189 protein-coding genes, 1 tRNA gene and 7 pseudogenes are annotated in these 199104 nt (G+C 59.9%); 110 read left to right on the forward strand and 87 right to left on the reverse strand.

Going from position 1 to position 199104, the window contains the following annotated elements; all coding sequences use genetic code 11:
- From BUB23_RS16035 to BUB23_RS16050, 4 genes are all read right to left on the reverse strand, one after another.
- Positions 1–1481 (reverse strand): ThiF family adenylyltransferase (locus tag BUB23_RS16035; protein ID WP_073105086.1); only part of this gene is annotated, 1481 nt, incomplete at its 3' end.
- Positions 1478–2617 (reverse strand): CBASS cGAMP synthase, encoded by a 1140-nt coding sequence (locus BUB23_RS16040; RefSeq protein WP_073104579.1) that lies wholly within the window; start codon positions 2615–2617, stop codon positions 1478–1480. The genes BUB23_RS16040 and BUB23_RS16035, both read right to left, overlap by 4 nt.
- A complete protein-coding gene (locus tag BUB23_RS16045) occupies positions 2611–3612 on the reverse strand; it encodes a CBASS cGAMP-activated phospholipase (protein WP_073104581.1) in 1002 nt (333 codons plus the stop codon). The genes BUB23_RS16040 and BUB23_RS16045 overlap by 7 nt, the downstream gene beginning before the upstream one ends.
- A gap of 6 nt (positions 3613–3618) precedes the next feature.
- On the reverse strand, positions 3619–3843 hold the full coding sequence (locus BUB23_RS16050) for a DUF2188 domain-containing protein (RefSeq protein ID WP_073105089.1): 225 nt from the start codon (positions 3841–3843) through the stop codon (positions 3619–3621).
- A gap of 238 nt (positions 3844–4081) precedes the next feature.
- Here BUB23_RS16050 and BUB23_RS16055 point away from each other — a divergent pair, with 238 nt between their 5' ends.
- Both BUB23_RS16055 and BUB23_RS16060 read left to right on the forward strand, forming a co-directional pair.
- Positions 4082–4525, forward strand: a complete 444-nt coding sequence (locus tag BUB23_RS16055; protein ID WP_245801296.1) for a helix-turn-helix domain-containing protein — start codon at positions 4082–4084, stop codon at positions 4523–4525.
- Positions 4526–4527: 2 nt separating this feature from the next.
- Positions 4528–5397 (forward strand): ImmA/IrrE family metallo-endopeptidase, encoded by an 870-nt coding sequence (locus BUB23_RS16060; protein WP_073104582.1) that lies wholly within the window; start codon positions 4528–4530, stop codon positions 5395–5397.
- A gap of 256 nt (positions 5398–5653) precedes the next feature.
- Here BUB23_RS16060 and BUB23_RS16065 read toward each other — a convergent pair whose 3' ends face one another.
- The gene (locus BUB23_RS16065) at positions 5654–6268 is read right to left on the reverse strand and encodes a VapC50 family PIN domain-containing toxin (RefSeq protein WP_073104584.1); all 615 of its coding nucleotides are present in this window, start codon (positions 6266–6268) and stop codon (positions 5654–5656) included.
- Positions 6265–6762, reverse strand: coding sequence for a helix-turn-helix domain-containing protein (locus tag BUB23_RS16070; protein ID WP_084136070.1), 498 nt, complete (start codon positions 6760–6762; stop codon positions 6265–6267). The genes BUB23_RS16065 and BUB23_RS16070 overlap by 4 nt, the downstream gene beginning before the upstream one ends.
- A 330-nt stretch (positions 6763–7092) precedes the next feature.
- On the opposite strand from BUB23_RS16070, the gene BUB23_RS16075 reads away from it, so the two are divergent.
- The 3 genes from BUB23_RS16075 (at position 7093) to BUB23_RS16085 (ending at position 8680) form a co-directional block, all read left to right on the forward strand.
- Entirely contained in the window at positions 7093–7635 is a 543-nt protein-coding gene (locus BUB23_RS16075; RefSeq protein WP_073104588.1) for a hypothetical protein, read from the forward strand.
- Positions 7635–8168 carry a hypothetical protein gene (locus tag BUB23_RS16080; RefSeq protein ID WP_073104590.1) on the forward strand — a complete coding sequence of 178 codons (534 nt, stop codon included), beginning with the start codon at positions 7635–7637 and terminating at the stop codon, positions 8166–8168. Before BUB23_RS16075 ends, BUB23_RS16080 begins: the two co-directional genes overlap by 1 nt.
- 122 nt (positions 8169–8290) lie before the next feature.
- Entirely contained in the window at positions 8291–8680 is a 390-nt protein-coding gene (locus BUB23_RS16085; RefSeq protein ID WP_073104592.1) for a helix-turn-helix transcriptional regulator, read from the forward strand.
- A gap of 48 nt (positions 8681–8728) precedes the next feature.
- Here the strand turns inward: BUB23_RS16085 and BUB23_RS16090 are convergent.
- From BUB23_RS16090 to guaA, 4 genes and pseudogenes are all read right to left on the reverse strand, one after another.
- Positions 8729–8977, reverse strand: a pseudogene (locus BUB23_RS16090) (DNA-binding protein); the annotation flags it as partial.
- Positions 8978–9095: 118 nt separating this feature from the next.
- Positions 9096–10352: a tyrosine-type recombinase/integrase gene (locus BUB23_RS16095; RefSeq protein ID WP_073104594.1), complete on the reverse strand. Its 1257-nt coding sequence runs from the start codon at positions 10350–10352 to the stop codon at positions 9096–9098.
- A 42-nt stretch (positions 10353–10394) separates the two neighbouring features.
- Positions 10395–10538: a hypothetical protein gene (locus BUB23_RS27050; protein ID WP_178372324.1), complete on the reverse strand. Its 144-nt coding sequence runs from the start codon at positions 10536–10538 to the stop codon at positions 10395–10397.
- A gap of 114 nt (positions 10539–10652) precedes the next feature.
- Positions 10653–12239, reverse strand: coding sequence for a glutamine-hydrolyzing GMP synthase (guaA, locus tag BUB23_RS16100; protein WP_073104596.1), 1587 nt, complete (start codon positions 12237–12239; stop codon positions 10653–10655).
- A gap of 213 nt (positions 12240–12452) precedes the next feature.
- Here guaA and BUB23_RS27835 point away from each other — a divergent pair, with 213 nt between their 5' ends.
- Positions 12453–12647 (forward strand): YbfB/YjiJ family MFS transporter, encoded by a 195-nt coding sequence (locus BUB23_RS27835; RefSeq protein WP_425439553.1) that lies wholly within the window; start codon positions 12453–12455, stop codon positions 12645–12647.
- Here BUB23_RS27835 and guaB read toward each other — a convergent pair.
- The gene (gene guaB / locus BUB23_RS16110) at positions 12632–14092 is read right to left on the reverse strand and encodes an IMP dehydrogenase (RefSeq protein ID WP_073104600.1); all 1461 of its coding nucleotides are present in this window, start codon (positions 14090–14092) and stop codon (positions 12632–12634) included. The genes BUB23_RS27835 and guaB overlap by 16 nt on opposite strands.
- Positions 14093–14174: 82 nt before the next feature.
- Between guaB and BUB23_RS16115 the strand changes: the two genes are divergently transcribed.
- The 5 genes from BUB23_RS16115 to BUB23_RS16135 all read left to right on the forward strand — a co-directional run bounded on the left by BUB23_RS16115 (position 14175) and on the right by BUB23_RS16135 (position 21441).
- Positions 14175–14846 carry a response regulator transcription factor gene (locus BUB23_RS16115; protein WP_073104602.1) on the forward strand — a complete coding sequence of 224 codons (672 nt, stop codon included), beginning with the start codon at positions 14175–14177 and terminating at the stop codon, positions 14844–14846.
- Positions 14836–17334, forward strand: a complete 2499-nt coding sequence (locus BUB23_RS16120; protein ID WP_073104605.1) for an extracellular solute-binding protein — start codon at positions 14836–14838, stop codon at positions 17332–17334. The genes BUB23_RS16115 and BUB23_RS16120 overlap by 11 nt, the downstream gene beginning before the upstream one ends.
- 84 nt (positions 17335–17418) lie before the next feature.
- The gene (locus BUB23_RS16125) at positions 17419–18516 is read left to right on the forward strand and encodes an ABC transporter substrate-binding protein (RefSeq protein WP_073104607.1); all 1098 of its coding nucleotides are present in this window, start codon (positions 17419–17421) and stop codon (positions 18514–18516) included.
- An 83-nt stretch (positions 18517–18599) separates the two neighbouring features.
- On the forward strand, positions 18600–20369 hold the full coding sequence (locus BUB23_RS16130; RefSeq protein WP_073104609.1) for an ABC transporter permease: 1770 nt from the start codon (positions 18600–18602) through the stop codon (positions 20367–20369).
- On the forward strand, positions 20362–21441 hold the full coding sequence (locus tag BUB23_RS16135; RefSeq protein ID WP_073104611.1) for an ABC transporter ATP-binding protein: 1080 nt from the start codon (positions 20362–20364) through the stop codon (positions 21439–21441). Before BUB23_RS16130 ends, BUB23_RS16135 begins: the two co-directional genes overlap by 8 nt.
- A 32-nt stretch (positions 21442–21473) precedes the next feature.
- Here the strand turns inward: BUB23_RS16135 and purL are convergent, their stop codons facing one another.
- From purL to BUB23_RS16195, 12 genes are all read right to left on the reverse strand, one after another.
- Complete coding sequence (gene purL, locus BUB23_RS16140; protein WP_073104614.1) at positions 21474–25529, reverse strand: phosphoribosylformylglycinamidine synthase; 4056 nt, start codon at positions 25527–25529, stop codon at positions 21474–21476.
- A 62-nt stretch (positions 25530–25591) separates the two neighbouring features.
- Complete coding sequence (gene greB / locus BUB23_RS16145) at positions 25592–26146, reverse strand: transcription elongation factor GreB (protein ID WP_073104617.1); 555 nt, start codon at positions 26144–26146, stop codon at positions 25592–25594.
- A 1-nt stretch (position 26147) separates the two neighbouring features.
- Positions 26148–27005, reverse strand: a complete 858-nt coding sequence (locus tag BUB23_RS16150) for a PHP domain-containing protein (protein WP_425439554.1) — start codon at positions 27003–27005, stop codon at positions 26148–26150.
- Positions 27006–27040: 35 nt separating this feature from the next.
- Positions 27041–27982, reverse strand: a complete 942-nt coding sequence (locus tag BUB23_RS16155) for an alpha/beta fold hydrolase (RefSeq protein WP_425439555.1) — start codon at positions 27980–27982, stop codon at positions 27041–27043.
- 81 nt (positions 27983–28063) lie between these two features.
- The gene (gene lpdA / locus BUB23_RS16160; protein WP_073104623.1) at positions 28064–29464 is read right to left on the reverse strand and encodes a dihydrolipoyl dehydrogenase; all 1401 of its coding nucleotides are present in this window, start codon (positions 29462–29464) and stop codon (positions 28064–28066) included.
- A gap of 9 nt (positions 29465–29473) precedes the next feature.
- Entirely contained in the window at positions 29474–30880 is a 1407-nt protein-coding gene (locus tag BUB23_RS16165; protein ID WP_073104626.1) for a dihydrolipoamide acetyltransferase family protein, read from the reverse strand.
- On the reverse strand, positions 30880–31968 hold the full coding sequence (locus tag BUB23_RS16170) for an alpha-ketoacid dehydrogenase subunit beta (protein ID WP_218599040.1): 1089 nt from the start codon (positions 31966–31968) through the stop codon (positions 30880–30882). The genes BUB23_RS16165 and BUB23_RS16170 overlap by 1 nt, the downstream gene beginning before the upstream one ends.
- 2 nt (positions 31969–31970) lie before the next feature.
- Complete coding sequence (locus tag BUB23_RS16175) at positions 31971–33203, reverse strand: thiamine pyrophosphate-dependent enzyme (protein WP_073104632.1); 1233 nt, start codon at positions 33201–33203, stop codon at positions 31971–31973.
- Positions 33204–33334: 131 nt separating this feature from the next.
- Positions 33335–35830, reverse strand: a complete 2496-nt coding sequence (locus tag BUB23_RS16180) for a DNA internalization-related competence protein ComEC/Rec2 (RefSeq protein WP_073105097.1) — start codon at positions 35828–35830, stop codon at positions 33335–33337.
- Between the two features lie 161 nt (positions 35831–35991).
- A complete protein-coding gene (locus tag BUB23_RS16185; RefSeq protein WP_073104635.1) occupies positions 35992–36816 on the reverse strand; it encodes a TatD family hydrolase in 825 nt (274 codons plus the stop codon).
- 136 nt (positions 36817–36952) lie between these two features.
- Complete coding sequence (locus tag BUB23_RS16190; protein ID WP_073104638.1) at positions 36953–37684, reverse strand: ABC transporter ATP-binding protein; 732 nt, start codon at positions 37682–37684, stop codon at positions 36953–36955.
- Positions 37677–38948: a lipoprotein-releasing ABC transporter permease subunit gene (locus BUB23_RS16195; protein ID WP_073104641.1), complete on the reverse strand. Its 1272-nt coding sequence runs from the start codon at positions 38946–38948 to the stop codon at positions 37677–37679. Before BUB23_RS16195 ends, BUB23_RS16190 begins: the two co-directional genes overlap by 8 nt.
- Positions 38949–38986: 38 nt before the next feature.
- Between BUB23_RS16195 and BUB23_RS16200 the strand changes: the two genes are divergently transcribed.
- Both BUB23_RS16200 and recJ read left to right on the forward strand, forming a co-directional pair.
- Positions 38987–39925 carry a hypothetical protein gene (locus BUB23_RS16200; RefSeq protein ID WP_073104644.1) on the forward strand — a complete coding sequence of 313 codons (939 nt, stop codon included), beginning with the start codon at positions 38987–38989 and terminating at the stop codon, positions 39923–39925.
- Positions 39871–41619, forward strand: a complete 1749-nt coding sequence (gene recJ / locus BUB23_RS16205; protein WP_245801298.1) for a single-stranded-DNA-specific exonuclease RecJ — start codon at positions 39871–39873, stop codon at positions 41617–41619. The genes BUB23_RS16200 and recJ overlap by 55 nt, the downstream gene beginning before the upstream one ends.
- Positions 41620–41674: 55 nt before the next feature.
- Here recJ and BUB23_RS16210 read toward each other — a convergent pair whose 3' ends face one another.
- The 3 genes and pseudogenes from BUB23_RS16210 to BUB23_RS27180 all read right to left on the reverse strand — a co-directional run.
- The gene (locus tag BUB23_RS16210) at positions 41675–42640 is read right to left on the reverse strand and encodes a DMT family transporter (RefSeq protein WP_483878475.1); all 966 of its coding nucleotides are present in this window, start codon (positions 42638–42640) and stop codon (positions 41675–41677) included.
- Positions 42641–42736: 96 nt separating this feature from the next.
- A complete protein-coding gene (locus BUB23_RS27175) occupies positions 42737–43189 on the reverse strand; it encodes a VOC family protein (RefSeq protein WP_073105106.1) in 453 nt (150 codons plus the stop codon).
- 87 nt (positions 43190–43276) lie between these two features.
- Positions 43277–43669, reverse strand: a pseudogene (locus tag BUB23_RS27180) (YybH family protein); the annotation flags it as partial.
- 153 nt (positions 43670–43822) lie between these two features.
- Between BUB23_RS27180 and BUB23_RS16225 the strand changes: the two are divergent.
- On the forward strand, positions 43823–44515 hold the full coding sequence (locus BUB23_RS16225; RefSeq protein ID WP_073104646.1) for a winged helix-turn-helix transcriptional regulator: 693 nt from the start codon (positions 43823–43825) through the stop codon (positions 44513–44515).
- Here the strand turns inward: BUB23_RS16225 and BUB23_RS16230 are convergent.
- A complete protein-coding gene (locus BUB23_RS16230) occupies positions 44493–45392 on the reverse strand; it encodes a DMT family transporter (RefSeq protein ID WP_073104649.1) in 900 nt (299 codons plus the stop codon). The two genes, BUB23_RS16225 and BUB23_RS16230, sit on opposite strands and share 23 nt — an antisense overlap.
- A 71-nt stretch (positions 45393–45463) precedes the next feature.
- Positions 45464–45679: a hypothetical protein gene (locus BUB23_RS16235; protein ID WP_073104652.1), complete on the reverse strand. Its 216-nt coding sequence runs from the start codon at positions 45677–45679 to the stop codon at positions 45464–45466.
- A gap of 113 nt (positions 45680–45792) precedes the next feature.
- Here BUB23_RS16235 and epsC point away from each other — a divergent pair, with 113 nt between their 5' ends.
- Positions 45793–46716 (forward strand): serine O-acetyltransferase EpsC, encoded by a 924-nt coding sequence (gene epsC, locus BUB23_RS16240; RefSeq protein ID WP_073104656.1) that lies wholly within the window; start codon positions 45793–45795, stop codon positions 46714–46716.
- 17 nt (positions 46717–46733) lie between these two features.
- On the opposite strand, the gene BUB23_RS16245 is transcribed toward epsC, so the two are convergent.
- Positions 46734–47315 (reverse strand): peroxidase-related enzyme, encoded by a 582-nt coding sequence (locus BUB23_RS16245; protein ID WP_073104659.1) that lies wholly within the window; start codon positions 47313–47315, stop codon positions 46734–46736.
- A gap of 122 nt (positions 47316–47437) precedes the next feature.
- On the opposite strand from BUB23_RS16245, the gene BUB23_RS16250 reads away from it, so the two are divergent.
- Positions 47438–47989, forward strand: coding sequence for a hemerythrin domain-containing protein (locus BUB23_RS16250; protein ID WP_073104662.1), 552 nt, complete (start codon positions 47438–47440; stop codon positions 47987–47989).
- An 8-nt stretch (positions 47990–47997) separates the two neighbouring features.
- Here the strand turns inward: BUB23_RS16250 and BUB23_RS16255 are convergent, their stop codons facing one another.
- From BUB23_RS16255 to BUB23_RS16280, 6 genes are all read right to left on the reverse strand, one after another.
- Entirely contained in the window at positions 47998–48825 is an 828-nt protein-coding gene (locus tag BUB23_RS16255) for a type 2 periplasmic-binding domain-containing protein (protein ID WP_073104665.1), read from the reverse strand.
- A gap of 2 nt (positions 48826–48827) precedes the next feature.
- Complete coding sequence (locus BUB23_RS16260; protein ID WP_073104667.1) at positions 48828–49601, reverse strand: ABC transporter permease; 774 nt, start codon at positions 49599–49601, stop codon at positions 48828–48830.
- Between the two features lie 127 nt (positions 49602–49728).
- A complete protein-coding gene (locus tag BUB23_RS16265; RefSeq protein WP_073104670.1) occupies positions 49729–50724 on the reverse strand; it encodes an ABC transporter substrate-binding protein in 996 nt (331 codons plus the stop codon).
- Positions 50721–51494, reverse strand: coding sequence for an ABC transporter ATP-binding protein (locus BUB23_RS16270; RefSeq protein ID WP_073104673.1), 774 nt, complete (start codon positions 51492–51494; stop codon positions 50721–50723). Before BUB23_RS16270 ends, BUB23_RS16265 begins: the two co-directional genes overlap by 4 nt.
- 542 nt (positions 51495–52036) lie before the next feature.
- Positions 52037–55579, reverse strand: coding sequence for an ATP-binding protein (locus BUB23_RS16275; RefSeq protein ID WP_073104676.1), 3543 nt, complete (start codon positions 55577–55579; stop codon positions 52037–52039).
- Positions 55580–55583: 4 nt separating this feature from the next.
- Positions 55584–56840, reverse strand: a complete 1257-nt coding sequence (locus BUB23_RS16280) for a metallophosphoesterase family protein (protein ID WP_073104679.1) — start codon at positions 56838–56840, stop codon at positions 55584–55586.
- A gap of 189 nt (positions 56841–57029) precedes the next feature.
- On the opposite strand from BUB23_RS16280, the gene BUB23_RS16285 reads away from it, so the two are divergent.
- Positions 57030–58730, forward strand: a complete 1701-nt coding sequence (locus BUB23_RS16285) for a methyl-accepting chemotaxis protein (protein WP_073104682.1) — start codon at positions 57030–57032, stop codon at positions 58728–58730.
- Here BUB23_RS16285 and BUB23_RS16290 read toward each other — a convergent pair.
- The 3 genes from BUB23_RS16290 to BUB23_RS16300 are packed head-to-tail and all read right to left on the reverse strand — an operon-like array spanning position 58727 to position 61380.
- Entirely contained in the window at positions 58727–59518 is a 792-nt protein-coding gene (locus tag BUB23_RS16290) for a FadR/GntR family transcriptional regulator (protein ID WP_073104685.1), read from the reverse strand. The genes BUB23_RS16285 and BUB23_RS16290 overlap by 4 nt on opposite strands.
- Positions 59519–59560: 42 nt before the next feature.
- Complete coding sequence (locus BUB23_RS16295; RefSeq protein ID WP_425439556.1) at positions 59561–60625, reverse strand: Ldh family oxidoreductase; 1065 nt, start codon at positions 60623–60625, stop codon at positions 59561–59563.
- Positions 60622–61380, reverse strand: coding sequence for an SDR family NAD(P)-dependent oxidoreductase (locus tag BUB23_RS16300; protein WP_073104690.1), 759 nt, complete (start codon positions 61378–61380; stop codon positions 60622–60624). The genes BUB23_RS16295 and BUB23_RS16300 overlap by 4 nt, the downstream gene beginning before the upstream one ends.
- Positions 61381–61713: 333 nt before the next feature.
- Between BUB23_RS16300 and BUB23_RS16305 the strand changes: the two genes are divergently transcribed.
- The 8 genes from BUB23_RS16305 to BUB23_RS16340 all read left to right on the forward strand — a co-directional run bounded on the left by BUB23_RS16305 (position 61714) and on the right by BUB23_RS16340 (position 70582).
- Positions 61714–63243 carry a UxaA family hydrolase gene (locus tag BUB23_RS16305; protein WP_218599051.1) on the forward strand — a complete coding sequence of 510 codons (1530 nt, stop codon included), beginning with the start codon at positions 61714–61716 and terminating at the stop codon, positions 63241–63243.
- A 114-nt stretch (positions 63244–63357) separates the two neighbouring features.
- Complete coding sequence (locus BUB23_RS16310; protein WP_073104692.1) at positions 63358–64311, forward strand: C-terminal binding protein; 954 nt, start codon at positions 63358–63360, stop codon at positions 64309–64311.
- Between the two features lie 45 nt (positions 64312–64356).
- On the forward strand, positions 64357–65442 hold the full coding sequence (locus BUB23_RS16315) for an ABC transporter ATP-binding protein (RefSeq protein ID WP_073104698.1): 1086 nt from the start codon (positions 64357–64359) through the stop codon (positions 65440–65442).
- A 71-nt stretch (positions 65443–65513) separates the two neighbouring features.
- Positions 65514–66830: an ABC transporter substrate-binding protein gene (locus BUB23_RS16320; RefSeq protein WP_073104704.1), complete on the forward strand. Its 1317-nt coding sequence runs from the start codon at positions 65514–65516 to the stop codon at positions 66828–66830.
- A 94-nt stretch (positions 66831–66924) separates the two neighbouring features.
- On the forward strand, positions 66925–67824 hold the full coding sequence (locus BUB23_RS16325; RefSeq protein ID WP_073104708.1) for a carbohydrate ABC transporter permease: 900 nt from the start codon (positions 66925–66927) through the stop codon (positions 67822–67824).
- Positions 67821–68723, forward strand: a complete 903-nt coding sequence (locus BUB23_RS16330; protein WP_073104710.1) for a carbohydrate ABC transporter permease — start codon at positions 67821–67823, stop codon at positions 68721–68723. The genes BUB23_RS16325 and BUB23_RS16330 overlap by 4 nt, the downstream gene beginning before the upstream one ends.
- Before the next feature lie 117 nt (positions 68724–68840).
- Positions 68841–69806, forward strand: coding sequence for a tripartite tricarboxylate transporter substrate binding protein (locus tag BUB23_RS16335; RefSeq protein ID WP_073104714.1), 966 nt, complete (start codon positions 68841–68843; stop codon positions 69804–69806).
- Between the two features lie 8 nt (positions 69807–69814).
- Complete coding sequence (locus BUB23_RS16340) at positions 69815–70582, forward strand: GntR family transcriptional regulator (RefSeq protein WP_073104719.1); 768 nt, start codon at positions 69815–69817, stop codon at positions 70580–70582.
- Between the two features lie 18 nt (positions 70583–70600).
- On the opposite strand, the gene BUB23_RS16345 is transcribed toward BUB23_RS16340, so the two are convergent.
- The 4 genes from BUB23_RS16345 to BUB23_RS16360 form a co-directional block, all read right to left on the reverse strand.
- Positions 70601–71458 carry an isocitrate lyase/PEP mutase family protein gene (locus BUB23_RS16345; RefSeq protein WP_073104724.1) on the reverse strand — a complete coding sequence of 286 codons (858 nt, stop codon included), beginning with the start codon at positions 71456–71458 and terminating at the stop codon, positions 70601–70603.
- Entirely contained in the window at positions 71455–71991 is a 537-nt protein-coding gene (locus BUB23_RS16350; protein WP_073104732.1) for a LeuD/DmdB family oxidoreductase small subunit, read from the reverse strand. Before BUB23_RS16350 ends, BUB23_RS16345 begins: the two co-directional genes overlap by 4 nt.
- Positions 71988–73265, reverse strand: coding sequence for a 3-isopropylmalate dehydratase large subunit (locus BUB23_RS16355; protein WP_073104737.1), 1278 nt, complete (start codon positions 73263–73265; stop codon positions 71988–71990). Before BUB23_RS16355 ends, BUB23_RS16350 begins: the two co-directional genes overlap by 4 nt.
- A 105-nt stretch (positions 73266–73370) precedes the next feature.
- Complete coding sequence (locus BUB23_RS16360) at positions 73371–74465, reverse strand: tellurite resistance/C4-dicarboxylate transporter family protein (RefSeq protein WP_084136073.1); 1095 nt, start codon at positions 74463–74465, stop codon at positions 73371–73373.
- A 121-nt stretch (positions 74466–74586) separates the two neighbouring features.
- Here BUB23_RS16360 and prfB point away from each other — a divergent pair.
- The 3 genes from prfB (at position 74587) to lysS (ending at position 77976) form a co-directional block, all read left to right on the forward strand.
- Positions 74587–75691 (forward strand): peptide chain release factor 2 gene (gene prfB, locus BUB23_RS16365; RefSeq protein WP_143161011.1). Its coding sequence is split into 2 segments (ribosomal slippage): positions 74587–74667 and positions 74669–75691, totalling 1104 coding nucleotides; the frame shifts between segments, so codons are not numbered across the junction.
- Positions 75692–75694: 3 nt separating this feature from the next.
- Positions 75695–76444 carry an SDR family oxidoreductase gene (locus BUB23_RS16370; protein ID WP_073104741.1) on the forward strand — a complete coding sequence of 250 codons (750 nt, stop codon included), beginning with the start codon at positions 75695–75697 and terminating at the stop codon, positions 76442–76444.
- Between the two features lie 11 nt (positions 76445–76455).
- Entirely contained in the window at positions 76456–77976 is a 1521-nt protein-coding gene (gene lysS / locus BUB23_RS16375; protein ID WP_073104746.1) for a lysine--tRNA ligase, read from the forward strand.
- Here the strand turns inward: lysS and BUB23_RS16380 are convergent.
- The 11 genes from BUB23_RS16380 to uvrB all read right to left on the reverse strand — a co-directional run bounded on the left by BUB23_RS16380 (position 77973) and on the right by uvrB (position 92092).
- The gene (locus BUB23_RS16380) at positions 77973–78860 is read right to left on the reverse strand and encodes a methylglyoxal synthase (RefSeq protein ID WP_073104749.1); all 888 of its coding nucleotides are present in this window, start codon (positions 78858–78860) and stop codon (positions 77973–77975) included. The genes lysS and BUB23_RS16380 overlap by 4 nt on opposite strands.
- Before the next feature lie 103 nt (positions 78861–78963).
- Positions 78964–83436 (reverse strand): autotransporter outer membrane beta-barrel domain-containing protein, encoded by a 4473-nt coding sequence (locus BUB23_RS16385; protein ID WP_178372325.1) that lies wholly within the window; start codon positions 83434–83436, stop codon positions 78964–78966.
- Between the two features lie 326 nt (positions 83437–83762).
- Positions 83763–84104: an ISC system 2Fe-2S type ferredoxin gene (gene fdx / locus BUB23_RS16390; protein ID WP_073104756.1), complete on the reverse strand. Its 342-nt coding sequence runs from the start codon at positions 84102–84104 to the stop codon at positions 83763–83765.
- A gap of 19 nt (positions 84105–84123) precedes the next feature.
- Complete coding sequence (hscA, locus tag BUB23_RS16395) at positions 84124–85983, reverse strand: Fe-S protein assembly chaperone HscA (protein WP_073104759.1); 1860 nt, start codon at positions 85981–85983, stop codon at positions 84124–84126.
- Position 85984: 1 nt separating this feature from the next.
- On the reverse strand, positions 85985–86518 hold the full coding sequence (gene hscB, locus BUB23_RS16400) for a Fe-S protein assembly co-chaperone HscB (RefSeq protein WP_073104762.1): 534 nt from the start codon (positions 86516–86518) through the stop codon (positions 85985–85987).
- Position 86519: 1 nt separating this feature from the next.
- Positions 86520–86843: an iron-sulfur cluster assembly protein IscA gene (gene iscA, locus BUB23_RS16405; RefSeq protein ID WP_073104764.1), complete on the reverse strand. Its 324-nt coding sequence runs from the start codon at positions 86841–86843 to the stop codon at positions 86520–86522.
- Positions 86844–86845: 2 nt separating this feature from the next.
- The gene (iscU, locus tag BUB23_RS16410) at positions 86846–87229 is read right to left on the reverse strand and encodes a Fe-S cluster assembly scaffold IscU (protein ID WP_073104767.1); all 384 of its coding nucleotides are present in this window, start codon (positions 87227–87229) and stop codon (positions 86846–86848) included.
- Positions 87230–87248: 19 nt separating this feature from the next.
- The gene (locus BUB23_RS16415) at positions 87249–88460 is read right to left on the reverse strand and encodes an IscS subfamily cysteine desulfurase (protein WP_073104770.1); all 1212 of its coding nucleotides are present in this window, start codon (positions 88458–88460) and stop codon (positions 87249–87251) included.
- Positions 88461–88480: 20 nt separating this feature from the next.
- The gene (iscR, locus tag BUB23_RS16420; protein ID WP_073104773.1) at positions 88481–88990 is read right to left on the reverse strand and encodes a Fe-S cluster assembly transcriptional regulator IscR; all 510 of its coding nucleotides are present in this window, start codon (positions 88988–88990) and stop codon (positions 88481–88483) included.
- Between the two features lie 203 nt (positions 88991–89193).
- On the reverse strand, positions 89194–89685 hold the full coding sequence (locus BUB23_RS16425; protein WP_073104776.1) for a low molecular weight protein-tyrosine-phosphatase: 492 nt from the start codon (positions 89683–89685) through the stop codon (positions 89194–89196).
- A gap of 382 nt (positions 89686–90067) precedes the next feature.
- On the reverse strand, positions 90068–92092 hold the full coding sequence (uvrB, locus tag BUB23_RS16430; RefSeq protein WP_073104779.1) for an excinuclease ABC subunit UvrB: 2025 nt from the start codon (positions 92090–92092) through the stop codon (positions 90068–90070).
- 89 nt (positions 92093–92181) lie between these two features.
- Here uvrB and BUB23_RS16435 point away from each other — a divergent pair, with 89 nt between their 5' ends.
- Positions 92182–93384 carry an amino acid aminotransferase gene (locus tag BUB23_RS16435; protein ID WP_073104782.1) on the forward strand — a complete coding sequence of 401 codons (1203 nt, stop codon included), beginning with the start codon at positions 92182–92184 and terminating at the stop codon, positions 93382–93384.
- 64 nt (positions 93385–93448) lie between these two features.
- Positions 93449–94108, forward strand: a complete 660-nt coding sequence (lexA, locus tag BUB23_RS16440) for a transcriptional repressor LexA (protein WP_073104784.1) — start codon at positions 93449–93451, stop codon at positions 94106–94108.
- A gap of 97 nt (positions 94109–94205) precedes the next feature.
- On the opposite strand, the gene lon is transcribed toward lexA, so the two are convergent.
- From lon to tig, 4 genes are all read right to left on the reverse strand, one after another.
- Entirely contained in the window at positions 94206–96677 is a 2472-nt protein-coding gene (lon, locus tag BUB23_RS16445; RefSeq protein ID WP_073104787.1) for an endopeptidase La, read from the reverse strand.
- Positions 96678–96831: 154 nt separating this feature from the next.
- Positions 96832–98139 carry an ATP-dependent Clp protease ATP-binding subunit ClpX gene (clpX, locus tag BUB23_RS16450; RefSeq protein WP_073104789.1) on the reverse strand — a complete coding sequence of 436 codons (1308 nt, stop codon included), beginning with the start codon at positions 98137–98139 and terminating at the stop codon, positions 96832–96834.
- Positions 98140–98228: 89 nt separating this feature from the next.
- A complete protein-coding gene (gene clpP / locus BUB23_RS16455; protein ID WP_073104792.1) occupies positions 98229–98885 on the reverse strand; it encodes an ATP-dependent Clp endopeptidase proteolytic subunit ClpP in 657 nt (218 codons plus the stop codon).
- Complete coding sequence (tig, locus tag BUB23_RS16460) at positions 98886–100196, reverse strand: trigger factor (RefSeq protein WP_073104795.1); 1311 nt, start codon at positions 100194–100196, stop codon at positions 98886–98888. It abuts the gene before it with no gap.
- A 244-nt stretch (positions 100197–100440) separates the two neighbouring features.
- Between tig and BUB23_RS16465 the strand changes: the two genes are divergently transcribed.
- The 5 genes from BUB23_RS16465 (at position 100441) to BUB23_RS16485 (ending at position 105006) form a co-directional block, all read left to right on the forward strand.
- Entirely contained in the window at positions 100441–101319 is an 879-nt protein-coding gene (locus tag BUB23_RS16465) for a lipid A biosynthesis lauroyl acyltransferase (protein ID WP_073104798.1), read from the forward strand.
- A gap of 62 nt (positions 101320–101381) precedes the next feature.
- Positions 101382–101466: transfer RNA gene (locus tag BUB23_RS16470), tRNA-Leu, on the forward strand.
- Positions 101467–101637: 171 nt separating this feature from the next.
- A complete protein-coding gene (locus BUB23_RS16475; protein WP_073104800.1) occupies positions 101638–102807 on the forward strand; it encodes a tyrosine-type recombinase/integrase in 1170 nt (389 codons plus the stop codon).
- A gap of 369 nt (positions 102808–103176) precedes the next feature.
- Positions 103177–104580 (forward strand): KfrB domain-containing protein, encoded by a 1404-nt coding sequence (locus BUB23_RS16480; protein WP_073104803.1) that lies wholly within the window; start codon positions 103177–103179, stop codon positions 104578–104580.
- Positions 104581–104652: 72 nt separating this feature from the next.
- Positions 104653–105006 carry a hypothetical protein gene (locus BUB23_RS16485; RefSeq protein ID WP_245801299.1) on the forward strand — a complete coding sequence of 118 codons (354 nt, stop codon included), beginning with the start codon at positions 104653–104655 and terminating at the stop codon, positions 105004–105006.
- A 43-nt stretch (positions 105007–105049) separates the two neighbouring features.
- On the opposite strand, the gene BUB23_RS27055 is transcribed toward BUB23_RS16485, so the two are convergent.
- Complete coding sequence (locus tag BUB23_RS27055) at positions 105050–105241, reverse strand: hypothetical protein (protein ID WP_178372326.1); 192 nt, start codon at positions 105239–105241, stop codon at positions 105050–105052.
- Between the two features lie 184 nt (positions 105242–105425).
- Between BUB23_RS27055 and BUB23_RS26470 the strand changes: the two genes are divergently transcribed.
- The 10 genes from BUB23_RS26470 to pilV are packed head-to-tail and all read left to right on the forward strand — an operon-like array spanning position 105426 to position 116265.
- Positions 105426–106412, forward strand: coding sequence for a TcpQ domain-containing protein (locus tag BUB23_RS26470; protein ID WP_178372327.1), 987 nt, complete (start codon positions 105426–105428; stop codon positions 106410–106412).
- 7 nt (positions 106413–106419) lie between these two features.
- Positions 106420–108141, forward strand: a complete 1722-nt coding sequence (pilN, locus tag BUB23_RS16500; RefSeq protein ID WP_073104811.1) for a PilN family type IVB pilus formation outer membrane protein — start codon at positions 106420–106422, stop codon at positions 108139–108141.
- A gap of 2 nt (positions 108142–108143) precedes the next feature.
- On the forward strand, positions 108144–108581 hold the full coding sequence (pilM, locus tag BUB23_RS16505) for a type IV pilus biogenesis protein PilM (RefSeq protein WP_073104814.1): 438 nt from the start codon (positions 108144–108146) through the stop codon (positions 108579–108581).
- Between the two features lie 38 nt (positions 108582–108619).
- Complete coding sequence (pilO2, locus tag BUB23_RS16510) at positions 108620–109966, forward strand: type 4b pilus protein PilO2 (protein ID WP_073104816.1); 1347 nt, start codon at positions 108620–108622, stop codon at positions 109964–109966.
- Complete coding sequence (locus BUB23_RS16515; RefSeq protein ID WP_073104819.1) at positions 109956–110456, forward strand: hypothetical protein; 501 nt, start codon at positions 109956–109958, stop codon at positions 110454–110456. The genes pilO2 and BUB23_RS16515 overlap by 11 nt, the downstream gene beginning before the upstream one ends.
- A 7-nt stretch (positions 110457–110463) precedes the next feature.
- Complete coding sequence (locus BUB23_RS16520) at positions 110464–112146, forward strand: ATPase, T2SS/T4P/T4SS family (protein WP_073104822.1); 1683 nt, start codon at positions 110464–110466, stop codon at positions 112144–112146.
- The gene (locus BUB23_RS16525) at positions 112143–113300 is read left to right on the forward strand and encodes a type II secretion system F family protein (protein WP_245801300.1); all 1158 of its coding nucleotides are present in this window, start codon (positions 112143–112145) and stop codon (positions 113298–113300) included. Before BUB23_RS16520 ends, BUB23_RS16525 begins: the two co-directional genes overlap by 4 nt.
- A 9-nt stretch (positions 113301–113309) precedes the next feature.
- Positions 113310–113804 (forward strand): type 4 pilus major pilin, encoded by a 495-nt coding sequence (locus BUB23_RS16530; protein ID WP_245801301.1) that lies wholly within the window; start codon positions 113310–113312, stop codon positions 113802–113804.
- Entirely contained in the window at positions 113804–114772 is a 969-nt protein-coding gene (locus tag BUB23_RS16535; protein ID WP_073104825.1) for an ATPase, T2SS/T4P/T4SS family, read from the forward strand. The genes BUB23_RS16530 and BUB23_RS16535 overlap by 1 nt, the downstream gene beginning before the upstream one ends.
- Positions 114773–114804: 32 nt before the next feature.
- On the forward strand, positions 114805–116265 hold the full coding sequence (gene pilV, locus BUB23_RS16540) for a shufflon system plasmid conjugative transfer pilus tip adhesin PilV (RefSeq protein WP_073104828.1): 1461 nt from the start codon (positions 114805–114807) through the stop codon (positions 116263–116265).
- 814 nt (positions 116266–117079) lie between these two features.
- On the opposite strand, the gene BUB23_RS16545 is transcribed toward pilV, so the two are convergent.
- Positions 117080–118198, reverse strand: a complete 1119-nt coding sequence (locus BUB23_RS16545; RefSeq protein ID WP_073104831.1) for a site-specific integrase — start codon at positions 118196–118198, stop codon at positions 117080–117082.
- Positions 118199–118223: 25 nt separating this feature from the next.
- Between BUB23_RS16545 and BUB23_RS16550 the strand changes: the two genes are divergently transcribed.
- The 25 genes from BUB23_RS16550 to BUB23_RS26475 all read left to right on the forward strand — a co-directional run bounded on the left by BUB23_RS16550 (position 118224) and on the right by BUB23_RS26475 (position 140949).
- The gene (locus tag BUB23_RS16550; protein WP_073104834.1) at positions 118224–118838 is read left to right on the forward strand and encodes a TrbM/KikA/MpfK family conjugal transfer protein; all 615 of its coding nucleotides are present in this window, start codon (positions 118224–118226) and stop codon (positions 118836–118838) included.
- A 15-nt stretch (positions 118839–118853) separates the two neighbouring features.
- Entirely contained in the window at positions 118854–119573 is a 720-nt protein-coding gene (locus BUB23_RS16555) for a lytic transglycosylase domain-containing protein (protein WP_245801302.1), read from the forward strand.
- Positions 119574–119686: 113 nt separating this feature from the next.
- Complete coding sequence (locus tag BUB23_RS16560; RefSeq protein ID WP_073105124.1) at positions 119687–120019, forward strand: hypothetical protein; 333 nt, start codon at positions 119687–119689, stop codon at positions 120017–120019.
- The gene (locus tag BUB23_RS16565) at positions 120019–120411 is read left to right on the forward strand and encodes a VirB3 family type IV secretion system protein (protein WP_084136075.1); all 393 of its coding nucleotides are present in this window, start codon (positions 120019–120021) and stop codon (positions 120409–120411) included. The genes BUB23_RS16560 and BUB23_RS16565 overlap by 1 nt, the downstream gene beginning before the upstream one ends.
- A complete protein-coding gene (locus BUB23_RS16570) occupies positions 120408–122828 on the forward strand; it encodes a VirB4 family type IV secretion/conjugal transfer ATPase (RefSeq protein WP_073104840.1) in 2421 nt (806 codons plus the stop codon). Before BUB23_RS16565 ends, BUB23_RS16570 begins: the two co-directional genes overlap by 4 nt.
- 17 nt (positions 122829–122845) lie before the next feature.
- Entirely contained in the window at positions 122846–123556 is a 711-nt protein-coding gene (gene virB5 / locus BUB23_RS16575) for a P-type DNA transfer protein VirB5 (RefSeq protein WP_073104843.1), read from the forward strand.
- Positions 123557–123617: 61 nt separating this feature from the next.
- Entirely contained in the window at positions 123618–124502 is an 885-nt protein-coding gene (locus BUB23_RS16580; protein WP_073104846.1) for a TrbL/VirB6 family protein, read from the forward strand.
- A 108-nt stretch (positions 124503–124610) separates the two neighbouring features.
- Entirely contained in the window at positions 124611–124934 is a 324-nt protein-coding gene (locus BUB23_RS16585) for a hypothetical protein (RefSeq protein ID WP_073104849.1), read from the forward strand.
- 4 nt (positions 124935–124938) lie between these two features.
- On the forward strand, positions 124939–125244 hold the full coding sequence (locus tag BUB23_RS16590) for a hypothetical protein (RefSeq protein ID WP_073104852.1): 306 nt from the start codon (positions 124939–124941) through the stop codon (positions 125242–125244).
- A gap of 38 nt (positions 125245–125282) precedes the next feature.
- Positions 125283–125618, forward strand: coding sequence for a hypothetical protein (locus tag BUB23_RS16595; protein ID WP_073104855.1), 336 nt, complete (start codon positions 125283–125285; stop codon positions 125616–125618).
- Between the two features lie 163 nt (positions 125619–125781).
- Complete coding sequence (locus BUB23_RS16600) at positions 125782–126072, forward strand: nucleotidyltransferase family protein (RefSeq protein ID WP_073104858.1); 291 nt, start codon at positions 125782–125784, stop codon at positions 126070–126072.
- A complete protein-coding gene (locus tag BUB23_RS16605) occupies positions 126069–126428 on the forward strand; it encodes a HepT-like ribonuclease domain-containing protein (protein WP_073104861.1) in 360 nt (119 codons plus the stop codon). The genes BUB23_RS16600 and BUB23_RS16605 overlap by 4 nt, the downstream gene beginning before the upstream one ends.
- Before the next feature lie 196 nt (positions 126429–126624).
- Entirely contained in the window at positions 126625–127314 is a 690-nt protein-coding gene (locus BUB23_RS16610; RefSeq protein WP_073104864.1) for a VirB8 family type IV secretion system protein, read from the forward strand.
- 262 nt (positions 127315–127576) lie between these two features.
- A complete protein-coding gene (locus BUB23_RS16620; protein ID WP_073104870.1) occupies positions 127577–128161 on the forward strand; it encodes a hypothetical protein in 585 nt (194 codons plus the stop codon).
- On the forward strand, positions 128158–128973 hold the full coding sequence (locus tag BUB23_RS16625) for a TrbG/VirB9 family P-type conjugative transfer protein (RefSeq protein ID WP_084136076.1): 816 nt from the start codon (positions 128158–128160) through the stop codon (positions 128971–128973). The genes BUB23_RS16620 and BUB23_RS16625 overlap by 4 nt, the downstream gene beginning before the upstream one ends.
- On the forward strand, positions 128970–130166 hold the full coding sequence (gene virB10, locus BUB23_RS16630) for a type IV secretion system protein VirB10 (protein WP_073104873.1): 1197 nt from the start codon (positions 128970–128972) through the stop codon (positions 130164–130166). The genes BUB23_RS16625 and virB10 overlap by 4 nt, the downstream gene beginning before the upstream one ends.
- A 92-nt stretch (positions 130167–130258) precedes the next feature.
- Positions 130259–131332, forward strand: coding sequence for a P-type DNA transfer ATPase VirB11 (gene virB11 / locus BUB23_RS16635; RefSeq protein ID WP_084136077.1), 1074 nt, complete (start codon positions 130259–130261; stop codon positions 131330–131332).
- A gap of 19 nt (positions 131333–131351) precedes the next feature.
- Complete coding sequence (locus tag BUB23_RS16640; RefSeq protein WP_073104876.1) at positions 131352–131600, forward strand: hypothetical protein; 249 nt, start codon at positions 131352–131354, stop codon at positions 131598–131600.
- 68 nt (positions 131601–131668) lie between these two features.
- Positions 131669–132370, forward strand: a complete 702-nt coding sequence (locus BUB23_RS16645; RefSeq protein WP_073104878.1) for a hypothetical protein — start codon at positions 131669–131671, stop codon at positions 132368–132370.
- A 132-nt stretch (positions 132371–132502) separates the two neighbouring features.
- Positions 132503–133552: a replication initiator protein A gene (locus BUB23_RS16650; protein WP_073104881.1), complete on the forward strand. Its 1050-nt coding sequence runs from the start codon at positions 132503–132505 to the stop codon at positions 133550–133552.
- A gap of 1057 nt (positions 133553–134609) precedes the next feature.
- Complete coding sequence (gene stbB, locus BUB23_RS16660) at positions 134610–135317, forward strand: StbB family protein (RefSeq protein WP_073104887.1); 708 nt, start codon at positions 134610–134612, stop codon at positions 135315–135317.
- 8 nt (positions 135318–135325) lie between these two features.
- The gene (locus tag BUB23_RS16665) at positions 135326–135718 is read left to right on the forward strand and encodes a hypothetical protein (RefSeq protein WP_073104890.1); all 393 of its coding nucleotides are present in this window, start codon (positions 135326–135328) and stop codon (positions 135716–135718) included.
- 50 nt (positions 135719–135768) lie between these two features.
- The gene (locus BUB23_RS16670) at positions 135769–137403 is read left to right on the forward strand and encodes a type IV secretion system DNA-binding domain-containing protein (RefSeq protein ID WP_073104893.1); all 1635 of its coding nucleotides are present in this window, start codon (positions 135769–135771) and stop codon (positions 137401–137403) included.
- Positions 137372–140440: a MobF family relaxase gene (gene mobF / locus BUB23_RS16675; protein WP_073104896.1), complete on the forward strand. Its 3069-nt coding sequence runs from the start codon at positions 137372–137374 to the stop codon at positions 140438–140440. The genes BUB23_RS16670 and mobF overlap by 32 nt, the downstream gene beginning before the upstream one ends.
- 188 nt (positions 140441–140628) lie before the next feature.
- Positions 140629–140949, forward strand: coding sequence for a hypothetical protein (locus BUB23_RS26475; protein ID WP_218599043.1), 321 nt, complete (start codon positions 140629–140631; stop codon positions 140947–140949).
- Here BUB23_RS26475 and BUB23_RS26775 read toward each other — a convergent pair.
- Positions 140897–142085 (reverse strand): annotated as a pseudogene (locus tag BUB23_RS26775) (IS3 family transposase). The gene BUB23_RS26475 and the pseudogene BUB23_RS26775 overlap by 53 nt on opposite strands.
- Before the next feature lie 283 nt (positions 142086–142368).
- Between BUB23_RS26775 and BUB23_RS16695 the strand changes: the two are divergent.
- Positions 142369–142671, forward strand: a complete 303-nt coding sequence (locus tag BUB23_RS16695) for a hypothetical protein (protein WP_073104909.1) — start codon at positions 142369–142371, stop codon at positions 142669–142671.
- A gap of 128 nt (positions 142672–142799) precedes the next feature.
- Here BUB23_RS16695 and BUB23_RS16700 read toward each other — a convergent pair whose 3' ends face one another.
- The 10 genes from BUB23_RS16700 to ssb form a co-directional block, all read right to left on the reverse strand.
- Positions 142800–143345 (reverse strand): hypothetical protein, encoded by a 546-nt coding sequence (locus BUB23_RS16700; RefSeq protein ID WP_073104916.1) that lies wholly within the window; start codon positions 143343–143345, stop codon positions 142800–142802.
- Between the two features lie 389 nt (positions 143346–143734).
- Positions 143735–145162, reverse strand: coding sequence for an SIR2 family protein (locus BUB23_RS16705; protein ID WP_245801303.1), 1428 nt, complete (start codon positions 145160–145162; stop codon positions 143735–143737).
- Between the two features lie 186 nt (positions 145163–145348).
- Positions 145349–145813, reverse strand: a complete 465-nt coding sequence (locus tag BUB23_RS16710) for a hypothetical protein (RefSeq protein WP_073104924.1) — start codon at positions 145811–145813, stop codon at positions 145349–145351.
- A 672-nt stretch (positions 145814–146485) separates the two neighbouring features.
- Positions 146486–147130 carry a phosphohydrolase gene (locus tag BUB23_RS16715; RefSeq protein WP_073104929.1) on the reverse strand — a complete coding sequence of 215 codons (645 nt, stop codon included), beginning with the start codon at positions 147128–147130 and terminating at the stop codon, positions 146486–146488.
- 103 nt (positions 147131–147233) lie between these two features.
- Positions 147234–147470, reverse strand: coding sequence for a hypothetical protein (locus BUB23_RS26780; RefSeq protein ID WP_143161013.1), 237 nt, complete (start codon positions 147468–147470; stop codon positions 147234–147236).
- Complete coding sequence (kleA, locus tag BUB23_RS16720) at positions 147467–147700, reverse strand: stable inheritance protein KleA (RefSeq protein WP_073104933.1); 234 nt, start codon at positions 147698–147700, stop codon at positions 147467–147469. The genes BUB23_RS26780 and kleA overlap by 4 nt, the downstream gene beginning before the upstream one ends.
- Positions 147701–147754: 54 nt before the next feature.
- Entirely contained in the window at positions 147755–149671 is a 1917-nt protein-coding gene (locus BUB23_RS16725) for a ParB/RepB/Spo0J family partition protein (protein WP_073104938.1), read from the reverse strand.
- Between the two features lie 30 nt (positions 149672–149701).
- Positions 149702–149857 (reverse strand): hypothetical protein, encoded by a 156-nt coding sequence (locus tag BUB23_RS27060; protein WP_178372328.1) that lies wholly within the window; start codon positions 149855–149857, stop codon positions 149702–149704.
- A 15-nt stretch (positions 149858–149872) separates the two neighbouring features.
- Positions 149873–150367, reverse strand: a complete 495-nt coding sequence (locus BUB23_RS16730) for a hypothetical protein (RefSeq protein ID WP_178372329.1) — start codon at positions 150365–150367, stop codon at positions 149873–149875.
- 51 nt (positions 150368–150418) lie between these two features.
- On the reverse strand, positions 150419–150877 hold the full coding sequence (gene ssb, locus BUB23_RS16735; RefSeq protein WP_073104945.1) for a single-stranded DNA-binding protein: 459 nt from the start codon (positions 150875–150877) through the stop codon (positions 150419–150421).
- Between the two features lie 543 nt (positions 150878–151420).
- Here ssb and BUB23_RS16745 point away from each other — a divergent pair.
- From BUB23_RS16745 to BUB23_RS16765, 4 genes are all read left to right on the forward strand, one after another.
- Complete coding sequence (locus BUB23_RS16745) at positions 151421–151777, forward strand: GIY-YIG nuclease family protein (protein WP_073104953.1); 357 nt, start codon at positions 151421–151423, stop codon at positions 151775–151777.
- Between the two features lie 258 nt (positions 151778–152035).
- Positions 152036–152488, forward strand: coding sequence for a type II toxin-antitoxin system RelB family antitoxin (gene relB, locus BUB23_RS16750; RefSeq protein WP_073104957.1), 453 nt, complete (start codon positions 152036–152038; stop codon positions 152486–152488).
- A 178-nt stretch (positions 152489–152666) separates the two neighbouring features.
- Positions 152667–152960, forward strand: a complete 294-nt coding sequence (locus BUB23_RS16760; protein ID WP_073104963.1) for a type II toxin-antitoxin system RelE/ParE family toxin — start codon at positions 152667–152669, stop codon at positions 152958–152960.
- A 163-nt stretch (positions 152961–153123) separates the two neighbouring features.
- Positions 153124–153708, forward strand: coding sequence for a hypothetical protein (locus BUB23_RS16765; protein ID WP_073104965.1), 585 nt, complete (start codon positions 153124–153126; stop codon positions 153706–153708).
- On the opposite strand, the gene BUB23_RS27395 is transcribed toward BUB23_RS16765, so the two are convergent.
- Both BUB23_RS27395 and BUB23_RS16775 read right to left on the reverse strand, forming a co-directional pair.
- The gene (locus BUB23_RS27395; RefSeq protein ID WP_245801305.1) at positions 153675–154031 is read right to left on the reverse strand and encodes a hypothetical protein; all 357 of its coding nucleotides are present in this window, start codon (positions 154029–154031) and stop codon (positions 153675–153677) included. The genes BUB23_RS16765 and BUB23_RS27395 overlap by 34 nt on opposite strands.
- Positions 154032–154083: 52 nt before the next feature.
- Complete coding sequence (locus BUB23_RS16775; protein ID WP_073104970.1) at positions 154084–154938, reverse strand: N-6 DNA methylase; 855 nt, start codon at positions 154936–154938, stop codon at positions 154084–154086.
- Positions 154939–155233: 295 nt separating this feature from the next.
- Here BUB23_RS16775 and BUB23_RS16780 point away from each other — a divergent pair, with 295 nt between their 5' ends.
- The 8 genes from BUB23_RS16780 (at position 155234) to BUB23_RS27840 (ending at position 160306) form a co-directional block, all read left to right on the forward strand.
- Positions 155234–155569: a hypothetical protein gene (locus tag BUB23_RS16780; RefSeq protein WP_073104972.1), complete on the forward strand. Its 336-nt coding sequence runs from the start codon at positions 155234–155236 to the stop codon at positions 155567–155569.
- A 581-nt stretch (positions 155570–156150) separates the two neighbouring features.
- Entirely contained in the window at positions 156151–156477 is a 327-nt protein-coding gene (locus BUB23_RS16785; protein WP_073104975.1) for an ArsR/SmtB family transcription factor, read from the forward strand.
- A gap of 20 nt (positions 156478–156497) precedes the next feature.
- Positions 156498–156986 carry a VOC family protein gene (locus BUB23_RS16790; RefSeq protein ID WP_073104977.1) on the forward strand — a complete coding sequence of 163 codons (489 nt, stop codon included), beginning with the start codon at positions 156498–156500 and terminating at the stop codon, positions 156984–156986.
- Between the two features lie 8 nt (positions 156987–156994).
- Entirely contained in the window at positions 156995–157492 is a 498-nt protein-coding gene (locus BUB23_RS16795; RefSeq protein ID WP_143161014.1) for an arsenate reductase ArsC, read from the forward strand.
- A gap of 3 nt (positions 157493–157495) precedes the next feature.
- Entirely contained in the window at positions 157496–157984 is a 489-nt protein-coding gene (locus tag BUB23_RS16800; protein ID WP_073104982.1) for an arsenate reductase ArsC, read from the forward strand.
- A gap of 6 nt (positions 157985–157990) precedes the next feature.
- Positions 157991–159067 (forward strand): ACR3 family arsenite efflux transporter, encoded by a 1077-nt coding sequence (arsB, locus tag BUB23_RS16805; RefSeq protein WP_073104984.1) that lies wholly within the window; start codon positions 157991–157993, stop codon positions 159065–159067.
- A gap of 8 nt (positions 159068–159075) precedes the next feature.
- Complete coding sequence (gene arsH / locus BUB23_RS16810) at positions 159076–159813, forward strand: arsenical resistance protein ArsH (RefSeq protein ID WP_073104987.1); 738 nt, start codon at positions 159076–159078, stop codon at positions 159811–159813.
- Positions 159814–160177: 364 nt separating this feature from the next.
- A complete protein-coding gene (locus BUB23_RS27840) occupies positions 160178–160306 on the forward strand; it encodes a Fic family protein (RefSeq protein ID WP_084136082.1) in 129 nt (42 codons plus the stop codon).
- A gap of 321 nt (positions 160307–160627) precedes the next feature.
- On the opposite strand, the gene BUB23_RS16820 is transcribed toward BUB23_RS27840, so the two are convergent.
- Positions 160628–161167: a JAB domain-containing protein gene (locus tag BUB23_RS16820; RefSeq protein ID WP_073104990.1), complete on the reverse strand. Its 540-nt coding sequence runs from the start codon at positions 161165–161167 to the stop codon at positions 160628–160630.
- Between the two features lie 718 nt (positions 161168–161885).
- On the opposite strand from BUB23_RS16820, the pseudogene BUB23_RS16825 reads away from it, so the two are divergent.
- Positions 161886–162292 (forward strand): annotated as a pseudogene (locus tag BUB23_RS16825) (transposase); the annotation flags it as partial.
- Positions 162293–162793: 501 nt separating this feature from the next.
- Here BUB23_RS16825 and BUB23_RS16835 read toward each other — a convergent pair.
- Positions 162794–164791, reverse strand: coding sequence for a BCCT family transporter (locus tag BUB23_RS16835; protein ID WP_073104999.1), 1998 nt, complete (start codon positions 164789–164791; stop codon positions 162794–162796).
- A 299-nt stretch (positions 164792–165090) separates the two neighbouring features.
- Between BUB23_RS16835 and BUB23_RS27400 the strand changes: the two are divergent.
- A pseudogene (locus BUB23_RS27400) lies at positions 165091–165812 on the forward strand (IS3 family transposase); the annotation flags it as partial.
- A 682-nt stretch (positions 165813–166494) separates the two neighbouring features.
- On the forward strand, positions 166495–167220 hold the full coding sequence (locus tag BUB23_RS16845; protein ID WP_245801306.1) for a reverse transcriptase domain-containing protein: 726 nt from the start codon (positions 166495–166497) through the stop codon (positions 167218–167220).
- A 237-nt stretch (positions 167221–167457) separates the two neighbouring features.
- Here the strand turns inward: BUB23_RS16845 and tnpC are convergent, their stop codons facing one another.
- The 3 genes from tnpC to BUB23_RS16860 form a co-directional block, all read right to left on the reverse strand.
- Positions 167458–169014: an IS66 family transposase gene (tnpC, locus tag BUB23_RS16850; RefSeq protein ID WP_073105005.1), complete on the reverse strand. Its 1557-nt coding sequence runs from the start codon at positions 169012–169014 to the stop codon at positions 167458–167460.
- Between the two features lie 79 nt (positions 169015–169093).
- Positions 169094–169429, reverse strand: coding sequence for an IS66 family insertion sequence element accessory protein TnpB (gene tnpB, locus BUB23_RS16855; protein ID WP_073105008.1), 336 nt, complete (start codon positions 169427–169429; stop codon positions 169094–169096).
- Entirely contained in the window at positions 169426–169821 is a 396-nt protein-coding gene (locus BUB23_RS16860; protein WP_073105011.1) for a transposase, read from the reverse strand. Before BUB23_RS16860 ends, tnpB (BUB23_RS16855) begins: the two co-directional genes overlap by 4 nt.
- Before the next feature lie 138 nt (positions 169822–169959).
- Between BUB23_RS16860 and BUB23_RS16865 the strand changes: the two are divergent.
- Positions 169960–170424, forward strand: a pseudogene (locus BUB23_RS16865) (IS3 family transposase); the annotation flags it as partial.
- On the opposite strand, the gene BUB23_RS27845 reads toward BUB23_RS16865, so the two are convergent.
- The 3 genes from BUB23_RS27845 to BUB23_RS27190 form a co-directional block, all read right to left on the reverse strand.
- Positions 170382–170600 carry an IS4/Tn5 family transposase DNA-binding protein gene (locus BUB23_RS27845; protein ID WP_073105014.1) on the reverse strand — a complete coding sequence of 73 codons (219 nt, stop codon included), beginning with the start codon at positions 170598–170600 and terminating at the stop codon, positions 170382–170384. The pseudogene BUB23_RS16865 and the gene BUB23_RS27845 sit on opposite strands and share 43 nt — an antisense overlap.
- Before the next feature lie 87 nt (positions 170601–170687).
- Positions 170688–171368, reverse strand: coding sequence for an IS4 family transposase (locus BUB23_RS27185; protein ID WP_218599046.1), 681 nt, complete (start codon positions 171366–171368; stop codon positions 170688–170690).
- Positions 171332–172093, reverse strand: a complete 762-nt coding sequence (locus BUB23_RS27190) for an IS4/Tn5 family transposase DNA-binding protein (protein ID WP_218599048.1) — start codon at positions 172091–172093, stop codon at positions 171332–171334. Before BUB23_RS27190 ends, BUB23_RS27185 begins: the two co-directional genes overlap by 37 nt.
- A 164-nt stretch (positions 172094–172257) precedes the next feature.
- Between BUB23_RS27190 and BUB23_RS27850 the strand changes: the two genes are divergently transcribed.
- From BUB23_RS27850 to BUB23_RS16910, 6 genes and pseudogenes are all read left to right on the forward strand, one after another.
- Positions 172258–172437: a lysis system i-spanin subunit Rz gene (locus tag BUB23_RS27850; protein ID WP_073105017.1), complete on the forward strand. Its 180-nt coding sequence runs from the start codon at positions 172258–172260 to the stop codon at positions 172435–172437.
- Positions 172438–172995: 558 nt separating this feature from the next.
- Positions 172996–175395 (forward strand): autotransporter outer membrane beta-barrel domain-containing protein, encoded by a 2400-nt coding sequence (locus BUB23_RS16885; RefSeq protein ID WP_178372331.1) that lies wholly within the window; start codon positions 172996–172998, stop codon positions 175393–175395.
- A 108-nt stretch (positions 175396–175503) separates the two neighbouring features.
- Positions 175504–176244: an IS66 family insertion sequence element accessory protein TnpB gene (gene tnpB, locus BUB23_RS26490; RefSeq protein ID WP_084136086.1), complete on the forward strand. Its 741-nt coding sequence runs from the start codon at positions 175504–175506 to the stop codon at positions 176242–176244.
- A 57-nt stretch (positions 176245–176301) separates the two neighbouring features.
- On the forward strand, positions 176302–176955 hold the full coding sequence (locus BUB23_RS16900) for an IS66 family transposase (protein WP_073105022.1): 654 nt from the start codon (positions 176302–176304) through the stop codon (positions 176953–176955).
- Between the two features lie 235 nt (positions 176956–177190).
- Positions 177191–177379: pseudogene (locus BUB23_RS16905) on the forward strand (transposase domain-containing protein); the annotation flags it as partial.
- Positions 177379–177951 carry a plasmid pRiA4b ORF-3 family protein gene (locus BUB23_RS16910; protein ID WP_073105025.1) on the forward strand — a complete coding sequence of 191 codons (573 nt, stop codon included), beginning with the start codon at positions 177379–177381 and terminating at the stop codon, positions 177949–177951. The pseudogene BUB23_RS16905 and the gene BUB23_RS16910, both read left to right, overlap by 1 nt.
- Before the next feature lie 384 nt (positions 177952–178335).
- On the opposite strand, the gene BUB23_RS16915 is transcribed toward BUB23_RS16910, so the two are convergent.
- Entirely contained in the window at positions 178336–179586 is a 1251-nt protein-coding gene (locus BUB23_RS16915; protein WP_073105028.1) for a putative Na+/H+ antiporter, read from the reverse strand.
- 116 nt (positions 179587–179702) lie between these two features.
- Positions 179703–181604 carry a potassium transporter Kup gene (locus BUB23_RS16920; RefSeq protein ID WP_073105031.1) on the reverse strand — a complete coding sequence of 634 codons (1902 nt, stop codon included), beginning with the start codon at positions 181602–181604 and terminating at the stop codon, positions 179703–179705.
- Between the two features lie 687 nt (positions 181605–182291).
- On the opposite strand from BUB23_RS16920, the gene BUB23_RS16930 reads away from it, so the two are divergent.
- Entirely contained in the window at positions 182292–183671 is a 1380-nt protein-coding gene (locus BUB23_RS16930) for a chloride channel protein (RefSeq protein ID WP_073105036.1), read from the forward strand.
- A 5-nt stretch (positions 183672–183676) separates the two neighbouring features.
- Positions 183677–183844 (forward strand): hypothetical protein, encoded by a 168-nt coding sequence (locus BUB23_RS27855; RefSeq protein ID WP_425439557.1) that lies wholly within the window; start codon positions 183677–183679, stop codon positions 183842–183844.
- Positions 183845–183851: 7 nt separating this feature from the next.
- Here the strand turns inward: BUB23_RS27855 and BUB23_RS16940 are convergent, their stop codons facing one another.
- The 5 genes from BUB23_RS16940 to BUB23_RS16960 all read right to left on the reverse strand — a co-directional run bounded on the left by BUB23_RS16940 (position 183852) and on the right by BUB23_RS16960 (position 187423).
- Entirely contained in the window at positions 183852–184274 is a 423-nt protein-coding gene (locus BUB23_RS16940; protein ID WP_281255561.1) for an HAD family hydrolase, read from the reverse strand.
- Positions 184275–184421: 147 nt separating this feature from the next.
- A complete protein-coding gene (locus BUB23_RS16945) occupies positions 184422–185132 on the reverse strand; it encodes a hypothetical protein (RefSeq protein WP_143161016.1) in 711 nt (236 codons plus the stop codon).
- 31 nt (positions 185133–185163) lie between these two features.
- On the reverse strand, positions 185164–185640 hold the full coding sequence (locus tag BUB23_RS16950; protein ID WP_084136088.1) for a prepilin peptidase: 477 nt from the start codon (positions 185638–185640) through the stop codon (positions 185164–185166).
- A 29-nt stretch (positions 185641–185669) separates the two neighbouring features.
- A complete protein-coding gene (locus BUB23_RS16955; RefSeq protein WP_073105045.1) occupies positions 185670–186602 on the reverse strand; it encodes a ParB/RepB/Spo0J family partition protein in 933 nt (310 codons plus the stop codon).
- Positions 186599–187423 carry a ParA family protein gene (locus BUB23_RS16960; protein ID WP_073105048.1) on the reverse strand — a complete coding sequence of 275 codons (825 nt, stop codon included), beginning with the start codon at positions 187421–187423 and terminating at the stop codon, positions 186599–186601. The genes BUB23_RS16955 and BUB23_RS16960 overlap by 4 nt, the downstream gene beginning before the upstream one ends.
- A gap of 2186 nt (positions 187424–189609) precedes the next feature.
- Here BUB23_RS16960 and BUB23_RS16970 point away from each other — a divergent pair.
- From BUB23_RS16970 to BUB23_RS17035, 15 genes are all read left to right on the forward strand, one after another.
- Complete coding sequence (locus BUB23_RS16970; protein ID WP_073105053.1) at positions 189610–190284, forward strand: hypothetical protein; 675 nt, start codon at positions 189610–189612, stop codon at positions 190282–190284.
- Positions 190285–191035: 751 nt separating this feature from the next.
- The gene (locus BUB23_RS26795; RefSeq protein ID WP_073105140.1) at positions 191036–191263 is read left to right on the forward strand and encodes an antitoxin VbhA family protein; all 228 of its coding nucleotides are present in this window, start codon (positions 191036–191038) and stop codon (positions 191261–191263) included.
- A 35-nt stretch (positions 191264–191298) separates the two neighbouring features.
- Complete coding sequence (locus BUB23_RS16985) at positions 191299–192195, forward strand: Fic/DOC family protein (protein ID WP_073105059.1); 897 nt, start codon at positions 191299–191301, stop codon at positions 192193–192195.
- A 301-nt stretch (positions 192196–192496) separates the two neighbouring features.
- On the forward strand, positions 192497–193192 hold the full coding sequence (locus tag BUB23_RS16990; RefSeq protein ID WP_073105062.1) for a hypothetical protein: 696 nt from the start codon (positions 192497–192499) through the stop codon (positions 193190–193192).
- Complete coding sequence (locus tag BUB23_RS16995; RefSeq protein ID WP_073105064.1) at positions 193176–193409, forward strand: hypothetical protein; 234 nt, start codon at positions 193176–193178, stop codon at positions 193407–193409. The genes BUB23_RS16990 and BUB23_RS16995 overlap by 17 nt, the downstream gene beginning before the upstream one ends.
- On the forward strand, positions 193399–193593 hold the full coding sequence (locus tag BUB23_RS17000; RefSeq protein ID WP_073105067.1) for a hypothetical protein: 195 nt from the start codon (positions 193399–193401) through the stop codon (positions 193591–193593). Before BUB23_RS16995 ends, BUB23_RS17000 begins: the two co-directional genes overlap by 11 nt.
- A complete protein-coding gene (locus tag BUB23_RS17005) occupies positions 193590–194162 on the forward strand; it encodes a lysozyme family protein (RefSeq protein ID WP_073105070.1) in 573 nt (190 codons plus the stop codon). The genes BUB23_RS17000 and BUB23_RS17005 overlap by 4 nt, the downstream gene beginning before the upstream one ends.
- Positions 194163–194367: 205 nt before the next feature.
- Positions 194368–194889, forward strand: coding sequence for a hypothetical protein (locus tag BUB23_RS17010; protein ID WP_073105073.1), 522 nt, complete (start codon positions 194368–194370; stop codon positions 194887–194889).
- Between the two features lie 177 nt (positions 194890–195066).
- Positions 195067–195348, forward strand: coding sequence for a hypothetical protein (locus BUB23_RS26800; RefSeq protein ID WP_143161017.1), 282 nt, complete (start codon positions 195067–195069; stop codon positions 195346–195348).
- Between the two features lie 37 nt (positions 195349–195385).
- Positions 195386–195652, forward strand: a complete 267-nt coding sequence (locus BUB23_RS17015; RefSeq protein WP_143161018.1) for a hypothetical protein — start codon at positions 195386–195388, stop codon at positions 195650–195652.
- Positions 195649–196917 (forward strand): DUF1173 family protein, encoded by a 1269-nt coding sequence (locus tag BUB23_RS17020; RefSeq protein WP_073105078.1) that lies wholly within the window; start codon positions 195649–195651, stop codon positions 196915–196917. Before BUB23_RS17015 ends, BUB23_RS17020 begins: the two co-directional genes overlap by 4 nt.
- 29 nt (positions 196918–196946) lie before the next feature.
- A complete protein-coding gene (locus tag BUB23_RS17025) occupies positions 196947–197885 on the forward strand; it encodes a KfrB domain-containing protein (RefSeq protein WP_073105081.1) in 939 nt (312 codons plus the stop codon).
- Between the two features lie 138 nt (positions 197886–198023).
- Positions 198024–198374, forward strand: coding sequence for a hypothetical protein (locus tag BUB23_RS26805; protein WP_143161019.1), 351 nt, complete (start codon positions 198024–198026; stop codon positions 198372–198374).
- A gap of 38 nt (positions 198375–198412) precedes the next feature.
- Positions 198413–198688: a hypothetical protein gene (locus BUB23_RS17030; protein WP_073105084.1), complete on the forward strand. Its 276-nt coding sequence runs from the start codon at positions 198413–198415 to the stop codon at positions 198686–198688.
- Positions 198689–198831: 143 nt separating this feature from the next.
- A partial coding sequence (locus BUB23_RS17035) for a helix-turn-helix domain-containing protein (protein WP_245801307.1) occupies positions 198832–199104 on the forward strand: 273 nt, incomplete at its 3' end.

Raw genomic sequence — 199104 nt, forward strand, 5'->3', positions numbered from 1 at the left:
GCATGCACCGAGACCGAAGCCGGAAATGGCACGTACAAGCCCTCGCACCCATGTCCCGCCAAGATAACAGGAAGAGGATCAATGATGGAACGCAGTTCGCCTCTCGTGCTGCTATGCCAAAGACATCTATAACACGCACCAAACGTGTTCGTGCGTAGGAGCGCGCGGACAGCCGTTCCCGGACCTTCTATCCAGACCGAAAGCATCGGTGTCGGAGACACGTATTGACCGGACAACCAATGCCCGAGTGATTCCTCCCCGGTAGCATCGATGAGCAAGTCTAGGTTTCCCAGTCGGGCCTGCCTGACATCCACGGGGAGTGCACGAATCTCAGCCCCTGGCGCCAACCGCTTGAGTTCCTTCGCCATGGCCTCGGCCTTGTTCAACAGTAGGTCCGGAAATCCTAGGCGATGACGCCCGATGTTCTGCGGGAGAAGGCAGTCGAAATCCACCAAAGTGAGCTTTCCACCGGATGTCCCCGCCCCGGCCTTGACCAGCATATCGGCGAGGTATCCGCCAATCGTGCCACAGCCAACGACAACAATGCTCTTACCTGCCAACGTCTTTGAGTTCGGTATGTTCCGCTGAGCAAGGTACCGATCGTCGATTCGTACCACCGAGATGGGAATCGCCTTCAATCCATAGCTCGAATCCCTACCATCTGCGAGCTTACTCTTCGTGATCGGAGCTTGACGGTCATAAAAAACCACAAAGCCGTACGTCATTAACGGAGATTCGATAACGATCAGAACGCCGTTGGCCTTCTTCCTTTCGCCTTCCTTAATACGGTTGTGAATCTTTCGCCGACAACGAAGATCAAGGGTGCTTTGCCACGCCAAGATATCTCCAACTGTTTCAGGAGGCCACTGGCTCGTCAGAGGACGGGGTTGAGCGCCAGTCTTTACCCGGTAAGTCAGCACCGTTTTATCGACGACGTGGTAGCCGAGCGACTTCAGCTTCTCTGTTGTGCGACCTTGGTTGTCAGTAATGAACCACAAAGAGTTCCCATTGGCCTGTGCGACTATGCAGTTCTGTTGCCCTAAATGATCGCCCTGGATATCCACAAAACAATACCAACCGTGCCAATAGGCGAAGAACTCTTCCGCGAGATCCTTGATCATCTCCCCTTTCACGATCTGCCCAAAAACGGCGGCGGCGCTTTGCAGACATGCTAGCGACTGCCCTACAGGGTCATAAATGTCCAGAACGACCGTACCCTTGGCGAGATAGCAAAGTCCACCATCCGGGCCAAGATGAGGAACCGCTGCGGGCAGATCAGGAGGGATTTCCAGCAACCGGATACGAGGCAAATCAAAGAACATGGGGTCGAGCTGGACTTCGCACGGATAGCTCTTGTCCGCGTCGGATGGAGTCAAACGCCCATGCAGCTTGAACCAACCATCATCCGTATTGCCAACAAACTCGAAGCCTCGCTGCTTGAAGGCCTCGATCACGTCCGCAACCGCTGCTACGTCTCTCATCCTGCCTTCGTTCGACCGACAAGTTCGCTCGGGCCTGCCGTGGCGGGAGCCGCGGCAATGGTGGCGGCGACGGATACCACCTTGACACGGTCCGGCTCGTTCGGAAAACGCGAGCCGAACTCGCCCTGCATCCAAATACAAGCCTGTGAACGGCTACCAGCGCCGATTGCACCGCGAAGTACCCTCTCAAACTCTTCGAAGGCTTTTGCGGCTTCTTCTACACCAGTTTTACCCAACCGTTTCGTAAGCGATTCGGACTCGTCTACGGGGTTATTCACTCCTGCATGCAACCGGGCTGGCAGCAACGCGACAACATCTAACAAGGCGAGGTCGTCGCGCCGATCACGTTTCTCAAAGAGTGGAGCCGCAGCAGACATCAACAGAATCGAAGCGGGCCCACCACTGGGCCACCTCCAATCTCGGAATGCTTTTAAGTAACGAACCACACGGCGGAACTGCTCCCCCTTGGCCGCCACCTGGTCCAAGAACCACTCTTTTACAGGCCTAGGGTCGGAGGACATCCAATTGCATTCACGATGAGCCAGAAGCACCTTGTCAGCGGGCAGCGCCGTCCATGTATCCCGCTCCGCCATGTTTACAGCTTCCGACAGCGAATCGTAGCCGTACCGCTCCATCGATGCCTTCAGCATCACAAACTCTTCGTCTGGAATGGCATACAGGGGAATATCAATATGGGCAAACGTGGCAATAACGATGCGGATACACGTCGGCTTGTCGGTGACAAGCTTCCACCGTTTTTCTTCGACCAGCGGCTTCAAGGCTTCTTCCGCCGCAGCAAAAAACACGGCCGCCGCAGTGCTGGGACGTTTAGTCTGCGAGACAAAACTCATTGGTAAATAGCAGCCATCATCGACATCCGCCTGCTGTGGCTGTTGTGCCGGAGAATTCAGTGTCTTATATGCCCACGACCCTTGCGTGAAGAAGCGCGGCTGGGGCACGTCTTCCGTGTATCCGCTCGCCCTCAGCGCCCGAGGGATGCCGGTGCGCAGACAGTCCCTGACAGCAGTACGGGCGCTGGCGATCCAGGTGCGTTCATCAGACGTCAAATCCAGCTCGTCATGCATGCAGGATTCATCATCAACGGTGGTAAAGAAAAGCGGGCTCAGGTTCAACATACGACCTCCGGAACATTTTTATTGGGGCCGTGATAGAAGATCGGAGCGCCGGCCTGATGCGCTCGAAACGGTTTAAAAAGAGGATCGCCGAGCGCACGCTGCGCAGCGTGGTTGCCGCGATCTTTGAGCGTATTCGTGGCGCCAACGGAAACCCGATCCAGCGCCTTCACGTCCTTGCTCTGATCAGGCGTCGCCTGGTCGTCGATCTGGAAGTAGTTGTCTCCCAGCGACTGCCGCAGCATGTAGTCCACCGACGATTCCTGTGCGGAGATCACAAGATCAAAGAGCCCTCCGCGCCACTTGCCGAATCCGCGATCAAGGCTAGCGCCGCCACGAACCGTTGCCCCGATTGTCATCGTGCCGATGGAGAGAACTCGAATCAACGTATCCTGTTTCGGGGCTAAGAACGTCTTGACTTCGTGCAATCCGAACAGACCGGGAGCGTTGCCTACCAGCCCCCCATCCGCAAAGACACCGCGGTCATTGCGCGCCAGCGGAAAGTAGACTGGCGCGGCGGCTGTCGCCAACGCCACATCAACGATCTTCATGCGATGATCGAATTCAAATGAAGGATGGTGAGGCGTTTTGAAGAACTGTCCGCGGCCCGTCGAATAGTTGACTGCCGGTACGAGAACACGATGCTTCAAGTCACCGACTGTGGTTTCTTGGAAGCGCTCTGTCAGCACTTCTCGCAACCCCGCCGAGCCATGCTTAGCAGTCAACCAGAATCCCAAAAGCCGCCGTGGAATGCTGCGACAATCGAAGATGCGACTACCTTCGTCTTCAAACAATGATTTGAGCTCGATGGCCGGAATTTCCGCTGCCAGCCCCAAAGCCAGCATCCCTCCTGCCGATGTGCCACAAATCAGATCAAAATGCGAAGCGATAGGACGACCCAATACGGCTTCAAGTTCGGCAAGAACCGTAGCCGTATAAAGGCCGCGATAGCCTCCGCCCGACAGGGCGAGCACATGGTAGGTAGGGATGTCAGTCACAGCGCATCAACCTCTCGGGGGAAAGTCGTCGTTGCCATGGCTATCCTTGTCGCGGATACGGCCATCTGGGCGATGGATGACGAGTTCAGACTTCTGGTTGCGTGCAATATCCCGCGCAGCATCTATTGCTTGCTGCTGCGTGTCATGCACAGAGGTCGCCCGTTGGTTACCAGCGCCTTTGACGGCCCAACCTTCCTGATGAGGAACAACATGCTGATTTTTTTTGGCCATGATGGCTCTCCTATAGTGGAACTTTGGAAATCCCAGCCCATTGGCTGGGTTGTCAATGGCCGCCCGCTGTAGCATAATATGTTGCTCATTCAGACAACAGGAAGACCAAGCCAATCCAAGCTGAATCCGTATCAAAACCGGTTTCCGTTGTCTGACTAGACAACAATATATCAGAGCATGTGCGCCGGAGCAACTCCCGCGTGACATGCGCCGTTAAACTCGACTGGATGTGGGGTTAGTGCAACAGAAGGCTATGGTCTTCTTCCCGCAGCCGCAAGGATCAAAACTCATGCCGCAAACAGGCTTGGGCGTCGCTATCAAGACGCTACGCGAACGCAGAACCCTTTCTCTGCGTGAAATTGGCCAACTATCGTCAGTGGATCATGCCTATATCCACCGTCTCGAAACAGGCGAAAAAACAAACCCTTCCCAAGACCTGGTTGAAAAGCTATTAAAGGTTCTTAAGCCGTCGGAACGGGATGCTGGACTCGTAACTTGGCTGGTTGACCATGCAGAGGCTGACCCCAGTCTCGTCAAATTTGTGCTACAAGACTATTCTATTAGCATCGATATATTTACAGCTGCGGCCGGAGTCAGGCATCGGGGCAATGTAAGGCCTGATCCTGCCATATTGATTGCCCGAATCAAAAGGGCCTTTGAGGATGACGACGAGGACGATTGAGTATGGACGAGGCGGATGTCAGACAAAGAGCACGCGCATTTGTTGCGAAAGTCGATGTTTCTAACATCCGAGAAGACCTGTCCCCCTATGTGGCCGCAGCTAACGCCAGGGTCAAGAAAGATGACCTTGACGAAGGGGAGTCTGGCTACACCATTACTAAGCCGAACGGGAAGCACATCATCACGGTGAACTCCTTGGAAACGGATGAACGCCAACGTTTCACTATTTGCCACGAAATAGCTCATATCGTGCTCGACCTTGAGTCGAGTCACGAGGAGGTCCCGTCTTGGTCTTATGCCAAACGGCATCCTAACGAGGTCGCCTGCGACACATTTGCCGCTGAACTGCTGATGCCTTATCAGCTATGGCTTTCTGTCGTTCCCAAGGAAGAGCCTTCCCTGGAGCTTATCCAACAAATGGCCGATTTGTTCGGCACTTCGTTCCCTGCCGCTGCGTCAAGATTTGCCAGTCTCAGCGATGTGCCGTGCGCCTTCGTCACCATGGAGCGCGGCGCAGTACGATATGCCGCACGCTCCACCTCTTTGAGGCAAGCTGGCGCCTGGATATCACCCCGGTCAGTGATCCCGGCAGGTTCAGTGGCTCATCGAATCAGATTCACCGGGAACAATACAACTGATACCGGAGAAGTTTCCCAGGACGTATGGTTCGACAACTGGGAAAAAGGCCTTGATCTGTGGGAACTTTCAAGGCACTACGCTCGCACTGACACCACCACTTCATTACTCTGGTTTGATGGCGAAGACTTGCCGGACGTTGAGGTGAATCGTTTCGGCGCACGAGTCGAAGACGACGGCGGCCTTTCCGAACTGACAGGCGAACTGCCATGGCCAGGACGAAGTAAGCGTCGCTAGCTAAACCTGACATCATTGCACCGTAAATGATTCCATCGTTCTCGCAGCGTATTGGAATGTATTATTCTGCAAAATTCGAGTAGATACGTCAGCACATTCCAGCGTCATGCATGCTCCAGCCCTCACAACACCTTGAATCGTCGCTTATACGCAACGCGGACACCTAAAGTCCCCAAAGGTGTACCCCGAGAAACGAGAAAATCCCGAAACCCTTATAAACATTGGCTTTACAGCCATCGTGTGATTCCGGCCCCGTCTAAAGCTCGACTGTCCGCGCCAGATGCAGTTCCCGCAGTCGCTGCGCGGTTTTCACTTGTCCATCCCGTTCCAGGCGCTCCAATAGCGCCTGCGGTTCGGGTTTGGAACTCAGGTCCAGGCGGAACCGGCGGAATGTCGCTGCGACCTCAACCGGCTGCGCTACAGTCAGCCCGTGGAGAAAGGCATCCGGTTTTTGCAGTGCGATACCTAGCCCGGCCAGCACGGCTTTCTTGAAATCCTTGGTATTGTGTGACACCAGCGCGACCGCTGACGTGTCCGGATAGGCCTTGGCGGCGATCAGATAGTGTGCGCACGCCGCAACATGCGTGTCCTTCGCAGACCGAACAGCAGACGCCACGGCCTCAAACTGAGCCTGCACATCAGCCACCGACACCAGCGCATCCGGTAAGGCATCACACATACGCGCTTCGTGCGCTTTGGCCTCTTTCAAGGTCTTTTTACGCCCTGTGTCCACCAGTGCCCGATTGACCTCATCGAGAATCAGCGGCGACCAGTGCAGTTTGATCAGCCCCTGGTAATCGAGGTAGATCAGCAACCCGCGCGTCGTCGCCGCAAACAGCGTATCGGCATCGGCAACGACAGGTATGCTCACGACGAGAAAATTTCCTCGTCCAGATCTTTGGACAGGCGCTTGAGCGCCTTGGCCTGCCGCGTACGTTCGGCTGCCTGCCAACGGGTCACAGCACTGCGCAGCACACGGCGCTGATTACCGACCTTTTGATGCAGTTCCACCACGCCGGAGTCGATCAGCTTGGCCATGTAGGGCCGGCTGACGTTGACGAGTTGCGCCGCCTGTTCGGTGGTGAGAACCGGATCGTCGTTGTGAGCCCCCGACTTGTGATCTGCGGTTCGCAGTTGCACGGTTGCGCGGCCCAGCATTTCGATCAACTCGTGCTTGATCGCCTCATCGGCTTCCTTGCTGAGCGTGACATGGCGCCGGACAATCGACACGACGGGTTCCACGTCGAACGATAACTCGAACATCGGCAAAGCGCGAGCAGACTCGGCGCGCGCCCTAGCCGCCCGGCGGGGGGCCGGCGCAGTACGCCGCTTGTCCGAAGAAGAGAACGTTTGCTTAGTAGTCATAGGTGATATGATAACACTAACTCGAAATTATCGAAACAATCGAAACCCAATAAAATCCTCCAGCAGTTCCAACTCTCGGGCAGCGACCGCGGTCGCTGCCCGAGAGACAGCCGCGTTTCCAACGAGTCATTCCTATCGAGTTCATTTGCTCACTATCCTTAGCTAAGGCTGGAAGACTCTGCCTTCCTTGCGCAAATCAGGCCTTCGGCGTCATGATGCCATAATCAGCATCACGCATAGCTCTGGCTTATTCTAACAAGCCAACACAGTTTATATTTCTCCTCCGCATAAAAGGCCACTGTGCCCGTTAACCAGAAGATACGGCCAACCATGAAATCCCCAAAAGAATCTCAGCACGATGTCACCGAAACCGCGATCAGAAAAACAGCCGACCTCGGAGCCAAAATTTCATTGAGTTTCATCCCTGGCGCATCCACCGCCTATGAGTTAGCAAAGCTGGGCGTGACCCAAGCACAGGCCTATGTAGAACAAAAGCAGAATCAGCGTATAGTGGATTTTCACGCCATGCTTATCAAGCAGGACGAGCATTGGAATCAGGACATGGCCGATGCCTGCATTGAGGCCGCCGATTACCACTTGCTGTTGAGCGCATGCGTCCAAGATCTGGAAGATGAAAAAACAGAACTCTATGCAGCCCTTGCAAAGAATGCGGCTCTGCGCCGTATCACACCGCAAGACATTCGTTTTTTTACCTTGTCGCTACGTGAACTATCGCTAAATGACGTCAAGGAAATGCAAGTCGCCTACATTGCAAGCAAGTTTCCATTGATCCCTCCATCTGGCCCTGGCAACTATAAGAAGACCTGTCGCTTGAGCGGGCGTCAGACCATCAGGTCTATGGGCGCAAATTGATGGAGCAGCGCGGATTCGTCAAAGACGAAGTTCTTAGCGGCTATGGCGAACGGTTCATTGCGGCCTGCCACCTTCCGGATCAGCTCATACCCGGCGCAATCGGCATGAAAGAGTGGAAAAATGCAAACTCCCCCTTGCTCCTCCTATGTTATGAAATCGGGGATACCTACATCACGGCATTCAGCGATAGGCTTTCCCAAAACCTAAGAACACAAGGTTATGCAACAACGGGGTTAGCCGCGATCACCCGAGAGAAGGCTATTCCTTTTATTCGGTACAGTCTGCTGATTTTCAAAAACAAGCCTGAATCCATCGTTGAGCATATTCGCTTCATCGAAAAAACGCTGAAAAAAGGCTCCATCGCCTTACAGTTATCGAAGAACTTTCCGGCGGTTCTTGAACCTGTGCGTCATCTTTTCGCACATGTGCTTCCCGTCGACGACCCCGATCCGCGACACGCAGCAGATATCGTTGCGCAGTTAATTGCAGCGGATGAAACGACCGGCGAGCCGGTCGCTGGACAGACAACTTAGCTGTCTACAGCAGCAAGATACGCCCCGCTACGCTGCAGCGAGTTTCAGCAATAGTAGATGAACGCTACCATTGCTCCGTACAACAGAAAAACGTGCAGCGCCACATATTCGCGGAGTGCGACATGGACAATCAACCGTTCCAGAAAAGCAGCCAAAGCCAGGGCACCGAAGCATCGCCCTGCCCTGCATTGATGCCGCTGCCCGATTCTGACGCTTACGGTGATCTGCCTCAGTTTCCAAAGGGCGGCGTCTTGCCTTTTCGTCGCACCATCCGCCGCCAGGAACTGCGCCAAATTGTCCCTTTAGCCGAAACGACCATCTACGAAATGGAGCGCCGAGGCGAGTTCCCGCGCCGCTTCAACCTGACGCCGCGTTGCGTCGTCTGGGACTTGGAAGAGGTGCATGCTTGGATAGAAGCGCGCAAGCAAGCCTCACGCTTCGCTTCAACAAATCGCTCGACAGGGCCGGATGTCCGGCAACGTAAAACACGTCCCGTGAAAAACTCATCGTAATGCCCAATCATCCCCCTACCCCTCTTAATCCCCTAGGGCACGTTGGGTCCCGAGCACATCCGGCGCGGCTTCAATCAGTCGGGCCGACGGCGCCGCGCGGCGTACGTCCGCCAACGCGCTACGCATTGCGGCACCGGCATCGGTGGCTTCGCGGGTGAACTCCAGCGCCAAGCGCCCCGGTTGCCCGATGCCCACCAAGGCATCGTTGCAGCCCGCTTCGCCCAGGCGCTCAAGCAACGCATCCGGGTTGCGATCGTCGTCGGCGAGCTGATATGTCAGGGTAAAGGTGTATTTCATCGCACTACTCCTTAGCATCGTCGCCAGCCTCTTGCTGCTTACGGTGCGTGATGCAGTTTTGTGATCTCCAGCATGGGAACGATTGGCCAGGCTGCCAGATGACAGCCTGGCCGCCATCTTACGCCATCGCGCTCAGCGCTGGCACCACCGCGTTCGCCGGCATCAATGCCGCCACGTAGGTCTCCCCGTCGATCCAGGCATCAACCATGTTGGCCCACTCTTGCAGCATGTGGCGCCGCTGCTCGGCGTACTCGGCCTTGTTGTAGATCGAGCGCGAGGAACGGCCGTCTTCGTGCGCCAGGCTCTTCTCGATCCAGTCGCGGTTGAAGCCGACTTCGTTCAGCAGCGTCGAGCCGGTGCGGCGCAGGTCGTGGACGGTGAACGGCTCCAGCGGCAAACCGGCGGCCTTGGCCCTCTCCGCCACAATCTGCGTGATCCGGTTCAAGGTCGCCTGGGACATGCAGCGGTCAGAGTCATAGCGCGAGGGAAGCACAAACTTGGAGCCAGCCGCACAAGTATGCAGCGCAACGAAGATATCGAGCGCCTGACGCGACAAATAGACCACATGCGTATTACGCCCTTTCATCCGTTCCTTGGAGATCGTCCAGACCGCGTTCTCAAAATCGACTTCATCCCAGGTGGCTTTGATCAGTTCGCTTTTGCGCACCAGCGTGAGCAGAATCATGCGCAACGCCAGCCGGATGGTCGGATAGGTTGCCACCGACTCCATCTGTCGGGCCATCAGCCGAATCTCCAGCGGCGACAAGGCGCGATCCTTTGGCACAAAGGTCGCAATTGACGCAGCACTCACGTCGTTGCCCGGGTTATCCACCTTCTCGCCGTGCAGGATGGCGAAGACGTAGACCTGTTTTACGATGTCTCGAATGTGGACCCCTGTGGCGGGGGCACCACGATCCTTCACCTTGTTGCAAAGGGCGCGCAGGTCACCGGCGGTGATTTCATTGAGCTTACGATTTTGAAAGGCCGGCAGGATGTCCCGAGCAATGATGTGCTTGCGCATCGCCTTGGTGCTGTCGGCCATCCGGGCACCGGCCAGCCATTTTTCGGTCATGTCGCCGAAAGTCTTGACCGCTGTCAGCCGGCGTTTCTCGCGCTGCTTCTCCAGCGCCGGGGAGATGCCTTTGGCGACGGCTTTCTTAGCGTCGATCAGCTTTTCGCGAGCCAGCGCCAGCGAAATGCCAGCCGGCCCATAGCGGCCGATGGTCAGCGTCTCACGGCGGCCGTTGAGACGGTAATCATAGCGGAAGGTGATGGTACCGGCAGGCGATACCGTGACGTACATCCCGTCGCGGTCAGAAGCCTTATAAATCTTGGCCTTAGGCTTGAGATTGCGTAGTGCGGTGTCAGTAAGCATCGAGGTTTTCTCCTGTTTATGACGGCTTTTTACCGTCAGGGGTCAGGAGACCTGCTGATGCCCGGAAAGCCGCATAAAATAAGCTTTCCAGAAGAGCGTTTTACCGTCAAAGACCGATTTGGTCTGAATAGTGAACGGCAGGGTCTTAATCGGGCCACCGGTTCCTACCGCCACTTCTATCGTCAACTTGTTTTGCTGGTCAGCGATAGCTACCGATAGTCACCGCAACATATTTATTTATAAATCAATACGTTACGGTGGTTTTTCGATAAGTAGCGATAGTCCCAAAAGAACCTGATTTTATTCCCACTCAATCGTAGCCGGCGGCTTACTCGACACGTCGTACGTCACCCGGTTGATTCCCCGCACTTCATTGATGATCCGCGACGACACCTTCTTGAGCAGCGCATACGGCAACTCCGCCCAGTCCGCGGTCATGAAGTCGGAGGTCTGCACGGCGCGCAGCGCCACGACATAGTCGTAGGTGCGGCCGTCGCCCATGACGCCCACCGATTTCACCGGCAAAAATACCGCAAAGGCTTGCGAGGTCAGGTCGTACCAGCTCTTGCCGCTGACGGAGTCTATGGTTTTGCGCAACTCTTCGATGAAGATGGCGTCGGCGCGGCGCAGCAGGTCGGCGAACTCGTGCTTGACTTCGCCCAGGATGCGCACGCCCAGGCCGGGGCCGGGGAAGGGGTGGCGGTAGACCATGGGAGGGGGCAGGCCAAGCGCCACGCCCAGCTTGCGGACTTCGTCTTTGAAGAGTTCGCGCAAGGGTTCGAGCAATTTCAGGTTCAGCGTATCGGGCAGGCCGCCGACGTTGTGGTGCGATTTGATGGCGACGGCTTTGCCGGTCTTGCCGCCGGCCGATTCGATGACATCGGGATAGATGGTGCCTTGCGCCAGCCAGCGGGCGTTGGCGAGTTTGCCGGCTTCCACCTGGAATACCTCGACGAACTCCCGGCCTATGATCTTGCGCTTGGCTTCGGGGTCGGAGACGCCGGCCAGTTTGCCCATGAATTGTTCAGTGGCATCGACGTGGATGACCTTGATGCCGAAATGGTCGGCGAAGGTTTCCATGACCTGCTTGGCTTCGTTCAGGCGCAGCAGGCCGTGGTCGACGAATACGCAGGTGAGCTGGTCGCCGATGGCCTTGTGTATCAGCGCGGCGGCCACGGAAGAATCGACTCCGCCAGACAGGCCCAGGATCACGTCGTCGCTGCCGACCTGCGCGCGGATGTGCGCGACGGCTTCGGCCACGTAGTCGGGCATGTTCCAGTCGCCGGCGCAGCCGCATATCTCGGTGACGAAACGCGCGAGTATGGCCTCGCCCTGGGTGGTGTGGGTGACTTCGGGATGGAATTGCACGGCATAGAAGCCGCGCTCTTCGTCGGCCATGCCGGCGACCGGGCAGGATGGCGTGGAGGCCATGAGCTTGAAGCCGGGCGGCAGCGCGGTGACTTTGTCGCCGTGGCTCATCCAGACCTTGAGCATGCCGTGGCCTTCTGTGGTGGTGAAGTCCTGCAGGCCGTCCAGCAGCCTGGTATGGCCATGGGCGCGCACCTCGGCGTAGCCGAATTCGCGATGGTCGGACCATTCGACTTTGCCGCCCAGCTGTGCCGCCATCGACTGCATGCCGTAGCAGATGCCCAGTACCGGCACACCGGCTTCGAATACCTTGCTGGGGACCTTGAGGGATTCCTCATGGTAGGCCGAAGCGTGGCTGCCCGACAGGATGATGCCTTTCAGGCCTTCCTGCGACTCGATGAAGGCGTTGTCCACGTCACCGGGATGAATTTCGCAATAGACACCGGCTTCGCGTACGCGGCGGGCGATAAGTTGAGTGACTTGTGAACCGTAATCGAGGATGAGAATGCGCTGGTGCATGGCATGAAGGAGAAAAAGAATGCAAGGCGTTAATGTAACGTATTGAGGCGGGTTACGCTGGCGCATGCGGCCTGATCAGGCCACAGTTTCGTGTAACAAAGAAGCCCTCATGCAATCCAGGCAGTCCGCCGCCCTACTTTCCTTTTCAGGCTTCATCGTATTGGCCGTGGCCATGGGTATGGGGCGCTTCGCCTTTACCCCATGCTGCCCATGATGCAAACCGATACGTGGCTGGTACTGACCCGAGGCGGCTGGCTCGCCAGCGCGAATTACCTGGGCTATATGGCGAGGGCCTTGATTGCCGCCAGCGTGCGCTGGCCTGCCTCGCTGCAGCTGCGCGCGGGACTCGCCCTCCTGTTGTTGTCAGGGCGGCCGGGCCCGCGCGCAGGCGCTTATTCAGCCCGGTAGTTGGGCGCTTCCTTGGTGATCTGCACGTCGTGCACATGCGATTCGCGCACGCCCGCCGAGGTGATTTCGACGAATTCGGCCTTGGTGCGCATTTCCTCGATGGAGGCGCAGCCGCAATACCCCATGGAAGCGCGAATGCCGCCTATCAACTGATAGATGATGGCGATGACGCTGCCCTTGTAGGGGACGCGGCCTTCGATGCCTTCGGGGACAAGCTTGTCGACATTGTTGTTGGGATCCTGGAAGTAGCGATCCGCCGAGCCGTCGGCCATGGCGCCCAGGCTGCCCATGCCGCGATAGGACTTGTAGGAACGCCCCTGGAACAATACGACTTCGCCGGGGGATTCTTCGGTGCCGGCGAACATGCCGCCCATCATGCAGGCCGAGGCGCCCGCCGCCAGGGCCTTGGACACATCGCCGGAATAACGGATGCCGCCGTCGGCGATCAAGGGCACGCCCGTGCCTTCGAGCGCCTTGGCGACATCGGCGATGGCGGTGATTTGCGGAACGCCGACGCCTGCGACGATGCGCGTGGTGCAGATCGAGCCCGGGCCTATGCCCACCTTGACGCAGTCGGCGCCCGCTTCGACCAGGGCTTTGGCCGCCCCGGCGGTGGCGATGTTGCCGCCTATGACCTGGATTTTCGGGTAGTTCTTCTTGACCCAGCGCACGCGCTCGATGACGCCGGCGGAGTGGCCGTGCGCGGTATCGACGACGATCACGTCGACGCCGGCATTGGCGAGTTTTTCAACGCGTTCCTCGGTGCCTTCGCCCACGCCCACCGCCGCGCCGACGCGCAACTGGCCCTGGCTGTCTTTCGAGGCGTTGGGATGCTCGGTATTCTTGACGATATCCTTGACCGTCGCCAGGCCGCGCAGCTGGAATTTGTCGTTGACGATCAGCACGCGTTCGAGGCGGTGCTTGTGCATGAGCGATTGCGCCTCGTCCAGCGTGGCGCCTTCTTTCATGGTGATCAGGCGGTCTTGGGGCGTCATGACGTCGCGCAAGGGGACATCCAGCCGGTCTTCGAAGCGCAGGTCGCGATTGGTGACGATGCCCACCAGCTTGCCCGCCTCGACCACCGGCAGGCCGGAAATCCCATGCTGGCGCTGCAGCGCAATGGCATCGCGCACTTTCATGGTGGGGGTCACGGTGACCGGATCGATCACGATGCCGAATTCATGGCGCTTGACGCGCGCGACTTCGCGCGCTTGCTGGTCGGCGGTAAGATTCTTGTGAACGATGCCTATGCCGCCTTCCTGGGCCATGGCAATGGCCAGGCGCGCTTCGGTCACGGTGTCCATCGCGGCGGAAACCAGCGGGATATTCAGCGTGATGTCGCGCGTGAAGCGCGTGGCAAGGGAAGTATCGCGGGGCAGTATTTCGGAATACGCGGGGACCAACAACACATCGTCGAAGGTGAGCGCTTTTTTGATTAGACGCATAAACTAGGCTCCGTGCAAAGCAAGATTATACGCGAACCTAGGGTCTATACCTAGTATTGCTTACCATAGGGAGGAGACCGGCATGCGCATATTGCTCGTGGAAGATAATCCGGATATTGGCGACGCCATCGAAAGCAAGCTCAAGGCCGCCGGGCATGGCGTGGAATGGGCGCGCGACGGGGAATCGGCATTGCGGTGGGTGGCCGAGGGCGCCTGGGACGCCATCGTGCTGGACATCATGCTGCCCGGCAAGGACGGCTTCGCCGTGCTGCGCGAGTTGCGCGCCGCCGGCTGCGACGCCCAGGTGCTGGTCGTGACGGCGCGCTCGGAGATCGAAGACAAGATCGACATGCTGGATCTGGGCGCCGACGATTATCTGGTCAAGCCATTCGACTTGCGCGAGCTCGAAGCGCGGCTGCGCGCCCTGATGCGCCGCCCCGCCGGGCACACGTCCAGCCTGGCGCAATACGGCAATCTGGCCCTGGATATCGCGGGCCGCAGCGCCAGCGTGGGCGGGCGTCCGCTGGAACTCGGCCGGCGGGAATTCCGCCTGCTGGAGATCCTGCTCGGACGCGTCGGCCAGACCGTGCTCAAGGAACGCCTGATGAACCAGATATTCAGCCAGGACGACGACGTTACGCTCAATGCGCTCGAACTCCAGGTGTCGCGCCTGCGCAAGAAGCTGGTCAACTCCTCTGTCGATATCGTCACCGTGCGGGGAGTCGGCTATCAGGCCTGTTGCCATGAGCAATGACGTGTTTTCCATACGCAGCCGCATATTCCGGGTGGCGATCGTGCTGCTGGTGCTGTCCTCGGTGGTGCTGGTCGTGTTCCTGCATGACTACGCGACCCGCGCGGCGGACCGCGCCTTCGACCGGCTGCTGGCCGCCTCGGCTCTGTCGATAGCCGGCGCGGTGCAGATCGAGGACAGCCAGGTCGCGGTGGAACTGCCTTTCGCCGCCCTGGCCATGCTGTCGGGCAATGAACGGGTCTTTTATGCCGTGCGCAATGCCCAGGGCAAGCTGGTGACAGGCTACGGCGACCTCGATGCCGGCATGCCGCTGGCGGGGTCGGCGAGCGCGGTTTTCAATAATGCGCATTACCGCCGCGATGATATCCGCATCGCCACGGTGGGCCGGCTGGTGTCGGTCAACCAGCAGGCCGGCTGGGTCACCGTGCGGGTTGCCGAAACCCGCGGCGCCCGGCAGGCGCTGGCCCAGGAAATCCTCAACCGCAGCGTGCTGCCTTTGCTGGTCATGGTCGCGGTGGCGCTGAGCCTGCTGTGGTTCGGCGTGACGCGCGCCTTCGCGCCGCTGCGGCTGATCGAAACCGAGCTGCGCCAGCGCCAGCCCAATGACCTGGAGCCGCTGTCCAGCCCGGTGCCGCGCGAAGTCCGCCGGCTGGTGGAGGCCCTCAATGGCTTCATGCTGCGCTTGCAGGCCATGCTCAACAGCTTGAACAACCTGGTGGCCGACGCGGCGCACCAGGTCCGCACGCCGCTGGCCTCTTTGCGCGCCCAGTCCGAGGTCGCGCTGGAAGAAACCGATGCGGCCAAGCTGCATGAGCGCCTGGTCCGCATCCATCTGAATGCCTCGCGCGCCAGCCAGTTGGTCAACCAGTTGCTGATGGACGCGACCATTACCCACCGCCTGGGCTCCCGGGGGCATGCCATGGTGGGGGTCGCGGAAATAATCAATGAAACCCGCCAGCGCATCGGTCCGCTGGACGCCCGGCGCCTGCGGATTTCCATTGCGCCCGAAGTGCGCCGCGGGCGCATTTTGGGAGACCGCGTGGCTCTGCGCGAAATGCTGCGCAATCTGGTGGACAACGCGCTGCGCTATGCGCCCGACGGCGAGGTCGAGCTGCAGGCCGAAGGCCTGCCCGGGCATCGCCTGGGCCTGACCGTGGCGGACCGCGGGCCGGGCATTGCGGACAATGAAAAAGACCTGGTGCTGGAGCGCTTCGGGCGCGGCAGCGGCGCCGAATCCCAGCCGGGTTCGGGCCTGGGGCTCTCCATCGTCAAGGCCGTGATCGATGGGCACAAGGGTACGCTGGCGCTGCGCAACCGGCCCGGCGGCGGGCTGCTGGTATACGTCACCTTGCCATTGTCGCCAGCCGCGGCAGTGGCTCCGGCGCTGGCCATGCTCGGCATGCTGGGCGTGGCCGGCCTGCTGGCGCTGGCCTGCCTGGCGTGGCCCAGGCCTTCATGGGCCCATGAAGCGGCGTCCGGCTCGGCCATCACCAGCTATTACCCCGCGGCCCATGAAGCCTCCACCCTGACCATTGCCGGGTCGACCGATACGCCGCTGTTTGCCTCGCTGGCCCTGGCCTTCCAGGAATCCCATCCGGACGTCTCGCTGGTCTACCGCGAAATCGGCACCCGCGAACTGTACGAGCTGGCCGTCGCCGGGAAGCTGCGGCAGGCCGACATCCTGGTCAGTTCCGCGGTCGATCTGCAGCTCAAACTGGCCAATGACGGCTATGCCCTGCCTTATGCATCGAGCCATACCAGGGAACTGCCGGCATGGGCCGTTTGGCGATCGGAGGTATTCGGATTCACCTTCGAGCCCATCGTCATGGTCTACAACCCGGACCGCTACAGTGAAAAGACGGCGCCGCGTTCGCGCCAGGCCTTGCTGCGCCTGCTGGAACAGGACCGAAAGCGCATGCACGCGCGCATAGGCACCTATGACATCGCCTTGAGCAGCGTCGGCCACTTGCTGGCCGTGCAGGACGAGATCCTCTCGTCCAACTTTTGGGGCCTGGCCAATGCCCTGGGCCAAGTGGACGTGCAACTGGAAGCCAACACCGCCGACATCCTGGACAAGATAGAAAGCGGCGAGCTGGACCTGGGCTACAACGTGCTGGGGTCCTACGCCCTGGCGCGGCAGCAGGCCGGCCACAGGCTGGGCATAGTCATCCCGGAAGACTACGTGCTGGTGCTGGCGCGAGCCGCGCTGATTGCGCGCCACAGCCCGCAGCCCGAACTGGCCGGGACATTCCTGGACTGGCTGCTGTCCCCCGCCGGGCAGGCCGTGGCGGCGGGCCAGGCGGGCCTGGGCGCCATCATGGGCGCGCATACCGGCAAGGGCTATGCGAGCGGCCCGCTGGCGCTCTCGCAAAGCATCGTGCAGCCCATCGCCCTGACCCCCGCCTTGCTGGTGGGGCTGGACCAGCAGCGCCACAGCCGTTTCCTGCAGAACTGGAAGCGCCTGGTGACGGACACGCCACCGCGCCCATGACAGGATGCTGACAGCTGTTTGCTCTAAGATAGCTGCAAGATAGGCTTTCAGCCTGCTTTTTTGCAACCTTTGGAGGAGACCAGCATGTTGCGTCTTTCACGCTTGGCAGCGGTATGCGCTGCCGTATTCACTACCGCCGTTTCCGGCGCCGCCTGGGCTCAGGCCCCCGAAAACTATCCCGCCGACTACCAGAAAGTGGTGGACGCCGCCAAGAAGGAAGGCAAGGTGGTCATCTATTCCACCACCGACACCAAGGCGGCCAATCCTGTCATCCAGGATTTCGAAGCGCTGTATCCCGGCGTCAAGGTCGAGTACAACGACATGAACAGCACCGAACTGTACAGCCGCTACATCAGCGAGCAGGCCTCGGGCGGCAACAGCGGCGATGTGGTCTGGAGTTCCTCCATGGATTCGGCGCTGAAGCTGGCCGTGGATTTCGCCCTGACCTACAAATCGCCCGAAATTCCCAATGTGCCGAAATGGTCGGTATGGAAGGATGCCGCTTATGGCACCACCTATGAACCGGCGGCGTTCATCTACAACAAGCGCCTGATCAAGCCCGAGGAAGTGCCGACCACGCACACGGCATTGGCCAAGCTGGTCAGCGGCCAGACCGACCGCTTCAAGAGCAAGGTAACCACTTACGACGTCGAAAAATCCGCCGTGGGCTTCATGCTGGCGGTGCAGGACAGCCGCAATGATCCAAAATACAAGGAGACCCTGAGCGACACCGCCAAGGCGGGGCTGGTGGTCCAGTCGTCGACCGGCACCATGATGGAACGCGTGTCCTCGGGCGAGAACCTGATCGGCTACAACATCCTGGGGTCGTATGCGGAAACGCGCGCCAAGAAGGATCCCGGCCTGGGCGTGGCCTATCCCACGGACTACGCTCTGGTGCTTTCGCGCGTGGCCTTCATCAGCAAAACGGCCAAGCACAAGAATGCCGCCAAGCTGTGGCTGGATTACCTCTTGTCGCTGCGCGGTCAGAACGTCCTTGCCAACAAGGCTGACCTCGCGTCCATACGCAGCGATATCGAGGGCGACAACGATGTCGACGGCATGACCAAGAAACTGGGCGCCGCGCTCAAGCCGATTCCCGTCGATGAATCGCTGCTTGAATACCTCGACCAGAACAAGCGCCTGGCATTCATCAAGGAATGGCGCGCCGCCGCCGGCAAATAAGCCGCGGCTTGCGCCCCTAGTCCGGCATGCCGCCGCCTGTTTCCCCGACAGCGGCCGGCATGCATTAATTCTCAGGTGATTGCATGTATTCTTTGCGCCGAAGATGGCAGTCCTTGCCGCGCGGGCTGGTCGTAGCCCTTACCGCGCTGGCGATCTATCTGCCGCTGTCGCTCATCATTTTCCAAAGCTTTCTGTCGGCGCCGTTTTTCATGCCGTCCAGGAAGTTCGGAATCGAGGGCTATGAATTCATTTTCGCCGACCCCGATTTCTACAAGGCGGTCAAGAGCGGCTTCCTGCTGGCCTTCGGGCTTTGCGTCATTGCCGTGCCGCTGGGCGGCATCCTGGCTTTCCTGGTGGCGCGCACGGACCTGCCCGGACGGCGCTGGATACAGCCGCTGATCCTGGTGCCGGTGTTCGTCTCGCCCATGGTGCTGGGCTTCGGCTATGTGGTCGCCGCCGGCCCCGTGGGCTTTTTCTCGACATGGGCGCAGGACATCCTGGGCTTCGTGCCCTGGAACATCTATTCCCTGCCCAGCATCATCATCATCGCCGGGCTCACGCATGTGCCCTACGCCTATCTTTATATTTCCTCGGCCCTGCACAGCCTGGGCTCGGACGTCGAAGAGGCGGCGCGGACGGTGGGCGCCTCGCCGCTGCAGGTCATGACCTCGGTCAGCCTGCCCATGGTGCGGCCCGCCCTGTCGTATGCCACGGTGCTGCTGTTTTTCCTGGGCCTGGAGGTCTTCGGCCTGATGCTGGTGCTGGGCGACCCCGAAGGGCATCTGGTATTGTCGACCTATCTGTACAAGCTGACCAACAAGCTGGGCATCCCGTCCTATCATCTCATGGCCGCGGTGGCCATGGTCCTGATCGCCTTCACCATTCCCCTGGTCATGCTGCAGCGCTATTTATTGCGCAGCGCCAATCGCTATGCCACCGTCAAGGGCAAGGCCTCGCGCCCTCGCCCTCTGCCGCTGGGCAAATGGCGCTGGGTGGCCGGCTCCGTCGTCCTGGCCTGGCTGGTGGTCGCCATCCTCGTGCCGCTGGCCGGCGTGGTGCTGCGGGCCTTCGTATCCAACTGGGGCTTCGGCGTCTCGCTGTTCGACGTGTTGTCCATCCAGGCATTCCGCACGGTGTTCGAGCAGCCCACGCTGATACGCGCCATCGTCAATTCGGTCGCCATCGGCGTGCTGGGCGGCGCGCTGGCGGTGGCCTGCTACACGGCGATCGCGCTTGCCATGCATCGCAAGAATGACCATGTCACGCGTTTCATGGACTACAGCGTGCTGGTGCCGCGCGCCGTGCCTGGCCTGCTCGCCGGCCTGGCCTTTCTGTGGGTATTCCTGTTCGTGCCCATGGGGCTGGACAAGTCCCTGGAGGAAGGCTGGCTCGCGGCGCTGCCGGCGGCGCAATGGCTGCGCGACCATGCCATCGAGCCCCTGCGCAGCCTGCGGTCGACGATTTTCAGCGTCTGGCTCGCTTATTCTGTGGTGTGGATGGCCTACGGCTTGCGCCTGATCTCGGCCACGCTGCTGCAGGTCGCGCCCGAACTCGAAGAGGCCGCGCGCAGCACGGGCGCCACGCGCGCGCAAATAACCCGGCATATCACGGTTCCGCTGGCCCGCTATGGCCTCATCGGCTCCTGGCTGCTCATGTTCCTGATTTTCGAGCGCGAGTATTCCACCGGCGTGTACCTGCTGTCGCCGGGCACCGAAACCATCGGGTCCATGCTCGTATCCTTGTGGGCGACAGGCGCGATAGACATCGTGGCGGCGCTTTCATTCATCAATATCGTACTGGTAGTGGCAGGCCTGGGATTGGCGCTGCGCTTTGGAGTCAAGCTTCATGATTGAATTATCCGTCGAGAACCTGCACCTGGACTACGGCGACAATCCGGTGCTCAAGGGCGTATCCATGCAGTTGCAGCGCGGCGAAGTCGTATCGCTGCTGGGGCCGTCGGGCAGCGGCAAGACCACCTTGCTGCGCGCGGTGGCCGGCCTGGAGGCGGCCAAGAAAGGCCGCATCACCATCAACGACCGCGTGCTCTTCGACAGCGAAACCCGCTCCGAAGTGCCGGCCGAGCTGCGCGACCTGGGCATTGTGTTCCAGTCCTACGCCCTGTGGCCACACAAGACGGTGGCCGAGAACATCGCCTATCCGCTCAAGCTGCGCAAGGTCAAGGCGGCGGAACAGCGCACGCGGGTCCAGGACATTCTCAACCAGTTGGGACTGGGCAAGCTGGGGCAGCGCTATCCCCACGAGCTTTCGGGCGGCCAGCAGCAGAGGGTGGCGATAGGACGCGCCCTGGTCTACAACCCGCCGGTCCTCCTGCTGGACGAACCCTTGTCCAACCTGGACGCCAAGCTGCGCGAGGAGGCGCGGGCCTTCCTGCGCGAACTGATCATGCGGCTCGGGCTTTCGGCCATCATGGTCACCCATGACCAGAATGAAGCCATGGCGATTTCAGACCGCATCCTGCTGCTGAACAATGGCAAGATCGAGCAGCAAGGCACACCGCAGGAAATGTATGGCTCGCCCACTACCTTGTTCTGCGCCGAATTCATGGGCAGCAACAATATCCTGCAAGGCACGGTCAGCGAAATCGACGGGCAGGAGGCTGTGGTGCAGGGCCAGGGATGGCGCCTGCGCGGCCGGGCCGGGGCGGGCCTGCAGCAAGGCCAGCCCGCCAGCGCCATCATACGCGTCGAGCAGCTGCGGCTGGGCTCGGACGCCGGCGTAAACAGCATGCAGCTGCCCTTGGTGACCAGCATGTATCTGGGCGACAAGTGGGAATACCTGTTTCGCGCCCATGGCGCGGACGCGCACGACGCCCTGGTATTGCGCGCCTACGGCAACCAGGAGCGCGTGCCCGGGCAGTGCCATCTTGAACTGCCGCCCGAACACGTCTGGGTGTTTCCTTCTTGAACGACGGGCCCCCGGCGGCCCGCGGGCCTACCCTAGCCCAGCCATACCCTGGCATTGCGGAACATGCGCAGCCAGGGGGTATAGCCGCCATGGGCGCTGTCCTGGCCGCCGGCATCAAGCTGCCCCCAGCGCTGCGGGGCCCACGACATCGCCACATTGCGCGTGGCACGCTCCGGATGCGGCATGAGCACGGTGAAACGTCCGTCGGCGGTGGTGACGCCGGCGATGCCTTGCGGGCTGCCGTTGGGGTTGTAGGGATACTGCTCGGTCGGCGCGCCCTGGTTGTCGACAAAGGTCAAGGCGCTCTTTACCTGCGCAAGCGTGCCCTGCCCGGTGAAATCCGCATAGCCTTCGCCATGCGCCACGGCCACCGGCACGCGCGTGCCCGCCATGCCCCGCATGAACAGGGAAGGCGACTCGGGGATTTCCACCAGCGACAGGCGCGCCTCGTATTTTTCCGATAGATTGCGCGTAAAGCGCGGCCAATGCTCGGCGCCGGGTATCATGCCGGCCAGCGCCGCCATCATCTGGCAGCCATTGCAGACCCCCAGCGCAAAGGTATCCGGGCGCCCGAAGTAGGCGGCGAACTGGTCGGCCAATTGATCGTTGAAGCGTATCGTGCGGGCCCAGCCTTCGCCGGCGCCCAGCACGTCGCCGTAACTGAATCCGCCCACGGCCACCAGCCCCTGCACATCGTCCAGGCGCACCCGCCCGGCCAGCAGGTCGGTCATGTGCACATCCTGCGCCTCGAAGCCGGCCTTGTCGAAAGCCCATGCCATTTCGACCTGGCTGTTGCACCCTTGCTCGCGCAGGATGGCGACCTTGGGACGTTTGCCGGTGGCGATGAAAGGCGCGGCGATATCCTCTTGCGGATCGAAGCCCACCACGGGGCTCAGGCCGGGATCGCCCTTGTTCTGCCAGGTATCGAATTCCGCCTGCGCGCAGGCGGGGTTGTCGCGCAAGGCCATGATGCGGCGGCTGACTTCGCTCCATTGCTGGGCCAGTTCGGCGCGCGGCTTCTGGTATATGCATTTTCCGTCGCGGAAAATCTGTATTTCGTCCTGCTTGTTCAAGCTGCCCATCACATGCGAATGGGCCGACAAGCCCACCGCGCGCAATTGCTGCAGCACCGTATCGCGCTGGGCCAGCGGCACCTGGATGACGGCGCCGGCCTCCTCGGCAAACAAGGCCTTGAGGGTAATCTCGTCGCGCTGGACCGCAATCTGTTCCGAGCGTATCTTGTAGTCGCCCCAGTCGGCCGCGACCGGATCGATGGTCAGCATATCCAGGTTGATCGACACCCCCACATGCCCGGCGAACGCCATTTCGCATACCGTCGCCAGCAACCCGCCATCTGAGCGGTCGTGGTAGGCCAGGATGCGTCCGTCGGCGGCCAGTTGGCGCAGGACCTTGAAAAATGCGATGAGCGCCGCGGCGTCGCTCATGTCGGGCACCGCCAGCCCCACCTGATTGAAGGCCTGCGCCAGGATGGAAGCCCCCAGGCGCTGCTGCCCGAAGCCCAGGTCGATAAGGATGAGCGCGGTATCGCCGGCATCGGTGCGCAATTGCGGCGTCAAAGTGGCGCGCACATCGGCCACCGGCGCGAACGCCGTCACGATCAGCGAGACCGGCGCCAGCACTTCGCGCGGCTCGCCATCGTGCGACCACGCCGTTCGCATGGACAGCGAGTCCTTGCCGACCGGAATGGACAAGCCCAGCTGCTGGCACCAGTCGCTGATGGCGGATACCGTGTCGTACAAGGCGGCATCCTGGCCGGCCGCGCCGCAAGCGGCCATCCAGTTGGCCGAAAGCTTGATGTCCTCGAGCGACCGCACGTCGCTGGCGGCCAGGTTGGTCAGAGCTTCGGCGATGGCCATGCGGCCCGACGCCGGCGCGTCTATCATCGCAATCGGGGTGCGCTCGCCCATGGCCATGGCTTCGCCCCGCACGCCTTCGTAATCGGCCAGGGTCACCGCGCAGTCGGCGACCGGCACCTGCCAGGGTCCGACCATCTGGTCGCGGCTGGTCAAGCCCCCCACCGAACGGTCGCCTATGGTGATCAGGAAATTCTTGCTGGCCACCGTCGGGTGGCGCAGCACGCGCGCTATCGCTTCATCGAGCGCGATATCGGTGATGTCCAGCCCGGCGCCGACGCCCGCCACGCGCCGCACATCGCGCGTCATGCGCGGCGGCTTGCCCAGGATCACATCGACGGGCACGTCCACCGGCCGTATGGCCGTATCGGCCTTGGCCTGGACGGTTTCGGACACCCCCGGCAGGCCTTCGCCGTAGGTGACCCGCAATTGGCGCTCCTGCGTGGCCACGCCGACCACGGCATAAGGGCAGCGTTCGCGCTTGGCGATCACGTCGAAGCGCGGCAAGTCCTCGGGCAGAATGGCCAGGACATAGCGTTCCTGGGATTCATTGCTCCAGATTTCGGCCGCCGACAGGCCCGATTCCTCGAGATGCACCTGCTGCAATTCAAAAATGGCGCCGCGGCCCGCATCGTTGACCAGCTCAGGGAAGGCATTGGACAAACCGCCCGCCCCGACATCGTGTATGGCCAGGACGGGATTGTTCCCGCCCTGCTGCCAGCAGCGGTCTATGACCTCCTGGGCGCGCCGCTCGATTTCAGGATTGGCGCGCTGCACGGAATCGAAATCGAGCTCGGCGCTATTGGCGCCGGCGCTCATGCTGGAGGCCGCGCTGCCGCCCATGCCGATGCGCATGCCGGGGCCGCCAAGCTGGATCAGCAAGGCGCCGGGCGGAATGGGATCTTTGTGGGTCAGGCGGCTGTCGATGGAGCCCAGGCCGCCCGCGATCATGATGGGTTTGTGATAGCCCCAGCGCGTGCCGCCGGCAGTCTGTTCGAAGGCACGGAAGTAGCCCAGCAAATTGGGGCGGCCGAATTCATTGTTGAACGCCGCGCCGCCGATGGGCCCTTCTATCATGATGTCCAGCGGACTGGCGATGCGGTCCGGCAAGCCGTGGGCGTCGCTTTCCCAGGGCTCAGGCGCATCCTTGAAGCGCAGATTGGACACCGTGAAACCGGTCAGGCCCGCCTTGGGCTTGGAGCCGCGGCCCGTGGCGCCTTCGTCGCGGATCTCGCCGCCCGCGCCGGTGGCCGCGCCCTGGAAAGGCGCTATCGCCGTGGGGTGGTTATGGGTTTCCACCTTCATGAGGGTGTGGACTACGGCCTGGTGGTGTTCATAGCTTGTGGTCGAAGCCGTGTTCCCGGCATGGAACAAGGTCGCCGGCCCGCCCGTCATGATCGCGGAATTGTCGGAATAAGCGACCACGGTGCCTTCGGGCTGGGCCGCATGGGTGGCGCGTATCATGCCGAACAGGGTATTTTGCTGCTCGACGCCATCGATGACCCACTGCGCATTGAAGATTTTGTGGCGGCAGTGTTCGCTGTTGGCCTGCGCGAACATCATGAGTTCGACGTCGGTGGGGTTGCGGCCCAGCTGCTTGAAAGCGGCTTCGAGGTATTCCACTTCGTCGTCGGACAGCGCCAGGCCCAAGGCGCGATTGGCTTCGACCAACGCGGCCTGGCCCAGACCGAGAACGTCTATGGTTTGTATGGGCTTGCCAGGCAGGGAGGCGAACAGGGCCGCGCCGTCGAAGGAGGCATCGACGACGGTTTCGGTCATGCGGTCGTGCAGGCAGCCGGCGATTTGCGCCAGTTGTCCGGCGTCGATGGACTTGGCGCCCAGCAAGCCGCGCGCGGGCGTGAGGGTATAGCGTATGCCGCGCTCGATGCGCCGCAGTGACTGCAGGCCGCAGTTGTGCGCGATGTCGGTGGCCTTGCTGGCCCAAGGGGACACGGTCCCGAAGCGCGGCACGACGCGCAAGATGAGTGCGTTCCTGCCCTCTTTATCGGCATCGGCCGCAACGCCGTAGTCGAGCAGTTGTTCAAGCCGCTGCTGGTCCCGCGCAGCCAGGTCTGTTTCGGTCCAGACGTAGTGTTCGAAGCGGCCGTTGATATCGGCGACGGGCAGATCGAGTTCGGCAAACCGCTGCAGCAACCGTTCGCGGCGAAAGGATGACAATACGGAGGAACCAAGAAGATGCTGGATAGAATTCACGATACGGCGCAGGCAAAAGGAGGGAAACGCTCCATTTTACCTGCTTGCGTGACAAGGCGGGCTCACGTCGGATATATGACTTCCAGGATGTCCAGCTCATCGATCCCCGCAGGCGTACGCAAGGTAACCGTATCGCCCTCGCGGGCCTTGGTCAGCGCCCGCGCAACCGGGGAAATCCAGCTGATCTTTCCCAGCAAAGGCTCCGCCTCGTCCACGCCCACGATCGTCACCCGGAACTCCTCGCCCGCCTTGTCCGAATAAACCACCGTCGCGCCGAAAAAAATCTGGTCCTTGTTCGGCTGCGCGGCGGGGTCGACCACCTCCGCGATCTCGAGCCGCTTGGTCAGGAAGCGCATGCGCCTGTCAATTTCCCTGAGCCGTTTCTTGCCGTAGAGATAATCCCCATTCTCGGAGCGGTCGCCATTGGACGCCGCCCACGAAACGACCTGCACCACCGACGGGCGCTCCACCGTCATCAGATGCGCCAGTTCCTCGCGCAGACGCTGATAGCCCCCGGTCGTGATGTAGTTCTTCGTGCCCGCCGGAAGCTTTATGTCCTCCGAACCCAGCTCATCGTCATCATCGCCATCGGATTCTTTTACAAAAGCCTTGTTCATATCAGATCCAGTCCCGCCAAACAGGCGTCAAGTCGGCCGGCAACGATGGAAGCTCGCCCAGGTCCAGCCTGGCTTCCTTGGGGCTGTGGAAGTCCGATCCGCAAGACGCCATGAAACCGTAGCGCCGCGCCACCGCGGCGTATTCCGCATACTGATCGGGCGTATGGCTGCCGGTGATGACTTCGATCGCCGCGCCGCCCAGGTCTTTGAACTGCTCGAACAATGCATCGAACTGCATGGGCGAATAATTGTAGCGGCCCGGGTGCGCAATGGCGGCGCGGCCGCCCGCGCCTATGATCCAGCCCAGGGCCTGCTCCAGCGTCGACCACTGCACCTGCACATTGGCCGGCTTGTTTTCACCCAGGTATTTATCGAAGACCATCTGCATATTCCTGCAATAGCCATGCTCCACCAGAAAGCGCGCGAAATGGGTGCGGCTGATCAAGGACGGATTGGCCGCATACGGCAATGCGCCCTCGTAGCTGTTCGGAACTCCCATGGCCGTCAGCCTGTCGGCCATTTCGCGGGCGCGCACGGAGCGGCCGGCGCGCAGGCCCGCAAGCCCGGCGTTCAGTTTCGTGTCGAACTCGTCGACCCCCAGCCCAAGCACATGTATGGTTTGCCTGGCCCAGGTGACCGAGATCTCGACGCCGGGAACAAACTGCATGCCCAAGGCCTCGGCCTTGCGGCGCGCCTCGGCCAGGCCGGCGAGCTCGTCATGGTCGGTAAGGGCCCACAACTGCACGCCATTGGCGTGCGCGCGCGCGGCCAGCTCGGCCGGAGCCAGGACGCCGTCCGACATCGTCGAGTGGGAATGTAAATCGACTTTAATATGCAAACTCCGTTGAAGGTTAAACAGCCCTGGAAAGGGCTGTTTTCTCAAGTGTACGCCGATTAGTTTGTCAATAAAAATTCCGCCACCGGCTCGATTTGGTCGCCGCTGCGCAAGGTCGGCGCATGCCCTACATGGGGCACAGTATGCAGCCGCGCATGGGGGTTCCTGGCCAGCATTTCCTCGGCCACTTCGGCGGTCAGCAAATCCGACTCCTCGCCGCGCATCAGCAGGATGGGCGCGGTGATGCTTTCGTAGGCCGCCCAGAGAATGGCCTCGGAAGCCTGTATCCTGGCCTCGGATTGCTCCGCGAAGGGTTCGGCGATGCGCAGGTCGTAATGCCTGGCCCAGTGATCCCCCTGCTGATTGAACACATAGCGGGTGAGGTCCTCCCAGCCGGCCTGGTCGTGCGCGCCAAAGCCGGCCGACACCGAGCGGACATAGTCCACCGCCTGCGCGAAGGTGTCGAACTGCATGGGCTGCCCCACGTATTCGGCGATGCGGGTCAGGCCGGAAAAGCTCAGCTTGGGGCCTATGTCGTTGAGCACCATCTTGCCCAGGGACAGCGTCTGGTCGGCGGGCAAACCGCAAGCGCCGCGATCGGGCCTGACGATCGCCGAGATAGCCAGCGTGCCAGCCAGCCCCAGGCCTATCAGGCCGCCCATGGACGTGCCCACCCAGTCTAGCTGGGCGGGCTTGAGCCGCGCAATGAGGGTAAGCATATCGGCCACGTATTGCGGCACGACATAGTTGGCCGCGTTGATCAGCCAATCGGACTTGCCGCGGCCCACCACATCGGGGCAGACCACTCGATAATGCGGCGCCAGCCGCCTGGCCAGATGATCGAAGTCCCGCCCGGTGCGGGTCAGTCCGTGCACGCACAGCAGGACGCGGTCGTTGCCGGGATCGCCCCATTCCCAGTAGGCCATGCGATGCGTGCCGGCCGGACTCGCGCACATGACATAGTCCAGCCGGGGTTGAAGGTTCTCGTCGGGCGTGTACATATCGGTCATGGGGCGCTCGCTGCAAAGAGGAGTCCCGATTGTAGCTTAGGGGCTTGCGGGAAGCCGCGGGCTCGCGGCGCCCTAGATGTGCAGGGCGTGCCCCAGCGCCCTGAGGGCCGCTTCCTGCACGGCCTCGCCCAAAGAAGGATGAGCGTGGATGGTGCCCGCAATGTCCTCGAGACGGGCGCCCATTTCCAGCGACTGCGAAAAGGCGGCGCTCAATTCCGAGACGCCACGGCCCACCGCCTGCCAACCCACGATCAGGTGGTTGTCGCGGCGCGCAACCACGCGCACAAAGCCTTCGCCCGCCTCGAGCGTCATCGCGCGGCCATTGGCGGCAAACGGAAAGGCCGCGCTGATGCAGTCCATGCCGGCCTGCGCGGCTTCGTCCGGCGACAGGCCGGACACCACGATTTCAGGGTCGGTGAAGCACACCGCCGGAATCGAGGCGGGAACAAAGCGGCGCCGCTTGCCGGCGATGATTTCAGCCACCATTTCGCCCTGCGCCATGGCGCGATGGGCCAGCATGGGTTCGCCGGCGACATCGCCTATGGCCCAGACATTGCGCATGGATGTGCGGCATTGCTCATCGATGCGCAGCGCCGGCCCGTCCATGTCCAGCATCAGCGATTCCAGGCCGAACCCCGCCGTCCGCGGGCGCCGGCCCACGGCCACCAGCACCTGGTCGACCGCCAGCGCGGATGGTTCGCCTCGCGCATTCTCCAGGCGCAAGGCCCCGCCTTTTTCGTCCATGCCCAGTACGCGGCAGGACAAATGCAGGGAAACGCCCAGTTTCTTCAAGGCGGCCAGCACCGGTTTGGCCAGTTCGGCATCGTAGGCGGGCAGGATGCGGTCCTGGGCCTCGACCAGGCTCACCTTTACCCCCAGCTTGCTGTAGGCCATGCCGAGTTCCAGCCCGATATAGCCGGCCCCGACGACGGCCAGGCTTTGCGGCAGGCTTGCCGGCGACAAGGCCTGCGTGGACGAGATGACCGGGCCGCCAAACGGCATGAAAGGCAGTTCGACCGGCTGCGAGCCGGTGGCCAGCAACAAGTGCTCGCAGGCGATGCGCAGCACGCCGCCCGCCTGGCCGTCCTGCTGCGCGACCTCGACCGTTTTGCCGTCGACGATATGCGCCCAGCCCTTGACGACCCGCAGCCCGTTCCTCTTGAGCAAGGCCGCCACGCCGCCCGTAAGGCGGTCGACAATGCCGTCCTTCCAGGCCACGGTCCTGGCGATATCGATATGGGGCGACTGCGCCTGTATGCCCAGGGGCGACCCGGCTCCATAACTGGCCAGCTTGTGGAATTCCTCGGCGGCGTGTATCAGCGCCTTGGACGGTATGCAGCCTATGTTCAGGCAGGTTCCGCCAACGTTGCCGGCTTCGACCAGCGTGGTGGCGATACCCAATTGCGCGGCGCGGATGGCGGCCACATAGCCGCCCGGGCCGCCGCCGATGACCAGTAATGTGCTTGATTGCATGAGCGCCCCTTATTCCACGAACAGCATGGCCGGGCATTCGAGATATCCCCGTATGCGCTGGATAAACTGGGCCGCATGCATGCCGTCGACCACCCGGTGGTCGAAGGATGAAGACAGGTTCATGATCTTGCGCGCCACGACGGCGCCTCCCAGGATGACGGGACGCTCGACTATGCGGTTGACGCCGACGATCGCCACTTCGGGGTGATTGATGACGGGGGTGGAGACTATGCCCCCCAATGAACCCAGGCTGGTAAGCGTGATGGTCGAACCGGAAAGCTCGTCGCGGGCCGCGCTCGCGCTGCGGGCCGCGTCGGCCAGCCGGGTGATTTCCGAGGCGCAGGACCACAGGTCCAGCGTCTCGGCGTGGCGCAGGACCGGCACCATCAAGCCCGCATCGGTCTGCGCGGCAATGCCCATATGCACGGGGCCGTAGCGCGTGACCACGCCATTGTCGTCGTCGTAGCGGGCATTGATCTGCGGAAATTCGCGCAAGGCCAGCACCATGGCCCTGGCCAGAAATGGCAGGATGGTGAGCTTGCCGCGTTCGGCGCCCCACTGCGCGTTCAGGCGCGAACGCAAGGCTTCCAGCTCCGTGACGTCGATTTCCTCTACATAAGTAAAGTGCGGAATGCGGCGCTTGGATTCCTGCATTTTCTGCGCTATCTTGCGGCGCAGGCCGATGACCGGAACCTGCTGCTCGTCATCGCGCGGAGCATAGGCGGCGGGGCGGGCCCGCCCAACCGCCGCCGTCGCGCCGCGCGCCAGGTAGGCGTCCAGGTCGCCGTGGGAAATGCGCCCCGCCGGCCCCGTGCCCGGCACGTATTGCAATTCGATGCCGAGGTCCCAGGCCCGCTGGCGCACGGCCGGCGACGCCAGCGGCTTGCCGCCGGCCGGGCGCGCGGCGCCCGCGGCAATGGCGGAATGATAGTCGCCGCTCTGGCTCGGTTCGGCACGCCGCGGCTGAGGCGCCGGGACGGGCTGGGCGGCGGCGTCAGGCGCTACGCCCGCTGCCGAGGCCGCAGCAGGTTCAACGGAAGACGGCCGGTCCGCAGCCTGATCGCGCGCGGCCGCCGGCGCTGAAGCCGTCGAAGCCTCAGCGCCCGAAGCCACGCCGGGCGCAGATGCCGGCGCGGAACGCGCCGTGGCGGGCGCGGCGGCTGCATTGCCCGCCCCTTCGACTTCCAGGCGTATCAGTTCGGACCCGACGGCCATCACTTCGCCTACCGCGCCGCCCAGCGACACCACCTTGCCGTGCACGGGCGATGGCACCTGGACGGTGGCCTTGTCGGTCATCACGTCGGCCAGGAGCTGGTCCTCGACCACGCTGTCGCCCGGCTGCACATGCCATTCCACCAGTTCGACCTCGGCGATCCCTTCGCCGATGTCCGGCATTTTGATAATGTGCGTGCCCATTATCGCGCCTCCCGCGTAGCGGCGCCGTCGCCGGCATGGGAGCCTTGCATGGTCCCCATCACGCGCCGGTAGGCCTCCCCGACCCGTTTGGGGCTGGGGAAATAGGCCCATTCATGGGCATGCGGATACGGCGTGTCCCACCCGGCGATTCTTTCGATGGGGGCTTCCAGGTGGTAAAAGCAATGTTCCTGGATCAATGCGGTCAACTCCGCGCCGAAACCGCTGGTTTGCGTGGCTTCGTGCAGGACGACGCAGCGCCCGGTCTTCTTGACCGATGCCACGATGGTGTCGAGGTCCAGCGGCCAGAGGCTGCGCAAATCGATGATTTCGGCATCGATGCCGGATTCGGCGGCGGCAACATCGGCGACGAAAACCATGGTGCCGTAGGTCAGGACGGTAAGCTCGGCGCCCGCCCGGAAGACGGACGCCGATTCCAGCGGGACAGTGTAATAGCCATCGGGCACATTGCCCAAGGGATGCTTGGACCAGGGCACCACCGGCTGGTCGTGGTGGCCATCGAAGGGGCCGTTGTACAGGCGCTTGGGTTCAAGAAAAATGACCGGATCGTCGCATTCGATGGCGGCGATGAGCAGCCCCTTGGCGTCGTAGGGATTCGAGGGCATGACCGTGCGCAAGCCGCTGACGTGGGTGAACAGGGCCTCGGGGCTTTGGCTATGGGTCTGGCCGCCATAGATCCCGCCCCCGCAAGGCATGCGTATGGTCAGCGGAGCAATGAATTCGCCCGCCGAGCGGTAGCGCAGGCGCGCGGCTTCCGAGACGATCTGGTCGGTGGCCGGGTAGAAATAATCGGCGAACTGGATTTCCACCACGGGGCGCAGGCCGTAGGCCCCCATGCCCACCGCGGCGCCCACGATGCCGCCTTCGGAGATGGGCGCGTCGAACACCCGGCTGCGGCCGTATTTGGCCTGCAGGCCTTCGGTGCAGCGGAACACGCCGCCGAAATAGCCGACGTCCTGCCCGAAAATGACGACATTGTCGTCGCGTTCCAGCATGACATCCATGGCCGAGCGCAAGGCCTGGATCATGGTCATGGGAGTGGTTTTCTGTTTCAGGGAAGTGTCGTCCATGTTCATACCCCCAGTTGCTGGCGTTGGCGGCGCAAGTGCCAGGGCATGTCTTTGTAGACATCCTCGAACATGCTCGCGACGCTGGAGGTCTGGCCGGTGGCCAGCGTGCCGTGGCTTTCCGCCTGTTTCTGCGCGGCGATGACCTCGGCCTCGTAGGCTTTCTGGGTGCTGTGCTGCTCTTCCTCGGACCACGCGCCGATGCCGATGAGATGCCGCTTCAGGCGGTCGATGGGATCGCCCAGCGGGAAGCGGGCCCAGTCGTCGGCCGGCCGGTACTTGGAAGGATCGTCGGAGGTGGAATGCGGGCCGGCCCGGTAGGTCACCCACTCGATGAGCGTCGGACCCAGGTTGCCGCGGGCGCGTTCGACGGCCCATTGCGAGGCCGCGTAGACCGCCAGGAAGTCATTGCCGTCGACCCGCAAGGACGCAATGCCGCTGCCCACGCCGCGGGCGGCGAAAGTGGTGCTTTCGCCGCCCGCCAGCGCCTGGAAGGAAGAGATGGCCCACTGGTTATTGATCACATTCAGTATGACCGGCGCCTGGTACACATGGGCGAAGGTCAGCGCCGTCTGGAAGTCGGCCGCGGCGGTCGCGCCGTCGCCTATCCAGGCCGACGCGATTTTCGTATCGCCTTTGATGGCCGAGGCCATGGCCCAGCCCACCGCCTGCACGAACTGCGTCGCCAGGTTGCCGGAAATGGAAAAGAAGCCGGCGTCGCGCACCGAATACATGACGGGCAGCTGGCGGCCCTTGAGGCGATCGCGATCGTTGGAGAACAGTTGGCACATCATGTCGAACAAAGGAACGTCCTGGGCGATCAGCAGGTTCTGCTGGCGATACGACGGGAAGCACATGTCGCCCTTGGACAGCGCCATCACCTGCGCCGTGCCTATGGCTTCTTCGCCCAGGCTCTGCATATAGAACGACATTTTCTTCTGCCGCTGCGCGATCAGCATGCGGGCGTCGAAGATGCGCGTCTTGATCATGGACTGCAAGCCCTTGCGCAACAGCTCAGGGGCTATGGCCTGCGCCCACGGCCCTGTGGCATTGCCGTCGTCATCGAGAACGCGCACCAGGGTGTAGGCCATGTCGGTGGTGTCGATGGCGGAGGTGTCTACGGGGGGCTTGCGCGCCGCGCCGGCCGCAGCCAGGCGCAAATAAGAGAAATCGGTGGCATGGCCGGGGCGCCCGGAGGGCTCGGGCACGTGCAGCCGTAATGGAATGTTTTGTCTCATGTTTGCTTCAAAAATGTCTTGTGGAATTTTCGAACCGCTACTCGTTTTGTGCGCCGTCTTGTGGACAGCAGATTCCATCATCGCCGATTCGCCTTGAATGCGCAAGCGCGCCCGCGAGGCCGGCCGGGGCGCTATTGGCCCTGCCAATAGCGCGGCGCGAACTGGCGCTCGCCGTGGGCCGACAGGCCCGTGGCGCGCGAGCGCAGCGTGACAGCGCCGTCACGGTCGGTGCGCCAGAACGCGGCGCCGGCGTCTTGCCAGCGCCGCTCGACCACAGGGCTCGGATGACCGTAGCGGTTCCACCATCCGGCCTGCGCGATCACATGCGCGGCCTGGACGGCGTCGACAAACTGCCGGCTGGATGAATTCCTGGAACCATGGTGCGCGGCCAGCACCACGTCCACCGGCTGCAGGCCCCGATCCAGCAAGGACGCTTCCTGCGCGGCGCCGATATCGCCGGGCAGCAGGATGGAATGGTGGCGCCCCCGCACCCGCAGCACACAGCCGCGGCTATTGCGCTGCCGGTCTTGCGCCGGGGGACTTGCGGCGGCGGGCTCCAGGGGCCATAGGAATTCGAAGGCCACGCCATCGACCCGCCATCCCATCCCTTGCCCGCACGGCGACATCGCCAAAGGCAGCGGCGGCAATTGCCCCGGCGCGCCCAGAAGACGCGCCTCCCGCGCCAGGTAGCCGCGCACATCGAAGGAGCTGTATGACTGCCCCACCGGCAACGCCTGCAGCAGGCTGCGCGCCCCGCCGGCATGGTCGATATCGGCGTGCGAAATCACCATGACATCGAGCTTGCGTATGCCCTGCGAGCGCAGGAAGGGCAAGATGGCGCGCGCCCCGTCATCGGATGCGGCGCTGCTGCGCAAGCCGGTATCGAACAGCAGGACATGGCTTGCGGTCTGTATGACTATCGCGCCGGCCTGGCCGACATCCAGGGCATACAAGTCCCAGCCGCCCTCGGGCGGCCGCTTGGGCGCCCACAGCAAGGCCGGCAGCATCAGCAGCCAGGCCATATTGCGCGAAGGGATGCCGCGGGGCGTCGACGCCAGGCACAATCCCAGCAAGGCGAGCAGCGTGGCCCATGGCGGCGCGGCCGCGGCGGTGAAGCTGGCCGCGCCGGAGGCGGCCAGCCAGGCCGTGGGCGCCATCATGATTTCCAGGACGGCGTGGCCCAGCCAGGCCGAAGCCGCGGCCAGCGGCTCCAGCCCGGGAACCAGGGCGGCGCCCGCCGCCAGCAGGGACAAGGGCGTTATCACCAGGCTGACGAGCGCGATGGCGTAGGCATTGGCCAGCGGCGCGGCGAGCGAGACCTCGTGGAAAACCAGCGCCAGCAAAGGCATCAGGCCTGCGGTGATGGCCAGTTGCAGGCCTGCGGCCTTGGCCAGCAAAAGGCGCCAGCGCCGCCAGCGGCTGGCGGGCCGCGGCCCCAGCGGCCGGCCCCACCAGCCCGCGCTGGCCATCAGCACGGCGACGGCGCCGAATGACAGCCAGAAGCCGCTGGCCAGCAAAGCCCAGGGATCGAGCAGCACCACCGCGAAGGCGGCCAGGGGCAGGAGCCGGGACGCATCCATGGGCAGGCGCAGCAAATAGGCCGCCGCCACGACCGCCAGCATCAGGAAGGTGCGCCGCGCGGGCACGCCCCAGCCGGCCAAAAGGCAGTACAGCCAGGCGACCAGCAAGGCCGCCAGGGCGGCCGCCACCTGGGCGGGCAGCCGCTCAGCCAGCGCGCGGCCCCGCAAACGCCCGCGCCGCCATAGCCAGAAAGCCAATGAGCCGCCCAGCGCCGCGATCATGGTGATATGCGAGCCGCTGATCGATACGAGATGGGTAATGCCGGTGCGATTGAACACCTGCCAGTCGGATGCCTCGACACTGGCCTGGTCGCCTATGGCCAGGGCCAGCAGCACCGCGCCGTAGCGCTTGCCCGCCAGATACGGCTGCATGGCGGCGCGCACGCGATGCCGCGCGCGCTGCGCCATCACCGGCAGGCTGGCCCAGGGTTCGTCGCGCAGCAATAGCGGCGCGCCCCGCACGCTGCCGGTGGCCCTGATACCCTGCGCAAACAGATGGGACTCATAGTCGAAGGCATGCGGGTTGCGGTTGCCGTGGGGCTTTTTGAGCGTGAGCGACATGCGCCACACCTGGCCAGGCGCCAATTCCGCGAAGCCGGCGTAGCCGCCATCGGCCGGCGCGCGCCCTGCCCGGCCGTAGGGACCCGCCCAGTCCGGCGCGGCCCAAGTGACCTGGATGCGCGAGGGCACGCCCGCCGGCATGGAGGAAATGACCTCGGCTTCGAACTGGCGGCTGTCCGGGTCCAGGCGCGGCAGCGCCGCCACGCGCAGCACCACTCTGGAAACCCGGTTTTCATTGGCGCTATCCAGGCTGTCGGCAAGCCGGTGTTCGGCGCGGGCCACGGCGACGAGCAGCCCGGCGATCCCCGCCCACAAGGGCAGCAGCACATGCCATCGATGCCTTCCCGCCAGCGAAAAAACCGCGATCGACACCAGGACGGCCAAGGCTAGCGCCCCCGCCCATATGACATGATCGGGCAGGTAAGGCAGGCCATGCGCCGCGCCGGTTGCGGCGACGAAGGCCAGCAAGCAGATGCGCCCTGTCACGCTCGTCAGCTCCCAAATGGCGTAGCGTAAGGGCCGCGCGGAAAAAAAGGAGCGTTGGCGGGATCGGGCCATCCCTTCGGATTCTACTCATCGATCCATCATGAGCGGCATCGATTCCGCGCAGCCGGATCATTTCCCGCGCAAACCTGCCCTGACAAGGCTCAGGATGCGTCGCCCAGCGCCCCGCCCAGGCGCGGCAGCACCCGCCTGGCGTTGGCCCCGCAAGCCTGGATGAGGTCTTCGACCGCCATATTGCGCAGTTCGGCCAGCGCCTGGGCAATCCCTGCCACTTCGCCAGGCTCGTTCCGGGACGCGGCTTGGGCGGGTTCGCCCAGCCAGGCTGGGGGAATATCGGGCGCGTCGGTTTCCAGCACCAGCGCCGCCAGCGGCAACTGCGCCGCGAGGCGGCGTATCTGCAGGGCGCGGGTGAAGGTCATGGCGCCGCCGAAACCGAGGGCGAAGCCGCGCTCGATGAACTGCTGCGCCTGCTGGAAGCTGCCATTGAAGGCGTGGGCGATGCCGCTGACCCGGGGATGCCGGCGCAAGTGCTTGAGCAATACATCCTGCGAACGCCTCACGTGCAGCAATACCGGCAAGCCATAGCGCTCGGCCAGTTCCAGTTGCGCCAGGTAAAAACTTTCCTGCTTGTCGCGCATTTCGGGCTCTTTCAGGGCCGGAATGAAAAAATCCAGGCCTATTTCCCCTATCGCCACAAAGCGCGGATCATCGAGCGACTGCTGGATCCGGGATTCCAGTTCGGCGAGGTCGCCGGCCTGTGCGTCGGGCACGCATAGGGGATGTATCCCCAGCGCATAGCTGCCCCCCTTGAAGGAATGGGCGAGCTCGCGCACCGCGCCGAAATTGAATTGCGCCACCGCCGGAATCACTATGCCGCCCACGCCTTTCTCGCCGGCCCGTTCAATGACCGCGGCGCGATCGGCCGCGAATTCATTGGCGTCCAGGTGGCAGTGGGTGTCAATCAGCATTCCATCATCTCCAGTCTTCGTCGTGGCCGCGTCTTACCCGCCCCGCCTGAGCGGCCCCCACCTCGGCGGCCCCACCTGAGCGGCACTGCCTTGGCAGCCCCGCCAAATACGCGGCGCGGGCGCCGCTAATCCGGCGCTATCGCTGATCCCCAACAGCGATCAGGGGAGGCACCTCCGGGTCCACCAGGCGGCCCTTGTCCATGGACAACTGCCGGTGGGCCAGCGCGGCCAGCGCGGCATCGTGGGTGACAATGGCAAATGCCGTGCCGAACTCGCGGTTCATGCGCACCAGCAAATCGAACATGCTCTCGGCCGTGTAGCGGTCCAGGTTGCCGGTCGGTTCATCGGCCAGCACGCAGGCCGGGCGGGTCACCAGCGCCCGGGCCAGCGCCACGCGCTGGCGCTCCCCCCCCGACAACTGGCCTGGATAGTGGTCGATGCGGGCGGCCAGGCCCACCTGTTCCAGCACGATCTGCGCCTGTTCCCGGGCCTTGCCGCGGCTTTCGCGCCGCACGATAAGCGGCATGGCGACATTGTCCAATGCCGAGAACTCCGGCAGAAGATGATGGAACTGGTACACGAAACCCAGCGTGCGGTTGCGCAGTTGGCTGCGCTGCGCCTCGCTCAAACCATCGGCCGACATGCCGTTGACGAATACCGAGCCCGAGGTCGGCAAGTCCAGCAGGCCCAGGGTATGCAGCAAGGTGCTCTTGCCCGAGCCGGATGCGCCCACGATGGCCACCATTTCGCCGGGGTCCACATGCAGGCTGACATCGCGCAAGACCTCGATGGCGACGCCGCCCTCGCGATAGGTCTTGACCAGGTTGCGGGCGCTCAAGGCATGGACGACAGGGGTATTATTAGTCATGGCGCAGCACCTCGGCCGGTTGCAGGCTGGACGCGCGCCAGCTGGGATATAGCGTGGCCAGCAGGGACAACACCAGCGATGTAAGCGCCACCACCAGGATGTCGGTCAGTTGCGGGTTGGACGGCAGCTCGCTGATGAAATAGATTTGCTGCGGCAGGAATTGCACGCCCAGCATGCGCTCGATGAAGGGAACGATGACATCGATGTTGTAGGCGACCAGGACTCCGAAGGCCACGCCCAGCAAAGTGCCGACGATGCCTATCAGCGACCCTTGCACCAGGAAGATCTTGGCGATCTCGCGCGGGCTGGCGCCCAGGGTGCGCAAGATGGCGATGTCGGAACGCTTGTCCTTGACCGCCATCACCAGGGACGACAGCAGGTTGAAGGCGGCGACCGCGACGATCAAGGCCAGGATGAGGAACATCATGCGCTTTTCGGTTTGCACCGCGGCGAACCAGGTGCGGTTGTTTTGCGTCCAGTCTTGCGCCTGCACAAAAGGCGGCAGCGTTTTTCCCAAGTCGCGCGCCACCAGCGGGGCCTGCTGCATGTCGGCGATGCGCAAGCGCACGCCGCTGGTCCCGCTATCGCGGAAGACCTTGGCGGCGTCCTCATAATTGATGAAAGCCAGCGAGGCATCGTATTCGTAGTAGCCAGAAGAAAATATCCCGGTAACGGTGAATTGCCGCATGCGCGGGGTGAAGCCGGCGGGCGATATCGAACCCTGGGGGGCCAGCACCAGGACGGTATCGCCGGCGCTCACCCCCAGCATGTTGGCGATCTGGTTGCCCAATACAATGGAAAAGCTGCCGGGCTTGAGCGCCGCGATATCGCCGGCTATCATTTGCCCGCCCACGTCCGAGACGGCGCTTTCCAGCTGGGGATCGATGCCGCGCACCTGCACCCCGCTGAGCGCCTCGCCGCGCACTATCATGCCCTGCGCCGCCACGAACGGCGCCGTGCCCCTGACTTGCGGATTCTCCTTGGCCAGCGCGGCGATTTCCCGCCATTGCGACAAGACCTGCTCGGGGTCCATGCGCGGCACATACAGCTCGATATGCGGCAATACCGAAAGCATGCGGTCCCTGACCTGGGTTTGGAACCCGTTCATGACCGACAGCACCACGATCAGCGCCGCGACGCCCAGGGCAATACCCGCCATGGAGCTGGCGGCGATAAACGACACGAAGCGGTCACCGCGTCCGCCCCGGCGCCGGGACCGCGCCAGACCCGCATAGCGCGCCCCTATCCATAATTCATAAGACATCGTTAAGCACCGTTTTCCATTAACACTACAATCCAGGAATGCAAATCGTACTACCTGGCGCCCTGCCCGACCCCCGCGAGGCGCGCGAACTGACTTCTTACCTGCAAAAAACCGCTCCCACGCTGCTGCGCTGGCTGGAGCAAGGCCGCGCCCGCAGCATACCAGCCGATCCGGCGCAGACCGGCTGTACGCCCTATGAGCAGTGGCAATTGACCACGCGCGGGTTCAAGCCCGGCGATGGGCAGAATCTCAGCGCAGGCCTGGCTCCGTTATGGGCGGGGCCTCTTGCCCGCGACCAGGCGCCGGTCTGGCTGGCGGAGCTGGTCCATGTTGCCCCTTCCCGCGATGGCGCCGCGCTGCTGCCGGCGCGCGAGCTCGCCATCACGCCAGAGCAGAGTGTAGCCTTGTTCGAATCGGCGCAAAGCCTGTTCGCCGGCACAGGCTTCACACTGCAAGCCCGCGGCACCGAACATTGGCGCCTCGGTCTGCCCGAGGGTTTCGCGCCGCTGTGCGCCAGCCCGGCCTTGGTCAGCATCAGTTCGGTGAACGACTGGTGGCCGCAAGACATCGGCGCGCGGCCCTGGCGCCGCCTGGTCAACGAGTTGCAAATGCTATGGTTCGACCACCCGGTCAACCAGGCGCGCTATCGCCAGGGCCTGGTTCCCGTCAACAGCCTGTGGCTGTTCGGCGGGGCGAGCGCGGATCAATTGCAGGCTCCGGCCAGGCCTGGCGCCGTCCAGACCCACGACGCCCTGCTGGCCCCCGGCATCAGCCATGACTGGGGCGGCTGGCTGGCGGCGCTGGGCCAGCTCGAAACACAGATATTCCGGCCCCTGGCGGCAGGCAAGGCGCCCGAACTGGTGCTCACCGGCGCCGACCGCATCGTCGAAGTCAGGCCTGACGCATGGCAACAATGGACACAATGGCTGCCCGGCAGCCGGCAAGCATGGAGGAAGTGGTGGTCACCCCAAGATTAAGCACCCGTCTGGCTAATTTCCAGGCATCGCAAGCCCTGGAAGCCGCAGGCATACACCCCTTGCTGGCGCGCCTCTGGGCGGCCCGCGGCGTCTGCCACCCGGGCGAGACGCTGCTCGCCTGGGGCGCCCTGATTCCGCCCGGCCAGCTGACTCATATACAGCGCGCCGCCGGCATACTGGCCGACGCCATACACGCGCGCAAGCGCCTGCTGATCGTCGCCGACTACGATTGCGATGGCGCCACGGCCTGCGCGGTGGGCATGCGCGCGCTGCGCAGCATGGGCGCCGTCGTCGACTTCCTGGTGCCCAACCGTTTCGAAACCGGGTACGGCCTTTCGCCGGCCGTCGTGGAACTGGCGCTGCGGCATCCCGCCGGCAAGCCCGATATCCTGGTCACCGTCGACAACGGCATCGCCAGCGTCGACGGCGTGCATGCCGCCACCCTGGCGGGCATCGATGTCGTCATCACCGACCACCACCTGCCCGGCGACATCCTGCCGCAGGCCCTGGCCATCGTCAATCCCAACCAGCCCGGTTGCGGCTTCCCCTCCAAGAACCTGGCCGGCGTGGGGGTGATTTTCTACCTCATGCTCGCACTGCGCGCCGAGTTGCGCCAGCGCGGCGTCTACCCCAAGGATGGCGGGCCGCGCCTGGACAATCTGGCGGACCTTGTAGCGCTGGGCACCGTGGCCGATGTCGTCAAGCTCGACGCCAACAACCGCGTGCTCGTCACGCAGGGGCTGCAAAAAATGCGCGCGGGGCGCATGCAGCCTGGCGTGCGCGCCTTGTTTGCCGTCGCGGGGCGCGAGCCGCGCCAGGCCAGCGGCTTTGACCTGGGCTTCGCCCTGGGCCCGCGCATCAATGCCGCCGGCCGCCTGGCCGACATGAGCATAGGCATCAATTGCCTGATCACCGATGATGAAGGCCAGGCGCTCGAACTGGCGCGCCAGCTCGACGGCATGAACCAGGAACGCCGCGGCATCGAAACCACCATGCGCGAGGAAGCGCTGGCCGCCATAGAAGCGTCCAGCCCCACCATAGGCGCAAGCGTCTGCGTCTATCACCCCGAATGGCATCAGGGCGTGGTGGGGCTGGTCGCTTCGCGCCTGAAAGAAACCTATTGGCGCCCCACCCTGGCCTTCGCCCGCTCGGATTCCGGCGAACTGCGCGGCTCGGGCCGCTCCATCCCGGATGTGCACTTGCGCGACGTCCTGGACCTGGTTTCCAAGCGCTATCCCGGCATTATCCTGAAATTCGGTGGCCACGCCATGGCCGCCGGCCTGACGCTGCGCGAAGAGGCCTACGGAGCTTTCATCGGCGGCTTCGATGCCGCGGTCATAGAGCTCAGCGGCAAGGCCAGCTTCGACCCCGTCATCGAAACCGACGGGTCCCTCGAAAGCGGCTATGCCAATGCCGAAGTGGCCGGGCTGCTGCAGCAACAGGTCTGGGGCGCGGGTTTTCCCGCTCCCATATTCCGCGACACCTTTCATGTGCGCCAGCAGCGCCTGCTGAAGGACAAGCACCTGAAGCTGAACCTGGAGCGCGGCAATCAGCGCTTCGACGCCATCTGGTTCAACCACGCCGACATGCTGCCCGAGTATGCCGACGTGGCTTACCGGCTGGACCAGAATGTATGGAACGGCATGGTCTCGGCGCAGTTGATCATCGAATACGCCTGCGCCCCCGCAAGCTGACGCGCCACAGGCCAGCCTGGCGGCGCGCCAGGAGCCAGTGGAGCAACGAAGGCGGCTATTCCTGCGCCACGGCAATGCCGGCGCCCGCCGGCCTGGCGGGCAGCGTCGCCAGTAGCAGGCCGGCCAGGGCCAGGGCGAAGGCCACAAGCTGCATGCCGCCCAGCGTTTCACCCAATGCCAATACGCCGACCACGGCCGCGCTGACCGGCAGCATGACGGTAAAGACCCCGGCGCGCGAGGCCGGCACGGACTTCAACCCCGTCATCCACAGCCAGACCGTCCAGACGCTGGCCGCCAGCGCGTAAAACAGCAACAGCAGCCACATTTCGGCGGCCACGCCCGCAAAATCGAAATCCAGGGCGGCGTAGGCGCCAAAAGGAAACATCAGCGCGAAGCCCCATAAGTTGATGACGGCGCTGATCCGCTTGGGGCTCATCACCGCCGTGAGCTTCTTGCCGATGACGGCATACGACGCTTCGCACAATACCGCGCCGAATATCAGCGCATCGCCCAGCCAGGCCCTGCCGGGCGCGCCCGCGGCAGGCAACAACCCGTCCGCGGCCGGCGCCGCCCCGCCTTTGGCCAGCGACAGCAAAGCGATGCCCGCCGCTCCGCAGAGAATAGCGCCCCAGACCCGCGGGCTTATGCTTTCTTTCAGGAAAGCGCGGCTCATCAGGGCGACCATGGCCGGAATCGCGGACATGATCACACCCGCCGAGACCGCCGTGGTCATGCTCACCCCGAAAATCATGCAAAGCGTGAACAGAAAATTCCCCAGAAACGATTCCAGGAAAATCAGACCCCGGGTCTGCGCCGACAGGGCCGGCTCGGACTTGGGCTTGCGCAGCCAGCGCAGCATGGCCAGGCCGCCTATGCCAAAGCGCAGCCAGGCCAATAGCACCACCGGAAATACCATGGCCAGAGGCTTGGAAAGCGCCACATAGGAACCGACCAGGGACATGCTCAGGGCCAGGCACCCGTAGGCGGCCAGGCGGCTGGGCGGGGGGCTCGGGGAAGTCAATTGCTGGCAGCCTTTCAAGTAGTGCAACTGCCATTTTACCGGCCTTGCGCGCGCTGTCCATGCGCCCGCGCCGCGCGGGCGGCGCCATGGCCAGGTTCAGGCCTGGTCGGCAGCGCCCTGGGTGCAGGCGTTCTGCGCGCCCTTCTGCATTTCCTCGGGGCTGACGTCGCGTATGTGAGTGGCGATGGACCAGCGATGCCCGAACGGGTCCTCCACGACCCCATAGCGGTCCCCCCAGAACATATCTTCCGCCGGCATGACGACCTTGGCCCCCGCGGCCGCGGCGCGCTCCATCGACGCGTCGACATCATCGACATATAGATGCACCGTCACGGGTGACCCCTTCAGCGACTTGGGGCCCAGCGAGCCCCATTGCGGGAATTCGTCCATCAGCATGACGACCGAATCGCCTATGCGCACGGAGGCATGCACCAGCTTGCCTTCCGGGCCGGCCAGGCGGCGGATTTCGGTCGCATTGAACGCCTTTTTGTAAAACTCGACGGCATCGGCGGCGCCCGCGCAGATCAAATGCGGCGTTATGCTATTCATGCCCCTGGGAATGCGGCTCACCGCGGGCGCGCCATCGGGGGTCAGGTCAAACAGCGCTTTGCCGCTCTGCATATCGAAGGGCGCGGAAAAATGCTCATGGACTATCGTCCATTTGCCGTCGATCTGGCGGTAGCAGGAAGACATGCGCATCCACGACGCTTTTTCCTGTCCCTTGTCGTCCTTCATCCCGCATCGGAGCAGGCAGTGGCCGAATGCCAGATCGCCTTGCGCCGCGATATCCAGTTCCCGGGGCTCGAAAATCATGGGACCCGGGCACATGGCCATGCAGGCTTCCCAATGCTTGCCGTAGTCCTGCACCCCTTTGAACTGCAATTGGCTCACGGCGTCGAAGGCCACCACATCGGACGCGTAGTGCGACATGATGGCCTTCACATCGCCTCCCTTCACCGCCTCGATCCAGCTTTCGACCCTGGCCCGGATTTCGCCCTGGGCCACGGTGCTTGTACTTGCTGTGTCCATAGTCTCTCTCCTTTATGGAAATTGATGATGAGCGGAACGCCGCGGCGGGACTTTGGCCGCGGCTTGCCGTCATCGGGCATAAATTAGCATTTTATAGTCCTGAAAAACAACTATATAATCCTGATTATTAAGTTATCTAGTCAATTTTTACTTATGGCAATACAGCGAAGCTACGCCGACAGTTGCGCCGCGGCCCATGCGCTGGATCTGGTCGGCGAGCGCTGGGCCTTGTTGATCGTGCGCGAACTGCTGCTCGGCCCCAAGCGTTACACCGACCTGCGCGCCGGGCTGCGCGGCATCAGCCCCAACGTGCTGGCGCAAAGGCTCAACGAGCTCGAAACGGCATTGGTCCTGCGGCGGCGCAAGCTGCCTCCGCCGGCCAGCGCGCGGGTGTATGAACTGACCGAATGGGGCCGGGAACTCGAGCCTGTCCTCCTGCAGCTTGCGCGCTGGGGCGTGCTGTCTCCCTCATTCGCCCCGCCCGCCGGGCTGGGCGTGGATTCGATGGTCCTGTCCCTGCGCACCATGTTCAGGCCGGACCTCGCCCAGGGCTATGCCGCGACGCTGGAAATCGGCCTGGAGCATGACCAGTTCCGCGCCACCGTGGCCGGAGCGCGGCTGGAACTGGCGCGCGGCAGCGCCAGCCAGCCCGACGCCACGATACAGACCGGCACCGACACCCTGGTCAGGCTTGCCTATGGCAAAGCCAGCCTGGATGACGCGCTGCGGTCGGGCGCATTCGCCTTCACGGGCGACAAAACGGTCGTCGAACGGTTCCTGGGCCTGTTCAGCCTGCCCGAGGGGGCCTTCGGCCAGCAGGCGGCTAGCGGCGGGACGACAAAATGATGCCGCTCACAATCAAGGCAAACGCGACGGCGTGATAAGCCTGGGGCATTTCGCCCAAAAAAGCGGACGACATCAGCGCCGCGAACAAAGGGGTAAGGTTATTGAAAAATCCCGCCGTGCTCGGTCCGGCGCGCTGCACGCCCAGGCCCCAGCAGCGGAAGGCAATGATGGCGGGGCCTATCGCCACATACGCCAGCGCCCCGGCCAGCGGCCAGCCCCACTGGATGCGGCTATCGGCCAGAGTCCATTCCCCCGCGGCAAAAATGCCCGACCACACTACGCCGAACGATACCTGGGCCAACAGAAAAGTGGCCCAATTCCGGCGCACCTCGCTGGAATCCCTGGCTTGAATCAGCGACCAACTGTAAAAGGCCCAGACTATGGTCGCCACGATCATGAACAGGTCGCCGATCACGAAGCGCAAGCCCAGCAATTGACGCCATTCCCCATGGCTGAGCACGACGAACACCCCGATCACGGACAAAGCCGCGCCGGCCACCTGCTTGCGCAAAACCCTGGCCTCGAAGAACAGAAAGCCGGTCAGCAGCATCCACATCGGCATGCTGGCCCCGACCAGGGTCACGTTGATAGGCGTGGAGCTGTGCAGCGCCATGTACTGCAAGGCGTTGTAAAGGCCTATTCCCAATAGCCCCAGGCAGGCGTAGCGCTTGCGCTGGGCCCATAAGCCGCTGCCCTTGCGGAATATGGAATAGCCCAGCGGCAATAGTATGATGAAGGCGATAGCCCAGCGCAAAAAGTTCAGGGTGATGGGCGGAACCAGTTCGCTCATCATGCGGCCGACGACGGCGTTGCCGGCCCAAAGAAAGGGCGGAATGATCAGCAGTAAAGCAGTGGACGGCGTAAGTTTGTGATCCATGGAAGCAGACGGTGATGGCTAAAGGCGGGCGCGGCGAGCCGCTATCGTACTGTAACCATCGCGACCGGCGCTCAGCCGTCGACGAAGGGCTGGATCAATTGGGTCGCCAACTGGACATGCTCGGCATCCACCATCAGGGTTTGCGCGTTCAGGCTATTGGACAGCGGTCCCGGGTACATGGAACTGAATCCGGCGCCGCGCATCAGGAAGGAAATGCCATATGCCTGCATCAGCGAAACAATGACGGCCGCTTCGGATTCCGATTTCGGCGAATAGATTGGTATCATATTTGTCCCCCGACACATAATGTTTGCTACGATCTTAACGTTTTGAACCGGAGCCCGCTTGCGGCTGCGGGCTTCTCAAGACGCCCCCATACGATCCGGAGAACAGTATTTCCATGGCAGTTTTCGACATCAACCCCATAGTCAGCTCCCTTAACGCCATACGCCAGGAATGGCGCAGTTCCCAGCGCCGCTCGCGCGAGCCGGGGGGCCGCGAGTTTCCCTCGCCGCAGGCCATGACCAAGATCCTCGACGACCTCAAGGGCGTGCTCTTCCCGATGCGCCTCGGGCCGCTGGACCTGCGCCAGGAAAGCGAGGACTTCTATATCGGCCACACGCTGGATTCGGCCCTGCATGCCCTGCTGCACCAGGTAAGGCTGGAACTCCAGTACCAGGCGCGGCACCGGGACCATGACAATGGGGAAATCGAAGCCCGGGCGATAACCGCCGTGCAGGCCTTCGCCAGCGCCCTGCCGGACATCCGCCGCCTGCTCGACACCGACGTGCTGGCCGCCTACCATGGCGACCCCGCCGCCCGCAGCGTCGACGAAGTCCTGCTCTGTTATCCAGGCGTACTGGCCATGATCCACCACCGGATCGCGCACCAGTTCTATATCCAGGACATGCCGCTGCTGGCGCGCATGTCTTCGGAACTGGCCCATTCCCAGACCGGCATAGACATCCACCCCGGCGCGCAGATCGGCGCGAGCTTTTTCATCGACCATGGAACGGGTGTCGTCATTGGCGAGACATCGATCATCGGCGAGCGCGTGCGCATTTACCAGGCCGTGACCCTTGGCGCCAAGCGCTTCCCGACCGACGGCAACGGCAAGCTGGAAAAAGGCCTGCCGCGCCATCCCATCGTCGAAGACGACGTCGTCATCTACGCCGGCGCCACCATACTCGGCAGGGTTACCCTGGGCAAAGGCTGCACGGTCGGCGGCAACGTCTGGCTGATCGACGATGTGCCTCCGGGCGGCCACGTGACCCAGGCCGATTCGCAAGGCATGCAGAGCTGCGATCCAGCCGTCCAGGAATAGGCGCGCGGCGGGCCGCGCTAAGGCTGCGGCCGGCCCATCGCATGGTATTCCCGGTTGGGGATCATGTCTATGCCTATGGCCATGCGGTTGGACATATTGAAGAAGGCCACGGTGTCGGCGAGGTCGAAGATGTCTTCGCTGCTCAGCCCCGCCGCGCGCAAGAGCTCCCGGTCGTCATCGACGACCAGGGCGGGCGTGCTGGTCAGCTTCCAGGCGAAATCCAGCATGGCGCGCTGGCGCGCATCCAGCTTGGCGACCCGATAATTCATGGCCAGCATTTCGCCCAGCTCGGGGTCGCCCGACAAGGTGCGCACCGCCTGCCCGTGCGCGACCAGGCAGTAATAGCAATGATTGACGCTGGACACCACCACGGCGACCATTTCGCGCTCGAGCTTGCTCAGCCCCGAGGGCGCCAGCATCAGCTCGTTGTACATGGCCATGAAATTGCGCAGCTTGTTGGGGCGCAGGCTGTAAGCGGCAAGCACATTGGGGATGAACCCCAGCTTGTCCACGCATTTCCTGAACACTTCCTGCAGATCCTCATCCAGGGTGGCGGGATCGGCGATACCCAGTGCTGAGACATGATCCGGTTGCGGCATAGAAGTTTCCTCTCGTTGTTATGGCGGCCCTATGCCGATTTGCGGCGGGCCCGCTTTTGACCAATAATGAATCATACCGGCAATATTTCCGAACACCCCAGTGCAACCTCGAGGAAAGCACCATGAGCACGGCGTTTCCAGGCTTTTCAACTCCCGCTGCCAGCACCGAGGCGCCCCTGGAAATGCTCGCCGCCTGCCATATACGCATCGAACGCCAGTGCGCCACCCTGGCGCGCCTGGCCGCGCATCTGCGCGAGCGCGGCAGCGACGCCGAAGCGCGCAGCGCCGCCGCCAATATCATGCGCTATTTCGAAACCTCGGCCGTACAGCATCACGCCGACGAGGAGCGGGACCTGTTCCCCGCCCTGATCGAGTCCATGGCCGGATCCGACGCGGTCTGCATACGCGAGCTCACGCAAGGCTTGAGCGCCGACCATCGCCGGCTGGAAGCCATGTGGCGCCGCTTGCGGCAGACACTGGAACAGGTTGCCGCGGGCCACGCTGCGCTCCTGTCCGAAGACCAGGTGGCATCCTTCGCCGGCTTGTACGAGCGCCACATGAGGCTGGAAGAAGACGAATTGCTGCCGATGGCGGCGCGCTTGCTGGGCGCCCCGGAAATCACGCGGATAGGCCGGGCCATGCGCGAACGGCGCGGCATCGCGGACATAGGCTAGCCGCGCGCTCAATGGCAGTCAGTCACCGTCTGGTCCAGGTACACTTCGAAGGCGATATCCTGCACCGCTTTCTTTGTGGTTTTTTCCAGGAACCGGCTGCTTGCCCAGTCCTTGGCCACCTGCCTCAGCAAGCCCGCCGATGCGCTGTCGCCGCTGGCGACGACAAAAGCCAATGGGACGAGATCCCGCGTCGGCAGGCGCGCTGAAAACTTCTTCCATTCCGGCAGCTTGAGCAGTTCTTCCAGCATGGCGCTATCGTGCACCGCGGCGTCGCAGCCGCCCGTCCTGAGCGCCAGCAAGGAGTCCGCGGGCGCCTTGAATACCTTTTCCAGCGCCCCGTATTGCGCCGCGATGCGGCCCTCGTAGCGCCCGCCTTGCGCCAGGCAAACGGTGCGCCCCGCCAATTGCTGCCATGTCTTGATATTCGTATCGCTGCGCATGATCGCCATCGCGCCGGAACTGTAGCCGGTGGGTATGACCAGCGCCGAGGAACGCAGCGGGTCCGCATCGGCCACGGGCAAAAGCAGCAGCTGCGCCCGGCCCTCGTCGAGCAAGCGGCCGCGGCTGGCGGGGTCGGCCTGCAAGGTCTGCGCTGGCGCCGACAGGCGGCGCGCCAGATCGTCGGCCAGGAATGTCTCGATGCCTTCGGGGGTGCGCACCTTGGAGCCCGCCGCAAAAGGCGGCACCACATAATCGACGCCTAGCGCCAGGGTCCCCCCGGGCGCCAGGCTCGAAGCCGCGCGCGCGGCGAGGCCGGACGCGCCGGCACAGGCCAGCGCGCCGGCCAGGCATGCCCGGAACAGGATCGAAAAGCGGCGCGGGACGAGAGAGTTCATGATCAGACGTATTGATAGCGCAGCAGCCGGCGCTTGAGGTTTTCCAGGATGGCCTGGTCTATCAGGGTCGCCAGAATGGCGATGGTAAGTATATTGCCCATCACGCCCACCATGTCGGCCGTCTCGCCGGCGTAGGCCAGCGAACGTCCCAGGCCCTGTCCGAAGCCTATCAGCATTTCGGCGGATATCAGGGCCCGCCACGCATTGCCGAAAGCCAGCTGGGCGCCGGTGATCAGCTCGGGCATGACGGCGGGCAGGTATACCCGCCTGAGCATGTCCCAGCGGCTCGCGCCCATGACGCGCGCGGCGGACACATGCACATTCAGCACGCTTTCGGTCGCGTTCATCACCGACAAGGCCGCGGGAAAAAATGCCGCCAGCGCGATCACGACGATGATGGGCATATTGCCGAAGCCCATCATGATCAGGAACAGAGGCACCCACGCAATCGACGGAATCGACTGCAGGATGATGATGGCCGATTTGAGCACTTCGCGAAAGAAAAACAGCACGGCGCCGGCCAGGCCGAAGCCGATGCCGAACAGCAGGGCAAAACCATAGCCGAAGCCCAGCCGCGTCAGGCTACCCGCCAGCCCGCTACGGAACGCGGTGGTCTGCACGTCCTGCCACAGGCGGGCCACGACGGTGGGCACGCCCGGCATCAGAAAGTCGGGAAGAAGCCAGGCGGCGATCTGCCAGAACAGCAAAATGGCGGCGACCGCCACCACCATGGCGAGTTTTTTTCTATAACCGGAAAGACGAATCTGGGTGCTCATAAAGGCTTCAAAATCAAGATGGCCGGCGGATACCGGCCATCTTCAATGTAGACAGGAAAATCTGGCATTATGGACCAAGCGGCGCCGCGCGCCGCCTTGGCCCATCAGGCAAGCGATTATCGGCGATTTACAGCTTGCGCGCTGTTTGCCATTCCAGGTCGACTATGCTCTTGACGTCGTATGGCGAACCATCCTTGGTCTTGAGCGCGCCCTGCCCCTGCATGATGTCGGCGATTTCCTGCATGCGGTCCAATTCCTTGGCGGTCAGAACCGGGCTGAAGGTCTGGCTCTTGATCGCGTCGCGTATGATGTCTTCGCGGGGCATGTCGCCATGCTTGAGGGTCTTGAGCGTCGGCTCGGAGATGAAGTAGCTGGCAATCAGCTTGGCGGCTTCCTCGGGCTTGTTCTGCATCAGCTCGATGGCCTCGCGCTGCGCATCCAGCGATTTCCAGACGCCTTCCTTGTTGCTCTTGAGCGTCGCGCCCGACGTGATCACCACCATGCAAGGGAAAGGCCATACCTCGCCGATTTCATAGATCTGCTTGACCGGCGCGATCAACTGCGCAATGCGCGCCTGCGGCTCGAACAGGAAGGCCGCGTCCACGCGCTTGCCGACCAGCGACTGCACCGCCACCTGCGGGCTTACGCCCAGCACGGTCAGGTCGTCCGGCGTCAGGCCGGCGTTCTTGAGCACTACGCCGCGCAGCACGGTATCCGCGGTGCTGCCTTCTTTTTGCGAGGCCAGCGTGTGGCCCTTGAGCCCGGCGACATCTTTGATATTGGCGTCGTCGCGCACCACGATGGCGTGAAAGCCGTGTTGGGCGCCGCCCACCACTTTCAGGTCGGCGCCCTTGGACGACCACGATGCGGCATTGGTGAAGCCGAGCACGCCGGTATCCAGCTGCCCGCCGACAATGGCCTTGATCAAGTCGGTGCCCGACTGGAATTCGATCAATTCCACGTCCAGGCCATGCTTTTTGTAGAAGCCGCCTTCATAGGCGGCGATGGCCTGGGCGTCGTCCATGACGCGCAGATAGCCGATCTTGAATTTGTCGGCGGCCAAGGCCTGGCCGGCCATGGCCAGCGCGGCCAGCGCGGGTATCAATAAACGTGACAGCTTCATACTTCGACTTCCTCTATTAATTTTGCAACGTCATCCTGCTCGGCGTGAATGCCGAGCAGGCCTAGAATTTCCCTGCGCATGGCCGCGAATTCCGACAGATCATGCGTTTTTTCGTGCCGCGCAAGGCTGAATTCCTTCAGCACCGTAGCCGGGCGGGGGCTGAACACGAGTATGCGGTCAGCCAGGAACAAGGCTTCGTCGACATCGTGCGTAACCAGCAGCACGGTAGGCCCCGCTTCGCGTATCAACTGGCGCAGCGCATCCTGCAGGGTCATGCGGGTAAGCGCATCGAGCGCGCCGAAAGGCTCGTCCAGCAGCAAGGCCTTGGGATGTGAGATAAACGCCCGCGCCAGCGCGGCGCGTTGGCGCATGCCGCCCGATACCTGATGCGGATAATAGCTTTCGAAGCCTGCCAGGTTGACCTTTTCCAGCCATAGCCGGGCCTCTGCGCGCGACTGCTGTTTGTCGTTTTTTTGAAACTCCAGGGCCAGCGATACGTTCTGCTCAAGGGTCAGCCACGGGTAAAGGGCGTTCTCCTGGAACATGAGGGTGCGCTCGGGATGCGGCCCCTGCACCGGCGCGCCATCGGCCAGCATCACGCCGCCGCTGGGCTTTTCCAGGCCGGCGGCAATATGCAGGAGCGTGGACTTGCCGCAGCCCGACGGCCCCACCAGGGCCACGAGTTCGCCATCGTCGATTTCCCGGCTGAAGTTGTCTATAACCTGGAGGCCGGAAAATTGCTTTTCTATATTCTTGAAGGACAGCTTCATTAAATTCATCTTACGATTTAGTTATATCGAACTGTAACCAGCGATGTAATGCCCCACAAGAATTTTTATTGTCTATGCTTATATGATTTAGAAATATAAGACTGAGTCATGACCATGGCAGGCCGATGCGGGGATGTGGGCTGTTCTGACGAGCTGACCGGCACGATACCGAAGCCCGCCAACAAACCCATTGTCCAGGCGCCGTGGGCGGGTATGGGTTGGGCGAAATGTTGAGCAAGCCGCGCAGGCGGCCTGTTTCCGGGAGGCAAGCCCGCGCTTGTCTGAGCGACACGCTTACGGACAGCCGGGGGCTGTCCGTTCCGCGAGTTCGCGGGCGCCCGGAAACAGGTCGACTGCGCGGGCAGTCACGGGCGAAGCCCCAGACCGCAGCGATATTGAGCCCAACCCATACCCGCCCACGGCGACGGGTTAAGAACGCTGGGACGAAAGCACCCCAGCCCACGGCGCCGATTTAAGAAACCCAGGCGACGGGTTTAGAAACCACGGCGCCGGTTTAAAACCCAGTGCCAGGGACGTTTGCATCACAACGACACTATATTCACCTCTCCGCCGAACACCTCCCGAACAGTCTCCACCAGATGATCGTGATGGCTCAGGAAAATGACCTGAGTCCGTTCGGAAAGCGCCGCCAGCGCCAGCAAACCCGCCCTGGCACGCGCATCGTCATAATTGATGAACAAATCATCGGCAATAAACGGCAGCGGCGCCGCCTGCTGCAGATGCAGCTCCAGCGCCGCCAGGCGCAAGGCCAGGTACAGCTGATCGCGCGTCCCATCGCTCAGGCCCGCTATCCCGACTTTCGCGCCATCGCTGCGCAAACCCTCCAGCACCATGGGTTCACGGTCGAAATCGACCGCCAGCCGTTCGAACGAGCCCAAAGTCAGTTGCGAAAAAATGGCGCCCGCCCTGGCCAGCATAGGACCCTGCTTTTCCTCGCGATACCTGTCTATCGACCAGCGCAGCAGGCGCGCGGCCGTGTGCACCTTGATATACCGCTCGGCGGCATCGGCCATCCGCGCCAGCGCTTCCTGGCGCTGCGACTCCGCCCTCGCCGCCGCATCCGTGCCGCTTACCGCCTCCAGCCTGCGCACCGCGTCCGCCAGCTCTACTGCCAGGCGGGTGTGCTCCGCCGCCGCGGCATTGATGTCGGCGTTCAGCGCCTCCAGTTCCGCGGCCAGCTGCGTCAAGTCGGCGCCTTCGATTTCAGCCTGCAGCTGCTCGCGCGTATAGCCATCGCCGTTCTCAAGCAGCTCCGCATGCGCGCGGCCTATGGCCGCCGCCAGGCTGCCATGGCGGTCGGACCTGGCTATCGCCTGCCGCAGAGCCTCCTGGTCCTGGACGCCGGCGCGCGCCAGCAAAGGGCGCAGGCTGGCGCTGGCAAGCTGAATCGACTCGTTCGCCTCGCGCAACTGGGATCGCAGGTGATCGAGTTCCCCGCGCATGCTCGTCGCCTGCTCCAGCGCTTGCCGCGCCGCCGCCAGGCGGGCGCTCAAATCGCGGCTGGCCTGGGCCGGATCGCCGCTGTCCACGCTGTCCACGCCGTCCGCGCCGTCCGCGCCGGCGCGCAGCGCCTGCGCGAGGCGCCCGGCCATCGCCTCGAAACCCTGCAGCTCGCCGCGCATCACATCGATATGCTCGACGCGCCGTTGCCTTATCTGCCTCAATTTCTCGGCAATGACTTCCATCAGCGCCAGCGCGCCCTGCACTGCGGCTATTTCGCTATCGGCCGGCAAGCCCGCCTTGGCCAGCGCGGCGGCGCTGTCCTGGCGCCAGCGCTCCATGTCGCCCTGCGCCGCGTCCCTGGCCTGTTGCAAGCCGGTCAACACCGGCCGCGCCTCGATCAACTGGTCCGACAGCGCCGCCCGGCGCACCCTGGACGCTTCCGCCGCGGCCACATAATCATTGGCCTGCAGGCGCAGGACGGCCATATCGGCATCCTCGTCCGCGGGCAAGCCCGCGGCGAGCAGGGCCTGGCGCAGTTCGGCCCTGATGGCCTCCTGCCTGGCGGCCAGCCCTTCCTGTTCTTGCCTGGCCGCGGCCAGGCTTTGCGCGGCATCCAGGACCTTGTCCTTCTGCGCCAGCCAGCCGGAAACCCGCTCCATAGGCATGTCCGGCAGCCCCAGCGCCTGGCACATATCGTTCCAGCGCGCCTCGAATTCCCGCAGCCGGGCTTCATGCGCCCGGCAGTCCGCCGAGGCCAGCTCGCGCCTTTGCTGCTCCTGTTCCAATTGATGCTGGCGGCTCTGCAGTTCGGCGGCTTCCTGCACATTATCCAGCCGCGCATCGGCAAGCTCATCGGCCCGGCGCATGCCTTGCTGGAATGCCGGCGCGCCCGCAGCCATGGGCACGGCGCCGCCCGACAGGGCTTGCCATGCGGCATCGCGCTGCTCGCGGGCCCGCAGGACATCCTCGCTGGTGACCGGGTGGTGCAATTGCTGGTAGTGGCGCAGGGCCAGTTCGCGTTCCTGCACCGACTTGGCCAATTCGGCATGCCGCTGCCTGGCCGTCTTCAAGTCCGACGCCAGTTCCTGGCGCTGGGTCGCCAGGCCGGCCAGTTCTTGCGGGGAAGGCGGCTGCAAAGCCATGAGTTCGGGCACGCCCCGGAACCACGCGCCCAGCCCCGCGGCGGCGCTGTCCAGGTCGGACTGCGCCTTTTCGACCGCTGCGATGGCCTTGCGCATGGCGGCTTGCGGCTCGCCCAGGGATGCCGCATGTTCCAGCGCGGCGCGCAAGCCCGGACGCAGCTCGATGACCGGCAGTTCCGCCAGCCTGGCCTTGAGGCCGTCGATTTCAGACTGCCTGCCGCGCATCGCTCTTTCCGATGCCTGCAAGGCCTGGAGCAGGCCGCCGTGCTCGCGCAAAAGCTGTTCAATGTGCCGGCGCAAGGGCAGCGCGGGCAAGCGCGCCTGCATCGCGGCAAGCGCCGCTGCGGCGGCTGCCTGGGCGTCATCCGCCCCGCCGCCGGCCCCCGGCGACTGGCCGACTGGCGGCCAGCCCAATTGCATGGCCGCATCGACGGCGTCCTGCCACAAGGACGCCGCCTCGCCCTGGTAGCGCTGGATGTTCTGCGCATGGGCGCCGTATCGATGCCGCAGGACCTCGAGCGCCTCGATTTCCGTGGCCAGGGCCAGCACATCCTCGTCGATCTCGACGCCGGCCAGCGCGGCTTCCAGCCTCGCCGCTTCCAGGCCATGGGTAGCCAGCCTTTGCTCCGCCTTGGCCAGCTCGATTTCCGCCGAAGCCAGAACGGCCGCCGCGTCCGCGGGCAGTTCGATGACGGCGCCCAGCTCCCGCAGCGATTTCTCGTGGCCGATCAGGGCCGTCAGTCCGGGAGCCAGGCGGCGTATTCGTTCCAGCCGGGTGCGTCTGGCCATCAAATGCCCGTGCCGTTCGCGCTGTTCATGAGCGGCATCCTGCAGGTCCTGCACATGCTTATGCAGCTCGGCCCACTCCCGGGTGCGCACAGTGACCGCCTTCAGGACGGCATTGGCCTCGTCCAGTTGCGCCTGGGCCATGTACCATAGCCTGTCCTTGGATTTTTTCGGCGCCCACAGCTGGGAGGCCTCCGCTTGCAAAGCCTCGTATACCTTGCCCAGGCTGGCCACCCCGGCGGCGGCCTGGAACAGCACTTGCCCGACATCGTCCTGGGCCTTGAGCATGTCGTTGCCGCCCTGCACCAGGCGCGGATGATCCAGGCCGAACATCTTGTCAAAAAAATCGCCTGTGGCGCCGCCCAGGAAGCCATCCAGCGCCGTATCGGGCAGCGGCGCGCCATCCGGCGCGCGCAAGGTATTCTTGTTGCCCTTGAAGCGCTGGAAATCCAGCGGGCCGCCGGCATGCTCCAGCGCCGCCCCCAGCCTCAATTCGCTCTTGGGATGCAGGAAATCCAGCGGCGTGCGGGGATGAAAGCCGAACAGCAGGTCGAAGAACGCCTGCCTCAAGGTCGACTTGCCCGCTTCGTTGGGACCCACGATCATGTGGAAATCGCGGCGCGCCGCCGGAAATTCAATGCGGCGGTCGGTGAACTTGCCGTAGCGGGCAAGGTCCAGGCGCTTGAAACGCATATTGCTACTCCACCTTGGCCAGATGGGCGACAAGCGACGGCCGGATTTCCCGCAGCAGCGCCGCCAGGTCGCCATTCTTGATGTCGGCGAAATAGGGTATGGCGGACTTCAGCTCAGGCGGGGCCTTGTCGACCAGGCCGGACAACTCGCCGCGCAAGCCATCCAGGAATTCCTGGTCGGTCCCGGCGCTTTCCAGCAGGTCCTGCAAGTCGGCCAGCGCATCGGCCCGCTCGCGCAGCGCCTGGCCGTCATCGAGCGCCTGAGTTTCCAGCCTTACCTTTTCCAGCCAGAGCCTGTCGTTGCCCAGCGCCGCGATGGCCGCCAGGACTTCCAGGCGCAACTGCGCCTCCATGCCGAAGAGCTCGCCGTGCGCCGCCGTCTGGCCGCTCACCACCACCCGCAGCGCCAATGGCATATGCGCCGGGCCGGCTTCGAGCAGGCTTTCCAGCGCATTGCCTATGGCCCTCGCCGCCTCGGCGAAAGACTGGCACCCGGACACATCCACGCCCAGGCGATGCCAGCGCAGGACGTCCACATGAACCCGTTCCACTTCCATGGCGCCCGCGGCATTGCAATGGACCAGCACGGCGCCGCGCGGCCCGGTCTCGCGAATGTGGCGGCCCTGCAGATTGCCCGGAAAGACCACCACCGCATCGCCGCGCCAGATGCAGTATTCGTGCACATGCCCCAGCGCCCAGTATTGATAGCCCTTGGCATGCAATTGCGCCAGGCTGCATGGCGCATAGTTGGCATGCGCCGCATTGCCCTCCAGGGCGGTATGCAGCACGCCGATGTTGATCATCCCCGCGATCGGTTCGGGATAGCCCGCCGCCAGGTTTTCGACGGTGGCCGCATCCTTGAAGCTGCGGCCATGCAGCGCCACGCCCAGATGATCGAGGCGGAAGGTGCTGGGCTTGCGGCTGTCGAACACGAAGACATTCTCGGGCAGCAGCAGCTTCCTGGTCATTTCGTTTTCGGCGTCGTGATTGCCGTAAAGCAGATACACGGGAATTCCCGCCTTCCTCAGGCGCCCCATTTCCTTGGCGAAATAAAGCCCGGTGTTGTAGTCCTTCCAGTCGCCGTCATACAGGTCGCCGGCGATCACCATGAAATCCACGCGCTCTTCGATGGCGAGGTTGACCAGATTGGTGAAGGCGTCGCGCGTGGCGGTGCGCAGCATTTCGACGGGCGCATCGGCATAGGCGCTCAAGCCGGTCAATGGACTATCCAGATGGATATCCGCGGCATGGATGAATCTCACGTAATTTTTCCTTCTGCGAACTGACCAGGCAAACCTTATCACGGCGGCCTGCCATGAGGCTCGATTCCCTGTTGTCACTTAGCTGTAATGTTGCGCTGCAATAATCTTCCTGTACAGCGACGGCCCGGCGCCTCGCTTCGAGCAGGCCCGGGCCCATGATATGAATATAGATGTAGATGGGTGCAGCCTATGGCAAATTTCTTTACTCTGAAAAAGAGCTTCATTTTTTTCCTGGCCACCCTGGCCCTGCTGTCGCTATTGGTTTTGAGCGCCCTGTACAACATGGCGGCCAGCGCCGACCATCTGAAAAACATCGAAGCATTGCGCTATGCGGCTACCGGGCTGGCCAACGACTACAAAAGCCTGACCCAGGCGATGACGCGCGACGCAATGGCGTTCGTAGCCACCGAGCAGCCGGAATTCCAGGAGAGCTACCTGCATCATACCGCCGTCCTGCATGGCCGCGCGCCCGACGGCCATGGCTTGCAGCAGGCCATGATAGAGCGCTTCCGGCAGGCCGGCTTCACCGCCGACGAAATGGCCAGGCTGGAATCGGCCCATGCCCAGGGCATAGAACTGGCCAAGACCGAGGTAGAAGCCATCAGCACCGCCAGCGGCCAGTTTGACGACGGGCAAGGCGGCATCAAGGTCGCGCTGCCCAACGCCCTGATGGCCAAGGTCATGATTTTCGGCCAGCAATACACGGAAGCGGCCTCGGCCATCGCCCAAGCCATAGACGAATTCGATACCATGCAGGCGACGCGCTACGCGCAGGAAGTGAGCCGGGCGAGCGACGCCAGCAAACTGGCCTACCGGATCGCGGTATCGGCGCTCACCGCCCTGCTGCTCTGCAGCGCCCTGGCGCTATGGGCGCTATACCAGGCCATCAAACGGCCGCTGGACCAGGGCGTGCGGCTCGCCGAGCGGCTGGCCGCGGGGGATCTGAGCGCGCGCGTGAGCCTGACGCGCCGCGACGAATTGGGCAAATTGCTGCAAGCCCTGAACGGCATCGGCATTGGCCTGCACCAGGCGGTGCAGGATGTGCGCGGCCGCGCCTTGCATATCGCGGCCGCCTCGCATGATATTTCCGGCGGCAACCAGGACCTGTCCCGGCGCACCGATGAACAAGCCGCCAACCTGCAGGAGACCGCCGCGGCCATGGGGGAATTGAACGCCGCCGTCGCGCACAACGCCGACCACGTCGAACAGGCCAAGCGGCTCGTCACGCATACCGCCTCGTGCGCGGCCCAGGGCAGCCTGACGGCGCAGGGCGCCATGGACATCATGCGGGAAATCCGCCAGAGCTCGCGCCAGGTGGCCGACATTACCGGCCTTATCAACAGCATTGCCTTCCATACGAATATCCTCGCGCTGAACGCGGCGGTCGAAGCGGCGCGGGCCGGCCCGCAAGGCAAGGGTTTCGCCGTCGTGGCGGCCGAAGTGCGCAGCCTGGCCCTGCGCTCGGCGCAGGCAGCCAAGGAAATTGAAGAACTGATCGGACAGTCCGCGGCGCGAATGGACGCCGGCGCCACGCTGGTCGACAAAGCGGGCGGCGCCATGAAGGAAATCGCGCAATCGATGCAGCAGGTGCAAGGCATCATGGGCGGGATCGCGGATGCGTCGCGCGAGCAAGCCGGGGGCATTGGGCAGATTACGCTGGCGGTCAGCCATCTGGACACCATAACCCGGCAAAACGCGGCCCAGGTCCAGGAGGCGGCCCAGGCCACGCTGCTGCAGCGCGAGCAGGCCGATGGCCTGGCCGCCACCATTGCGCGATTCACGCTGGAGGAGGCCGGCGCCATGACAAGCAGCCAGCCCCAAGCCCGCAATACCCGGTACAAAGCCCGCATCGGCCTGCATGCCTACGGCGCCAGCCCGAGTCAGGGCTAGCCGGCTTTCTTGCGCAGCGCCAGCGCATGCGGCGCGCCGGCCTTCACCGCGGCGCCGCCCGCGCCTGCGGAAGGCCTTGCGCGCTTTTTCCCGGCGACAAGGCTGGACATCAGCCGTTTGTACGAAACCCCCATGTGGCGCTGCATCGCGGCCCGCGCCAACTCCGGATTCTTGCTGCGCAAAGCCTGCAGGATTTCACGATGCTCGCCTATCGCATCCTGCCATACATCGTTGGTCTCGAAATGGCTGTGCAATTGGTCGAACAAAGGCCCCAGGCGAAAGTCGAACAAACGCTTGACCACGTCCACCAGAACGCTGTTGCCGGTGGCTTCCGCCACGCGCACATGGAAGAGGCGATCGGCCTCCAGCGGCTTTATGCCGGCTCGCGCGTCCGCCTCCATCATGTCTATCGCTTGCGCTATCGCGTCGTACTGGGGCTTGCGCGCATGCTTGGCGGCGGTTGCCGCGACTTCGCCTTCCAGCAGGATGCGCGCGCGTATCAATTCCAGCGGCCCTTCTTCGCCGGAAAGGTCCAGCCCCGCCCTGGATGGCGGCGGCGGCTCGCAAATATAAATGCCCGACCCCATGCGCACCTCGATATACCCTTGCACCTCCAGCGCGATGAGCGCCTCGCGCAACGATGGCCGGCTGACGCCCAGTTGCACGGCCAGGTCGCGTTCGGAGGGCAGGCGCGAGCCCACGGGGAATTCGCCAGCCAGGATCAGCGTGCGCAATTGGTCACTTATCTGCCGATAAAGGCGCTGTGGCTCGATGACCTTGATAGGCATGATGGGAATACACCGCTGATAGGTTTCTGCAATGGCCTACATTTAACCATCGATTGCCCGGGGAAAGGCAACGCCGTAGCGTTGCGCGCATTCCTCGAGCATGGGCGGGATGGTCGGATGCAGGGCGATGCCCAGACGCATTTGCTCTTGTTTGCTGGCAATGCCGCGATCACCGGGCATGCGCACCGCGCTGGAGCCGGGACGCGGCGGATTGTTCCTGCAGGCATCGGCGATCCAGTCGGTCTGGCGCATGAACTCATCGGCCCCGGCAAAGGCGGCGGGATCGTAAAGCGTCATGAAGACCGTGGCGCCCCAGCCCAATGGCGGGTCGGCGCGGCCATGGCCGGCCAGGCCGCCCGTCAGGGCCTCCACGATGAGCGCCAGCCCGAACCCTTTGTGCCCCGACTGCAGGCCGCCCAGAGGCATGATGGTGCCCGGCGGATCGGTGGCCAACACGGCGGGGTCGCGGCTGGGCCGGCCGTCCGCGTCCAGCATGCATTCGTGGCCGAACTGCCCGCCCTCCTTGTGCAGGCGCGAACTCATGCCATTGGTGACGATGGAGGACGAGATGTCGACCAGGAATGGCGTGCCGGACGTGGGAATGCCGGCGGCGATGGGGTCGGGGGTGAACGTGGCGCGCGTTCCGCCATGCGGCGCGACGCTGGCCACGGCGGGGTCCGAACTGGCCAGCACCAGCATCAGGCCCTGCTCGGTCGCCCGCAGCAAATACGCCGCCAGGCAGGCGATATGGTGGCTGCGGCGTATGACCAGCGTGGCGCTGCCGTATTGGCGCGCGCGCGGCGCAAGGGCGTCCAGGCCCTGGCGCACCAGCCATGGCCCCGGCAGGCGGCGGCCGTCCCACAATAGCGCGGCCCCCCTATCGGACAAGGACTGCGCCGAGCCCGACAGCGCCATGGCGCCGTTTTCGATTTCCTTTATGTATGGCGCCAGCAAGGCCAGGCCATGGGTGTCGTGGCCGAGCAGGTCGCCCTCGACCAGCGTTTCCGCCACAACCGCCGCCAGGGCGGCTTCCATGCCGGCGGCCGACAGGATTTCCGTGGCGCAGCGATTCAGTTCCGCTGCCGAATATCGATGCGTAGTCATCAGTAGGTCGCCCGTCCGCCGGAAACATCGAATACCGCTCCGGTGGAAAAAGAGCATTCCTCCGAGCAAAGCCAGGCGACCACTGCGGCGATCTCTTCCGGCGCGCCGAAACGGCCCATGGGGATCTTGGACAACATGAAATCGATATGCTGCTGCGTCATTTGCGCAAAAATGCCTGTGCGCACCGCGGCGGGCGTAATGCAATTGACGCCGATACCGCTGTTCGCCAGCTCTTTGCCCAGGGATTTGGTCAGGGCGATGACGCCCGCCTTGGAAGCGCTGTACGCCGAGGCGTTCGGATTGCCTTCCTTGCCCGCGATCGATGCAATATTGACAATCCGCCCGTAGCCTTTTTCGCGCATGTGCGGAACGACAGCGCGGCAGCACAGGAAAGGCCCGCGCAGATTGACGCTCATGACCGCGTCCCAGTCGGCCACCGGGTAATCCCACACCGTTGTATTGGGTCCGGTAATGCCCGCGCTGTTCACCAGGATGTCCATGGGGCCGCCGGCCCGCAGGCTGGCTTCCACGGCCGCATTGACCGAATCTTCCTGGCTGACATCGACACTGACGGCATGCGGCTTGTTTGCGCCGAACGACGCCAGCGCTTCTTCCAGCATGGCGGAATCCCGGTCCCACAGGGTGACGGCCGCGCCGCCCTCGGCCAGGCGATGCGCGATGGCCAGGCCTATGCCCGCCGCCCCGCCCGTGACCACGGCGTGCCGTCCTGAAAATTCGTAATGATTGCGTTGCGCCACCTGTTTTTCTCCTCGGTTTATAGGTATTTGGTAAATTGGCCTTACCAGTAGCCGTAGGTTTCCATAGCCCCATAATCTTGTCAAGATAAAAACCCGCGGCGCAGCTTATCGGCCCGCGCCGCCTGGCCCTCATGGCGGCGCCCGCCCCCCTTCGGCAACGCGGGTAATTCCTTAGATCGGAGATTGGTATTACCACTTTACCTGTCCCGGCTTGTGTAATAGACTGCGCTGAGAACAGCCCTTCCCATGCGATAACAAGAACCATATCCGCATGGCGCCAACCACACAGGAAAAAACACAGTGACACAAGAAATAGCGGTAGCAGTCGAATCCATCACCCGGCGCGATCTGGCGCCCGCGGCCCTGCGCCTGAACGCCAATGACGACGTCTTGATCGCCACGCGCGACATCAAGCCAGGCACGGCCTTTCCCGACCACGCGATCGCCTCCTCCGAAGCCATCCCGGCCGGCCATAAAATGGCCGCCAGGGCGATTTCCACCGGCGCGCCGGTGCGCCGCTACAACCAGATCATAGGCTTCGCCACCCGCGATATCGCACCTGGCCAGCATATCCATCTGCACAATCTGGCGATGCACGATTTCGAGCGCGACTACGCGTTCTGCGCCGATGCGCGGCCCGCCGCCGCCCCTCCCGCCGCCAAGACCTTCCAGGGCATAGTGCGCGCCGACGGCCGGGTCGCCACGCGCAACTACATCGGCATCATCAGCAGCGTCAATTGTTCGGCGACCGTGTGCCGCCAGATCGCCGAAGCCTTCCGCGGCGACGCGCTGGCGGCCTTCCCGAATGTCGACGGCATCGTGCCGATTACCCATAAAACCGGCTGTGGCATGGCCAGCAGCGGGGAAGGCATGGACCTGCTGCGGCGCGTCACCGCGGGCTATATCCGCCATCCGAATTTCGCCGCGGTGCTGTTCATAGGGCTGGGCTGCGAATCCAACCAGATCACCTCGCTGCTGGGCGCCGAGGGCCTGGCCGAATCGGACCGCCTGCGCACCATGACCATCCAGGATATCGGCGGCACGCGCAAAACCATAGAACACGGCATCGAGCTCATCAAGGAAATCCTGCCCACCGCCAATCAGGCGTCGCGCCAGGCCGTGCCCCTGAGCCACCTTACCGTGGGCCTGCAGTGCGGCGGCTCCGACGGCTATTCGGGCATCACCGCCAACCCGGCATTGGGCGCGGCCATGGATTTGCTGGTCGAACATGGCGGCACGGCCATACTCAGCGAAACGCCGGAAATCTACGGCGCCGAACATCTGCTGACGCGCCGCGCCGTATCGCGCGAGGTCGGCGAAAAGCTGGTCGACCGTATCCACTGGTGGGAAGAATATACCGAGCGCCTGGGCGGCGAAATGAACAACAATCCTTCCCCCGGCAACAAGGCGGGCGGCCTGACCACCATCCTGGAAAAATCCCTCGGCGCGGTCGCCAAGGCCGGCACCAGCAATTTGTCCGACGTCGTGGAGTACGCCCAGCCGGTGCAGGCCCACGGCCTGGTCTTCATGGACACCCCGGGCTACGATCCCGTATCGGCGACGGGCCAGGTGGCCGGCGGCGCCAATGTCATCTGTTTCACCACCGGCCGCGGCTCGGTATACGGCTGTAAGCCCTCGCCTTCGCTCAAGCTGGCGACCAATTCGCTGATGTATCGCCACATGAGCGAAGACATGGATATCAATTGCGGCGAGATCCTCGACGGCGCCGCGACGGTGCAGCAAAAAGGCGAACAGATATTCCAACGCATCATCGAGATCGCATCCGGGCAGCGCACCAAGAGCGAAGAGCACGGCTTTGGCGAAGACGAATTCGCCCCCTGGATACTCGGCCCGACGATGTAGCCATCGCGGCCTTCGCCATTGCGGACTCCAGCCCTGGAGTCCTGTTTCCACATGCGGGCCGGGCCAGCCAAGGCAGGCGCCCGCTTTCCCAAGACCGCCCTTAGAAGGATAGCGATGAAAATTCTGATCACCGATTACGATTTCCCCGACCTCGAACTGGAGCAGTCCCTGTATCGCGACGCGGGCATCGAAGTCGTGACGGCGCAGTGCCGCAGCGAAGCCGACGTGATCGCCGCGGCCGCCGGATGCCAGGGGCTGCTGGTGCAATACGCCCCGGTCAACGCCGCCGTGCTCAACGCCCGGCCGGAGATCCGCATAGTCAGCCGCTACGGCGCGGGCTTTGACACCATCAATGTCGCCGACGCCAAGGCCAATGGCGTCTGGGTCGGCAATTCGCCCGATTATGGCGTGGGCGAAGTCGCCACGCACGCCTTCGCCATGATGCTTTCGCTGCTGCGCCACATCGCCTTCTACGACCGGGATGTCAAGGCCGGGAAATGGCACTTCAGCTCGGCCGGCCCCATGCGCCGGGTGTCCGACATGACCGTCGGCATCCTCGGGCTGGGGCGCATAGGCAAGCGCATGGCGCACATCGCCCGCAATAGCTTCAGGCGCGTCATCGCCTGCGATCCCTACCTGCTGGACGGCGACTTCCCCGCCTATGTGGAACGCGTCGGCATGGACGAACTGTTCTCGCAAGCCGATGCCATCTCGCTGCATGTGCCCCTGAATGATGAAACACGCGGCATCGTCAACCGGCAAATGCTCCAATTGATGAAACACGGCAGCGTATTAGTCAATACGTCGCGTGGCCCGGTAGTCGATATCGAGGCCTTGCTGGACACTCTCGACGATGGCCGGCTCGACGGCGCCGCCCTGGACGTCCTGCCGCAGGAGCCGCCCGCCGCAGGTTCGCGCATCGTGCAGCATCCGCGGGTATTGCTTTCCCCCCACGCCGCGTTCTACTCTGTCGTTGCGGAAAAGGAATTAAGGCGTAAAGCGGCGCAGAACCTGATTGACTGGGCGGCCAAGGGCAGTCCATCTTACGTAGTCGTCGAAGGAAGGTAGCAGATCGAATATTCATAGCCGCCGGTCGGGCAAAAGGGAACAAGCATGGCATCAGTCCAGATTCGCGATGTGCAGAAATATTTTGGCGGCACGCAAGTCATCCGGGGCGTGAATATCGATATCAAGGATGGCGAATTCGCTGTGCTGGTGGGGCCGTCCGGCTGCGGCAAATCGACCCTGCTGCGCATGCTGGCGGGCCTCGAGGAAATCACCCATGGCGACATTCTGATCGGCGACAAAGTCGTCAACAATGTGCAGCCCAAAGAACGCGACATCGCCATGGTGTTCCAAAACTACGCGCTGTATCCGCATATGACGGTCTACGACAACATGGCTTTTTCGCTGATACTGGCCCGCTCCGACAAGGCCGTCATCAAGCAGCGGGTCGACAAGGCGTCCGAAGTGCTCGGCCTGGGGTCGCTGCTGCAGCGCTATCCGCGCCAGCTCTCCGGCGGCCAGCGCCAGCGCGTGGCCATGGGGCGCGCCATTGTGCGCGACCCGCAGGTTTTCCTGTTCGACGAACCGCTATCCAATCTGGATGCCAAATTGCGCGTGCAGATGCGCGCCGAAATCAAGGCGCTGCATCAGCGCCTGCGCACCACTTCGGTCTATGTCACCCACGACCAGATCGAGGCCATGACCATGGCCGACCAGATCGTCGTCATGCATGACGGCATCGTCGAGCAGCACGGCAAGCCCCTGCATATCTACGACCATCCCGCCAATCTGTTCGTGGCCGGCTTCATCGGCTCGCCCGCCATGAACTTCATCCCCGGCGTGCTGCGCCACCGTCCGGAGGGCCCGCAGCTGGAATTCGCCGACGGCACTTTCCTGCCCGCGCCGGTCGGCGCCGCGGGCGCCGCGGCCGACGGCCACAAGGTCGTCTACGGCGTGCGGCCCGAGCACCTGAGCATAGGCCCGCCCGGCTCGGGCCTGAAATCCGTGGTCAGCGTGGTCGAGCCCACCGGGGCCAACACCGAGGTCTATTCCCGCTTTTGCGGCATCGACATCATCTCGATTTTCCGCGAACGCCACGACTTCGCCGCCGGCGACACCCTGCATCTGGTGCCCGATCCCGGCCATACCCACTTATTCGACGCCGAGTCCGGCAAGGCGCTGGCGCAGGCCTGATTCCAGGAGGTTTTGACGATGTAAACGCGGCTGCACGGGACACGGTCCCAATAACCAAAGGAGTGGAAGACATGACAAAACTGACAAGACGTGATTTCCTGGTGTCCACGGCGAGTATTGCCGCGGCATCGACTATGGGAAGCAAGGCGTTGGCGGCTTCCCCGGGCGAATTGAATTACAAGCCCGAAGAAGGCGCAAAACTGCGCGTTCTAAGGTGGAAACGCTTCGTCCAGGGGGACGAAGACCTCTGGAATGCCAACACCAAGAAATTCACCGAAAAAACCGGGGTTGAAGTGCGCATCGACTCCGAGGGCTGGGAAGACGTCCGGCCCAAGGCGGCGGTGGCGGCCAATGTAGGCAGCGGCCCGGACATCATCATCGGCTGGTTCGATGACCCGCATCAGTACCCTGACAAGCTGCTCGATCTGTCCGAGCTGGCCAACTACCTCGATAAAAAATACGGCGGCTGGTACGACGTGTGCAAAAAGTACGGCATGCGCGGCGACAAGTGGATAGCCCTGCCCCTGGGCGTCGTCGGCAATGCCCTGGTGTACCGGGAAAGCCAGGTCAAGGCGGCGGGATTCGACGGCATTCCCAAGGACAGCGCCGGCTTCCTCAAGCTTTGCCAGGCGCTCAAGGCCAAAGGCACGCCTGTCGGCTTCGCGCTGGGCAAGGCCGTGGGCGACGGCAACAACTGGGCGCACTGGCTGCTGTGGTCGCATGGCGGCATGATGGTCGACGAAAAGTCCAATGTGGTCATCAACTCCCCGGAAACCTGGGCGGCGCTCGAATATGCCAAACAGCTGTATCCCACCTTTGTACCCGGTACGCTGTCGTGGCAAGACCCGTCCAATAACAAGGCATTCCTAGACGGCCAGGTCAGCATTACCGCCAACGGCATCTCGGTGTACTACTCGGCCAAGAATTCGTCCGATCCGAAAATGCAGGACATGGCCAAGGACATCCAGCATGCCCACCTGCCCATCGGCCCCATAGGCAAGCCCACGGAGCTCATGCAAATCACGCAGATGATGCTGTTCAAGCACACCAAGTACCCCAACGCGGCCAAGGCTTATCTGCAATTCATGATGGAGGCAGACCAGTACAACCCATGGATGGAAGCCGCTATCGGCTACGTCAGCCAGCCACTGAAAGCCTACGAGGCCAACCCCATCTGGACCGTAGACCCCAAGCATACGGTTTATCGCGATGCCGCCGCGCTGATGCTCGACAACGGCCATGCGGGTCCCCTCGGTACGGCATCGGCGGCGGTCATGGCCGACTATGTCGTTCTCGACATGATCGCAGCGGCGGCCAGCGGCTCCAAAACGCCCAAGGAAGCGGCAGCGCAGGCCGCGGAGCGCGCCAAGCGCTATTACAAGACCTGAAGACTCGGTCCTGCGCAGCGGCGGCGTGGTTTTTATCCCTTGACGGGGCGGCCCTGCGCCGCCGCCGTCCAAGCGGATCTTCTTGAGGATGATTATGCTTTCCCGTGTGCTGAACAACAGAAATTGGCTGGGGCTGGTTTTCATGCTCCCCACGGCCGTACTGCTATTGGTTTTCCTGACCTATCCCCTTGGACTTGGCATATGGCTGGGTTTCACCGATGCCAAGATAGGCCGGGCCGGCGAATGGGTCGGGCTGGACAACTACATCTACCTGTCCGGCGACTCGGTGGCGCAGCTGGCCTTGTTCAACACCTTGTTCTATACCGCCGTGGCCAGTGTCCTGAAGTTCGCCCTTGGGCTGTGGCTGGCGCTCCTGCTCAATAAAAACCTGCCCTTCAAATCGTTCTTCCGTTCCGTCGTGCTGTTGCCCTGGATAGTGCCGACGGCACTCTCGGCGCTGGCCTTCTGGTGGATATACGATGCGCAATTCTCCATCATCAGCTGGGTGCTGGTGAAGATGGGCCTCATCGACACCTACATCAACTTCCTGGGCGACCCGTGGATGGCGCGCTTTTCGACCATTGCCGCCAATGTCTGGCGCGGCATTCCTTTCGTCGCCATCACGCTGCTCGCCGGCCTGCAGACCATCTCGCCGGCCCTGTACGAAGCCGCCTCCATAGACGGCGTGACGCCATGGCAGCAGTTCCGCTATGTCACGCTGCCTTTGCTGACACCCATCATCGCCGTGGTCATGACATTCTCCGTCCTGTTCACCTTCACCGACTTCCAGCTGATTTATGTGCTGACGCGCGGCGGGCCGCTCAATGCCACCCACCTGATGACGACCCTGTCATTCCAGCGCGCCATCCCGGGGGGCTCGCTGGGCGAAGGCGCCGCCCTGGCCATCATGATGGTGCCGTTTTTACTGGCGGCCATCATGTTTTCCTACTTCGGCCTGCAACGGCGTGCCTGGCAGCAGGGGGGCGACAAATGAATACCGATCAAAAGCGCGAAAAGAATGAAAAGCACGAAAAGCACGAAAAGCAGGGCATGGAGTATCTGCAGTCCATTCCGCAACGCTGGGTCACCGTATATATCCCGCTGGGCATCTTCGTCTTCGTCCTGCTGTTTCCGTTCTACTGGATGGGCATTACCGCCTTCAAGCCGGACGCCGAGATGGCGTTGAGCTCGGGCAACCCCTTCTGGGTGCTGGCGCCGACCTTGAAGCATTTCAAGACGCTGCTCTTCAACACCCCCTTCCCCGGCTGGCTGTGGAATTCGGTGCTGATTTCCACCGTGGCGACCTTTATTTCCCTGGCGGCGAGCGTCTTCGCCGCTTATGCCATCGAGCGGCTGCGCTTCCAGGGTTCCAAACAGGTCGGCCTGGGCATTTTCTTCGCCTATCTGGTGCCGCCGTCCATCCTGTTCATCCCGCTGGCCGCCATCGTCTTCCAGCTGGGCCTGTTCGACACGCGCACGGCACTGATCCTGACCTACCCGACCTTCCTGATTCCTTTCAGCACCTGGCTGCTGATGGGCTATTTTCGGTCCATCCCCTACGAGCTGGAAGAATGCGCCCTGATCGACGGAGCCACGCGCTGGGAGATCCTGATAAAAATCATCCTGCCCTTGTCGGTGCCGGGGCTGATTTCCGCCGGCATATTCGCCTTCACGCTTTCCTGGAATGAGTTCATTTATGCGCTGACATTCATTTCCTCCACGGAAATGAAGACCGTGCCGGTGGGAATAGTCACTGAACTGATCGAGGGCGATGTCTATCACTGGGGCGCGCTGATGGCGGGCGCGCTGTTCGGCTCCTTGCCGGTGGCCATCGTGTATTCGTTTTTCGTCGAGTATTACGTTTCCGGCATGACGGGAGCGGTAAAAGAATAGGCGCGCGGCGCAAGCGCGCAGGCACTCCTGCAATTGGTATACTTGTATTGATATCAATACAAGTATATTATCTGGGCCAGCCAAGCATCGGCCCCAGTCATACACAGGAGACCAAAAATGAGCAAACAAACTTTCAGCATGGGCCTGCTGGGCCTCATCCTCGCCGCGGCGCTGCCGCTCGCCCCGGCCGCCGCGCAGGAACGGCCGCTGGTGCTCGTCGTGGGCGCCTCGGCCGGCGGCACCACCGACCGCGTGGCGCGCGGCATCGCCAAAGAAATGGGCGGCATCCTCAAGCAGACCGTCATTGTCGAGAACAAGCCGGGCGCCGGCGGGAATATAGCCGCCGATTATGTGTCGCGTTCCGCCAAGGACGGCAACACGCTGCTGGTCAGCTTCAGCAGCTTCTCGGTCAATGCCAGCCTTTATAAAAAACTGCCGTTCGATCCGGAGAAAGACTTCAGCCCGATCAGCATGCTGGCCGAAGTGCCCAGCGTATTGGTCGCGCGCAAGGATTTCCCCGCGGACAGCGTGGCCGGCTTGATACAGCGCGCCAAGGCGGAGCCCGGGAAATACAGTTTCGCCATTGGCGGCATCGGCTCTTCGCTGCACATGGCCACGGCGAGCTTCGAGATGGCGTCGGGCATCGCAGGCCTGAATGTGCCCTACAAAGGCACTTCTCCAGCGCTTCAGGACCTGGTCGGAGGACAAGTCGACCTTATGTTCGCCAGCGCCGTGAACGTCCTTCCCCTGATCGGCTCGGGCCGCATCAAATTCCTGGGCGTGACCAGTCCCGAGGCGATGCCGCAGTTCCCCGGCGTGCCGCCGATATCCGGCACTCTCGATGGCTTTGCCTCGAAAGCCTGGTTCGGCATGTTCGGCCCGGCCGGCATCGCGCAGGACCGGATCGCGCAACTGAACAAGGCCGTGGTGGAAGGCGCCAGGCATGATGATTTTGTGAAGCTGATCGCCCCGGAAGGCGGCGCGGTGGTGACGAGCACTCCCGATGAGTTGGCCGATTTCGTCGCCCGGGACATTGAGCGCTATGCAAAAGTCGTAGAATTCACCGGAGCTTCCGTAGACTGACATCGCTAATGATCAACAATCCCACTCCTCGTTACTACAAAATCTACCGCCTGCTGAAACAAGCCCTCGAGAATCGGGATTTCGCCAGCGACGAGGCTCTGCCGGGCGAGAACGCCCTGGCGGAGAAATACCAGGTGTCCCGGCTCACCATACGCCGTTCGCTCGAGCTGCTGCAGCGCGAGGGCCTGATCGAGCGCCGCCAGGGCTCGGGCACCTACCCCACCGTCAGCAGCGTCAAGGTCCAGCCCCTGCCGGCCGACATCAACAAGCTGCTGGCGCATCTGAACAAGATGGGCGCCACGACCGAGGCGAAGCTGCTCAGCTTCGCCTACGAGATGCCGAATCCGGATGTCCAGAACCGCCTCGAGCTGGCCGCCAATACCGCCGTTCAGAAAGCCATACGGGTGCGCTATTACGAGGGCGCGCCCTTCTCCTACCTGATCACCTATGTGCCCGAACATCTGGGGCGGCGCTACACTGAGGAAGACCTGATGCGCCACCCCCTTCAGGCCCTGTTCAAGAAATCCGGCATGCGCGCGGCGGCGGCGGAACAGTCGCTTACGGCGACCCTGGCCGACACTCAGCACGCCGACGCCCTCGCGGTGGAGGTCGGCTCGCCCCTGCTATGCATCAGGCGGGTGGTGCGCGACGCCGGCAACAGGCCCATGGAATACCTGATCGCCGCGTACAATCCCGCGCGATTCGAATACCGCATGACCATGTCCAACAAGCGCTCCAAGGGGGAAGACGCATGGATCATGGACGACAGCCATTAGCCATCGGGGCGCGCGGCGCTATTGATAGCGGGCTCCCAGCTCCAGCAGCGCGGGGGTTTCTATCAGTTCATTCAGCTGGCGGAAGTCCAGCATGGCGCCGGCCGAGGCGGCGGTCGATCCATTCTTGCGCAGCAGCCCGTAATAGCTTTGCAGCGAGTGGGCGACCGCGCGCGCCGCACCGCCGGGAAAGATGACGATCTTGAAGCCGATGTCGGCCAGCGCCGAAGCCGACTGTATCGGCGTCATGCCGCCTTCCACCATGTTCGCCAGCAAGGGCGCGCGGCCCTTGAAGCGCTCGCAGGCGCGGGCCATTTCCTCGTCCGTCCGCAAGGCCTCTATGAACAGCACGTCGGCTCCGCATTCCAGGTAAGCCTCGGCGCGGTCCAGGGCGGCGTCGAAACCCTCGACCGCCAAAGCATCGCTGCGGGCGAGTATCAGCGTCGTGTCGTGCCGCCGCGCATCCACGGCCGCCTTGAGCTTGCCGCACATCTCGGCCACCGGAACCACCGATTTTCCGTCCAGGTGCCCGCAGCGCTTGGGAAAGGTCTGGTCTTCCATCTGTATCATGGACGCGCCGGCCTTTTCGAAGCCCTTGACGGTCCTGATCACATTCAGCGCATTGCCGAAGCCGGTATCGGCGTCGACGATGATCGGTATCCGGACCCGGTCGGCAATGCGCGACAGCGTTTGCTCGACCTCGGTATAAGTGGTCAGGCCGACATCGGACCTTCCCAGGCGCGTGTAGGCGATGGAAGCCCCCGACAGATAGACGGCGTCGAAACCGGCCTGCTCGGCGATCAGGGCGGAAAAGCTGTCGTAAACGCCAGGGGCGAGCAGATACGGTACGGATTCGAGCGTGGATTTCAAGGTTTTCATGCGGGTCGCGCCAAATACAGTTGTTCGAGTTGGTTCAGCAAGCCGCCGGCCGCGGCCATGTCGATCAGGAAGCCGGGAATTTTCTGACAGGGCAGAGTCTGTACCTGCGGCGGCGGGCCGCCGGCAGCCATCGCCTGCCCGCCCGCCGCCGCCGCGTTGCGGATCAGCGCATTGGCGGGGTCGACGGCGACATAGCTGCCCTCGGGGATGCGTTCGGCATCAGGACATACCACGGCCAGCAAGCCCAGATTGAAGGCGTTGCGGAAATAAAGGCCGCTGAACGAAGGGGCGACGACAGCCTTGACGCCCAGCTCCACCAGCACGCCGACCGCCTGCTCCCGCGACGAGCCTATGCCGAAATTGGGGCCCGCCACCAGCACGTCGCCCTGGCTTATGGACTGCGCCAGGCCGGGATGGCGGTTTTCCAGGCAGTGCCGGGCGATGTCCTTGAGTTCCTGCTTCATGTATGCGCCCGGCGCCAAGGCATCGGTGTCAATATTCGAACCGACGCGCCATACTCTATGCCAAGTCATCGCCGCGCCTCCGCCAGGATCGCGCGCGGATCGGCGATCCGCCCGGTCAGGGCCGAAGCCGCCACGGTATACGGAGACGCCAGATACACACTGGTTTGCGCCGAGCCCATGCGCCCCTGGAAGTTGCGCGCCGTGCTGGATATCACATTGGAGGCGCCGGCCAGGGCATTGCCATAGCCGGAGCATGCGCCGCAGGACGTGGCGAACAATTCCGCCCCCGCGGCCATCAGGACGTCCATGATGCCTTCCGCCTGCGCATCGCGCTGGTCTTGCTGCGACGCCGGCGCGACCAGCAGCCTGACCGACGGAGCGATCTTGCGGTTTTTCAAGACCAGGGCGGCGGCGCGCAAATCATCCAGCTTGGCGCCCGTACAGGCGCCAAGATAGGCGATCTGCACGGGAGTACCGGCCATCTCCTGCACCGGATGGGCATTGCCGGGGCTGTGCGGCGCGGCGACCATGGGCGCAAGGGCTGTTGCGTCGAACTGGCGCATTTCATAGTCGGCCGAGTCATCGGTTTTCCAGCGCTCCAGGTCCGCGCCGCCCACCACGCCGGCATGGCGCAGGTAGTCCGCCGTGGTCTGGTCGGGCGCGATCAGGCCCACCTGGGCTCCCAGCTCGGCGCTCATATTCGAAAGCGTCATGCGCTCCTGCATCGACATGGCGTCGATGGCGCTGCCGGAATATTCCACCGCGCTGTAATCGGCGCCGTTGGTGCCATACAGCCCTATCATGTGCAGCATCATGTCCTTGGCCATGACCCCCGCCGGCAGGCGGCCCGACCAGCGCATCATGATGGTCCTGGGCGTCTTCACCCAAATCTGTCCGGTAACCACGACGCCCAGCATCTCGGTGCTTCCGACGCCGAACATATAGGCGCCAAACGCGCCGCCGGTAGGCGAGTGGGAATCGCCCCCGACGCAAAACATGCCTGGCCTGATATGCCCCTTCTGCGGCAGCACGACATGGCAAATGCCGATCGAATCATAGACCTGCGGCAATTGCTGCTCGCGGGCCCAACTGCGGGCGATTTTCAGGATGCTGCGGGAGTCCTCGTCTTCTTCGGGGACGAAATGGTCCATGACCAGCACCACCCTGGATTTGTCCCAGATGCCGGCCCCCAGTTTTTCCAGCATGGGCTTCAGGCGCCGCGGCCCGCTGGAATCATGGAACATGGCGAGATCCACGCCGCAAGTGACGATCTCATCGACTTCGACCGACGCCCGGTTGCAGGCGTTGGCAATCAGCTTTTGGGCTAGGGTCTGCGCTGGCATCGGACACACCTGGAAGAAAAGACATTAGCCTGATTGTATAGTTGTACTTATAACAATACAAGTAGACCGGACTCCCCTATCGTCGCGGCCGGCCATGAGCGGGACTCAACGCTCGCCAAGCAGGCGCCGCCGCAAGCGCATGAGAAGACCGAATAGCGTCAGACCCCAGGCCACTATCGCGACGCAGAAAAAAATCACGGGGATGGCCCCCAGAAACCCGAATCTCATGGCCGCATCCATCTGCCACGTACAGGCGGCGTACATGCCCAGGGGAAAAACCGCTCCCCAGTACAAGGGGTCGTATGTGAAGGGAATGCGTTTATAGGCATAGCGCCATATGCCCAATATCAGCAGCATGGGAATCCACCAGGTCCCTGTCGCCCAATAAAAAATGGTGAATCCCTTCAGGAAAGGCAACAGCGAAATCAGATAAGGCGCATCCGCCGAATTCACGATCAGCAGGGACCCCGCCAGCGTGGAGATCGCCATGGCCCCCATGTTGATCCAGTACGGCGGGGTGAGGTCATCGGGCGACAGCCGGAAGAAAGTGTAGCGGTAAAAAATCAGCGACATCATCCATATGTAGAGCATGCCGCCCCACAGCCACATCGACAGCGCCATGAAATTCAATTCGAGGCGGTAGGGCTGCGCGGTCACGGAAGCCAGCAGCGCGCTGGACACGGCTATCGATTGGGTCGCCACCACCGCCAGCAGCCAGCCGCCGTTGATGCCGCGATCCAGCGCGGGCTTGTCCTGCTTGATGGTCAGCGCGGTGAAAATCGCATAGGTGAAGCCGAACCACAGCGCGACGGCGATCGTCCACAAGACCAGCCCGGCCCGCGAGTTATGGGCCAGCACCATGAATTGCGCGGCCAGGATGGCGGTGCCGGCCACCGTGGTGAAGAAGCCCGGGCCGCGCAGATGGTCGAACATGTCGCCGAAGAACGCCCGCGTATGGCGCACGGCGCGCAATACCGTCAGGACGCACAGCACGCCGTACAGCCCTATGTTCAGCCAGAACAGGCTGTGGGCGATGGCGTCGCGCCCCAGCATATGGGCGGCCAGCGAGACGATGCCGGTGGCCATCACCATGCCGAAATTCGCGGGAGACATCCCCGCCAATCCGCCGAGTGATCCGGCCGGGCCGGCCGGCGGAGCAGCGGCCCCGGCGCCGGCCTTGTCCGATATAAAAGTAGTCATGGTTTCAAATGTGCAGGCCTGTATTGGTGCTTAAGCCGCATTCTACGCCCGGCGCAGGTTAAAATACCGGGTTAACCCAAGAATCGCGGCACGCAAGTGCCCAACCCATTCAGGAATATTTATGGAAGCCGAACGCCAAAACCAACTTGCCGCCCGCCTGGAAGACTACGCGGATCGCCAGCTGGCATTGCGGAGGTATCTTTGACTACGATGCCAAGTCCGAACGCCTGCAAGTCGTAAACGCCGAACTGGAAAGCGCGGAGGTCTGGAATGACCCCAAGCACGCACAGGAACTCGGGCGCGAGAAAAAAAGCCTGGAAACCACGGTCCATACCCTTGCCGAAATCGACGCGGGCCTGACCGATGCGCAGGAGCTTTTCGAGCTGGCCGCCGACGATGATGACGACGCCACGCTGGCCGCCATCGAACACGACACCGATGCCATAGGCAAGCGCCTGGAAGATCTCGAATTCCGGCGCATGTTTTCCAACCCCGCCGATCCGCTCAACTGTTTCATGGACATCCAGGCCGGCGCCGGCGGCACCGAGGCGCAGGACTGGGCCTCCATGCTGTTGCGCCAGTATCTGCGCTATTGCGAACGCAAGGGCTTCACGGCCGAAGTGCTGGAAGAATCCGATGGCGAAGTCGCGGGCATCAAATCGGCCACCATCAAGATCCAGGGCGAATACGCCTTCGGCTTCCTTCGCACCGAAACCGGCGTGCACCGCCTGGTGCGCAAGAGCCCTTTCGATTCCGCCAATGGCCGCCATACCTCGTTCGCCAGCGTTTTCGTCTATCCCGAGGTCGACGATTCCGTCGAAATCGAGGTCAATCCGGCGGACCTGCGCGTGGATACCTATCGCGCCAGCGGGGCCGGCGGCCAGCACATCAACAAGACCGATTCGGCCGTGCGCCTGACGCACATGCCTACCGGTATTGTGGTGCAGTGCCAGAACGACCGCTCCCAGCATCGCAACCGCGCCGAAGCCATGCAAATGCTCAAGTCGCGCCTCTATGAACTGGAAATGCGCAACCGCATGGCCGAGCAGCAAAAGATGGAAGACTCCAAGACCGACGTCGGCTGGGGCCACCAGATCCGCTCGTACGTGCTGGATCAAAGCCGCATCAAGGATCTGCGCACCAACGTGGAAATATCCAATACCCAGAAAGTGCTGGACGGCGACCTTGACCCCTTCATTCAGGCCAGCCTCAAACAAGGAGTATGAATCATGGAACTGTCGACCGTTGCCATTGTTACGGGAGCTTCCCGCGGCCTGGGCCATGCCCTGGCGCTGGGCCTGCTGAAACCGGGCGCGCATCTGGTGACCGTGGCGCGCGGCCAGGACGCGGCGCTGGCCGCGCAGGCCGCCCAGGCGGGCTGCGCGCTGCTGCAGGTCCAGGCCGACCTGGCCGATCCGGCCGCCGCGCAGGCATGCGCCGGACAGATCGCGGCCGCCCTGCCCCCGGGCGCGCGGCGCTATCTGCTGATCAATAATGCGGGAACGGTCGATCCCATCAGCCAGGCGGACGGCCTGGACGACGCCGCGGCCATCGCCCGCGCCTTCAACCTGAATGTGACCAGCGCCATCGTGCTCGCCGCGGCGTTCCTGCGCGCCACCCGAGGCGCGGCGGACCGCCGCATACTGAACATATCGTCGGGCGCCGGGCGCAACCCCACCGCGGGCTGGGGGGTCTACTGCGCCACCAAGGCCGCCCTGGATCATTACACCCAGGTGCTGCATGCCGAAAACCACGGCGCGCGCGTTGCATCGCTGGCGCCCGGTGTCATAGATACCGGCATGCAGGAAAAAATCCGCGGCAGCGACGCCGCCAGCTTTCCCAATGTTGAGCGCTTTGCGCAGATGCATGAGCAAGGCCAGCTGTCCTCCCCGGGCGCCGTGGCGGAAAAAATACTGCGCTACCTGGCCCATGACGACTTCGGCGCCACCGTGCTCGACGACATACGAAATCACGCTTAAAACCATAGACCATGAACGAACCTACGCCATCACCCCTTGCCATCGATGAAAATCACCTGATCGCCGAACGCCGTGGCAAGCTGGCCAAATTGCGCGCCGCGGGCATAGCCTATCCCAACGACTTCCGCCCCGACAGCGCCGCCGCCGGCCTGCACAAAGACTACGACGAGCTCGACAAAGAAGCCCTGGCCGAAGTCGGCAAGCATGTCAAGGTGGCCGGGCGCATGATGCTCAAGCGGGTCATGGGCAAGGCCAGCTTCGCCACCTTGCAGGACAGCACGGGCCGCATCCAGATCTTCCTGGACAAGAACAATGTGGGCGAAGACCTTTACGCCCAGTTCAAGACCTGGGACATCGGCGACATCGTCGGCGTGGAAGGCACGGTGTTCAAGACCAACAAGGGCGAACTGTCAGTGCATGCCGCCACGGTGCGCCTGCTGACCAAGTCGCTGCGCCCCCTGCCCGATAAATTCCATGGCGTGGCCGACCAGGAATTGCGCTATCGCCAGCGCTACGTCGACCTCATCATGACCGAGGAAACGCGCCGCACCTTCGTGGCCCGCAGCAAGGCCATGGGCAGCATCCGCCAGTTCATGCTCAATGCCGGCTTCCTGGAAGTGGAAACTCCCATGCTGCACCCCATACCGGGCGGAGCGGCGGCCAAGCCCTTTGTCACCCACCACAATGCCCTGGACATGGAAATGTTCCTGCGCATCGCGCCGGAGCTGTACCTGAAGCGCCTGGTGGTGGGCGGCTTCGAGCGGGTGTTCGAAGTGAACCGCAACTTCCGCAACGAAGGCGTCAGCCCGCGCCACAATCCCGAATTCACCATGATGGAGTTCTACGCGGCCTACACCGATTACCGCTGGCTGATGGACTTCACCGAATCCCTGATCCGCGAGGCTGCCATCGCCGCGACCGGCAGCGCCGTGCTCACCTACCAGGAAAAGACCCTGGACCTGAGCCAGCCCTTCGACCGCCTGACCATAGTCCAGGCCATCCTGAAATACGCGCCCGGCTATGACGAAGCGCAATTGGGCGACGAAAGCTTCCTGCGCGCCGAACTCAAGCGCGTGGGGGCCGATGTCAATGGCCCGGTGCTGGCCCGCGCCGGCGTCGGCGGCCTGCAGCTGGCGCTGTTCGAGGAAACCGCCGAAGCCAGGCTGTGGCATCCTACCTATATCATCGACTATCCGGTCGAAGTCTCGCCGCTGGCGCGCGCCTCGGACACGCAGGCGGGCGTCACCGAACGCTTCGAGCTGTTCATGACCGGCCGCGAAATCGCCAACGGCTTTTCCGAACTCAACGACCCCGAAGACCAGGCGGCGCGCTTTCTTGCCCAGGTCGAAGCCAAGGACGCCGGCGACGAGGAAGCCATGTTCTACGACGCCGATTACATCCGCGCCCTGGAATACGGCATGCCCCCCACCGGCGGCTGCGGCATCGGCATCGACCGCCTGGTCATGCTGCTCACCGACAGCGCCAGCATCCGCGACGTGATACTTTTCCCGCATCTGCGCCGGGAGGATTAGGCCGCGGCAAGGCCCGCCATCGCCGTGGCCCATTTGTGCGCCACGGCCGGCGACGCCACGCAGCAGGCCTTGTCGGTCACCACGCGCACGGCGCGCTCCAGCAACTGGATGTCCGCCTCGTGCTGGCGCGCTACGTGCGGGTCTTCAAAAAAGATCACGCGCTGGCAGCGTTGTTCCAGCACCAGCTCGGCGATCTGCGCATCGCCCCCCAAAGGCCCGCTCAGGTATGCCTGCACCCAAGGCTTGTCGCGGGGCCAGCCCCTGGACCACGCCAGTTCGTTGAGGCGCCCGCTGGTCGTGCCCGTGCCCACCCGGTTCGCAAAACGCGTAAGCAGATCGAAGTGCGCATCGGCGAATTGCACCATCTGGTCCTTCAGGGCGTCGTGGGCGATCATGGCCAGGGTCTGCCGCGAAAAGTCGAATATCGGACTCAGGGCGGGATCGGGCGCCAGGCCGGCGCAAACGCGCTCGACCTCGACCCATTCGATCGCGCCCATCAAGGTCGAAACAAAAGGCCGCCCATGCGTAATGCACTGGCGCTTCAAGGCCAGCGCTTCGGGAAAAATGGACGAGGGGTCGACCGGATCGATCAGGTAAATGGCGCCGTCGAAAGGCGCTGCGCCGTCGCGCCCTTCGGTTACGCGCGCCACCAGTTTCATCAGCCCGCCTTCGCGCCCGTAGGGGTAGCGCACCAGCCCGGGATGGCCCCGCAGCAGGCCGGACCGCTCGATGGCGTCATAGGTGCGCCCGACGGTGTACAGTTCGACGCCCAGCTCGCGTATGCCCGCGGCGGACTGTTCCAGCCATTTGAAAAGAGCCGCCCCGTAGGACTCGTGATGCAGGCGGTTCGCCGCCAGGCCAAAACGCAAAGTGGGTGGTGACATTGGTGACATGTTCATTAGCCGAAGTATGCAAATGCAGCCACTATACCCGAGCAATGCGTATGGAATTACGACAAAGAAGAGCGCGGGCCGGGGCTGCCCCGGGCTAGAACCTGATCTTCAAATACAGCGACCCGGCGCTGCCGCTGCTGTCCTTGCCGAACTGCCCGCTGTAGGCTACGCCCATGGCCTTGTTCTTGCCCACATTCATCTCCGCGCCCAGGTCCAGCACGGCCGAGTTCTTCGCCACCGGCGCGCCCGCCACGGTGAACGCCGCGCCATTGCCCTGGATGAAGGACATCCTGCGCGCTGCGCTTACGTCGCCCATCGCGTGGCGCCAGCCCAGGCCCGCGCTCAGGCGAGCCTCGTGCCTGCCGACCTCTACCGTGGTCTTGCCTCGCAGGCCCAACGTAGACGTCGTAATATCATCGGTCTGGCCCCGCCCCTTCAATGCCGCCGCGCCGCCCGTTTCGTCAAAGCCGCCGTTGCGCTGGCTGAACCATGCCACGCCCAGGTAAGGCTCCACGGCGCTGGCCTGCCCCACCGGAATGGCATAGCCCAGTTCGGTAAACAGCTGCAAGGTGTCGGCGTGGTAGTCGGCCTTGATCGTCTGGCTGCCGCCCACATTGACGTTGCGGCGGCTATCGATATCGTGGCGGGTATAGCCGGCGCCCGCCAGAAAATTCAACCGGCCGTTTCCCGCCGCCCAACTGTTACCTCCGTATACGGCAGCCGTATAGCTGCGCACATCGGACCGCGAGCCGCGATCGTCGACCTTGATCCGGCCATCGGTAAAGCCCAATGCCCCGCCCACGCGCCAGCCCTGGCCTACCGCCGCATCGCCGCCCACGTAGATGCCGGCGGTATGGCTTCTGGCCTTGGCGGCCTCGCCGCCATCCAGCGTATTCCAGTTGCCCACGACGTCGGCCCATAGGGGATAGGCCGCCGACGCGGGCATGGCGCCGGCCGGAACCGGCCCCGAGGCCTGGGCAATGGGCGCGCCCGCCATCATGCCCGCGCCCGCATTGCCGCGCATGCGGCTGGACACCGTGCTCACCAGCAGGCCGGCCGAGCTGTGCAGCGCCGACTGCGTGCTGGCGTGCGCTTCGCCGGAGAGCTGATTCAAGGCATCGTTGCGCTGCGCCGCTGGCATCAGCAATGCGGCGTCGACCGTCGTATTCCTGCCCGCCACCGATAAAGCGCCATCCAGCACCGCATTCTGATTGCGCGACAACCCCAGACGCCCCGCGGCGACTTTGCCGGGGTCCACCGACAGGCTGATTTTCACATCCTGGGGGTTGTACTTGACGGGATCGAGCCTGACCAGCGTATCGGCCAGGCTGCCATCCAGGGCGGCGCTCTGGAAGGTATTCTGCACATTGCCAAGCTCGGTCTGCAGTATGGTGTAGTCATGGTCGAGCAGGTAGCCGCCGTTGGCGACGCCGCCCACTTTTTCCTGCGCCACGATGAGATTGATCGCTGAAAGATCGATATCTCCCGTCCTGATGATGATTCTGTCCGATCCCCCCGCCGAATTGACTTCCGCCAGATACGTGGCCTCAACCTCGGCGCCGGTACCGTAGCTTTGCGTGCCCACTGAATTGCCCGGGCTGAGGAAGCCGCCCGAGCCGCTCAAGGCGCCGCCGACGAACAGATTGCCCCCCAGGACCGCGCCGCTGCTCACCACGGCATCGCCCGCAATGGCAATAGGCGTGTCCACCGTGCCGCCCAGCAAGGTGGCGCCCTCGCTCAGTTGTACCGCCCCTTGTATGCGGGTCGAGGCGCCGTTGAACACCAGGGAACTGTTGGATCCGCTTACTCCGCCGGCAATGGTGGTATTGCCCCCGCCGAAGGCGATCGCCGTCCCCTGCGTGGCGTCCACCGAACCGGCGATATTGGTGGACGGGCCGGTGAAGCTTATGCTGGAGTTTGATGCGCCCGTGACGGACTGGCCTATCGTCGTTGCGCCGCTAAAGGCGGCGGTGCTCGCGGAAGCGGCGAAACCCTGATGGATATGGGTCTGGCTGCCGCCAAACACCATATTGCTGCCGACACCCGTGACGGACTGGCCGATATCGGTCGGGCCGCCAAAGACCAGGCTGGATCCCTGCTGTCCCAATACATTCTGGCTTATAGTGGTGTTGCCATTGAACTGGACGGTGGAATTCGTGCCCGAGGCCACGCTGCCGCCGACATTGGCGCCGTTGTCGAACACGATGCTCGAGTTCTGCGTGCCTGTAACGCTGCTCTCGATAAGGGCATCGGAATAATGCTGCGTCTGCCCCTCTTCGACGACTCTGGTGTCTTTTTCGACAATGATTCCCGCCCAATGCGCGCCGGCGAGGCTGAGCACCGTCTTGGCCTCGTCATGGTTGTCCAGCTCGCCATTCAGGTAGTTCATGATATTGCCCGAAGCGAAACTTCCCGCGCTCAAGGACAATGCGACTCTGCCGTCGGAGCCGGCGGTATCCCGATCCACCCGAAGCAAAGTATCGCTCGAGGATGCCAGGTTCGAGCCCGCGCCGACAGTAATGGTTTGCGTCTGGCCGGCTTTGGTGAAATCGGAGGCCAATACCGGCCCGCTGGCGGCCACGCCAACGCCGTTCAGCTCGACCGTGCTGTCATTGCGCAAGTACACGGCCGTTGCGTTGGGGCCGGCGCTGGTAATGCTTCCGCCATTCATCCTGACCGAACTGGCATAGTTGGCGACGGGAACCCCGCCGGGTGTCTGCGCCGCGCTCATGGCGTTGACGGAAATGCCGTAGGCGCCCGGCCCATTCGTGCCGATGCTGGCGTTCTCCAGCTCGACATTGGCGCCATTGTAGGCGCTGACCCCATACGCGTTGGCGCCCTCGGTGGCAATGGTCAGGCTGGACGCTTTGATCAAAGCCCCATTATTCTGCGCCGACAGGCCGTAGGCGTCGGCGGCCGAAGTTCTTACCGACCCGCCGGCCAGCGTGATTTCCGGCGTATCCGCCGGCCTGTCGCCTGTCTGCTGGGCGCTGAAAGCATGCACGGCATTCGACATGACGCCTACGGTGGAAATCGCCACGCCGTTCGCATCGATTTTCGAGCTGGTGCTGGCAAGCAGCCCGCGGCCGTATTGATTGCTCAGCGACAACACAGCGCCCCCCGCAAGGCTGATGACGGCCTTGTTGCTGGCCGCTACGGCATTGGAAAGCTCCCCGGGTCCAGTATATTCACCCATGGCGCTGATGGCGGCGCCGCTCGCCTCGATCGATGAGCCTGCGCCGCTGGCGGCAATGCCTTGGCTGCCCGCCGAGAGGTTGGTATTGCCGACCGAGCCGCCCGTCAGCCTTATCTGGCCGCCGTCTGCAGCATATGCCCCGTATTTGCCCGCCCTGGTGGCTACCGCGGTGCCATCCGTGGCGATTGTGGAGCCGGCGCCACTGGCGTAAAGACCGTAGGCATTGCCATTCGCCGTGACGCTGCCCCCGGTCAGATCGATGAAGCTTCCGGTATATGCCGCCGCGCCGTGGGCCGCCGCGCCGCCGGTATTGATGACGGAATTCGTGGCGCGGATTTCCCCACCAAGTTCCGCGCGCAAGCCTTCCGCATAATTGCCCATGGTGGTGACAGGTATCGCTGCGACATTGACGAGAGCGCCCGCGTTTTTCGAAAGCACCCCGAAACTGCCCACATTGCCGGTCAGCGGGCCGCCCGTGGTGGTAATGGACCCGCCGTCGATATCGATGAAGCCGGCGCCATCGACAAAGGCGCCAAAGCCAGCCTGCCCCGCTGTGGTAATCGCGGCCGAACTATGGATGATGCCCCCGCCTTGCGAGAACAGCCCCCATGACTCGTTCCCGCCCGTGGATATTTCCCCGCCGATGACATTGATCGTCGCCTTGGGCTGATCGGGGTCCGTGCCGCCGTCGGCATGCACCGCATGCGACCTGGTGCCCGTCGTGGAAATCCGGGCATTGCTGGCATCTATGGTCGAGCCCGCCAGGCTCGAGCCGAATTGGGCATACAGGCCACGCGTGAGCGTGGAGCCCGTGGCGCTGACCGTCCCGCCGTCCAGGCTGATATAGCCGCCGTTCTGGGCCTTGACGGCCATGGTCATATAGGTGGTGCTCGTGCCGGACCCGGCAACGGAAATGGAAGGATTGTTGATGATCTCCACGCGCGCATCCTGGCCCGCGGCAAAAACGCCGCCGCCCAGCTTTCCGGCCGCCGCCGCCTCGGTATTGGTGTTGCCGACGGAAGTGCCGTCCAGGGTGATGATGGCGCCGGTACCGGCATGCACCGCCCACACGCCTTCGCCCGATGCCTCTATCGAGCCGCCATCGATCTCCAGCCTGCCGCCCGTATCGGCGCCGACGCCGCCCTCGACTCCCACGCCCGTCACGCTCAGGCTGGATCCGTTCGTCACGCCGATATAGCTATAGGGAGATTGGTCGGGCAAGGCTGGGCTGGGGATCGTGTGCGCCTGTCCATCGTCCAGGACCAGCGCCGTCTGCGCCTGGACCGTTCCGTATATGCCCAGCAATGCGGCTGTAAGCGTGGCGACTCTGAAAGCCCGGCCCCCGGGCCCTGCGGCTTGCTTGCTCATCATTCCATCCTTGGCCATGACTTATGGCTCAAAATGCGTCAGAAAATGCAAAACATCGAGGTGCTGCTTGAGGAGATATCTACTGCGTGCTGCTGGCGGCCCGTTGCGACGGCGCGATACGTGCTACGAAGTGATTTGCGGGAATAACAATCGATACAGAGCGGCTGATCTATTTTTTTTATGAATTGTGATCGATCAGACCGTTGCTGTTACGTACGGTTAAATGCATGAAGCCTAAAACAACTAGCTATTTCGCATTAGACCATTTGGCGGAGGCAATGTAAATCAATATTAATTGATTTACAAACGTTAACCGGCGCGATGCCGCGTCAGTGGCCTTCCTTGGCGTGGTTGACGGTGTATTTGGGGATCTCGATGGTCAGGTCGGTGTCGGTCACAAGCGCCTGGCAGGACAGGCGGGACGTGGGCGCAAGGCCCCAGGCCCGGTCCAGATAGTCTTCTTCGTTGTCGCTGGCCTCTTCCAGCGCATCGAAGCCATCGCGAACGATGACATGGCAAGTGGTGCAGGCGCAAGACAGTTCACAGGCATGCTCGATGCCGATATGGTTATCCAGCAGGACGCGGCAAATGGATACGCCGGCAGGAGCGTCGTCGATTACCGCGCCTTCGGGGCAGGCATCGGGATGAGGCAGGACGGTGATTTTTGGCATGGCTTTGTCGGTTTCTACTTTATATTTCGTCCACGGCGCGGCCCGCCAGCGCGGCGCGTATGCTGCGGTCCATGCGGCTGGCGGCGAAGGATTCGGTCGCCTTGCTCAATGCCTGCACGGCCTCGCGCAGCACATCGATATCGCCACAGCGGTTAGCTTCGGCGGCATGGGCCAGGCATTGCCGGATGTCCCCGAGCCGCGCGGCGTCCAGCAGGTCGGCGTCGGCCGCCAGCGCGGCGTTCACCGATTCGATCAACTGGCTCATTGCCACTTGCTGCTCGCGCAGCGCGCGCGCCCTGGCGTCGCTGTCGGCGTGGCTCATGCCGTCGGACAGCATGCGGGCCACTTCGGCATCGGACAAGCCGTAGGAAGGCTGGACCGATACGGCCGCCACGGCGGCCGTGCTTTCCTCGAGCGCCGACACATTGAGCAAGCCATCGGCATCGACCTGGAAAGTCACTTTGATGCGCGCGGCTCCCGCCACCATGGGAGGAATGCCGCGCAGCTCGAAGCGTGCGAGCGAACGGCAATCGGACACCAGCTCGCGCTCGCCCTGCACCACATGTATGCTCATGGCCGACTGGCCATCCTTGAAGGTGGTGAATTCTTGCGCGCGCGCCACGGGTATGGTGCTGTTGCGCGGGATGACGCGCTCGACTATGCCGCCCATGGTTTCCAGCCCCAAGGACAATGGCGTGACGTCGAGCAGCAGCCAGTCGTCGCCGGGCGCGCGATTGCCCGCCAGCAAATTGGCCTGCAATGCGGCGCCCAAAGCCACAACTTGGTCCGGGTCCAGGTCGGTGAGCGGCGCAGTGCCGAACAGGCGCCCCACTTCGCGCTGAATGATGGGCATGCGCGTGGCGCCGCCCACCATGACAACGCCGTTCACCTCGGCGGGCGCCAGCCCCGCGTCGCGCATGGCGCTGGTGGCGCGGTCGAGCGTGCGCTTGACCAAGGGCCCGGCCCAGTCCTCGAACTGCCCGCGCGTAATCGGCATATCGATGACCGTGGCATCGGCCAGCCTGGCCTGGAAGCGCGTCTCTTGCGCCGAAGTCAGGGCTTCCCGCGCCGCCCGGGCCGCCACCAGCAGGGCGCGCTGGTCGCCCTTTCCGGCCACCCGCAGCGCAGTCGAAGCAAGCACCCGCGCCACAATGACGGCGTCGAAATCGTCGCCGCCCAGGCGGGTGTCCCCGCCGGTCGAAACGACTTCGAACACGCCTTGCGTCAAGCGCAGAATGGAAACATCGAAGGTGCCGCCGCCCAGGTCGTACACGGCGTAAATGCCCTCAGAGCCATGGTCCAGCCCATAGGCGATGGCGGCGGCGGTGGGTTCGTTCAGCAGGCGCAATACATTCAGCCCGGCCAGCCGGGCGGCGTCGCGCGTCGCCTGGCGCTGGGCGTCGTCGAAATAGGCCGGCACGGTCACGACCGCGCCCACCAGGTCGCCGCCCAGCGCGTCTTCGGCGCGCCGGCGCAAGACCCGCAATACCTGGCTGGAAATTTCCACGGGGCTGAATTCGCCCTGGGCGGTTTTGAGTTTGACCATGCCCGGCTCGGCCGAGAAGTGGTAGGAAACGCCTTCGCGACTGGCCTCCTCCAGGGATCGCCCCATGAAGCGCTTGACCGAGGCGATGGTGTTGGCCGAATCAGCGGCCTGCTGCGCCATGGCGCCATACCCCACCTCGACCGCGCCGCCAGCCAGATAACGCACCACCGACGGCAGCAGGGCGCGCCCGGCGTCATCGCGCAGGATTTCCGGCGCGCCGCTAAGCACCGCGGCCACCAGCGAATGCGTGGTGCCCAGGTCTATGCCCACGGCGAGCTTGCGTTGATGAGGGGCCGGCGATGCGCCGGGTTCGGAAATTTGCAATAAGGCCATGTCAGCTTTGACGGTCGGTCAGATCGTGGCGCGCGTCGCGGATTTCCCGGGCCAGCTTGTCTATGAACATCCACTCGCGCACTTTGCCCGCGGCCTGTTCGTAATCGCGCTGCCGGTCGATCAGGGCCAGCATTGCGCTGTCCATGTCGGCGTGCGCCTGCCGGATATCGTTTTCCAGGGAGGCCAGGGCCTCGATGGACGAGGCATCGCGCGCTTCATCCAGCTGTTCGCGCCATTCCATTTGCCGCATGAGAAAAGCGGCATCCATGCGGGTGTTGCTTTCGGCCTGCAGGTCGCACCCCGCTTGCTCGCACAGGTAGCGGGCCCGGCTCAGCGGCGCTTTGAGCACGCGATAGGCCTCGTTGACAGTGGAGGCCCATTGCATGACGACGCGCTTCTCGGCCGGGCTGGCATTGACATAGCGGTCCGGATGCACCTTGGCGGCGTGGGCGCGCCAGATATGTTCCAGCGATGAGGGATCGAGGGCGTACTGCGGCGGCAGGCCGAATAATTCGAAATAATTTTCGCCTGCCACATTACACCGTGAAGGACTCGCCGCAGCCGCAAGTGGCTTTTTCGTTGGGGTTGGAAAACTTGAACCCTTCGTTGAGCCCTTCGCGGGAATAGTCCAGCTGCGTGCCTTCCAGGTAGGGCATGCTTTTGGGGTCGATATACACCTTGACGCCCAATTGCTCGAACACCTGATCCTCGGACTGAGGCTCGTCGACATATTCCAGCTTGTAGGCCATGCCGGAACATCCCGTCGTGCGGACACCCAGACGCAAACCCAGGCCCTTGCCGCGTTTCTCGATATAGCGGCTGATATGGTCAGCCGCTTGTTGTGTAAGCGTAATTCCCATGATTAGTCCTGGTGCTTTTCCTTGTAGTTCTGGACGGCCGCCTTGATGGCGTCTTCGGCCAGAATGGAACAGTGAATCTTTACCGGTGGCAAGGCAAGCTCTTCGGCAATTTGAGTGTTGCGGATATCCATTGCCTGGTCGAGCGTCTTGCCCTTGACCCATTCGGTCACCAGCGAGCTCGAAGCAATGGCCGAACCGCAGCCATAAGTCTTGAAGCGCGCATCTTCGATGATACCCGATTCATTCACCTTGATCTGCAATTTCATCACGTCGCCGCAGGCTGGAGCCCCGACCATGCCGGTGCCCACGGTACTGTCGGATTTGTCGAATGCGCCGACATTGCGCGGGTTTTCATAATGGTCGAGCACTTTATCGCTGTATGCCATGGTGATAGATATCCTTGTTTTAATGTGCGGCCCATTGAACCGAGTTCAAATCTATGCCTTCCTGGGCCATTTCCCACAAAGGCGACATATCGCGCAGCTTGCCTACGCGCCGGGCGAGCAGATCGACGGCGAAATCGACATCCTGCTGGGTGGTGAAACGACCCAGCGTGAAGCGGATGGAGCTATGCGCGAGTTCGTCATTGCGGCCCAGGGCGCGCAAGACATAGGAGGGCTCCAGACTGGCCGAGGTACAGGCCGAGCCGCTGGAAACCGCAAGCTCTTTGATGGCCATGATCAGCGATTCGCCCTCGACATAGTTGAAGCTGACATTGAGGTTGTGCGCCACCCGCTGCGTGACGTCGCCATTCAGGTAGACCTCTTCGATTTGCGCAAGGCCGGCCCAGAGGCGGTCGCGCAAGCCGCGTATGCGCTCGTTTTCGGCGGCCATTTCAAGGCGGGCCAGCCGGAAGGCCTCGCCCATGCCCACTATCTGGTGCGTGGCCAGCGTACCGGAGCGGAAGCCCCGTTCGTGGCCGCCGCCATGCATCTGCGCTTCCAGGCGTATGCGCGGCTTGCGGCGTATATACAGGGCGCCCACACCCTTGGGGCCATAGGTTTTGTGCGCGGAAAAAGACATCAGGTCGACTTTGAGCGCCTGCAAGTCTATGCCCACCTTGCCCGTGGCCTGCGCCGCGTCGACATGGAACACTATGCCTTTTTCGCGGCAGGTTTCACCTATGGCGGCGATATCCTGCACCACGCCGATTTCATTATTGACGAACATCACGGAAACCAGAATGGTGTCGGGACGCAGCGCCGCCTTGAAGGCGGCCGGATCCAGCAGGCCATTGTCCTGGACATCGAGGTAAGTGACCTCGAAGCCCTGGCGTTCCAGCTCGCGGCAGGTATCGAGCACCGCCTTGTGTTCGGTCTTGACCGTGACAATGTGCTTGCCCCGCCCCGAATAAAAATGGGCGGCCCCTTTCAGGGCTAGATTGTTGGACTCGGTGGCGCCGGAAGTCCAGACGATTTCCCGCGGGTCGGCGTTGACCAGCCCGGCGACTTCGGCGCGGGCCAACTCGACCGCTTCTTCGGCATCCCAGCCGTAGGCATGGCTGCGCGAGGCCGGGTTGCCGAAGTTTTCATACAACCACGGAATCATCTTTTCGACCACGCGCGGGTCTACTGGCGTAGTCGCGGAATAATCGAAATACACGGGGCGTTGTGACATTGAAGAGCTCCTAAAATCCTTTATGCCGACGCGACGGACTTGATGACCACATCGGGGGACCGGTTCATGCGCACCGCCGCCTGCGCCTGGGTGGCTTCCTGAAGCAGACGCATGCGTTGCTGGTCCACCAGGTCTTGCAGCGAGACAGAATCCAGATAATCCACCATTTTACGGTTAAGCGTGGACCATAATTCATGGGTCATGCATTTTCCGGTATTGCCGTTGCGGCCGATGTTGCAGTCCTCCTTGCCGCCGCAGCTGGTGGCGTCCAGGGGCTCGTCCACCGCGAAAATGATATCGGCCACGGTAATGTTGCGAGCCAGGCGGGCCAGCGAATAGCCTCCGCCCGGGCCGCGTATGCTATCGACCAGTTCGTGGCGGCGCAATTTGCCGAACAACTGTTCCAGATAAGACAGCGAAATATTCTGGCGGTCGCTGATGCCTGCCAGGGTAACGGGGCCGCTTTGCTGCCGCAACGCCAGATCAATCATGGCGGTCACCGCAAAACGCCCTTTAGTCGTCAAACGCATGGTGATTTCCTTGCCAAAGCCTGAGGCTAAAAAATGAAGAGATCAGCCGGCAACTGCTTTATATCCGACTAATTAGGTCAAGTATAGCCAAATCCCGACTAAATTGCTAGGGTATACACCAACCCTTCTGGCCAAGAAACAACCGGCGGCGAAAAAAAACCGCGCTGCCGCACGGTTTTTGTTTTACGCCGAATACCTGCGGTTTATGCGGCCTGGTACTGGGTGGCGCGCTTGCGCACCAGTTCCATTACGCCCTGACAGGCGTCTTCCAGGTAATCGAGCACTTTGGCGAAGCCTTCGGGGCCGCCGTAATAGGGATCGGGCACGGTGGCTTCTTCGAACTCGTTGGCGAAGCGCATCAGCAGCATCAGCTTGTGCTGGTATACTTTGGGGCATTGCTGCTGCAGGGCGGACAGGTTTTCCCAGTCCATTGCCAGGATAAGGTCGAATTCCCGGAAGTCATCGGCGGTGATCTGCCGCGCCACGCAATGGGATAATTCATAGCCGCGCTTGCGCGCAGCCGCCTGCGCACGGGCGTCGGGCGCCTCGCCAATATGAAAGCTGTGGGTGCCAGCCGAATCCACGCCCACGACCTCAGAGAGCCCCGCCTCGTCTATCAAACGGCGGAAGACACCCTCTGCGCTTGGTGAGCGACAGATATTACCCATACAAACGAAAAGTACCTTAGTCATCATAGGCAAGAGTGTGAGGGAAAACCCGCTATAAGGCAAGAGTTTTTGCATGCCCGCATTTACCGCAAGACACGCATTGACAAAAATAAAAACACAATTCCAACAAGGCCTTAGCGGCTTTTTCCACCTGCCATTTTAGCAGCTATAGCCTGCCCTGAAACCGTCGCAAAGCTAATATTCATGCAGCGCAGCATGTTCCATTCCCGGGCGGGAGCGCCGATGGAATTTAATGGTAAACCCTAGGCCCGGCCCTCGCCCGCCGCCGCGCCAGCCCGATCGCAAGAAGTATGACGCGGCGATGAAAAATAGAGCAATGTTGGGATTTTCCAACAATTTCAGGCCAAGATAGCTCGACGCCGCGCCCCGCCGCCGGCGAAGGGCGGCGTCAGGAAAACAAGGCTTTCTGTTTCAAGCGATTCAACGCGTCGCGCGCGGCGGCCGCCTGTTCGAACTCCAGATTCTTGGCATGATCCATCATCAGCTTTTCCAGGCGCCGGATCTCCTTGGCCAGGGATTTGTCGTCGTGCAACACGTCGGGGGAAATATCATCGGCGGCCGATTTTTCCACGGGTGTCACCATCACGCCGTCTATCATTTCCCGCACCGCCTTGCTGACCCCGCGCGCCGTAATCCCGTGCACCTTGTTGAATTCCAGCTGCTTGAGCCGGCGCCGCTCCGTTTCACCCATGGCGCGGCGCATCGAGTCGGTGATCCTGTCGGCGTACAGGATGGCGTGGCCATTGATATTGCGCGCCGCGCGGCCCATGGTCTGGATCAGGCTGCGCTCGGAACGCAGAAAGCCTTCCTTGTCGGCGTCCAGGATGGCTACCAGCGACACTTCCGGAATATCCAGCCCTTCGCGCAGCAGGTTGATCCCGACCAGGACGTCGAATACGCCCAGGCGCAGATCGCGTATGATCTCGACCCGCTCGACGGTGTCGATATCGGAGTGCAGATAGCGCACCTTCAGGCCGTTTTCATTCAGGTAATCGGTCAGATCTTCCGACATGCGCTTGGTCAGCGTGGTGACCAGCACGCGTTCCTGCACCGCCACGCGCTTCTTGATTTCACCCAGCAAGTCATCCACCTGGGTAATCGCCGGCCGCACTTCGACCAGGGGATCGACCAGGCCCGTGGGCCGCACGACTTGCTCGATGACGTTATCGGAATGCTCCTGCTCGTAGGCCGCCGGCGTGGCGGACACGAATACGCACTGGCGCATGCGCTGCTCGAACTCTTCCAGCTTCAAAGGGCGGTTGTCTATCGCCGAAGGCAGGCGGAAACCGAACTGCACAAGGGTGGACTTGCGCGAGCGGTCGCCCAGATACATGCCGCTAAGCTGGCCCAGGGTGACGTGGCTTTCGTCGATGAACATCAGGGCGTCGGCCGGCAGGTAGTCGATCAGCGTGGGCGGCGGTTCGCCAGGGGCGGCGCCCGACAAGTGGCGCGAATAGTTTTCGATCCCCTTGCAGAAACCCAGCTCCTGCAGCATTTCGAGGTCGAAGCGGGTGCGCTGCTCGAGCCGCTGGGCCTCGACCAGTTTGCCGTCTGCCACCAGAAAGGCCACGCGCTCGCGCAATTCCTGCTTGATGGTTTCAATCGCCCGCAACACGGTTTCGCGCGGAGTGACGTAATGGGAACTGGGAAAGACGGTGAAACGCGGGATTTTTTGCTTGATTTTGCCGGTGAGCGGGTCGAACATTTCCAGCGATTCCACCTCGTCGTCGAACAGCGTAATGCGCAGCGCGAGCTCCGCGTGCTCGGCCGGAAAGACGTCGATGATCTCGCCGCGCGCCCGGAATGTGCCGCGCACGAACTCGACGTCGTTGCGCTCGTACTGCATGGCGACCAGGCGGCCCAGCAATTCCTGGCGCGCGATGCGATCGCCGGAGCGCAGCATCAAGACCATGGCGTGGTAATCGCCGGGGTTGCCTATGCCGTAGATGCAGGATACCGTGCCGACGATGATAGTGTCGCGCCGCTCCAGCAGGCTTTTGGTGGCCGACAGGCGCATCTGCTCGATGTGCTCATTGATGGACGAGTCCTTCTCTATGAACAGGTCGCGCGCGGCCACATAAGCTTCGGGCTGATAGTAGTCGTAATACGACACGAAATACTCGACCGCGTTGTTCGGGAAAAAGTCGCGCATTTCGGCATAGAGCTGCGCCGCCAGCGTTTTGTTCGGAGCCAGCACGATGGCCGGCCGCCCGGTCCGGGCGATGACATTGGCCATGGTGTAGGTCTTGCCCGAGCCCGTCACGCCCAGCAATGTCTGGAACATGAGGCCATCGTCCAGGCCTTCGACCAGCGCGTCTATCGCCGCCGGCTGGTCGCCTGCCGGCGGGTAGGGCCGATAAAGCTGGAACGGGCTGTTGGGGTATTCGATGAAACCGGGCGCGGGGGCGTTCATACTAGACATATTCAGGGTAAACCCCTTATTATCACACTATTACCGCTGTTTCCCCTATCCATCCTTTACTGCCTCCCTTCTCATTCAAAATGCCTTCATTATTCGAATCCGTCGAACTCGCTCCGCGCGACCCCATCCTTGGCCTGAACGAACAATATAACGCGGATACCCGCGCGGGCAAGGTCAATCTCGGCGTTGGCGTCTACTATGATGATGGGGGCCGCCTGCCGCTATTGCAAGCCGTGCGCAAGGCCGAAATCGCCCGCCTCGACGCCGCGGCGGCGCGCGGCTACCTGCCCATCGAAGGCATAGCCGGCTACAACAAGGCCGCCCAGACCCTGCTGTTCGGCGCCGGCTCCCCGCTCATGGCGTCGGGCCGCGTACTGACCGCCCAGGCCCTGGGCGGCACCGGCGCGCTCAAAATCGGCGCCGACTTCCTGAAACAATTATTGCCCAATTCCAGGGTCGTCATCAGCGACCCCAGCTGGGAAAACCACCGCGCCCTGTTCGAACGCGCCGGCTTCCCGGTCGACACCTATCCCTACTATGACGCGGCCAGCCATGGCCTGGATTTCGCCGGCATGCTGGCCGGCTTGCGGGCCCTGCCCGAGCAGACCATCGTGGTCCTGCACGCGTGCTGCCACAACCCCACCGGCATCGATCCCACCTTCGAGCAATGGCAGCAAATCGTTCAAGTCGTCAAAGACAGGAATCTGGTGCCCTTCCTGGACATCGCCTACCAAGGCTTCGGCGACGGCCTCGAGGAAGACGCCTCGGTCGTGCGCCTCTTCGCCGAGCACGACCTTACCATGCTCATCAGCTCGTCTTTTTCCAAATCGTTCTCGCTGTACGGCGAACGCGTGGGCGCCCTGACGCTGGTATCGTCCAGCAAGGAAGAAGCCACCCGCGTGCTCAGCCAGCTCAAGCGCGTCATCCGCACCAACTACTCCAACCCGCCTACCCATGGCGGCACCGTGGTGTCCACCGTGCTCAACACCCCCGAGCTGTACACCTTGTGGGCCACCGAACTGGCCGGCATGCGCGAGCGCATCCGCAGCATGCGCATACAGCTGGTGGAAAAACTCAAGGAACACGGCGTCAAGCAAAACTTCGATTTCGTGCTCAAGCAGCGCGGCATGTTTTCCTATTCGGGCCTGACCGCCCCGCAGGTCGACCGCCTGCGCGATGAATACGGCATCTATGCCATCAGCAGCGGCCGCATCTGCGTCGCGGCCCTGAATACGGGCAATATCGACTACGTGGCGGCGTCCATCGCCAAAGTTCTGGCTTAAGGCTTGATCTTTTCGCCAAAGTGTTGCAAAATCCAGACTGTATAAAAACACAGTCTGGATTGCCATGGCCGCCAAGCTCACCGAGCGTCAGCAACAAATTCTCGACCTCATCCGCAGCGAAATCGCGCGTACCGGCTTTCCGCCCACGCGCGCCGAAATCGCGCGCGCGCTGGGTTTCAAATCGGCCAATGCCGCCGAAGACCACCTCAAGGCCCTGGCCAAGAAAGGCGCGATAGAACTCACCGCCGGCGCTTCGCGCGGCATACGCCTTAACGACACCCATGCCGGCAACACCCTCGCCGCGTCCCTGGAACAAGCCTCCCAGGCGCTCAGCCAGTTGCTGGTTCCCCTGGTGGGCCGTGTGGCCGCCGGCAGCCCCATACTGGCTGCGGAACACGTGGAACGGGAAATCGGCATCGAAGCCTCCCTGTTCAGCCAGACCCCTGACTACCTGCTGCGCGTGCGCGGCCTGAGCATGCGCGACGCCGGCATCCTCGACGGCGATCTCCTCGCCGTCAAGAAAACCCCCGACGCCCGCAATGGCCAGATCGTCGTCGCCCGCCTGGGAGACGAGGTCACCGTCAAGCGCCTGTCCCGGTCCGGCAACCGCATCGAGCTCCTGCCCGAAAATCCGGACTTCGATCCCATCATCGTGACCCCCGACGATGAATTCTCCCTCGAAGGCATAGCCGTCGGCCTGATACGCACGACCGCCCTGCACTAAGGTAGGGTCAACAAAAAACGGAAGGGGCGCTCCGCGGAGCGCCCCTTTTGCCTTCAGATACGGGGGACGATAAACAGCCCCGCCCCCGAAAACCGCATCAATGCTTCATAAGGCCGCCTGAAGCGTCATCCGACCGCTTCGCATTGGCCACCGACTCCGCCGCCAGACGAGCAACCTCCTCGTCCGACAGAGGCGTCGGCATATGCTGCAGCGCCACTTCCAGCACACGGTCGATCCAGCGCACAGGAATGATCTCCAGGTGGTTCTTGACACTGTCCGGGATCTCGGCCAAGTCCTTCACATTTTCCTCGGGAATCATCACCAGCTTGATACCGCCGCGGTGCGCCGCCAGGAGCTTTTCCTTCAGGCCGCCTATGCCCAGCACTTCGCCGCGCAAGGTGATTTCGCCCGTCATGGCCACATCCGCGCGCACCGGAATACCCGTGAGCGCCGACACCATGGCCGTAGTGATGGCAATACCCGCCGACGGCCCGTCCTTGGGCGTAGCGCCTTCCGGAAAGTGCACGTGCAGATCGCGCTTTTCAAAAGCCGTGTTCGGAATGCCCCATTTCTGCGAGCGGGCCCGAACCACAGTGCGCGCCGCCTCGACGGATTCCTTCATCACATCGCCCAGCGAGCCGGTGCGCAGCACGGCGCCCTTGCCCGGCATGTCGGCGACTTCGATGGTCAGCAGATCGCCGCCCACTTCCGTCCAGGCCAGACCGGTAACCTGGCCCACCTTGTTTTCCTTTTCGGCCATGCCGAAACTGAAACGGCGCACGCCCAGGAAATCGCTGAGATTGTCGGAATTGACCACCACGCGTTCGATAGGCTCGGCAGGCGCAACCCGCTTGCCACGCAAACGGACCGTCGGATTGGCCGCCAGCATCTTCTTGACGACCTTGCGGCAGATCTTGCTGATTTCGCGTTCGAGCGCGCGCACCCCAGCCTCGCGGGTGTAATAGCGCACGATGTCGCGCACGGCCGAGTCCTCGATCGTGACCTCGCCTTCCTGCACGCCGTTGTTCTTCATGAGCTTGGGCAGCAGGTGGTCGAAGGCGATATGCACCTTCTCGTCCTCGGTATAGCCCGACAGGCGTATGACTTCCATGCGATCGAGCAGCGCCGGAGGGATGTTCAGCGTGTTGCTGGTCGCCACGAACATCACGTCCGACAAATCGAAGTCGACTTCGATGTAATGGTCCTGGAAGGTGTGGTTTTGTTCCGGGTCCAGCACCTCCAGCAAGGCCGACGACGGATCGCCGCGGAAATCAGCGCCCATCTTGTCGATTTCATCGAGCAGGAACAAGGGGTTGCGCACGCCCACCTTGGTCATGTTCTGCAGGATCTTGCCCGGCATGGAGCCGATATACGTGCGGCGGTGGCCGCGGATCTCGGCTTCGTCGCGCACGCCGCCCAGCGCCATGCGCACGAACTTGCGGTTGGTGGCGCGGGCGATGGACTGCCCCAGCGAGGTTTTACCCACGCCCGGAGGCCCGACCAGGCAGAGGATCGGAGCCTTGAGCTTGTCCACCCGCTGCTGCACGGCCAGGTATTCGATGATGCGTTCCTTGACCTTTTCCAGGCCATAGTGGTCCGCGTCGAGCACGGCCTCGGCGTTGGAAATCGAGTTGTTGATACGGTTCTTCTTGCGCCAGGGCAAGGCGATCAGCGTATCGATATAGTTGCGCACGACCGTCGCCTCGGCCGACATGGGCGACATCAGCTTGAGCTTTTTCAGCTCGGAGTCGGCCTTCTTCTGCGCTTCTTTGGGCAACTGGGCGGCGGCGATCTTTTTTTCGAGCTCTTCGATGTCGGCACCCTCTTCGCCTTCGCCGAGCTCTTTCTGGATCGCCTTGACCTGCTCATTCAGGTAATAGTCGCGCTGGCTCTTTTCCATCTGCTTCTTGACGCGCCCGCGTATCCGCTTCTCGACCTGGAGAATGTCGATTTCGGACTCGAGCTGCGACAGCAGGTTTTCCAGGCGCTGCGCCGTGCCGGTGACTTCCAGCATCTGCTGCTTCTGTTCAAGCTTGAGCGGCAAATGCGCGGAAATCGTGTCGGCCAGGCGGCCCGCGTCATCGATTCCAGTCAGGGAAGTAAGGATTTCCTGGGGAATCTTCTTGTTCAGCTTGACGTACTGTTCGAACTGCGCCACTACGGCCCGGCGCAAGGCCTCGGATTCGGCGCCTTCGGATAATTCCGGGGCTATCGGCACGACGCGCGCCATGAAATGAGTTTCGGCGTCGCTGACCTGCGTGATGCGCGCGCGCTGCAGGCCCTCGACCAGGACCTTGACGGTGCCGTCGGGCAGCTTGAGCATTTGCAGAATGCTGGCGGCGCAACCGATTTCGTACAGGTCTTCGGGGGTGGGATCGTCTTTGCCGGCCGACTTCTGCGCGACCAGCATTATGTTGTTGCCTGCTTCCATGGCCAGTTCAAGGGCCTTGATGGAGCGCGGGCGTCCAACAAACAGAGGAATCACCATGTGCGGAAACACCACCACATCGCGCAAAGGCAACAGGGGCAAATCCGTGGGTTCTGAAGAAAGAATCTGGCTCGCAGACATAGTAATTTCCTTAAAATTGACCTCTAGATACAAAAGGGAAGCCAAGGCCTCCCTTCTGTAGTACTACCTGTAGGTGTATGTAGTGACGATGGTCAAATTTTCAAGTCGGCGACCCCGAATACCTACTTTCCCTAGGGCTATTCTATAAGGAACCCTAAGCGGCAGCATCCTTCAGCTTCTTGGGCGCATCCTGCCGGCGTTCCGAGCCAGCGTCGAGATCGTCCTGGTAAATGAGCAATGGCGCGCCCTTCCCGGTGACCGCGTTCTCATCGACCACCACTCTTTTGACGTTCTTTTGCGAAGGAAGTTCATACATCGTCCCCAGCAGCGCCTGTTCGACGATGGAGCGCAAGCCGCGAGCGCCGGTGCGGCGCTTGATGGCGCGCTTGGCGATGGCCGCGAGGGCTTCCGGCCGCACGTCGAGCTCGACCTCTTCCATTTCAAACAGTTTCTGGAACTGCTTGAGCAAGGAATTCTTGGGCTCGGTAAGAATGCGGATCAGGGTGTCTTCCTGGAGTTCCTCGAGGGTGGCCACCACTGGCAGGCGCCCCACCAGTTCCGGAATCAGCCCGAACTTGATCAGGTCTTCGGGCTCCGCCTCGGCGAACAGCTCGCCCACGCCGCGTTCGGATTTGGCGCGGACCGACGCCGAAAAGCCGATGCCGGAGCGTTCGGTGCGATCGCGTATGACCTTTTCCAGCCCGTCGAAGGCGCCGCCGACGATGAACAGGATATTCGTGGTATCGACCTGGACGAAGTCCTGGTTGGGGTGCTTGCGCCCGCCCTGAGGCGGCACCGACGCGACCGTGCCTTCGATAAGCTTGAGCAGCGCCTGCTGCACGCCTTCGCCGGATACATCCCGGGTGATGGACGGATTGTCGGCCTTGCGGGAGATTTTGTCGATTTCATCGATGTAGATGATGGCGCGCTGCGCCTTCTCGACATCGTAGTTGCAATTCTGCAATAGCTTCTGGACGATGTTTTCCACATCCTCGCCCACATAGCCGGCTTCGGTCAGCGTGGTGGCATCGGCCATCACGAAAGGCACGTCCAGCATGCGCGCCAGGGTTTGCGCGAGCAAGGTCTTGCCCGAACCGGTGGGCCCGATCAGCAGGATATTGCTTTTGGACAGTTCTACGTCGTCGCCCTTGACATCGCCATAGCGTATGCGCTTGTAGTGGTTGTAGACCGCCACGGCGAGCGTGCGCTTGGGAGTGTCCTGCCCAATGACATAGCCATCAAGAAAGCTCTTGATCTCGTGCGGCGTGGGCAATTCGTTGCGGATCGCATCGCGGGCCGCTTCCTGCGTTTCTTCAAGAATAATATCGTTGCAAAGATCGATACATTCATCGCAAATAAAAACCGAGGGTCCGGCAATAAGCTTGCGAACCTCATGCTGGCTTTTATTGCAAAACGAACAATGCAATACTTTATCGTCCGCCGATCCTTTTTTTTCGGGCATAAAACTCTTCGTTCAGTTCAGTGGACAGGGTTGCGCCCTGTCGGGTATAACCGGCGAACGCGCGAGGCGTCCACCGACCGGCTGGCCCATTACACCTCGTCGGTGCGCGAGACCAGTACTTTATCTACCAAACCATACGATACCGCATCTTCGGCCGACATGAAATTGTCACGCTCAGTGTCTTCGGCAATGCGCTCGACGGGTTGGCCTGTGCTATGCGCCAGGATGGTGTTGAGACGTTCACGCAGACTGAGGATTTCACGGGCCTGGATCTGGATATCGGAAGCCTGGCCCTGCGCCCCGCCCGAAGGCTGGTGGATCATGATGCGCGAATTGGGCAAGGTGTAGCGCTTGCCCTTGGTGCCGGCAGCCAGCAGGAAGGCGCCCATGCTGGCGGCGATGCCCGTGCACAATGTGGACACATCGGGCTTGACGAACTGCATGGTGTCGTAAATGGCCAGGCCGGCATATACCGAGCCGCCCGGCGAATTGATATACAAGGAAATATCCTTGTCGGGGTTTTCGGATTCCAGGAACAGCAGTTGCGCCACGACCAGGTTGGCGGACTGGTCGTTGACCGGCCCGACAAAGAAAATGACGCGCTCGCGCAATAAGCGCGAGTAGATGTCGTAGGACCGCTCGCCGCGGCCGGATTGTTCTATCACGATGGGCACATAGCCCAACCCCGAAGGGGTAACCGAGTCACCACCATACATTGAGGCGTAAAAATCGGTAAAACGTGACATTTAGTTGGTCCCCATGAGTTCGTCGAACGCGACTTCCTCGTCGGCGACCTGGGCTTTGGACAATACATGTTCCACAACATTGTCTTCAAGCACGATAGCTTCGATTTCGGCGCGGCGTTGGCGGTCGGAAAGATAATAGGCTACGACCTGCGCGGGCTGCTCGTAGTTCTGGGCGAATTCTTCGATGCGGGCGCGAACCTGCTCCGGTTTGGCTTGCAGGTCGGCGTTTTGAACCAGTTCGGACACCAGCAGGCCCAGGCGCACGCGGCGCTCGGATTCGGCGGTGAAGGCTTCGGCCGGGATGGGCATGGAATCTGCGTTCGGAACGCCGCGCTGCTTGAGTTCCTCGCGGGCCGCGGCCACACGGCCCTGGGCATCGTTCTGGACCAGGGATTTGGGGACGTCGAAGGAGCACGCCGCGATGAGAGCGTCCATGACGCTGCCCTTGGTGCGCGCCTGGGCGCGCGACTTGACTTCGCGCTCGATATTGGCGCGCACGTCGGCCAGCAGCTTTTCGACGTCGCCTTCCGGCTGGCCCAGCGATTTCGCGAATTCGGCGTTCATTTCAGGCAGGACGGCCTCGGCGACTTCCGTCACCGTGACCTTGAATTCGGCGGTTTTGCCGGCCACTTCCTTGCTGCCGTAGTCTTCCGGGAAAACCAGCGGGAAAGTCTTGGACTCGCCCGCCTTCATGCCGCGCACGGCGGTTTCGAACTCGGGCAGCATGCGGCCCTGGCCCAGAACAAAGGGGAATTTCTCGGCTGTGCCGCCGTCGAAGGCGACGCCGTCTATGGTGCCGGCGAAATCCAGCGTAACGCGGTCATCGTCCTGGGCCTCGCGGCCTTCTCGCGCTTCGTAGCTGGCGCGCTGCTTGCGCAGGATGTCGATGGTGCGCTGCACCTCGGCATCGCCGACATCGACGTGGGCGCGCTTGACCTGCAGGGCGCCAAGGTCGGGAACGGCGACTTCGGGGTAGACCTCGAAAGTGGCCGAAAAAGCCATAGCGCCTTCTTCCACGCCCTCGGTCTTGGGTTCCAGATTGGGCGTGCCCGCCACGCGCAGCTTGCTTTCGCCTATGACTTTATCCAGCGAACGACCCACTTCGGTATTAATTACGTCGTAGCGAATACCAGGCCCGTGACTGCGCTCGATCAGGGACAGTGGAGCTTTCCCCGGGCGGAAACCTTGGACTTTGGCAGTGCGTGCGACGCGCTTGAGTTGCGCCTGGACTTCTTTTTCGACGTCGGCGATCGACACGACCAGATCAACACGGCGCTCCAGGCCGGACAATATTTCAACCACGGGCTGCATTAGGGACCTATTTAAATGAGTAATTGAACAAATGAACAGAACATTTTACCGGAAACTCACGATATCGATGTAACGGCTCCTATCTGGAACTATAGCCTGATTTGGCCCGCGGCCGCATTTGGCCCCCGCCGGGCCGCCGATATGCGGACTGCAGCCGATGGCGTGTTAGCATGTTCCATTAGTTGAAACCACAACCATTCTACGGCTATCAGCCCCGGGGCCCTTCGAGAGGCGCCCCCCATCAATGAAAAACAGTATACAAAACCAGCTGACATCGGGCCTGCTGCGCGCATTGTCCATGCTTCCCTATGGGCTCGTCGCCCGGCTCGGCGAAGCTCTGGGCTCCCTGCTCTACCGGGTGCCAGGCAAACGCAAACACATACTGCAGACCAATCTGCGCCTGTGCTTTCCCGAAAAAACCGAAGCCGAGCGGGAGCTGTTGGCGCGGTCGACCTTTCGCCATGTGATACGCAGCTACCTGGAGCGGGGCACGCAATGGTACGGCAGCACCCAGGCCATTTCCGACCTCGTCGAGATGGACAGCGCCATCGAGCTGAAAGACAGCTACGACCAACCCACCATTTTCCTGGGCTTCCATTTTGCGGCCATAGAAGCCGGATGTATTTATTATTCCACGCTGCATCCGGTCGCGTCGATATACACGCCGATGTCGGACCAGGCCACGGACGACATCTCGCGCGAACAACGCGGCCGCTTCGGCACCGAAATGATACCGCGCGATGGCTCCGCGCGCGAGATACTGAAAGTGCTCAAATCCGGCAAGCCCATCATGCTGGCCGCGGACATGGACTTCGGCCTGCGCGACTCGGTCTTCGTGCCGTTTTTCGGCGTGCAGGCCTGCACCCTTACGACCGTGTCGCGGCTGGCCAGGCTGGCCCGCGCCCGGGTCGTGCCCTTCGTGACCGGGGTAGCGCCCAACTATCTCGGCTACACGCTGTCGATATTCAAGCCCATGGAGAATTTTCCCTGCCGGGATCCCGCAGCGGATGCGCTGCGCATCAACCAGTTCCTGGAAGAACAAATCCGCCTGATTCCCGAGCAGTATTATTGGGTGCATCGGCGCTTCAAGCGCCGCCCCGCCGGCGAAGCGCCGGTCTATTGAAGCGGGCCGCCTTACTTGCGCCACGGGGTAACTGCGGCTACACTAGCGGGCTTTCCTTGCATGCGAACGTGGCGGAATTGGTAGACGCACCAGATTTAGGTTCTGGCGCCGAGAGGTGTGAGAGTTCGAGTCTCTCCGTTCGCACCATCATTTTTTGATGTCAGCCACTGTAAGGCTTTGATTATTAAGCCTTATAGCGGCCCCAAACCGGCATTTTTCTGGGGAACTCAACCCCAGAAAACCCCCGTTAATCCCCAGTGGCGCCGCTAGTCATTTCCCCATGCTTCCCCCATACTTCTTCCCCATAGGGAGAGGTAAATGGCGTCATTCGAGCAGCGTGGAAACTCAGTTCGGGCAATCGTAAGTTTCCCGGATGGGAAAAAAACGAAAACATTCGACAAGTGGGGCGAAGCTCGCGCCTGGGCGGCAATGACGGAGCGTAACAAGAAGCTCGGCACGGTTGCGACATCAAAACGTCGAACTGTCGAAGACTTGTTCTTAGCGTACCTGCCCAGTGCTGAAGCGACTGACTCGGCAAAGTGGAACCGCTTGCGAATAATGAAGTTCTGCAACGATCCCTTGGGCAGAGTTCTACTCAACGAAGTGAGTCCCCACGACATCGAACTCTGGATAGCAAGGCGCCTGCAGGATGTCAAGACGTCCACTGTGCGGCGCGAATTGGCCTTGATGAGCGCGGCCTTTACTTATGGGTTAACGGTAAGAAAGTGGATCACAGAAAATCCATGCACTCCGGTTAAAAAGCCAGCAAAAATTCGCGCTCGACACCGACCTCTACTGACCAAACCTGAAATTGACGCTATCGCCGTTGCAACCGGTTATGCCAACGACCCGCGGCTAACCACCATAATTGCTCGAGTAGGTGCATGCTTTTTTCTGTCCATGGAAACCGGCATGCGCTCTGGTGAAATTCTTCGCATTCGTCCCCATGATTACAATCGTGATGCGAGAGTCGTATACGTACACGCGCTTGAGCGCGGTGGCCGTAAGGGTTCGCGTAGCGGGGAGCTCAGCGCTGACCGCTACGTGCCACTGACTCAACAAGCTATTTACCTGTTGGACCAATTGTTGGCCACAATGCCACCAAACCAAGTTCCGCGCCCAGAAATGAACATGCCTCCATACATAGTGGGCGTCAACGATTCCCAGCGCGACATACTCTGGCGCAAAGCCCGCGACCGCTCAGGTGTAACGAATTTGACCTTTCACGATATGAAACATGAGGCAGCGACACGCCTGGCAAGACATATCGATGTCATTGCGCTCTCGCACGCCCTCGGGACAAAGGATCTTAAGTTGCTTCGTGACACCTATTACAACGATGACGCTAATCGTATAGCCATGTCTTTACCAGAGCGATTGAATGACTATGATGGCACTCTCATCAGGCGTAACTTGATTGGGGATCACTACCCACAAGCTCGGGCGCTCCATGAGCGAAGCAGCGTAAGAATGCAACCCGCTATCTGATTATTTTCTGCACTGGCCGTCTAAGGCTGATGGCATCCAGGTCGAGTGGCACCGCAAGCGCCACGTGTCGACTCAAACGCGCACCGAAGAAGCCTGACTGCTCGTGGCCATATCTACCGGAGCGTTATCCATGCCGTCGGGCAGGAGCACGCGACCCTGATCGAGACGGACCGCTCTTGGCGCGCCAGCATTTGCGCATTTAGTGAGCCAGACACTGGCCACCGGCAAGGCCGCCGACGTGACGTATCCCACTGCCGGATCGTTGTGGTTGCTCTTGATCCCACACTAAAGTCAAAAAACCAAGGCGCTTGGCATGGACCGCGAAGCGGTTGGCGCCGCCCTCTGTCATTTTGAATGGGAGTATGAACCATGGGCCAACTTGATCTTGATGAAGCGGTCGACTTGCGCGTGCGGTATTCCACGGCACTGATTATCAGTGACACCGTCGCCATGCGCGAAGTGCGCAATGACGTCTGGACCGTCGCGTCGCGACTATCTGACAAACGCTCCTGCCCAGCCGTACTGGCGGAAATCGAGGAACTGGCTCAGGCGTGGAAAAGCGGCCTTGGGGTACAAACTTGGGTCCGCAATTTTGACGCCGTGGAGGATACGGACTTTCGTTGCGATGTACGAGACGTGTTGCTGGAGAGGCTGGCCTGGGCCGAAAGGGTCAAATCGCTAGACCCAATTGCCCGACTTTCCTGCATTCACGGGATGCTAATCCATGGCCCCATACAGGCTAAGCTCGCAGTCCATGAACTGATTAATCAAGATTCCGAACTTCGATCGCTATTCGCCCCGCAAGATTTCGAGCGTGTGCATATGATTCGCGTGGACGGCCTGCTCGAATGCGAGGACGAGCCCGGTGCGTTCGAACAACACTCATACATTGTGGAGCAGGAGGGTTCGTTGTCCCTGGTCGATGCGCGTGAGCGGGCGCTGAGCGCGCTTGAAATCAGCCCTATCTTCGGTGTGGATGAGCTCGATCATCGTGTCGTGTTGTTCAATGCCGCTGGCGACATGCTTAGCATGATGGATCTCCAGACGGCTGAAATCCAATGGACCGGAAAAGGACTGAACGAAACCGTCGCTCTACCTCATCTACAACAGTTTCTGAATCTGCAAGATGAAGTCTCAAGCCTTCGCGGGCGGTTCCAATTCGTACCCGGCTGCGATCAGGCTCGCAAGCTCCAACTAAGGCTTCACGAACTTTGGGACCAGGTCGAGCGAATTGCAGACCAATACAAGATCGTTGGCCGATTCACGGCGCAACGGTCTCCAAGCCCGTCCGAGCTCGGCCATGCGCCACTTGAAGGCCTTGCCGAGATCCCCGTTTTGCGCACACAGATCAAGATGCTGCGCGAGGATGCCGCCTATGAATCGGGCTGGGATAATTTCACAACGGCTGAGAGACTTCGCGAGCAAGCCGACCAGTTACGAGCGAAGGCTGAACTTTTGCTCAACGCGGCCCGAATACTACCCGAACTGCCAATCGAACATGCGCAACCTGGCCACAGCTACCGGGGCGTTATCCATGTTGTGGGGTCCGAATATGCGATCCAGATCGACACGGAGGCAGACCGCTTGGTCCGCCATGATTTGCGCTATCTAGTGGGCGAGACGCTTGCGGCCGGACAGGCCGCCGAGGTGAGATATCCGAACGGCCAAGTCGGTCTGGTATCTCTTGAGGCGGGACTCCAGTCCAGAGGCCTGGAACTCGCCCATAGCCATGGCATATCCGATCATCAGCGTCAGCAATCCTTCACGCGATGAAAATCCAGCGGCTCGGCGCGTAAGAGTAGTCGCGCTCGAAGCGCTTGAGCTGATATATCGAGGAATGAAGACATGCGTCCTTTGCTTGGCAAGCCGATCTCCATCCGGATCTCGCAAGAGGAACACCAGCGCTACATGCACGCCGCGGCCGACCTCGGTATGACCTTTTCCGAGTATGTGCGGTTGCGCCTAGTGAGCGTCGGTGATGACTATGTGGCCGACCAGATCGCCCAACTCCGACTAACGCTGCTGGATAACATCAGCCCCATCGAAGAGGATACATTCCCCATGACGCTGGAACTGCTGCTCCTGATGCGCCGCATCTGTAAACCCGCCGATGTCGGGATGGTTCGCGCCGAATTGCAGCGTCTGGGATACACGCCCTGGGCTGCGCCCACCGTCATTACGGACACGTCTTCAACTTAACAGTCCTTCAGTGCGACTGATCAGGAGTAAGGCCGCCCTGAAATTACGCTACGCGATGTGCCGGCAGCGACGCAGCCTCGGCGACGTCCATCTGCAGGGCCTGAAGCAGGCCGGATATTTCGTTAAATCGCTCGGCCTGTGGACCTTCGCCATACATGGACAGCATCTTCAAGCCAGTAGACGCATGCCACAAATGGTCAAGCACGGTTTGGATCGTTGGGTTGGAATCGTTCATTGCGTGGTCGTCCTGTAAATCGTGCCGACCATTCGGCACGCCCTTTCTAAACCTAACTAGCTTCAACATGCCGCTGCGCGGTTGCGGCCACCCGTTGAATCCGGGGCCCCATCATCCAGCAATTTTACCTGCCCAGGCAACACCTCTGCCTTCCCTAACCGACGGGGTTCCTCGGAGCATTTACATGCAATTGCACGTTGTGGTTGCCGCCCTGGCGGCAACCTGCTTTGTCGCGGGCTGCGGGTTCGCTCCCAAGAAGCCGTCCAAGCCGAATGACAACCACCGCGTTCCAGTAAACCTGTCAGCGCCCTTCCCACGGTCATGGCCGCCACCCGCTGCCCCGCAAGTCGCAATGCCGATCCAGCCAGATCGTGTATCGCCACAACCAATGCGGCCGATGCAGCCCGCGGCGAACATTGAAAGGAGCAATAACGCCCAGGACAAGTCCGGGATCGCGACCGAACCGACCCCGAATCCCGCATCCCTGGACTCACAAATCGCGAAGCAAGATGTATCGGCTCCCGTCTGGCCGGTCACGCTAACGTTTAAGCCGACAGATTCTCTGGGTCTGCCGAACTTGCGGCGAGCGCTCAAACATGTGGCCTTCCAGTGGGCGCCCGCGACGACACCGGTTTCGTCCAGCGTTCGCGCGCAGCCTGCGGCCTTAGCCGATACCTCTGGCGTGCAGGCGGCCAAGGAAGAAGCGCAGCCGCTGCCCGTTCATCTTGCATCAATCGAGCCTCCCAAGCCGCTTAACGCGCCGGCGGCGCTCGAGCAAGCAGCGCCGCCAGAGGTCGTGGCGCAAACAACCGGCTCTGCGCACACAGAACCCGGGGTGGCTCCTAATCCGTCCATTCATGCCGAACCTGAGCCCAAGCCGCCTATCGCAGCCCAGGCCGAATCGAAGCCCGTGCCGGCGCAGGTGGTTTGGACGGCCGAAAAAGGTATCACCCTAAGCGATCTGATGCGTGAATGGGGCACAAAGGAAGACTGGATGGTGCGTTGGGAAACCAGTACTGATTTCCGAATGGAAGCGTCGTTCTCCATCAAAGCATCGGATTTTCTGACGGCTGCCAGCGATATTTTCAGGGCGTACCGCAGCGCCGGATACGCATTTACCGCCACCGCCTATTCCAACCGGGTCTTGGTGGTCTCAGCCTCTACGGAATAAGCAAGATATGAGCAATCAAAACCATCGGCGCTGGCCACTGAGCAAACTGACCGTTCTTACGGTCAGTTTGGCTGTGTTATCGGGCTGCGCGGCCTATAAGCGTATTGATGATGCGCCCCACGTTGCTGAAGAAGCTTTTCAACTCGCCGTGGATCAAGCCACGGCCCAACGCGAGGGAAAGGAGATCATCACGGCCGATAAACCGTGGATCTCGACCCGCCCGATTGAGAAGGCCCCGCCTCAACCCACGAAGATCCCCGCTGAGCGCGATTGTCGCATGAAACTGATCGCTGACGCACCGATGTCAGTGGATACCTTCGCGCAGATCGTCACGGCGGATTGTCAGCTGCCCGTTCGCATCAGCCAGGATGCCTGGGCGGCACTGGCTGGCGGCACGCTCAATACAGCAAGATCCTCCAGCGCGGTTTCAGCCCCTATCGTGCCACCCCTGGGCGGCCAGCCCGGCCAGATGCCCGCCGCACCCGCGGGCGGCACCGGGCGTAACTTTGCCTATACCACCAGCGGCGAGAAACAGATTCAACCGATCCGCTGGCTGGGCAAGCCGATATCGGGCCTGCTTGATGTCGTGACATCGCAGCTTGGCCTGTCATGGTCATACCGTAACGAATCCATCGCGATCCATTACTTGGACACACGCACCTACCGGGTTGCATTGTCCTCAGAGTTGGATTTCGAATCAAACGTGACCAGCGGCGCGAGCCTTTCGACCGGCTCCTCGGGTAGCGGCGTGGGGGCAAGCGCCAACGAGTCGATCAACGAATCCGCGCAGAAGACATTGCTGAGCATCAAATCGCGGTTTGGCGATGACATACAAAAGGCCATCCAGGCCATGCTCACTCCGGGCGTCGGCCTGCAGGCGCTCTCGACCTCCATCGGCACGTTGACGGTCACCGACACACCGGACGTCCTGGATCGGGTTGGGCGCTACATTGATGATGTCAATGCCCGCATGAGCCGCCAAGCCATGTTGTATGTGACCGTTGCCTCGGTAACGATCACAGATGCCGACAGCCAAGGCATCAACTGGAATGTCATCTGGAAATCGCTATCAGGAAACTATGGCGTAAATCTCGTGAACTCCTTTTCGCCTCTGGAAGGGTCTTCCACCGCCGGATTTGGCATTCTTGATTCCGCTACGGGCAACGCCTCACAGTTTGCCGGTACGCAAGCGATTCTGAACGCGCTATCGCGGCAAGGGTCGGTGACGATCATGCGCCAGCGCGGCGTGACCACCCAACATCTACAGCCCACCCCGATTCATCTAACCAATGAGGAGCAATATGTTTGCGGGCGCAGCCAGACCAATACCGCGCAGGTAGGCGCGACCGAATCGATTCAGATGTGCAGCGTAGTGACAGGTTTTGCGATGGATATCCTGCCCGACATACATGGTCAAGACCTCACCCTGCAATTCGCCCTGAATATGAGTCCGCCCGCGACGATTCAACAGGTCCCTGGCGATATTCAAAAGCTGGTTTTCACGGCATCGGTGGATCGCCAGGTGTTCCTGCAACGCGTTGGGATGCGCTCGGGACAAACTCTGGTCATATCCGATTTTCAGGAGGCCAGTGAAGCGGCGAGCAAACAGGGGGTGGGTGGTACATCGACCTGGGTGGCCACCGGAGGCGGTACTCGGGAGAAGGCCCGGCGCGTTCTGGTGATCATCATTTCGCCAAAAATCATGTCCCAGACGATGGAGGATGCATAGCGATGCCGGTACTCTATCTCGCTTTCATCATCGGCATGATCCTTGTCGACATCGGGGGTGACGCCAGCAGGCTGTCTCACGCGTCGACGCAGGCGGCCGAAGCCAGCGCGCTGGGTTCGAACATGCTGGTGGTGCGCAATGCGCTGCAAGCCTATCTGCGGGCGAATCCGGCAGCAAGTGGCCAGATCGCCTTGCCAGACCTGGGTCTGCCCGGCTGGTTCCGACCGCGTGCGGAGCTACGCACTTGGGTGCAAGCCGGGAGGACGTATGTCTACTACACGCCCAACCAGCCCAAAGCCGACCTGGTCTCGATGCTTGCAGGCACGCCACCCGGGCTGACCGGCTTCGCACGCAATGCCCAGCTGATTTCGCCCAGGCTGCAAACCACTACCCCCCTGCCACCGATTATCCCGGACAACAGCATCGTGTTGGTGTCCTAGGGTAGATCGATGGTGGACCAACGAGGAATGGTCTATCGATGCCCCCCACCATCACGATTTTCAAAACCGCAAAGGGGGTTACCCCCATTAAGGTGGGCCGCCGCATATTTGTCAGTGGCCTGTACTGGCAAGTTTTGCCCAACGGCCAGAATTACATGCAAGAGGCACGCAAGATCGCTAGGCGCGAACGCGAGCGCACGGGTAAGACGCTCGACGTCGTGTTCTTGCGCCGCCACGTTGACCTTGTGCAAGCCGGTTTTGTGGTACGCGGCGGGCGCGCCAGAAAAGGCACTGTCGCTCTAGCGGCAGTTGCCGCCGATGTGCTGGGATCGACATTCATCGTCGCGTTTGCGCTGCCCGACGGCCGCTATGCATTGGCCTCGGCCATACACGACGCGATCGTGCCGGACTCCGACGGCGTGTACGAGTTCGAGGAAGCAAAGCTGCGTGTGCTGGAGTTGTGGAATGCACTGTCTGGCAGCGTGGGCAGCGCCGAGTTGCAGGTCTATGGGCCGTCGGAATTGTGGCCGGGCGCAAAGCCCATTGAGCTTGAAGACCTGCTCGCCGGCGTTAAACGCGCCCATCGCTTGCGTCGGCAACCGGCGCTCACGTCCAAAAGCGCGCTGACATGGTTGATATGGACCGTGCTCGCGGGGTCTATCGCGGTGGGCTGGGGCGTGTGGGAAGCGCACCGGGCCAAGGTAGCGAGTGAGGAGGCGGTCCGGCGGGCGCAAGAGCTTGCGCGGCTGCGTGGCCAGTCCTCCTTCAGCCTCTCTGAACTGGCGCTCATGCGCCCCTGGACGAGCCAAGCAGCCGTGCAGGTATTTGGCAATTTGTGCACACGGGCAATTGGCGCCGTGCCAGTGACCCTTGATGGCTGGGTGCTGCTTAACGCGCAATGCAACGCGAAAGCGACGACCGCCTCCTTTGCACGCAGCGAAGGCCGCACGGTCCAGGGGTTTGCACACGCGGCCCGGGCGTGGCGACCTGAGGCCGGTGTGCAATTTTCCAGCGATGGCGATCTGGGAACGCTGGAGTGGCCCATGAGCATGCCGCCAGGCGGCGACGAAGACCTTGCGCCCATGGCGCAGCGCGCCAATGCCTTTATGAGCTGGTGGCAGACGCGCCTGGTGCCCTTCGAAACCGCAGCCGTACCCTCCGCGTTTGCACCGGGCTACACCCCGCCCAAAGAAGCATCGGACAAGCGACTCACCACGCCACACTGGAAAACGGTTCGCTGGGCGATCAAGACCACGCAACGCACGCCGACCCGGCTGCTGGCGGGATTTGCGCAAGACGGAACGCGTCTGCAGGAGGTCGAGTTGACCTTCGGGTCAGATGGACAACTGAACTGGAGCCTCAAAGGTGAACTGTATGGTGAATAAACGCAACGCGCTGCCGATGCTGGCGCTGGCCGTATGTCTGGCCAGCTCCGCCGCGGCGCAATCGACGAACACGGGCAAGGCGCCGGTAACAGTCAGCGATCTTGACGCGATCATGCAAGAGGAAATCGTGCTCAAGGCCATGGCCAATCGCGCCAAGCAACGCGCCGAGCTGGGACGCTACAACGGCGCCGCGCAAGACACCATTCTGGCGGACCATTCGTTGCCCCAGCTTGCCTGGCGGCGTTCGACCGCAACGGGGTGGCTTGCCAAATTCGTTTTGGACAATGGCGCATCGCTGATCGCTGGAGTGGGCGAGCGCCTACCCGGCGACCTGGAGATCGCTCAGATTGACGAGCGCGGCGTCAAGCTAAAGCGCGGTGGCGAAATCATCGAATTGACCGCCGCCGCATCCGGCGCTCGGCCGTCCACCGAAGCGGGCCGCCCTGAGCCACCCCGCCCCTCGGCCATCCCCTTATCCATCCCTCAGTGAGAGCGAAATGAGCGCAGTCCTTGAGCAAGAGCAGCTATTTGGTCACGTGGAGCAGGATAAGCAGCTCCCGGCGTTGCCGGAACTGCCTGAATTACCGCCAATCACACCGGTCTCGCCGCAGGAGTTGACCGACCCCGCTCAAAGTCCAGCGCCGCAGGTTATCTTGTCCGCAATCGACGGCCATGACTATCATGCGTCTCCAGCGGTGCGCGCCAAAGCGGCCCTGGCCGATAATGGCATCCTGTATCTGGCCGAAGGCGCGCGCAGCGACGTGCTGGTAATAAGCTATATCGCTGCCCTGGATCGTCGCAAAGCGCTTTCGGACGGGGAAATCGTCCCCTACTCCGAGGTACGGGTTGTGCCCTACACGGAGATTCAACGCTTGTATGCCGAATCTACGCAAGACGCAGCCGGCGCGGAAACTGCCACTCGGCGCACGGCCGAAGAGAGTCAGGCCGCCTCCATCATCGCCGAAGCCGCGCAGGGCGTCGCTAGCGACGTGTTCGTGGAAAACTACGAAGCGCACGCGGAGATTCATTACCGAATCGCCGGCGACATCGAGCGTCGCTTCGCGATGCAGCCAGACCGCGCCAAACAGCTCATCCGCACGATTTATGACTCGATGTGCGAAGCGACCGACCCATTCTACGATCCCAGTCGAGATCAGGGCGGCCGTATTGCCCGACGTCATACCGAAGGGCTAGGCCTGCACCAGGTTCGGGTCTCGACCGGGCCTACCGACGAAGATCGCCCGTTCATGGCGCTGCGACTGCACTACGACCTGGGCGAGCCCAGATCGCTGGTCGAATTGGGATTTACACCTGAACAAGAGGCGATGGTCATAGGCGTGACCAATTATTCGTCCGGCATTGTGCTGTTCAGTGGTCCGACCGGTTCCGGAAAATCGACGTCCCTGGCCAATCTGATCGGCTATTGTCAAAAGCGGGACAACTGCCGCAGGAAGGTCATTTCGCTGGAAGATCCGCCCGAAATCCCCATCTTTGGCGCGGTGCAAAAAGCCGTCCTACGCAAAGGCTTGGATCGCGAGGCCGAGGGCCAAGCCTGGATCGCGGGGTTTGAGACGCTGATGCGCTGGAACCCCGACTGGATCATCGCCGGCGAGCTACGCTTGCGCGAAACCATGGATGCCGCGCTCAAAGCCGCGCTGACGAACCATTTGACCTGGGGCATGCTGCATGCAAGCTCCGCGACCTTGGTCCCGACACGCTTGCAGGAAGCGGGGATCGAGATGGGTTATCTGAGCGATCCGGAAATCTTCCGTCTCTTTGCCAACCAGAGCCTGGTGGCGAAATTGTGTCCGCACTGCTCCATCACCTATGCGCGAGGTCGCACTACCCTATCCCCTGGCCTGGTCTCACGCATCGAAAAGCATTGCACACCGGATACGGTGCGCTTGCGGGGCCGGGGCTGCGAGCACTGCTACCGGGGCGTTTTGCGGGTCCGCACCATTTGCGCGGAAGTGCTCAACACCGATCATTCGCAGCTGTCGGTGTATCGCAGGCAAGGCGCGATGGCCTTACGGCGCTATTGGGTGCGTGAACGTGGTGGGAAGACGAAAGCCGCACACATGATCGACAAGATCAATGCAGGTGAGATCGACCCGGTCGATGCCGAGCGCATTGTCTTGCCGTTGGACGCCGATGACCCGCTCTGGGAGGACGAAGAGTGAATTCAATCGTGCGCGTCTTGAGCGCCCAGACACGGCAGATCATTACCTCATTCCTGCGTGTCGCAACTGGCCGCTCGCGGGAGAACGCATTCAAGCGCAAACAGCGCATCGACTTTTACCGCGCCATGTACTTGTACCAGCGTGCCGGCGCCCGCAAGCTCGAAGCGTTGCGCAAACTGAGTGAGACCTATGGCACGCATCTTTCGCCGCCCCAGCGCCTGGGCAACAAGCTTTATAGCTTGATGGGGGGGAAACGCATCATCTTCCGGCCTGTCATAGCCGCCGTGGCCGAGGCGGCCCTGTCGCGCAGCAACCTACCGCTGGCTGAAGCGCTCAAGGATTGGATACCGCCTGCGGAGCGGGCCATTCTGGCGGCAGGCGAGGATTCCGGCAACTTGGCCGGAGCCTTTAATATGGTCGGACGGTTCGCACGTCAGCAAGGCGGTATGTGGGCCGCAGTGGTGGGCGGCTTCGCCTATCCGATCGTGCTGACCGGCGCGGTGATGGCCATTTTGTATCTGATTGCCGGCGTCATGATCCCGTCTATGGATGTCAGCCGCAAAGCGGTGTTCTCGCCATCTACCCAGCTCGTCTTATGGATCGCCAAGCTGGTTTACGACTATTGGTACTTGGCCATAGCCTTACCCATCGTCGCCGTCATTGCCGTGTTGGGTTCATTAAGCCGCTGGCGAGGGGCTTGGCGAGCCAAGGCGGATCGCTTGGCTCCATGGTCCTTTTACCGCCGCATCCATGGCGCGCTGTTCCTCTATTCGTTCGCGGTTCTGCAGAAAAGCGGTGTGCCTATTCAGGCAGCGCTCGCCAATCTCGCCGCGTCGGCCAATCCATGGTTAAAGAGCCGGATTACCGCCGCCATGTATGGCGTGCGCCAAGGCTACAACCTTGGGAAATCGTTTCGCCACGCGGGTCACGACTTTCCTGATTGGGAGGCGTTGCCGGTACTGGAGAGCATCAGTTCCTTGTCCGGCTCGTCCGATAGCTTGATCGAATATGCCGAGAACTGGCTGGAAGACACCGCCAAATATATTGAAAAATTTTCCCGCCGCGCCAATGCGGCGGGGCGTACATGGGTACTGGGCTGGGTAGGATTATTGGCCATGACCGTGCTCGAAATCATCTCCACCTCATTTAGATAAGGGTTAATCATGCGAATTTCCCACTACCTCATGCAACAACAGGCGCGCCGAAAGTTTCAGCGGGGCTTCTACATTGGTCCAGCCCTGGGCACGATAGCGATCGTCGTCCTCGTTTCATTGTTTGTTTACGGCGTCTTCCAATACATCAGCGCAAGCTTGCGCGGCACTATAGAGAGCAACAACCTCATGGCCATCGTGAGCGGGGCTAAGTCACTTAAATCGGGTGGATCATATGCGAACGTGGATAATGCGGTGCTCCAACGCATCAAGGCCTTTGGCAACATGACGGGCTCGACACCGGGGGGAACAGTGCGCAACGGCTGGGGCGGCACCGTCGTGGTCACGGGATCGGCCAGTCAGCTGGAGATTCGGTACAGTGGCGTCCCGACATCGGCCTGCGAGCGTTTTCTGGCCAGCGCAAAGGATAGCGGCGAGTTCGCTGCCGACTCGTTACCGACGTGCAGCGAATCCGACGCGTCGGATCTGACCTTCATCGCGTACTGATGGAAACCGCTCATTTGGCCGGGATGCAATTCGTCGATATCGTCCTGGGGCAGGATTTCTGCGATGTCAAAGTCGAAGAACCCGACGTAACTCGCTTGGTCGACGTCGAGCGCGACTACCCGCACGACGTTGCCGCGCTGCGCGAGCAATGCCGGCACAGAAAGGATGAAGGTTCGGAATTCACGCTCAATCATGGCACGCTACGGTTTCGAGTGACCGCCATGAACGAAGAGCGTGGCCCGATCTGGTTTTTGTCGCGCATTGATGCGCACATGCGACCGATTTATCAATTGCCCCTACCCCGGGACTTCGTCGCGTATACCCTACGCCCCCGGCTGCAAGGCCTACTGCTCATCACGGGCGGCTTCGGCGCGGGCAAGACCACGGCGGCATCGAGCCTCTTTTGCCATCGCATTGCGACGTTGGGCGGCACAGGCGTCGCGCTGGAAGATCCCACCGGCGAAGTATGCATGGCTGGCCGCCATGGGCAAGGCCGCATTATCCAAATCCCCATCTCGAGAGATCGCGGCGGTTATCACGTGGCGCTGCAGCTCGTCCGGCGCTCGCGAGCTGACTTCATCCTGATCGGGGAGATCCGGGATGCAACCACAGCCATCGAAGCCCAGGACATCGCCAACACGGATATGCCGGTGATCGCGACGATGCATGCTTCCTCGATCGAGGAGACCTTTGACAAGTACCAAGCCTATTTGCGCGGTGGGCATGCCAGTAGCGCGGAGGCCAATGCCAGGCTGGCCGCGTCGGTGGCCGGTATTGTGCATTTGACTAAGGAATACGTGCGTGCGCCGGGCGGCCAGGCCGTGGCGCGCTATGTGCCGCGATGCCTGGTGCTGGATCGCACCGATGCGACCTGCCTGGGTGCGATCGGCAAGATCCGGGACGGAAATTTTGTTGGCCTCAATGACGACATTGACTTGCAGGCCGCTCGCCGCGCTCGCGGCACCTAGCAGTTTGGAGACCCATTCTTGGTGCACCGACCATGACTACACTCAGCAACCTTTTCTCCGTTGCCCGACTCACCGTAGGCGACACCCGCAAGCAGGCTGGCTTTGGCTTGGGTTCGATGCTCGCGGCCGTAGCGATCGTGCTCCTCATATATCAGGGCTTTGCCTCCACCCTGGCCTACTTTAGGGCTACGCCCGTTGTCAACGAGGCGGCAGCGCATATGGAGAAGGTCAGCTTGGCCGCTGCGCAGTATGTCCAGGATCGCTATGCGAACTTGGCCTCATCCCTTCCCCTGAACGGGGCAGCAACCACGATTACGCTGGCGACGATCAAGGACTCGGGGTACTTAAGCCCTAGCCTGGCCGACCGCAATCCCTACGGACAGAGCTACTCGCTGCGGGTACGCTATGCGACCCAAGGCTCGGGCGCCAACATGCGCAATGTTCTTGAACCGCTTCTCGTGACCGAGGGGGGACGTCCGATCGCGGACAATGTACTTCTGCGCATCGCCGGCAAACTGAGCGCCGGCGGCAGTATCCGCTCGAACACTCCGGCAGTGGCCATCGGCAACAGCGGCGGCTGGGAAGCGCAGTTGGCAAATTTCGGAGGTTCACCAGGCGCGGGCCATCTAGCGGTTGGAATGTTCTTCAGCGACGCCGGCATGATCGCCGACTACCTCTATCGGAATTCCGTGCCTGGGCGCCCCGAAGTCAACCAGATGCGCACAGATATTGATATGGCGGCCAACGCCATCAACAACGCATCGCGAATTCAGACAGGCGAAGCGCATCTGACCCGAATCGTCGCGGAAGCAACGGCCTGCGCTCCCGCCGGGGCTTTGGCTCGCGACAGCGCGGGCAATCCGTTGTCCTGCCAGGACGGTGTCTGGACCCAGACCGCCAGCCTTAACTGGATACCTGCTGAAGGCCAGCGCATGCGTATGACGGCGGCCAATGGTCAGTCAATATGGGTTCAAAACGCGAACGGCAGGTTTCGCTGGGTCAATAGCAGTTGGACTGCCGAACTGGCTAGTGTCGATCAAGCGGGCAATATGGCGGCGGCTCGGCGCTTGACTGCCGGTGAGTATTTACAAATTGGAGGCATCGCAACCGAAGGGACGGCGTGCTCACCCAACGGGCTGATAGGCAGTACCTGGGACGGTCTCATCCTTTCTTGCCAATCCGGAGTGTGGCGACCGTCTTCTGGGACCACTAACCATTGGTATAACGTCACCGGATCAAGAGCGTTAAATGCCGCCCCTTACTTAAACACGACCGGTCACGCTATTTTCGTCACTGCATCGGCCTTCAATCCAGCGCCATATAGCAATCTCACTCTGGTCGTTGATGGCGTACCACTTGCCCGTAACGCAATAACAAATGCAATGGGCGCAGGTATAACCGGTTCAGTAGGCGGAATGGTTTCCGCCGGGTCTGAATATGGGTTTAGCGCCCCAAGTGGAAGCACTTTGGAGATATGGGCAGAATATAGGTAGGCTTGCCAATCCGTTCTTCAAAAGCAACATGGTGGCCTTTACCCAGGAAAAGAGTAGTGGTAATCTGCATGAAAGCCCATATCTACGGCTAGGGACTATTCGCAGTAATAGTTGCGAGAGGGAACAGGCGGGAAGAAGTTGCTGGCCTTAGCCAGCAGACCGGCGATGCCGAAACTCCCCTAGGCGTAGATATGGGCTTTTTGTTTGCCGCCATCACCTTGCCAATCCGGGATATGGAATGGTGGACAGAAAAAACAAGGTGAAATATGTGGCTTTTCATCGGATGACCACTTGGTGGGCCACACGAATATCTATTTATGCAAGGGGAACGATCCGCGCTATTCCTGCCCATCAGGATTTAATCGGGTATTGGTTTTTCAAGCAGATAGCAATTATTTGTACTCGTGTATATCGCCAATGTAGCGGTATTGGCCAGTAGGCAGGCGAGCTATCCGTTGATCTTGGCGCACAGCCCTACTAAGCCTGCGCCAAGTGCAGATATGCCGCTTAATGGAACTAGCGAAGTGCGTCCATAGCCGCCCCAATTCTCGACGTCACCAGCAAAAAGGAATCGCCAAACCCCCGGCGCTGACCCACCGCAAGCGGCCTGGCAGTAGGCGTCCCCGCCGTAGGTATCATATGGGCCGATTGCACACATGTCGGTGATGACGCTGGTTCCGCCCTGCTTTTTCCACATCCCGGATTGGCAAGAAAGGCGGTGGCGGTGGGTATCATCATCCTGTCCAATTGGACGATGACAACCGGGAAGTGGACTTCCCGGCCGAATATTGCGTATCAACGAGGGGTATGCCGCCTAAGTAGTAGCGAATTCGATCGTGATGATTTGTTCATTCTCGGAGATATTCAGCGACTCCCCTGTGGTCGGTGAGCGCAGTCCCGACATCATCCGTTTAATAATAGCCATCGCCAGCGCGCTTTGCGCCCTGGTATGCAATTCCTCCTGGGTTTCAGCGCTGACCACCAGCGCGGGCTCGTAATCGGGGAAATATGCCTGCCAAAGTCCGCCCTCATGGGTGAGCAACCCGAATTGAGGCGAGAAATATTCGCTAGCCAGTCTCTGGGCTCGTTTTCGACCCAAATCGAGCTTGGCGACGAGCTTCTGAGCCCTCAAGTGCGTATAGCGTTTCAACATGGAAAGGCTGCGGTGCCCCGTAATGGCGGCCACTTCCATGATGTCCAAGGTGCCTAACTCGAAGAGTCTGGATACCGCCTCGTGCCGAAGGTCATGAAAATGCAGATCTTCGATCCGCACCCGCGCAAGCATAGTCCGCCATGCAGATTTCAGCCCCGCCTGCGTATAGGTGAACACCCGGCCAACCGGTTTGGAGCCAATGCGTCGCAGAACGCTGATAGCCTTTTCAGAAAGCGGCACATCTCGCTTATTCCCGTTCTTGGTTTCTGGCAAGTGCGCGATACGGGTGCGAAAAGAGATATTTTCCCAGCGCAGTGACAACAGCTCTCCCTGACGCATGGCAGTCTCCAGCGCCAGCTGAACGATGCTCATCAGTTCCAGTTTCTGCAGACCCGTGCAGTAACGCCCCATCAAACGTTCCTCGCCACGGCGCAATCTGCGGTCCCGACCTGGCGCGGGCTTCGGCTTTCGAACCGCCAGGCAAGGATTCGGAATCGAGCAAATGCCAAATTCCACGCGTGCGATATCGAAGAAATGGGATAGCAAAACGAGCTCATGTCGTACCGTCGCGGGCGCCAACATTCTGCCGGTAGCGGAATTGACGCAGGCCAATCTCGCGTCACGATAACTGGCGATATCGACCGACGTAATCTCATCAATTTCCCGGTGTGCCAACACACTGCGGCTGAGTTGCTGGATGCGATATCGCTCTTGTTCATATCCCTGTTTGTGTATGGAAACGCGCTCTTCGTATAGGGCCAATCCTTGATGCAAAAACATGTCGTTTTCTTCCTAGGAGTGAATTATGGATTTACGATCACGCAGTAGGCGGCTATGCGCGCTCAGTCTCGTGCTGCCTGCTTTTTGGCTCTCGCCTGTCGTTCACGCGCGAACGGGGGATTTTTCGTATTTCACTGGCACGACTCGACTGGCTTGCGAAGCACTACTGTGCTTGTCCTCCAGCGCTGGCGGCACTACCGCTGATTGCAATCCAGCGCTGTCTCACTATTACGGCATCAAGAAGAAGAAACTTTCCAAAACCCTGGACGCGCGACTGAACTTCTTGCACCAATGTCCCGTCGCTAGCCAAACACCGCAGATGGCCTCGCTCGCCGAAGCGCTAGCGCATGGCGTGGGGCGCTGCGATGCGGCCTCACTGAACAGTGTCTTGACGACCTGGTCCTCGATGGGCCAGGAAGGCGAAACGCAACACATCAGCGCGCAACTACCCGATTACTGCGATGCGTATGTGCACCATGAATCCACCGATCTGGAGGCGGCAATGCCTCGCTACGTTGGAACCGAAGCAGATGGCGGATATTGGGTGGAAGGCAAGGACTACGAAGCGGCGCAGATGAAGTACCAATCCGCGTTGGAGGCCCGTAACAAGGCGCTGAAACAGTACAACTCTGCGAACTGATGGGAGCGTTTGGTCATGATGGAATTTCTTGAGCTGGCCAAAGTCTGCGCACCACAGGTGCATGCGAGTACCTTGGTCGCTCTTGTACGTCAGGAGTCGGGCTTTGATCCGCTTGTCATTCATGTCAATGGCAAGCCCGGACGCCGTATCCGGCCAAAATCCTGGGCAGAAGCGATACAGGAGGCGCGCAAGCTCTTGGACCAGGGAGCGAGTTTTGATGCTGGCTATGGTCAAATCAACAGTGGCAACTGGAGCCGATTGGGCATCACGCCCGAGAACGTGTTCGACCCCTGCATCAACCTTCGGGCAGCGCAACGCGTGTTGGTCGAGTGCTACCAGGGCGCCGGCCGCAATCACGGCGGACAAGCTGCGCTATATGCCGCATTAAGCTGCTACAACACCGGCGATTACACCAGTGGCTTGCGCAACGGCTATGTCCGAAATGTATTGGCGGGCGCTGGTCTCGAAGTACCGGCCCTGCCCCGCGCAGCGCCGGAAACGAAGGCCGCTCCAATGGGGCAGCGGACAGAAAGCGCCAAAGGCGAGCCAAAACGTCCGGGGGATGCCGACGGGTTTGGGCGCCGGCACGACACGTTTGAGCAGCCGCGTGCGGATGCATTCGCTAAGCCGCGCCCCGATGCATTCGCCCAGCCACGCGCCGATGCATTCGCTCAACCGCCATCCACGCGTGTACCGGTGGGCTCCATCATCTACCACTCCCGCTCTCAGGAGTAGCCGCACCTGCCAGCCCGGCGAATTCCTGGTTTGCTGACAGGCTATCCCCTCTCCGATTTCAAGTCTCGCTGACCGAACACGCTTCGATGTCGGCATTTTTTTCTGAGGTTTTCATGTCGACCTTTCCTGTCGTCTCGTCTCTTCGTGCTGCGCCGCTCCCCGGCATATTGAACACGGCAATTCGCGTTCTTCTGATGTTGATGCCGATAGCCCTACCTCAGCTGTGCTTGGCCGCTTCAGGCGGGCTGGATCAGTCAGTCAGTGTGTTTGAGCAGATTCGCGATTGGCTCTGGCTGATTATCCCCGTCGTTTGCCTGATCATCGGCGGCATCCTGGGCGCTGCCTACAGTGCCGACCTGATCCGCAAAGACACCATGTACACCTGGGTCGTCGGCGTCGTATTCGCTGGCCTTGTTGCAGGCGGCATCATCAAACTGGTGTTCTGATGGCCGGCCAACGTACTGAGCAACCGGCCGCATCGACGCTCCCCGTTGCCTTATCCGCGATTCCCGAAAACCATGTCCGGTTGTTCAAGGGCGCCACGCGCGTGGCCACCGTCAAGGGCGGCGTGCCAGCCCGCGCTTTCGTGATCATGATAATCACGGTTTGCTCCGTTGCCATGTTCTGGCTCTGGTTTCTGCTATTGATCCCCGTCATCTACCCGATCATGGCCATCATAAGTCGCGAGGACGATCGCGCCTTTTGGATTTTGGAGCTTTGGGTGCGTACCAATCTGTTCGCCCGCAACAAGCGCTTCTGGAACGCCATCTCGTTTTCGCCCACGCCGTACCAACGCCGTCGCGCCTGGTGCCGCTACAAGGAAGATCCACCACAATGAATCATCCAGCTGATCTTCGCCGGCCCGCATTTGAGCCCAGCATCTCCAAGCATGTCCCCTATTCGCATCACGTCACGCGAACGATCATCTCGACCAAGTCCTGGGAATACCTGTCGGTCTGGCGCATCGGCGGGCGCACGTTTGAGGGATTTTCGCAAGCCGACATGGCCAGCTGGCGCGAGGAGCTAAACAACCTGTTGCGCGGACTTCCCAATGGGTTCGGTCTGTACACGCATCTGGTGCGCCGGCGAGTCATGGAGTACCCCGAAAGCCAATACCCGGACTGGTTTTCACGTGAGCATGACAGGTCTTATCGTCGCTTGTTCGAAGGCAAGCCGCCGATGGTCAACGACCTGTACCTGACCGTTAGCATGCGGATGATGGTGGACGCGTCGATGAAACTATTCTCGCGCTTTGAGCGGCGCACGGAAAAGGACGTCCAAGCCTGGCAGGCCCATGCGATTGAGCAACTTGATGACATCAACCGCAAGTTGGAAAGCAGTCTGCAACGCTATTCCGGGGAGCTGCTGTCGATCGTGGACCGCGGCCAAGGCAGTTTCTCGGAGCCGGCCGAGTTCCTCGGGCTGATCCTCAACGGCGTATGGGAGCCCGTGCCTGTGCTGCCCTCGCGCCTATGCGACTATCTCCCCAGCGCGCGCCCGTTTTTCTCATTGCATGGCAAACAAGGCGAACTGCGCGGCGCAAACTGGAGTCGGCGTTTCGCCATGGTCGAAGTGCGTGAGTATCCGCCGAGCAACCCGCCAGGCCATCTGAACTCGCTACTCACGCTGCCGTTCGAATTTGTGCTGACCCAATCATTCGCCGCAATGTCCAAGGCCGAAGGCCGGGCTGCCCTCGTGCGCCAGCGCCGCTGGTTGACCGACTCGGGAGACGACTCCAAGTCACAGATCGCCGAGCTCAACCTCGCGCTCGATGATCTCATGGCGGGCAAGTTCGTCATGGGCGAGCATCACGCGACGCTGGCAGTTTTTGGGGAAACGGGAGAACAGACATTGCGTTATGCAGCCGATGCCATCGGCGTGCTAAGCGATAACATGATTATCGGCCGCATGGTCGATCGGGCCCTGATCTCGGCATGGCGGGCGCAGTTGCCCTGCAATTGGTACTGGCGGCCACGGCCAGCGGCGATTTCGTCGCTGAACTTCTTGAGCTTCTCGGGGCTGCATAACTATCTCTTTGGCAAAGCGAGCGGGAACCCCTGGGGGCCAGCTGTCACGATGCTCAAGACCAATAGCGGCACGCCCTACTTCTTCAACTTCCATACCTCCCTGGCCGAGAGGGACGAAAAGGGCGCCAGACGCCTGGGAAACACCATGCTAATCGGGCAATCCGGTACCGGCAAGACCGTATTGCTCGGTCATTTCATCGCCCAGGCTCGCAAATTTGGCTACACAGGCGCCGTGTTTGACAATGGCCGGGGCATGCAGGTCACGATCGAGAGCATGGGCGGAAAGTACTTCGCATTGCAATTGGGCCAGCCCACGGGTTGGAACTATCTGCAACTGTTGCCTACGAAACGCAATATCGCCTTGATGCGTCGGCTGACGGCGCAATTGGCCACCGAAGGCGGCAATGAACCGTCGCTGTACGATCAACGCTCAATCAGCCAGGCCATCGATCGGTTGACCACATTTCTCGATCAGCCCAATCGTCGCTTATCGACCTTGCTGCAATACCTGCCCGCGGCGCCCTCGCGCGATGCCACATTGAGCCTGCGTGAACGCCTGCAACGTTGGTGCCAGGGTCATGAGAACGGATGGGTATTTGATAATCCGCGCGATGAGCTGGATCTATCGAGAAATAATCTGTTCGGGTTCGACCTGACCGAGTTTCTAGAGGAAGGCCCGGTTCGGGATGCCGCCCTGACTTATTTGATATTCCGCACGGAAGCCATGATTGATGGGCGCCGCTTTGCCTATATTTTCGACGAAGTGCAGCATCCGCTGAAAGTACCGTACTTCCAGGACATGATGCAAAACAACTCGCGCACCATTCGCAAGCAAAACGGCGTATTCGTCTTTGCCACGCAAGAACCCCAGCCCATCCTGGACAACCCCGTTGGCAAGTCGCTCGTACAGCAATCAGCAACCAGCATTTATCTGCCTAACCCAAAAGCAACGGCAGACGAATACATCGGGGGCTTCAAGCTGAATCCGGCCGAGTTCGAACTGATCAGAAGTCTTGGGGAATTCAGCCGCAAGTTCGTTGTGAAGCAAGGCGAAGCCGTCGTGACGGCCGAGCTTGACCTCTCCACGTGTCCTGATGCGCTGCTGGTGTTCTCTGGTTCCGAAGACATGGCGTTGCTGGCCGAAGCCGCTCGCACTGAGCGTGGTCCCGACCCGCAGGACTGGCTGCCCCTTTATTTCGAAAAAGCCCGTGAATTAACCGAGCACTAATCCAAGGAGTTTCTTTCATGAAAGTTTCAGCACACCTTCGATCTCTCACGCTGGCCGCGCTGCCGGCGCTGGTATTGCCGGCACACGCACAGATTCCCGTGACCGATGCGGCCAGCATCGCCGCGCGCGCGGCCCAGCATGCCGAATCCCTGGCCAAGTACCTGGAGCAGATCGCCACGCTCAAGGGCCAGCTGGAAAGCCTGCATCGGCAATATGAGGCCTTGACCGGCGCCCGTAACCTGGGCGACATCCTGAACAATCCTGCCATCCGCAAGTCCTTGCCCGCCGACGTGCGCTCAGTGCTCAACAGCGGAGATAAGAGCCTGGGATCGATACAACGGTCGGTTGAGCGCATTCAGGGCGAAGAACGCCTTTCGGGCGATTTCTCCGTCGACAGCCAGGCGCTGACTCAGCGTATCGAAAATCTGAGCGTGCGCAGCAAGGCGCTATTTGAGCAGGCCCAGGAAGGCATGCAGGCGCGCATGGATCAGCTGGATCAATTGCAGACACAAATCAACCTGGCCCAGGACCCCAAGGCGATCGCCGACCTGCAGGCAAGGCTGCAAGTGGAGCAGGCCAATATCCACGCCGATCAGATCCGCGCCGATTTGCTGAGCCGCCAGATCGAAGCTGAAAAGGCGCTGATTGAGCAGCAAGCGTCCAAGATGGCCCGCCAAACCTCACTAAGCGTTGATGCGATTCGGGCCCCGCTGCCTGACATGCGCTAGGACGCCGATGCAGCCAGGGCGACTGACTCACCGGGGATGACCCACTACCAGGAACACCATCATGGCAATACCCGCACCCGCCACCCTGTATAGCCTGGGCAGCATCGTCCAATGGATCGATGAATCGCTCAATACCATGCTGATCAATGGTGTGGCAGACAACGTCGAACGGCTGACCGGCGCGATCTGGTTGCCGCTCGAACTGGGCGTAACCATTGGTTTGATGACCTATGGCTGGATGGTCGCCGCTCAGCGTATCCCGACTCCCTATGGGGAAGCGCTCGTTAGAATCTTCAGGATTGTGGTGGTGGTGGCGATCATCGAGAGCGGTGGGTTTTACCAGAGCCAGATCATGGGCGCCATGCTGGCTCTGCCCGATGGGCTCATGCAAGCCGTCACTGGAGAGCCTGCGAGCGCCAGGGATGTGCTGGCGGATTTCCATAATTCAGGGCTTGAGACCGCCACCCGGTTGGATGAGCGGGCGCCAAGCGTGCTGACGGAAATTGGGCAAAGTATCCTTTTTGCCCTTGTCTCGCTCGTCATCACGGTCATCTACACCTTAGTGACCATCATGGGCATCCTTATGATGTCCGTGGCTAAAGTCGGCATGGCCCTGATAGTGATGGTGGGGCCGCTATTTATCGCCGCCTTATTGTTTGATCACACCAAGGAGTTCTTCAAGTTTTGGCTGCAACAGGCCCTGTACTTCGCGCTCTATGGCACGCTCTTTACGCTGGTTTTCGGTTTAGTCATGGGAATGCTCGGCTATGTTCAAAACATTCTTTTGGGGATGACGACCGCTGCCGAGATCAATGTTTTGCAGATTCTCGGCGTCGTTATCCTCGTTGCCGCCTTGGCCATGTTCTTGATGAAATTACCTTCTGTCATCGTCGGTAAGATTACCGGCGGATCGCCAGTCGATATGCCATTTATCGGCCAACTTTAAGAGAATAAAACACGCGCAAAGACGCTGTACAAATGAAAAGAAAAGCGTTACTGTATGTATAGTAACTTGCCATGATTGTCGTAGTACCTTTCCTTATACAGGAACGCGATGATGAGTACCCGCGCCCATTCCCGCTGGCAACAGGCCGCCCAAGTGCGTCAAGACAACGCGCCAGACCCTGCTCCTGTCGATCTTTCCAAGCCCGATGCGCAAGCCGCAGCTTTGGCCGAGAAGCTGCAGGCCATCCACACACAGATCACATTCATACGGATTGTGCGCTTCATAGGCAGATGGGTTATACGCCCCATCGTCTGGTGGCCAATCAAGTACCTCTACCGCTTCACGAACCAAATCATGGTGCTGACTTCTCCGTCACCCGAAATTGCAAAGCGTAATAGAGAGGCGCAGCGACGTCGCGATTTTAATATTTGACGTTATGACCACCCGCGCCCATTCCCGCTGGCAACAGGCCGCCCAAGTGCGTCAAGACAACGCGCCAGACCCTGCTCCTATCGATCTTTCCAAGCCCGATGCGCAAGCCGCAGCTTTGGCCGAGAAGCTGCAGGCCATCCACACGCAGATCACATTCATACGGATTGTGCGCTTCATCGGTAAACGGATCATACGCCCTATCATCTGGTGGCCGGTCAGATACTTCTTCCTGTTTACTTATAAATTCACGGTGCTGATAAGTCCAAGCCCGGAAGAAGAAGAAGAGGAATGGGAGAGGCAACGCGAATAGGCACTCTTAATAGGATATGCTATTTCGCTTCTACCACAATGTTTACTCGTACCTACTCACGCTGGAAGCGCCTCGCTCAATTGCGCCAAGACGACGCGCCCGGCCCTCCCGAACCGGAGGCCGAGGTCGAGACGACATCCACTTCGGTTTCCCAAGCCGATGCAGACATGGCGGCGCTGATTGCGAAGTTTCACGCTATTCGCGCGCAAAATCGGGGCGTGCAAGTGGTGTATTTCATCGGGAGGTGGATCGCTCGCCCTATCCTCTGGTGGCCGGTCAAGTACATATATCGGTATGTGGACTGGGAATACAACCGCGAAGTCGCGCGGCGGCGCAAAGAAGAGGCAAAACGTCGGCGGCGTCTATTCTTTTAGCGTATGTGCCCCCGCCCAATGAATTCTTACGCTTGCGCAGTCAGCTTTTCAGGCAAGTAGTACGCTCTCGATGAAGCAGGCAGGCAGAGGAAGCCGCAGTATCTAAGTTGTGCTTTGCCTCCCATTCGCTTATCGTTAAAGCAGATCTCACTGTGGGACAAATATGAAACCATCTGAAGCATTGATCGCCAACCGTGTTGCCATTCGCCGCATCGTCGAGCTGCATCGCGCCGGGAATGCCAGGATCTTCGGATCGGTTCTTCGGGGTGAAGACACCGATGCCAGCGATCTGGACATCCTGGTCGACCCAACACCGCAGACCACTCTTTTCGATATCGGCGCAATTCGCCATGAGTTGAGCAAACTGCTCGGCGTGCCGGTTGACGTGCTTACGCCCAACGCTTTGCCTGATACGTTTCGGGCGGCAATACTTGATCAGGCACAAGCCATATGAGCCGCAAGGATGAGCGCCTTGCTCACTATTTGGCCCATATCATCGAAGCGATTGCACGCATTGAGCGCTACACCGAGGACATGGATGCACAGGCGTTTATGAATAATCCTTTGGTGCAGGACGCCGTAATCCGAAACCTCGAAATCATCGGCGAGGCTAGCCACAACATCGAAACACGCTTCCCCGATTTCGCTGCGTCTCGCCCCGAGCTGCCCTTGGCATTCGCCTATCAAATGCGCAACGCCGTAGCGCACGGCTACTTCAAGGTCGACTTTGAAATTGTCTGGAATACGATCCAGCAAGATCTGCCTCGCCTTCATGCGCAGATCCGCCACGCGCAGTCCGGCGACCTGTGAATCTGGCCCCCTACACCTAGGGCCATAACCCGGCATGCCGGGTTTCTCTTAGACTTGAGCGGGTAGCGCAACGCTACGCGCCAGGACTTATACGCCGCGCCTAGGCGGCCCCTCTCCTTTCCCATTACCGCAAACGCCTACCGGGCCTCGTTACCGAGGCCGGGCGGCGTCTTGTCGCCCCATCCAGGAAGTACACATGCCTTCTGACGATCCGAAACTGTCGATAGATGATGAAATCGCGCGCGCCCAGGGCCTGGAACGCGATCTGCTTGTCGAAATATTGCAATCTCGCCGTACGGCCTGGCGTGTGGCCATTGGCGCCTTCGTACTGGCCCTGGTCTCTGTCGGCGCTGTGGCGGGCCTGACCCCCTTGAAGGCTCCCCCAGAACTGTACGTGGTGAGGGTGGATAACGCCAAGGGTCAGGTAGAAAGCGTGACTAGGCTGGGCGACGCGCAAGAAGACTATGGAGAGCGCATCGCACGTTTCTTCATCCATGAATACGTGTTGGCCTGCGAAGGCTACGACTGGAACACCATTCAGAACTCGTATGATCGCTGCGCGCTCTTTAGCGCGCCATCCGTGCAGCGCGAGTACTACGAAAAGTTCAAAGGCGACGAGGGCTGGATCAAGCGCTACGCCAACCACACCCGCCAGCGCATCAATGTGCGTTCCATCACTCTAGGCCCAAAACAAAGCGCGACGGTGCGCTTTACCAGGCGCATTGAAAGCAATACCAATCAAACTGGCGTCACCGATGAACATCTCGTGGCCACCCTGGCCTACGACTACGTCAACGCGAACCTCACCGAAGCCGTCGGCAGAAAAAATCCCCTTGGATTCCAGGTCATCACCTACACGACCGATGTGGAGGTTCAAGGCAAATGACTGCAAACCTTGGATTGGAATGGTCAGGCGCCCTATTGGGCTTACTCGGTGTAGGCCTGATGGCCGGCAGCTACCGCGCATCGAGCTGGGGGTTCCTGGCCTTGCTCTTGTCTAACGCCTGCTGGATCGCCTTTGCGCTACGCACCCATACCTACGGCCTGCTCGTAATGCAAATCGGGCTTTTGCTCGCCTGCGCGTTAGGCCTGTTTCGCTCGATGTTGATCCCTCCCCTGCCGACATCCCGTAAGAAGAGAGGAAATAGATGATGGAATCTCTAAAAGCTGAAGAATTGGCCGCGCGCCTGGAACACGCCCACCAACTGACGCATGCCGAGCGCAACGCGCTGCTGCGAGACCTGGAACGCTATGCCGCGCGGGATCTGTATGGCGCGGCCCGCCTATGCAAGGATCACTTGAGCAAAGAGGCCGACTTGCGATTGCCGTCGGCCTTGCAAGTGGCGCCCTTGCTGGCCAAGCACTTTGAGGCGCGCATGAATGAGCAGCGCCGCCCCATTGATCTGCATCACGAGCGCGACAAGCAATTGCGCCAGCCCGAGCCGGGTCGCCACTACGTGGGGCCCGTTGTGGGCACCACCCCGAATTGCGTCGTGCAGATGGACAAGGATACGGGTGATTTGATCGTTCATGCCCGCCGTAGCCTGGTTTGCGCGTTCGAGTCCAGCGAGCGGGACAAGGATCTGTCCATCCACTATCCCCAGGCGGCAATCGGCGGCGTAGGCCTGGTCATGCGGATGCAGGAAGGCCATGGCATGACGCCTGGACACGCCCTGCAACATGAAGCGAACGCCTCCAAGGCCGAACATAGCGTGGAGCATGGACTATTATGAGCATGGCAGCGGTGGCCCGAATGATTCTCGCGGCCACACTTAGCGCGGCGACCCTCACATCCTGGGCGCTGGACAATCCCAAGCCATCCCCCAAGGATAAGCGGATACGGACCACCCAGTACGATCCGACCAATGTGATCGTCGTGCCGACGGTCATCGGTGTTGCGACCCACATTGTGCTGTCCGATGACGAGCAGTATGTCACGCATGCTTTCGGAGATGCGAGCGCCTATGATTTTCAGGAGGTCGGGGGCAAACACCTGCTATTCAAGCCGATAGCCCGTGACGCGGACACCAACCTGATCGTTATCACGACAAAGCGCAACTACGCTTTTCTTCTGCAAAACAAGGAACGAGGCAGCGGCCAGGAAGTGTATCGGCTCAAGCTGGAATATCCGGACATCGAGCAAGCGCAATCGGTCGCCCAAGCGGTGTCCGCGCAGATCGATCAGGCACTGACCGAACCCGGCCAGGCAATCAATTGGCAGGGCTACACCATGAGCGGGGACCAATCCCTGGCCCCGGTCAACGCCTGGGATGATGGAGCGCAGACCTGGTTGCGCTTTGCGCCTGGTCAGGATCTGCCCGCCGCGTACTTCGTGGATGCGGACGGTAATGAGGTACTGGCCAACCGGCACATGGCCGACGCGCACACGATCGTACTGCACCGTATCGCCGCCAAATGGCATTTGCGGCTGGGGGACCAGGTGCTCGCGGTCTATAACGAAAACAGCAACCAGGCCCGTAGCCTCTCCACAGGCACCATTTCGCCTCGTGTAGAGCGAGTCTTGCGCAAGGAGGCCGTGCAATGAGGTGGTTCAAGAGAGGGCGTGCCCGCAAACAACAACCGGTGGACGCGGTCGAGCAGATCGAGGCCCAGGCCTTGCTGGACGAGCGTGGTCGACCCAATCTGGACGGTGCGGCTGCGCCAATGGCGCCGGGCGCCAAGGCGTTTCTGACGCTGATTCTCCTGACGGTCATCATTTTGATCGGTTTGTTGGTGCTGCGCGCGCTGCGCACCGACCACTCCAAACAGGAGAAAACCGGTTCGATGCGCTCAAAAATCGAGAACGTGTTGCCCGAACTCAAGCTTGCGGCGCCGATTCCGGCGCCTGGGCCCGCGCCCGACCTTGCCGCGAAAGATAATCCAGCCGTGCGGCAGCTGGCGCAAATTACCTTGCCAGGCACCGACAAAGCGAATTCCACGCTTTTTGAAGATCCGATTGAGAAACGGCGCCTGACCGCCGGCTTGCAGCGCCAGCAGTCCGGGCAGCAGCAGCCCTCGGGCGCGCAAGCAGCCTCCAAGCCGCCAGGGCGCGAACAAGACAGTGGTCCGATGGCCGATCGGTTGCGGCCGCTGCGCTTAAACAGCGCGCAGGCGACACTCTTGCGCAACCGGGATTTACTGTTGACGCAAGGCAGCATGATCGACTGCGTCCAGCAGACCAAGTTCGTCTCGGCTCAGGCCGGCATGATCACCTGCTACGCCACGCGCGAAGTGCGTTCGACCAATGGGCGGGTTGTGTTAATTGACGCCGGCACGATGTTTGTTGGATACCAGCAAAGTGTGCTGGCCCAGGGGCAGCCGCGCATTGGTGTGGTCTGGTCGCGGCTGGAAACGCCCGAGGGCGTGGTCGTTGAACTGGACTCACCAGGCACCGGGCCGCTTGGCGAGGCTGGACTGGACGGCGAAATCGACAAGCATTTTGCGCAGCGCTTTGGCGGGGCGATGATGGTCAGCCTGATTGACGACTTTGGCAATTGGCTGAGCAACCGCGGCGGCGGGAACAGTTCCGACGGCATCCGCCTCGATAGTTCCAGCGATGCGGCACAGCAAGCGGTGGCCACCGTCCTGCAAAACACGATAAACATTCCGCCCACTCTATATCGCAATCAGGGCGGACGCGTGGGAATCTATGTGGCGCGGGACCTGGATTTCAGCTCTGTCTACGCATTGCGTCCGGCCTCTGCGGTGGGTGCTTACGCTGCGGCGCCGGCACATTAGGGACGCAGCCCCTTACCTTTCTCCCCCTCCTTCTTTTCCTATCCTAATGGCTGCGTGTTAAAGAGCGCGCGGCGAGGTGTTTGGAGCCGGTCATGCAACAGACCAACCTGTCCGTCGTCAAAGACGTGGGCGAGGATCGCTTCGCGTCGGAGCTCGCCGATCAACCCGAGGCCGAGCATGGCGTAGCGCTGCGTCAGATGCTGCGACCCGTTGCCCAGTATCTAGCAGACGATCAGGTTCGGGAGATTACTATCCCAGCACCGGGCAGGTTATTTCTTCGCATCGCCGGAGCCTGGCACGAGCGGGCGGCGCCAGAATTAAGCTACGACTACCTTGACGCCTTGGTAGCAACAATGGCCAGTTACAACAAGGTCAATTTCGAACCAATCCAATCGCTAATGCTGCTCGATGGCGAGCGTGCTCAGGTAATGCGCCCGCCGGCGGTGATCGAGGGCTGCATCTCGGTCAATATCCGCAAATTTAGCGGTGTCGTCAAAAACCTGGACGAGCTGGCCAGCCAAGGGGCCTTCGATCACTGGCAGGATGTCAGCGGCCGGATCGAGGCGCCCGAGCAGTTGACGCCGGAGGACCGCGAATTGCTCACGTTAAAGGAAGAGCGCAACATGCGCGCCTTCCTGGAGCGTGCCGTATTGCTGCGCAAGAACATCATCATTGGCGGCAAGACCGGTTCGGGCAAAACGACGTTTGCGCGTAGCCTCATCGAGCGCGTGCCCACCGATGAACGACTCATCACAATCGAAGACGTGCATGAGCTGTTCCTCTTTAACCACCCGAACCGGGTGCACATGATGTACGGCGCAAATGAAGGTCAAGTTTCAGCCACCGATTGCGTGGCGGCCTGCATGCGTAGCTCACCGGACCGGATTTTCCTGTCGGAGCTGCGCGACGCGGAAGCAGCCTGGGAATATCTCTCGGCCCTCAATACCGGGCATCCCGGCTCGATCACGACCACGCACGCCAACACGGCGTGGGACACATTCAGTCGGGTTGCGTTGTTGATTAAGCAATCGAGCGCTGGAAACCAGATCGACATTGCAACGATCCGAACCTACTTGCTATCGACCCTTGATATCGCCCTGTACTTCTCAGCGTACAAGCTGGTTCAAGTTTATTTCAATCCCGAGCGCGCTGGCGCTTTGCTCTAAGCGACCTGGGAGGCCGCCGATGACTGGAGATCAACACGAACATAGCCTGCGCAACGAGCAGGTAGGACAGGCATACATGGTCATGCTGGACGTTTATGAAAAATGCCGCCAGCAAGGTATGACACCCGCACAAATCAGCCAGGAGATTGAGAAAGCCAATCCCTGGGGGGTGTGTCAAACCTGGCGCTTGCAGGCGTGGCTGATCGCGCGCCGTGAGTTCTATGCGGATTACACCCTGCCGCCACCCAAGACGACAGGTGCTCGATAGACATTATGGCTTTTGGCCCCGTGCGCGAAATGGCTGGGGCCATCCTCTTTTTGTAATTGGAATTACCAATGATGACAAGCTCGACGCAAGACATAGCAGGCATGGAGGCCGCTGAGCCACTGGTGATAGCAACGGAGCAGCAGCTACCACTCATTGCTCTTAGCCCCACCCAATCTGGTGCCGGTCACCCAGGAGCGGCCCGACCGCAAGAACCACTTATTACTTATGGTGGGTGGCTCATCTTGATCATGGTGGTGATCGCATCGTACTTGCACCGCCGGATCACCAAAAGCCAACTTGCGGCCAGGAGGCGGTTTGAATCCGAAAGTGTGACTTCTAGCGATTGGCATGGGGTCAGCGATTACTCCGTTGCCAACGCCGTTCACAGCCGCGTAAATGGGCGCCTTTACCAGCGCAGACTTAAGGCGTATGAACATGCGCTGGCTATGAAGGGCTACCGTGTCACGCCACAGACCGGTACGGAAAGTGGGTATCGTAGGCCGCCGTACGAGGTTCAGCGATATGCTGCCGAACAGATTGCAAGAGAAGATATCGCCTATCTCTACCCTCGTCTCAATGACGAAGACATCGAAAGGTACGTTCGCGATCGCGTATACGAGGGGGCTGCATTGTGCTTTGTTGAGGATCTGGTTGCGTCGCTTATCGATGAAGGGTTCATGTTCGAACCGTCCAGGATAGTCCCCGCACCCGAATTGAATGAGATGCAAGGGGCGCCCGCCGACTCAGCCTCCAGTGGATGCCCCAAATAGGCACTCTCTTTTCACCGCCCCGAGGTACTCGGCGGCGGAATTACAAAAATGTGAGCCAAAGCATGGGCGGCAACAACAGCGGCCGTGCCCTTCCCTGTTGGACACACCTCAGACACCAAGACGGAGCCATGTATGCAAAAGCAGCAGACCGCTCTGGACAAGATCAAATCCACGGCCTTGTCCGCCCAACGCAAAGCCATTGAAGCGCAAGCGCGACCGGGCGAATCCATTCAGCAAGCGCAGTCCCGATTTTTGCAGGAAAGCGACGAGCCTGAAATGGATAAGCCCAAAAAGCAGGCGGCTCTCAGCACGCTTCGCCAAGCACCCGATAGCGACGGCCAGCGCGATTTCTTTATACCGGCCATGTGGGACGTTTCGACTAAAGACAGCCGCTCCCTGATGGATGTGGCGGTCTTTCGTCTTTCCAAGCGCGATAAACGCGCTGGAGAAACCATTCGCCATGTCCTGGCCGACGGGTATGTGGAAGTAAAGGCCGGGCCTGACGGCATGGCCTCGATCTGGGACTACGACATCGTGCTCATGGCCATCTCGTATCTTGCGGAAGGCGCCAAGGCCTATCGGGCCGGCCGAGCCGAGAAGCCTGGGCGGGTGTTCCGTCCACATATTTCAGACGTGCTTAAATTTTGCCGGCGCTCTGACGGTGGGCGTCAATATGAGGAGATTGAAGCGGCACTGGATCGGCTCAAGAACACCACCTTGAAATTTGTCAGAACGCGGCCTGGCAAAGGCGGGCGCGTCGTGCGGGAGGCCGATGCCGAAGGGCTGATCAGCAACTACCGGACCATTTCCTATGCAGAGACGGGGCGTTTGATGAGCGTGGAGATCGAGCTGCCGACCTGGATCTATCGCGAGGTGGTCGATGCCAAGCATCCCGAAGTGCTGACCATCGATCCCGCATTTTTCTTGATCGACTTAGGCATTGGGCGATTCCTCTATCGGCTCGCCCGACGTGCTGCCGGCCGGGGAAGTGCCAAGTGGTCGTATGAAACGATCTACCAGCGTAGCGGCAGCACAGGAACATTCAAAAAATTCACCTATGCCCTACGTCAAATCATTGCTGCCAATGATCTTCCCGAGTACACGCTAAGCGAAGAAGGCGGTGTCTCCGGGCCGCAACTGCTCATGACTCACCGCGGTGCCACGATGGAGCGCCCCGACTAATAGCCTCGCGCCGACGGTGGTGCCGGCGCACGGGGGCCCCGGTTCCTTATAGACGGAATTGCCTGATCCGAGCGATCCGGGCGGGCAAAGCAATGTCTGATACCGCTGGCGGTTCCTAATGGACGGAGCACCGGAAGCTAGACATTCATGCCCTATGCCCGTTGCGCATCGCTATCATTAGTCGTCCATTAGGAACCGGATGGCCCGTCGATTAGGAACCAAGTTCCGTCCATTGGGAACCGCTTGCCGTCTATTAGGGGCCCTTGGCCGTCTATTGGGAACCAAACCCCGTCTATTGGGGGCCGCGCACCGTCGATTGGGAACCGCCGGCCGTCCATTGGGAACTTTTCGCCGTCTATCAGGAACCGTCCACCGTCGATCAGGAACCTTGGGGCGAAAAAGCGCCTCAAACGGCCCTTTTCGCTTCCAAATCTGTGGATACTTCCGTCGATTGGGAACCGTTTTCCGTCTTTTAGGAACTAAAACCCGTCTATTGGGAACCGCGCCCCGTCCTTTAGGAACCAAAACCCGTGTATTGGGAACCGGCCATCTTCGTATCGCATTGTTTTCAAAAGGTTTTTTGGCGTTTTTTTTGTCTAAAACATTAAAACTTATTTAAAACATTAATGTCCAAAATGCGACTTCCTGGCTGTGGACAAATCGGCGAGCAGGCCTGCGCGACCGCCAATTCACTGTGCCGACGCCATCGGGTGATTGACGATCGCGCGCCTACCCTCCGGTCGCTGCGCTCCCTGCGCCCCGACGCCTGAAGGCGTCGGCCTGAAAACATAAAAAGAGTCCCCACCCTTTCGCCGAAGGCTTCAGGGCGGGGAAAGGCAGACCCCTAGCACCGGGGGCTTGCAGCCCCCCTGTCGGTTGCGGCAAACCCGGCCGCAACCGTGCTTCGACCCCCCGGGGCACCCCTTCGGGGTTCCCCCGCCGCCCGCAGGCGGCGGCCCCCCCTCCCCTCAAACCCCGTCATCGGAACAAGCCCTGCGCCTGCTCTCGTGGCGACCGTGGCGGTGGCCACGAAACCGATTTTTGTTCAGGAGTTTCCATGAGAATCGCAGTAGTGAACTTATCCGGCTCCGTCGGCAAGACGGTTGCTACCAGCCATCTGCTCGCACCTCGCGTACCGGGCGCGGAGATCATCGCAGTCGAGTCCACCAACGAAAGTGCGGCGGATCTGGGCCTAAGCGTGGATCAGCTGCGTGGCGAACATTTCGGCAAGCTCTTTCGCAAGCTGCTCATCGCCCGCGCGGCCATCGTGGACGTTGGCGCCTCCAACATCGAGGATTTCCTTGCAGAATTGAACAAGTACGACCAGGCCCAGGCCGAGATCGATTACTACGTGCTGCCTGTCGTTGCCTCGGGCAAAGCACAACGCGAAACGATCAAAACGATCGAGGCGCTGGCGGCGGCCGGCGTCGATCGCCAGCGTATCCGCATCCTGTTCAACCGCGTAGACGTGCAAGCCAGAGATGAATTCGAAGCGATTTTCGCCTACGAAAAATTCTCGGCCACTTTTCTGGCGAACCCGGACGCCCGGGTGCTGGAAAGCGAAGTGTTCGATCTGCTGGCCAACAGGCGCCTGACCATCGAAGCGGTCTTGGCCGACCAAAACGACTACCGGCGGCAGCTTCGCGAGACCGATCCGCACGATCAAGAGCAAATCGAACGATTGAGCGACCTGATCGCATTGCGAAGCCTGGCCAGACCGGTCAATCGGCAGCTCGACCAGGCTTTCATCGCGCTCTTTTCGTAGGCGCGGCCATGCAATCCGAGCCCGAGAACACGCCGCCGCCACGCTCCAAGCTTGAGTACATGTACCGCGATCTGCTGGTCGAATGTGATCGATTGTTAACGCGCAACGAGGCGTTGGCCACCCAGATCCGCGACACCGCAATGAGCTTGGGGGCCCTGCCCACCGTCCTACGCCAATCAGCATCCACGATCGCGGTGCAGGCCAGCAGCCAGGCCAATCGCCAGATTCAGGATGCCACTCAGACACTTGTGGCGGCCGATCGAGCACTGCAACGCGCGCATCAAGCCTTGCATCGGGCGAGCCTGCGAAATGCGTGGTTCGTGGCCTGCGTATCGGCTCTGTGCGGCCTTGCGGGCGGACTACTGAGCGCCTTGATCGTCGTGGTGTTGATGCAGGGCTGACCCGCCACCACGCGGAGCATCCCCCCCTGAATTAGCCTTGGAGAGCATACATGGCCCCCGATCTCCGCCGGCGCATCATCCGATTCGCGCTGCTTATTCTGCCGCTATCGAGCTGGTTGCTCACGGCGATGTATCTAAGCGGCACCTCGCCACGTTCGGTCAATTGGCTCTTGGTGTCACATTGGCTGCGCGCAACGCCTCAACACACAGGCTTGCTCGCCGCCTTGGCCGCCGGCGTGGTGTTGAGCTTCCTGCTGGCTTTTTCATTAAAGAAAATTTCGAAAAGCGAGGGTTTTGATGGCGCGGGGTATAAACGCTACATCCGCGGGACCCAAGTCGTGTCATTCAAACGGTTGACACGCCTGTGCATAGAGCGCAACAAGCGTCAAGTCGAGATTGCTGGCGTACCCATGCCCACATCGGTTGAAAACCTGCATGTGCTGCTCAACGGCGCCACGGGCTCGGGCAAGTCCGTGCTATTACGGCCCTTGATTTATTCCGCGCTCAAGCGTGGGGACCGCGCGGTCATCGTTGATCCGAACGGTGACTTGTACAGCAAGTTCGGCCGCTCGGACGACGTGCTGCTCAATCCCTACGACGAGAGAACTCAGAAGTGGATGTACTTCAATGAGGTGCGGGCCGATTTCGATTGGAAGCGCCTCGTCTATTCGATCGTGCCGTTAGGCGTTGACGCCAATGCCGAAGAGTGGAATAGCTTTGGCCGCCTGCTGCTAAGCGCCGTTTCGCGCAAGCTATTCGAGATGAATGTGCATGACATCGACCAGGTGAACTACTGGTGTTGCGAAGCGCCGTTCAAAGAAATCCAGGCATTCTTGAAGGGTACCGAGGCGCAATCGCTCTTTGCTGGCGCGTCCGAATCGACAAGGGCCTTTGACAGCGCGCGCTTTGTGCTCTCGAACAAGCTTTCCGAGCATCGGGCCATGCCGGCGGGCGGCTTTAGTATCCGCGACTGGATGGAGCACGGACGGGGCAGCCTCTACATCACCTGGCGCGAAGATATGAAGACAGCCATGAAGCCCTTGCTATCGGCCTGGGTCGATATCTTTTGCTCGTCCATTCTATCCATGCCGGAAAGCGCGGTGCGCCGCTGGTGGCTGGTGATCGATGAGCTGGCATCGCTGGAAAAGCTCGCCTCATTGGTAGACGTTCTAACCAAAGGTCGAAAACACGGTGTACGAGTGGTGGCAGGCCTGCAGGCGGTATCTCAGCTTGCCGCAATCTACGGCAAGGACATGGCCCAAACGCTGCGCGCGTGTTTTCGCAACCTGGTTGTGCTGGGCGGCTCCAAGACCGATGCCGAGACGGCCAAGGAAATGTCCACGGCACTGGGCGAACACGAAGTCGCCCGGCCCGAATACACCGACTCGCGCAATCCCGGCGGATCTCGCGGTACGAGCGAACGCCTGGTGCGCCAGACCGAGCCCGTCGTGACTCCGGCCCAAATTCAGGCACTTGCGGCATTGACCGGCTATGTCGCGTTTGCCGAAGACCGGCCGATTGCAAAATTTGTCCTCAAACCGATTTCATTTATCACAAAGAACCCCCCTTTTATCGAGCGCAGCGATATAAGCGTGGGCCGCGCATCGAGCACATCCTGGGGTTCTGAAGACGGCACAACGCCATGGAGCTTCAATGATCTCCCTGCAGATACTACACAAGGGTAATGCCGCGAAAGCCGGTCATTACTACGCTGACCAGAAAGATGACTATTACAGCCGCGACGGCAACTCGGCCCAATGGCAAGGCCAGGGCGCCGAATTGGTCGGACTGACTGGAGAGGTGGCACCAGCGCAGTTTGTCGCGGCGATGCGCGGCGATTTCGGACCCGACGTGCAGTTGTCACGTTCTATCCGAAAGGACGCAAAAGCGCGGGCCGCGATGGATGTGACGTTCTCCGCGCCCAAATCGGTCAGCATACAGGCCCTGGTCGGCAAGGACGCGACGGTGCTGGCCGCGCACGATCATGCGGTGACCAAAACCCTCGAATTCCTTGAAAAGGAGCTTATCCGCGCGCGTCAGAAAGAGAATGGGGAAACGCGTACGGAAAAGACGGCCAACGCCATTATGGCCAAGTTTCGGCACGAAACGGCTCGCCCCACCGATTTTGATGAAGCCGACCCGCAGTTGCATACGCACACGCTGGTGATGAATGTCACGCAGCGCGCCGACGGCGCCTGGGTGTCAGTCAGCAATGAGGAGATCTATCGGGCCAAGCGCATGCTCGATGCCATTTACAAAAACGAAATGGCGACCTATCTGGAAAAGGCGGGTTACGCACTGCGCTATGAAAAGGACAATTTCGAACTCGCGCATATCAGCCGCGAGCATATCGAGCAGTTTTCCAAGCGCGGGATGACGGTCCAGGCAGAACTCGCCAAGATGGGCAAGACCCGCAAAACAGCCAGCCGCGAACTCAAGCAGACGATCACCCTTGCCACCCGCAACGAAAAACGACCGGAGATCACCCGCGACGCGTTAAATGCGGGATGGCAACGGCAGGCACTGGAATTGGACATCGATTTTGGCGCGGCGCGCAAGAACGTGGGGTTTGAGCGTGGCGACCGGGCCATTGTAGATCGCGGCACCCCGGGTGCAGGTAGAGCCCGCGGCTCTGGCCGAAATCCGCGAGACCTTGGGCCTGTTGCGCCAGAGGATCGACATGGGCCTGACCGTGATCGCCGCTATCCCGGTCCGCGAGACGCTGGCGAACCGCTGGTTCCGAGCCAAGCCCCGAATGGCCAGGGTCGTGAGGTGATTCAGAGGCTACGCGGACGCATCGCCGAGGAATGCGTGGACTGGGCCATTCGGCACATTGCCGAACGTGAGTCGGTGATGACCGAAAAACAGATCTTGGAAGCCGCCATGGAGCATGCCATGGGTGCCGGCGCGACGTTTTGGGAACTCAAGCAGGCGATCCACGCCGCGGTAGCCCGAGGCCATCTGGTCCAAGGCGCACCGGTCTATCGTTCCAATCTGCTCCAAAGCAATGAAATTACCCTATCACGCGAGGCCTGGATACAAAGGATGGTCCACGAGGGTGCCACGCTAGACGAAGCCCGTAGAAACGTGCGCCGCGCCATTGCGATGGGCGGTTTAGTGCTCGACGATACGCGATACACCACTCAGGCGGCTCGGGAGCGCGAGAAGCGCATTTTGCAAATCGAGCGGGAAGGTCGTGGCAAGATGCCGGCCGTCCTGTCCCAAGAGGCCGCCCACCGAGCACTGTCTAACAAGGGGCTCAAGCCGGGCCAACTGGCCGCCGCCCAGCTTATCGTAACCTCGGCAGATCGAATCGTAGGGGTCCAGGGCCTCGCAGGCGTCGGTAAATCCCATATGCTCAAATACGTCAAAGAAGCGACACAAGGGACCGACTACACCGTGCGATCGATCGCGCCCTATGGGTCGCAAGTCAAGGCGTTGCGCGTGGTAGGCGTAGAAGCCGTGACTGTCGCCTCGATGCTGCAAGCCCATACCAATCGTTTCGAACTCGACAAAAACACGGTGCTGGTTGTCGACGAGGCCGGAGTCGTCCCGACGCGGCAGATGGAGCAGATCATGCGTCGCGCTGAGAAGGCTGGCGCGCGAGTCGTTTTACTGGGAGACATCGCCCAGACCAAAGCGATCGAAGCCGGGCGTCCCCTGCATCAGCTGCAGGACGCCGGCATGCAAACGGCGCATATGGGCGACATCGTTCGACAAAAGAATCCTGTTCTCAAGCGCGCGGTTGAGCTTGCCGCAGAAGGCAACGCTTCGCAGGCGTTGCACGTACTGCAAACAAAGCTGCAGGCCGTCCAGGAAATTAAGGACAGCCAGGCGCGCTATGAACGGATCGCGGACAGTTATGCGAGTCTGTCTGTTGATGAGCAGCGCCAGACCTTAATCATTACAGGCACGAACGCGTCGCGCAATGCCATCAATAATCAAGTGCATGCCAAGCTGGGGCTCGCCGGCAAAGGGTTTGATTATGCCCTGCTCACACGGATCGATACGACACAAGCTCAACGCCGATCGGCCAAGTATTACCAGTTGGGCAATGTTATCCAACCGGAGCGGGCGTATAAGAACGGCCTCGAGCCGGATGCGCAGTATGTTGTAACCGCCATTGACACCGGGCGCAACCGCATCGCCGTCGCTCATCTGGTAACGGGAGAGCGCATCGAGTTCAACCCATCACGCTCGACCAAACTGTCCGTTTACGATCGAGTCGAAGCCGAACTTTCGGCGGGCGAGGTGGTGCGGGTGACCCGCAACGATGCCAGGCTGGATCTCGTCAACGGCGAACGCTACACGGTGCTCGCGGTCACACCCGGTACAGTCAAGCTGGGCCGGCTCGATGCGGACGGCAACATCCTGCGCGAAGTAGGGCTGATCGGCGATCTGGAATCTCACCCCTTGCACTTGGATCGGGCCTACGCTTCGACGGTGCATAGCGCGCAGGGCCTATCGGAAACCGGCGTCATCCTGAATCAGGAGACATTCAGCCGCACCACGAAATCGGACGTATTCTACGTGGCGATCTCGCGTGAAAAGGAGTGGATTCAGGTCTACACCGACGATATAACCAAGCTGCCATTCGCCGTGTCGCGCACTGAAGAAAAGTCTGCCGCCCTCGATATCGGCATTGCCGCGAAAGTCCATCAATCCGTGCAGGGCTATGAAGCCGGGCCTACGAGGCCGACGCCTCACACCCATACCTTATGATCGGTCAAGGATACCTACTATGGCGCGTGATGTAATGGCGATCCATGTTTTTGGAATCGTACTTAGCTGATTGCGCACGAATGGCCAAACGACGACACCCATCTGCGGAGTTGTCCGGTTTGGGCCAGCGGTACGGGCGGATGATTTTGGCAGGGATCCGAACTGGCGACGACATGAGGAGGTTAAAAATGAATGAAACTTTTGCGATTGAACGCCTCGTGCTGCAGGTGAGAGAGTATGCCAGTGGGCGAGCGACGGATGTTGCGCGAGGGGCTGAGACGCCGAAGCTTGCCGCCCTTCTTCTCCAGAAGTATGGGGCAGGTGTGATCGACGCGGTTGCAACGATCTTCGATAGCCCCCGAGTGGCGGACCCTATTAACCGCGTGGTAGATGAGGAGACGGCCTTAATTGATCCCCTGATATTGCCCCTGTTTTCCGTAGTCCTTAGCGCCGGGATCAGGCAGCGATTTTATATTGACTCGCGTGCCAGCGTTTTTCGTATTCCATAGGGCTGACGTAGCCCAATGACGAGTGTAATCGTCGATGGTTATAGAACGATATCCAGTCCATCACGGCAGCGATAGCTTGGCGATGGGAGCGGAATTTCCGGCCCTCCAGGCATGCCAGCTTGAGCCGCCCAGAAGCTTTCCGTTGGGGAATTGTCCCAGCAGTCGCCTTTTCTGCTCATGGAGGCACGTATCTTCCACGCACGCAGGGTTTGCTGGAATTCATGGCTGCAATACTGGCTGCCTCTGTCACTGTGGAAGATCAGCCCCGCCGCTGGTCGCCGACGCAAGCATGCCATCGTCAAGGCACCCTTGACCAGCGAAGTCTGCATGTGAGGCTTCAGACTCCAGCCCACGACCTGACGGCTGAACAGATCGACCACCGCAGCCAGATACAGCCATCCCTCCTCGGTAGGCAGGTAGGTGATGTCACTGCACCAGACCCGATCCGGTGCCGCGGTGGAGAACTGCCGCTGCACCAAGTTCGGGGCCACGGGTAACGCATGCCGGCTTTCGGTCGTGGCAACATACCGGCGTTTGGCCTTGCCACGAATGCCGTGCGCCTGCATGAGCAATCGGACACGTTCCTTGCCCACCCGCAGGCCGCGACGACGCAACTCGTGATAGACGCGCGGCCAGCCATATTCCTCCTTCACCTCGCGGTGAATGGCTCGGATATGTACAAGCAGTCTCTGATCGGCAATCGGGCGGACCCAGGCACCTTCCCGGAGCGTTGCCAGCCGTAGAATCCGCTTTCGCTAACAGACAGCACTCGGCACATCGCTCTCATAGGCCGATGGCCTTTCATTTTTTGAATCCAGGCGTACTTTGCAGCGTGTCCTGCGCAAAGTACGCCGCGGCTTTTTTTGCGATGTCGCGCTCCATGCGAAGCTGCGCAACTTCGGCGCGCAAGCGGGAAATTTCCATTTGTTCGGTACCCACAGAGGCAGTAGAGACTGGCATTTCCATACCGCCCAGCTGTCCTCGGCGCTGCTGGCGAACCCAGTTGCTCAGGCTGGCCTTCGGGATACCCAGTGACTCCGCCACCGACCCGATTGAGGCGCGCCCGCCAATACCTGGCGAACACTTTCCTCTTTGAACTCCTGCGTGTACTTTCCGCGCTTCAATGTATCAGACATTTCTTACTCCTTGGTTCCAATTTAACTGGAACTAAGGACTACGTCATTCAAGGGCAAGCTCACCCCTCTGGCGCGAGCATAACCGGCAGCGTTGGGCCGGTCGGCCAGCCGATATGGCAGTACGCAGCTAAATCGGGATGGCGATTCTGCTATATCGGCCAGTGTTCCAGGCAACGGCCTCCGATAGCTGGCGGATATCCCTGCCGGGCCGTGGCCACTGCCTGGAACACTGGCCGATCAAACAGAAAATAATTGATAATCGACTACGACACGGAGAATGGAAATGAACCCGACTCACCATGATTTCACCAGCGCGCTTGAGTACCTGGCATCCATCGAGCCAGATCCCGCGACCTACGTTGAAATGGACGAGTACGACACAATCATGGCTCCTTACGAGGCCGAGATTCAAAAGGCTCATGCCACGATTCGCGCATATGGCGAACAGATTGCCCCACAAGGGCTGGACCATATGCATGCTGTGCTGTACGGTTTCCTTCAGGAACAATCGGACCCGATGGTCGAATCTGTTATGCGCACTACGGTGAACGCGCTATGGAACGGCTGCGGGCTATGGCGAGGATAAATTTAGCTGGCTCAGATGTCGGCCCAACGTTGTCCAAAAGGAGAAATTTACACAAGGGACAGAGTAGTAATTACTATGTCATAGCATTGGAAATGCAGACTTCATCCTGCATTCGGAAATTTATATGACTATCGGGCCGCACTGTTTTCGGTAGTGTCGCGGGGTGTTGAACTTCCAAACCTCGCTACGAAGCCTTTTAACACCACCGGCTTAAGAGAGAGCTTCTTACTGTCACCCAGGCTGACGATTTGCACCCGATCTCCGACCTTCATTGTTTTTGGATCATATTCTTTAAAAATATATGCATCGTCATACTTCCTAACCAATATAAATGTAGGTTGATCATCAATCACCCATGCCCTCGTATCGAGCTTCGCCGTCCAATATCCTATTGTTCCTACGAAGAGAAGAGCAACAAACCCTAACGCGAACGGTCCAAAATAAATACTGGAAATGCGCTCTGCGGTCTCAGCTATTTCTTGGCCATCCTTCAATGCCTCCGCAACTTGGGGCGACAGTCTTTTACCTATAAAGCCGTTTTCACGAAGGCCCCAACTTATTAACCCTAGCAACGGCCAAATTAGTGCGCCGGCTACCACATAGAGCATTTCCTTCCTGAAGTCGACCATCCAGATCATCAATGCGACTGATCCGACTAAAAAAAAGAAAAGCATTGCGTTTTTTATTGCTTTATTCGGTGAAGTGCAAACGCGATCACTCGAGCGGCAAATGCCCATGCAAATGCAAAAGCCAGTGAAAGCCAAAGGGTGGCAGCGAGAACTCTGTATAGACTAATACTGATGACATCATATGGAACGTCATAATAGGATAAATAGCCGGCCTCAAATGCAAAGGCGGTGAGAGAGCCAAGGAACGGGACAATAGCTAGTAATATCCCTTCGCTCTTTAGCCTCTCGATTACAACTTTGTTTGACATACGGTTTTTGTCCGTAGAATAGGGAATGGTCACAAACAATGCATCCACGCCGAATTTGGTCGTTGGCTTCCCGGTAAGTAGAGATACGAAATTCTCCGCCTTCGCATTTCGGATGGTGCGAAGACGCTACGGTGATTTACGTACCTGGCCGGTGGCCCCCGCTACTCCCTTATCCACCTGCACCGTTCCCGTGTCAACATCATAGGGATCTCCGTTCACGACCTTTCGGAAGAGATCAACGGCGGCGTCCGTGTACCTATGTGCTAATTGAGGTGACTTGTGCCCCGGCTTAAACGCGATATGGTACTTATTGTCCGTAGCAGTGACATCAAAACCCTTCACGTCTTTAATTACCTTGATGATGTCCCGCACTTTATGCCACGTACCGTATCCCAATTGCTGGGCGACCCCAGTGATTGCATATTTGTAATCGATATTAACTTTTGACGGATCGGTAAGAGATGTGACACCAAACAGCTTCGCAAATGAAGCCCCGGACTCGACCGCATGCTCCAACTGCTCGAAGTTAATTTCGACATGCTTCTTGGGGATATCCGATCGGATTAACTCGACAGAGCGCGCCATCAACGATCGCAACAGTTTCATATTAACTTTTTCTAAGTCGCCGGCCTGGCCGAATGCTTTGAAGACCCATTCAAACGACTTTGCAGAAATGCTCTTGATGCGAATATTAACGTCAGGAGCTACCGAAATAACCTTGTCCCGCGCCGGGTACGATCCGTCATTGATATCGGTATCCCATTCCAGTATATATATGTTGCGAATAAGCTGAAATTCGGCACGAACCATACGGTCGACGTCATACAGAATGGTCTTAATGTTCGGGTCGTCGGCGCGATAGCCAATGAACAATAGGGGATGTTCAATGAAGTATGTCAGTAGTTTGGCACTGAGGTACTTGTGATCTTCGTCGAAGCGTCGGTAGTCTGACTCATTGACGACCAGCGACTGGGGAACAGTCTGGCAGCCGTGGATCTTGAAGATCTCGCCGATCGACAGATACCCCTTGCGCATAATCTGCTGACCGACGATCGGCTCGTATTCCGGGAAGAGCGACTCCATGACTTGATCATAATTCGTCGTGATAATCGCGTGGGCGCTAATGTTCTTGAAGGCCTCGATCTCCGCATCGAGTTCGGGTGAACCATACGACCCTTCAGCGTCAGGCCCCAGGCCCTTCAGGAGCTTGCCGATCGCATGCTTAATAAAGATGTCAGATGGAGCATCGGAAGTGTAGTACTCAGCGGGAAACGAGGCTTTGCCCTTGCCCCATGCCCATTCGCGGTAGAGATCAGAGAAGACGCTGCCGATCTTCTTCAAATCGCCGTTATTCGCCTGCTTGTAGTAGGCAAAGTCCTTGTCGATGGCGGGACATTTCTTCGCCAGTTGCGTCAGGAGCTCCTCCCAATTTGGTCCACCCGCGTATCGCTTGGAGAAACCCGAGCCGACGAACAAAATTGGCTGGCATTCGGCGTCGGCGAGGACTTCCGCGATATCGGCGCCGACCTCTTCTTGGTATTGCTTGTAGTCCATTGGCACAGTTGTTTCCTCCTGTTGCACAGTATGCCCTTTTTCTTTCCCGTTGGCGATGTCGAACGGCCAGCAAGCGTGGCAATAATGAACGCGAGGATTAACGTGTGCGTCTACAGCGTCATTTGTCAGCCCATATACCTGGAAAAACCGCTACGCCATCAAGGACGCATCGGCACCCGTGTTTCCTTATTTCGGTCCATCGATCTTGCGACTTGCCTTGATGATGGCTTCGAGATCAATATGCTGATCGCGGATTTCCCTGAAGCGCGCCTTAGTCAATGTCGGGCGCGGGGTTTCGATCGCGAAGTTGGTCGCGGCCGGCGGGTTGGCCAACATCGGTATTGCGGCGACAGTGCCAGCCTGGTCGGTGGCACCATGCGATGCTGTCCTTGTCGGATGAACTCCAATGTCTTCGGCTGGAAAGAATCCTTGTTTCTTGCGCCAGCGGTGCAGCGCTTGGCGCAGGGAATCGGGCTTGATATCCAGGCCCTGGCCGCGCAAGAGGTTGGCAAGAGTGGCATACCCGACTTTTCTTTTTGCCAGGATCTCAAGCATGGGCATCACGGCTTCGAGCTGCGCGCGGCGGCCGAGTTTTTGCCAATCGGAGAGTGTTTTTTCGAGGGCGTCGAGCAAGGATTGCGGATTGTCCATATTTGTTCGGAATCTGAACGTTAGTGTCACAAACTATATCGGAACCGTCCGTTTTTGTCGATGCAATGTCACGATTCAACTGCAAACCAACGTTTTTGTCGTGATAACGTACGGAATTGTCCGCTTTTGTCACAAAGCATCTGATCTACGGCTTCGCGGGTGCCTTGCTACCCCTTTGTAATACACGTAGATCGTTTATCCATGCGGCTTTGCGGGCATGTTGTCATACACGATCCAGAGCAGCCGTCTAAGTAAACACAATTATATCAATGAGTTACGGCACCCGTAGGGTGCGTCCTGTGTGGGTGGCTTAAGGGGCGGAATCCGGTAGGATTTGACCCCGCAAGCCACCCTGCCCTTAAGGGGCATCGTCGCCCCATGGGGCCCCACCAGGCGCAGCCTGGTGGGGAGGCCGACGCCACAAGCAAAAGCCATGCAGCCAACGTCGCAACGCGAAACCGTAGCGCACACCGGACGCCACCATGCGCTCGGGAACATAGGCGCTGCGGACAGCAGCTGGCAACAGGGTGGTACGGATGCGCGGGGGAGAAGGTCTGCGATGTAACGAGGGATAGAGGCGATGAGATGAACGAGCAATGGATGGGCAGAAAAAAGCCCACCGAACGGGTGGGCGGCGCTATACACGCGCCAAGACACAGCGAATACAGCCGCTCACTCCATATTCAACGATCGGCATAGCCGCATCAGTTCGTCGTGATACCTCGCCTCTGCTACGTCGGCTGGCCAGGGGCTCCAATGAGGGCCGCGATACCGGGATACCAAGGGGTCCTGATCCAGCACCGGGGCCATGATCCCGAGCACATCCACGACCTCCCGTCGCTTCCAGCCCACGCAATGGACGGCCTCACATGCGGCCGCCACGTGGTCGGCCTCCTTGTGGAATATGTAGGCCGGGCCCGACCAAGCAGGGAGCTGATACCGTTGCCAGATCGCATTTACCAAACCATGCTCGATGATCTTGAAGGGCTCACCCAGGGCTTGTTTGAGCGGGGAGATGCAATCGAAGCCCAGAAAGGCTTCCTCAGCATCGTGCAGAAGCTCCCGCAGTTCTTCCACAGCATGCAGCGGTTCAGTGCTTTTCTGGCGCCGAAGTTCAAGCACTAAGAGCGAATGCTGGGCCACCGATAGCGGCCAGGGCCAGCACGATTCACCGCCCCATCGGTATGTCCGTGACAACCGCACCGAAAGATCGCTGTGCTCCCAGTCGTGTGGGTCCGGGTTCATAAGATCCAGCCGCTTGCCCGACGGCAGCCGCATCCAGGCCCGGACTTTTGTGTGTTCTTCTGTCGCCTTCATAGAGGTCTCTCCAAATCAGAGCGGTCATGTTCAGCGCCGCCTTCACCCGCCGCGTCGGATGGCCCCCGACACATTCTTCCAGTGGTAATAGTGGGTGTACGTTTCATAATGTGTTCTGCCGCTTATCCACTTCGGAAGCGAGTTTGCCATTGTCGTACTGATGCATCATCGACAAAAGCCGAGCGGGATCATCCGCGCCGGTCATGGCACGCCAGCGAACCAGCAGTTCTCCTTTGACCAGCCCCGAGTAGCGGCGCAAGGCCGAATGCGCTCGATGCCAGAGACGGTTTTCGTAGAGACGTTGAGCCCTCATTCGGTACGGTTTTTTAATGCGGATCATCGCCCCGCCCTCCCCGCCGCTGCCTCCAGTTGCGCTTCGGACCAAATTTCGCGGACCCGCCGCTCAAGCACCTGTTGTGCTTGCTGCGCCTGTTCTTCGATCAGTTCGGCCCGCCGGCGCAAATCGCTGGCCGTGGCCAAAAGGTTAAGGACACCATCGCGTTGCCGCAGAATTGACGCGCCAACCTCGGGCAGAAATTCCACCGCCCGCAAAAATCGGATATTGACCATGATGTTTCCTTGTCCAGTAATCGGGCTGGGCCGTCCTGGCCCAGCCCTCCTCAATTACGAGGCGACTGTTTCTACCTTGACCTGCAAGATCGTCGGCAGCCAGCCCTTGCCGGCGAGCAATTGTTCAGCGCTGGCGGCTGCTTCGATTTTTTTCTGCTTGGCGATCGGTTGCGCCTGATCAGGCCCCAGCGCTTGAGCGACCGCGCCCGAGATTTGGTCTTTCGACACATGGGCGAGATAACTGTCGGCGGTCGGCTTCCACCACTGCGCAATATCCACGCCGGTTATCGTAGCCAGCCGGTCCAACGCCGTCGGACTATCGGATTCCTGGTGCTGGACACCCTGCACACTGACAGCCAGCAGGTAGGCCAACAGGTCAAGCAAGCTGGCAGTGTCTTGCGTCAATGCCCAATCCAGAATGGCTTCACTCAATTGGCCGTCCTCATCCAGGGGCAGCGTATCCAGCCAGTGCTGCCGATATTTCGCCAACTCAATTCCCGCCTTGCTGGCTTCGAAGTCCGGGGCATGCTGGCTGATGGCCTCTTGTTTAACGCTAATGCCCAGGCCATAGTTACCGTATGCGAAGTAGCCCCATCCCAAGACATTGCGGGCCAACTGCGCGACCATCACGGCCAAGGCGATATCGGGTTTCCCGGCCAAGTCGGCCGCGACGATGCCGACTTTGTTGGCAGTCAGTTGCCGAACCAACCGTTCCGAGTGTGTTGGGCGGGTAACAGCTGCTGGGAGCGAGCTTGCGATGCCGTCCTCGCCGTTCGCTATCGCCGTCTCATTGGCCTTGATGAACTGTTTTCGATCTTTAGGATCGATCAGCCCGCGCTCGACGCGCACTGCGCCGTCCGAACCTATGCAAATGCCGACGCCGCCAAGCTCTTTTGCGGTCGCCGGCCAAATTTGAGCATTATTGGAAATCGCCTCGCGCTCTTCCGACAGCGAGTCATGCTCTTCTTCCAACCTAAGCCATTCGTCATCGTCGTCGCCGTCCTCCTGGGCGAGCGCATCCATCCTGACGGAAATCGCATCGATCTTCTTGGTCAGCGCCTTGACCTGCGCGGCCTGCGCCTTGGTCAGCTTGCCCTGTTGCGCGCGGACGCGGCCAAAGTTGTCCCAGAGTCGATCAGTGGTTGGCTGTACGTCAACCCATGCCCAGCCCTCTTCGCGTATCGGCGCGGCAGCCGCTTGCAGTTTGTCTAGGGCCAGAGTTTGGAGCAGCTTTGTATCTTGCAGGTACGTGCTTTGACCATCGTCCTGAGCAAAAAGATCCTCAAAGCTTTTGCCGCCGGCTTCGTGATACGCCTCCAGCCCGACAAATCGCGCTAGGGCGTGGGCGGCGGTGACCGTTTCTGCCGCCAGCCGCCTGCGGATCGTGCCTGGGTCTTTCCTATCCCACGCGTCCAGCCCTTGCCAGAGATCGCGCTGACGGTCCTGATCCTCGCAAACGGTGAATGCCATCAGCACGTCGAGCGACATTTGCTTGTCACGATATGCCTGAATGAGTTCCGGAGCAACGCCAGCGAGCCGCAGACGCCGCTTGACGACATTGGGTGCCACGCCAAACCGGGCTGCTACGTCCTCGATGCAGCTGCCCTGCCCAACCAATGCGGCAAACGCATCAAATTCGTCGGCGGGATGCATATCCTCGCGCTTGACGTTCTCGGTGATCGATGCCTCCAGGGCGTGATCGTTGTCGACCAGCTCGACCCACACCGTTTGATTTTGGGCCCAGCGTCCGTCAGCGAGCAGCATTTGTATCGCCCGCAGTCTTCTGCCACCGGCCACCACCTCGAACACGCCGCGCTTTTTGCCTTTGGTGACGACAAGATTTTGCAATAGCCCTTGCGCCGCAATGGTATCGGCCAACTCTGCCAGAGGCATCTGTCCAGGTGTTTTGCGGGCTTGGTAGCGGCTGGACAAAACGAGCTTCCTTGCTTCGATCTGAAAATGGGTAGTCATCGTACTTACTCCTTTTGCAATTGGCGTTGGTCAGCGCAGAAACGGCGAGGGTTGAACAGGCGGAGCATCGAGCATGCGGCACAAAATACCGAGTTCTCGAATCGTCATCGGGGGAAGGCGTAGGGCCAGCCCTTGGGCGTGAGCGCTGCGCACTTGCTCGGCAAGTTTGGTAAGATCAAGATTCATCGCTATAAGCTCCTTTCAATGGTTGGTAGCGGTGGTCGCCTCTGGCCGGTTGCCGCCGACCAGGGGCGTTTTGGTATCAGCCCTTTGAGCTGTCCGGGGCGTGATGTAGGAAAGATTGCGCTGGACTACCTGGGCGGCATCGCCCAGGTCACCGGCGTGCTTGCCGATTTCCCGCTCTATGGCTTCGAGCGTCATGTCAGCGAAACGGGCGGCGTAGAGGCCGATGGCGCGCAGCGCAAGGTCCGCTGCGTCGTGATCGTCGTCGATTAGCCGTGTGATGAATTCGGGGTAGGTCCTGGCCGCCGCTGCGCGAGCCAGAGCCAGTTCTGCGACAATCGGCGCGACAACAGGCCGCAAGCCATGCGCGACCAACTTGCGCATCGACGCATTCATGACACGCCAGAAGTAGGTGCGCACGGCCACGACCACAAACCGTTTTTCGCGGCCTGCGGGCGCTACGCGCAGCAACAGTCGTACTACATGGTCGGGTTCAATGGTTGTGCTCATCATCTGGCTCCATGGGCGGCGGCGAACGCACCGCCGCCTAATAGGTCGTAGGTGCTAGAACGGAATGTCGGCCGTTTCGTCGGCAACAGGTTGTGCAGCAGGTCGCGCGGTGGCTTTTGCGCCAGGACGCTTGCCTTTGCCCGACGCTGGGGCTTTGGGTGGGGGGACATCGCTTTCGCGGTTCCCCAGCATTTGCAGCTGATCGGCCACGATATCGGTGCTGTAGCGGTCCTCGCCCGTCTCTTTATCCTGCCACTTACGTGATTTGAGACGCCCTTCGACGTAGACCGGCCGACCCTTTTTCAGGAACTCGCCAGCGATTTCGGCCAGACGGTTGTAGAACACCACACGATGCCATTCGGTTTCTTCGCGCTTTTCGCCGCTGATCTTGTCCTTCCATTGGGAGGTGGTAGCAATGGATATATTGCAAATCGCTGCGCCGTCGGGGGTATAGCGCACTTCGGGGTCGCGCCCGAGGTTGCCGACGAGAATGACTTTGTTAACTGATGCCATGGTGATGCTCCTTTGAAAAAGTGCTTGCGCACGAAATGGTTTCTACTGCTGACCGGGCCTGAAGATTGAAGATTCTTTGTCCCGGTTCGTACCGTGGTTAGGTTTTGCTTTGTCTTTCGCGTTTTGCCGCCAGTCCTGTGAGTTGTGAGTTCCATGCCCGTGCCGATCTGGATCATGCAAGGACAAACGTAAAGGGGACCGTGGAATAAATAGGGAGCGCGAGCGACCGGTTTATGCCGCGAAAGCCCCTTGCAGTGCCGGACTGGAGTGATACAGTCGGCGTTTTAGGGCACGGTACTCATGACTCACGTTTTGGACCAGGCATGCGATGACGTAGGCCGAACTGCGACCACGGCCCGCGCGGCGAGCGCGCCTACCCGCGCCTTGGCGCGGGTCAAACTCGGCCGAATGGCCGCAGGCAAGCAAAGCGCGCAGCGCCGACAGGCGCGGCAGTTGCAGAGAACCAACCAGCCTGTGAAGTTTACGAACCAGGCCGATCTGAGTAACATCCAACTCTAAACGTCACCCACCCATTGCACCGGTATGCTGGTCACCTATATCTATGTCTATAAGTTGAACAACGGCTGCTACTACGTAGGGCGAACTACACGGCCGCACCGCAGGTACAATCAACACGAAACAGGAAAAGGCTCTGCATGGACGCGCCTGCACGGCGGCGCAGTGCTGGTCGAATGCATCCCAAAGACGGTCAAAGATGAAGATGAGGCCGACGCTGCCGAGAACATAAAGACGCTGCAACTCATGCAACGATATGGCTGGCAGAAAGTCAGAGGTGGGTGGTTTTGCGGCGTCGATGAGGTCCAAACCGAAAAGAATCTCCGACACCACGGCGTCTTTGACCTTGTTGCTTTCCCCCCGCCAAACCCGCGAATTCGCTGAATCGAAGCTCCCTATGCAAGCGCAAGCGCGCAGCGCCGACAGGCGCGAAGGCGTGAGGATCAAAGCCCGCAAGGGCCGAGACGGGAGCGCATGCGGCTGGCTCGGTTCACGCGAGCCGACTGGCGCTCCTGCGCCAGCACGCCCAAAGCGTTTCAAATTAGTCAAGTTCTTGTCTCTATTACCTATTAGCCTATTCCCGTTTATCTATTGATTGGGTACAATATTGCTCATCGATCAATTACCGAAAAAAGGTGCTTTATGGCTACCTCTGACACCATCGATCACCACACCCTGACCCGCTTGGTCGAGGCTGGGGCCGTGCGCGGGGCGACCGTCATCGGCCAACCTGGCGGCTGGGGCGTAGTGGTTCAATATGGTAAAACGCAGCGGGCCGTGGCTGCAAAGCGCGGGCCGCTGCGTGTGTGGCGGCGTTTCGAAACGCTGGCGAGCTACCTAAAGGATATGGGCCTGGACCACTACCAGGTGGACGCGGTGAACTACGCACCGCTAGCCTTGATGGAGTCCAATCCAAAACGCCCGGACGCAGCCGATCGGATGCGTCGCGCCCATGAGGCTGCTGCGTACGACGAATGGTTCCGGGGCCGGGTGCAGGCAAGCCGCGATGATCCCCGGCCCTCGATCCCGAACGACGAAGTCAAAGCCGAGTTTGCCAAGCGGCGCGAGGCCCTGCGGGCAAAGGCCACCCGATGAATAGCCGCGAACACTCCCTAAGCGCAGACGCGGCCGAAGGTATGGCCTGGTGGACCGCGATGCCCGAGATGAGCAGGGCCGCCTGGGCGGTGTTTACGGCCGCAGGCGTCGTGGCTAATATCCGGGTTGAATACAAGTGTCCGGGCCGCCCGGTCCTGCCCCCAGCACGATTCGTTCAATGAAGCCGGCACGGGTTGTATGGCGACCCGAAGCTATCGCTGAACGCGTAGCCATCATGGACTACATTGCCCAGGATAGCCCGCTGGCTGCGATTGATTTGGACGAAGAAATCGAAGTCAAAGCGGACGCGCTGCTCAAACATCCGACGCTATATAAGCCTGGCCGCATAAAAGGAACGCGGGAAATGGTGGTGCGCCCGAACTTTATCGTGGTCTACGAGCTCGACGGCGCCGACGTGGTGATTCTGAACGTGCTGCATGCTGCGCAGCAGTGGCCGCCGGGCGTTTCGTGAAGCTCCTTCATGGACAGCAATCCTGGCGGCGAAGCTGCCTTGCTCAGACCTTTCACCAACCTACGGCGGCGGTCGTCTAATTAAACAGGCTATTCGTAGAACGCTGTGGAAATGATAAGTTCATGATAGATTTAGAATTGGAAATTTCCTGTGGAGTGGACAAATGAACCGAGCCGTGCTTAAAGCAGCGCTCAATGGCGATATAGCGAATGCGGTTACCGCAGCCACTCCTGGCGGCATTGAGCAACAGGAAACGAAGGGACAGCGCGCGTTAGTGGAAAGCACAATGCTACCTAAGGAAATTAGAGAGGCAACCCGCGAGCAGCTGGCTGGAATTGGTTTTCAGTTCGGGGAGGACGTCGATGAATTGTTTGTTCGGTGCAAACTGCCTTCCGGTTGGACAAAGCGAGCTACAGAACACCCTATGAACTCCGAGCTACTGGATGACAAAGGGCGCCGGCGGGCTGGAGTTTTCTATAAAGCTGCCTTTTACGACCGCCGGGCGAACATGACCATGGAACCGCGCTTCTCTGTGCAGGTGTTTGGTGACGGAAAGGACGAAAAGCACAGGCATGCCTCAGTGATGGACGGCGATGCCATCGTTTACGACCTTGGTGAGTGGCGCAAAGACGACTACGCGCTCTACAATAAACTCAGGTTATCCGGCGAGGCATGGCTTGCTGCGCATTACCCCCAGTGGAAGGACCCGCTTGCCTATTGGGATTTGCAGTGCTCTGGCGAGAATTGACCGACATTCTTCAACTCCCAGGCCGCCTCTCCACCGGGAGGCGCATCGAACAGGCCGAGTTCATCATTGAGGCCAAGTACACAATCCCCGCCGACTTCTGCGTCAAGTGCGGGATTGTGGGCTGTCTCTACCGACACGGCGCCAAGTCTACCCAATACCGTGACAGCCCAATGCGTGGCATGCCGTCGGTACTTGAAGCCTCTGTTCAGCGTGACAAGTGCGGTGAGTGCGGCGAGACCTTCCTTGGCGAACTCCGGAGTATAGACGCCTCCAGGCGCATGATCGAACGGTGTATCCAGTACATCAAGGGTGAGATTCCACACGGATGGCCTCCTTGGCAACGGCGCGATTTCTACATGATTTCACGAATAACCATTAAAAAAGCGTCATCTGGCTGGCCCCCTTCTGCCTGGGGGCACCTTCGGCTTTGCCGGATGCCGGGCTAGCCGCCACGGCAGACGCTTGGACCAGAGCGCGCGCGCCGTTCTGCGCGTCATTGGCACGCAACTTGGCGCCCCAGCCGCCCAGGATGTGTGCCGGCGTGTACCAGATGGATCTGACTTCGTCGGCCAGTGAATTGCCATGAATGACGGCCGCCGGAATGTGCAGCAATGCGCATTGGATATAGGTCATATGCACGCAGCGCTGGTCGATGTCGATCGCGGTGACGTGCATGCACTGTTGATAGTTAACGCCCTCTTCGGCCAGGACCTGCGCGGCGGCGATCATTATGCCACCCGCGCCGGCAGTTGGCTCAAGCAGCCTGAAGCCGCGCTTCTCAATCAGTGGCTTGGCATCGGTCATCGTCATTTTGGCCATCAGAAGCGACACTTCGTAGGGCGTGAAGAACTGCCCGGCGCCGGCGTTGCCAAGATCAAGCATCATGTAAATGCAGCCCAGAATGTCCGAGAATGTCGCGGCAATCAGCTGCCCGTCGTCATCAACGTGCACGTGCCTCTCAAACGCCATGACTAGGTGCAAAAAAGCTTCCACCAGCAAGGTCAGCTCGTCACGGTCATAGTGTCCAACGATCTGAAGGTATCGCGCCTCGCGCGCGTCAAACTGCGTTTGGTCAAGGCGCGCCAGCGTGATCGCCGAGATTTCAACGAAGTCGGAGAAAGCCCGTTCGATGCCGTGCCGACGCGATACGGATTGAATGTTCTTGACGACGCCGCGTTGATGCTCTTGCGCGGTGTTCAGAAATCGTTGTTGTTGCGCCTTGGTGGCCATGATGGTGTGCTCCGGTATTCAGGGCGGAATTGCCCGGAAGTCCCATGGCATGGCGCAGCGCAGCGTTTCAAGGGTCCAGAACGGCCGGATGGCCGCAAGGGCTGCCCACGGCAGCGCGCAGCCCTTGAAACCGAGAACGGCATGACACACTGACCGGGACCAAGACCGCCCTACCCTGTGTCCCGGTTTGTCGTCCTCTTCCCCCCGCGCGCGACGCGCGGGGCTCTGTCGGGCGCCGTCAGGCGAGCCCACAACAACACAGCCGCAATCTGCCTTGAATGAGGAGTCATTTCTTATGCCCATCACATCGGATGAACGCCATGCGCAGACCTTGAGTCTGCTCAATGAGGTCTTGGCCTATCTGGATCGCCTGCCTCATGTACCCATCACGTCAGCGTTTATTGCCCGTATCAGAAAGCACTTGGACGATCCCGCCATCAATAAGCTGGATCGGCTCGCGCTTGAACGCCGTGGTGATGCGGTGGATGCCGCCGGAAGGGTTTTGGTTCGAGCAGTCCTCAAAGGCGATGCACTTACCCTTTTCGTGCCCCGACCGATACCGGAGCAACTTTCAGAAGCTGGCGGCGTCCTCGTGAACCTGGCATTGGCCGAGCCGGTATCGGCGCGATAATGGGCCGCTCGAAACCCATAGCGCTCCGCCCGTCCGGGGTACGCGTAGCGATGCGGTTGTGCTATCGCGCAACGAGCCCCGCCGTGCGCGCAGGCGCGCCCGATTCCGGGCGGGCCAGCCCGTCGGCCGTCGCCTATGCCCCTGGCTTGGCCAGCACTCTGGCGGCCAACTCGGCGAGACCACGTCTCCCGCCGCGATCGCGCTCAACTCCGCCTGCGGCAGGGTTTTCAAGGAAGCTCGCGGCCCTGCGATCCAACTACAGGGCTGCCATGCGCGCCCAGTGGGCGTACGTCCGGATCAGTTGGCGACTTCGGGCCGGCAAGCTTCCGCCGGGCGAGATGGCCAAGTTCGTGATGGCGCACCATAGGGATGCCCAAGCACGTTTGATCTGTTCGGTGACTACGCCACGGCGGGCTATTTGCGCAACGTGGCGGCCGAGAAGGATCTATCGTTCATTAAGCGGGTGGAACACCAGTTGTTCCGGGCTCAGCTTCCCAAAGCGCCACATTGTGCTGTGCCACTGAGTTGGACCGACAATACATTTTCTTGACTAAGAACAATTATTCCATTATTCTGGAAACATGGAATCTAAAGATGTAGTTCAAGCCCTAGCTGCCCTCGCTCATCCATTGCGTCTCGAAGTCTTTCGAGCGCTCGTGGTTGCGGGAGGTAACGGCCTAACTCCAGGCGTCATCCAAGAGAGATTGGACGTGCCGCCGGCGACGCTATCCTTCCACCTGAAGGAGCTGGCTACAGCTGGACTGGTGACTCAGGAGCGTGCGAGTCGCAATCTGATCTATCGAGCAGAATACGAAAATATGAATGCGCTACTCACATACCTCACCGACAACTGCTGCCAAGGGGTGCCGTGCACCACTGACACGGTCAGCGATACCTGCAAGTGTTGACCTTTCCATAGGAGTACACCATGAAACGATTTCACGTCCATGCGCGTGTTAACGACCTAGAGGCGAATCTTGCCTTCTACTCAAAACTTTTTGCCGCTAAGCCGGTCGTCGTCGAGCCGGACTATGCTAAGTGGATGCTTGAGGACCCGTGTATCAATTTCGCAATATCTACGCGAGGTAACGCAGTAGGTGTGGACTATCTAGGGTTTCAGACTGACGAGCTGGAAGAATTGGCGGAACTAAAAGCCCGCGCCCGCGACGCGGATATGGCCCTTCATATGGCCCTTCTTGACCAAGGTCGGACCAGTTGCTGTTATGCCCGTAGCGAAAAACACTGGGTTACTGACCCCCAAGGCATTGCTTGGGAGCACTTCCATACGCTCGAAAGCATTCCTGTATTTGGCCAGAGTACCGAGCAGCGTGCGCCAGCAGCTAGTGCTTGTTGCGTCTCATTAACTCCGGGCAAGCCGAAAGGAATTGACAGTGAATCCACCTCTACCTGCTGCTAAAGGAGCCCATATTGGCTGACAAGACTTACAACGTGCTGTTCATTTGCACTCACAACTCTGCACGCTCTATCTTGGCCGAAGGGCTCATGAACGAACTCAGCAAAGGCCGTTTCAAGGCGTTTTCCGCGGGGAGCGACCCCGCGGGCCAAGTCAGTCCGTTTGCATTTGAGACACTGAAGTCACTGGGTATCCCAACGACCGGATTTCGCAGCAAGGGTTGGGAAGAGTTCGCAAAACCCGATGCTCTACGCATGGATTTCATTCTCACGGTTTGCGATAAGGCAGCGGGAGAAGTTTGCCCTGTCTGGCCAGGCCAACCGTCCACCGCACACTGGGGCGTTGCTGACCCAGCGGCATTTGAAGGAGCTGATGACGCAAGGCTTCAGCAGTTCCGCGCCGTGGCCATCACCCTTACGCGTCGTATCGAGCTCTTGCTCTCGTTACCGTTGCATCGTTTGGATGCGCTCGCCATTAAGCATGAAATTACAGACATCGGCAAGAAGTAAACAATGACTCTCAATATACTCATTCTTTGCACACACAATTCGGCACGCAGCGTACTTGCTGAAGGCATGTTCAACCACTGGGCCGGGGTGCTCGGTAAAGATATACGTGCATACAGCTCGGGCAGCGCGCCTAGTGGTCGCATCAATCCTCATGCGTTAGCCGCGTTGCAAGCCGCTGGCATAGATACCGAGGGCTATCGTAGTAAGAGTTGGGATGAGTTCACGGGTGAGGCTGCGCCCGAAATACACATCGTCATTACTGTTTGCGACAACGCGGCTGCCGAGCAGTGTCCCTATTGGCCCGGTAAGCCTATAAAAGCACATTGGGGATACCCTGACCCGTCGAACGCCCCTGAGGCAGAAAAGGCCTTCGCCTTTGACCTTACACGCCAAGCCATCGGTTATCGCGTATTGCAATTACTTGCCCATCCGTTGGCTGAGCTCGACAGCGCTGAGCTGCAAACCCTACTCATCAGCATTTCTCAGAATTAGTTTGTCATGACTGCTTCTACATTAACAGCTGAAAGCTCGGCTAAGCCCGGCATTTCCTTCTTTGAGCGCTACCTGACCATCTGGGTAGCCATTTGCATCGTGATCGGGATTACTCTGGGGCAATTAATGCCCGGGTTCTTCCGGGATGTCGCTAACCTCGAAGTCGCAAAGGTGAACATTCCGGTGGGTCTGCTCATTTGGGTAATGATTATTCCGATGCTGCTGAAAATCGACTTCGGCGCCTTGACTCAAGTAACTTCTCATTGGCGAGGAATTGGCGTCACGCTCTTTATCAATTGGGCGGTAAAGCCCTTTTCAATGGCGTTGCTCGGGTGGGTATTTATCCGTCACGTTTTTGCGCCTTACCTACCGGCTGAACAGCTTGATAGTTACGTGGCTGGACTTATTCTGCTCGCGGCGGCACCGTGCACAGCGATGGTTTTTGTGTGGAGTCAGCTTTGCAAGGGTGACCCATACTTCACACTCTCGCAAGTAGCGTTGAATGACGCCATCATGGTGGTGGCCTTCGCACCGGTCGTCGCCTTGTTGCTTGGGCTGTCGTCCATTACGGTTCCATGGGATACGTTATTGGTTTCAGTAGGGCTCTACATCGTGGTCCCGGTCATCATCGCTCAAGTTTGGCGCAAGAGGCTCCTGGGTCGCGGTACGAACTACTTTCAAGCGGTGACGTCCAAGCTCGGACCCCTTTCTATTGCGGCGTTGCTGCTGACCTTGGTACTGCTCTTCGCTTTCCAAGGTGAAGCCATCCTTGACCAGCCGCTGATTATTGTTCTGCTTGCCGTACCTATTTTCATCCAGGTCGTTCTCAACTCCGGCCTGGCCTATATGCTCAATCGAAAATTGGGCGTGAAACATTGCGTTGCTGGGCCCTCCGCCTTGATTGGGGCCAGCAATTTTTTCGAATTGGCCGTTGCCACCGCGATTAGCCTTTTTGGCTTTCAGTCCGGTGCAGCGTTGGCCACCGTGGTGGGTGTTCTGATTGAAGTTCCCTTGATGCTCGCCGTTGTGGCCGTGGTTAACCGCACGCAAAATTGGTATGAAGCAGGTCAATCTGCTACTTAATTACTCCTATGTCTGAAATCACTTATCTCCAAAATCCTAAACTGTTCCCCGCGCTCGATGAAGCGCTCTTTGAAGCGCCTACCATGGTTGGTCTGACTGCTCGAGAGCCGTCTCGTCATAAGCCACGTTTTCTGATGCTGTATGGTTCGGTGCGAGAACGTTCATACAGCCGGCTGCTAACTTTTGAAGCTGCACGGCTCCTCGAAGCCATGGGCGGCGAGGTCAAGATTTTTGACCCAAGTGGCTTGCCGTTGCCCGATGATGCGCCAGATACCCATCCTAAGGTGCAGGAGCTGCGTGAGTTGGTACAGTGGGCCGAAGGCTTCGTCTGGACCTCTTCGGAACGCCATGGCGCCATGACTGGCATCATGAAATCGCAAATTGACTGGATTCCTCTTGCTATGGGAGCGGTGCGTCCGACCCAGGGTAAGACGTTGGCAGTCATGCAGGTGTCGGGAGGTTCACAGTCGTTCAACGCATTAAATCAAATGCGAGTACTTGGGCGCTGGATGCGGATGGTGACCATCCCTAATCAGTCTTCGGTTGCGAAAGCCTTTATGGAATTCGAGGAAAATGGCCGCATGAAACCGTCCAGTTATTACGACCGGGTGGTTGATGTCATGGAAGAGCTGTTCAAATTCACTTTGTTGACGCGAGACGTCAGCCCTTACCTAATCGACCGTTACAGTGAACGCAAAGAGAGCGCCGCAGAACTATCCTCGCGCGTGAATCAACGGTCCATATAAAGCTATTTTGCGTTGTTCGTGTTGTGCGGGACCCATGGCAGATATCAGCGCGGTGGTATGTGATTGGGCAAGCCGAGCAGAGGGGGGCTTATATAACCAAGGGGCGGTTTGCCGAGCTTTTCGTGTTTGATGGCGGCATACTCATATGCCTCGTGACGCAGGAGACTTATCCAGGTTTCACTCGATATAAACACATAAAATATTGAGTATGAATATCTGGCGGGTGTTTCAGGTTTTGCCGGACAAGGCTATCGTCAAAGGCAATGTGTATTTTTGCCATCCGCAGTCGTGCCATCGTGCGGATGAGCAAGACCTGTCACTGGCGCAAGAATAGCAACGTATCGCTACGCTGCCGGGCTTGGTCATGGGGATGTTTGCCTATGGCCACCCTTTTCTTGATGGCAACGGGCGCACCATGCTCGTGGTGCGTTCGGAGCTGTGCTTTCGGGCCAATATGTCGGTCGACTGGACTCAAACCCAGAAAGCCCGCTAACTGCGGGCGCTGACCCAGGAGCTGGAAGACCCAAAGGCGGGCTACCTGGACGATTATTTGCGTCCGTTTATCGGCAAGCAGATACCACGTCAGCAGTGGCAGTTATCTGTCGGTGAGCTGCCGGGCCTTGCCGGGACGGCTGCGGCACGAACGAAGTCACCGCAGTACGCAGATCCGCAGGTGGCACAAGGCTATCGCGATTTCGAGCGTCGTCGGGGGTATGGGCTCGAATAGGTCGAGGCCAGAAGCGCCGGCCATCCAAACTTGATGCCGGCGCTCGCTGCTCGAGCTGGCGCGGCAAGCGCACCGATCCGGCTTCGCCTAAAGCAAGCCGTGCGCGCCAAATGACAGCGTTTGATTGCCCGCCACCAATATGTGGTCGAGCAGGCGCACATCGATCAACTGCAATGTGTTGCGCAGGTGCGCCGTTAGTGCCTTGTCAGCCTCGCTCGGTACAAGCGCTCCGCTTGGGTGGTTGTGGGCGATGATAATGGCGCCCGCATTGGCCTTGAGCGCGATCCTGGCAACCTCTCGCGGATAAACGCTCGCTTGCGTCAAGGTGCCTCGAAACGGTTCCTGATACTCGATGAGCTCATGCTGTGCGTTGAGCAGTACCATGCCGAAAACCTCGTATTCGAGTGCCGAGTTCAGCTTGAGGCGCATGAAGTCTTCGACCAGGCCCGGGCTGTCTAGCCGCACATTGCGTGGCAGCGCCTGGTCGGCAATCATGCGCGCCGCCGTCAAAATATCCTGATCGCGCGCCTGGACCAGCTGGCCCGCGGGATCTCGCAAGAGCAAGGCGCCGGACGGAAATGCGTCGGGGCCGTAGACGGTAGTCGAATTAAACAAGGGAAGTTGCATAGTGTTCTCCTGTGTCTCGGGGCGGGATTGCCCGGACCCGGCAGGGACACGCCGCAGCGCAAGCGATCAAGGGTCATAGACGGCTCACGGCCGCAAGTGCTGCCCACGGCAGCGCAGCCCTTGAACGCGAGAACGGCGTGACACAATGACCGGGCAGCAATGCCGGCCTTTTCTGGAGAAATTGAGGTAATTGATAGGGAGAAGGTTATACTGATTGCCATGACAGCCACTACCGGTTTGAAGTTATCTGCAAGCGAAGTCGCGGTGTGGATACCAAGCTCTCACGAACGAACACTCGCGAGATTAGTGACCGCGTGGCCGTTGCAGAATCTCTCTTGCAATGACGCTTAATGCCTAGCGGTCGGGCACGACAGCGGATAGTAGTAAGGATCGCTCTTGCGCCGGTACCAGTCTTAGCCACCGGAGCTTCCCGATACTGAGCAGGTATTCAAGACATCTTGGAAAGCAGACGGTTGATTGCTATTTTATTCGGAGCTCATCCGGGTACATCGGCCACTGTACCGCATGACTGGACGAAACATGAGGCTTAGGTGATCGGGTGCAGCGGCGACAGCAAGCACGGCGTCAGCATGAACAAGGCAATAAGTGCATTGAGCGCACGCCAGGCGCGGGGATTGCGAAATACTGGCACCAGCGAGCCTATCCAGAAATTGGTGGGTAAGGCATATTGTGCGAGGTAAACAGCATGGATATGCCAATAAAAAAGAAACGTACGATAGGTGCCCAGGCGGCGGCCCGAGGGCCATTGCCTGAGTTGCCCCAGAAACTGCTCGATGAGCTGCTCAAGGGGCCGATGGCGCCCGGAGAGGTTTGGGGCCTGATGCTGGCGTTTAACAAGGCGATCATCGAACGCGCCATGGGCGCCGGGATGAATATGGACCTCGGCTACCGACCCGGCCAGGCTAAGCCCCCGAGCAGTCCAATGAACGCCACGGCGCCAGCGGCACAGCCATTATCACCGACCGGGGCCCCGTGAGTATGGATTATCCGCGCGACCGCGATGTCAGTTTCGAGCCGATCTTGATTCCCAAGCACGAACAGCGCTTTACCGGCTTTGATGAATGCACCTGTGTTGTCCACGCGCTTGCCGTTGAGCAACGGGAGAACGGCGTCAAATACGGCGCCGCCGACAACTTCAGAATAGACGTCAATACCCCTCGCGCAGGTGACGGCCATGGGACTGACCGCCTGAAAGCCCTGTGTCCAATGGACCGCTTACTTTGAACCAGCCTTTGAGGAAATATATGAGCTGGTATTGCACATCGTGATTCTGCTGGCCGAAGCTTTCTGAAAACAGCGAAATCACTCGAATTACGTACGCCGTAGTGATTTCGTTGGCTTCCATGGCAACCCCTTAGTCACGAATGGAAGAATAACTACGAAGCCATCCCATTTTGTATTCATTTTCGTTGAGATGGCTGACCGTGAATTGCCGGCTCGTCATGAATAGCTCCTTGAGCCAGCACTCCTATATCAAACTACGAAATTTTGGGAAGCGAAAGAATTTTCATAAAGATGAATGGGTACTTTGAAGCCGACGCGGCATCGAACTGATCAGCTCCCCTTTTCGTCATTTGGGGGAGCTGATCAGCTTATTGCCGTGAATTATGAACCCGAGAGCTTGATCTCTGCAGGCGCGGCCACCGAGCCATGAACTATATGCAGATACTGGCGATGGCGCTCGTATTGATCCAGGACATCACCGATAACATCTTCACGGCTCCAGCCCATAATGTCATAGTCTTGACCGCCCTCTCGCAGGAAAACCTCGGCACGAAAGAAGCGACGCTCTTCCTCGTCATTAACTTCGTCTGGAGTCAACACGGGCCGGACTTGCTCCAACGGCCACACCGCATAGCTAAAGTCCATGACATCTCCCTGGTGGAGTACTTCCAGACGAATTTCATCGTTTTCGCCCTTCTCGTACACCTCAACCTCGTAGTCCTGCTGACGAAGTTCCTGCGCTACAGCATGCATAGCGGGAAGCACAACATCATTCATGAAAAACAACACATGCTTGCGCTTGGGCATCATCACCATATTGCGCAAGCGTCGTTGCCATGACTGACCATTGCTTAATGGCTGGGATCGCATCACAGTCTGATAGCGAATACGCTGCTTAGTGGCATCTAACTTAAGCGCCTTGAAGAGTCCCCATATCGAAAACAATAAAATGACGGAAAACGGTAACGCGCTCGCGATAGTAGCAGTCTGAAGTGCCTTGAGCCCGTTGGCCAGTAGAAGCGCTATGGCGACAGCACCGATCAGCAACGACCAGAAAATACGCTGCCATACGGGAGAGTTCTCGGCACCGCCTGACGCCAGCAGATCGACGACGAGCGCGCCAGAGTCAGCCGAGGTAACAAAAAACACAACCACCATGATGATAGCGATGAAGGATGTAATACTGGCCAACGGCAACTGCTCCAGGAACAAAAATAAAGCGAGCGAACTGTCTTGAGCGACGGCTTGCCCAAAGTCCTTGATGCCGTCGATCAGAATGAAATGAATCGCGGTGTCGCCAAAGACGGTCATCCAAAACAAAGTGAATCCTGCGGGGACCAACAGCACACCACGTACAAATTCGCTTATGGTGCGGCCGCGCGAAATACGAGCAATAAACAAGCCGACGAAGGGCGACCACGCGATCCACCAGCCCCAGTAAAACAGCGTCCAGCCGCCAATCCAGTCATTAGGCTCGTAAGCATACAGATTGAACGTTTTGGTCACGAGGTCGGACAGGTATGAACCCGTGTTTTGCACGAATGTCTGCAATATGAAGACAGTGGGACCCAGTATCAGCACGAACAATAACAACAAGACGGCCAGTGCAAGATTCGTTTCTGAGAGGATGCGTATACCGCGATCCAATCCGCTTGCAACGGAGATCGTCGCCAGCGACGAGGCGACGATGATTAGTATCACTTGCATGGTGACGCTTACTGGCACGCCAAACAGATGATTCAGGCCACTGTTGATTTGTGCAACTCCCACCCCCAGCGATGTGGCGATACCGAAAACCGTACCAATGATGGCGAAAATATCAACAGCGTGTCCGATAGGGCCATGTATTCGATCGCCTATCAATGGGTAAAGCGCTGACCGCAGCGTTAGCGGCAAACCGTGTCGATAGCTAAAAAAGGCAAGGATGAGCCCGACAATGGCATAGATCGACCATGCATGCAGGCCCCAGTGGAAAAACGTTATTCTCATGGCCTCGCGGGCCGCATCCACATTGCTGCCTGTACCAACGGGTGGACTGAGAAAATGCATGACTGGTTCGGCCACGCCAAAAAACATCAGGCCAATACCCATTCCCGCCGAAAACAGCATGGCGAACCAGGTGACGCTTCGGTAATCCGGCTGGCTGTGATCAGGCCCCAGCTTGATGTCGCCATATCGGCTGATCGCCAAGTAGACGACAGAAAGCAATATGATCGCCACCGTTAGAATATAGAACCAGCTCAGTTTCTCGAGTATCCATGATTGAACCATATTGAACACGGATTCGGCAGTGGCCGGCGCAAAAACGGTCAATAGCACTATGACCAGCATAAACGCGGCCGAAGTGATAAATACGGGTGGATGTAACGTTGTTTTCATGGATGCCTCTCATTACTTTCGCCCACTCTGGTCTGATGGCGCTTTTTTGATGTTGAAAACCTTAACCGACTTGGCCATTGAAAGTGTGATTTCCAGTGTAACGCAACGAGTGCTGCGTCAACGTATCTGGCTAATCGGCCCTGCCCACCGCTTTGAATCCTTCTTCGCTCAGATCATTTCGCGGAAATTGCTCGGTTTCGTAAAGAGTTAACCGTCATGATGACCCCCCTAAAACACGTGACCTTGCCCCGGTTTCACGTACAGCAGGAATTGTTTAAATTCTTACTGTACGGAGAGTGATGATGAAAGAGAAAAGTATTGGCAAGAGGGAGTACACCGAGGAGTTCAAGGTTGAAGCGGTTCGCTTGGTGGAGTCCGTTGGCGTGAATGAAGCAGCCCGAAGGTTGGGTGCTCCCACGGCCACGGTGGGCAACTGGGCTCGTCGGGCGCGCAAGGAAGGTTCTGCGACGTCGGTGGCCCTACCTGGCCTGTCTAAACGCCCCATCTCAGAGCTGGAGGCCGAGAACAGCCGACTGAGAAAGGAGCTGGCAGAGGCGAAATTGGATGTTGAAATTCTAAAAAAAGCAACGGCATACTTCGCCAAGGGATCGCGATGAAGTATGCCTTGATCGAACAAAACCGCGGCCATTACGCAGTTAGCCGTTTGTGCCACCTTTTGTCGGTATCTCGTTCTGGTTACTGCCAATGGCGAACGCAGCCACCGAGTTCTCGGGCTAGGGAAAACGCGTCGCTCGATGCTCGAATCGCAGTGATTCATCGTTAGAGCAAAGGCAGCTACGGCAGGCCCAGAATCATACAGGCGCTGCGCCAGCAAGGCTTGCGTGTTGGCAGCGAGCGGGTACGCCGCAGTCTGTTGCGCCAGGGTTTGAATCCGGTCTACAGACGCCCTTACCGGGTCACAACCGATTCGAACCACAAACTGCCGGTTGCTCGAAATGTGCTCCAGAGGCGCTTCGATGGCTGGCATCCGAATCAGGCGTGGGTAGCGGACATTACGTATGGTACGCCCAGACAGCGTAGCCCGCCCATACGGGGGTAATGCTGCTTGAGCATGTTTGGAATGCATTACCTGGAGAAGTTGATGGAGCAGTACCAGGGACATGCCCTTTCTCTGCTGTGAGAGGAAGTGAGCCGAAGCGGCGGTGACTTGCCGACACTGGCAAGGTGACGTAGTCCGTGGGAAACGGGGCTTGCGGCGAAGCGGTTACGCCAAGATGAGTCTCTCGGCTGAGCATGGGACGGTTGAGGAACACGAACCTGTTAAATCGCATCTGAGGGTTGAAATGTCACCCCTGCCCACACCGCTTTACGGGTAGGACGCGAATTGTCGTCGGTCACACGTATGGCCCGGCGGCACGAAGACTGTCTGAGTATGTATGTCCGACAGTGTGGAACTACGGGGAGCGCGCAGCTAGACCGTGGTGTTTGCGACGACTTGCGACAAGCAAGGATAAAGACTGCGACAGGCAACCTCACCCATGCGTTGAGTCCAGCATGTGAACTGGGGAAGGCTTGCACAAATGCCAAGGGAGTGTGCCCCCCGATGATGTGCGGGCTGGCGGAGCCCGCGTAGTAGTCCGAGGCTGGGAAAACCAGCCACATGGCGAAGGCGGACCGTTTAAATGGTTTGTTGGGTTGATTAACTGACCGTAGTGAGGTGAAGACCTTTGATAATCAGTGAAATGCAAAGCAAACTGGCGACATGGTCGACGGAGGGCAAAGAACGCAAGTTCGATCGACTCCTTAGGCTTGTTGCTGACAAGTCTTGGCTGAGTGAAGCGGCCCGCATTACGCTGGCTTCCAGCGGGGCTCGCACGCCGGGCATGGACGGGGTCGATAAACGCATGATGGAGGCACATCTCCATAATGAACTATCGACGATACGCGACGGCCTGTTAGCGGGCTCGTACAGTCCGCTGCCCGCACGACGCGTGTATATACCGAAAGCGAACGGCAAGCTCCGACCACTCGGCATCCCGAGCCTACGGGATCGGATCGTGCAACGGGCCATGCTGATGGCCATGGAGCCGATATGGGAAAGCGATTTCCACCCGGCTTCCTATGGCTTCAGACCGGCCCGTAGCGTCCATCATGCGATTCGTACGGTGAAGCTTCAGTTACAAGACGGTGGTGAACAAAGTGTCGCCGGACGCTGGGTTATTGAGGGCGACCTTGCCAGCTACTTCGACACCGTGCATCATCGCCTGCTTCTGAAGGCGATTCGTAAGCGGATCGCCGATCAGCGCTTCCTTGCCTTACTCTGGAAATTTATCGAGGCGGGCTGCGTTGATCGCGATCTGTTCCGTGCTTCGAGCGAAGGCGTGTTCCTCAGGGCGGTGTCATCTCACTCCTGTTATCCAACATCATGCTGCACGAGTTTGACTTGTGGATGGAAAGGAACTACCTGAGCAAGAAAGGGCGCAAAGATCGGCGGGCGTGGAACTTCGGTATTCTCAAACAGCGTCCCATTGCTGTACGAGAAAACCGGCAATGGAAACCAGCAGTTGCCTATTGCCGGTATGCAGATGACTTTGTTATGGAGAGCCGGATGCGCTGAGAGGTGCACGTCCGGTTCGGAGAGGAGAGGCGTAAGCGCGTGGGGAACACAGATTGACACGCACGCCATGGGCGTGCGTTGTCATTGATCAGATCGAGGGTTGCCAGTGATGCGGCAGCAATTGGTCGATCTGGCTGGCCTTGTGGGTTGGCAGACGCGTGAGCACATCTTTCAGATAGGCATACGGATCGTGGCCGTTTAACTTGGCCGACTGGATCAGACCCATGACGGCGGCGGCCCGTTTTCCAGCGCGCAAGGAACCCGCGAACATCCAGTTCGATCTTCCTATGGCAATAGGCCTGATTTGCTGCTCGATATGATTGTTATCGATGGGCAATTGTCCATCGTCCAGGTAACGCGTGAGCGCCACCCAGCGCTTGACGCTGTAATCGAGCGCTTTGGCCGTCGCTGAGCCGTCGGGCACCAACAGGCGCTGGCCTATCATCCAGGCATGCAAGGCGTCTGTGATGGGTTTCGCGTAATCCTGCCGGAACTGACGTCGATCCTGGCTCGACAGAGACTTGATATAGCGCTCGATGTCATAGAGCATGCCGAAGTACTGCAGGGCTTTACCGGCCAGCTGGCTTTGATGCTTGGCGTGCAGATCGAAGAACTTACGACGTGCGTGCGCCATGCAACCGATTTCGGTAATGCCTTCGGTAAAGGACTTCTTGTAGCCCACGTAGTCGTCGCAGATGAGCTTGCCGCGCCAATCACCGAAGAAGGCGCGGGCATGTTCGCCCGCGCGCCCCTCGGCGAAGTCGTACACCACGCCACGCAAGTCCTCGAAGGCCCCGGGCGCATAAGCCCACAGGTACGCTTTATGGGTTTTGCCACTACCGGGTTTGAGCATCTGTACTGGCGTCTCGTCAGCGTGCAGGACTCGGTGGGCAAGCATCGCCTCGCGCAGTGCATCGACCAGCGGCTGCAGTTGCACACCGCACACGCCTACCCATTGCGCCATGGTCGAGCGCGACAACGCCAAGCCGGCACGTTCGAAGATTTTCTCCTGCCGATACAGCGGCATATGATCACCATATTTGGCCACCAGCACCTGGGCAAGCAACCCGGCAGTGGGCAAGCCCTTGTCGATCACGTGTGCGGGTACCGGCGCCTGGGTCAAGGTTTTGCACTGGCCACACACCCATTTGCCACGGATGTGGCGCTGCACGCTAAAGAGCCCCGGCGTGAAGTCCAGCTTTTCGCTGACGTCTTGGCCGATGCGCTCAAGCCGGCAACCACAGCGGCACAGCGTCGATTCGGGTTCATGGTAGTGATCCGTGCGTGGGAACGAGGCTGACAGGGCGGCGCGTTTAGGCTGCTCGCGCACCGGCATCGGGGCCGTGGCGCGTCCCGCCAATTGTTCCAGCTCCAGTTCAATGGCGGCAATATCGGCGCACACCGCCTCATCGAGCAGGCTGCCTTGCACGCCTTGGAAGTGTTCGCTTCTTTTACCGAACTGGTGCCGGCGCAGCACCGCGATCTCGTGCGTCAGTTGTCCGATCTTGGTGTCGCGGTAATGAATCTCCTGATCCTTGCGCTCGATCACGCTGTCGCGTTCAGCCAGGCTGGCCATCAGGCCGCTGGCCAGCTCGCGCAATTGCTGCGCGGTCAGTTGGTCGAGAGGTTCAGAGGCCAGATCCATAGCCCCCCAGTGTGCCAGAACCGGTGGCGCGCAGCCATTGGCGAAGGCCCGGATTGCCAAGGCGGCGCCGCCTTGATCACTATAAAACGGTAATGATGCCCCCCGGGCCGATACGCTGCCACGGCAAGCCCAGCACCAGCGCGTCCACCTGCTCATGACTTAATGCCACGTAGGGCGCGTCTGGGGCGCGTGGCCACACGAAGCGCCCCTGGTTCAGCCGACGCGCCGCCAGCCACACGCCCACGCCATCGTGCACCAGCACCTTCATGCGGTTGGCGCGCCGGTTGGCAAACAGATACGCATGGTGCGGGTGCGCCGCCCCAAACACCTGCACCACTCGGGCCAGCGCCGTGTCGGCGCCCGCGCGCATATCCATGGGGCCCACCGCCAACCAGACGGCGTCGATACGGATCATCGCATCACCTCGCGCAGCCAGGTCGCGCACTGTTCGGACTGAGCCATTGGCCAGCATATCGAAGCCTTCAAACCGTTGTACTGCAACTCAATCACGATCTCTTCGCGGGCCTTGGCCGTCGGCGCTTCAGGCTCGGGCAACTGAATCGGTATGAATTGCGCAGCCACATCACGCCGCAAAACGGGTACGGGCGCAGGCGCCGGGGCGCCGAAGCGTTCATGCTCCTGAATCCATTTGCGAAGCAGGTTCGGATGCAGATCGTGTGCCCGGGCCACCGCTGCGACGGAGACGCCACGCTGCTGACAACTCGCAACTACCTCGAGCTTGTACTCGTTGCTGTACTGGCGCTGGCGGCGCCGGCCTTCTTGTGCTTGAGGCTCGTAAGGATGCATTACTCCACCTAGTAGGATGAGTTACTCCACCAAGAAAATAGTGGAGCCGCCATCCTCTACGAACTGCCTTCGATCTTCAAGATGGTTTTACCGGACGCTCACGGAGAGGCGGGGAAATAGTTCGACTACGCCTTGTCTCTTACTCTACTGGCCACTGGTCAGGGATGGCTGTATTTGGCTGCTGTACTTGATCTTGCCACTCGTCGGATAGTGGGCTGGTCGATGTCTGAGAGGATTGATGCCGCGCTTGTCTGCCAAGCCCTGAAGTCTGCCTATTGGCAACGAAAGCCGGCACCGGGCCTGATCCTGCACACGGATCGCGGCAGTCAGTATGCCAGCCATATGCATCAGAAGCTGGTATCGCAGTATGGCTTCGTGATGTCTATGAGCCGCAAGGCCAATGCTTGGGATAATGCGCCAATGGAGAGTTTCTTTAAAACGTTGAAAGTGGAGAGGCTTTATCGGGTCCATTATCGTGATCGCCAGCAAGCTCGGCTCGATATCGTGGATTGGATAGAAGGCTTTTATAACCGACGACGCCTGCATTCCTCGAACGGGTTTCAGGCCCCGGTCACTGATGAAGCCATGTTGAAAGCAGCATAACTTGGTGTACGTGGAAGCGAGGCAGGGTCAGAACCCCAAAGGCTCGATATGACCTGCTTCAAGCGTTTATCCAATCGCTTGTCGCCAAATTGGCTATCCGCCAATTCATGCGTTATCCAGGTTCGGTCATTGACGGTATCCGAGAGGTGGCTCACGCTAGGGATTAACGTATGCATGATGCTCTCAATTACCTATAATTTACTTTAACTAAATAATATTCCTAGTTGAAATTGTGGGTAATTGAAAGGTTCACCGGCTTGCAATTACCCACAATTCTTGACGAGCTGCGCGCCCAACAGCAAATCGCTAAGCCGACGCATTCCTCTCCAGATAACCAAGTTGCCCGGAGGTGGATCATGCGTCCGCGCCAGATAGCCGCCAAGCCGGGCCAGGCAAATCAGATATTTTGCCAGACATGACTGCTGCGATAAGGGCTTGCGCCACTGTTGGGATAGCTGGGTCAGCACGAATCTTTCGTCTGTTGTAAACGCTAGCCCTGGTGGCGCTCTGGGCGCCGAGCGATGAATCATGGTGAGCCAGAAGATTCGCCAACTGACGATGCAACACAGCGCAATGAGATTAACGCGCCGTTGCGCCGTGCGCAGCTTGGATTGTTCGATCCGGCAGCCTGATTTCAGGATGTAGTGGAACACCTCAATTTTCCAGCGCAATGCATACCATCGTAGCTTCTCAATCGCCTCGGTCCGCGTGCGCACCGGCATGTCAGTTACCAGCTTCCAGTCGATCGGATCTCGCCCTTTAGGCTTATCCTTTTCTCGCGCATGGATAACAGTAACCGTCAATTCAGGATATCGGCTACACTTTGCGCGCGACGGCAAAAGACGCAATCGCCGAAACGTCAATGCCAACCGTGCCTCGCACACCCGTCCGTTCTTATCTCTGAACTCTACCTTGTGCACGCCCCTGCTACGTACAGTGCGCATCTCCTGCGCCACCGTGTGCGCTGATCGCCACAGAGCCGATCAGCGCAGGTGCGCACCAGAAAGTGTGTACCCAATTTTTGAGCGGCGCAGAATAATTCGTAGATGTCGCTTTCACGATCGCCCACGTGGATACATTGATCCGGACATCTCAGCAATTCTGTTGATTGCTGCACGTTCTGCAACCAGCGGATACTTTCCTTCTGCTCAATCGGTACACGGGTTGGATTGACCTTGCGTTTGAGGGCATTAGTTCCCTTGAATTTATTGCGCGTCCAGAATTTAACAGCAGCTATCCCCAGAGGCAGTCCCTCGGGAGTGACGACAGGGCTCGAATGCATCAATAGGCCGCATATCGTTTTACGCGCCACCCGACTGAGCAGCCCTATGTCACCCTCGTTACTGCCATACGAAATCTCCGTCGTATCGTGCAACACGAGCAATGATCCTGGCGTTGATTGGACACGATCACGTGTGCAGTGCATATGCCCGGACAAAATCGCCCATTCATCAACACGCGGATTCGAAAAGAAGCGATAGGCCGCCTTCGATTGTGCTGCGTCTTGGCAAGCAAAGGGGATACTCGGTTCACCGGCCGTCGTGATCTGTTTGAGAACCTGGCGAAAACGCCGGGCCAAACGCGCATCACAGAACTCGCACTGCGCAGTTGCGCCTTCCTGTTCCGCCCTGGCATCTGCACTGAATCTCGCATTTGATAGCGTCGCCATTCGAATGACCTCCGGGATCGTCCGTATGGCAACAGAATACAACCTACTTAAACCAACTCATTAGAAATCATAAGCAACTAACTGATATTTTTGGGTAATTGCAAGGTTCACCGGATGCTTACCATTTGCCAGCCCCAAGTCCACTAGTTTCAGTACGAGGTGTTTTGTGGCTCAAGGAAAAACAGGATGAAAACGAAAAGCTTAACGCCGCTGTTGCTGCCGGCACTGTGCGCCTACGCCTCGCCGCGACCTGCACCACGGGCGTGGACGATGGAGGAACCGCAGAACTTAATGCTACTGCTCGACCTACTTATAACGCCCTTCGCGCCGGAATAGCTAAATAGCTGGCAACGATATTGGCACTGCAGGCGCTGCTTAGGAAGGCGCGGCTATCGGGCGACTGAGTGCAAACCGGCATCTGGAGACGGTGACGCTGGCCGACGTGAAATTCAAAATATCGTTGTATAAATACAACGACTAGTAAATTATGTAGTAGTATAGTTCGGAACTCCGCAATTCTGGAACCCCAGGTTTGGCGCGGAAACCTTCTTTCCGCCATAGGCTCCAGCATGTACAAGCATTCCCTTTTCTGCGCATTAACATTCAGCATTGTCATATTTTCGTATAGCGCTGGTGCTATCGCCACGCCTATTGCTTCCGGTTGCACCGCCAATGGCGAAACTGTCAGCTGCAGCAATTTGCAAATTACTCTTTCGAATCAAACGATCTCGATTGGAACGGCATCCTCGCCTTCTAATGCAAGCGGAATCATTGGACTTGCCGTTCTTGATGTTTCGGGAATCGAGATTACAAATTACGGAAATATTTCCGGATTCCTTACTGGTATCCTTAATGCTGGAACGATCGATAGTTTCATTAATTATGGTTCGGTGACGGGGGGCTTGGCCACTGGCATTGCCAACTCTGGCACCATCACGGTACTGAGCAATTTTGGCTCCATAACAAACGGGACGTTTCCGGGCCTCAACAACCAGGGCACCATAACCACACTGAACAATCTCCAAGGCGGCAGCACGCCACTTATCATCATTTCTGACGACGCGACCAGTCCTGTTCATACCCAGCTGCCCAAGAATTACAACATCATCATCAAGAGTCCATCGGAATACGGTAAATTAGCCGAAGGTGGCGGCGGCACATCTACAAGTACGATGAATTTCGGCATCTATTCCGATTCCGTCGTGGCGGCCGCCACGTATTCCTCGGTCCTCGATGGCATACTGGCCAGCAATCTGGCCAACACCCAAGGCGTGTTCGGCGCCTACGACTGGTCCCTGGTCAATTCGTCGGGCACTCTTTGGGACCTGATTTTCACGCCCGCCTTCATCCCTCCCGCCACGGTTCCCAATATCGATCGCGGCCTGTCCTTTACGCTCGCCGACATAGGCACCGCCGCTCAGCCGGTGTTCGATGGGGGCAGCCTGACGCTCGCCGCGGGGAACAGCTCCAGCCAGGCGTTTGCCGTGCAAGGCGCCGGCGGCGTCATCACGGCGCCCGCCAACGGCACGGCCAGCCTGTCGGGCGCCTTCTCCGGCGCCGGCGGCCTGACCTTCGAGGGCGCGGGCGAGGTGGTGCTATCGGGCAACAATACCTATAGCGGCGGCACCACGGTTGCGTCGGGTGCGCTGGGCATTGCGGGCGATTCCGCCTTGGGCACAGGAGCGGTTTATGTGGCGGCCCCGGCCATGCTTCATGGCACGGGTACCATTGCCGGCCCCATCACTGTGGCGGGCACCTTCAAACCGGGCAACTCGCCCGGCTACATCCGGGCCAATTCGAGTGTCACGATGGTGAGCGGCAGCACGTATCAGCAGGATATTGCGGGCACCGTGCAGGCCAGCGGCACGTCTCCGGCGGACACGGGCTACTATTCGTTCCTGTCGACGGGCGGGCAGTTTGCCATCGGCGCCGACACGACCCTGAGCCCGCGCCTGGCTGATCTGTTCACTCCGTCCGAGCCCGGCTACGGCAGCGCCGCCTACACGCCGGCGCTGGGCGACCGGTTCCGCATCGTCACGGCCGACGGCGGTATTGCCGGGCGCTTCTCCACGCTGACCCAGCCGGCGCAGCTTGCCCCCGGCACCCAGTTCATCGCGTTCTACAACCTGGCCGACAGCAACAGCCTGGACCTGGCCCTGGTTCCCACGTCTTACGCCGCGACCCTGTCCGCCGGCAATGCCAACACCCGCGCCGCGGCCAGCGCGCTGGACCAGATGCGCGACCTGAATCAATCGGGCGCGGCCAGCGGTAGGCAGGACGAGGTGCTTTACGCCGCCTCGGGCCAGAACGCCGCCAGCCTGGCTTCCTTCACGCAGTCTTTGTCGGGCCAGGTCTATGGCGCCACGCTTGCCGCCGCGCCGCAAGCCGCGCTTCGGCTGCAGCAGGCCGTGGTCGCGCGCCTGGGCGAGTCGCGCGCGCAGGCAGGCGCCAGCCAGGGCTCATCGGCCCAGGCAGTCGCGCCCGATGGCAAGGTCTGGGTCGATCTGGTCTACCAGGGCGGCCACCGCTCCGGCGACGACTACGCCAGCAGCCATTCCAGCAGCCTGTTCCAGGCCGTGGTGGGAACCGACACGCGCCTGGCGCAAGGCGCGACGGTGGGCGGGGGCGTCGCCTTCTCCAATACCAGCGTCTCGGCCAGCCAGGGCTCGGGCACCGTGCAGGAAGGTTCGCTGTTTCTGTATGGCAATCTGCCGGTTCAGGACTTTGTCGTCGATGGCATGGCCAGCTTCGGCTTGACCACCACCGACGCATCGCGCCACAACCTGACGGGCTATGGCGGCAAGTTCAAGGCAAACGACGCCTGGGGCAACAGCGCCTTGCTCAGCGTCGGGATCAGCCGCCCATGGGCATGGCAGGACACGGTGCTCACGCCGTACGCCCGCCTGACCTGGCAACGGGTGGCCCAGTCATCGTTCAACGAGGAATCCAGCCCTGCCGCGCTCGATATCGGGCGCTACACGGGCAATGGCGTGCGCGGCGTCCTCGGGCTGGCCGCGGGCTCGCTGGCCTCGGATCCGCTGGCCGAAGCCTACACCTATAAGGCCTATGCGGGCGTGGGCGCGGATGCGGGCGGGCTGATCCGTCCCCGCCTGGATGCCGCCCTTGGAGGCATTGCCACCACGATCTATGCGCCCACCGTGGGCCGCACGTTCGTTCAGGCGGGCGTCCATGGCACGGCCCGCTTTGCGCGCAACGCCTATGCCTACCTTGGCGTATCGGGCGAGGCCCGCCGCGGCGCCACGCTGGGCGCCGTGAATGCGGGCCTGCGGGTGGCGTTTTAGGATAACGTGCTGCCGCGCCGGATCTCGGTATGCGTCCGGTGAACACACATTGAGTCGCGCTGTGTGATACGAGAAGATCGCGTCCACGATAATTAAGTGGACACGATAATGAGCGCAGACTCTCTTAACTCGAGCCGACGCAGGCGCACCTACACGCGACAGTTCAAGGCCGAAATGGTGGCGCAATGTTTGCAGGGCGATGTGTCGTTGGCATCGCTTGCGGTGGAGCACGGCATGAACCCCAATGTCTTGCATCGGTGGGTCACAGAGCACGAGCGCTACGGACATCACATCTTAAGTGACGATGATCGGCACGAGCAGGGCACAACCGCACTCAGGGTTTCCACGCCTCAGTCCATCACCCCGTTTCTACCCGTGCCTCTGAGTCCAAGCCAGTCACCCGTTGGCAACGAGACCGTCCGTCTGGAGCTCAAGCGTGGTGCCACGACAGTGTGCGTATCCTGGGCCGGTGAGCGCCGCAGTGCAGTGCGCCGAGCTCCTGCGCGAGTGGTTGCGGTGATCCGCATCGACCAGATCTGGCTGGCAGTTGATCCGGTGGACATGCGCAGCGGCATGGACCGACTGCTGGCTCGTGTCGTGGAAGTCTTCGGCGCTTCGCAGCCCCATCACGCCTACCTGTTTGCCAACCGTCGAGGCACAAGGCTGAAGGTACTGGTGTGTGACGGCTTCGGCATCTGGTTGGCCGTGCGCCGCCTGCATCAAGGTAGTGTGCACTGGCCACGGCCCGGTGACACACAGATCGAGCTCTCTGCTGAACAGGTACGCGCCCTGGTCGTTGGCCTGCCGTGGCATCGCTTGGACGAGTATGAGTCGATCGCCCTCTTGTGACCACGGATTTGCAATCCGGTGCAATCCGAATGGTGCGCCGCTCACAGGCATGGCATCATGGCGGTCATGTCTGTGAAATCTGTTCCTAATCTCGATCAGCTTGATGCCAATGCCCTGCGGGCCTTGGCCAGGCAATTGATGGGTGAGTTGGATGAGACCCGCCAGGTGGTGGCCACGCAAGCTCACGACATCCAGTTCAAGGAAATCCACATCCGCAAACTCACGCATGAGATTGCGGTGCTGCGCCGCTATCGCTTCGGCAAGAAGAGCGAACAGCTCGGCGGTGAACAGGGGTTGTTGCTGGAGGACGCGGTCGATGCCGACATCGCTGCCATCGAGCAGGAACTGATCAATCTGGGCGGGCAGCCCCCGGGGCAAAAGGCTGTTTCCCAACCCACGCGTCAGGTCTTGCCACCGGAACTGCCTCGTATCCAAGTTCGCCACGAACCGCACTGCACCACGTGTACCTGCGGCTGCCAGATGCAGCGCATCGGCCAAGACATCACCGAGAAGCTGGACTACACCCCTGGGGTGTTCAGCGTCGAACAACACATCCGTGGCGAGTGGACCTGCCGCCAGTGCGAGATCCTGACTCAGGCACCCATGCCGGCACAGATCATCGACAAGGGAATTGCTACCTCGGGTCTGCTGGCCCATGTGCTGGTAGCGAAGTACGCCGATCATCGTGTGTTACGAACACAGCCTCCATAGCAGTAGGGGGAGCTGTGGAGCTTTATTGAGGATGAGGGATGGCCCCTCGGAGTCGGTTTGCAGGAGCAGGCTCCAAACCACCTCAAGCTGCTTGGGTAAAGAGCCCTGGTGGTGAGCGTTGAGGAAAAGGCGCGGCAAGACTGCGTCAGGTACGGTACAGAGAGACAAATGAAAATGAACCGCGGATGTGGTCTCGAAATGTATATAGATAGCGTCGAAACCGGGCCCCAATGGGGATGCGGGCGGCGAACGTGCGGCAACCATGTATAGCTTGCTTGGTACAGCCAAGTTGAACGGCGTTAATCCCGAAGCATACCTGCGTCATGTCTTGACTGTGATCGCCGATCACCCCGTAAACCAGATCGATACGCTATTGCCGTGGAAGCTTGCCGGACAAGTGCTACCGCTTGATAGGGCTGCGTAATGGTGGCCAAGGTCGTTGCGCTGCAAGGTCAGGCCATGGTGCTGCGCATCGAACTGCGCTACGTTCAGCCGATTATCCACCGCACCATTGTGGTTCCGAGCCGCATCACATTGCCCAAGCTGCACGTCACGATCCAGCAGGCCATGGGTTGGCTTGGTGGGCACGTGCACGAGTTCGTCATCGACGATACACATTACGGCGAACCCGATCCTGACTACCCTGAGCCTGATCTGAAAAACGAAAAACGCGTGCACTTGGACAAGGCTCTGGGCCTTCGTCGCCAGTTCGATTACATCTACGACTACGGTGATAATTGGGCACATCGAATTCGTCTGCTTGAAGTGACGCCCTTCAGCGGCCCGCTGGACTCCCCCTGGTATCTGGACGGAGCCAATGCATGTCCGCCTGAGGATGTGGGTGGGGAACCGGGCTACATGGAGTTCCTGCAAGCCATGTCTGACACCGATCACCCTGATCATTCGCAGATGATGCAATGGCATGGTGGCCCCTTCGATCCGACCGCCTTCAATCTGCAAGAGGTCAATGAGCGGTTGATGCAGGTTCGAATTTAAGGCAAGACGGTACTGACCGGGCCGTTACGGATCTCGACACCCTGGACGAACAGCAACTGCGCGCGCTGGCGCGCAAGCTACGGTAATTCCTCGAACGGGTTTCAGGCCCCAGTTACTGCTGAAGCCATGTTGAAAGCAGCATAACTTGATGTACGTGGAAGCGAGGTAGGGTCACACACCATGCTCTAACGAATGCAGATCGCGCTCGAGGTGTGTTCGCCGGAACGTTACCATGGGGTGGCGCCGAATCATCTGGCGGAACGTTTCGCGGCTCGAAGACGGGCCGGGCATACAGTCCGTTTCGGATCTAACGGATGAGCAGCCCCGAAGACCTTGACGTGGCAGTGACCGCTACCGTCATCGCATGGCTTGGTAGCAGCGACGCTATATTAAGAAGAATATCGCCGCCACGGCGGTGGGCAACAGCGCACCCAATAGCAAACCACCAATTCCAATTGCGCCGTCGTCAAAACCGTCTCTCAGCAATGCTACTCCGGCAGGATTAGGAGCATTGGCAATCACCGTTAGACCGCCACCAGCTACCGCTCCAGCAACGAGCATGTACTTCGAGTGATCTGACATGCCTTCGATTAATGAACCGAGGTAGGTGAGCGCCGCATTGTCGGTAATCGCGGTAAGGCCAAGCGTCCCGAAGAATAACGCCGTGGGTTCGAGGCTTGATACGATTGGCTGAAGCCACCATTGTTGCATGCCGCCCAATATCACCAAACCAGCCAGAAAAAAGCCCACCAGCAGGCCTTCTCTAAGAATCAATGGGTTTTGGTATCTGGCATAGGCTTGGGTGTAACCTAGAAAAAAGAGGAAAATTCCGACGAAAATATTGGGATGGTGGGCCGAGACCACCACCGCAGCAAGAAATGCCAGATGTATCGCAATAACAAAAGCGGGTACCTTAGCTTGGACTTCATTACTACCGTCAGCGCTCGGATCTGATAGATGGGGCCGCAATAGCAGCGTTAGGGCTGTGGCATTGATCAGAACAGCAACCACTGCCCTCCATCCAAAATTGGCCACCATAAAAGCGCTATCCCAATTCCAAGTTGCCGCTACCATTAGTACGGGTGGGGCTGCGAACGAGGTCAACGTTCCACCGATAGAGATATTGACGAAGAGCACGCCCAACGCACCATATTTTTTCCATTCGGGAATGCCCGGGCGAAAGACAAGCGGCGCCAGCATTAAGGCGGCCAGTGTCATCGCGGCCGGCTCCGTAATAAGCGAGCCTATAAGAGGAACCAAAGCGAAACAGAGCCACACATGCGCCACGGCCGTTCTGACGGGAGCCCCCTTTGCTACAGTACCAATTAGTCCATGAACTGCTTCCAAAATCGGGCGAGATGCTGCGATGACCATGATAACGAAGACAAATAATGGCTCGGTGTACTGGCGCGACTCCGCGTAGTCAAGCGCTTCGGCCCCGCCCACAACGAAGGCCATCACGGCAATTAAAACTGCCGCCCACAAGCCGAAAACGATTTCTATTTCCCCTAGCAAGTGAAATAGTCCCGCATGCCTTTGGCTTCGGTCAGCTATCCGCTCGAATGATTTTGCGGCGAAGGTATGTACGAGCGCCAGAGCAAAAAGAGCAGCTGCAATGATATCTATGTGGTTCATGGAGTTAAGTGCCAATTTTTCATCATCTAGTGTTAATACAGAGATTTTTTATAGTGTAAAAATAACACTACAAGTGGAATTGTACCGTTCTACCTCCGTCCGCCATCCGCGATATCCTATACTTCCTGTTGCATCCCCATCTCGACCACACGGTTCGGAGGAATCTTGAAAAACCGCGTACTGGCCGCTGAATTACGCGCCATAAATGCAAATAGGGTTCGCCTCCAGCGCGATATCAGTGACAGCTTGTGCACTACCAAAACTGTCTGCCTCGATAGAAAATAGGAGACTTGCAACGGCTCCAGATTCAGTTCAGGATGCTCTTTGGCCATTTGTTCGAGCATCTGCGGTACGTGGGGATCTTGTTTAAAGCCCCATGTCGCAGTCGCCTGCCAGCTCGACGGGCTCAATCGCTCCAACTGGTATCGTTCGTGGGCGGGGACATAAGGAGCGCCGGCGCTCTGAACAGTCAAAAACAGGACCTGCTCGTGCAGTACCTTGTTGTGCTTCAGGTTATGTAATAAAGCCGGCGGCACCGTATTAACGATCGCGCTCATAAATACGGCAGTGCCGGGCACACGTATTGGTGGATACGCCTCAAGCGATGCCATAAACTCTTTAAGAGGCTGTTGACCGTCTGCCAAGGCCTCATGCAATTTATCTCGTCCTTGTTTCCATGCGAGCATAAGCGCCAATATACTCAATCCAATTCCCAGAGGCAGCCAACCGCCTTCAAGAAGCTTTAGGGCGTTTGAGGAGAACAGCAGCACATCGATCACCAGGAAAACGCTCAGGAGAGCAAACCACAGCGCTCGTTTTGGTCCCTTAGAATTTTTCGGCAGTACCATAAAAGCCAAAAGTGATGTCATTAGCATCGTCCCCGTGACAGCAAAGCCATATGCATGGGCTAGGCGATCGGAAGAACCGAATCCAACGATTAGTACTACTACCGCCATAAACAATAAGCTATTTACGCGCGGTAAATAAATCTGACCTTCTTCACGTACTGACGTGTGTTGAATAACCATGCGAGGCCAATAGCCTAGCTGCACGGCTTGCCGCGTAATAGAGAATGCGCCGGAAATGACAGCTTGCGATGCAATGATTGTCGCAAACGTCGCCAAAACCACCAGAGGAATAAGGCCCCAAGAGGGAGCCATTAAAAAGAATGGATTTTTGATAGTCGTGGGATCGGCTAAAAGCAATGCTCCTTGCCCGAAATAAGAAAGAATCAAGCCGGGCATGACAACACCAAACCAAGCTCGCCGAATTGCCGGGCGTCCAAAATGGCCCATATCGACATACAAAGCCTCTGCGCCGGTTACTGCCAACACGATTGCACCCAACAATAAAAATACTTCCCATGGCGCATCGCCAATGAAGGAGATGGCCCAAAATGGATTAAGTGCGCGAAGGACTTCCGGTGTCTCCGAAATGCGCCAAACGCCTAATACGCCCAAAGTTAGGAACCACAGCAACATGATGGGGCCAAATAACCTGCCCATTGCTCCGGTGCCCCGCGACTGTATTACAAATAACGCAGTCAGTACGATGAGTGCTAACGGCACAACCCACTCATCAAATCTGTGAGAAACGACACTGATGCCTTCAATGGCCGAGAGTACGGAAATAGCCGGTGTGATGACGCTATCGCCATAGAATAATGAAGCGCCGATAAGCCCAAGGATTGTGTATACCCATTTCTTGCGTCCCGACAATCTGCGGATGGCTAGTTCCATTAGAGCCAAAATTCCGCCCTCACCTCGATTGTCAGCCTGTAAAATGCAGACGACATATTTGAGCGAGACAACGATCATAAGCAGCCAGAACAAGAGCGATAATACGCCCAGAACATGCTCGGGATTCAGAACGGCGAACCCCGAAAGGGAAACTTTCATCGCATACAGGGGACTCGTGCCAATGTCGCCGTACACGACCCCCAAGGCGCCTAATAGGATCGCTGTGCTGGGTGAACGAATATCGTCGTCCGTACCGACTGGAGCGTCCTTGCTATTCATTTAGCAATCGTTGCTGCATCAAGAGATTCCACCATTAAAAAATGGCAATATAGCATTGATGACCATATGCAGGGCCCCGCACCCTATAGTTATTTACGCAATTTTCTTCTATCCGGACAGCACTCCCAGCAGGTGGTCCAAGGGGGTGACATGCAGTTCAAGGCTGCGGCGCTTTTCATATGGGTATCGCGCATCGACTCGATCCTGTATTCAAAATACAAAATAAGATGTTCGCCTAAGGAAATCGCTCACGAAAGCGGTACGCGACTCTGTATCCTTTTCGATCAGGCGGGACGCGGGATAGACTTTGGGACAAAGTATGCGACTTAGCGCGAATTCTTTGCAACTCCCCACGAAGGACACTAGCTAATTGGTCTTAATTCCTACTTTTACAAATTCGACTCCTGCCGGGGCTATCTCTCCCCCGGTATTCAGACGTTGCGTATAGTTCATGCGATGAATCAAGTCCGCCCCACCACCCGCCGTGACGACCTCGGAATTATGTGCTCGTAGGCCGTCCGCCGATTCACCACCCAGCTCACGACTCATGAGACCGAGAAATAGGGTCGATTAAACTATCCCGTATGGAAAAAAGCCCGAGGGCCATGCCGGAGAGTCATATTCGACGGATCTCTCTTCGAGCGGGAAATTTTCCGACGGCGGTTCGTTTTACTAAAGGAATTCTGAATGCTGCAAACATGGTTGTGGGCAAGGTTCAAGGGCGTCAAGCGCACGGTGTCGCGCAAGACGAGGCAAGTGCATCGTTTGTCACGTAGAACGATTCAATTTAGCCTGGTTTTGGTGGGAGCCGCGCTCGTCTCCTTCGTTTCGCTGGGGTTTGCGGAACTGGTCGACTTGGCCTTGGCCTTGAATCACCGGTGGCTGCAGGCGGCGCCCTGGGCGGTTTGGCTGATCCTGCCTTTCGGCCTGGCGCTCTTGCGATGGTGGACCCTGCGGTTTGCCCCGAATGCCGGCGGCAGTGGAATCCCGCAAGTCATTGCCGCATTGTCGCTGCCTGCGGATTCGGGCAGGCGCTCGCTGGTAGCCTTGTCTCAAGCGGCCTGGAAGGTGCCGTTGACGTTTCTCGGGCTGATGTGTGGCGCATCAATCGGACGCGAGGGGCCGTCGGTGCAGGTCGGAGCGGCCTTGATGCTGGCGTGGGGCCAGGCATGCAAAGCTCTGGGGGTGCCGCTGAAGGGGATTCATACAGAGGAACTCATTGCGACTGGGGCGGCGGGCGGACTGGCGGCGGCATTCAATGCCCCACTGGCTGGCGTTATCTTTGCCATCGAGGAATTGGGGCGCGGCACAGCCTTGCGTTGGCAGAGGCTTGTGCTGATTGGCGTACTTGCCGCTGGCTTTATTGTCGTCGCCTTCGCCGGCAACAACCCATATTTTGGGGAATTTACGGGGCAGGCATTGACGCATGATATGCTTGGCTGGACGTTGTTGTGCGGCGTGGCTTGCGGAGTGGGAGGCGGACTTTTTTCCTGGCTGCTTAGCAAGGGGGCCGCTTCATTCGCCCCATCGATCTGGCGTGGTTGGATACGCAGGCATCCGGTATGGCTGGCTTTCATCATGGGGCTGATTGTCGCGGTGCTGGGAACGCTGACCAACAACAGCGTGTACGGAACGGGCTACGGCGTTGCATCTACCGCTTTGGCCGGACAGCAATTGGAGTCAGCGGGGTTTGGCCCGGCCAAGTTGCTTGCAACCGTTGCGTCTTACTGGGCCGGCATTCCAGGGGGGATTTTTACCCCGGCCCTCACCACCGGGGCTGGCATCGGCGCTGAATTGGCGAGCTGGGTGGGGGGCGTGGCGGATCAAAAGGTGCTTGTGCTGTTGTCCATGGCCGCCTTCCTGGCGGCCGCGACGCAGTCCCCATTGACGGCAAGTGTCGTTGTCATGGAAATGACCGGCAGCCAGCCGATGCTGTTCTGGCTGCTGGTCTGTTCCCTGGTCGCGTCAATTGTCTCACGCCTATTTTCGCCCCTGCCCTTTTATCATCATTCCGCGGGTCGATTCAGGCAGCAGGTGCGCGAGGTGGATCGAGCCCAGGCTAAATAAAAGTCATCCTCTATACTGCTACGTATAGAGACGGCGAGACTGATACCCAGCTTTTTCCATTCGCTGATTTTGACCAAGAAACGCTTATCCAATTTCTCGATCAAAACAACTCGAAGCTCATAATCAGGAGCCACCTTCTTGAGAAGGGCAAGCGGGGCAGTGTATTCCCCTAGCAACTCATTATTTATGACGACAGAGAGACGCTATACCCGAGCCTTGCCGAGCAGTTGGCAGATACGAATCCCAGACACCCACTTGCCCTAGCATGGACTGTAACTTACCGGGCGTACTACCCGATGCGAGGCAGCACTGCAGCCCGATCAGTTTGATGGAGACCAAGGCCTGCCTTATTTCTGGTACTGGACGCAGTTCGTCGCGAAAAGCCAGACCCAACGCCTGCTTATATTGATCCGGCAGATCGGGAGGCAAGGTCACGCCATATTCGAGTTCCAAAGACGCCCACATGGCCTTGTCCGGGTCACCTGCAAAGCGCCTGGCAACATCAGCGGACGTTATGGCAATGCCGAATTTCGTCAATACGCGGACTTGAGCTTGTGCGACGATCATTTCGCTGTTAATCAGGACGCCGTCACAGTCGAAGATTACAAGGGTCGGATCAGTCCTATGGGGCTTGCCGGCTTTTTATTGGCTCGTGGCAACTCAACATTCTGACTTCGTGACATATTGGCAGATGGCCGAAACTGAGGAGACCAAGTTTACTTACGTCGCAGCAAACCTGTTGGATCGAAGTTATCTGGGCATGGTCAGCTTGCTACTGCTAATGGACCAGCCGGGCATGCCCGCAGTAAGGACTGGTACTGGATCTTGTGCTCGCCAAGCGATGATTCCCGGCGCCGTTGCCCGCCAATAGCGTTCGCCGGGCCGTATGGGCCATGCGTAGAGCCAGCGCCCAGTCAGAGTATCAATCGGATTTAATTGGCGGTGGATAACTCGATATCGCCATTGCGGTCGTTGCTCGATCGCCCGGACTCTATCGGCCAAGCGCTCAGGCTGCCGATCTAGAAAATTAAGCGCGCTCGCGCTGATCAGCACCGCGCCGGGTTGGGCGCTAAGCTCATCAAGCATGGTCTCAAATGCTAGCAACGCCAACCGGTTCACCTTGTCGCGATCAGCCTTTTCGCCCAACAGCTTTATGCCCCGCGGGCGTTTTCCAAGCAGCCGTGGCAAGAGGTCGGCCCAAAAATGCGGCGGATACCCTCCCACGTGGCTGGACCAGGTGTAATGTCCTTCTTGCAGGTAGAAGATGCTGACACCGTTATAGCGTGCCAAATAACGCATTTGCCGACGCTGAATGATACCCATGATGCCTAGGCACGCCAGCATCGCCGCGCAAAGGAACAAGGCTGTTAATTGCGACCCCCAGATGGTCGTGGCCATGGCGGCGACGGCGAAGCCCCCCGCCAATATGACCGCCGCCTTCTTGACATTCAGAATAAGCAATGCGTTCCCCAAATCCGAGCAATTCAAAAGTTTAGCGGCTAAACACAACGCCTAACGCCGCCAAGCCCGCTGCCGCCAGGCTGGGCCCAAAGGGCAAGGGCCGATCGGCCCGCCCTGCCCTGCGCCGTGCCATGGCGGCTCCCCATCCTGCGATACAAGCGCCGAGCACGATCCAAGGCAATAGCGCAACACCGAACCACGCGCCTAAAGCGGCTGTCAATTTAAAGTCGCCGTATCCCATGCCGTCTCGGCCTATGGCCCATCGATGTGCGCGATTGGCCGCCCAAAGCAGCAGGTATCCGGCCGCGGCGCCCAGCACTGCACTGCGCAAAGGGGCGATGAGCCCGTCTAGATTGAAAAGCAGCCCCACCCACATGAGAGACAGGGTCAAGGCATCCGGCAACAACCCGGTTTTGATGTCGACCCAGGCCAGCAGCAGCAACGTCGCGCCCAAGATCGCACCTGCGATGCCTAGCAATGGTGAGGTTGCCAAAAGACCATCAAGCATGATTTCCTCCGGTCGGATCTGTTTAGCAGCTAAACAGATCCGTCGACAAGCTCGCCGAACCCCAGGCGAACCAGCAGATCGTTGAAATGCTCCCAGTTCTGGGCGAATACGATGAGCTGCACCCGCTTGCCCTTTTGGCGTTCGGATATGCTCACCGTGGTTGCCAGCCGGTCGGACAGGGCATTTTCCATGCGTCGCACGTCGCCGCCCTTAGCGGGCTTGCCGGATTTGCCCGCACGCTTAACAGCCTGCTTACGCAACGCCTTGACCGTCTCGCGCGTCACCTGTTTAGCGGCTAAACTGTCGCCCGCTTCGGCCAAGGTTTGCTCGACGAGCCGAGGATTTTCCTTATGGGCGCGCGCTAATTCATTGACCAGCGTGATGTCTTGGACTCGGCCCGAAAAAAAGGCGTCTGCCACGGGATCGGGAAGATTGAGCAACTTCATATGCTGCGACACGAAAGCTTTTGATTTCCCAAGCAACTGCGCGACCTGCGTTAACGTCTTGCCATCGGCCAGCTCGCTGCCGATGAAATCGGCGATCTCGCGCGCGGTGTGTCCCTCGCGTTGGATGTTCTCGATCAACTGGTCGTATTTGTCGAAGTGCTCATCGATGAATCCCGGAACCTGCTTTAAGCCAGCGACCTTGGCGCCGCGGTAGCGGCGATGTCCGTGATTGATAATGTAGTAGCCCGGCGCATCTGGATCTGGGCGTAGGGACAGTGGCACCTTGATGCCGCGGCCTCCCGTCATGCTTTGAGCAAGCTCTGCAATGCTCTCTTTGCTGAAACCTGGATTGTCCTCGGATCGCTGGTTTCGACCCTCGCGAATGCGATCCAGGTCGAACATCTGGGGTTTGCTGGAAGGCGACACAGGGGCGTTGAGCATCGCGGCCAAATCCCCGAGCCCGGCCAGGTCCAAGCCGGCAGATTGTTTAGCCGCTAAACGGTTTGCATAGTTCATTGCAGCACTCCCATTTTGATCAACACGTAGTTCCCCAGGGTTCGCATCTCCACGCCGGCGGCGCGAGCCGATGTCTTGCGCAACTTCCAGACGGGTACGCCCAGGGCCAAGGCCTCGGCCACGCTGGAACGCAGGCCGACAACCAATGGCACCACAAAGGTTCCCTGCGTGGCCCGGACCTGTGCCAAATGCGTCACCTGGCGCGGATTGCGACGATCGACCCGACTTGGCAGGATGCCAAGAAACGAGAGCCGTGGGTTGCGCTGGCGAGCATTGAGGATGGTGCGCATCAAGTATTTGATGCCTTCGATGGAGTATGCCTCCATCTCCACCGGCGAAATGACAGCGTCGGCCGCATGCAACGCCGCAGCCAAGGCAATGCCCAGGCCCGGCGCCGTGTCGATCACGCATAGGTCATAGTCCTGCCCAAAGCGCTGCAGATTGGCGGTAAAGCGGCTAAGCGCCTGCTCCAACGGCAGATAGATGAGGTTGGGCAACAGGTTGTCGGCGCGAATCAGATCGAGCCGCCCCTTGTGGCAGTTGGCCGACAGATCCGTTACCAGGGCTACGTCGGCTGCAATCGGGCCCTGTGACCCGGCGGCTTCCTGTTTAGCCGCTAAACGCTCCGGCGGCGTATCGCCGAAAAGAGCGCTGGCGACGATGCCTAGATCATATGCCGCCAGGGTTTTCGAGAGGTTGCCCGTATCTAGGTCCACGGCGAGCGTACGCAAACCCGCTTCGTGGGAAAAAAAGGCAGTATGAGCGGCGCAAGCGGTCTTTCCCACACCGCCCTTGCCTCCTGCGACAACGAATATTTTCACGATAGCTCCTGGAGTGTTTAGCCGCTAAACGCGGCAAGAGTCAGCAGTACACCGAGCAGTGTTTAGCTGCTAAACAGGGGTTGTTTGTCATAGTGAATTCGTATCGGCGTTTCATTTCGTGAAGCCGCACGGGTCGGCGCTTTCTCTCTATTAAGAGGTCGATTCTGGGCCAGTTTGGATGCCGATCATCAGGGCGACTATCCCGGCGGCTTACCAGTCCGGCGTCGTCAGCAACAGCCGAAAGGAGCATTGTCTTCAGACGCATTGAATGAAATAGTAGCACATGCTACTAGACTGTAGATGCAATAGCTACTGTTGCACATGCTACTTTTCACCGATGAACGAAATTGAGCTCGCAAACCATCGCAGACAGCGGCTAGCTGACGCTGTCGACGCTGTCTCTAAAGGAGACAGGACTGCGTTTGGGCGTCGTTTGGGCTATCGCGACGGAGCCTTTATCAGGCAAATGATTAGTGGCAGTCGGGCCATATCCGAACGAACGGTTTATAAGATTGAGAATCTTCCGGGTATGCGCGGTTGGTTCGCGAAAGAATATTCAAATGCGCGAGTCAAAGTCGGCAACAACGTCGAATCTATAGAAGCGAAGGCGTTAAACGAGATTGCGGCACGATACGCGGCGATCGGCGATGCGGCTCAACGAGTTGTAGACCTTGTGCTGCGTCGCGATGATGAGCCCATGCCTGTTTGGGCGACTAGGCCCTTAATTTCGGCGGTTGACACAGCCATTGCTATTGCGGAACTCTCAACAGAGCCGCAAACTGAACTCCCAAAGCAAGCGCGAAACCTCCCAAAGCCAGCGCGAAAGTAATCGACCTTTTCAAGAAAAAAATTTAGCTGTAAAGTAACTAATTATTAATTTAGATATAAAACGTTACTGCGTCTGAGTTTCGGCTCTTGACCGCAAATCCTATGGGCTTTTCCGCTGTAACCATGCCAAGACCTTGTTATCGGAGGATAGAAGCAAATGCTATTGCTGGACAGCGTAGCGTATGCTACTATTTACTTACCCTTTGCTACTAGGCGGGGGCGCTCCTTAACAATCCGGAAGTCGATAAATACCGCGCCGGCCCTATAAACGGGACCAACCGATTGCGCGGCTACCTGCTGCAGTATCGAGACCTGGGTAGAAGCAAAACAGGTTAAAGGTCAGATGTGATTGAGGTAGAGTCACCGGTCCGCCGGGACTCTGAAGCACTCGATAACTATCGGCTATCCATGGAACACAGCGGGGCGATATGCCCTGTTCCCAACTACCAAATGGACGCCCGGACTGCTCGTGAGAGCACCCTGAATCGAGGATTGGCGGAGTAAATCCTTGATGCCCGCGGGAAAGACCGCACCGCTTGAAATGCATTGTCGTACCGGCCACCGGGTACCGCGACAACTGCGCCTGGCGGGATCAAAGCCCCCTGCCCCCGTCGTGGTATCTCGGCGGGCCGGGCAACAGGCCTCTGGAGAGGCCGCTTTGGCAAGCACCCATACGGGTGCTTACTGAAGCCGATAAATAGGAGAACGAGATGAGTCTTATGATTACCCGCACGCGCATCATCAAGAGCGGCGCCGGGGAATACATCGCTTCAGCTCGCAACACCAGATACGGCATTCACCGAAAGGTCGGAAAGCTGGACACGGTGCGGAAAGCTAGGCTTGAGGCTATTAGGGCCCATTCGAGCCAGTCTCGTTCTGGTATGACGTTGGAATCAAGCGCCCCGCCGCCAAGCCCCATTATCCAGATTACGTTGTGGGCCCCGTATTCATCACAAGCGAAACTCGCTGGCTTTTTGAATGCCGCTCTGTCGGCTGCTTTCACCGCCGCTGGGCGAGCCGACACATACGGAGCGGCCTCAAAAAATCCGGGCGATGGAAGCCGCGCATGTGCCACCCGACCCATTCGAGCTTGTCGAAACCAGTCTATCCGCGCTTGTCCGAACCGGTCTATTCGCGCGTGCTCGAAATAATCTATTGTGCCAAGGGCATCGCACCCTGCATTGACCGGATATCGGCTATTACCAAAGCGGCTCTGGCGAGGCCGTTTTGGCGAGCTCTCATTCGGAGCGCTCGCCAGGACCGATCGCGCCGAAGCCTCTGTGCAGGACGCCAAGACGTTCGTATTGGCCGAACTTCCACGGCCGCCTTTCGGGGCGGACTTCTCTCAGGAGTATCAAATGCTGCACATTTCTTCCCACGTGGCGGACCTGCTGGACAACCTGGGGCTTACGCTAGGTTCCCATCAGGTCGAACTCGTCAACTTCAAGCGGGCCAAACAATGCTCCGTCCGCCATGATCAGGTTCCCGTGGCCATCACCGGCTACACCCTTGTCTCGCCGGCGTTCGCGCGTGGACGTTTCCCGGAGTGTTCCTTCATTGACATGATCGAGAAGCGGTCGTCGATGGACGACCGGGATGCTTGCGCCCTGGCGGCAATCTGCGGCGTCGATGTGATGCCACCATTCTGGGGCAATCCGCGCCCTTTCGGTGAGCACGTGTGGAACATCATCGACCTGTACGAGCTTGGCGCTTTCTTCGAGCGCGTCAACCATCGCTACGGAAACGAGGGGGACCACTACCTGATGCGTCCGCGCGGTTTGGATTGGAGCGACCCGGACCAGCCGGAGCTTCCCGGCGGCTTGCAAAAGTGGCGCAGCGACTACAGGGAGCTGCCACCAGTCCGCCAGTTGATGGTAGCGACTGTGCTGCAGCTCTACCTGCAAGGCGACGATCGGTACTGGATGGTGCGGGTACCGAAAAAATGGCACGCCGCCGAAGGCATCGAGATTCTTCACGCGCAGGGTGTACTGGCCGATTGGGCGAAGCTCTATGCGCTGTATCCCGGCTGGTGATGGCATGGGCCGAAATAGCCATAAGAACCGTGGCTGGCGCGCTCGCTAGGCGTGCGAGCGGATCAGTCGCCCCGCCATCCACACATCAACAGCCATCGCACGCGTATCGCCGAGCCCGACCGACCCGGCCAACCATAACCCCAAAGAGGCTCAGTTCGTTAGAGCGCCCGTTATGGGGAATCATAGAGGAAAATTACGGCACCTGTCCCGGCGGCACTGATTCCAATTCACTAAAATCGACTGCCAGCCGATATAGGATCGGCGTTCTGGGTCCGAATCGAAGATATAAGTTTCCAACAGTGATTTGGAGCAAGTTATGGGATCGTTATTACAATTTATGGGTACGGTTATGATTCTCATGGTGTCAATCACGGATATCTTATATGGCCAACCAGGCTCATTGATATCCGCTGCCGTAGTACCTGGAATCCTTGCCGGCATCGTGGTTACTTGTATCGGTTTTAAAATCGATGCGGACCAAAGAAAGAACGACCAGGAAAGTGATTAAGAAAAAAGGAAAATCCATATGTACAACTGAAAATATGGATAAGTTGGTCACCATCAAAACGTCGCGAGACTGCATATCTTATGCATAAATCAGTGCCTGGAACCTGTTGCTTTGGATATGATCGTCGACTTAGGCCAAGCGCAGGCCGACGAAGAATTCCTTAGTAAACAGTCTTGCAGGAAACCATGCGCTTTATAATAGAAACTGTATTTGTATCGTCACCATAATTGCTCTGGGATCACCATGACTAATCAAGAACTCAAGCGCCGGCACCGTGCAGTAACCGATGCAATAGCCAGTCAGCGCCTCGAAGGTCTGGAGGTGGATTCACAGACCATCTCCGAATTAGAGCGTGCCGCCGATGGTGAATTGAGCGTCGAGGAGGTCCTGCGTAGCGTAAAAGCCCGCATTCAAGCGGGCGAGTTTCGTACCAAATCCAACGGCTCCGACTTTTCAAGTGGCGGAATTTAGCGGCTAAATACCACTTCGTTTTGCGAGACTGAGCTATGTCGAAGTATCAGACCGACCCCAGCGACCCCTACATCGACATCAGTCATCAAGTACTGCGTAATCGCTTGGGAATTTCTGACCAGGTCGAACTTGAGCGAACAGAAGCAGCATTATCGGCCGTGCGGTTATATGAACTTGCCCACAACCCGGTTCGGGGCAGATTTGACTTGAATCACCTCAAGCAGATTCACAAACGCTTGTTTAGTGACATCTACTCGTGGGCAGGTGAACTACGTACGGTGGACATCTCCAAGGGTAATACACGATTTGCCCACCATGCACACATTGACAGTTATGCCCCGATAATTACCAATGCACTAGACCGGGAAGGACTGTTAAAAGGACTGCCACCCGATAAGTTCAGCAATCGCGCCGGGCACTATCTGGGCGAACTGAACGTGCTGCATCCCTTTCGAGAAGGCAATGGGCGAACGTTGCGAGCTTTCTTTAGACAGCTTGCCCATGAAGCCGGGTACGAAATACTCTGGCATCGTATTGACCGCGAAGCCAACATTCAAGCTTCCGTTGCGGCGTATCAGGGCGACTCATCGGGCCTGGCTAAACTCATTGAAGACAATTTGCTGGACTTTGATCGGGAAGCAGCGATTGAACTCGCAAAAGAAGTGGTTGGCGACCAGGTGCACATTGAACCGCCAATAGCCGGGCAACAGTATCACGGTTTGATTGTTGGGGAGACGGATCGCTATATCGTGCAGCAACAAGCCGATGCGACGAATCACGTGATTGTTCATCAACGCCAAACGGTCGTTGCTTCCGGTTGGCCGCAATCTGGTCAAATAGTCACTATTGATTATTCTTCGGGTCGGTTCGGCGTCGTTCACGAGGCCGAGTCGTCTTACAAACAGACGTTTCAAAAAGATCGTGGCCTATAGCACAAACATGAATGCGTGATGTGCATGCTCAACCGTAGTAGAACATTGAAATCGTGCGACCGGGCTGTGTAGAAAGCGCCCCACGCGGGAGCGCCTCCGGTCCTCACTCACACCGCGGGAAAACCGGCCGCTGACGCACAGTAGCCCAAACCGTATAAGCCTACCCCTGCCGCCGATACCGCAGTCGCCTGGAAGAGTCCAAAGCAATGGGCAAGCTCCGAACCCCCACCTCTTACGTAGCGAAGTTTGTACCGATTGACATCGATAACGTGGAACTACACCAGCGCACAGAGAGAACACCATGACTGACCCTATTCCCATCCTATACCAGCACGAAGACGGGCGCTACGCCCTGTCGTTCGGCCCCGCGCGATTCGCGATCGGCGAGCCGGCATGGTATAGAGTGCCGCTTGACCTGATCGAGGCGCAACGGACCAGTGTACAGCCTGCCGCGGACCCGCAGCCCCCACGGTTGACGCATGATCAAATGATTGCGCTACGTGACTTCCAGAGGACCGTCATCATGGACAGCGCGCACAGTATCGATAAGTCGACAATCCAGCATCTGGCGCAACTTGGTGCGCTTGAGCCGCGCGGTTTTGGCAAACACCGACTGTCCGCATACGGCGAATGGCTTCTTTCTACCCCCGTTGCCGCCACCACCCCACCATTTGCCGGATACGACCGAAACTTCAATCCCGGAAGCAATCCCGATAACCCCCAAACGGAGCAGGATGCGGATACGGAGGATGCACTGCCTGATACAACGCTACTACATGAGCTAGCACTGGCAGGACTGATTTGCAAGATCATTCCAGGGCTTGATAGTGGCGATATCCTGGCAGATGCTCCGGCAGCAAGCGCCGCGCTATCAGCCCAGCCCGACCCAGCGACGGCCGCCGCACGCGACGTACTGGCCGAGCGCCGCCGGCAGGTTGAGGCTGAGGGCTGGACGCCGGAGCATGACGATACTCATGTGAATGACGAATGTGAATGACGAAATTGCAGCAATGGCGGCTTTCTACGCGATGCCACCGGGCGCGCGCGAGTGGCCTGCATCAGAAACAGGGTACGGAGACACGCTGGGCGATGCCATCCTGCTGGAAGGGTGGATCGGCAAGGCTCCCGACCGACGCCGCGAGTTGGTCAAAGCGGGTGCCCTCGTCCTGGCTGAAATTGAGGGGCTAGACCGAGCGGCCAAGCGTGCTGGATGATATTGCCGGTATCATCGCCGCATTTCATCGACTGCAATGGTTTTGGCCGTCAGCATGGCCCATCGTTGGCGATGCAACATTTTGGGACGGCATGTTGCGAATCTGGCTGATCATGTTGCCGGTTGCCGAAATCGGAACAATTGCCCTTCACTTGACGCCGCGAAATTTGGAGAAAAAAGTATGAATATGGCCAGTAACCTTGCGGAAGCAGCTTCCTCGTTGCCTGCCAATTTCCTTGTAGCGGCCACTCTTTTGTTGGGTTTGAGCAGCGTATATCTTGTAATTTTCTGGCAGAGTTGGCCGCGTATCTTCGGCGTTTCTCTACTGGCAATGGCATCTATAAGTTTCACCATTACTGCAACTCTCGGCAAGGACGTGATCGATCCTTGTCTGGAAAAGGCTGCTTCCGAGTTTGGTGTGCCAGCAAAGGTGCTAAATGCAATGCGTCTAGCGGATTCGCCCCCGCATAACGAGGCCTTGGCAGCCCGATTGTTTGGACCGATGGGGCTGGGCGAACCAGCGCTCCTAGCAGCGCAAAAAGGAGCCAATATCGACCCAGACGAGGCGAAAATCGACACGTGTCAAAACTTCCGGGCTGCTGCTTGGTTTCTCTCTGACGCCCGACGACGGGCCGGTGGCGATCTGTGGCAGGGCGTGGGCCTCTATTACGCTGGTGATACGTCAACCAAGCGCCGGAAAGATCTGTCCGATCTTTATATCGCCCGCATCCAGAAGGCGGCAGGCGAGAACTGACAGACTAAAACTTTAGTGGCTAAATTCTTTGGTCGGACTCATTTTTGCGGCTTGCGCTATCCCTTGATGAGCGACTGGAGGTTGGCGGTAATGTAACGATTGCCAGTTGGGTGGTCGATAACGATGCCGTTCTGGACGAAATCGTCGAGGCTGCGCTGAATGTGTAAAACGGCCAAACAAGGACAAATTTTCAAAGAAGGAGAATATGAATCCTAAATTCACTTATCAAAAACCATCGGAACAAACGGTTCAACGCCAAACTTTTTTGCTGTTGGGCTTTGTTTGGGTTGCTACTCTAGTTTGGTTGCTGTCCATGGCTATGCTTGTCGTGATCTTTACCACCCCAATGATGGAAGGTCTTTCGAAGAGTATGCACATATCGGCATTTTTTACCGCTGTAGCGCATTTTATTTTTGGAGTTTGTGGGGTTTTGGTCGTCATTCCTGGTTTACGTGATAAATGGGGGGTTGAGCCGTTAAGCGTTGATGACTTGGATTATTTAAAACATCTTGCCGACGAAAACGATGATGTTGCCGAAGCGGTGCGGAAATGGTTAACCCAAGGGCTTACATTGCGCAAGCGCGATTTGGATGCAATTAATCTATACATACAGTCCAGCAAGGCGATTGACTCGGCGGCAAGAACTAGGCAAAGGGAAGCAGACCTATTGCGGGAATTAGGCAGTTCGACCCGACCACCGAAACAACAAGATGGCTTTATGAGATAGGTGCTGGTGCGAGCTTCTTTTGCCTGGAACGAACGATCAAGACTGAAGCTGACTGGAACTGGCTCCAAGAAAAGATCACGGCCGATCCTAAGACTACGCGGCTGGACATCATGAGCGCTACTCAGGTAGATGACTGAGCAATAACGCGGCGGTTGGACGTCCCTGTTGGAGTACGCCGTGCCGATTTCAATCGTAACTCTGCTGCCGGTCGCGAAATATGGCCCTCCATTAACCGGCTTTACCGAATACCCTAAATGTGGACATCTAGAGGCCGCACAGCCCTTGAAGACCGAATGGCCCGCAGACGACACGCGTGATGCGTCGGGCAGCGCATTTCCCTTTCACTTCACCCATGCCGTGCAACCGGGGCCTTACACCGGGGATGCGTGCCGTCTGCCGACTATTTGGATCCCTGTGAAATCATTCGCCACGCTCAACGCTTTGCGCGTTGATACATGATGCCTAGCTTGTTCCCAACCCCATTGGAATGTGCTCAATGGAAACACAATACACCGGTCAAGATGGTGACGACCTATGTCGATGCCTCAGGATGGAATACGAACGATATACAGCGCCGGACAATGACCAACCCGGTTACTTGTCATTTGCCGAAGTGATTGTCCTGAACGAAGGAAGCAAAGCTTTCAACGAACAAATGAAACGCAGTGGCGACACACAACTCGCCCAGGCAATTTCCGGCGCCGCGATGCGCCGAGTCCAGGCCCTGGCCGACGAAATCAAACGTGAGTTCGAACATCAATGAAAGAGTACAAATCTTACCCAGTCGAAGTCAGCCTGGCGGGCCAGACGAAAACTTATAGTCCGGAATTTCAGACTGACGATCAATTCGCCTATGCTTGGAAGAAAGTACTCGTGATGGCTCATGGCAAGGCCGTAGTCCGGTGCCTGTGCGCTGGCATGGGCGAGAAGCGTTTATCGATCCACAGCCGATCAAACTCGGATCGCTTCCACCTGGCTCGATTTCCAGAGACGGGTCCGGAACATGCCGAAGACTGCGTATTTTATAGCGTGGACCCTAATGCATCCGGGATGGGCGCGTACAAGCGAGGTGTCATCCAAGAGCTGGACGACGGCAACACAAAGATCAAACTGAAGATCGGTCTACAGCAGCGCGTCACGAAAGCGCCTACAGACAACGAAGCGCCGGCTTCCAATTCCAAGACCACTTCGCAATCCCGCGTCAGTCAATCCAGCATGACGTTGCTTGGGCTGCTGCACTATTTGTGGACCCAGGCCGCGCTCAATACCTGGACACCGGCCATGTTGGGAAAGCGCAACCTAGGTGTCGTGCATCACCACCTGATGCGGGTGGCCATGACGACCTACGCCGGCAGAGTAAAGCTTGCGCAGAACCTCTTGATTGGCACCCCATCGCCCGAGGGCCAACAACCCCGCCTTAACCAGGCGAAAGCCATTTCGGCCAGTAATGAGCGCCGCAGGCTGGTGGTGGCAGCGCCATTGGCGCGCCACCGCGAAGGCCTGGAGAATGCCCGCACACTCCCGATCTCAGGCTTTCACGGCATACCATACCTGGACATGGGTAGCGAACTGTGGCAAATCACCAAGCGCCGCTTTGGCTCGGAGGTGAGCGCGTGGATAGCCGGCAATCCGGTGATGATGTTTGCCCAGACTGACCCGCCCAAAACTGCGGCCGGCGCGCTGCAGGCGCATGTCATCGATTTGGCGCTCATGTGGATGACAAAAGACTGGATTCCGGTTGACAGTGGGTTCGAAGCCCTGCTGGCCGAAAGGCTGGTCCAGGAGAACCGCAGGTTTGAAAAGCCCCTGCGCTTTGACAGCCACGAACACGTTTTCCCTGATTTCTGGCTCAAGGACACAGGAGCTCCCGTGCCGATGGAGGTCTGGGGCATGGCCACACCCGATTATCAGGCGCGCAAACAGGAAAAAATCGCCCATTACGATTCGAGCTATGGCCCTGGCAACTGGTGGTCTTGGAACGGTGCAGCGGGAGATGAGCTCCCCGAGTTACCCTCGCGATCGCTGTAATGGTGCATGCCAATCCTCAAGGAATAACCATGAAACTGAAAGACTTGCCGGCAAAGATTGCCGAGTTCTGGCGCAAACCCGCGAATTCGGATGCCACGACCGAGTTCGATCGCGGCGGAGATCATGAAGCGGTAGATGATTTGGACATGGGAGATATTGAGGACGTATCCGACGTTGAGGACATATTCGGTGACAGCATGTCGCGCTGGACGGGGGCATCCGTTCAGGACATCAAGGCGCTGGGAAACTACGAGAACTCTCCCTGGGAAACCTTGGCTTGCAAGCATCTTAGTCGCACAGTGCCCCCGGAGTACCAGGGTTGGGTCAAAGAAGCGAGGCGTGAACACCCCGACGCCACGATGGCCTTGACCAATTCATTGGCTTCCACAACGAGTGCCGTACAGATTGTCGCGATAGATAATGCCGGTGAATCTCTCGTGTGCTCGTATGTCTCATTCGACTATGAGGGCTCAGAGGGATATGCGTTCAAGATCATGCCCAAGGAAGAAGCCTTCACAATCATCGAGAACTATCGCGCCAGCCATGACATCGTAAAGGAATTCGCAAGCGAGCATGGATTTGGATTGCTTCCGAATCGCTTCGATTACTCTGACATTGCGGGTAGCTTCGCACGCAGCTACAAGCCTGTTGTATCAATGGAGGCGCACGACATCATTGAACTTTACCTTGAAGATGAGATCGAGGATCTGTACCCGCTCGCGGGCCAAACTTATATCGGGCCGATAGAGGCCATCTCATCGGGCGTAGTTCTACAGCGTGTGAAAGATGGTGGCTACGTCGCGCACGAGGCGAAATGCTTGGTGGGCCTTGACCTGCCGGCGCAGCGGGGAAATTCACCCGTCCAGATCCGCTATCGCACCGGCGACGTGGGCATTGTGCAGGATGCCAATCTCGGACACGAACTGGACAGGGGGATTGAACTGGCCAAAGACGGCTACGGATTTTGAGACCCATGCAACCGAAGCGCTGGCGGTCTTGAAGTGATGCAGTCGACGATCCGGTTCGTAATTTGCCGGGCTCTGGGCCCTCGTGATCGTTACGCAATTTGCCAGTACATGGCTGGCCATCTAAATAGGAGTTCAGAAATGGCGCCTCTGATAACGGAACAGACCTTGCGTTTTATACCGACGAACGTTATGCGCCCCAGGCCTGGTGAAGAAGTCATTGCCTTTGTCCCACGGCGCTCGGGAAGCGGCCGCAGCCCGATCACAATATTGTCTCGCCATCGAAGTGACCACTCATTGTTTCATCACTGGTATTCGTCTGAGAAAACAGAACAATACGGAGACGATGAGGTGCTCTATTGGATGGAGAAGCCCAAATCAGTCAAAGCGATGTGGAATCCAACCTGCCGCCAGGTTGTGATTGTGAAATCACCCGCAACCGAGGAGCGGCTCAGCGATCATGAACAGGAGCCCGCCAATCACGGCCGGTAAATGCCGCACGCTTTGCCACCACGAGAGGCAGTTGAACATTGAACATCTCCAAGAATACCGGCCACCGTGCAAACGCGACTATCGATACCGGTCTGGATATGGTATCCAACATCCCGATTTGCATTTCCGTGGAGTTCAGGACACGGCAGCAAGTCCAGCTCTTTGATCGATTCATCAAGCGCCTGACAAGAAGTGAGCTACTGGCGCTGACGTTTACGCCCGACGAAGTTGATGGCTTATTGACGGCGCTGGGCGATGTACGTGCCCCGGTCAAGTCCTTTTTGGGCAGCGCAGCTAAAGAAGGACGGGCATAAGAAAAAGTATGACGATGAAGACCCACCATACACCATAGCTAGGAGAACAAGAGTGGTTGTTAGCGCCGATGTAATACTGACCCACTGCGCCGGAGTAAAACTGACCCACTTGGGCGAATATGGTGGTTTTTTGGCCGCCGACTATGTTGACCCAGGAGCAAGCAGTGGAAATCAAGGTGTTAATGCGGCATGGCGCCGGTATTCGAGAGATGGCGCGCGAGCTGGGGTGCTCACGCAATACGATCAGGCGGTATCTACGAGAGACGGCAGCCGAGCAATACAGTCCCAGAACGGCACGGCCGACCAAGCTGGATCCGTATAAGGGCTATTTGCTAGAACGTATCGAAGCGGCACGGCCACACTGGATCCCAGGCGTGGTGTTGCTACGCGAGATTCAGGAGCATGGCTATGACGGC

The sequence above is a fragment of the Pollutimonas bauzanensis genome (assembly GCF_900129885.1).
In the GTDB taxonomy this organism is placed as follows: Bacteria; Pseudomonadota; Gammaproteobacteria; order Burkholderiales; family Burkholderiaceae_B; genus Pollutimonas; species Pollutimonas bauzanensis.

Excerpts from the sequence above, each read along its gene's own strand:
- BUB23_RS16040 (WP_073104579.1), bottom strand. The coding sequence starts at position 2,617 with ATGTTGAACCTGAGCCCGCTTTTCTTTACCACCGTTGATGATGAATCC.
- BUB23_RS16050 (WP_073105089.1), bottom strand. The coding sequence starts at position 3,843 with ATGGCCAAAAAAAATCAGCATGTTGTTCCTCATCAGGAAGGTTGGGCC.
- BUB23_RS16060 (WP_073104582.1), top strand. The coding sequence starts at position 4,528 with ATGGACGAGGCGGATGTCAGACAAAGAGCACGCGCATTTGTTGCGAAA.
- BUB23_RS16070 (WP_084136070.1), bottom strand. The coding sequence starts at position 6,762 with ATGACTACTAAGCAAACGTTCTCTTCTTCGGACAAGCGGCGTACTGCG.
- BUB23_RS16075 (WP_073104588.1), top strand. The coding sequence starts at position 7,093 with ATGAAATCCCCAAAAGAATCTCAGCACGATGTCACCGAAACCGCGATC.
- BUB23_RS16080 (WP_073104590.1), top strand. The coding sequence starts at position 7,635 with ATGGAGCAGCGCGGATTCGTCAAAGACGAAGTTCTTAGCGGCTATGGC.
- BUB23_RS16085 (WP_073104592.1), top strand. The coding sequence starts at position 8,291 with ATGGACAATCAACCGTTCCAGAAAAGCAGCCAAAGCCAGGGCACCGAA.
- BUB23_RS16095 (WP_073104594.1), bottom strand. The coding sequence starts at position 10,352 with ATGCTTACTGACACCGCACTACGCAATCTCAAGCCTAAGGCCAAGATT.
- guaA (WP_073104596.1), bottom strand. The coding sequence starts at position 12,239 with ATGCACCAGCGCATTCTCATCCTCGATTACGGTTCACAAGTCACTCAA.
- BUB23_RS27835 (WP_425439553.1), top strand. The coding sequence starts at position 12,453 with ATGCAAACCGATACGTGGCTGGTACTGACCCGAGGCGGCTGGCTCGCC.
- guaB (WP_073104600.1), bottom strand. The coding sequence starts at position 14,092 with ATGCGTCTAATCAAAAAAGCGCTCACCTTCGACGATGTGTTGTTGGTC.
- BUB23_RS16115 (WP_073104602.1), top strand. The coding sequence starts at position 14,175 with ATGCGCATATTGCTCGTGGAAGATAATCCGGATATTGGCGACGCCATC.
- BUB23_RS16120 (WP_073104605.1), top strand. The coding sequence starts at position 14,836 with ATGAGCAATGACGTGTTTTCCATACGCAGCCGCATATTCCGGGTGGCG.
- BUB23_RS16125 (WP_073104607.1), top strand. The coding sequence starts at position 17,419 with ATGTTGCGTCTTTCACGCTTGGCAGCGGTATGCGCTGCCGTATTCACT.
- BUB23_RS16130 (WP_073104609.1), top strand. The coding sequence starts at position 18,600 with ATGTATTCTTTGCGCCGAAGATGGCAGTCCTTGCCGCGCGGGCTGGTC.
- BUB23_RS16135 (WP_073104611.1), top strand. The coding sequence starts at position 20,362 with ATGATTGAATTATCCGTCGAGAACCTGCACCTGGACTACGGCGACAAT.
- greB (WP_073104617.1), bottom strand. The coding sequence starts at position 26,146 with ATGAACAAGGCTTTTGTAAAAGAATCCGATGGCGATGATGACGATGAG.
- BUB23_RS16155 (WP_425439555.1), bottom strand. The coding sequence starts at position 27,982 with ATGTACACGCCCGACGAGAACCTTCAACCCCGGCTGGACTATGTCATG.
- lpdA (WP_073104623.1), bottom strand. The coding sequence starts at position 29,464 with ATGCAATCAAGCACATTACTGGTCATCGGCGGCGGCCCGGGCGGCTAT.
- BUB23_RS16165 (WP_073104626.1), bottom strand. The coding sequence starts at position 30,880 with ATGGGCACGCACATTATCAAAATGCCGGACATCGGCGAAGGGATCGCC.
- BUB23_RS16170 (WP_218599040.1), bottom strand. The coding sequence starts at position 31,968 with ATGGACGACACTTCCCTGAAACAGAAAACCACTCCCATGACCATGATC.
- BUB23_RS16175 (WP_073104632.1), bottom strand. The coding sequence starts at position 33,203 with ATGAGACAAAACATTCCATTACGGCTGCACGTGCCCGAGCCCTCCGGG.
- BUB23_RS16185 (WP_073104635.1), bottom strand. The coding sequence starts at position 36,816 with ATGCTGATTGACACCCACTGCCACCTGGACGCCAATGAATTCGCGGCC.
- BUB23_RS16190 (WP_073104638.1), bottom strand. The coding sequence starts at position 37,684 with ATGACTAATAATACCCCTGTCGTCCATGCCTTGAGCGCCCGCAACCTG.
- BUB23_RS16195 (WP_073104641.1), bottom strand. The coding sequence starts at position 38,948 with ATGTCTTATGAATTATGGATAGGGGCGCGCTATGCGGGTCTGGCGCGG.
- BUB23_RS16200 (WP_073104644.1), top strand. The coding sequence starts at position 38,987 with ATGCAAATCGTACTACCTGGCGCCCTGCCCGACCCCCGCGAGGCGCGC.
- recJ (WP_245801298.1), top strand. The coding sequence starts at position 39,871 with ATGGCTGCCCGGCAGCCGGCAAGCATGGAGGAAGTGGTGGTCACCCCA.
- BUB23_RS27175 (WP_073105106.1), bottom strand. The coding sequence starts at position 43,189 with ATGAATAGCATAACGCCGCATTTGATCTGCGCGGGCGCCGCCGATGCC.
- BUB23_RS16225 (WP_073104646.1), top strand. The coding sequence starts at position 43,823 with ATGGCAATACAGCGAAGCTACGCCGACAGTTGCGCCGCGGCCCATGCG.
- BUB23_RS16230 (WP_073104649.1), bottom strand. The coding sequence starts at position 45,392 with ATGGATCACAAACTTACGCCGTCCACTGCTTTACTGCTGATCATTCCG.
- BUB23_RS16235 (WP_073104652.1), bottom strand. The coding sequence starts at position 45,679 with ATGATACCAATCTATTCGCCGAAATCGGAATCCGAAGCGGCCGTCATT.
- epsC (WP_073104656.1), top strand. The coding sequence starts at position 45,793 with ATGGCAGTTTTCGACATCAACCCCATAGTCAGCTCCCTTAACGCCATA.
- BUB23_RS16245 (WP_073104659.1), bottom strand. The coding sequence starts at position 47,315 with ATGCCGCAACCGGATCATGTCTCAGCACTGGGTATCGCCGATCCCGCC.
- BUB23_RS16250 (WP_073104662.1), top strand. The coding sequence starts at position 47,438 with ATGAGCACGGCGTTTCCAGGCTTTTCAACTCCCGCTGCCAGCACCGAG.
- BUB23_RS16255 (WP_073104665.1), bottom strand. The coding sequence starts at position 48,825 with ATGAACTCTCTCGTCCCGCGCCGCTTTTCGATCCTGTTCCGGGCATGC.
- BUB23_RS16260 (WP_073104667.1), bottom strand. The coding sequence starts at position 49,601 with ATGAGCACCCAGATTCGTCTTTCCGGTTATAGAAAAAAACTCGCCATG.
- BUB23_RS16265 (WP_073104670.1), bottom strand. The coding sequence starts at position 50,724 with ATGAAGCTGTCACGTTTATTGATACCCGCGCTGGCCGCGCTGGCCATG.
- BUB23_RS16270 (WP_073104673.1), bottom strand. The coding sequence starts at position 51,494 with ATGAAGCTGTCCTTCAAGAATATAGAAAAGCAATTTTCCGGCCTCCAG.
- BUB23_RS16275 (WP_073104676.1), bottom strand. The coding sequence starts at position 55,579 with ATGCGTTTCAAGCGCCTGGACCTTGCCCGCTACGGCAAGTTCACCGAC.
- BUB23_RS16285 (WP_073104682.1), top strand. The coding sequence starts at position 57,030 with ATGGCAAATTTCTTTACTCTGAAAAAGAGCTTCATTTTTTTCCTGGCC.
- BUB23_RS16290 (WP_073104685.1), bottom strand. The coding sequence starts at position 59,518 with ATGCCTATCAAGGTCATCGAGCCACAGCGCCTTTATCGGCAGATAAGT.
- BUB23_RS16310 (WP_073104692.1), top strand. The coding sequence starts at position 63,358 with ATGAAAATTCTGATCACCGATTACGATTTCCCCGACCTCGAACTGGAG.
- BUB23_RS16315 (WP_073104698.1), top strand. The coding sequence starts at position 64,357 with ATGGCATCAGTCCAGATTCGCGATGTGCAGAAATATTTTGGCGGCACG.
- BUB23_RS16320 (WP_073104704.1), top strand. The coding sequence starts at position 65,514 with ATGACAAAACTGACAAGACGTGATTTCCTGGTGTCCACGGCGAGTATT.
- BUB23_RS16325 (WP_073104708.1), top strand. The coding sequence starts at position 66,925 with ATGCTTTCCCGTGTGCTGAACAACAGAAATTGGCTGGGGCTGGTTTTC.
- BUB23_RS16330 (WP_073104710.1), top strand. The coding sequence starts at position 67,821 with ATGAATACCGATCAAAAGCGCGAAAAGAATGAAAAGCACGAAAAGCAC.
- BUB23_RS16335 (WP_073104714.1), top strand. The coding sequence starts at position 68,841 with ATGAGCAAACAAACTTTCAGCATGGGCCTGCTGGGCCTCATCCTCGCC.
- BUB23_RS16340 (WP_073104719.1), top strand. The coding sequence starts at position 69,815 with ATGATCAACAATCCCACTCCTCGTTACTACAAAATCTACCGCCTGCTG.
- BUB23_RS16345 (WP_073104724.1), bottom strand. The coding sequence starts at position 71,458 with ATGAAAACCTTGAAATCCACGCTCGAATCCGTACCGTATCTGCTCGCC.
- BUB23_RS16350 (WP_073104732.1), bottom strand. The coding sequence starts at position 71,991 with ATGACTTGGCATAGAGTATGGCGCGTCGGTTCGAATATTGACACCGAT.
- BUB23_RS16355 (WP_073104737.1), bottom strand. The coding sequence starts at position 73,265 with ATGCCAGCGCAGACCCTAGCCCAAAAGCTGATTGCCAACGCCTGCAAC.
- BUB23_RS16360 (WP_084136073.1), bottom strand. The coding sequence starts at position 74,465 with ATGACTACTTTTATATCGGACAAGGCCGGCGCCGGGGCCGCTGCTCCG.
- BUB23_RS16370 (WP_073104741.1), top strand. The coding sequence starts at position 75,695 with ATGGAACTGTCGACCGTTGCCATTGTTACGGGAGCTTCCCGCGGCCTG.
- lysS (WP_073104746.1), top strand. The coding sequence starts at position 76,456 with ATGAACGAACCTACGCCATCACCCCTTGCCATCGATGAAAATCACCTG.
- BUB23_RS16380 (WP_073104749.1), bottom strand. The coding sequence starts at position 78,860 with ATGTCACCACCCACTTTGCGTTTTGGCCTGGCGGCGAACCGCCTGCAT.
- BUB23_RS16385 (WP_178372325.1), bottom strand. The coding sequence starts at position 83,436 with ATGATGAGCAAGCAAGCCGCAGGGCCCGGGGGCCGGGCTTTCAGAGTC.
- fdx (WP_073104756.1), bottom strand. The coding sequence starts at position 84,104 with ATGCCAAAAATCACCGTCCTGCCTCATCCCGATGCCTGCCCCGAAGGC.
- hscA (WP_073104759.1), bottom strand. The coding sequence starts at position 85,983 with ATGGCCTTATTGCAAATTTCCGAACCCGGCGCATCGCCGGCCCCTCAT.
- iscA (WP_073104764.1), bottom strand. The coding sequence starts at position 86,843 with ATGGGAATTACGCTTACACAACAAGCGGCTGACCATATCAGCCGCTAT.
- iscU (WP_073104767.1), bottom strand. The coding sequence starts at position 87,229 with ATGGCATACAGCGATAAAGTGCTCGACCATTATGAAAACCCGCGCAAT.
- BUB23_RS16415 (WP_073104770.1), bottom strand. The coding sequence starts at position 88,460 with ATGTCACAACGCCCCGTGTATTTCGATTATTCCGCGACTACGCCAGTA.
- iscR (WP_073104773.1), bottom strand. The coding sequence starts at position 88,990 with ATGCGTTTGACGACTAAAGGGCGTTTTGCGGTGACCGCCATGATTGAT.
- BUB23_RS16425 (WP_073104776.1), bottom strand. The coding sequence starts at position 89,685 with ATGATGACTAAGGTACTTTTCGTTTGTATGGGTAATATCTGTCGCTCA.
- uvrB (WP_073104779.1), bottom strand. The coding sequence starts at position 92,092 with ATGAACGCCCCCGCGCCCGGTTTCATCGAATACCCCAACAGCCCGTTC.
- BUB23_RS16435 (WP_073104782.1), top strand. The coding sequence starts at position 92,182 with ATGCCTTCATTATTCGAATCCGTCGAACTCGCTCCGCGCGACCCCATC.
- lexA (WP_073104784.1), top strand. The coding sequence starts at position 93,449 with ATGGCCGCCAAGCTCACCGAGCGTCAGCAACAAATTCTCGACCTCATC.
- lon (WP_073104787.1), bottom strand. The coding sequence starts at position 96,677 with ATGTCTGCGAGCCAGATTCTTTCTTCAGAACCCACGGATTTGCCCCTG.
- clpX (WP_073104789.1), bottom strand. The coding sequence starts at position 98,139 with ATGCCCGAAAAAAAAGGATCGGCGGACGATAAAGTATTGCATTGTTCG.
- clpP (WP_073104792.1), bottom strand. The coding sequence starts at position 98,885 with ATGTCACGTTTTACCGATTTTTACGCCTCAATGTATGGTGGTGACTCG.
- tig (WP_073104795.1), bottom strand. The coding sequence starts at position 100,196 with ATGCAGCCCGTGGTTGAAATATTGTCCGGCCTGGAGCGCCGTGTTGAT.
- BUB23_RS16465 (WP_073104798.1), top strand. The coding sequence starts at position 100,441 with ATGAAAAACAGTATACAAAACCAGCTGACATCGGGCCTGCTGCGCGCA.
- BUB23_RS16475 (WP_073104800.1), top strand. The coding sequence starts at position 101,638 with ATGGCGTCATTCGAGCAGCGTGGAAACTCAGTTCGGGCAATCGTAAGT.
- BUB23_RS16480 (WP_073104803.1), top strand. The coding sequence starts at position 103,177 with ATGGGCCAACTTGATCTTGATGAAGCGGTCGACTTGCGCGTGCGGTAT.
- BUB23_RS16485 (WP_245801299.1), top strand. The coding sequence starts at position 104,653 with ATGCGTCCTTTGCTTGGCAAGCCGATCTCCATCCGGATCTCGCAAGAG.
- BUB23_RS27055 (WP_178372326.1), bottom strand. The coding sequence starts at position 105,241 with ATGAACGATTCCAACCCAACGATCCAAACCGTGCTTGACCATTTGTGG.
- BUB23_RS26470 (WP_178372327.1), top strand. The coding sequence starts at position 105,426 with ATGCAATTGCACGTTGTGGTTGCCGCCCTGGCGGCAACCTGCTTTGTC.
- pilN (WP_073104811.1), top strand. The coding sequence starts at position 106,420 with ATGAGCAATCAAAACCATCGGCGCTGGCCACTGAGCAAACTGACCGTT.
- pilM (WP_073104814.1), top strand. The coding sequence starts at position 108,144 with ATGCCGGTACTCTATCTCGCTTTCATCATCGGCATGATCCTTGTCGAC.
- pilO2 (WP_073104816.1), top strand. The coding sequence starts at position 108,620 with ATGCCCCCCACCATCACGATTTTCAAAACCGCAAAGGGGGTTACCCCC.
- BUB23_RS16515 (WP_073104819.1), top strand. The coding sequence starts at position 109,956 with ATGGTGAATAAACGCAACGCGCTGCCGATGCTGGCGCTGGCCGTATGT.
- BUB23_RS16520 (WP_073104822.1), top strand. The coding sequence starts at position 110,464 with ATGAGCGCAGTCCTTGAGCAAGAGCAGCTATTTGGTCACGTGGAGCAG.
- BUB23_RS16530 (WP_245801301.1), top strand. The coding sequence starts at position 113,310 with ATGCGAATTTCCCACTACCTCATGCAACAACAGGCGCGCCGAAAGTTT.
- BUB23_RS16535 (WP_073104825.1), top strand. The coding sequence starts at position 113,804 with ATGGAAACCGCTCATTTGGCCGGGATGCAATTCGTCGATATCGTCCTG.
- pilV (WP_073104828.1), top strand. The coding sequence starts at position 114,805 with ATGACTACACTCAGCAACCTTTTCTCCGTTGCCCGACTCACCGTAGGC.
- BUB23_RS16545 (WP_073104831.1), bottom strand. The coding sequence starts at position 118,198 with ATGTTTTTGCATCAAGGATTGGCCCTATACGAAGAGCGCGTTTCCATA.
- BUB23_RS16550 (WP_073104834.1), top strand. The coding sequence starts at position 118,224 with ATGGATTTACGATCACGCAGTAGGCGGCTATGCGCGCTCAGTCTCGTG.
- BUB23_RS16555 (WP_245801302.1), top strand. The coding sequence starts at position 118,854 with ATGATGGAATTTCTTGAGCTGGCCAAAGTCTGCGCACCACAGGTGCAT.
- BUB23_RS16560 (WP_073105124.1), top strand. The coding sequence starts at position 119,687 with ATGTCGACCTTTCCTGTCGTCTCGTCTCTTCGTGCTGCGCCGCTCCCC.
- BUB23_RS16565 (WP_084136075.1), top strand. The coding sequence starts at position 120,019 with ATGGCCGGCCAACGTACTGAGCAACCGGCCGCATCGACGCTCCCCGTT.
- BUB23_RS16570 (WP_073104840.1), top strand. The coding sequence starts at position 120,408 with ATGAATCATCCAGCTGATCTTCGCCGGCCCGCATTTGAGCCCAGCATC.
- virB5 (WP_073104843.1), top strand. The coding sequence starts at position 122,846 with ATGAAAGTTTCAGCACACCTTCGATCTCTCACGCTGGCCGCGCTGCCG.
- BUB23_RS16580 (WP_073104846.1), top strand. The coding sequence starts at position 123,618 with ATGGCAATACCCGCACCCGCCACCCTGTATAGCCTGGGCAGCATCGTC.
- BUB23_RS16585 (WP_073104849.1), top strand. The coding sequence starts at position 124,611 with ATGATGAGTACCCGCGCCCATTCCCGCTGGCAACAGGCCGCCCAAGTG.
- BUB23_RS16590 (WP_073104852.1), top strand. The coding sequence starts at position 124,939 with ATGACCACCCGCGCCCATTCCCGCTGGCAACAGGCCGCCCAAGTGCGT.
- BUB23_RS16595 (WP_073104855.1), top strand. The coding sequence starts at position 125,283 with ATGTTTACTCGTACCTACTCACGCTGGAAGCGCCTCGCTCAATTGCGC.
- BUB23_RS16600 (WP_073104858.1), top strand. The coding sequence starts at position 125,782 with ATGAAACCATCTGAAGCATTGATCGCCAACCGTGTTGCCATTCGCCGC.
- BUB23_RS16605 (WP_073104861.1), top strand. The coding sequence starts at position 126,069 with ATGAGCCGCAAGGATGAGCGCCTTGCTCACTATTTGGCCCATATCATC.
- BUB23_RS16610 (WP_073104864.1), top strand. The coding sequence starts at position 126,625 with ATGCCTTCTGACGATCCGAAACTGTCGATAGATGATGAAATCGCGCGC.
- BUB23_RS16620 (WP_073104870.1), top strand. The coding sequence starts at position 127,577 with ATGATGGAATCTCTAAAAGCTGAAGAATTGGCCGCGCGCCTGGAACAC.
- BUB23_RS16625 (WP_084136076.1), top strand. The coding sequence starts at position 128,158 with ATGAGCATGGCAGCGGTGGCCCGAATGATTCTCGCGGCCACACTTAGC.
- virB10 (WP_073104873.1), top strand. The coding sequence starts at position 128,970 with ATGAGGTGGTTCAAGAGAGGGCGTGCCCGCAAACAACAACCGGTGGAC.
- virB11 (WP_084136077.1), top strand. The coding sequence starts at position 130,259 with ATGCAACAGACCAACCTGTCCGTCGTCAAAGACGTGGGCGAGGATCGC.
- BUB23_RS16640 (WP_073104876.1), top strand. The coding sequence starts at position 131,352 with ATGACTGGAGATCAACACGAACATAGCCTGCGCAACGAGCAGGTAGGA.
- BUB23_RS16645 (WP_073104878.1), top strand. The coding sequence starts at position 131,669 with ATGATGACAAGCTCGACGCAAGACATAGCAGGCATGGAGGCCGCTGAG.
- BUB23_RS16650 (WP_073104881.1), top strand. The coding sequence starts at position 132,503 with ATGCAAAAGCAGCAGACCGCTCTGGACAAGATCAAATCCACGGCCTTG.
- stbB (WP_073104887.1), top strand. The coding sequence starts at position 134,610 with ATGAGAATCGCAGTAGTGAACTTATCCGGCTCCGTCGGCAAGACGGTT.
- BUB23_RS16665 (WP_073104890.1), top strand. The coding sequence starts at position 135,326 with ATGCAATCCGAGCCCGAGAACACGCCGCCGCCACGCTCCAAGCTTGAG.
- BUB23_RS16670 (WP_073104893.1), top strand. The coding sequence starts at position 135,769 with ATGGCCCCCGATCTCCGCCGGCGCATCATCCGATTCGCGCTGCTTATT.
- mobF (WP_073104896.1), top strand. The coding sequence starts at position 137,372 with ATGATCTCCCTGCAGATACTACACAAGGGTAATGCCGCGAAAGCCGGT.
- BUB23_RS26475 (WP_218599043.1), top strand. The coding sequence starts at position 140,629 with ATGAATGAAACTTTTGCGATTGAACGCCTCGTGCTGCAGGTGAGAGAG.
- BUB23_RS16695 (WP_073104909.1), top strand. The coding sequence starts at position 142,369 with ATGAACCCGACTCACCATGATTTCACCAGCGCGCTTGAGTACCTGGCA.
- BUB23_RS16700 (WP_073104916.1), bottom strand. The coding sequence starts at position 143,345 with ATGCTTTTCTTTTTTTTAGTCGGATCAGTCGCATTGATGATCTGGATG.
- BUB23_RS16705 (WP_245801303.1), bottom strand. The coding sequence starts at position 145,162 with ATGGACTACAAGCAATACCAAGAAGAGGTCGGCGCCGATATCGCGGAA.
- BUB23_RS16710 (WP_073104924.1), bottom strand. The coding sequence starts at position 145,813 with ATGGACAATCCGCAATCCTTGCTCGACGCCCTCGAAAAAACACTCTCC.
- BUB23_RS16715 (WP_073104929.1), bottom strand. The coding sequence starts at position 147,130 with ATGAAGGCGACAGAAGAACACACAAAAGTCCGGGCCTGGATGCGGCTG.
- BUB23_RS26780 (WP_143161013.1), bottom strand. The coding sequence starts at position 147,470 with ATGATCCGCATTAAAAAACCGTACCGAATGAGGGCTCAACGTCTCTAC.
- kleA (WP_073104933.1), bottom strand. The coding sequence starts at position 147,700 with ATGGTCAATATCCGATTTTTGCGGGCGGTGGAATTTCTGCCCGAGGTT.
- BUB23_RS16725 (WP_073104938.1), bottom strand. The coding sequence starts at position 149,671 with ATGACTACCCATTTTCAGATCGAAGCAAGGAAGCTCGTTTTGTCCAGC.
- BUB23_RS27060 (WP_178372328.1), bottom strand. The coding sequence starts at position 149,857 with ATGAATCTTGATCTTACCAAACTTGCCGAGCAAGTGCGCAGCGCTCAC.
- BUB23_RS16730 (WP_178372329.1), bottom strand. The coding sequence starts at position 150,367 with ATGATGAGCACAACCATTGAACCCGACCATGTAGTACGACTGTTGCTG.
- ssb (WP_073104945.1), bottom strand. The coding sequence starts at position 150,877 with ATGGCATCAGTTAACAAAGTCATTCTCGTCGGCAACCTCGGGCGCGAC.
- BUB23_RS16745 (WP_073104953.1), top strand. The coding sequence starts at position 151,421 with ATGCTGGTCACCTATATCTATGTCTATAAGTTGAACAACGGCTGCTAC.
- relB (WP_073104957.1), top strand. The coding sequence starts at position 152,036 with ATGGCTACCTCTGACACCATCGATCACCACACCCTGACCCGCTTGGTC.
- BUB23_RS16760 (WP_073104963.1), top strand. The coding sequence starts at position 152,667 with ATGAAGCCGGCACGGGTTGTATGGCGACCCGAAGCTATCGCTGAACGC.
- BUB23_RS16765 (WP_073104965.1), top strand. The coding sequence starts at position 153,124 with ATGAACCGAGCCGTGCTTAAAGCAGCGCTCAATGGCGATATAGCGAAT.
- BUB23_RS16775 (WP_073104970.1), bottom strand. The coding sequence starts at position 154,938 with ATGGCCACCAAGGCGCAACAACAACGATTTCTGAACACCGCGCAAGAG.
- BUB23_RS16780 (WP_073104972.1), top strand. The coding sequence starts at position 155,234 with ATGCCCATCACATCGGATGAACGCCATGCGCAGACCTTGAGTCTGCTC.
- BUB23_RS16785 (WP_073104975.1), top strand. The coding sequence starts at position 156,151 with ATGGAATCTAAAGATGTAGTTCAAGCCCTAGCTGCCCTCGCTCATCCA.
- BUB23_RS16790 (WP_073104977.1), top strand. The coding sequence starts at position 156,498 with ATGAAACGATTTCACGTCCATGCGCGTGTTAACGACCTAGAGGCGAAT.
- BUB23_RS16800 (WP_073104982.1), top strand. The coding sequence starts at position 157,496 with ATGACTCTCAATATACTCATTCTTTGCACACACAATTCGGCACGCAGC.
- arsB (WP_073104984.1), top strand. The coding sequence starts at position 157,991 with ATGACTGCTTCTACATTAACAGCTGAAAGCTCGGCTAAGCCCGGCATT.
- arsH (WP_073104987.1), top strand. The coding sequence starts at position 159,076 with ATGTCTGAAATCACTTATCTCCAAAATCCTAAACTGTTCCCCGCGCTC.
- BUB23_RS27840 (WP_084136082.1), top strand. The coding sequence starts at position 160,178 with ATGGGGATGTTTGCCTATGGCCACCCTTTTCTTGATGGCAACGGGCGC.
- BUB23_RS16820 (WP_073104990.1), bottom strand. The coding sequence starts at position 161,167 with ATGCAACTTCCCTTGTTTAATTCGACTACCGTCTACGGCCCCGACGCA.
- BUB23_RS16835 (WP_073104999.1), bottom strand. The coding sequence starts at position 164,791 with ATGAAAACAACGTTACATCCACCCGTATTTATCACTTCGGCCGCGTTT.
- BUB23_RS16845 (WP_245801306.1), top strand. The coding sequence starts at position 166,495 with ATGCAAAGCAAACTGGCGACATGGTCGACGGAGGGCAAAGAACGCAAG.
- tnpC (WP_073105005.1), bottom strand. The coding sequence starts at position 169,014 with ATGGATCTGGCCTCTGAACCTCTCGACCAACTGACCGCGCAGCAATTG.
- tnpB (WP_073105008.1), bottom strand. The coding sequence starts at position 169,429 with ATGATCCGTATCGACGCCGTCTGGTTGGCGGTGGGCCCCATGGATATG.
- BUB23_RS16860 (WP_073105011.1), bottom strand. The coding sequence starts at position 169,821 with ATGCATCCTTACGAGCCTCAAGCACAAGAAGGCCGGCGCCGCCAGCGC.
- BUB23_RS27845 (WP_073105014.1), bottom strand. The coding sequence starts at position 170,600 with ATGCATACGTTAATCCCTAGCGTGAGCCACCTCTCGGATACCGTCAAT.
- BUB23_RS27185 (WP_218599046.1), bottom strand. The coding sequence starts at position 171,368 with ATGCGCACTGTACGTAGCAGGGGCGTGCACAAGGTAGAGTTCAGAGAT.
- BUB23_RS27190 (WP_218599048.1), bottom strand. The coding sequence starts at position 172,093 with ATGGCGACGCTATCAAATGCGAGATTCAGTGCAGATGCCAGGGCGGAA.
- tnpB (WP_084136086.1), top strand. The coding sequence starts at position 175,504 with ATGAGCGCAGACTCTCTTAACTCGAGCCGACGCAGGCGCACCTACACG.
- BUB23_RS16900 (WP_073105022.1), top strand. The coding sequence starts at position 176,302 with ATGGCGGTCATGTCTGTGAAATCTGTTCCTAATCTCGATCAGCTTGAT.
- BUB23_RS16910 (WP_073105025.1), top strand. The coding sequence starts at position 177,379 with ATGGTGGCCAAGGTCGTTGCGCTGCAAGGTCAGGCCATGGTGCTGCGC.
- BUB23_RS16915 (WP_073105028.1), bottom strand. The coding sequence starts at position 179,586 with ATGAACCACATAGATATCATTGCAGCTGCTCTTTTTGCTCTGGCGCTC.
- BUB23_RS16920 (WP_073105031.1), bottom strand. The coding sequence starts at position 181,604 with ATGAATAGCAAGGACGCTCCAGTCGGTACGGACGACGATATTCGTTCA.
- BUB23_RS16930 (WP_073105036.1), top strand. The coding sequence starts at position 182,292 with ATGCTGCAAACATGGTTGTGGGCAAGGTTCAAGGGCGTCAAGCGCACG.
- BUB23_RS16950 (WP_084136088.1), bottom strand. The coding sequence starts at position 185,640 with ATGCTTGATGGTCTTTTGGCAACCTCACCATTGCTAGGCATCGCAGGT.
- BUB23_RS16955 (WP_073105045.1), bottom strand. The coding sequence starts at position 186,602 with ATGAACTATGCAAACCGTTTAGCGGCTAAACAATCTGCCGGCTTGGAC.
- BUB23_RS16970 (WP_073105053.1), top strand. The coding sequence starts at position 189,610 with ATGCTGCACATTTCTTCCCACGTGGCGGACCTGCTGGACAACCTGGGG.
- BUB23_RS26795 (WP_073105140.1), top strand. The coding sequence starts at position 191,036 with ATGACTAATCAAGAACTCAAGCGCCGGCACCGTGCAGTAACCGATGCA.
- BUB23_RS16985 (WP_073105059.1), top strand. The coding sequence starts at position 191,299 with ATGTCGAAGTATCAGACCGACCCCAGCGACCCCTACATCGACATCAGT.
- BUB23_RS16990 (WP_073105062.1), top strand. The coding sequence starts at position 192,497 with ATGACTGACCCTATTCCCATCCTATACCAGCACGAAGACGGGCGCTAC.
- BUB23_RS16995 (WP_073105064.1), top strand. The coding sequence starts at position 193,176 with ATGACGAATGTGAATGACGAAATTGCAGCAATGGCGGCTTTCTACGCG.
- BUB23_RS17005 (WP_073105070.1), top strand. The coding sequence starts at position 193,590 with ATGAATATGGCCAGTAACCTTGCGGAAGCAGCTTCCTCGTTGCCTGCC.
- BUB23_RS17010 (WP_073105073.1), top strand. The coding sequence starts at position 194,368 with ATGAATCCTAAATTCACTTATCAAAAACCATCGGAACAAACGGTTCAA.
- BUB23_RS17015 (WP_143161018.1), top strand. The coding sequence starts at position 195,386 with ATGGAAACACAATACACCGGTCAAGATGGTGACGACCTATGTCGATGC.
- BUB23_RS17020 (WP_073105078.1), top strand. The coding sequence starts at position 195,649 with ATGAAAGAGTACAAATCTTACCCAGTCGAAGTCAGCCTGGCGGGCCAG.
- BUB23_RS17025 (WP_073105081.1), top strand. The coding sequence starts at position 196,947 with ATGAAACTGAAAGACTTGCCGGCAAAGATTGCCGAGTTCTGGCGCAAA.
- BUB23_RS26805 (WP_143161019.1), top strand. The coding sequence starts at position 198,024 with ATGGCGCCTCTGATAACGGAACAGACCTTGCGTTTTATACCGACGAAC.